Below are 222466 nucleotides of genomic sequence, written 5' to 3'. Positions count from 1 at the left end.
GCCCTACGGCCGCGCAGGCTCATCGCGCCGGACGCTGCGGTACCACCGAACGACCAAAGGCATCGCCCATGCGCTGTCGCGTGCCTTCGAGGTTGTACTGCATCAGCTGGTTGCCCGGCTGCCGCATCAGCCGTTCGGCCTCGGGCAATGCCGGTGACTTCGCCGCTTTCGATGCCGGCGCCAACTTGCGCTGCAGGCAGTCCCAGGCCGGAATGCGCTCGCCATTGACCTGTACTTCGATGCAGGGCGCGGGGTCTTCCTGCATCTTCGCCTCGTCGGCGCGCACTGGGGCCAACACCAGCAGCAACGCAAGGGTGAGGGCAGCGCCCAGCTCCACCATCAGTGATTCACGCATCTCGAATCTTCCGCAGCAATCGACGTTCTGCAATGAAGACGTGTGGCGAAGGCAGGGTCCGCCTGCGTGCATTGCGGTGCCGTCAAAAGATGACAGTGCTGTCACAAAACTGTTGGCGGTTTTGACGCGACGTACACGTCCTGTTGGTAGACCCACGCGCCGCTCCCTGGCCACTCCCTTCGATACGACGCGATGCCTTCGATGACTCCTGTTCCGTGCCGAGCCGTCCACCTTCCCTTGCGCCTGCATCCGCTGGTGCTGGCTCTGGCCGCGATGCCGCTGCCGTTGTTCGCGCAGGAGGCAGCGCCAGCGCCCAGCGTGAACATCAATGAATACATCGTGCGCGGCAATACCGTGCTCGATCCGCGCCAGATCGAACGTGCGGTGGAGCCGTTCCTCGGCCCGGGCAAGACCCTGGCTGATGTCGAGAAGGCGCGCGATGCCGTCAATGCGCTGTACCAACAGGCAGGCTACCAGTCAGTCTACGTCGAGCTGCCCGAGCAGCAGGTCAGTGGCGGCGTGGTGCTGCTGAAGGTGCAGCAGACGCCGATTGGGCAGCTGCGGGTCGTGGGAACGAAGCACGAATCGCCCGAGCGCATCCGCGAACGCGTGCCGGCGCTCGCCGAGGGCAAGGTGCCTGATTTCGATCAGGCGCAGAAGGAGCTGACCGTGCTCAATGAAGGCGGACGTCGCCAGGTGATGCCGCTGGTGCGCGAGGGCCAGGTGCCGGGCACGATGGATGTGGACCTGCAGGTCGAAGAGAAGTCGCCGTGGCGTGCCAGCGCGTCACTCAACAACGACCACAGCGCCGACACCGAGAAGCTGCGCCTGAGTGCGTCGCTGGCCTACGACAACCTGTGGAAGCGGGGGCACAGCGCCAACATCGGCGTGTACCTGGCGCCGGAAGATACAAAGCAGGCCAAGGTGTTCTCGGCCTCGTACACGATGCCGTTCGAAGGCACGCCGTGGAGCCTGGAAGGTTCCGGCTACAAGTCCGACAGCCGCGTGCTGAACGCGGGCGGACAGGTCGGTACCGGCACCGGAACCAATGTGATCGGCAACGGCCATTCGATCGGTCTCAAACTCAACTATCGACTGGCCGGCAGCAGCCAGTGGTGGCGCCAGCTCAGCCTCGGCGTGGACTTCAAGGACACCGAGGAAGACACGCAGATGGGCAAGGAGAGCCTGAAGACGCCGCTGAAGTACGCGCCGATCACCCTGGGGTTTGTCGGTGTGCGCCAGGGCGAGCAGGATCAGTTGAGTATCAATACGCAGCTGGTGGCCGGTACCCGTCGGCTGTTCGGCTATGGCAGTGATGCCATCGGGTTCGGGCAGAAGCGCTACTGGGCAGACCCCAGTTTTGTCGCGTTCAAGGCGGAAGTCGCCAACACCCACACGTTCAGCAGCGACTGGCAGTGGTATGCACGCGGCTCGTTGCAGGTGACCGATGCGCCGCTGGTGTCGGCCGAGCAGTTCGCCGCTGGTGGCATGTACACCGTGCGCGGCTATCTGTCGGCCGAGGCGATCGGCGATTACGGCGGCCTGGCCAGCCTGGAATGGCGCACGCCTGCGTGGTCGCTGTGGAGCGGCACCGACCTGCGTGTCTACAGCTTTGCCGACGCGGCCTACCTGCGCCTGCGCCAGCCGCTGCCCGAACAGCGCGACAAGTACAACCTGGCCTCGGTCGGTCTGGGCGCGCAGCTGCGCCTGGGTGAACACCTGCAACTGCGCCTGGACTACGCCTGGCCGTATGCCGATGGCCCGGTCACGCGCAAGGACGACCCACGCCTGCATTTCAACATCAGCACCAGTTACTGACCCTTCCCTTGAACATGCGTTCTCCGGAGACCCTTCGCATGGACCGTTTGCTTTCCCGAGTGTTGTTGCTGCTGGCCGCGCTGGTTGCGCTGCCGGTCGCTGCGGCCGATGCCAATTGGTGGCAGGCCGAATGGAAGTACCGCAAGCCGATCACTGTCGACGCCGGCCCGCAGGGCGCGGGCCTGGCCGGTGATCCGGGTCGCACGCCGCTGCTGCTGCGCCTGCACACCGGCAACTTCGGCTTCGACGGCACCCAGGATGCGGGCAACGACCTGCGCTTTGTCTCGGGTGATGGCCGCACCGTGCTGGCCCACCAGATCGAACAGTTCGATCCCAAGCTGGGCCTGGCCCTGGTCTGGGTGGACGTGCCGGCGGTCAGCGCTGCGGCACCGCAGACGATCTGGATGTACTACGGCAATGAAAAGGCCCCCGCCAGCGGCAACGGCCAGCAGGTGTTCGATCCGGACTATACGCTGGTCTACCACTTCGCCGAGGCCAATGCGCCGGCACGCGACACCACCGCTTATGGCAACAATGCCGGTGCCGTGGTGCCGCCATCGGAAGGCTCGGTGATCGGCCGCGGCGTTCAGTTGGGTGCAGCCCCGCTGCCGCTGCCGGCCAGCGCATCGCTTGCGCAGGAGGCGGGCGCGCCGCTCACTGTTTCGGCCTGGATCAAGCCAGGCAGCAACAACGCTGCACAGGCGATCTACGCGCGTCGCGACGGTGCGTCCGAACTGGTGCTGGGTATCGAAAACCGGGTGCCGTTCGTGCAGCTCAATGGCCAGCGCAGCACGCTGGCGCAGCCGATTCCGGAAGGGCAGTGGGCGCATGTGGCGCTGACTGCGGAGAAGGGCGCTCTGCAGTTGTACCTCAATGGCCGCGTGGTCGCCCAGCTGAGCGGCGAGCTGCCGGCGCTGACCACCGCGCCGGTGGTGGGCGCCGATGCGCCGGGCGCGGTGCAGCCGCTGGCCAGCTTCGAAGGCGCGCTGGATGAGCTGCGTATCTCGCGCGTGGCACGTCCGGCCGCGCTGCTGCTGGCCGATGCCACCGCGCAGGGCGCCGACTCGCGCCTGATCAGCTACGGCGCCGACGAGCAGTCCGCCGGGCAGAGCCACTTCGCCTTCATTCTCAAGGCGATGCCGTTCGACGCCTGGGTTGTGGTCGCCATCCTGGGCCTGATGATGCTGCTGTCGTGGGCGATCATGATCGCCAAGGGGCGGCACTTCGGCCGTACCAGCAAGGCCAATGCAGTGTTCACCGAGAGCTTCGGCAAGCTGTCCGGTGTGCCGCTGCGCACCCTGTCCGACATGGACCGCCAGGGCAAGGCCCCTACCGCGATGCACGACGGTTCGCTGTGGCGCATCTACCAGGTGGCCATCGATGAAATGCAGCAGCGTCACCAGCGCGACGGCAATGGTGGCTATCTCAGTGGTGCCACCATTGCGGCGATCCGCGCCTCGATGGATGCGGTGATGGTGCGCGAGCAGGAAGCGATGGCGCGGCGCATGAACTGGCTGTCGACCACCATCGAAGGCGCGCCGTACGTGGGCCTGTTCGGTACCGTGATCGGCATCATGCTGGTGTTCGTGGTGGCGGCAATGGCTGGCGCGGTGGACATCAATTCGGTGGCGCCCGGCATGGCGGCGGCGCTGCTGTGTACCGCTGCCGGCCTCGGCGTCGCGATCCCGGCGCTGTTCGGCTACAACTACCTGGGCGCGCGTGCCGAAGCGATCGGCGCGGACATGGCGGTGTTCATCGACGAGTTCGCCGCGCGCCTGGCCGAAGAGCAGGACGGGCGCGGCCCGGCCGCGGTCCAGGGCTGAGGGGCGCGCCATGGGCCAGAAGGCGAAGTTCGGCATCAAGAAGCGCGAGAAGGGCATCAACGTGACGCCCTTCGTCGATGTGCTGCTGGTGGTGCTGGTGATCTTCATCCTGACCAGCAACGCCTCCATCCCCGGCATCGAGGTCAACCTGCCGAAGGCCAGCAACAGCGTCGCGCTGGAGAAGCCGAAGACCAAGGCGATCACCATCGACCCCAGTGGACAGGTGTTCCTGGATGCCTACCCGGTGACGATGGCCGAACTGGAAGACCGGCTGCGCACCGAGCGCGCGACCACGCCGGATTTCCCGGTGATCGTGCGCGGTGATGCGCAGGTGCAGTACGCCCGCGTGGTCGAGGTGCTGGACCTGCTGCGGCGGCTGGAGCTGGCCCAGGTCGGCCTGGTCACCGGCAAGGCGCAGGGCTGAGGCATGACGGCCCATCAACCCCCTCGGCCGGAGCCCGGCATGCGCGGCCGCCAGTTGCTGGTGACCGTCGCGCTGGTGCTGGCCGCGTTGCTGGTGCTCGGCATCGCCGTGTGGTGGATGCTGTTCAGGGACACTGCCAGTACCCGTCGGCCGGTGGTGCAGCCGCCGATGCTGGCGCTGCCGCCGCCCCCTCCGCCGCCGCCGCCACCACCGGAAAAGCCGCCGGAACCCGAAACGCCGCCGGAAGAGACCATTCCCGAGCCGGAGCCGCTGGATCAGCCGACGCCGGCCGAAGAACCGACCCCGACCCCGGACAATGCCGACCCGGTAACGATGAATGCCGATGCGCAGGCCGGCGGTGACAACTTCGGTATCCAGTCCGGCAGCGGTGGCGGTTCGTCCGGCGTTGGCCGTGGTGGCGCCGGCAACGCTACCTACGGCCGCTACCTGGGCTACCTGATGCAGCAGGCGATCTCGCGCGATGACAAGGTCAAGCGCCTGGCGTTCCAGCTGCAGGTGAATGTGTGGCTGGCCAACGATGGCCGCCTGGAAAAGGTCGAGCTGGTGCGCGGCAGTGGCAACGAGGAGGCCGACGCGGCCGTGCTCGATGCGCTGCGACGCATCGGCAAGGTCGACCAGGCACCGCCGCCGTCGCTCGATTTCCCCGCCCGCGTGCTGATCCAGGGCCGCCGGCCCGGGGCCTGATTCCCGACCTCCGTGATTTCCCTTCTTTCGATGAGAACCGTGATGAACGACCACGACCGCGCACGAACCGACTCCCGCCGCCCGCGGCCGGCCCGACGGGCGCTGCTGTGCTGCGCCGTGCTGCTCAGCCTGGCCGCCCCGGCCGGTGCGATGGCCGCCGAAACCACCATGGTCAAGCTGATCAAGGGCCTGATCGCCAGCGGTGCGCTGAAGCCCGAAGACGGCCAGGCATTGCTGGTGCAGGCCGAGGCCGAAGCAGCGGCCGCCCAGCGCGGTACAGTCGCCGCGCCCTCGGCCGCCAGTGGTGGCGTGGCCCTGGAGGCCGGTGACGTGCGCGTGCCCTACGTGCCGCAGAGCGTGCGCGACGGCATCCGTGATGAGGTGCGCCAGGACGTGATGGCGCAGGCGAAATCGGAAGGCTGGGCGGCACCCAACGAAGTGGCCGAGTGGACCAAGCGCATCAAGGTCACCGGTGACATGCGTGTGCGCAGCGAGTCGCGCTTCTACTCCGAGCGCAACAGCGACATCGTGAGCAACTGGTCGTCGATCAATTCCGGCAACGGCTTCGACACCAACACCAACACCAACCTGCAGCTGCCGCCGCTGCTGAACACCCGCCAGGACCGCCGTAACCTGTGGCGCATCCGTGCCCGCCTGGGCATCGAGGCAACCATTGGCCAGCACACCACGGCCGGCGTGCGCCTGGCCAGCGGCAGCAGCAATGGCCCGGTGTCGACTACCGAGCAGCTGGGTGGCGGCCTGAGCAAGAAGGACGTGTGGCTGGACCAGGCCTGGCTGGCCTACAGCCCGGCGGATTGGGTGACGGTGCGCGGTGGCCGCTTCGGCAATCCGTTCTGGACCAGCGACACGCTGTTCTCCAACGACCTCAACTTCGATGGCCTGGCCGCGAACCTGAAGTACGGCTTCGCCGGCGGTGACCTCGGCCTGTTCGCCAACCTCGCGGTGGTACCCCTGGAGTACACCTCCGACAGCTCGCCGAGCCAGAGCAAGGTCAAGACTCCGAACGAGAACAAGTGGCTGTCCGGTGCGCAGGTTGGCGTGAACTGGCGTTTCAACGATGACAATGCGCTGCGCGCCGCGCTGGGTTACTACGACTTCAAGAACGTCAGCGGACGCCTGTCCTCGCCGTGCGCGCTGTATGCGGGCGCGGTGGGCTGTGACACCGACTGGTCGCGCCCGGCATTCATGCAGAAGGGCAACACCCTGATGCTGATCCGCGACATCGCGCGCAATCCGCTGGATCCGGCCGGTACGCCGACCCCGCAGTATGTCGGCCTGGCCTCGGCCTTCCGCCTGGCTACCTTGAAACTGGGTTGGGACACGCAACTGGCACAGGGCGTCGGTCTGCGCCTGGACGGCGATTACATCCGCAACCTGGCCTACGACAAGCAGGCCATGTTCAGCCGCGCCCAGAACGGCATCGTCAACAACTACGGCGCCGGCGGTACCGCCAGCATCGACACCTTCCGCAGCGGCGACACCGCCTGGATGGTGCAGGCCACCTTCGGAGCCACCGAGCTGAAGGAGAAGGGCCAGTGGCAGGCGCTGCTGGGCTACAAGCACATCGAGGCCGATGCGCTGCCCGACGCCTACAACGATCCGAACTTCCACCTGGGCGGTACCAACGCCCGCGGCTACTACGTGGGCGGTGCCTACGCGCTGGACGCGCGCAGCTGGATCAGCGGCAAGTGGATGGCGGCCAAGGAAGTGTCCGGTGCGCCGCTGTCGATCGACGTATTCCAGCTGGAGTTCAACACCGGCTTCTGAGTGGCGGCGTGATGCGGATCACGTAGTGCGTGGCGGGGGCGCAGCGATGCGCCCGTCTAAGGAAAGGAGACCACGCGTTGTTCAAAAGGAGGAGTGGATGAGCCGTCGCAAGCTGTTCGAGAGTCCCGAACCGACCAGCCAGATGCTGGGTGTTGGGCCGGCCTATGTTTCCGTCGAGGGCCTGCGCCAGCACCTGGCCGAGTTCCTGCTGTATGCAGGCCGGCCGGTGGTGATCATGCGCGGGCGCAGCGAGGTGGGCTATTTCCTGCCGGCGCGCTGCTGGCGCCAGCGTGACGATGATCCGCTGGCCGCCGCCGCCGCCGACCAGCTGCTGGATGCGGCCGGTTTCCAGGCCGAAGACATCCAGCAGGTGGAGCAGGAATTCAACGCCATGCGCCAGCGCACCGTGCTGCATTCACGGCGCTGAGCTTTCGCCTCTACAGTAGATCCACGCCATGCGTGGATGGGGTCACGCTGCAGCCCCACGCTCACTGGTGATGCGCGCACCCTCGCGCATCACCAGGGTCACCGGGGTCTTTTCCACCACCTCCAGCAATCGCTGCCACTGCGCATCGCTCAGCTCGGCGCTGGCATGCAGCACGCGGTGCACATGGAAGCGACCATCCGCGTCACGTTCCGAGCGCAGCTCGGCATGGAACTCGCCCAGTTCCCAGCCCTTGCGCTGCGCGTACATGCGCAGGGTGATGGCGGTGCACGCCGCCAGCGAGGCCAGGTACAGGTCGAACGGTGCGAAGCCCTTGCCCTGGCCGCCCAACGAGGCGGGCTCGTCCGCATCCACGGCGAATGTGCCATTGCTGATGTGGTGCAGGTAGTTGTCGGCGGTTGAAAAAATGCGTGCGTAGGCCATCACGTTCTCCATCTGTCTGTGGCGTCGAGCCATGCTCGACTGCTCCAAAAGGCGGCGCCAGCCAGGACCGGCGCCGCCACCCAATCACCTGGTACGATCGTACGAGAACTGGATGCCTGCCGTACCACCGGTTTCAATGAAGAGGTTCATGAAGGCCGGCACCGTTTCCGAGCGGGCCCAGTCGCGCTGCAGCTCGCAGAACAGCTGCGGCACGCTGATCAGCTGGCCACCGGCCTGTTCGATGCGGCGCAGCGCCGCATCGTGCGCGGCCAGCGAGGTGCCGCCGACGGCGTCGACCACCACATACACCTCATAGCCTTCCTTCAACGCATCCAGGGCTGGGAAAGTCAGGCACGCCTCGGTCCACAGTGCGGTCATGATCAGCTTGCGGCGGCCGGTGGTTTCCACCGCCTTGCGGAACTCGACGTCCTCCCAGGAGTTGATGGTGGTGCGGTCGTAGGTGGGGTAGTCACCCAGTACCTTGCGCAGCTGCGGAATCGGCGGCTTGTTCAGGCCGGTCTTGACGTTCACCGTCGAATGCACGATCGGCAAACCATAGGCGACGGCGGCTTTGGCGGTGCCGACGATGTTGTTGACCAGCAACTGGCGGTCCATCGAGGCGATGGAGTTCACCTGCACCGGCTGGTAGTCGATGATTGAAGGCGGAATTCTGCGGGGTCAGCAGATGATCGCTGACCGGGTCGCGGATCGGTTCACTGGACATGGTGGGTCTCCTGGTTCGGGGAAGTGCCGGCGGTCGGCCGGCACCGGGACAGCTCAGCTGCGCTGAGAATCCAACGGTTCGTGGCTCTTCTGCACCTCCTGCGCCTTCAGGTAGCTTTCGATCAGCAACTGGTAGTTCGGGAAGATCTTCGTGTAGACCTCGGCCCATTGCTGTGCATCGTCGCGGTTCCAGGTGCGCTGGATCTCCGAGGCCACCGCGGCGGTGTCCATCGGTACCACGCCGGCCTGCACCACGCGGGCCAGGGTGATCTCCTCGGCCATCTTCGAATAGGTGCCGGACGCGTCGATGACTGCGAACACCTGGTAGCCATCGGCAACGGCGGCGATTGACGGGAAGGCCATGCACACGCTGGTGATGGTGCCGGCAATGATCAGCTGCTTGCGGCCGGTGGCCTTCACTGCGGCAACGAATTCCGGGTTGTCCCAGGCGTTGATCTCACCCTTGCGTGCCACGTACTGGGCATGCGGGGCGGCGTCGTGGATCTCCGGGATCAGCGGGCCGTTCGGGCCCTGCGGAACAGAGGCGGTGGTGATCACCGGCATCTTTGCCAGCGTGGCCATCCTGGCCAGTGCGGTGGCGTGGGCGCGCACGCTGGTGAATGGCATGTCACCGATGGTCTGGAACAGGCCGCTCTGATGGTCGATCAGCAGCATCGCGGCGTTGTCCGGATCGATCACCGGGCGGGCACCGTTGAAGTTGGTGGGGGGTACTCATGGTCAGTCTCCTGGAGAAGGTCGGCGATGGCCCGGAAGGTGCGGCGGGCCAATACCCGCCGCATTGAAACGATCAGTGCGCGATCTGGCCGAAGCGGCCGCTGTTGAAGTCGTTGACCGCCTGCGCGATCTCGGCCTGGCTGTTCATCACGAACGGGCCATAGCCCACAACCGGCTCGTCGATCGGTTCACCGCTGAGCAGCAGCACGGTGGCGTCGCTGTCGGCGTCGACGAACACGTCCTCGCCGCCGCGGTCGAAGGTGACCAGCTGTGCCTCGCCGACCGGCTGGCCGCCGTTGATCCGCACCGTGCCCTTCAGCACCACCAGCGCCAGCGTGCGGCCATCGGCCACCGGCAGTTCGGCGTGGTGGCCCTGCCGCAGGCGGATGTCCCAGACATCCATCGGCGTGTGGGTACGCGCCGGGCCGGCATGACCATCGAAGCGGCCGGCGATGACACGCACGCGGCCGGCGCCTTCAGGCAGTTCAACCGAGGGGATCTGCGCGTCGAGCAGGGTCTGGTAGCCCGGTGCACCCATCTTGTCCTGCGCCGGCAGGTTCACCCACAGCTGCACCATGTCCAGTGTGCCGCCCCGCTTGCTGAACTCCGGTGTGTGGAACTCCTCGTGGAGGATGCCGGAGGCTGCGGTCATCCACTGCACGTCACCCGGGCCGATGGTGCCGCCGGCGCCGGTTGAATCGCGGTGGGCGACCTCGCCCTCATAGACGATGGTGACGGTCTCGAAACCGCGATGCGGATGCTGGCCGACCCCGCGCGGGGTATCGCTGGGGGCGAAGGTATAAGGGCCGGCGTAGTCCAGCAGCAGGAACGGGCTCAGGTGCTGGCCGTGGGTGTTGTAGGAAAACATCGAGCGGGCGGGGAATCCGTCGCCCACCCAGTGCGGGCGCGGGGCGCTGTAGGTACCGGTGACACGCTTCATGGCGATCTCCTGGCCGGGGCTGCCGGCCGCTGTTCTTCGTTGCAGGAGACAATATCGCCGCGACAATTGGGCCGGTAGAGGCCAATATTTGCCGTCATAGTCCTATCTGGTGAACAATGGGTGCGCGCCTTGCGCCACAGGAGATCGCCCCGTGTTCATCGCTGATATCCGCCGTTGCGACCTCAACGACCTGTTCTACTTCGCCATGGTGGTCGAGCACGGCGGCTTCTCGCAGGCCGGCCGGGCGCTGGCCATGCCGAAGTCGAAACTGAGCCGGCGCATCGCGCTGCTGGAGGAACGGTTGGGCGTGCGCCTGATCCAGCGCTCGACCCGGCGTTTCTCGGTCAGCGAGGTCGGCCAGGACTACTACCGCCACTGCAAGGCGATGCTGGTCGAAGCCGAAGCGGCCGAAGAAGCGATTGCGATGTCGCGCGCCGAGCCGCGCGGCACGATCCGCCTGGCGTGCCCGATCGCGATCCTGCATGCGCGCATCGGCCCGATGCTGGCCGACTTCCTGGCCCAGCACCCGCAGGTGACGGTGCAGCTGGACGCCACCAACCGGCGCGTCGACGTGGTGGGCGAGGGTGTGGACGTGGCGATCCGCGTGCGGCCGCCGCCACTGGAGGACAGCGACCTGGTGGTACGCGTGCTGGCGCGTCGGGTCTGGTGTACCAGTGCCAGTCCGGCGCTGCTGCAGCGGCTGGGCACGCCGCAGGTGCCGGCCGACCTGGCGATGATGCCGACCGTCGATCTGGCATCGCCCAGCCAGCAGCATGTATGGGAATACACCGGGCCGGGCGACGTGCTGGCCAGCGTGCATCATCGCCCGCGGCTGGTCAGCGATGACATGATCGCGTTGCGCACCGCTGCGGTGGCCGGGGTGGGGTTGCTGATGCTGCCGCGGATGATGATCAGTGACGAACTGGCCAGTGGCGCGCTGGTGCCGGTGCTGCCGGAGTGGGTGCCCAAGCACGGCATCGTGCACGCGGTGTTCCCGTCGCGACGCGGCCTGTTGCCGGCGGTGCGTGCACTGATCGATTACCTCGCCGAACGCTTCGAGGCGCTGGAGGAACCCTAGCTCTTCCATCCACGCATGGCGTGGATCTACTGGACCTGCGCCTTGGTAGATCCACGCCATGCGTGGATGAAGCTCTCGGCCGCGGCTTGCCGCCTGCGACCGCGCAGCCCACAATCCACGTCCGGACCGTCGCCATCACGCCCATCATTCCCCGGTCCGGCCTTGGCACCTATGTCTCCCAATGCCCTGGCGCTGGTCGAGCTGCTGATCCGCGAGCGCCGTGCGTTGTCTCGCTTCATCGCGCGCTATCTCGACCCGGCCAGTACCGAGGACACCCTGCAGAACCTGTACCTGAAGGCCAGCAGCGTGCCCGGCGATCCGCCCATCCTGGAGCCGCGTGGCTATCTGTACCGGATGGCCTACCACCACGCGCTCAACCGCAGCCAGTCCGACGCCCGCGAGCGGCATGCGATGGCCGAGTACGCCCTCGACATGGCCGAGGCCAGCCGCGATGGCGAGGCGCAGGCGCTGGACCAGGCGCAGCTGCGCGAGATCACCCAGACCATCCTCGCGCTGCCAGCCCAGGTGCGCGAGTGCTTCGTGCTCAACCGCTACCTGGGCCTGAGTGAGCGCGAAATCGCCGCCCGGCTGGGTATTTCCAAGAGCCTGGTGGGCAAGCATGTGCTGCGCGCGGCGCTGTTGATCCAGCAGCACCAGCAGGGAATGCATCGATGAGCGGCGATTGCCGTGGGCAGATCGCGCCCGCCGTTGTCACAACAGGAAGGCGCACCCGTTCGTGGTGCGGCAGGCCACAACCATGACCACGTCCGAACCCTCGCCGCGTCAGGCCAGGCAGGCGTTGCGCTGGGTGATCCAGTGCAGTGCAGGCCCGCTGCCGGAACGCCAGCAACGAACCCTGCAGCGCTGGCTGCAGGCTGATCCGCGCCATGCGCTGGCCTGGCGACAGCAGCAGGCCTTCTGGCAAGGGTTGGATGCCGCCGGGCCCGACGTGCTGGCCGCGCTGCCCGGGTTGACGGCTGATCGCCAAGGGTTGCGCCCGATCGCGCCTCAGCGCCGCCTGCCGTGGCTGCTGGCCAGTGCCGCGGGGGTGGTGCTGATGGTTGCCGCTGCGCCACACGCGCTGCTGCTGGCACGCAGTGACCTGCGCAGCAGCGATGCACCGCGCGTGGTGCAGCTGGAGGACGGCAGCACCGCCGTACTCGATGCGGGCACCGCACTGGCGGTTGCGTTCGATGGCCAGCAGCGGCACCTGCGCCTGCTGCGCGGCCAGGCCTGGTTCCAGGTGGCCCATGAGGCGCGACCGTTCCAGGTCGAGGCGGCCGGCGGCCTGGTCCGTGACATCGGTACCGCCTTCAGTGTGTCGATGCTGGATACCACGGTCACCACCCAGGTCAGCGAGGGTGTGGTCGACGTGCGTCCGGGCGATGGCAGCGTACAGCGCCTGCATGCGGGGCAGTCACGCGTGTTCCGTGACGGTCGCTGGCTGCAGCCGCTGCGGCAGGCCGATCCGGATGCCATGGCGCCGTGGCGGCGTGGCGAGGTAGTGATCGACGATCAGCCCGCCGCGCAGGCCATCGCCGATCTGGCGCGCTACCGGCGTGCTCCGGTCTGGGTACTGGGCGGGCAGGGCGCAAGCGTACGGGTCAGTGGCCTGTTCCACCTGCAGCAACCAGAGACGGCCATCGATGCGGTGGCCGCGCAGGCAGGACTGCGCGTGCAGCGCTTGCCCGGCGGCGCGCTGGTGCTGTGGTGAGGCCCGCCCAGCACCTGGATGAACGGGTCGCATGAAAAAAACATGAAAGAACCGTGGGCAACTGCAGCGCCCCGCTGTCTATAGAGGTATAGCCAGAGCGAAACACCGTTTCTCCTCAAGCCAGACATGCCACCGGCACCGGATGTGCCCGTGGTTCCGCCACGCTTGAGGAGTTCCCGTCCATGCCGTCCACGGCATCCGCCTGTCATCGTCGCACCACCGCTCTGGCCCTGGCTGTTTCCACCGCATTGCTGCCGCTGGCCTGGGTGCCGGCCGTGCAGGCGCAGCCGGCGATCGTCGCGCCGCTGCGCCAGTACACCATTCCGGAGCAGCCACTGGCTGATGCCGTACGCGCCTTTGGCCGCGAGGCCGATGTGCAGGTGGTGTTCCGCAGCGACCTGGTGGACGGCCGCCGCTCCAGCGCAGTGAAGGGTGAGTACAGCCAGATGCAGGCGCTGCAGCAGCTGTTGCGCGGCAGCGGCGTGCGTGCACAGCGCGGCATGGACGGTACCTGGAGCCTGCGGGCCGCAGCGGAGGCGGGTGAAGGGGAAGGGGTGCGGGTGACCGAAACACTGGACGTGGCCGGTCGCCTTCAGTCGGAAGGGGGTGAGGCCCGCGATCGGCGTGGCTACGACGATGTGTTCGCGCTGGACATGACCACGGCGTATTCGGGGCGCGACCGGGTGGAGCGTTACCGTGGCTCCAATCCGGCCGACGTGGTCAAGGATCTGGTCGGTGTGTTCAGTGGCGATGCGCGCAACAGCGGCGCGCTGGACGTCAACATCCGTGGCATCCAGGGGCCCGGGCGGGTGCCGGTCAGCATCGACGGCGGCGAACAGGCGCTCACGGTATGGCGTGGCTACAACGGCGTCAGCAACCGCAACTACATCGATCCCAACCTGATTGGTGGCATCCAGGTCATCAAGGGGCCAGGGCTGGTGCGCGATGTGCACAGCGGGATCGGTGGCGCGCTGGTGATCAAGACCATCGACGTCGATGACGTCGTCGCTGCCGGCGAGCGCTTCGGCGGGGAGCTGAAGATCGAAGGCAGCAGCAATGCGGTGGCACCGCGCCTGCCGCGGCTGCACACCGGCGAGGACTACCGCACCGTGCCGGGTTTCCCGCAGGGCTCGCCGAACTCACCCTACGACGACCGCACCCTGGTGGTGCCGGTGAAGTCGCGCAGTGGCAACAACCCCTTCGATGGCGAGGACCAGGCCTGGCGCCTGGCGCTGGGCGTGCGTGGCGACAACGTCGACCTGATGGCCGCCTACGCCTGGCGCAAGCGCGGCAACTACTTCTCCGGGACCCAGGGCAGCGCCTATTACGAACAGGACCGGCGCGAGCAGTTCGAGTACCAGGGCATCGACTACATCACCACGCTGGCGCGCTACTTCAAGCCCGGCGATGAAGTGCCCAATACCTCCAGCGAACAGGAGTCCTGGCTGGTCAAGGGCAGCTGGCAGATCAACGATGACCAGCAGTTGAAGGCGACCTGGCGGCGCACGCTGTCGCACTACGGCGAGATCATGCCGTCGCGCATCCTGTCGGCCCCGGACTACGGCCGCATCCAGTGGCCGCTCAGCCGGGTCGATTCGGATGCGTGGAACCTGGAGTACCGTTTCCAGCCCGCCGGAAGTCGTTGGCTGGACCTGTACGCCAACCTGTGGCGCACGGAGACGGACAGCGATACCTACAGCGCTGGCGGCTTCCCGAACTTCGCAGTGGGTAATCCGGCATGGAATCCGGACGCCAGCCCGATCCTGCGCAACACCGCGCTGGCCAACGCGCGCAATGACCGCACCGGCCTGATCCTGAGCAACCGCTTCGCGCTGCATTCGACCCTGGACCTGACCGTGGGCGGCAACTGGCAGTACGAGAAGCTGGGGTCCCGCGATCCGTACTTCGGCACCACCGATGGCTGGCGCATGTTCCCGCGTGCCGGGCGCCGCCAGGAGGGTGAAGGCTACCTGATCCTGGAGTGGCGGCCGGTCGACTTCCTCACCCTCAATGCAGGCGTGCGCTACGGCCGCTACTGGGCCTTCGACGATTTCCTCGAGGCGCACCCCGAGCTGCTGAACAAGGGCGTAGGTGGCAAGGAAGCGCAGTACACCGTGAACGAACTGCCGCCTCGTCCCGCCAATCTGCAGGCCCGCATCGACGCATTGGAAGCACGCCGCGCCGTATGGGAAAAGCGCGGCATGGGCTGGTTCATCGATGACAGCATCCGTGTGTTGCTGGCACCGTACGAAACGCCGCGTCCGGTCAGGTACACACGGCCCTGGCTGCCCGATGCCGATGGCAACTACACCCGCGCCGGCAATCCCTGCCTCAATGGCGAAGTGGCGGCCATTCCCGGCGTGCAGCCGGTGTTCGCCGGCAGCGACCAGGTCTGCAACATCGGCAACAGCGTACAGTCGCAGCCGGTCGATGGACGCAACGGCCGCCGCCGCGACCATGCCTGGCTGCCGACCTTCTCGGCCACTGCACACCTGTCCCCGGCCGCCCGTGCCTACGTGCGTTACAGCGAAGCGGTGCGCTTCCCGAGCATGTTCGAAAGCACCATCGCCTTCTCCGGCAGCCTCAATCCGCTGCATGCGCTCAAGCCCGAGCACGCCTACAACTACGAAGTGGGCTACGTGCACAACCTGTCGGCCCTGTTCGGCAACACCGCCGATGCCGACGTCAAGCTGGCGTACTACGTGCACAAGACCCGTGACGTGATCGAACGCGATGGCAACTTCCTGTTCGACAACATCGACAAGCAGACCATCCGTGGTATCGAACTGCAGGCCCGCTTCGACAACCGGCGCTTCTTCACCGATCTGGGCATCACCCGCACGCTGGAAAACGAGGTGTGTGACGAGAGCACGGCGGTGCTCCTGGACGCGAACCGCGGCCTGGTTCCGAACTGCGTGCAGGATGGTTTCGTCGGTGGCTACCTGCTGACCCAGGCCATTCCAAAGCTGTCGATCAACTGGTCGCTGGGCACGCGCCTGTTCGATGGGCGCCTGGAACTGGGCAGCCGCATCGTGCACTACCAGCGGCACGAGAACCCTGACCTGCAGGCCTACCGTGAGCGCCTGTTGAGCGGTGGCAGCGGCCTGCTCTGGCAGAACGTGCCGTTCACCTGGGGAAACATCACCACCGTCGATGCCTATGCGCGCTGGCGCTTCAACGAGCATGCCAGCGTCGAGCTGGTCGGCAGCAACCTCGGCAACCGCTACTACGTCGATCCAGCCACGCGCTCCACGCTGCCGGCCCCGGGTCGCACCCTGAAGCTCGGCGTCACCGCGCGCTTCTGATCTCCCACCTTCAAGCGTTGTACCCGTAGTTCCCTCAACCAAGGAGCAATACCATGAAAATGATCTCCCGTTCGGTGCTCGCCGTTGCCGCCTCGCTGGCTCTGGTCGGTGCCGCGCATGCTGCCGACATCGTCGGTGCCGCCAGTGCCAGGACCGATGCCGAGCTGTACGTGGCGGTTGGCGAATCGCAGGTCAATGGCGGCCCGCACCGCGCTGGCAAGGCCGGCATCGGTGTCGGTACCGTGTCCCAGGCCAAGCCGGTGGACGTCCAGGGCCTGAGCGCCTACTCGGCACCCACCACCGTCAATGGCGTGACGGTACGTACCCTGGCCATGCCGATCACCGGCGCACCGGGAAGCCACGCCGGCATGGGCCACTTCAACTTCGTCAAGGTCGGCAGTGGCGATGTCTGGTTCGGCGAATGGTCCAAGGATGGCGCTGCCGGTGGCTTCAACAACCGCCAGGTCTACTTCGTTGGCGACCGCGCCGGCACCACGCTGCCCGCCGGCGTGGCGTCCTACACCGTGGCCGGCCTGAACAAGTTCAACGGCAGCAACCTGCTAAGCGGCACCTTCGACGCCGACTTCGGCGCCGGCACCCTGGATGGTGCGCTGTCCGGCAATGGCCTGACCCTGGCCATCGTTGCCAACATCAACAGTGCCGATGCATCGTTCGCCGGTTCGGCCAACGTCAATGGCAGCGTCAACGGCACCACCCAGGGCCAGTTCTTCGGCGCCAACGCGGCCACCCTGGCCGGCATCGCCACCTTCGCCGGCAACAGCCAGTACGACACCGCCTTCGGCGGCAGCAAGAACTGATTGCCACGCCCCTGACGGGGCAGGGCAGGGACAAGCCGCGATCCGCCAGTCCCTGCTTCGGCCCGCTGCATGCACCGCCACGGATCGACCATGCGCCATCCCATCTTCCTTGTGATCCTGTTGCTGGCGGCTGCCGATGTGCGCGCCCAGCAGGATGATCTTCGTCGTGTGCTGGAGCAGGGCAGCGAGCTGCGCCACCAGCAGCAGGACCAGCAGCGCCTGCAGCAGGCCGAGTCGGCGCGACCGACCATCACCATCGACGGCCAGACCCTGCGCGTGGAGCGCACGGTCGACGATCTGGGCCAGGCGCTGTACCTGTCGCTGCAGCATCAGCAATGGGGCGCAGCGCAGCGCTTCCTGGACGAATACATCGAACTGCCCGGCCACGACCCGTTGCTGCGCCACTACGCGCAGGGCGGCCTGGCGCGGGTGGCCGGCAATCACCACCGCGCGGCCAACGAGTACGAAGCACTGCTGGCGGCGCAGCCGGATTTCCTGCCGGCCCGCCTTGAGCTTGCACGTGTCCATGCCGAGGACCAGCGCGACCGCGATGCGGAGGCGTTGTTCACGGCCATCGCCGGTGGCATCAATGCCGACGACCCCACTACCGCGGGTGTACGCGGACGGGTGGACGCCTACCTGGCCGCACTGCAGGCGCGCAGGCGTTGGAAAGGAGCGCTGGCAGCCGGCCCGGCATGGAGCGACAACATCAACCGCAGCTCGGCCAGCCGCACCTGCCTGTTCGGAGTGGGCGACACCTGCATCATCCAGCGCAATCTTCCCGATGCCCAGCGCGCCATCGGCCTGGACTACGACGGCAACCTGGAGCGTCGCTGGGCACTGGCCGGTCATCACGGCGTCTATGTGCGCGCGCTTGCGTTCGGCCAGGCATGGCGCGGGCACAGCGCCTACAACGAGCTCAATGCGAGCGTGCAGGCGGGCTATAGCTGGCGCAGCGCTCGGCATACCCTGCAGATCGCGCCGAGCTATGACTACCAGGGCCTGGGCAACCGGGCCCTGCAGGGCGGCAGCGGGCTGCATGGCGAATGGCAATATGCATTGGACGGGCGCAGCCTGCTCAGGCTGGAGGCCGACTGGAAGCGCCAGCGCTATCGCCAGCGCGGCCTGGCCAGCAATTACGACGGTGAGCTGGCCGCGGTGTACGCCACCTGGTTCCGTGCGCTCAACCCGCGCTGGACCCTCTTTGCCGGGCTGGACCTGAGTGACAGCCGCGCCGCCAATCCGGCCAACGGCTACCGCCAGCGTGGACTGCGCCTGGGGGCGGCGCGCCAGTGGACGGGCACCACCGCCACCGTGTTCGTGTCGTTGCGCGAGCGCGACTACGAGGCGTGGAGCCCGCTGCTGGAGGCGCGGCGTGAGGACAGCGAACAGAACCTGATTGCTGTCGTGCGCAGCGAGCGCCTGGCGGTGGCCGGGCTGGTGCCCAGCCTGAGCCTGCGCTACGCGCGCATCGACAGCAACGTCGGCTGGCTGTACAGCCACGACCGCAGCCTGCTCAGCCTGAAATGGGAACGGGCCTTCTGAACGCGCCGCTGCGCTGCACGGTGAACGCGCCGTCGCCGCGATCTTCATTCATCATCACGCGCTCTTGTAGCCCGTTTCGCGCATCCTTCGGGTGTTGCGGCAGAGCTGGGCCGCGTGTATCGAGGAGCGCCGGTCGTGCTGGAAGCGGGCAACAAACCAGAGGGCCTGAAAGGGCTGCGTGTACTGGTGGCGGAGGATGAATTCGCCATCGCGATGTTTCTGGTCGACTATCTGGAGCTGAAAGGCGCACAGGTGGTGGGGCCTGCCGGTGACCTGCAGGCGCTGGGGCGGCTGGTCGATACCCATCCCATCGATGTGGCATTGCTGGACATCAACCTGGGCGGTGAGCAGGTCTATCCGCTGGCCGATCGGCTGGCCGAGACGGGTATCCCCTTCCTGCTGACCTCCGGTTACGACGACAACCTGCCCAGCCGCTTTGCCAGCGCGCCGCGCTGTACCAAGCCTTATCACATCGAAGCGCTGGTGCAGCAGCTGGCCGCGCTGGTGGCGGCGCCGCAGGTCTCTGCGGGCATTGCCTGATTGCGCGGCATGTCGCGCCGTCCTGAAGACATCCACGCCGCCAGGCTGCGTGGCCAGATGCCACCTGCACCGCAGCTGCATGTGCGCCACGATGGCATGGCCGCGCGCATCGCCCGCCACGACTGGTCATCCACGCCGTTGGGTGCCTGCGAGCAGTGGCCGCCCCACCTGCGCGCCACCGTCGACCTGATGCTGGCCCATGGTTTCCCGATGATCGTGCTGTGGGGTGAGCAGCTGGTGCAGCTCTACAACGATGGCTATGCCGAGATTCTGGCCGACAAGCATCCCGGAGGGCTCGGCCAGCCGACCCGCGAGTGCTGGCCCGAGGTCTGGCATATCAATGGACCGATCTACCAGCGCGTCTGGCAGGGCGAAACCATCACCTACGAGGACAAACTCTATCCCCTGGCGCGTCGCGGGCGGTTGGAGGATGTCTGGTTCACCATCACCTACAGCCCGATCCGTGGCGAGGAAGGGCGCATCAACGGCGTGCTCGTGACCATGTTCGAGACCACAGCGGCGCATGTGGCCCAATCGGCACGCGAGCGCGAAGAGCAGAAGCGGCGGGAGGCGGACCGGCGCCTGGCATTGGCCTTCAAGGTGCTGCCGGTGGGCGTCTGCATTGTCGACACCGAAGGGCGCCTGCAGCTGTCCAACGACCAGATGCGTGCCTACCTGCCCAGCGGCAAGGTGCCCTCCACGGATGAGGTGAACCTGCATCGCTGGCGTGGCTGGCATGCGGACGGCAGCGCCATCGGGCCGGAGGATTTCGCCATCGCCCGTGCGATGCGCGGCGAGACCGTGGTGCCGGGGCTGGAGTTCCAGTATCTGCATGACGATGGGCGCGCGCGCTGGACCCGGGTCGCGGCCGCGCCCCTGCGCGATGGCGACGGTGAGGTCAGCGGCGTATTTGCCATCGCCGTGGACATCGACGATCTCAAGCGTGCCACCGAGCGCCAGTCTGTATTGCTGGCCGAACTGCAGCACAGGGTGCGCAACATCATGTCGACCATCCATGCCATTGCCTGGCGGACCCGCGAGTCGGTCAGCAGCGTGGATGAATACGCTGAACGGTTGTGCGGGCGACTGATGTCGCTGGCGCGCACGCAGAGCCTGCTGACCCGCGGCGCCAATGCCGGGGTCTGCCTGCGTGGCATGCTCCATGAGGAGATCGCGGCGCAGACGCCGGCAGCGGCGGCCTACCGCCTGCAGGGCGAGGATGTGCTGCTGCCGCCGAAGGCGGCCGAAGTACTGTCCCTGGCGATCCACGAGTTGGCGAACAATGCCCTGCGGCATGGCGCACTGACCCATGAGGATGGCCGGATCGAGGTGACCTGGGATCTGCAGGTTCAGGCCGGCCAGCCATGGCTGGGCCTGCACTGGTGCGAGCGCCATGCCGAAGTGGAGGACTGGGAGCAGCCCCGGCAGCGTGGCCTTGGCCGGGCGCTGATCGAGCAGCGCGTGCCCTACGAACTCGCCGGCAGCGGCGAGCTGCGCTTTGGCCCGCAGGGCCTGGATGCCTGGATCCGCTTTCCGCTGCGCGAGCGAGACAGCCTGCTGCAGACCGATGCTCCCGGCGCGGCCGCGGGCGGTTCCGGCAGGTAGAGGTCCATTTATCCCCAATTGGGCCAAATTGGGCATAATGGCCTCAACTGTCCCCGTCTGGAGCCGTGCCATGACCCTGCCGCTGGATCTGCCTGGCCTCGAAAAGGCTCCCGCGTCGTCGGTGAAGACCCGTGGCTGGCCGAGCCTGATGCGCACCGTGCGCGAGAAGCAGGCGCTGGTCATCACCAACCACAACCACCCCGAAGCGGTGATCGTGGACATCCGCACCTACCAGGAACTGCTGGCCAAGGCCGCTGGCGGCGATGCCGGTGAGCGCAGCGAAGAACTGCTGCGCCTGCGCGGTGAGTTTGACCAGACCCTGGCCAGCCTGCAGCGCGGGGAGGGGCTGGGCAAGGTGCTGGGCCAGCCGATCCGCCGCGGTCGCAAGGTCATCCTCGGCCGTCCGCTCTGACCGATGGGGCGGATTCTGGTGCTTGCCGGCGTCAATGGCGCCGGCAAGAGTTCGCTGCTGGGTACCTGGCTGGAAGCCGAAGGGCTGGGCTGGTTCAACCCCGATTCGTTCACCCGGCGCCTGGTGGAGGCCGGCTGGCCGCTGCCCGATGCCAATGCGGAGGCCTGGCAGGAAGGCACCCGCCGCCTGCGCCAGGCCATGGCTGATGGCACGGAATTCGCCTTCGAGACCACGCTGGGCGGCAACACCATTCCAGGCCTGCTGCGCGAGGCCTGTGAGCAGCATCATGTGGCGGTATGGTTCTGCGGCCTGTCCAGCGTCGAGCTGCACATCGCCCGCGTCGCTGCGCGGGTAGCGGCCGGTGGCCACGATATTCCGGTGGAGAAGATCCACGCCCGCTTCGATTCGGCGCGCGAGAACCTGCTGGACCTGCTGCCACACCTGGCCGAGCTGCATGTCTACGACAACAGCGCTCCCGCCGACGCCGACGGCTGCGTCGAGCCGCTGCCGGTGCTGGCGATGGCGCATGGCCAACTGCAGTACCCGGTCTCGGTGGCCGAGCTGCTGCATACGCCGGATTGGGCCAAGCCCATCGTGATGCGTGCGATGGAATTGAACACCTCGGATTAGATCCACGCCATACGTGGATACCTTTCACACATCGCGCGAGACCGCGCCGTGTCCGACTGGGCGCCACCGGAGCTGCGGTTAGACTGACCGCACACTCAAGGAGGATGACATGCACGGACCTGCGACATTCCGCTCCAGTTCTATCTGCCTGGTGCTTGCCGCGCTGGCGCTGTCCTGCATGCCGACGATGGCAGCGTCGCCTGCCGCCAAGCGACCATCGCCGCCCAGCCTGGTGCAGGCCTTCCACGCCGCCGAAGCCAACCTGCGGCTGATTCCCGGCGGCGACATTGAATCCGGCTTCCGCCCGGTTTGGACCGCTGTTGCCGATCTCGATGGCGATGGCCGTGCCGAGGTCGTGTATTTCTACACGTCCGACTATTCCGGCGGCAGCTTCGCCCAAAGCAACGTCGTTGCGGTGATGACGGCGCTGACGGCAAACGATCCGCGCGGCCAGGAGAACCCGAACAGCCTGTCGCCGGTGGAAGCAGAGGACTATGCCGCCATCCGCAGGTATGGCTATGCTGACGACGCGGCTGAACAGATTCCAGGCACCATCCGTGCCATCCGCATCCAGGGTGATCGCATCGTTGTCGATTTCACCGTCAGTGCCGGGGCGACGGTCTGCGAATGGAAGAGCCCGAACCGCCACGTCTGTCCGCCGGACGGAAACTACACATGGACGCTGCGTTGGACGCCGGGGAAGCTGACTCACATCAAGAAGTAGCGCCAGGGAGCGCCGGGCGTATTGGCCCGGCGCCACTGGCCCCGTAGGTCCACGCCAAGCGGGGACCGCGTTCTGCGGCCAGCCTCAGGCCGGCTTCACCTGCTCAGGCTCCGCAGCCTCCGGCAGTGGTGGCAAGGTCGGGTCCACCGTTACCGGTACATCGCTCTTCAACAACGCAGCGGCCTCCTTGTCGCTGCCCACTGCCGGCGGTGAGCCACGCAGCGGCAGGCCGGCGGTCTCCTTCACGAACAGCATGGTCACCAGGCCGATCACCGCCGCGCCCATCAGGTAATAGGCCGGCACCAGCGGGTCGCCGGTACGCTCCACCAGCCACGCGGTCACCAGCGGCGTAGTGCCACCGAACAGCGACACCGACACGTTGAATGCGATCGACAGCGCGCTGTAGCGCACCGGCGTATAGAACAGCGCCGGCAGCGTGGACGGCATCGAACTGGTGAAGCACACCAGTGCCAGGCCCAGCAGCATCAGGCCAAGGAAGATCAGCCCGTCGTTGCCGCTGCCGACCAGCAGCAGGCACGGAATGGCCAGCACCAGCAGCGCGATGCAGGCACCAATGATCATCGGTCGGCGGCCCAGCCTGTCACTGAACAACCCGCCGACGATGTTCAACGGCATCATCACCAGCATCACGATGATGATCAGCAGCAGGCCCTTGCTCTCGGCATAGCCCATGGTGACGCTGAGGTAGCTGGGCATGTAGGTCAGCAGCATGTAGTCGGTGACGTTGAACACCAGCACCAGGCCCATGCACACCAGCAGTTGGCGACCATGCACCTGGAACAGTGCGCCCAGCCCCGGCCGGTCGTGCTCGCGCTTCTCGGCTTCTTCGGCGAACGCGCGGAACGCCGGGGTTTCCTCCAGCTTCATGCGCATGTACAGGCCGAGCAGGCCCAACGGGCCGGCCACCAGGAATGGAATGCGCCAGCCCCAGTCCAGCATCTGCTCGCTGCTCAGCAGCATGTGCAGCGCAGTGACGGTACCGGCGCCTGCGATGTAGCCGCCCAGCGTGCCGAACTCCAGCCAGCTGCCCATCAACCCACGGTTGCGGTCGGTGGAATACTCGGCGATGAACGTGGCCGCACCGCCGTACTCGCCACCGGTGGAGAATCCCTGCACCACGCGCGCCAGCAGCAACAGCACCGGCGCCCAGATGCCGATGCGCTCGTAGGACGGAATCAGGCCGATCGCAAACGTGCCCAGCGCCATCAGGATCATGGTGAACGCCAGCACTTTCTGGCGCCCATAACGGTCGCCGAGCGGGCCGAACACAAGGCCGCCGAGCGGACGCACCAGGAACGCCACGGTAAAGGTGGCGAAGGCGGCGATCACCTGTGCGGTGGGGTTGCTGGACGGGAAGAACACCTGGCCGATGGTGACGGCCAGATAGCCGTAGACACCGAAGTCGAACCACTCCATGGCATTGCCCAGTGCGGCGGCACCGACGGCGCGCTTGAGCATGGGCGTGTCGACGACGGTGATCTCATCGACCTTCAGGTGACGGCGGCGCTTGAACCAGCCGAAATGGGCATGTGCCTCGGGTGTGTCCTGCATGGGGGCTCCCTGGGAGGTTTGAAATGGAAAAAACGGCGGCATGCGTGGATGCACGCGCACGGCGTGGCACCGCCGTTTCGGCGGAAGCACGGCAACGGGATCACGACGGCCGCGCTGTCAGCGGCCGGGAATCACAGCGATGCGGGGGGGGGGATGCAGGCGAAGTGCCTGCGGGCGTCATCCGCCAGGATCCAGCGCGAGGCGATGGACGGGCGGAGCAGGAACATGCGTGGCAAGCGGAGCGCCGGTCGGCAGTGCTTTCCACGTAACAGGTGCGCCCGTCACGTAGTGGGTCGTGTCGATCATCCGTTCATCATAACGGCACGCGCGTGAGCGTGCAGCGAAGCGCAGTTGTCTGCACGCTGTGTTCCATCATGCCTGTTCATCTGCAAAGCAATGATGACGTGCGTTGAACGGAATCTGGTCGTGCTGCTCACATGCCGCCCTCTACGTTGTGGGCGAACGTAACAGAGAAGGAGCATCGCATGACCCGTCGTATTCCCGAAGGTACGCTTGTGGTTGTCGCCGATGGCGGTTCGGCCCGTGTATTCACCAATGTCGGCAGCGATCACCAGCTGGCCTTGAAGCAGGAAGGTGAACTGCGCCTGCAGGACATCAGCGAGCAGGGTGTATCCGGGCAGGGGCCTGCGGGTGCAGTGCCGAAGGACATGTCGGTATCCCAGCTCAACGAGGCGACGTTCGCCAAGCAGGTGGCGGAACAGCTCAATGAGGATGCGTTGAAGAACCGCTATGCACACCTGGTGTTGATCGCTGATCCGACCACGCTGGGACGCATCCGTCCGCTGCTGCACAAGGAAACGCAGGCCCGCCTGCTGGGCGACATCGCCAAGGACCTGACCAACGCGCCGTTGGCGGATATCCAGAAGGCGCTGGCGGCGTAGCACGGATGCCATTCATGCGCGATCACCTGTCGGCGGAGCCCGACCGATTGGATGTGGAGGCGCAGGTCGGCTGGCTGCTTCTCGAGTTTGGCGCGCCCTGGTGTGGCCACTGCCAGGCCGCGCAGCCCGCGTTGCAGGCCTTTGTCGAAGCAAACGATCTGCCGCACTGGAAGATCGAGGATGGCAAGGGCAGGCCTCTGGGCCGAGCGTTCAAAGTGAAGCTGTGGCCGACGGTGGTGCTGCTGCACGATGGAGAAGAGGTCGCGCGGGTAGTGAGGCCGCTGGACAGCGTGGACCTCATGTCGTTGCAGGGCGCGCTTCCCGATTGAGGAGTGAACCGGGCGTGGCACGCGGGGCAGTCGCACTGCAGCATGCGGCGTGACAGGCCCGGTGCTAGCATCCGGCTATCACCTGAATCGATCCAAATGCCGATGCCCACGCTGGACCGTCGTCTCCTGATCGCTGTCGCCGCCACGGCGATGCTCGCTTCCGGCCTGGCTTCGGCCGCGCCTGCCAGAACCGCCGCCGACAAGGCCTATGCATCGGTGGACCCGTTCATCGGCACCGGTGGCGAAGGTCACACCTATCCGGGTGCGACGGTACCGTTCGGCATGGTCCAGCTCAGCCCGGATACGCGTATCCAGCCGCGCGAGAAGGCCTACGGTTGGGCGGCCGGCTACCGCTACGACGACAGCAGCATCGTCGGCTTCTCGCACACCCATTTTTCCGGCACTGGCCATTCCGATCTGGGCGACATCCTGCTGATGCCGTTCACCGGCAGTCCCGGCCTGGAGCGTGGCGATCCCGAGAAGCCGCGCAGCGGCTATGCCTCCCGCTTCCGCCATGATGACGAGAAAGCGGAGCCGGGCTACTACGCGGTCACGTTGGACGATTACAAGGTGCGTGCCGAGCTGACCACCAGTACCCGCGTGGGGGTGCATCGCTATGCGTTCCCCAAGGGCACCGACGCCAAGGTGCTGCTGGACATGCGCACCAGCATGTACGACTACCCGGGCAAGGTGTTGTGGTCGCGGGTGCGGGTGCGTGCCGACGGCACGGTGACCGGCTTCCGCGAGACGCGCGGCTGGGCGCCGGGCCGCCAGCTGTATTTCGCGATGCGCTTCTCTCGCCCGCTGGCCGGGCATGAGCTGCACAACACCGAGCAGGACATCGTCTACAAGGGCTTCCCGCCGCCGGGCGAGAAGGATCCGTCCCAGCGCGCACAGATCGAGGGCCGTCAGCTGGTCGGTACCTTCGCATTCGGCAAGCTGGACGCACCGCTGGTGGTCAAGGTTGCCATCTCGCCGGTCAGCGAGGCCGGCGCCATTGCCAACCTCGACGCGGAAGTGGCCGACTTCGATTTCGACCGCGTGCGTGCGCAGGCGAAACAGGAATGGACGCAGGCGCTGTCGGTGCTCGACATCGATGCACCCGAGCACGCTCGCCGCAGCGCCTATACCGCGCTGTACCACACACTGTTGGGGCCGACGCTGTTCATGGATACCGATGGCCAGTATCGCGGTTCGGACAATGCCGTGCACAAGGCCGATGGTTTCACGAACTATTCGACGTTCTCGCTGTGGGATACCTACCGTGCGTTGCACCCGTTGCTGACCCTGGTGCAACCGGAGAAGCGCAACAGCGACTTCGTCAATTCGATGCTGGCCCACCATGAGCACAGCCCCTACGGCATGCTGCCGGTGTGGTCGTTCCATGGCCTGGAAGACTGGTGCATGATCGGCTACCACGCCGTGCCGGTGATCGCCGACGCCTACGTGAAGGGCATTCGTGGCTTCGACGCCGACAAGGCGCTGAAGGCGATGGTCGAGACCGCCAATTACGGCCCCTATGACGGTATCGCACAGTACCGCGAGCTAGGCTACGTACCGATCGACGAGGAAGGTGAAGCGGCCAGCAAGACGCTGGAATACGCCTTCGATGACTGGACCATCGCACGCATGGCGCAGGCGATGGGCAAGGGCGATATCGCGGCGACCTTCGACAAGCGCGCGGCCAACTGGCGCAACGCGTTCGACAAGGACACCGGCTTCATGCGCGCACGCAAGCGCGACGGCAGTTTCCGCACCCCGTTCGACCCCAGCGCCAGTGGCTACGGTACCGACTACACCGAGGGCAACGCCTGGCAGTATTCCTGGTATGTGCCGCAGGACGTGGCCGGCCTGGCGGCAGCGCACGGTGGCAGCGACAAGCTGCTCGCGCGTCTGGACGAGGTGTTCAGCGCCAAGGTGGATCCGTCCATCTTCGAGCACATGGAAGACATCACCGGGCTGATCGGCTGGTATGCACATGGCAACGAACCCAGCCACCATGTGGCCTACCTGTACTCGTACGCTGGCCAGCCGTGGCGCACCCAGGCGCGCCTGAAGCAGATCATGGACACCCAGTACGCCGACCGTCCGGATGGCCTGGCCGGCAACGATGACGTCGGCCAGATGTCGGCGTGGCATGTGTTCACCGCGCTGGGCTTCTATCCGGTGGCACCGGGCTCGGGCGAGTACATCCTGGGCCGCCCGTTCCTGCCGAAGACCGCGATGCGCCTGCCCAACGGCAAGACGTTCACCATCGTGGCCGATGGCCTGGATGACAGGCACACCTATGTGGGCAGCGTGAGCCTCAACGGCAAGCCGCTGCAGCGCACCTTCCTGCGCCACGACGAGATCCTGGCCGGTGGCGAGCTGCGCTTCAGCATGCAGGCCGAGCCGAACAAGGACTGGCCGGGGCAGGGCGCGCAGGCGCCGTACTCGATGAGCCGGTGATGCGGGGCGGCGCCGTCCTGCCGCCGCCATTGCCCCCCGCACCTGGTAGGTGCCAACCTTGGTTGGCACGCGGGAGGTCAACGGTGCCCAGCAAGGTAGGCCGTCTACCGGAATCCGTGGGTCGCGGCGCTTTTGGTAGGTGCCAACCTTGGTTGGCACGCAGGACGTCAACGCGAACGGAACCGAACCCCCACCCGCGCGCCACCGAGCGGCGCCGTTTCGATCTTCAGCATCGCACCATGCCGCTGCGCGATCTCGGCCACGATCGCCAACCCCAGCCCGCAGCCATCGCCTTCGCTGCTGGCCCGGTAGAAGCGTTCCGTGACGCGCGTGCGTTCGGCTTCGGCAATGCCGGCGCCGTCATCGTCAACCCATGCCTGCACGCCTTCGGTCTCCTGCCGAACGCCGAGGGTGATTACACCGGGCACGGCACCGTAGCGCAGCGCGTTGTCCAGCAGGTTGCCCAACGCTTCGCGCAGCAGCTGCGGATCGCCCTGTACCTGCACGCCGTCGTCTGGCCCCTCGTAGCCCAGGTCAACGCCCGCCGCCAACGCACGGTCGGCGTAGCGCTCCACCACCCCGCGTGCCAACGCAGCCAGGTCCACCGGTTGCAGCGGCAGTGCACTGCCATGCGGATCTTCCGAGCGGCTGAGCATCAGCAGCTGGTTGACCAGATGCTGCAAGCGGGCCAGCCCGGCCAGCGTGCCGGACAGCGCCAACTGCTGGGCCTGCGGGTCGTGCTGGCGCAATGAACTCTCCAGTTCCACCTGCATCGCCGCCAAGGGCGTGCGCAGCTGGTGCGCGGCATTGCTGACAAAGCGCCGCTGCGCATCCTGCATCGCGTCCAGACGCTGCAGCAGCGCGTTGTAGGCCTCCACCGCCGGCCACAGTTCGCGCGGCGCCTCCTGCGCGGGGTCCAACGGTGCCAACGGATCCGGCCGCGGGCTGGCCAGCTTCCGCGCAACCAGGTTGGCATGGCGAGCGGCAGCGCCTGTACCGGACCAGGCCAGCCACGCCGCCAGTGTCAGGATCGCGGCCTGGAAGGGAACGCTGGTCAGCAGCAGCTTGCGCTCCAGCCGGTGGCGTTTGCGAAGCGTCTCAGCCACGCGCAGCCGGATGTCATGGCCCGGTCCGGCGCTGACCACCACCTCGACCATGCGCACCGGTTGACCGCGCACCCGTGCATCGTAGTAGACGGCTTCGTCATCATTTCCCGATGCGATTGCGGGGCGTGGCAGTGCTTCGGGCAGGTCGCCATACAAACGCGCACCCGCCGAGTCGACCACCTCGCCATGCACTTCGTCGGCGGTGTCCCAGCTGAACATGCGCGAGACGGCTGGGGTGATATCGATCGAAGCGCGACCATCCTGCACCGTCACCAGCTCGGACAACGACATCGCCGAATCCAGCAGCCAGCGGTCGTAGACCTGGCCGGCATAGAACCGGGCCAGCGCAAATGAACCCACTGCGCTGCACAGCAGCAGCACCAGCAGCGGCAGCCACAGGCGCCTGAGCAGCAGGCCACGCAGGCTGTGCACGCGCTCAGTCACCCACGGCCTCCAGCCGGTATCCAAGCCCACGCAGCATGCGGATGCCGACGCCGGCGCGCGCCTGTTCCAGCTTGCGGCGCAGGCGGCTGACATGCACCTCGATCACCGACAGGTTGGCCTCGTGGTCCCAGCTGTACAGCGCATCGAACAAGCGCTGCTTGGTGACGGTGCGACCGGGATGCTGCATCAGTGCCTCGACCAGCGACAGCTCGCGCGCGGTCAACTCGATGCGCTGGCCTTCAACCTGCACTTCATTGCGGATGCTGTCGAAGCACAACCGGCCCAATCGCTTCTGAGCCGGTGCATCGCTGCGACGGCGCGACAGTGCACGCAGGCGCGCTTCCAGCTCACCGAGTGCGAACGGCTTGGCCAGGTAATCGTCGCCACCGCGGTCGAGGCCGAGGATGCGGTCCTCCACACCATCGCGTGCGGTCAGGATCAGCACCGGCAGGGTGGCGCCGTCGTTGCGCAGGCGCGAGAGCAGGTCCAGGCCATCGACGTCGGGCAATGAAAGGTCGAGCACCATCACGTCATACGGTGCGCTGGCCAATGCCGCCGGTGCGTGCAGTCCACGCGAGAGGTGGTCGCACAGATGACCGGCACCCTGCAGGGCGCGGATCAGTCCATCGGCCAGAGCGGCGTCGTCTTCGATCAGCAGGATTCGCATTGCAAGCTTCGTGCAAGGTTGGGGCAAGTTTGGCGCAAGTGCATCACCTTACCGTGACGTGCATGAATTTCTCCTCTCGTCTAGCGGCCGTGCTGGCCACGCTTCTGTGCGCGCCTGCGGCTACGGCGCTGTCCCTGCAGGAAGCGCAGCGCGCAATGGAAGCACACAACCCGGACCTGCGCGCGGCGGCACTGGAGCTGCGCGGTGTGCAGGGCGATGCGCAGACGGCGGCATTGCGCCCGGCCACCGAGCTGTCGATCGGCACCAGCAAGATCAGCCCCAAGCACGGCATCGGCCCCGGACGCTGGCAGGACAAGCGGGTGGACAGCACCGTGGGCCTGGGCTGGACCTGGGAGCGCGGCGGCAAGCGCGCACTGCGCATCCGCCAGGCCGACGCGCTGCTGGAAGTGGCCGGGCTGGAGATGCTCGATGCGCGGCGTCGCCAGCAGGTGGCGCTGCATGAAACCTATTTCGGCCTGAAGGGCGCCCAGGAGCGGGCGCGGATTGCCGAGGCCAACCGGCAGAGTTCGGCCGAGCAGATGGCGGCGGCGGACAAGCAGGTCGCGACAGGGGCGATGGCACCGGTGGATCGCGCGCGGCTGGCGGTGGACGATCTCGCCGTAGCCGACGCGGCGCGCGAGGCGGCCCTGGATCTGCGCGACGCGCGGCATGCGCTGGGGCTGCTGCTCGGCCGCGATGACAGCCGCGACCTCAGTGCAGATGACCCCTGGCCGGATGCCAACAGCGTGGCCGATGTACGCGCGTTCGACCCGCAGCAGCGCGCCGACCTGCGTGCCGCGCGTTCGCGCCTGGCTGCGGCCGACGCGGGCGTGGCTCTGGCGCGCAGCGAGCGCCATCGCGATATCCAGCTGGGTGTGGAGGCCGAGCGCGAGCCGACCGACATCAGCGGTGTTACCTGGGGCGTGTCATTGACCATTCCGCTCGGCGGCCCGTCACGTGCACGAGGCGCGATCCAGCGTGCCGAGGCCGACCGTGACAGCGCCGCGCTGGAGCTGCAGGTACTGCAGCGCGAAGCACGCGCCGAGCTGGACCAGCTGCAGGCCAGCGCGCAGTCCGCCGCACAGCGCCGCAGCGACTATGAGGGACTGCAGTCCGACGCCGCACGCAAGGCGGTGCAGGGCATCGAACTGGCGTACCGGCGCGGCGCCGCCAGCCTGACCGATCTGCTGGATGCGCGCCGTAGCTGGCGCGACTTCGAGGCCGCGCTGATCGAGGCGCGCGCCGACCATGCCATTGCCCTGGCGCGCTGGGAAGCGGCCACATCCGTTGCTGAAGGAGAGTCCCGATGAAGTCCACCGTCGCCCATCGCCCGCGGGCGCGACACGCCGTGCTGCCGGCCCTGCTGGCGCTGGCCCTGCTGGGCGGCTGCGGCCGTGAGCCGGCGTCCTACACCGAGGATGCGCCGCAGATCAGTGCCGGCCAGATCCAGTTTCCTGCCGGCAGCCGCCAGCTGGACGTGCTGCGCAGCGAGGCGGTGACCGCCGGCGCCAGCGCCAGCCTGCAGCTGCCGGGCCGGGTGGTCTGGGACGAGACCCGTTCCAGTGCACTGCGCACGCCGTTGCCGGGGCAGGTGGCGCGCATCGAGGCGCAGCCGGGCCAGAAAGTGAAGGCCGGCCAAGTGATTGCCTGGATCACCTCGCCCGAGTTCGGCCAGGCCCAGGCGGAGGGCGTGCGTGGCCGCGCCGAGCTGCAGCAGGCGCGCAAGGAGCTGGAGCGCACCCGCGAGCTGCATGCGGCGGGTGTGGCGTCGGGCCGCGAACTGGACGAGGCGGAGGCCAACTTCGCCGGCAGCCAGGCCGATCATGCGCGTGCAACCGCCTTTGCCAAGGCATATGGCAATGGCCAACGCGTCGACCAGCGCCTGCCGCTGCGCGCGCCGATCGATGGCGTGCTGGTGGAGCGACGGATGAGCCCGGGCATGGCGGTCAGCCCGGACAGCGAACAGCCGTTGGCGGTGATTGGTGATCCGGACCGCCTGTGGTTGCTGCTGGATGTTCCCGAGAGCCTGGCCGGACGCATGAAGGCGGGCATGCAGGTGAGCGTACCTGGTGCCGATGGCCAACTGCTGCAGGCGACCCTGCAGCACGTGGATGACTTCGTCGACCGCGAACGGCGCGTGGTGCAGGCGCGCGCCGAGCTGGACAACCGCGCACGCGGCTTCAAGGCAGGGCAGTACGTGCGCGCCCAGGTGGCGTTGCCGGCCGAGGGCGGTGTCTCGCTGCCCGATGCGGCCGTGCTGCTGATCGACGGCAAGCAGGTGGTGTTCGTGGAGAGGGACAAGGGACGCTACGTGCGCCATGCCGTGCACGCCGAGGAGCTGGGTGACGGCCGGCTGTGGGTGCGTGACGGCCTGGCGGTTGGCAGCAGGGTGGTGGTCGAGGGCGGCCTGCTGTTGCAGCAGCTGGTCGACAGCGCGCCAGCCGCCGCCAGCACCGGCACGGGGCACGCGGCCCCATGATCGATCGCCTGATTGCCTACTGCCTGCGCCAGCCGCTGATGGTGATGCTGGCACTGCTGTTGTTCATCGGCGGCGGTATCGCCGCATTCCGCGTGCTGCCGGTGGAGGCCTTCCCGGATGTGTCCGATACCCAGGTGACGGTGGTGTCGCTGCACCCGGGCCGCGCCGCCGAAGAGGTGGAACGCGAAGTGACGATGCCGCTGGAAGTGGCCTTGTCCGGCATTCCGCATTCGGTGCGGGTGTTCTCGCATACCCAGTTCGGCCTGTCGATGATCATCCTGACCTTCGACGACAAGGCCGATGACTACTTCGCGCGCCAGCAGGTGCTGGAGCGCCTGCAGGGGGTGGAGCTGCCGGAAGGGGTGACACCGGAACTGGAGGCGATGAGTTCGGCGGTGGGTGAGATCTACCGGTACGTGCTCAAAGGCCCGCACATGACGCCGACCCAGCTGCGCACCGTGCAGGAATGGACGATGGAACGCAGCCTGCGCACCGTGCCGGGCGTGGCCGATGTGATCAGCTTCGGCGGCTTCGCGCGCACGTTCCAGGTCAAGCCGGACCTGGACAAGCTGCGTGACCGCGGCATCAGCCTGGGTGAGTTCGCCGAGGCGCTGGAAAAGGGCAGCTCCAATGCCGGCGGCGGCTACGTGGAACGCGGGCAGCAGCAGTTCCTGATCCGCGGCGTCGGTCTGATGCGCTCGCCCGCCGACATCGGCAATGTGGTGGTTGCGCAGCGCGGGGGCACGCCGATCCTGGTGCGTGACCTGGCCGGCATCGCCGATACCGGCCTGCCACGGCAGGGCCTGGTCGGCCAGGACGACAATGACGATGCGGTGTTCGGCATGGTGCTGATGCGCAAGGGTGAGAATCCGTCCGACGTGCTCGACGCCCTGCATGCGCGCATCGCCGAGATCGAGGCCAACCAGCTGCCGCACGGGGTCAGCATCGAGCCGTTCTACGACCGCTCGTGGCTGGTCTCGACCACGCTGAAAACCGTCTTCAGCAACCTGCTGGAAGGCGCGGTGCTGGTGTTCCTGGTGCTGTGGCTGTTCCTGTACAACGCCCGCGCCGCACTGATCGTGGCGGCGATGATGCCGCTTGCGCTGCTGTCGACCTTCCTCGGCCTGCATCTGTGGGGCGTACCGGCCAACCTGCTGTCGTTGGGTGCGATGGACTTCGGCATCATCATCGATGGCGCGGTGATCGTGACCGAGCACATCGTCTCGCGATTGTCCAAGCTGCCCCCTGCGGCCGACCGGAAGACACGGTTTTCAACCATTCTTTCGGCAGCGTCGGAAGTGGGGCGGCCGACGTTTTTCTCGATGTTGATCATCATCGCCGCACACATCCCGATCTTCACCCTGCAGCGCCAGGAGGGCCGCATGTTCGCGCCGATGGCTTATTCGGTGACCTCGGCGTTGATCGGTGCATTGATCCTGGCGCTGACCGTGGTGCCCCTGTTCTGCTACTGGTGGTTGCGGCGCGACCGCATGCGCGACGGCAATCCGCTGATGGACCACCTGACCGGCTGGTACCGGCCGATCCTGGAGCGCGCTCTGGCTCGCCCGCGTGCGGTGGTACTGACCGCGGTTGCGCTGCTGGTCGGCACGCTCGCGCTGGGCACGCGGCTGGGTTCGGAGTTCCTGCCCGAGCTGGACGAGGGCTCGATCTGGCTGACCGCCACGCTTGACCCCAGCACCAGCCTGGCCGAGGGGCAGCAGCAGTCGCGGCGCATCCGTGAGCTGGTCGGCACCTTCCCGCAGGTATCGACGGTGGTGGCCAAACTGGGGCGCCCGGAAGACGGCTCAGATGCCAAGGGCGCGAACCAGATCGAGGCGCTGGTGGCGTTGAAGCCGGAGAAGAAATGGCCGAAGGGGGTGGACAAGCGGCAGTTGGTCAGCGACCTGCAGCGCACGCTGGAGCAGCGCATTCCGGGGCCGGAGTTCTCGATCTCGCAGCCGGTGCGCGACAACATCCTGGAGAGCATCTCGCAGATCAAGGGCCAGGTGGTGATCAAGGTCAGCGGCTCGGATCTGGATGTACTCAACCAGCAGGCGCAGGCGATCCTGGGCCAGGTGCGTAGCGTGGAGGGCGTGGAGAGTGCCTTCATCGACCGCGACGGCTCACTGCCGCAGCTGCAGATCGAAATCGACCGCGACCGTGCTGCGCGCTATGGCTTGAACGTGCGCGACATCGACGAGGTGATCGAGACCGCACTGGGCGGGCGCCAGGTCGGCGAGTTGTGGGAGGGTGACCGCAGGTTTCCGATCACGCTGCGCCTGGACGATGCCGACCGTGACCTGCAACGGCTGCGCACGGTGCCGGTCGGCATCGGCGATGGCCACACGGTGACGTTGTCCGAGGTGGCCGACTTCCGCATGGCCAGCGGCGCGATCAACATCTCGCGCGAGAACGCACAGCGGGTCAAGGCGGTGAGCATCTTCATCGCCGGGCGTGACATGGGCAGCGTGGTGGCCGACATGCGCAAGCGCGTGGACGCCAGCGTGCAGTTGCCGGAAGGCTACCGGCTGGAATGGTCCGGGGAGTTCGAGAACCAGCAGCGTGCGATGAAGCGGCTGGGCTGGGTGATCCCGCTGTCGGTGCTGATCATCTTCGTGCTGCTGTTCGATGCCTTCAAGGACATCAGCAGTGCGGCGCTGATCCTGGCCAACGTGCCACTGGCGATGATTGGCGGCATCCTCGCCCTGTGGTTGACCGGCATCCCGCTGTCGGTGTCTGCGGCGATCGGTTTCATTGCATTGTTCGGGCAGGCGGTCTTGAACGGGGTGGTGATGCTCAGTCGCTTTGCCCAGCTGCGCGAGCAGGGCATGGACCTGCTGCAGTCGGTGGTGCAGGGCTCGCTGCAGCGCCTGCGCACGGTGCTGATGACCGCACTGCTGGCGATGTTCGGCCTGCTGCCGATGGCGACCTCGCATGCCATTGGCGCCGAGACCCAGAAGCCGCTGGCGGTGGTGGTGATCGGTGGCCTGCTGTCGGCGATGCTGCTGACCCTGCTGGTACTGCCGACGCTTTACTACTGGGTGCATCGCCGCCGCGAGGCACGCACGGACTGACGGTGATGTCCGGTTCTGCGCCCGGTAGAGGCCAACCTTGGTTGGCACGCGGCGAGGCGCCCACCAATGTGGGCGAATACCGGTGCGCAATGGCCGCGAACTACACCATCCCGCCATTGGCGCGCAGGACCTGACCGTTGATCCACCCGCCATCGGCACCGGCCAGGAACGCCACCGCACCGGCGATGTCCTCCGGCGTACCCAGCCGCTCCAGCGGGTTCATCTTCGCCAGCCGCTCGATCAGTTCCGGCGACTTTCCGTCCAGGAACAGGTCGGTAGCGGTCGGACCAGGAGCCACCGCGTTTACGGTGATGTTGCGCCCGCGCAGCTCCTTGCTGAGGATCGCGCCCATCGTCTCCACCGCCGCCTTGCTGGCGGCATACACGCTGTAGTTCTCCAGTCTGATGCCGACCACGCTGGTGGACAGGGTGATCAGGCGGCCACCGTCGCGCACCCGTCGCGAGCTCTCGCGCAGCACGTTGAAGGCGCCTTTCAGGTTGATCCCGATCACCCGCTCGAACAGGGCATCGTCGCTGTTGGCCAGCGGCGCCAACTGCAGCACGCCGGCACTGTTCACCACTACGTCGATACCGCCGAAGCGCGCCTCGATGGCATCGAACAGCTGCCGCACCGCCTGAGGATCGGCGACATCGGCCTGCAGGGCGATGGCCTGCGCGCCGGCTGCGCTGAGCTCGGCCGCCAAAGCTTCGGCGTCGTCGCGGCGCCCCGCATAGTTGATCGCGAGCGCGTGGCCATCGGCGGCCAGGCGGCGGGAGATGGCGGCGCCGATGCCACGGGAGCCGCCGGTGACCAGGGCGACAGAGCGGGCGGGGGAGAGGGTCATGGTCGGTTCCAGCGGGCGCGCCGGAGTGGCGCAGGGCCATCTTCGCGATATTGCCTTTTCGGATAATCCTGCATAATCCGTCAACATCATCCGGACAGCCGAACAATGGATCGTTTCACGGCCATGCGCGCCTTCGTCCGCATCGTCGAGCGCCGCAGCTTCACCCGGGCCTCCGAGGACCTGGGCCTGCCGCGGGCCACGGTGACCGACGCGATCAAGGCGCTGGAACAGCGGCTGGGCGTGCGCCTGCTGCACCGGACCACCCGACTGGTGGTGCCGACGTTGGAAGGCGAGGCCTTCTATGGCCGTTGCCTGCGCCTGATCGCCGACATGGACGATGCCGAGGCAGCGTTCCGTGATGCCCCGCCACGTGGCCCGTTGCGCATTGAAGTGCATGGCACGCTGGGCCGGCACCTGCTGTTTCCGCACCTGCCGGAATTCCTGCAGCGCTACCCGGAGATCGAGCTGGACGTCAGTGAAGGCGACCGCTATGTCGACCTGCTGCGCGAAGGCGTGGATGCGGCGTTGCGGGTGGGGACGCTGGCCGACAGCGATCTGGCGGCGCGCCGGTTGACGATGCTGCGCGAGGCCACGGTGGCCGCTCCGGGTTATGTGCAGGCGCACGGCCTGCCCGATACCATTGAATCGCTGGAGCAAGGCCATCAGATGGTCGGCTACCGATCCAGCGCCACTGGCCAGCTGATCCCTCTGGAGTTCCAACAGGCGGGACAGGTGCGCTACGTGCCGCTGCAGGCGCGGGTGCGTGTTTCCGGCGCGGATGCATTCCTTGGGGCCGCGTTGGCGGGCCTGGGCATCATCCAGGCACCGCGCTACCGGATGGACCCGTATATCGCGCGCGGGCAGCTGGTCGAGCTGTTGCCTGAGGTGCCCCCGACGCCGAGCCCGTTGAGCCTGGTCTACCCGCGCAACCGCACGCCGTCGCCACGGTTGCGGGTGTTCATCGACTGGGTGGCCGGGGTGTTCGAGCAGACCGGGGTTGCCGGCTAGCGGCCGGCACTACCGGGCCCGGTCGAACAAGGTGGGGTAGCGCTTGGGTAGTGCCGACCGCTGGCTGGCATCACAGCGCTGCCAACGGCCCCTGCATGCGATGGAAACTGCCGTCGGTGGCGGTGAACCAGGCCAGCGAACGCCCGCCGACGAAGTCATCGACATGCACGACCGTAGCGCCATCGGCTTCCTGCCACGAAATGGCATAGACCCCGTCGCTGATCCGCTGCCACTCGCAGGCGGCTTCGCCCTGCGCACCGGCATAGGCGCCGGAAACGATGGCGTACTGCACGTGGCGGCCATCGGCGCTGTAGACATTGTCGGCGGCCAGACCGTCATAGCTGACGCGGAAGCGGCGGCCGGCGAACAACGGCAAGGCGGGAGCTGTGTTCATCGGATCGCCACCGGGTTGATGTTGACCTGGGTCGAGCCGACGTAAAGCGGTTGGCCGAGCACGAACAGGAATTCCCAGGCCTTGTCGCGCACCAGGGCACGGCTGTCGATCAGCTCCAGGTTGTAGATGCCGCGCTTGGCCAGCATGTACTGGTTGATCGGGAACTCCTCGGCACCGTTCGGGTTCGGGTAGACCTCCGAGGCCCAGGTGTCGCCACCGAAGGCGACGATGCCTTGGTCGGCCAGCCACTTCGCCGCCTCCATGCCGATACCCGGCTCCACTTCCAGGAACTGCGTGTTGTCCTTGCCGATCAGTTCCAGCCAACCGGTGTTGAACAGCACCACGTCGCCCTTGCGCAGGCTCAGTCCCTGCTTCTTCAGCACGGCCTGAATGTCTGCCACGGTGAACTCGGTGCCACCGGGCACGATCGCCTTGCCGTAGTACGCGGTCATGTCCAGCACGACGCCGCGGGTGACCATCGGTGGTACCTTCTCGACGCCGAGCTTGCGCACGCCGTCCACGGTGACGAAGTCGGCGGCCTTGTTGCCGTTGTAGTAAACATTGTCGATGCCGATATGGCCGATGCCGTTGAGCTGGGTGCCAACGCCGGTCCAGGCGTTCACCAGTTCATCGTTGAAGGTGAACTTGTTGGGGCCCAGCGACTTGCCGGCCTGCTGGCCGACCTGCACGTTGTACAGGCGGAAGCTGCGGTGACGGAACGCGGGCAGGTTCTTGTCCACCGGTACCGCCAGCGGATAGGTTTTGCCGGTCCTGACCAGCGAGACCGCGTGCTTGACCACGTCAGCGGTGAGCAGGTTGGCCGCGCCGATCTCGTCGTTGGCGCCGTAGGCAGAGGGATACCACTCCTCGGCGGTGGCCTGGAAGGACAGCGGCAGGGTGGCCAGCGCAAGCGCGGCCAGGGTCTTCATCTTCATGGCAAAGCTCCGGTAACTGTCAGGCCGTCGCGGTGGCGCCGGCATGGGCTGGGAAGTGCGGCAGCACGTACTCGGCGATTTCGTGGAAGGTCTCGGCCAACGGCCGTTCGTTGCGGCGGAACTGCAGGCCGATGTGGTCGACACCGGCCAACTGCATGGCGTGCAGCTCGGCCAGCAGTGCGTTGCGGCCGCCGCGCAGGCCGAAGCGCCAGCGCTGCAGGGGGGCATCGGCGTCGTCCACCAGGTCCAGGTGGATGAAGCTGGCATACGGCTTGTTGCCGGCCACGGCGCGCCAGGCCGCCACGCGTTGCGCATGGTCCTGTGGCGTGCCCGGGTAGGCCAGGCAACCGTCCATGTGCTGGCCGATCCACGCCGGTTGCTGCTGGGCCAGGCCGGCCACGAACAACGGCAGGGCCCGGCCATCGGCGGGCAGCACCTCCAGGCCCTGCGGCAGGTGCGCGGCGGCGCCTTCGCGCAGCAATGCGATCTGCTCGCGGAAACGGCTGCCACGGCTGTCGAAGTCGCGACCGAACAGCGGGTACTCCACCGGGCGATCGCCACTGGCCACGCCCAGCAACAGGCGGTCGCCACTCAGCCGCTGCACGCTGCGCGCCGACTTCAGGGTCAGCAACGGCTCACGGATCGGCAGCACCACCGCACCGGTGCCCAGCAGGATGTCATTGGTGATGCCGGCCAGGTAGCCGAGGTAACTGAAGACCTCGAACACCTGTGCGGCATCGCCGAAGGCCGGGTCGTACACCGGCACGTCGCGTACCCACAGCGCACGGAAGCCGAGGCGGTCGGCCAACCGTGCCAGTTCCGCATGGCGCTGCAGGTCCGGTTCGCCGGGCAGGCGTCGCGCGGCGCGTCGTGCCTGTTCGCCCAGCGGCGTCCAGTCATTGTCCAGCGGTGCTTCGATGCCGATGCTGAAGCCACCGGCCTGCAGCCGCGCCAACGCACTGCCCATGGCCAGGCTCCTCAGTCCCAGGCCGGGGCCAGGCCCGGCGGATCGACTTCGCGGCCGTTGCGGTCAAGTGCAGCGATCGCGGCCATGTCATCGGCATCCAGGTGCAGGTCCTGGGCGAGCAGGTTGCTGGCCAGATTCTCGCGCTTGGTCGAGGACGGAATGACCGAGTAACCCCGCTGCAGCGCCCACGCCAGCGCGACCTGGGCCACGGTGGCCTGGTGCTTGTCGGCGATGGCGGCCAGCACCGGATCCTTCAGTACCTTGCCGTAGGCCAGGGTCATGTAGGAGGTCACGGTGATGCCCTGGTCCTGCAGGAAGGCGGTCAGTGCCGGGTTCTGCAGGTAGGGGCTCAGTTCGATCTGGTTGGTGGCGATCTGGCCGGCACCGACCACCTCGATGGCCTGCCGGGTCAGCTCGATGTTGAAGTTGGACACACCGATCTGGCGGGTCAGGCCCAGCGTCCTGGCTTCGGCCAGCGCGGTCATGTACTCGCGCAGTTCAACGCCATTGCCCGGCGCCGGCCAGTGGATCAGCAGCAGGTCGACGTAGTCGGTGCGCAGCTTGGCCAGGCTGTCGCGCAGGCTCGGGATCAGCTTGTCGGCAGCGTAGTTGTCCACCCAGATCTTGGTGGTCAGGAACAGCTGGTCGCGCGGAACGCCGGATTCGGCGATGGCCTGGCCGACTTCGGCTTCGTTGCCATAGATCTGCGCGGTATCGACTGCACGGTAGCCAACGTCGAGGGCGTTGCGCACCGAGTCGATGACGGTCTGGCCGGTCAGGCGGAAGGTGCCGACGCCAAAGGAAGGAACGCTCATGATGGACTCCAGGGACTTCGTTGAGAGCCGGTGGGCTCGGGACAGGGCGAAGTGTGGGTGCTTTACATTTGTTGATTAAGCCGTGTATACGGGAAACGCTTTTGCGCCGAGGTAAAAAATGAAAACCACCCTGGATGAGCTGAAGGCCTTCGTGGCCGTGGTCGACAGCGGTTCGATCACGGCGGCGGCCGAGGCGCTGGAACTGACCATCTCGGCCACCAGCCGCACCCTGGCGCGGCTGGAGGACAAGCTGCAGACCACGCTGCTGCGACGGACCACGCGGCGGCTGGAACTGACCGAGGAAGGCGCGGCGTTCCTGGAGTACGCGCGTACGATCCTGGCCACGGTGGACGAGGCCGAGGAACAGATGGCCGCGCGGCGGCTGCAGCCGGTCGGACGCCTGCGCGTGGACGCCGCCACGCCGTTCATGCTGCACGTGATCGTGCCGCTGCTTGAGGGGTTCCGTGAGCGCTACCCGCAGGTGGAGCTGGAGCTGAATTCCAATGAAGGCATCACCGACCTGATCGAGAAGCGCACCGACGTAGCATTCCGAATTGGCGTGCTGCGCGACTCGACCCTGCATGCGCGGCCGATCGGCCACAGCCGCATCCGGGTGGTGGCCAGCCCCGAATACCTGCGCCGCCAGGGAACGCCCACGCGCGTGGAGCAGCTGCGTGAGCACGACCTGCTGGGCTTCACCCAGCCCAGTTCGTTGAACGAATGGCCGCTGCAGGATGCCGATGGCGGGCCTTTCGTGATCGAGCCGGCCATCGCTTCATCCAGTGGCGAGACACTGCGGCAGATGGCGGTAGCCGGGCTGGGCATCGCCTGCCTGTCTGATTTCCTGACCCGCCAGGACCGGCGTGATGGCCGCCTGGTGCAGCTGTTCGCCAGGCAGACGCAGGAAGTGCGGCAGCCGATCAACGCGGTGTACTACCGCAACACCGCGCTGGCCGCCCGCATCACCTGTTTCGTCGACCACGTGACGCAGACGCTGGGACAGCGACCGTTCGACGAATAGAGATCGGTAGAGCCGGCCGCTGGCCGGCTTTCCCCACCGTCCGGATCACAGGAGCTGCCGGCCAGCGGCCGGCACTACCGTTGGCTGCGTCGAGCGCATCGGTAGATCCACGCCATGCGTGGATGGCGTGCGGGATTACCGCAGCTGCCGGCCAGCGGCCGGCACTACCACTGGCTGCGTTGAACGCTTCGGTAGATCCACGCCATGCGTGGATGGCGTGTTTCAACCGACCCGCGGCCGGTGTCAGCGGGTGCGCAGCGCGCGCCGGTTGCCGATGTGCGCGCATGCCAGCAGCACGCCACCACTGGCTGTGGCCACGCCGTGCCAGAGCAGCGATTCCTTCAGCGGCAGGTACAGCGAGGCCGACAGCAGCAGGAGGGCGCCGATGCACGCCCACCACAGGGGCTGCCAGCGTCATGCCGGTGCACCCCAGCGGTCGTACTGGCCAAGGCCAGCGACGAGGCCAGCAGCGCGAGCAGCCATTCCCAGCGCGACATCGTCAACAGCAATGTCATCGCGCCATGGCCGGGATGCTGGAACGAGCGCAGCGCCATCATCGCGGCCGGCACGAAGGCCAGCAGCAGGGGCAGGGCGATGCAATGGGCGGCGCAGGCCAGGGACAGCCAGGCACCGGCGAGATCGAAGCGGGGGTGCCAGCGTGCCGAAGTTGGCGGCTGGGCCAGGGCCCTTGCGGGCGTCGTCGGGATGTGGTCCATAATGTTACATAGTAACAATTGGAGTCTCCCCATGAAGCGTTCTGCTGCTCTTTTCCTGTTGCTGGCTGCCGGTGCCGTGCAGGCCCATGACATCCGCCAGCACGCACCGCACGTGCACGGCCAGGCGACCGTCGATGTTGCGCTTGACCAGCAGACGCTGGAATTCGCCCTTCATGCCCCCGGCATCGGCATCCTCGATTACGAGCGACCGCCGGCCAATGCAGCCGAGCAGGCCGCGCTGGCACGGGCTACGACAGTGCTGAAGGGCGGCAGCTGGGTCACCTTGCCCACCGCCGCGGGCTGCCGTCTGACCACCGGTAAAGCCGATGCAGAGGGCTTCGACGCGACGGCCGCCGCGCCGCCGCCGGGACAGCACCGGCACGCAGGTTTCAGCGCAACGCTGCACTATCACTGTGCGAAACCTGCCGCGCTGCGCGCCATCGTCGTGCGCCTGCCCGTACTTTTCCCCGGCCTGCACGAAGTCATCGTCAACAGCGCAACCGCCAATGGCCAGAACCGCAGCGTGCTGACGCCCGACAACCTGCGCGTGGTGCTGGCACCGTGAGCGCGGCACCGGTGATCTCGCTGGAAGACGTGCAGTTCGGCTACGGCATGCAGCGGGTGCTGGACATCCCGCGGTTATGGGTCGAGCAGGGCAGCAGCGTGTTGCTGCGCGGAATCAGCGGTGGCGGCAAAAGTACCCTGCTGGGCCTGCTGGCGGGCGTGCTGCTGCCCGGCAAGGGCCGTGTCGAGGTGGCCGGCCAGGCGCTGCAGGACATGGGAGGCGCGGCGCGGGATCGTTTCCGCGCCGACCAGCTGGGCGTGATCTTCCAGCAGTTCAATCTGCTGCCGTTCCTCAGCGTGCGCGACAACATCGCGTTGGGCCTGCGCTTTTCGCGCCTGCGCAGCGCGCGCATCAGTGGGCCTTTGGATGCCGAGATCGCCCGCCTGCTGCAGGCCCTGCAGCTCAAACCTGAGCTTATGCAGCGGCCCGCGGGTAGGCTCAGTGTCGGCCAGCAACAACGCGTGGCGGCAGCACGCGCCCTGATCGGTCGTCCGGCATTGCTGCTGGCCGATGAGCCCACCTCGGCGCTTGACCGTGAAGCGGCAACCGCTTTCCTGAAGCTGATGTCCGCGCAGTGCCAGGCGGCCGGCACCACGGTGCTGGTGGTCAGCCATGACGACAGCCTGCAGCCCTTGTTCGACCGCACGATTTCACTGTCCGAGATCAACCAGGCAGGTGCCGGCCATGCTTGAGCTTGCCTGGGCCAGCCTGCGCAGCCGTGCGTTGAGTGTGGGACTGACCGTGCTGGTCATCACCCTCAGCGTGGTGCTGCTGCTGGGCGTCGAGCGTGTACGCACGCAGGCGCACGAGGGGTTCGCCAGCACCGTATCGGGCACCGACCTGATCGTCGGTGCGCGTTCGGGACCGGTGAACCTGCTGCTGTACTCGCTGTTCCATATCGGCGACCCGACCAACAACGTGTCCTGGCAGTCCTACCAGGAGCTGTCCGCCTTGCCGCAGGTGAAGTGGGCGGTGCCGCTCTCGCTGGGCGATTCGTGGCGCGGCTACCGCGTGGTCGGCACCAGCGATGGCTATTTCGAGCATTACCGCTACGGCGCCGGGCACGTGCTTGCGTTCGCGGACGGACGGCCGTTCGATGATCTGTATGACGTGGTGATCGGTGCCGAGGTGGCGCGCGCGCAGAAGGTCGGTCTGGGTGACCAGATCGTGCTGGCGCACGGCACCGGTGCGGTCACCCTGGCCACGCATGCCGACAAGCCGTTCCGTGTTGCCGGCATCCTGCAGCGCACCGGCACGCCGGTGGACTCGTCGCTACTGGTCTCGCTGCCGGCCATCGAGGCGATCCATGTCGACTGGCGATCGGGCGTGCAGCTGCGCAGCCAGCGCGTCAGCGCCGAGCAGGCGCGTCATCTGGATCTGACCCCGACCAGCATCACTGCCTTCATGCTCGGCCTGAACTCGCGCATTGCCACGTTTTCGGTGCAGCGCAGGATCAACGAGTATCCGGACGAGGCGATGCTGGCGATCCTGCCCGGCGTGACCCTGCAGCAGCTGTGGCAGTCGCTGGGCACCGCCGAGCGCGCACTGCAGCTGATCAGCGCGATGGTGGTGGCACTCGGCATGGTCTCGCTGGTGGCGCTGCTGGTCTCGACCCTGCAGGAGCGGCGGCGCGAGATGGCGATCCTGCGTGCCACCGGGGCACGGCCGGGTTACATCGCCGGCCTGCTGGTGGTGGAGGCGGTGGCGACCAGCGCGGCGGCCTGCGTGCTGGCGCTAGTGCTTCTGGTGGCCGCCAGCGTTGCCGGGCGCGGCTGGGCCCTGGCCACCTTCGGTCTGTCGATCACCCATGTCTGGCCGGACGGCCGTGAGCTGGCCTGGGTGGCAGGCGTGCTGGCGATCAGTGCGGTGGCTGGGCTGGTCCCGGCGTTGCTCGCTTACCGGCGCACCTTGGCCGATGGCCTTTCACCGGGAGGCTGAGCATGCGCTGGATGCTGTCGCTGCCGATGGTACTGGCCCTGGTTGCCTGCGAGCGGCCGGTGGATACCGGTGTGCAGGCCCTGCCACCCGCGCCGGTTGTCGACCGCGCCGACGCTGCGGATGCGGCAGAGCAGGAGCTGGACTGGCTGCAGATGATGCCCAAGGACGAGCTGGCCGCGCTGGAACGCGGCGAGGGCCCGGAGGTCGAGCACAACGGCAACCGGCGCATGCCGCAGTTCGGCACCTTCCGCACGGTGGACACGGTTCTGCAGCGGCCAGTGCGCCTGCCGGGCTACGTGGTACCGCTGGCCAACGCGCAGGACGGGCGGCTGACCGAATTCCTGTTCGTGCCGTACTACGGCGCCTGCATCCACGTGCCACCACCGCCGCCGAACCAGATCGTGCACGTGGTGCTGCCGCGCCCGATCGACATGCCTGACATGTACTCGCCGTTCTTCCTGGCCGGCACTCTGCGTGCCGAACGCTTGGACGACGATCTGGCCGGTTCGGCCTACACCATGCGTGACGCACAGTTGAGGCCCTATGAACCGTAGTCACCTGTTGCTGGCGTTGGGATGCCTGTGGTTGGCGGGCTGTACGGCGCCTGGCGGCGATGCGGTGGGGGTCACGCCGCAGGACAAACCGGCGCCCTCCGCCACGGCCGGAGCCCCCATCGACCGTTGGGACGCGTTGCGACCCGACGAAGTGACCTACCAGCGACCGCCGCCGCAGATCGGCCTGTCACGCAATGGCATGGACGGCGTGGGTGGCCTGATCGACGACACCGGCTCGGGCACGCCACCGGGGCTGGAGATCGACCATTCCAGCCCGGATCGCGCCAAACAGTTCGGCTCTTCGCGGGTGGTCGATGCTGTCAATGGTCGCGCGGTGGATCTGGATGGCTACGTGGTACCACTCGGCACCAACGATGCAGGATTGGTGGATGAACTGCTGTTCGTGCCGTTCTACGGCGCGTGCATCCACGTGCCGCCACCACCACCGAACCAGATCATCCACGTGACCCTGGCGACGCCGATCGCACTGGGCGATCTGTGGGATCCGTACCGGCTTGCCGGTCGTCTGCAGGTGAAGCGTTTCGATGCGGATATCGCCAGCGCGTCCTACGATGCCGCGGCGGCCACGCTGACGGCGATCCGCAACTGATGCGCAGGCGATGGATCATGGCTGCCGGGGTGCTGCTGGGCGCGGTGGTGCTGCTGTGGTGGCAGCGGCAGCGCGCACCCATCGCGCCGCCTGCGGTCGCGTTTCCGGCGCCGACGTCCAATGCCAGCCAGCGCATCGAACAGCGCCTGGCTGACGACCACGCATTCCGCAACGACGTGCTGTTCCTGCTCGCGGCAACATTGCGCGACCGCTGCCAGCCGGCGCAGGCGGGAGTGCTGGCGCGCATGGCCAATCGTGCATCGCTGCCGGTGCTGGCGGCAGTCAGCGCGGTGACCCAGCAGGATCCATCGCTGGACCGGCCGATCTACCAGTACATCCAGCATCGCGCCGACGCGACGCCGTGCGGGCAGACGCTGCAGATGCCGTTGGCCGGTGGACGCCGCATGGCCGTGGACATCGAACAGTACGCGCGCACGTTCCCGGACAGCTACTTCGACCCGCAACGCAGCAGCGAACCGCGGGATTTCGGCGGGCTGTCGTTGCAGCAGCGCGCCGGCAATGCCTGCAACAGCGTGGTGTACTCGGTGTTGCCTTTGGGCGGCACCGATTGGCGGTGCAGCAGCCTGCGCGCACAGGCCCGTGCGCGGGTGCGCGGGCTGTGCGAGGACGAACTGCGGCGCCAGCATGGCGGAACTAGCGGGGAACTGGACATGGCTGTGGGGAAGGGCATGCAGGCGGCGGTGGTATCGGCGGTTGCCGCGCTGCCGGAAGACTGTCGGTGATGATCCCTGACACCGGGCACGACCCGGCATGAGGGCACGACAACATGAACATTGCCCGGGCCCCAATCTGAATCGGCGGCGCTGTTTTCATAACTATACAGGACATCCTGTATATTTATGGCCGTTTTCCGCTCCCCATCAGGTTTCCCCATGGCTTTGTCCCAGCCCCTGGCCGGTGCTCCGGCCCTGTCGCGTGCCCGTCGCTGGGCGCTGTTGTTTACCGTCGCCGCCGGCCTGCTGCTGGTCACGCTCGACAACTCCGTGCTCTACACCGCACTGCCTACGCTGACCGAGGAACTCTCGGCCAGTGCCGGCCAGGCGCTGTGGATCGTCAACGCCTATCCGCTGGTGATGGCCGGCCTGCTGCTGGGTGCGGGCACGCTGGGCGACCGCATCGGCCATCGCCGCATGTTCCTGATCGGCCTGGTGGTGTTCGGCGTCGCCTCGCTGGCCGCGGCGTTCGCCGACACCGCAGCTCAGCTGATTGCCGCACGAGCCCTCCTGGCAGTCGGTGCCGCAGCGATGATGCCGGCCACGTTGGCGCTGATCGGCCTGAGCTTCCACGAAGAGCGCGAACGCAACATCGCCATCGCGATCTGGGGTTCGGTGGCCATCGTCGGTGCGGCGCTCGGCCCGATCATTGGCGGTTGGTTGCTGCAGCACTTCTGGTGGGGCTCGGTGTTCCTGATCAACGTGCCGGTGGTGGTGGTCGCGTTCGTGGCCACGCTGCTGCTGGCGCCGGAAGGACAGCGTGACACCTCGCGGCCATGGGACCTTGTGTCCTCGGTGCTGGCATTGGCCGCACTGTCCGGCCTGGTGCTGGCGATCAAGTCGCTGATCGCTACGCCGCCGTCGTACGCGCTGGGCGCAGGCGCGCTGCTGTTGGCCGTCATCAGCGGTGCGGCGTTCGCGCGCCGCCAGCAACAGCTGCCGTACCCGCTGCTGGACTTTGCGATCTTCCGCAATCCTGCGTTCCTGGCCGGCACGCTGTCGGCGGTGTTCACCCTGTTCGCGATGGCCGGCCTGCAGCTGGTCACCACCCAGCGCTTCCAGCTGGTGGCAGGCTTCACGCCGCTGCAGGCGGGTCTGCTGGTCTCGGTGGCGGCAATGGGCAGCCTTCCGAGCGCGCTGCTGGGCGGCAGCATCCTGCACCGGGTGGGCCTGCGCCCGCTGATCTGTGGTGGCCTGGCCGCAGGTGCGCTGGGCGTCGGCATGGTGGCGTTCGGCTTCCCGCACGGCCTTGGCTGGGTGGTGGCTGGTATGGCCATCACCGGCTTCGGCATGGGCTCGGCCATCTCGGTGGCATCCACCGCCATCCTCAACAATGTGCCGGCACACCGCGCAGGCATGGCCTCGTCGGTCGAAGAGGTGTCCTACGAATTTGGTGGCCTGCTGGCGGTGGCGTTGCTGGGCAGCTTGAGCGCGGCGATGTACAGCGCGTTCCTGCCGGTCTCGGCCGATATGCCGGTGCTTGCCCGCGAGGGTTTCACCCAGGCGCTGCATGTCGCGCGCAAGAGCGGGCAGGGTGAGTGGTTCGCACTGGCTGCGGCCGCGTATGACCGTGGCTACCAGATCGTGCTGCTGGTGATCACGACGGTATTGGCAGTGGGCGCGGCGATCATCGCGCGCCTGCTGCGCGGCCGCGTCGGCGGCCGCGAGGGCGCGGCCGATCGCGTAAAATGAAACGATGAGAACCAGCAAGCGCGACCGCATCCTCGACGCCGCCGTCAACGTGATCAATCGTGATGGCGTGCGAGCGGTGACCTTCGAGTCGGTGGCGGCCGAGGCCAAGCTGACCCGCGGCGGCCTGCTGTACCACTTCCCGTCGCGCGAGGCACTGCTGCGCGGCATCGACGAGCACCTGGTGCAGGCCTGGGAAACGTCGATGGAAACGCTGCTGGGCAAGCGCGCGGATGAAGCGACGGCATTGGAGCGCTACCAGACCTTCGTGCGTGTCTCGGCGCAGAGTGCCACCCGTGCCGAACTGATGTTCATGCTGGAATCGGCGGACCCGGACGCCGATGAGCGTCCGTGGGGACCGGCGGTACGGCGCTGGGCACCATCCGCGCCGGAGGCTGGGAATGTCGATCCAACGACGCTCGACAATTTCGTGGCGCGCCTGGCCGCCGATGGCCTGTGGATCTACGAGGCAATGTACGAAGGCCAACTGGACGAAGGCGTGCGCGCCCGTGTTGCCGAGCGCATCGCCGGGTTGTTGGCGAAGTCGGATGGAACGTCCAGTTGAGCAGCCAGCCGGCGCGCAGACATCGCCCGTGGTAGAGCCGACCGCTGGTCGGCTGCCCTTCGGTCAGGCCACGGAAACGCCGCTTCGGTAGAGTCGACTGTCAGTCGACTGCCCTTCGGTCAGACAACGAAAATCCCGCGCTTCGCGCGCTAGTCGACTGACAGTCGACTCTACCCCTCGCGCGTCTGCCCAGCCTGCGCGGCGCCCGCGGCCAGCCACGCCCTCGGCGATGCTCCCAGCCGCTTGCGGAACGCCTTCGACAGCGAGGCGGTATCGGCAAACCCGACCTCGATCGCCACCTGCTTGACCGCCACGCCTGCCCGCAGCTGCGCGCAGGCCAAGCTCAGCCGCCAGTCCAGCAGATAAGCGGCCGGCGTCGCCTGCATCACCTCCTTGAACACGGCCGCGAACGCGCTGCGCGACATGCCGGCAGTCGCAGCCATGCGCGGCAGCGCCCATTCGTCCTGCGGCGCCTGGTGCATCGCCACCAGCGTACGGGCCAGCCGCGCATCGGACAGCCCGCGCATCAGCCCATGGCTGACGCCCGCCGCATCCGGGTGGTCGACCACCCAGCGCAGGATCTGGATCAGCGCCACCTCGAACAGGCGGTTGGTCAGCAGCCGGGAACCGCAGCGCTGGCGATCGGCCTCGGCGAACAGCAGGTGCAGGGTGTCATCCAGTTCGCCGATCGCCGCCAGCGGCACCACCATCACCGGTGGCAGCGACTGCACGATCGGATTGCGCGCGCCGCCATCGAAGTCCAGCGTGGCGCAGGTGAAATCCGGGCTATCCAGTGGTGCGTTGAAGAACACATGGTGCAGCGGCTGCGGATACAGCAGCAGGCTGGGTGTGTCGATCTTCAACCGGGGCAGCGCGATATCGCCCCCGGGATGACGGACCTCCATTTCACCCTGGCGCAGGATGTGCAGGAAGGCACGACCGGGCTGCGGCTCAAAGACGTGGCGCCCGCACAGCGGACCACTGTGGAACAGCGCGGCCTGCACCCGGAAGCGTTCCAGCAGAGAGGAGAGGCGGTCGGGTGTGGAAGCGTCGGCGGACACGCTCATGGATGAATGGACAACATGTGTGGTTTATTGCGCCTGATTCGTCCAGGGAGTCTACCTAGGATGAGCGGGTCGTCCAATCCCGGGCGCTTTCCCAAGGAGATCCAACATGTCCCGTGTCCCACTGATCGATGCCGCCAACACCACCGCCGACCGTCAGGCCCTGCTGGGCCAGGTCCACGCCGCCTTCGGCGCCACCCCGGCCATGTTCCGTGCCGTAGCCAACTCGCCGGCCGCCCTGCAGAGCATGTGGGGTGCGTTCGGCGCGCTGGGCGGCGGTCGACTGTCGCCGCTGCTGGGCGAGCAGATCGCCGTGGCCATCGCCAACCGCAATGCCTGCGAGTACTGCCTGGCCGCGCACACCGCGCTGGGCCGCAGGGCCGGCGCCAGCGGCGAGCAGATGGCCGCCGCGCAGATCGGCCAGTCCAGCGATCCGGCCACCTCGGCGGCACTGGACTTCGCGCTGAAGGTAGTCGAGCAACGAGCGCAGATTGCCGATGGCGATGTGCAGGCGTTGCGTGAGGCTGGCTTCGATGATGAGCAGATCGTTGAGATCCTCGCCCACGTCGCGCTCAACCTGTTCACCAACTATGTCAACGTAGCGTTCGACGTGCCGGTGGACTTCCCGAAGGTCGCGCTGCGCTGAGATCTGGCCTGGCCCGGGTGGCAGTGGTCGCCCGGGCCGGTCTGAATGGAGCCGACCGGGTAGAGTCGACTGTCAGTCGACTATCGCGCGCAGCGCGGGGTTTTCGGGGGGCTGAACGAAGAGCAGTCGACTGACAGTCGACTCTACCCAGTCGACGACTACCCAGTCGATGCTAAATGTCGTCTGCCTGCAGCCGCTCGGGATGGGTATACACATTGAACCCGCTCTCCCGTGCGAACCCGACCAGGCACAGGCCGGCGCTGCGGGCCAGGTCGATCGCCAGCGCGGTCGGCGCCGAAACCGCCGCCAGCACGCTGGCTCCCGCACGCGCTGCCTTGCTCACCATTTCGTAGCTGGCGCGGCTGGAAATCACCAGCAGGCCGCCTTCGATGGCGTGTTCGTTGTGGTGCAGGGCGCCGATCAGCTTGTCCAGTGCATTGTGGCGACCCACGTCCTCGCGTACCCAACCAATGCGCCCACTGGCGTCGGCCCAGGCCGCGGCGTGGATCGAACCGCTTGCCGCATTCATCGGCTGGTGCTGGGCCAATGTCGCCACCGCCCGCTGCAGGGCGGTGGCGGAATAGCTGCGGCGTTCGCGGATCTGCGGCAGCGGTCGCAGCACTTCCTCCAGCTGGCGCGTGCCGCACAGGCCGCAGCCACCACGGCCGGGCAGCAGGCGCCCATTGGCGAGGTCCAGGCCGGCACCAGGTGCCTCTTCGGCCACGGTCATCTGCAGTTCGATGCCTTCCAGCTGTGGGCGGATGTCGATCGACAGCAGCTGCGAGGGCGTAGCAATCAGTCCCTCGCTGAGCGAGAACCCAAGCGCAAAGTCCTCCAGGTCGCAGGGCGTGGCCATCATCACCGCGAAGGCGGCGCCGTTGTAACGCAGCGCCACCGGCACTTCCTCGGCCACCACGTCGACCAGGGGCTGTCGCCCCTCGCTGCGCCAGCGCTGCAACGGGCGCTGGGCCGTGCCAGCAGGCGGGGCGTGCGGTGGGGTCGAATCAGGCATGCAGCGCGTCCGGACAAGGGAGATACGCAGGTGGTGGACCACCCACGCCATCGAGAATAGCGCAGTGGCCATGCGCTGACGCAGGTGTAACCGTTGTCATGGCAGGCTGCGCTGAAAACAGCGCGCACCCACTGGCGAAGCCGTGCAGGCCGTGTTTGACTGTGGGGCTGGCTGTGCGTTCGAAAGCGTCGCCGGACCGCGTTGTGCCCATTGTTGCTGCGTTCCTCCCGTCAGGTTCCCGAACATGTCCGAGCAGAAGCCGCCGCGTTACAAGCCTTACAACCAGCCCGCCGGTGGTTGGGGTGCCGCCGGAGCCACCGCCAAGGTGCTGCTGCAGCAGAGTGTGATCGGCAAGGGGTCGAAGGCGTTGCTGGCGATGAACCAGCCCGGTGGCTTCAAGTGCCCCAGCTGCGCGTTCCCCGATGCCGACGAACGCAGGAAGCTTGAGTTCTGCGAGAACGGCGCGAAGGCACTGGCCTGGGAAGCCACCCAGTTCCGTGCCGGTCGTGAGCTGTTCGCCCGGCATACCGTTACCGAGCTGATGGCGCAGACCGACTACTGGCTGGAGATGCAGGGCCGGTTGACCGAGCCGATGCGCTACGACGCGGCCACCGATCACTACGTGCCGTGCAGCTGGGACGATGCCTTCGCACTGATCGGCCGCCATCTGCGGGCGCTGGACAGCCCGCACCAGGCCGAGTTCTATACCTCCGGACGCACGCCCAACGAAGCGGCGTTCCTGTATTCGATCTTCGTGCGCGAGTTCGGCACCAATAATTTTCCGGACTGCTCGAACATGTGCCACGAGCCGACCAGCCGCGGCCTGCCGCCGGCGATCGGGGTGGGCAAGGGCACCATCGTGCTGCAGGACTTCGAGCACGCCGAGGCGATCTTCGTGATCGGCCAGAACACCGGCACCAATTCACCGCGGATGATGAGCAACCTGGTCGAGGCGCGCAAACGTGGCATTCCGATCGTGGCAGTCAACCCGATGCCCGAGCGCGCGCTGATCCGCTTCGCCGAGCCGCAGGACATGGTGCAGATGGCCTCGTTCGGTTCGACCGAGATCACCAGCGAGTTCGTGCACATCCGCATCGGCGGCGACCTTGCCCTGATCAAGGGCATGATGAAGGTGATGTTCGAGCGCGAGGCGCAGGGTGAGCGTGTGCTCGACCATGCATTCCTCGCCGAACACACGGTGGGCCTGGAGCCGCTGCGCGAAGACGTGATGGCGCAGGACTGGGACCAGATCGTGCAGGTGTCCGGCATTTCGCAGGCGCAGATCCGTCGCTGTGCGGAGATCTACATCCGCTCCAATGCCACCGTGATCTGCTACGGCATGGGGCTGACCCAGCACCAGTACGGCTCGCGCCTGCTGCAGCAGGTCGCCAACCTGCTGTTGCTGCGTGGCAACTTCGGCAAGCCCGGTGCTGGCATCGGGCCGATCCGGGGTCATTCCAATGTGCAGGGCGACCGCACCGTCGGCATCGACGAGAAGCCCAAGCCGGCCTATCTCGACCGCGTGCAGCATGTGTTCGGTTTCGACCCGCCGCGCGAGCATGGCCACCATGTGGTCGAATCCATCGAGGCGATGCTGGAGGGCAGTGCCAAGGTGTTCATCGGCCTGGGTGGCAACTTCATCCATGCCGTGCCCGATACGCCGCGCGCGTACGAGGCAATGCGTGGCCTGGACCTGACCGTGGGCATCGCCACCAAGCTCAACCGTGGGCACCTGGTTCATGGCCGCGATGCGCTGATCCTGCCGGTGGTGGCGCGCTCGGAGCGCATCGTCACGCCGGCCGGCGAGCAGTTCGTCACCATCGAAGACGCGATGTCCAATGTGACCGCCTCGCGCGGCGTGCTCGAACCGGTCAGCGCCGATGTGTTGCCCGAGGTCGAGATTGTCTGCCGCATGGCGATGGCCGCGCTGCCGCACAGCAAGGTCGACTGGGCAGGCTGCATGCACGACTACGCACTCATCCGTGAGCTGATCGCTGCGGTGTACCCGGAGATCTACACCGGTTTCAACGAGCGCATCCAGCAGCCGCATGGTTTTCATCTGGACATCCCGCCGCGCCGCCGCGTCTGGCCCACGCCAAACGGCAAGGCCAACATCCTGGTGATGCCCGGCCTGGATGTGGACGATCCCGTGCACGACCCAGACATGCTGCGCTTGGCCACCGTGCGCTCGCATGACCAGTACAACACCACCATCTACAGCTACAACGACCGCTATCGCGGCGTGTACAACGATCGCATGGTGCTGTTCATGAACATCGAGGACCGGCTGGCGCGCGGGTTGGACAAGGAAGCGCGGGTCAGCCTGGAGACGATCAGCGCTGATGGCGTGCAGCGGCGCGTCGAGGGCCTGACCGTGCTGGACTACCCGATGCCGCGCGGCGCGCTGGCCGGCTACTACCCCGAACTGAACCCGTTGTTGCCGCTGGACCACTACGACCGCATCAGCGGCACGCCGGCGGCCAAGTCGATCCCGGTGCGGATGCGGGCGATGGCGGCGGTCGCCTAGGCGTGGATGAATCCAGTCCTATGGGCCTTCGGCATGTGGGTTGGGTTCATCCAGAGCAAAGGAACAACGGAAATAGTTGGCCGTATCCCGCCAAGCGCCAACGATCGGTTCCTGGATCTGCGCCAGCAGTTCACGGGCCTTGACGGGATCATTGGCCTGGCAGGCGAAGTACGCAAATGATTGCAGGTTCCATGGCGAGGGATAACGTGACAGCACGTCTTCGAAGCCGCGTTTCATGGTCGGCCAGTTCACTTTCGACTCGGTGAACAAACGGTCCTCGTACTCCCGCTGCGAGGCGACCCAGTAGATACGGGCGTACAGCATGTATTGGTCCTGCGGTGGGGCCGCAGCCATGACCCTGCGTGCATAGGCTTCCAGGCCAGCCGGATCGCCGCCCCACTTCGGAGCGAAATAGCGCACGGCAGCAAAGTAGAGCGGGAAGTAGCCCGGATAGCGCGCGATGCCTTCGTCATGCAATGCGAAGAAGCGGTCTGCATCCCAACTCTGTTCGATTGCCCGGTGTTCCATCGACTCGTACCAATACGGGTCCGTGCTGGCGATGTCCTTGTATTTCAGCAGGTAGTCAACGGCCTGCTGCTGCAGCGCCTTGAACGGTGCCCAGTCCTCTTCCTTCACCGTATTTGCATAGCCGGGGCCGCGGATGCTCCAGCCTTGGCGGCTGAGCATCTCAGCCATGGCCAGGCGCGCCGACGGCGACCTGGGGTAGCGCGATATCCACGCCTGCACGAGCTTCTCGCGACCCTGCCAGTAGGCCGGGTCACGGTTGCTCATGCTGAAGGCATAGCCGATGCCTACGTAGTATGCCGAAAGCTTCCAGACACCACTGCTGAAGTAGCGATCCGTATCCCGGTAACGACTGGCGAGTTGCTCCAGTCTGGCGAAATCCTGCTTCTCCAGTAGCTGCTGTGCCTGCCGGGAGACTTCAGCGCGTTCGCTTGCTTCATCTTCGCTTGCTTCTTCGGCGTGGGTGATGGTTGCGCACGACAACAGCAGCACCACAAGCAGTGTTCGCATGAATCCATTCATGAGGGGAACTCCGTGTCGGGGACGGGGGGCAGGGGCGTGGCAAGGCAGGGTGGCACGATTGCCATCTCGCCATAGCAAGGGGCATCGCGCAAGTCGGCCGCGTGGTCGTCAAGCGGTCAGGGTCGTTGCCACCCCACGTTCAGGGCGCCTGCATCGGCTATCATCGGCCGGTGAACCTGCCTGGCCTGCTGCTGCGATGGATGTTGCTTGTCGCCCTGGTGCTGAATGCACCGGCGCTGGCGCTCGCTGCGTCTTCGTACAGCGGCCCAGCCAATCATGATCACTGCGCCGCACCGCACTCAGCCGCGATGGCTGCGGCCGGCTGCTGCGATGATGCGGCCCCGGCGGCCTGCCAGAGCGGTGAGTGCGAATGCCCGCCGGCCTGTCTTGGCATGCTGGCGACATTGAACGGAACACCGGCCTCGCCCTGGCGCGAGGCGCCTGTTCCGGCCAGTACCCAGCAACGCGCACCGCCGCCGAGACTCGACCCGTTGCGGCCCCCCATCGCGTGATTTCCTGCAGGCCTCACGCGCCTGCCGTAGCTGCTCGACTTCTTCTCGACTCTGCCCGCGCCTTCGATGCGCGGGCGGCGGGCTACGTTGCCCGCCTCTGCAAAGGAATCACTCAATGAACCGTACTCTCTCCCTCGGCCTGCTGCTGGGCACCGTGCTGGCCACGACCGCCTGCGCTCGTGCCGCCGAAGAATCCTCCGCGGCACCGGTCGCCAGCGAGGCACCGGCACCGGCCCAGGCCAGCCCGGCCAAGATCGATCCGGCCTTGCCGGTCGCCATCGTGCACAAGACCGCCAGCTGCGGTTGCTGCGGCATCTGGGTCGACCACCTGAAGGCCGCCGGCTTCCAGGTCGATGTGCGCGACACCGATGACATGAATCCAATCAAGGTCCGCTTGGGCGTGCCGGTCGGCAAGGCCTCCTGCCATACCGCCGAGATCGGCGGTTACGTGGTCGAGGGTCACATCCCGGCCGAGGACATCAAGCGCCTGCTGGCCGAACGCCCGTCCGCGCGCGGGCTGGTGCTGCCCGGCATGCCGGCCGGTTCGCCGGGCATGGAAATGCCGGACGGTTACGTGCAGCCGTACACCGTCGAGCTGGTGCGCACCGACGGCAGCACCGAGCCGTTTGCCCAGCACGGGCAAGGTGGCTGACAGCCCGTGGTGGTGCCGGTCGGTCTGACCGGCACCTTTCCTCGCGGCCGACTTGCTCTTTGCAGAGTCGAGCCGTGATCGACTGCTCTGCGGCTCCGTCGAGCAAGCTCGACGCTACAGAATCAGCGGGTCCCGGCCGTTTCCCTGGCCAACTGCGCGTCGAACTTCTTCTCGGCCGCATCCGCGTAGGCGTTGCAGGTCAGTGCCTCGGTGCTGGCCTTGCTGCCGGCGGCGTAGTTCCAGTTGCTGGCGCCCGGATGCGGGGTGAGCAGCAGATCGCAGGGCAGCGCCCGCACCGTTGCGAAGCTGCGCTTGTAGTCCTCGATCAGGCGCGGATAACGGGGATTGCCCTTCAGCTGGTAACCCGGTGCGCTGAGGCTGTCGGCGTAGGCGATGCGCACCGGCTTGCCATCGCGGGTGTCGGTCCAGGTCCAGGCGGTGCTGCCCGGGGTGTGCCCTGGCATGAAGTGCGCGGTGAACGCGATGCCGCCCACCGTGACCACTTCGCCATCCATGATGATGCGGTCGGCGCTGGCCGGCGGATAGGTGATGCCGTCGCCAAAGTGCAGGTCGTTGCTGCCGCCGCGCGCCAGCAGCACCGCCGTTTCTGCATTGGCCGCCACATGCGCGCCGGTGCGACGCTTGAGCTCGGCGACCGGGCCGGCGTGGTCGGCATGCGCATGGCTGAGCAGGATCAATCGCAGGTCCTGCGGGGCCACGCCGCGCAGCTTCATGTTGTCCAGCAGGTGACCGGCCATCTGTGGCATGCCGCCATCCAGCAGTACTGCGCCCTCGGCGGTCTGCACCAGCAGCGCGGTCAGGTCCTCGGTGCCGATCTGCCAGGTGTGGTCGGCAACCTGCAGCGGCGCTATCGGCTGCAGCCAGGACGCATCCACGGTATAGGCCCGCAGTTGTGGCAGCGGTGCCTCGGCGGCGCTGGCGTGGGCGGCCGGAAGAGCGACGGCCAGGGCGAAGGCGAGCAGGGTAAAACGCATGATCCACGTCCGCTTGAAGGAGGCCCAGAAACTAGCATGGGCCTCCTTCATCGCGTCTCGCATAGATTTCATGGCTCCCATAAGGACACCATGGATCAGTACCGGTACTGCCATCCCAGCGTCAGCACCCGGCCGCGGCCGGAGAAATAGCTCGGGTTCGACGGCGTGGTCTGCGAGTAGTAGCTGATGTACTGTTTGTCCGCCAGGTTCTGCACGCCCAGCGTGAAGGCATGCTTGTTCAGCGTATAGCGCGCGACCAGATCCACGGTGGTGTAACCCTTGAACTCGGCCACCTGCGCGCCACGCAGGTCGAAGTCGCGGTCGAAGGCGTGACTGGCCTGCAGGCGGGTGCTCAGCTGCGGCGTCCAGCTCTGTTCCCAGAACGCGGTCAGCCGGTTCGGTGCGATGTTGACGCCGGCCAGGTCGCTGTCGAGGCGACCGTCGATGTCGGCGTCGTAGCGGCCGTTGGCGCGTGCATAGCCCAGTCCGAGGTGGCTGTTGCCCAGCCGCAGGCGCAGGTTGCTTTCAAAGCCTTCCACGCGGGTGGCCTGGCGCTGCACTGCATAGGCATCGATACCCGGATCGTAGATCAGTACCGAACCCAGCTTGGATTCGGAGGTGTAGTAGGCAATGTCAGCGCTGAAGCGGCCATCGTCGTACTCCAGGCCGATCTCGCGGTTGTCCGACACCACCGGTGACAGGTCGATGAGGCTGTCCACGCGCTGGCCGTCGCGGTTGATCGCGCGCAGCACGCGGCCGACGTCGGCCACGGTGTAGCCCTCCGAATACGAGGCGTAGGCGTTGAGGCGATCGTTGATGTACCAGACCGCGCCGAAGTTGGGCAGGGTCTCGCTCATGGTCGGCTTGCCGCCGGCCACCTTGCGTGCGCCGTAGCGGGGCAGGGTGGTGTAGTCACCCACTTCCAGCTCGCCCTTTTCGTAACGCAGGCCGCCGGACAGCATCAGGTGATCGGTAGGCCACCAGTGCAGCTGCAGCAGCGGTGACAGGCTCTGGTAGGTGGTCTGCGGCACCCAGTTCATGCCACTGGCCAGCAGCACCTGGTGGGTGCGGTCGCGCAGGCCGTCCAGGCCCAGGGTCACGTCCAGCGTGGTGTCGGCGATGCGGCTCCAGCTCTGGGTCAGCTTGAAGCCGCGCTTGTCCGATTCGTTCTGGGTCTGGTCCCAGGCGGCATTGGCGCCGGTGTTGCCCCACGGATCCCATTGGCTGGCACCGTAGCGGCCTTCGAAATCCACCGCGAAGGCCTGCGCCTGGAAATGGCCGCCGAGCAGGTCGGCGGCGCTGTAGTCCACCGTCAGCGAACGCGAGCGGTTCATCGGCGGATCGAGCGGCGTATCGCCGGGGATTGAAATGGTCGGGCGACCGCTCCGGTAGTCACCGTTGATGGCCAGGTAGTTGTCCAGCCCGCGCAGTTCGTAGCGGTTGGCCATGACCTGCAGGCGGTGGCCGTCGGCAATGTTCCAGCCCAGCTTGGCGAATACGTTCGATGAGGTCGAGTCCATCAGCTCGCCCTGCGCGTTGGTGCCGATCGATCGGCCCTCGCCGTCGTGATACAGGCCCTGCTTCTCATAGGCCAAGCCAGCGATCAGGTCGAACTGCTCGCCGCGCACGCCCACCAGGGCCGAGCCGCGCTGGCCATTGTCGTCGTGGCGGCTGGGCAGGGCAGCGCCGTAGCTGACGTTGGTGTCGAGCAGGAACGCGCCCGGCTCACTGGGCGCACCGCGGGTGATGATGTTGACGATGCCGCCGGTACCGCCGATGCCCTGCAGCGCGTTGGCGCCGTGGATGACCTCGATGCGTTCGATCATCGCCGGGTCGATGGTGTGCGAATCACGCGAGCCATCGCGCAGTGGCGTGGACTGCGGCACGCCGTCGACCATGTACAGGATGCCGCGGCCGCGCATGGTTTCGCCGTAGTTGGACATCTTCTCGCGCGCCGGGGCAAACGCCGGGATCTGCGACGACAGCACCCGCGACACATCCGAGCCCAATGCCAGCTGCTGGGCGATGTCCTCGCGGGTCAGCACCGTGATGGTATTGGGCATGGCGGTCTCGCCCTGCGGCATGCGCGCGGTCGAGGCCGAGACCGTGACGCGGGCCAGCGACGTCGTTGTGGCGGATGACGGCGCCGATGATGCGGCCCGGGCCGGGGCACGCGGCTTCGCCGGCGCTGGCGCGGCACTCACCACGAACACCCCTGGCGAACGTTCCTGCATCGCCAGGCCTTGGGCTGCCAGCAGCCGCTGCAGGGCCTCACGCGCGGTGTGGCGGCCATCAACAGCCGGGGCGCTGCGGCCGCTCACGCTGTCGGCGGCGAACAACAGCTGGATGCCACTCTGCCGCGCCAGCGCAGTGAGCGAGGCCTGCAACGGGCCGGCCGGCAGGTGCAGCTCGACGGGCGCGGACGCAGCGGTCTGCGCCATGGCGGGCAGGGCCGCACACAGGCAGGCAGCGAGCAGGGTAGGGGCCAACCGGCGCAGGGCGGCAGGCGGAACAGGGCGGGTCATGCGGGGGTCCTTCGGAAGGGTTCAAGCACTTGCCGGATGGGACGGCGCGCAACCCACCCTCGGTGTGGCATTCAATCGCGGGCGCGCAGATGCAGGCTGCCATCGGAAGCGGTGTGCACCTGTACCGGCAGGATCTCGGGCAGCAGCGCGAGTACGGTTTCGGCGCGGTCGGCATCGAAGACGCCTGACACCTGCAGCGGCCCCAGTACCGGGTCGTCCAGCACGATGGGACGGTCGTGATATCGCTGAAGAATGCGCAGCACCTCGGCCAACGGCATGCGGTCGAACTGCAGCCGCCCACGGGTCCAGTCGGCTCGATCCGGGTCCACCGCTTCCGGCGGAGACAACGATCCTGGCTGGGCCAGCACACGCTGCCCCGGCTTCAGGCGCTGCTCGGCGCCCCCGCCGTCCACACGCACGCCCACCTCGCCGCGCCACAGGGTTATCTCGCTGAGGTTGCCCTGCCGGTCAACGTCGAACACCGTGCCGTAGTTGCGCACATGAACCGCCCCGGCCTCGACCTCGAACGGGCGCCAGGTCGAGTGCTGCACCTGGAAACGGGCCTGGCCCTGCACCAGCACCACCTGCCGCGAGCGAATGTGCCTGCGAACCTGCAGATGGGTACCGGCGTCGAGCAGCAGATGGCTGCCATCGGGCAGGCAGATGCCGCGGCGTTCGCCCACCGCGCTCCGATAGTCGTGCACTTTCCATGCCGGGTCGGCAATGAACACGCCCGTGGCCGTGATCAGCAGCAGCGGCAGGACGATCTTCGCCGCACGCCGACCGCGACGACGCTGCAGCGCATCCGCGCTGGGCATGGGGAAGCGTTCCTTCAGGGCATCGCGATGCTGGTCCAGCACCTGGTCGGTGGTTGCGGGTTGGACCGGCGGTTGCGGTGTGGACGGCGGCGGTTGTGGGCTCATCGCAGGCCAGCCGACTGTTGGCAATCGGCCATGGCCAGGCGCAGGTGGCGCTCCACCGCCTTCTGGCCGATACCCATGCGGCGGGCAACCTCAGCCTGTGGCAGTTCGTGGATCTTGTGCAGGATGAAGACCTGCTGGCGGCGGCAGGGCATGCGTTCGATGGTGGCGCCCAGTCGTTGCAGTGCCTGCTGTCCCTGCGCCTGCTGCTCAGGCCCGGGGCGCGGGCAGGCGTCATCGGGCAGCTCGGCACGCGCCTCCACCCAGTGCCGGCGCAGATCCTCGGCGCGGCAGCGATCCACCGCCGTATCGTGCGCGATCCGCCGCAGCAGCGCGATGGGGTGCCGTGCATCGTAGGCGGCCGGGCGTTCCAGCAGGCGCACGCAGACATCGTGCACCACCTCACGGGCCAACCCCGGCGAGCGGAAACGGCGGCGCAGGTACTCCACCAGTTCCTCGTAATGGCGCACCAGCGAGGACACCAGCGGCAACGCAGGACGGGGTAGGGAAGGCAGCTGGGACATCCGGACCGGAAGCAAGGGCAAGGGGCGTGCGCGGGGAGGACATCCCTGCGCGATGACGCAATACTAATGGGAACCGTTCGCGTTTGCCATGTGGGGCGCGGGTCGGGATTGTTCGTCGGAACTGGAAGGTGAAACCACGATCATCGTCTGTCGCGCAGAATCGGCCGCGGCTAGCCTGCCAGCAGGCTCAAGGAGATGGACCATGCACGTGCTTCTGGTGATGGTGGGTGGGGTGCTGTTGTTGGGGGTATTCCTGCTCTTCGGGCGGCTGTGGAGCGTAGGCCAGTCACAGCTGCCCACGGCCCTGCTCGCGTTCATTGCCACCTGGCTGCTGGTGACGCTGGCCAACATGTGGGTGGGCGTGAGCAAGGCCGGCTACGCCGTGCAGGAGGAACTGCCGATCCTGCTGCTGGTGTTCGTGGTGCCGGCCCTGCTGGCTGGACTGCTGTACTGGCGCTTGGCGCGCTGAAGGAAGGCCATGAGCACACGACTGAGACTGCCCGCCCTGCGCCAGCGCGATGGCCACCACGCCCGCGTGACCTACGAAGAGCTGTTCTTTGATCTGGTCTACGTCTTTGCGGTTACCCAGCTCAGCCACCATCTGCTGCATCACCTGGACCTGGTCGGGATGATGCAGACGCTGGTGCTGTGGTTCGCGGTCTGGCTGGGCTGGCAGTACGCCTGCTGGGTCAGCAACTGGTTCGATCCCGAGGCGCCACGCATCCGCAGCCTGCTGTTCGTCACCATGTTGCTGGCGCTGTTGATGTCCTCGTCCATTCCCGAGGCCTTCGCTGAACGCGCCTGGGTCTTCGCGGGGGCGTACGCCACCATGCAGGTCGGGCGCACGGTGTTCGTGCTGCTGGAGGTCGGTCGCAGCCATCCGTTGGCGCCCAATTTCCGACGCATGCTGGCGTGGGTGAGCGTGTCGGCCTGCTTCTGGCTGGCAGGCGCCGCCGCCGAGGGCAATCTGCGCCTGGCGTTGTGGGCGGTGGCGGTGGCCTGCGAATACATCTCGCCGATGTTCGGTTTCGCGTTTCCGGGCCTGGGCCGGTCGCACACCCGCGAGTGGACCATCGAAGGCGGGCACCTGGCCGAGCGTTGCCAGTTGTTCGTCATCGTCGCACTCGGCGAGACGCTGCTGGCTACCGGTGGCGTGCTCAGCGAGGTCGAGCAGTGGAGTGCTGCGGTGGTGTCTGCGGTGCTCGCCACCTTCGCCGGCACCATCGCCATGTGGTGGCTGTATTTCGGCATCTCCAGCCGAGACGCCACCGCAGCGATCACCCATTCCGAGGACCCCGGGCGGATGGGCGCCAATTTCCACTACGTGCATGCGCTGCTGATCGCCGGCATCATTGCCACTGCGGTGGGCAACGACCTGGTGATGGATCACCCGGAAGCGGCGGTGACCCCGGTCTACGCCACGGTGCTGGTAGCGGGGCCGTTGATCTATCTGCTGGGCAGCGCCTTGTACAAGCGCATTGTGTACGGGCGCGCCCCGTATTCGCATCTGTTCGGTGCCGTGGCGCTGGTCGTGTTGGGCGTGGTCTTGCCGCACACCCATCTGCTGGCCGCCGGTTGGCTGACCAGTGCGGTGCTGCTGGCCGTGGGCTTGATGGATACGCGGTTGAAGCGTCGCCTGAAGCGGGCGTGATCCGTTGCGTCAGCAAAGCGCTCCAGCCGCGATCGAACGCAAGCGCTGAGCAGTCGATTGACACTCGACTTCAGCACCGCTGCACAAGAAATGCTGGCAGGCTAGGCCAGCGCGGCGGCCATCGCTGCAAGCTTGCCCACCGTGTTCATGTTGCGGGCAGTGCCTTGCTGGGCATAGGACATCCGCAGGCGCGAGTCGGCCATGCCAGCACCGTAATGAACGAAGATCTCGCGCGTGCCGAGTGCAAGCTGTTCATCACGCCGGCCGGTCACGCCGTCCAACGGATCGGCGGGGAGGCTGGCATCGAGGAACAATGCCACCACACGGTTACCGGCGGCCTGCGGAAACGGATTGCGCGCCACCACGTCGGCGATCTCGCTGGCCGATCGCACCAGCACGCCTACCGGCTTGCCGGCGTAGGCCTTCAGCCGTCGGGCGAGGGCCTCCCGCACGGCGGCTTCATCAAGCCCGCTGCGGAACACCGCGTTGCCACTGGCGATGTAGGTGCGGGTGTCGGAAAAGCCGGCGTCCTTGCACACTGCCACCAGTTCGCGCATCGGCAGCTTGCCGGTGCCGCCGACGTTGACCGCGCGCAGCAATGCGACGTACGCGTTCATGGCGTCCCCGCCTGCAGGCGGTCGTACATGCGTACCAGGTCAACCAGGGTGCGTGCGCCCATCTTGCGCATCACCTGCGCACGGCGCACCTTCACCGTGATCTCGCTGACGCCGAGGTCACCGGCGATCTGCTTGTTGAGCCGGCCGCGCACCACGCCATCGACCACCTCGCGCTCGCCAGCGTTGAGGGTGTCCCAGCGCAGTTGCAGTGCGCCGAGTGCCTCGCCGTCGCGGCGGCGCTGGCGGTCGATCTCGATGCCCTTGTGGATGGCATCGAGCAGCTCCTGGTCACGGAAGGGCTTGGTCAGGAATTCGATGGCGCCATCCTTGATTGCGTTGACGCCCATCGCGATGTCGCCGTGGCCGGTGATGAACACCACCGGCAGCTGCAGGCCGTGGCTGCCCATCGTGCGATGGAATTCGAGGCCGCTCTGGCCGGGCATGCGCACGTCCAGCACCAGGCACGCTGGCGCGTCTTCCAGGTCGTGTTCGAGGAAGGCCTGGGTGGAGGCGAAGGCCCGCACCTGCAGGCCCATCGAGGCCAGCAGGTCTTCCAGTGCGGCGCGGACCGACGGATCGTCGTCGACCACGTAGACGATGGGCGCTGGGTCGATGGCTGGGGAAGCGGGCTTACGCATGTTGAACGTCCGAGGCGATGGGCAGGTCGAACACGAAGCAGGCACCGCCGCCTGCCGGCCGTTCGGCGCGGATCTGGCCGTCATTGGCTTCGATCATCGAACGGCTCAGGCTGAGGCCCAGGCCGAGCCCATGTGATTTGGTGGTCCAGAATGCATCGAATACTCGCTCGGGATGATCGGCGGGCAGGCCGACACCACGGTCGCGCACGCTGAGACTGACCCGCTGACCGTCACGCCGGGTCAGCAGCGACAGTCGCCGGTCCGCAGCAGGGACTGGCTCCATCGCGTCCACCGCATTGAGGATCAGGTTGCCGATCACCTGCTGTACCTGCACGCGGTCGGCGTGTACCGGCGGCAGGTCGGCGTCCAGCAGCAGCGCCACCGCCACGCCGTGCTGGTCCAGCTCGCTGCGCGACAGCGCCAGCATTTCCTCCACCGCCTGGTTCAGGTCGAAGGCGCGTCGTTCCGGTGCCGCGCCCTGGGTCAGGCCGCGGATGCGGGCGATCACGTCACCGGCGCGGTGCGCGTCGGCCAGGATGCGCGCCACGGTCTGCCGGGCCTTGTCCACGTTCGGAGGGTCCTGCGCCAGCCAGCGCTGGCAGGCTTCGGCGCTGCTGGCGATGGCGGCCAGTGGCTGGTTGACTTCATGGGCGATGGAGGTGGTGAGCTCGCCCACGGTGGAGGCGCGTGCCACCCGCAGCAGGCGGCCCTGCGCTTCCTGCACGGCGGCCTTGGCCGCTTCCATGTTCAGGGCGAGATAGGTGGTGATGCCGATCACCAGCATGCCGATGACCGAATTGACCAGGCCGATGCGGTAGGTGCCGAAGCGGGTGAGGAAGAAACTCAGCCCGGTGAGTGCGATACAGGCGACGGCCAGGGAGATCAGCCCGCGCGCGCTCAGTACGCGCGCTGCGGCGAGGATGACCGCCGCATAGAAGCAGGCGGCGGCGACCGCGTAATCGGTGACGGTATCGATCAGGAAGATCGCCGCCATCACGATGATCAGGGCCAGCAGCACCAGCGGGCGGCGGGGCGACAGCGATGGCATCGGGACAGTTCCCTGGCGTGGGCGGAAAGGATAGCAAAGCCGGCTTTGGTGGACGCCGACCTTGGTCGGCGTGCTCTCGTGCGGTGGGTGCCGACCGTCGGTCGGCACAAACCAGAGCGATGCCTGGTAGTGCCGGGCGCTGGCCGGCAACTGCACGGTGCTTCGGAGATCACGAGGTTGCCGGCCAGCGGCCGGCACTACTCCTCCAGGCTGGCGTTCCAGAAGCCCTGCAGCACACCGGGCGTGGTCGCCAGGGTGGCCAGCACGGCATCGAGCTCACCGGCATCCACCGTGGTGGCATACAGCACCGCTTCGATCTCCACATCGCGCTCACCGAACGGGCGCTGGTCCACCGCGCGCACCGGATACTGTGCCTGCTCAAGCAGCAGCAACAGCTGGTCCAGCACCTCGGCCTGCTGCTCGCGCTGGCAGACCACGTTGATCGCATAGGTCGCCTCGCTGAACGCTTCCGGCAGCGGCTGCCGCTGGATGCGGTTCACCAGCGGCCGCAGCAGGGTATTGGCGGCCAGCACGAACACCGCCGCGAGTACTGCTTCGGGCAGCAGCTTGATACCGGCACAGGCGCCCACCGCCGCCGATCCCCACAGGGTGGCGGCGGTGTTCAGGCCGGACACCTGCGCGCCGTCCTTCATGATCGCGCCGGCACCGAGGAAGCCGACGCCGGAGATCACATACGCAACCACATGCAGTGGTGAGGGTGGTCCGCCGTACAGATCATGGAAGCGCACGGCCAGATCGACGAACACCGCCGCTCCCACCGCCACCAGGGTGTTGGTGCGCAGGCCCGCGGTGCGTTGGCGCAGCTGCCGTTCCAGGCCGATGGCCGTGCCCAGCACGAACGCCACCGACAGGCTGATCAGCGAACTCAGGGTTGCGCCGGCGTTGAACGCCGGCAGGTTCGGATTGATGTCCATTGTAATTCTCCCTGGACAAGGCGGCGGGCGCTTACTGCCAGCCGTAACGACGGATGTAGAACCGCTTCAGCGCAGTGGTCAGCACCGCATAGCCGAACAGGATCGCCACCAGGAACGGCCAGTAGCCGGCCGGCAGCGCCTGCAGCTTGAAATAGCCGGCCAGCGGGCTCATCGGCAGAGCCACGCCAATGGCCATGATCAGGCCGGTCATCAGCAGAAGCGGCGGCGCGGCGATGCTCTGCAGGAACGGCACCTTCGGCGTGCGGATCATGTGCACGATCAGGGTCTGGGTGAGCAGGCCGACCACGAACCAGCCGGACTGGAACAGGCCCTGGTCGGCCGGCGTGCGTGCATCGAACACGTACCACATCAGCGCGAAGCAACTCAGGTCGAAGATCGAGCTGATCGGCCCGAAAAACACCATGAAGCGGCCGATGTCAGCCGGATTCCATTTCAGTGGCTTGCGCACCAGCTCCTCGTCAACGTTGTCGAACGGGATGGCGATCTGCGAGATGTCGTACAGCAGGTTCTGCACCAGCAGCTGCAGCGGCAGCATCGGCAGGAACGGCAGGAAGGCCGAGGCCACCAGCACCGAGAACACGTTGCCGAAGTTGGAACTGGCGGTCATGCGGATGTACTTCAGCATGTTGTTGAACGTGCGCCGGCCCTGGATGACACCTTCCTCCAGCACCATCAGGTTCTTTTCCAGCAGGATGATGTCGGCCGCCTCCTTGGCGATGTCCACCGCGCTGTCCACGCTGATACCGATGTCGGCTGCGCGCAGCGCCGGTGCATCGTTGATGCCGTCACCGAGGAAGCCGACCACCTTGCCCTGCGCGCGCAGCTCGCGTACCAGGCGCTCCTTGTGCAGCGGCGTCAGCCGGGCGAATACGCGGTGGTGGTGCAGCGCCCGCGACAGCGCGCCGTCATCCATGCGCTCGATCTGCGGGCCGGTCAGGATGGAGTCGGCGTCCAGCCCCACCTGTGCGCAGACACGGGCGGTCACCAGTTCGTTGTCGCCGGTGAAGACCTTGACCTCCACGCCATGCGCGGCCAGCGCCTGCAGCGCCTGCGCTGCCGATTCCTTCGGCGGGTCCAGGAAGGCCACGTAGCCGACCAGGGTCAGGTCGCACTCGTCGGCCTGCGAATAGGTGGTCTGGCAGGCGGCGGTCTCCTTCATCGCCACCGCCACCACGCGCAGGCCCTGTTCGTTCAGTTCCTCGGTGGTCTGCCGCACGCGGGCCAGGCGGTGCTCGTCCAGTGGCATGTCCCGGCCGTTCTCGCGCACGGTGCTGCACACCGCCAGCATTTCTTCCACCGCACCCTTGCAGATCAGCTCGTGGTGGTCCTCGCGCTCTGACACCACCACCGACATGCGGCGGCGCTCGAAGTCGAACGGAATCTCGTCCACCTTGTGGTAGTCCTGCGACAGCCGCAGCGAGCTCTGCAGCTCCACGTGTTCCAGCACCGCGCGGTCCAGGAGGTTGATCAGCCCGGTCTGGAAGTGGCTGTTGAGATAGGCGAACTTCAGTACGTCTTCCGAATCGTGGCCGAACACATCGGTGTGGCGCTCCAGCGCGATCCTGTCCTGGGTGAGGGTGCCGGTCTTGTCGGTGCACAGCACTTCCATCGCGCCGAAGTTCTGGATCGCGTCCAAGCGCTTGACGATCACCTTGCGCCGCGACAGCAGCACCGCGCCCTTGGCCAGGGTGGAGGTGACGATCATCGGCAGCATCTCCGGGGTGAGGCCCACCGCCACCGACAGCGCGAACAGGAACGCCTCGGTCCAGTCGCCCTTGGTCCAGCCGTTGATCAGCAGCACGAACGGCACCATCACCAGCGCAAAGCGGATCAGCAGCCAGCTGACACTGTTGACCCCCGCCTGGAAGGCGGTCGGTGCGCGGTCGGTGGCGGTGCTGCGCTGGGCCAACGTTCCGAAGTAGGTGCGGTTGCCGGTGGCCAGCACGATGGCCGTGGCCGTGCCGGACACCACATTGGTACCCATGAACAGCAGGTTGTGCTGTTCCAGCAGGCCGGCCAGTCCGTCGCCCGGGTGCGCGAACTTCTCCACCGGCAGCGACTCACCGGTCATTGCCGCCTGCGCCACGAACAGGTCCTTGGCGGTCAGCACGCGGCAATCGGCCGGAATCATGTCGCCGGCCGACAGCACGATATGGTCGCCGGGCACCAGCTCGCGGATCGGCAGGTCCAGCAGGCGCGCCGGGCGACGACTGTGCAGGTGGGCGCCGAAGTACTGGTCGGCCACATCGGCGGCTTCGGTACCCGGATTGCGGCGCAGTACGCGCGCGGTGTTGCCCACCAATGCCTTCAACCGTTCGGCAGCGCGGTTGGAGCGGCCCTCCTGCACGAAGCGGATCAGCGTGGACAGCAGCACCATCGCACCGATCACCACGGTGGCCTTGATGTCCTCGGTCAGCCAGGACACTGCCGCCAGTACCGTCAGCAGCAGGTTGAACGGATTGCGGTAGCACTGCCACAGGTGCCGCCACCACGGCAGCGGCTTTTCGTGATCCACCTCGTTGGGGCCAAGCGTGGCCTGCCGTTCCTCGGCCTCATGCGGGCTGAGACCATCGGCATGCGATTCCAGGGTGGCGAGCAGCTCGGTTTCGCCCTGCTGGGCGAGGGTGACCAGGCCGGTGGTGAGTGCGAACGGCGCCGCTTCGGCACTGCCCGGGCCGAAGCCGGCCTCGGGCATCGCGCGCCGGCGGAACAGGTTGCCTGCGCGACGGCTGCGCAGGAAGGCGTTGAACCAGGCGTTGAGCAGGCTCATGGGACTCTCCTCGAATGTCAGAGCCGGCCGGGGCCGGAACACGAACGGAATGGACGAAGCAGTTCAGGCGTGGCGCATCGCCAGCACCGCCGGTGACCACGGCTGCATGTGCAGGCGCTGGCTGCCGCCGATGCACAGTGGCTTCATCGCATCGCGCAGGGGATAGGGCAGGTGGCGCAGCACGTTGATGCGCTCGCTGATCGGCAGCAGCGACAGCGCGTCGGCCACCACGCGTGGTGAACCGAGCGACAGCGAACGGGCAAACATGACCGGGCTGTGTTGCAGCAGCTGGCTGCGCAGGGCGGCGACATCGCGCTCGCCGATCAGGCGGCGCAGGGTGATGTAGAGGATCTTGTAGGACACGGGGGCGATCTCCAGGCAGGCGGCGCCTGGCGATCCCCGTCACTCAGGCAGGCAGGGACCGGCGGGCAGGCGCCAGGAACAGGCAGCAAGCGGGTATCCGGGGCACGGTGCGCCCGGCAGGGTCGGGGTCCATCTGCGTCTCCATGAGGGGAAGAGTCCAGCCAGGGTTGCCCTGGCCAGTGGCGCTATTGTCCGCCCCTGAATGGGGCAGTCCTAGAGGCCCGTGGGTTAGCCCGGCTATACCATGGTATAGCCGTACACAGGTTGGCGCAGCCGAGGGTTGATCACTGCGTCAGTGCGAGGTGCTGGTCTGCTTGCACACGTCGTACTCGCCGCGGCTCAGCTTCTGGTCGCGGTCGGTATCGCAGGCGTGCAGGCGCCCGGCCCAGTCCGGCGCCACCGCATCCACCTCGGCCAGGGTGACGACGCCGTCTTTGTCCTTGTCCAGTGCCGCATAGGCCGGGATGGGCTTTACCTCGGTCACTTCATCGGTGGCAGTGGCCTTGCCGGCTTCCTGGCTTCTGGAGCACGCGCCCAGCAGCAGGCCGGCGGTCATGATGAGGGCGGCGGGAAGGTAGCGGAAACCTGTCATGGCTTGCTCCTGTGATGGAAATCGCCACGCTGGCGACCCTGACGCAATCATCAGCAGCGATCCGTAAGCGACGCGCGAAAAATGCAGGCCGGCATGCAGGCAAGTGCCTTGCGGTTCATCGCCATCGTGTCGGTCCGGTGTGCCCGGGTGTGCAGACTCGGAATTGTTTCAAGCAGCTGGCGTATGTCGACTTTTGCAACTTGTTGCATATCGAACTTGTGATCCAGTCGTGAAAATTTCAGCTCGCCTCCTGCTGCGCGCTCACCATGCCTCATCTTCTCTCACTGCTTCTTCTGGTCCTCCTTTCCGGCACCGCACGTGCATCGACACCCCAGATCAACGTCGGCGTGCTGTTCGATTACCTGCAACCTGCGCACAGCAACCTGCTCAAGCGCATCCGCAACACCGGTGATGCCACGGCCTATGTGCGCGTGGAGGTCACCGAGATGCACTTCGATGCGCAGGGAAAGGCCAGCGAGGCACCGGTGGATACCACAGCATTGGTCCGCAATGCACCGGACGCACAGGGCGTCATCGCCAGTCCCAGCCGCCTGATCATCGCCGGCAGCGGGCAGCAGGCCACACGCCTGGTGTATCGCGGTGCGCGTGACCGGGAACGCTACTACCGCTTGCGCTTCATTCCGGTGGCCCCGACGGCCGAGGAATTCTCGCTCAGCGAGGAACAGGCCCGTGAGGCGTCGGAGCTGACCTCGGCCATCCGCGTGTTCACTGGTTACGGCACGATTTTCTTCGTCGCACCGGACAACCCGCATTACGACACGCTCATCGAGCCGCGACAGGTGCGCAATCGTGGCAATGCCACCGTGGTGCTGGACAACCTGCGCCAGTGCGAGCGCGACCGCCCAGACACCTGCACACCTGGAATCATCGCCCATGTGCGTCCCGGCAACAGCTATGCGCTGCAGGCCGCCGAACACCAGTTCCTGCGCTTCGAGCTTCTCGAAGGCGAGAGCCAGCGCAGCATCGACTCACGCCGCTGAACGCACTTCCACCGATGGATCTGTTCCGAACGGGCCTGCCAGGCGCCCGCTGGGACTGCATTGCCCTTGCCTGGCACCTTGATATCCACTCTTGAACCTGGAGTACATCGATGTCCCTGAAGACCACTGTGCTGGCAGCGGCGACCGCCCTGCTGATCACCCCGGCCGTTGCCCTGGCAGCGCCCGAAACCAAGTCGATCACCGTCAACGTCACCGCCGACGTGCCGAACGCGTCCGGCCTGCAGGTGTCCACACCGGACGGCTGGGAAGGCCTGCCGCAGAACCTGCCGTGGGACACCGCCCGCCAGGAGCTGATTGAGCTGACCGGCCGCGTCATCAACGTGAAGTCACCGGCGGCCATCAGTGCCTATCTCACCGCGCCGGCGCAGATGTCATCGGCGGCAGACGTGGTGGACCTGGTCGTCAAACTGGACAACAAGGTCGTGCCGGCCACCGCGGCAGCCAAGATCGAGGTGGCCACTGAATCGCAGGCGGCGGCCGGCAAGTCGCTGGCGTTTGCCATCGCCCCGACTGCGCCGGCCGGTGGCTACAAGCAGGGCCGCTACGGCGGCCAGTTCCACATGATCTTCGAGAGCGACATCTGACGATCAAACAGCTTCGTGCTCTCCCTTCCGCATCAGGGATGCGGAGGGAGGGCACGGGGATCCGCCCATGAGACTTCCCATCCGTCCCGCATCTCCAGCCCTCGCGCGCCTGGCTGCTGGCATCGGCGCCGTGGTGTTTGCCGCGTCGAGCCAGGCCGCCGGCCTAGCGCTCGGCGAGCTGCCCAGCCTGCTGGAGCAGCGCGAGCGCATGCCCGCGGAGTTCCGCGAGCACCTGTTTGGCAATCCGCTGACCGTGCGGGTGGAGCTGGACGGGGACTATCTGGGCGACGCCGAAGTTCTGTTGCACGAAGACAATCGCGTGCAGCTGATTGGATTCGGCGAAGCGCATGGGAGCACGTGGCCAGAGAGCGAACGTACGCGCTGGGCTGACGCGCTGGCCGAGCCGTTGCTGCTCGGGGTGTGCCCTCAGCAATGCCGTGGGCTCGCGGCGCTGCACTATAGCCTGTCCAACTCCCTTCTCAGCCTGTTGACCCCGGCGGGCGCGCACAAGGAAGGGCGCCACGTCGCGTTGCCGGAGGGAGGCAGCCATGGCCTGATCGTGCGCAACAGCCTGGCTGTGCATGGCGGCCAGGAGCAGCAGGCCACTGCACGCTACAGTGCCGAACTGCGGGGGAGCGTCGGGCGCTGGAGTACCGTCGGCAGCTATCAGTACTATGCCCAACCGGGCAGCCGCGAGCACTATCTCAGCGCCCTGTATGCGCAGCGCGAGCTGGGCGACCATTTCGTGCGCGCGGGGTATTTTCTGCCCACATTCGAGGGCATCATCCGCCAACCGCGTGCACCGGGTTCGCAGAACGATACCGCGCTGGGATTCATGCTCGGCTCGTCGGACGTGCTGCTGGCCGACACGCGCAGCCACAGCGTGTACCCGGTCTACGTCACCGCGAGCCGCGAAGGCGTGGTGGAGATCCTGCGCGATGGCAATCTGCTGTCCACGCAGGCGGTCAAGCCCGGTATCCAGGAAATCGACACCCGTCGCCTGCCGGGGGGCATCTACGACGTGGAACTGCGCGTCGTCGAAGATGGCCATGAGGCCTCCCGTGAGACTGCGTCGATCCACAAGCCCAGCCGTTGGAGCGACCCCAGCCGCCGTTGGCGCTACAGCGTGTTTGCCGGCCAACAGCGCGGCCTGCTCGATAGTGGTCGCGCAACGCAGGAGGGCAAGCTGGCCGCGGGTGCGGTGGTCAATTACCTGGTGCATCCCCGTGCGGTGGCCGGTGCCACGGTGCAGCAGATCGGCGCGCGGCGTGCGACTGGCCTGTCGATGGACTGGCAGGCAAACGACCGCTTCAGCACCTACACCAATTTCTATACCTCCAGTGATGCCGGGCGTGGCATGGACCTGCAGGGGCTGTACCGCTACCGCGCCGGTTCTGTGGTGGCCAACCATGCGCGCAGCTGGGCCGAGCAGCGCCAGCGCGTCCTGCCTGGTGACGGTTCTGCACCGCGCTGGGAAACGCGTGGCGGCTGGCAGGACACCACGGCGGTATCCATCACCCATCGTTTCAGCCACCGCGACAACGCCACCCTGCGTGTGGCCCGCAGCTCGGGCTTCACCAAGGGCACCGGCATTGACGTCTCCTATGGCCGTCGCGAGACCCTGTTCGGCAAGCATGATGTGAACTGGCGGGTCTCGGCCTACGACCGCCCCGGCAGCCGCTTCACCCACTATCGCAGGCAGCGCGGTATCGATCTGACCGTCAGTGTGTCGCTGGGCAGTGAACGCCGCAGCTACAGTGGCAGCCTGGGCAGTCGCACCGGTGAGGCTGGCCAGCGCGACACCTATGTCAGCGCGGCAGCGACGCAACGCGTCGACGGCAAGCTGCTGCAGAGCGTGAACGGCATGATCAGTGCCGAGCGCAGCGGCGTCGGTGCCACCGCGGGTGCCTATCTGCAGAGCTCGCTGCTGGAGGGCGACCTGCAGCTGTACCGTGGCGCAGGCTCGGGCCGTGTCAGTGGCAGCGCCAACCTGGACAGTACGCTGGTGATCGGCGGTGGCCATGCAGCGGTGCTGGGCCAGGGGCGCAGCGGCAGCGTGGATACCGGCATCATCGTTGACGTGCGTAGCGACTACCCCGGTGTTGCGTTGCGTGCCGATGACAGCCGGGGCGGCGGCGTGGAACTGAAGCCGGGGCGCAACTTCGTGCCGGTTACTGCTTACCGGGCAGGCCATGTGCAGTTCGACTTCCAGGGTCGGAACGCGCCCGCCGCCACGCTGCAGCCTGCCACCGTCAGCTACCACCTGAACAAGGGCGGGGTCATGCACACCACCGTGGATGTGCTGCGCACCTTCACCGTAATGGGTCAGGTACTCGATGCCGAGGGCAACGGCACGCGCGGTGTGCAGGTGATCAATCACGCCGGGCGCAGCGTCAGCCAGGAAGAAGGGTTCTTCACCCTTGAGCTCAGCGCGCGCGCGCCGGTGGTGGAGCTGCGCTACCCGAACCTGGTCAGCTGTGTGCTGACGATGGAGGAGGGTCGCTATCCGCGCGAGGGGGATGTATTGATGGTGGGAAGAGTGGGGTGTCCGTCGCAGAAGGCTGGGGGCTAAGTGGAGGCTGTCTATACAAAGAAGGACGAACGCATGCGAATGAATCGCAGCACCTGGCGCTACACGCTCATGTCCGCCATCTTCATTGGATTGTCCGCGGCAATACCATGCGCCTGGTCGCTGGAGCTGGATATCATGGCGGAGTTCCGCCCGAACGCACTCAATCCTTCGCACAACCGCTTCGTGAACACAACGCCGGAATCAGGCCTCTGTGTCATCTGGGCGAGCTACTACAACTGCAAGGCCCACGGTGTCTTCTCGCTGGCGCTGCCAATCGATGTCAGCTTTCTTGATGTGCCTGCAGATGGTGATGCCAGGCAATCGTTCCATCTGAAAATTCCATCAAGGAAGAGAACGCTGAAGGTCTCCAATGGCTCGCATGAATCCGAGGTTGCCATTCGCATTGGAATCCTGGCGGGTGATGCCGTCCTCCCCGCGGATGTAAGGCAGTTGGTCGGCGCGGATCCTTCCAGTGGTGCCTATGATGCACACTATGCGTTATGGGATGGCAGCTGGGGCCTGTTCTTGCCGCCCGCACCCTGCCGGGGTCGCGGCGGCCCCATCACGGGTACTGCGTTCAGCGCGCTGTTCGTATGGGAGTTCGCTGACGATGGCAGCTGTGTAAAGCGTGCGCGCCACGCCATCCCCGGGAAACTGAGCATTTCCCGCGGGCTCAGCTTCTCCTATGAGCTGGTTACGCCAGATCCACTGTTGATGCAGAATGGTATATACAGGGGACGCTTGGACCTGGATATAGGGCCTGGTGGAGACTTTGACTTCGGTGACAACGCGGTGGTGTCCGACAGGCTTCTTTCCCTGAACTTCACGCTGCATGTCGCCCATGATTTCCAGGTCAACTTTGCTGGTGAGCAGCCTGGCGTGCAGTTGGTGCCGGAGGGAGGCTGGTCGCAATGGAGTGGGCACGGTCGCGCCCCCCGATGGTTGCGCCAGGAGCTTCCGTTCCACCTCACCACATCGATGGATTTCAGCATGAAGCTGCGCTGTGAGTTCGAGGCTGGCGGGCGATGCGGTATCCGCAACGCCGGCGCTGATGTTGCGGTGCCGGTGGACCTGGATGTCACCATTCCGGGCATGAGCAACGTGCGCGATGGACGGCCTGCGCAGAACGCAGCGCTGCTGCCGGATGATGCGCGGGCGCCACGTTTCACGCCGGATGGCTATCTGGTGCAGCGGCGTTCGACGCTGCGCTTTACTGCTGGGCGTGACGCGGTGACGGAGATGCTGAAGTCACCCGGTTCGCATTGGCAGGGCAACATGACGGTGGTGTTTGATGCCAATCCGTGACGTGCGGAGAGCGAGCCTGAGACTGTACTTGGTGGGAAGCCGAAATCGCGGGGTGTGCGCGATAGACGATTCTACCGGCGATCGCTGGGATGCCGGCCAGCGGCCGGCACTACCCCAAGCCTTCAGAAGCGGTCGGCGAACGCGTCTGTGGCACGTACCAGCGCATCCACCGTCGCCGACTCGTTCGCGCTGTGGCCGGAGGTCACCATCTCCAGCCTGGCTTCCGGCCAGGCCTTGGCCAGATCCCATGCGCTGCGTGGTGGGCAGATGATGTCGTAGCGCCCCTGCACGATCACGCCGGGCAGGTGGCGGATGCGATCGATGCCACGCAGCAGCTGGTCCGGCTCCAGGAAGATGCCGTTGCGGAAGTAATGCGCTTCAATGCGCGCCTTGGCCAGCACGTCCAGCGGATCGTCGGTGGATTCGGCATCCACGTCGTGCTGCAGGGTGGCGGCGTTGTCTTCCCAGCCCAGCCAGGCCTGTGCGGCTTCGATGCGGGTCGCTTCATCCGGGCCATTCATGCGCGTCCAGTAGGCCGCGATCATGTCGCCACGCTCGGCTTCTGGAATGTAGGCCTCATAGCGGTCCCAGCGCTCCGGGAAAATCCAGCGTGCACCGCCGTTGGCCTCGGCAAACCAGCGGTTCTCGATTTCGCGGCCGAGGAACACGCCACGCACGATCAGGCCGGTGGCGCGCTCGGGATGTGCCTGCGCGTAGGCCAGCGACAGCGTCGACCCCCACGAGCCGCCGTAGACCAGCCAGCGTTCGATGCCCAGGTGCTCACGCACCTTCTCGATGTCGGCCACCAGGTCCTGCGTGGTGTTGTCGCGCAGCTCGCCGAACGGCGTGGAGCGGCCGCTGCCGCGCTGGTCGATCAACACGATGCGGTAGCGCGCCGGGTCGAAGAAGCGCCGATGGGTCGGCGAGATACCGGCGCCCGGGCCACCGTGCAGGTACACCACCGGAATGCCCTCCGGCGTGCCGCACTCTTCGATATGCAGCCTGTGCAGATCGCTCACCGGCAGGGTGAATTCGCGGTAGGGCTCGATGGCCGGGTACAGGGTGCGCATGGCGGGTGTCTCACAAGCAGGGGCGGCCAGCATAGCGCCGCCACCTGCGGCTTGCAGCGGTGGCCTCCTGCGCGGCGCTGGAAATGGGCTGGCCGTTGCGCATAAGCTTCCGCGATGCAAGCGACCACGACCGGGACGTCCACGTTCAACCTGACCCTCGGCAGCGGCGCGCGCGAGCTGCTGAAGTGGATCGCGCTGCTGGCCATGACCGGCGACCACGTGGCCAAGGTGGTCTTCGGCGGCTACGTGCCGGTGGTCAGCGAACTGGGGCGTATCGCCTTCCCGCTGTTCGCGCTGGTGATGGCCTGCAACCTGGCCCAGCCGGGCGCCGACCTGCGCAAATCGATTCGCCGGCTCGCGCTATGGGGGCTGATCGCGCAGCCGTTGCACGCACTTGCGTTCGGTTCCTGGCTGCCGCTCGACATCCTGCTCACCTTCACCCTGGCGGTGGTGGCCGTGCATGCGCTTGCGAACAATCGGCCTGTGCTGCTGTTGCTGGCTGCCGGCGTGCTGCCGATGTTCGTGGACTACCAGTGGGCCGGTGTTGGCGCCGTGCTGCTGGCCTGGCTCGCGTTCCAGCATCGGGCGTGGTGGCTGTTGCTGGTTGGGCTTGCAGCGGTGTGCGGGGTCAACCGCAACGGCTGGGCAGTGCTGGCTGTTCCGGTGGTCGTGCTGGCGACGCGGGTGCCGTGGCAACTGCCGCGCTGGCGCTGGGTGTTCTATGGGTACTACGTGGGGCATCTGGCGGTGCTGGCGGTGGTGGCGCGCGTGCTTTCGTGATCAGTGCGTGCGTGGTCGTGCCTTGTGTCGGTAGATCCACGCCAGGCGTGGATCCCGTTGACAGTTTGTCGTCCGGCTCAGAAATCCATCGTCGCAGAGAGCAACACCGTCCTCGGCGCACCCAGCGCCAGGCTTGAAAGCAACGGCATGCCCCAGTACGCCTTGTTGGTCACGTTGTTCACGCTGGCCCGCAGCGCAAGCGGTCGACCCGCCACGGTGGTGCTGTAGCGCGCGCCCACGTCGAACAACGTACGCCCCCGCACCGACAGGCTATTGTCGGCACTGATGTACTGCTTCGACATCGCCGTGGCATTGCCGGTCAAGGTGAGGCCCTGCAAGGTCGGCACATCCCATTCCACGCCCAGCTTGGCCTGCCGCTGCGCCACGGCGGTGGCGATGCGTCCTTCATTCACGCCGCCGGCCGTGCGGGTCAGCTTCGGCTGCACATAGGCCACGCCACCGAGCAGGCGAACGCCGTCCATCGGTGCGCCGAAGAAGCCCCATTCCACGCCGCGGTTACGTTGTTCGCCACCAAACGAGAAGATATTCGTGACCGGATCGGTGTAGCTGCTCGGTCGCTTGATCTCGTACACGCTGAAGGTGTGCGCGAAGCTGCCCAGGTCCAGCTTCAGGCCCAGCTCCTTCTGCTTGGTGCGGAACGGTGCGAACACATCGCCGGCGTTGGCGGCGGTCATCGGCGCGGTGGCGCCCTGGCTGAGGCCTTCGATGTAGTTGGTGTAGAGGGAGACCCTTTCGGTGGCCTTCACCAGCAGCGCCGCTGCCGGCGTGTTGGCGCTCTCGTCGTAGCGCGAGGTGCATGCGCCGGTAGCGACGTTGAAGGTTTCACTGACCACCTGCTGGCGGCGCACGCCCAAGGTCAGCTGCACGCGGTCATCGGCGAAGGCGAGGGAGTCGGCGAAACCGAGGCTGTCCAGCCGCAGCTCGGTGTGTGAGATGTGCGGCGCTACGAACGGTGCCGCCGGGCCCCACACCGGGTTATACAGATTGGTGGTCCAGTCCCAGCCCGGCACGCTGCGGCGGCCGTAATCGTTCTGGGTGTGCTGGTAGTGGGTCACGTTGGCGGCCCACTGGTGGCTGACAACGCCGGTGCGGAAGCTGCCGCGCAGGCCGGCATCTGCGGACTGCTTCTTGATATCGAAGGCGAGCTGGCCGATCACCGTGGTGAAGTCGCCGGCTGGATTGAGGACCTGCGCGCTGATCGAACCGTTGTAGCGGTAGTCGGTCCTGCTGGAGCCATACGCGAGGTAGGTTGTCAGGCTATCGTTGATATCCAGTTCGCCGCGCAGCATCGCGCCCTTGTCCTGGCTGTCCACGTAGGCCCAGTCCGGGTTGATCAGCGTATCGCCACGCGGCGGCCGCGGAATGGCCACGCCCGGTGCCAGACCGACGCCGCGCGCCGGGCCGTCCACGCGGTCATCGGCGCTGTACAGATCGGCCGACAGCCGCGCACGTTCGCCGCGCCAGTCCAGTGCCAGCGAACCGAGCTGGGCCTTCTTGCGCTGCTTGCCGACCGCGCCATCGCCATCACGGTAGGCACCGTTGAAGCGGATGCCGAACTGCTTGTCGGCGCCCAGGCGACGGCCCATATCCACATGGGTGCCGAACTGCGCGTCGGAGGCAAAGTTGGCACTGACGCGCAGCAGCGCTTGATCGCCGGCACGCTTGGGGACCAGGTTGACGCTGCCACCAACCGAACCGCCCGGCGGCATGCCGTTGAGCAGCGCGGAGGGGCCTTTCAGCACCTCGATGCGTTCGAACACTTCCGGCGAAGTGCGGTAGTACGGCGCCATGCCGCTGAGGCCATTGAAGGTGGTGTCGCTGGTGTTGGAGGCAAAGCCACGGATCGCGTAGTTTTCGCTCCACGAACCGGTGACGCCGTTGCTGAACACCGTAGGGTCGGTGGCGGCGATGACGTCGGTCAGGTCCTTGGCCTGGCGATCACGGATGAAGGACTCGGTGTAGCTGACCGTACTGAACGGCGTGTCCATGAAGTCCTTGTCGCCGAGCAGGCCGACGCGGCTGCCGGCAGCCACTTGCCCGCCCGCATAGTCTGCAGTGACCCGGCGCTGTTCCTGCACCTGCACCGAGGGCAGGGTGGACGGTGTAGTGTCGGCCAGGGCGGCAAACGAGGCCAGCAGCCCTAACGCCAAGGCGGACACCCGATAACGCAGGGGCATGCCCGGCGGATGCATCAGGCCTGAGAATGCGGCAGCACGATGCTGTGCAGAAGTGAAGTTGTAAACGGTCATGCCAGAGTCCTGTGAATCGCAGGCGCGAGCGCGCCTGGCGCGCTGCCGACGGCAAGCACGGGGAGAGGGCGCAGCGCAGGGTTGTTGGCTGGGTGGGGACCTGGCGGGAGGTGAGCCATGGGCTCGATCACGGGCAGCGTGCTGGACGCCTTCCGAATTAGTTGAGTAAGTTAAACTAAATCAATCGAAGCGGACAAGAGGGTCCCTTTGCTGGCACCCTCAGCAGGGTATGGACGCGCACCGTAAGAGCAGGCACCGCATGAGCACGCACCCCGATCCAACGGCGCCGATCCGTGGCCGCCCGCCCACCATCACCCCGGAGCGCCTGGCCGACATCGGCATCCGTCTGGGCCTGCCCAATCTGACCATGGCCAACGTGGCCGCCGAACTGGCGGTGACCCAGGCGGCGCTGTACAAGCGCGTGGCCAACCTGGAGGCGTTGAAGCGCCTGGTGGCGGAGGCGGTGTTCCAGCGCTGGCAGATTCCGCGCGCGTCGGTCGACGCACCGGGTGGGCTGGAGGCCTACCTGATGGGGTTCGTGGAGTCGCTGTGCGAGGTGGTGAAGGCGCATCCCGGGCTGCCGCCGTACCTGCTTCGGCGCACGGTGGCGACTGCGCCGATGCTGGAGAAGATCGCCTCGCACCAGGCGCACGTGGCCGAGGTGTTCGGCCTGCCGGTGGACAAGGCGCGCTGGTTGCTGGCCACGATCGCGTTCTACTGCATCGCCGGCGCCGACACCGTCTACGCGATTGCGGATGACGAGGAGGGGCAGGTGATCACCGAGTTCAAGCAGGGCATGCGGGCGCTGGTGATCGGTTCTCTGGAGGTATCGCGGCTTCGGTAGATCCATGCCATGCGTGGATGCCGTTGCACGGTTCGCCAAGGCCCCACCTACGCATGACGTGGATCTACAATGAGGCCATGCCTGCCACGCCTACTCTCGATGATCTTCGCCGCTACGCGGTGGCGCGCACCCTGTTCAAGCCGACCACGCTGCTGGCCGCGATCCGGCGGTTGGGCTTCGTGCAGGCCGACCCGATCCGCGCACCCGCACGCGCGCAGGACCTGACTCTGCGCCACCGCGTGAAGGATTACCGCGCAGGGGATCTTGAGCGGCGCTACACGCGTCTGCCGGTGGAAGAGGATTGCCTGGTGAACTACGGGTTCCTGCCGCGCGAGCATCTGGCACTGATGCACCCGCGTGTCTCAAAACGCGAGTGGGACGCCGAGACCCATCGCCGTGCGGCCGACGTGTTGGCCTTCGTGCGCGAGCGCGGCAGCGTGCACCCACGCGAGGTCGACCAGGCGTTCGCGCATGGGCGGGTGATCAACTACTGGGGCGGCACCAGCAATGCCAGTACCCATCTGCTGGACGGCATGCACTACCGCGGCCTGCTGCGCGTGCAACGGCGCGATAGCGGTACGCGCATCTACGCGGTGGCCGATCATGCCGAGCCCGATTCCAGCGAACAGGCGCAGATCAAACGTGCTGCCGCCCTGATCGATCTGGTGGTGCGCAAGTACGCACCGCTGCCTTCGGCCAGCCTGACCTATCTGGTGCGCCTGCTGGGCTATGGCGCACCACATCTGGCCGAGCAGACCCGCAAGGCATTGGCGTTGGCCAAGCAGCAGCTGGCCAGCTGCACGCTGGACGGCACCACCTGGTACTGGCCGGAAGACGAAAATCCGCGCTCGCGCCGCCATGCGCCGGACGAACAGGTGCGCCTGCTGGCGCCATTCGACCCGGTGGTGTGGGACCGCCGCCGTTTCGAGCTGCTGTGGGATTGGGTCTACAAGTTCGAGGCCTACACGCCTGCACCGAAGCGTCAATACGGCTACTACGCGTTGCCGGTACTGTGGCACGACCAGGTGGTGGGCTGGGCCAACCTGAGCATGCGCGAAGGTGAGTTGGTGTCGAACGTGGGCTATGCCGGCAGGTCGCTGGCCCGCGACAAGGTATTTCGTGGCGCGCTGGACGACGAACTGCAGCGGATGGCGAGGTTCCTGTAGCGCTAAGCGGCGCATGGGTACCCATCGCGCCCGGTAGTCGCCAACCTTGGTTGGCGCGGGCTCCCGCCGGTGCCCACCAAGGTGGGCATCTACCAGAGCAACGCCGCTCAGGCCTGGTAGCCGCCAACCTTGGTTGGCGCGGGCTCCCGCCGGTGCCCACCAAGGTGGGCATCTACCGGTCAAGCGGCGTCCTTGTGGTCCGCATCGTCCATGCCGGGGCTGACTCGCCGGCCGATATCCTTCAGCCGCGCGAGCTGATCCACCATTGACGGCGCATCGTCCAGGCTGCCGGCGAAGGTCCACAGATAGGTCATCACCGCATAGACGTGACCGGGGGTAACGCCATCGGTGGTGGCAAGGCGGCCGATGGTCAGTGCGAACAGGGCTGCTGCCGTCGCGCCGACGGCCAGCACGGCGCTGGCTTCGCGATCGGAGAGCAGGATGCGCAGGCGCGACAGCGCGGTGTAGTGACGGCGCAGCACCGAGGGACTGACCCGGTCCACCAGTCGGATTTCCTGTTCCAGGCGGTTGTTGAGGCGCCCATGCAACTGCTCGTTGCGACGCGCGAACGACGGCAGCAGCAGGAGAGCACCGAACAGCGCGAGGAGAGCGGCACCACCGACCAGCGGTTCAATTGCGAGCAGCGTGACCGCAGCGCCAAACATGGATACCAGTGCGGTGGCGATGATCGGCACGTGCTTTTCGAAGAAGTCGACGAACTCGCGGGCCAGAACGACGCGGGCCGCCGAAGTGGAGGTGGCCTGGCCCAGGCGGCGCTGCGCCTGCACCACGCTCACTGCCAGATCGGCATAGATGCGGGTGAACGTCCGGGTATCGACCGCGCGGCGGGCGGCACCGACCAACCAGAACAGCAGCACCACGCCGGCGTAGGAGATGGCATGGCCGATGTTGCCGCTGATGATCGCGTCTACCGCGAAGCCGGCGAACAGCGGATAGGCCAGCAGCAGTGCGTTCTCCAGTGCGACCAGCGAGAACGTGCCGGTGAGCTGCCAGGGGTAGGTGCGCAGGATGGCCTTAAGGGTGGCGGCCGCATTCTGCTGGCCGATGCTGCCGGCGGCGGCCGCTGGATCGTGGGGGTGTTTCATGGGATGCCTGGGTGGGCCGGAGACAGGGCAGGGGACGGATGCCTGCCATCTCCCACGTCGCGCCCAGTATCTGCAGTCCTTTGGAGCGGGCATGGAGGGACGATGGAGATTGCGTGGAGAAACCGGCGGCGTTCAGCCACGCACGTGGTGCCCACCAAGGTGGGCCGCTACCGGAGCAACCTCCTCCGCAATGCTGCGTCCTCAACGACGCGCGTGCACCGGCCAGCGGATCTCGAACGCACTGCCGCCGCGCTCGGTTGGGCGGCACTGCGCCGTTCCGTGATGGGCCACGGCAATCGCGCGCACCACCGCCAGGCCAAGCCCGGAGCCACCACTCTGCCGCGAGCGCGACACATCGGTGCGCTGGAAGGCTTCGAAAATGCTGTCGCGAAGGTCGTCCGGCACACCGGGGCCACCATCCTCAACGGTCACGGTGCAATGGCCTTCGGCCAGCGTGACACGGACCCGCAGTGGGCAGGGGATCGCATGGCGCCGCGCATTCTCCAGTAGCGCCAGCACCGCCTGGCGGATGCGTGCCGGATCGCAGTCGGCCAGCGAAGACCGTGCGTCCAAGGTCACCGAGAAACCACTCTCGGTCAGCGCATCGGACATCGCTTCGACCACCGCCGCTACCTGCACGCTGACATCGCTGCGCTGCAGGCGCAGATCCAGGTGACCGCTTTCGGCAAGGCTCACCACGCGCAGGTCTTCGATGATGCGGGTCAGGCCCTCCAGCTGGGTGAGCATGCTGTCGAACTGCTCCGGCCCGGGCTCGAACACGCCTTCGGCGATGCCCTGCAGGCGGCCGCGCAGGATGGTCATCGGCGTGCGCAGTTCGTGTGCGATCGCTGCATTCCAGAACACGCGGTTCTCGGACATCCGGCTGAGCCGCTCGGCCATGGAGTTGAAGTCGCTGACCAGTGTGGCGGCCTCGGTCATCGAGGTGTCGCCGCCGCGCGCACGCGCCTCAAGATCACCGCTGGCGACGCGACGCAGGCTTTCGGCCACCGAGTTCAGCGGGGTGATGATGCGCCGGGTCAGGCGCGAGGCGATCAACGTGGCCAGTGCCACCACCACGGTGGCGGTCAGGCCGATCCACAGCCACTCCAGCCCTGACGGCATGATGGTCTCCGGCTCGTCATACCAGCGTGGATAGAACACCTCCATGAGGTAATAGAACAGGTAGAAACCGCTGATCGACAGTACGGTCGAGCACAGCGATGCGACCGTGATGGACAGCGTGATCTGGCGCCCGATGCTCTTGCCTTTGCGGTTCATCGGTTCAGTCCAGGAAGCGGTAGCCGACACCGCGGATGGTGGCGGGAATGCCGATGATGCCGACGTCCTCCAGCTTGCGGCGCAGCTTGCTGACGTGGCTGTCCACGGTGCGCTCCTGCGCATCGCCTTCCGGCAGGCAGGTCTGGAGAAGATCCAGCCGGCTGTGCACCATGCGCGGTGCGCGCGCCATGTGCACCAGCAGACGGAACTCGGTGAGTGTGAAATTCAAAGCGTGCACATGGTCATCAGTGCGCACGGTGACCTCATGGCTGCGCAGGTCGATCTCGAACGGGCCCTGCCGGATCAGCCCGTTGGGTTCTTCTGCCATGGGCTTTGCGCTGCGGCGCAGCACCGCCTGGATGCGGGCGACGATCTCGGCCGGATTGAAGGGCTTGGCCACATAGTCGTCGGCGCCGACGCGCAGGCCGGTGAGCTTGTCCACGTCCTGGTCCAGTGCGGTGAGCATGATCACCGGTGTGTTGCCGCGCCGGCGCAGCTCACTCAGGACCTGCCAGCCATCCAACTTCGGCATCTGCACGTCCAGCAGCACCAGGTCCGGGCGCAGCTGGCGGTGGCTGGCGAGGGCGGCTTCGCCATCGGCGGCGCGGGCGCTGCGCAACCCGGAGCGGGCCAGGTAGGCGCCGAGAATGTCAGCGATTTCGCCTTCATCCTCGGCAATCAGCACCAGGGGCGCCTGGCGCGTGCGTGCATCGGTCTTCATTGAACGCTGCAGTTTCAAGTGCGAGATGGGGAGTGCCGGCGGCGGTGTCATCGTGGCCGTTCCAGGGTCTGTGCTTCTTCGTGGGCGGCCCAGGCGAGGGTGGCCAGCACCAGCGTGTGCTGAAGGGCGGGCGCCAGCGTTGCGGTCCCGCGCAGGTGCTGTGCGAGCAGGGCCGATACGGCCGCAGGCAGCTTGCTCCACCGTGATTGCATGCCCGTTGCGTCCACCCGGTCCTGCAAGCGGCGGGCCATGCGGACCAGGGCCCACAGGCGCAGGGCAAGCAACGCAGCCACCGGGACCGCCGCTATCCCTGCAGGCATGAGACTCAGGCCAGCGCTGGAGGCGGACCGGGCCGCGAAGCCGATCAGCACCAGCGACGCCAGGGTGCCTGTGCGCGCCGAATGGGCGGGGCCTTCGCTGCGGAAGCACACCAGCGCGGCGGCACCGGCGCCCGCCAGCAGGGGCGGCGCCGGGTTCGAGCTGGCAAGCATCCAGGCGCTGGTCGACGCCATTACCAGTGCAATCAGCCACGGCGAAGGCGCGCACCAGGCGAGGTAGGCGCGGCGGACATCGATGGGAGGCAGGTCTGGAAACGGGAGGGACACGGCGGGGACGCAGTCGGCGAGGCCGACAAGGCTAGGGGCCGTTGATGGAGACTTGGTCGAGATTGTGTCGAGATTTCATGGACGCGATCCGTGCCGTTCAGGAGCGGACGCCGTGCCTGAACGGATGTGCGGCCTCCATGCAATCTCCACAGTTGCTCCAAGAAACATCCACCACCACCTCCCAGACTGCAGGTTCTGCGGTCACATCCGGTGGCTGCGTGCATGCGAGCCTTCCGATGAACAACCGCAGGACCTGGATCATTGCCGCAATCGTTGCGCTTCTTGCAGGCGGCACCGGCTGGTGGCTGTTTGCCGAGGGTGATGATGCCGCGCTGATCACGGCCCCGGCAAGGGTGGCGGACCTGGAAAAGACCGTGCAGGCCGTTGGCCGGGTCAACCCCAAGGAACTGGTGGCGGTGGGCGCGCAGGTGTCGGGCCAGGTCAAGCGCCTGCATGTGGTGCTGGGCCAGCGTGTGCACGCTGGCGACCTGATTGCCGAAGTGGATTCGCAGCCGCAGCGCATCGCCCTGCGCAGCGCCGAAGCGGCTGCCAACACGCTGCGTGCCCAGCACGCGGCCAGCCAGGCGCGCTACGCCCAGGCCATCCGCGTGCATGAGCGCCAGGCGCAGCTGGTGGCGTCGCGGCTGGTTTCGCAGGAAGGTTTCGAGTCCGCGCGGGTGGCGCGCGAAGCGGCGCGCTCTGACGTCGCAGCGCTGCAGGCCCAGATCGAGCAGGCGCTGACCCAGGTGGAAACGGCGCGGATCAACCTGGGCTACACCCGCATCGTCTCACCTTCCGACGGCTACATCGTGGCCATCGTCACCAAGGCCGGGCAGACGCTGAACTCGATGCAGACCACGCCGACCATCGTAATGCTGGCACAGATGGACACGATGACGGTTCGCACCGAGATCGCGGAGGCCGACGTGGAGCTGATCGCGCCTGGCCAACCCCTGTGGTTCTCTACGCTGGGGCCGGGCGGACGCCGCTACGAATCGCATCTGCAGCAGCTTGAACCTGCGCCATCGTCGATTGCCGATGTGGCCACCGGCAACACCGGTGGATCGGCGCAGACGCCGAAGGCGGTGTACTACGCCGGGCTGTTTGACGTACCCAATCCGGGCCTGAAACTGAAGCCGTCGATGACGGTGAAGGTGACGATCCAGCTGGCGCGCGCCGCCAACGCGCTGCAGGTGCCGTTGACAGCAGTGTCCGAGAGCGATGACAAGGCGGGCAGCCGCGCGACCGTACAGGTGATCGACGCCAAGGGCCGTGCCCGCGAGCGCGCCGTGACGACCGGCCTGCGCACCGCTACTGCGGTGCAGATCCTGTCCGGCCTCAAGGCAGGCGAGAATGTGGTGGTCGGGCAGGCGCCCAGTGGCGCGGAAGCCGAGCCCACCAGCCTGCTGGGGATGTGAGCATGGCCGACGCGCTGCTGGAACTGCATGGCGTATCGCGCGCCTACCGCTCGGCCGCCGGCGAGGTGGTGGTGTTGAAGGACGTGTCGCTGCGCATCGCGGCGGGCGAGTTCATCGCCATCATCGGCCCGTCCGGTTCGGGAAAATCCACGCTGATGAACATCCTGGGCTGCCTGGACCGGCCAACCGAAGGCAGCTACCGCGTGCACGGCGCCGCAACCGAGCAGATGTCGCCCGATGAACTGGCGCACCTGCGTCGCGAGCATTTCGGTTTCATCTTCCAGCGCTACAACCTGATGGAGAACCTGAGCGCTACCGAGAACGTGGCCTTGCCCGCCGTCTATGCCGGGGTGGGGGCCGATGCGCGCACCACGCGTGCCCGCCTGCTGCTGCAAACGCTGGGCCTGGGCGAGCGCACCGCGAACCGGCCCAGCCAGCTGTCCGGCGGCCAGCAGCAGCGCGTTTCCATTGCGCGTTCGCTGATGAACGGCGGCGCCGTCGTGCTGGCCGACGAGCCGACCGGCGCGCTGGATCATGCCAGCGGCAGGCAGGTGATGGCCGAACTCAAGCGCCTGCATGCGCAGGGCCATACCGTGATCCTGGTGACCCATGATGCGGCGATTGCCGCGCACGCTTCACGCGTGATCGAGATCGCAGACGGCCGGGTCGTATCCGACCGTGGTACGGGTGATCCCGCGGTCGCACGCAAGGCCGTCGCGCCCGAGCGCAGCACGGAACCGGGCGCCGAACGCCGCGCGCGCCTGGATGCGACCAGGGAAGCTGCACGGATGGCGGTACGTTCGATGCTGGCCCATCGCCTGCGCACCTTGCTGACCATGCTGGGCATCATCATCGGCGTGGCTGCGGTGGTGACCGTGGTTGCGTTGGGCAAGGGCGCACAGGCGCAGGTCGAGTCACAGATCAACGAACTGGGTGCCAGTACGCTGGAGATCTTCCCGGGTGCGGATTTCGGCGACCCGCGCGCGGCCGAGATTGAAACGCTGGTCGTGGACGATGCCGATCACCTGGCCGCATTGAGTTACGTAGACAGCGTAAGCCCCAACCTGAGCAGTTCGGTGGCCGCTCTGCAGGGCAACCGGCGCGCCAACACACAGGTGCTTGGCGTGGGCGCTGATCTACCCCGCGTGCGCGGGCTGCGCCTGAAGGCGGGCCGGTTCTTCACCGATGTCGAGGTGGATGCCCATCGCGCGGTGGCCGTGCTCGACCAGAAGGCGGCCAAGGCATTGTTCAACGGCAATCCGATCGGCGGCACGGTGCTGCTGGGCGGCATGCCGGTGGACGTCATCGGGGTGGTGGGTGCCAGTGCATTCGCAGGCGGCGCGACGCCCACGGTCTACGTGCCTTACACCTCGGCGGCCTCGCGCCTGCTTGGCAGCCAGCGGCTGGAGAGCATCACCGTACGCGTGCGCGATGACGTACCAACCCGTGCAGCTGAGTCCTCGCTGGGTGCGGAACTGCAGCGGCTGCATGGGCGCCGCGATTTCTTCATCTACAACTCGGACCAGATCCGCAAGGCGGTGATGAAGTCCAGCCAGACGATGGCGGCACTGGTTTCGGCGATTGCGGCGGTGGCGCTGGTGGTCGGTGGCGTGGGCGTGATGAACATCATGCTGGTGTCGGTGAAGGAGCGCGTGCGCGAGATCGGTGTGCGGTTGGCGGTGGGGGCTCGGCAGGGCGACATCCTGCGCCAGTTCCTGATCGAGGCCGTATTGATCTGCCTGTTCGGCGGCGTGCTGGGCGTGTTGTCCGCGTTGGGTGTGGGAGCCTTGTCCAGTCTGCTGTCACTGGGCGTGCCGTTCCTGTTCACGCCTGGGCCGGTGCTCGCCGCGCTGGCATGTTCGTCTGCAATCGGGCTGGGTTTCGGCTACTTCCCGGCCCGCAATGCCGCACAGCTGGACCCGATCCAGGCATTGGCGGCGGAGTAGGCTCGCCTGCTATGGCACGTGTAAAGCCGAGCCCACGCTCGGCTGCACTCCGTTCAGACCGCGATGCGCCCTGCGCCGCGCGCAGCGAGCCGAGCATGGGCTCGGCGCTACAGCGACTCAGCGCGCCTTGCCTTTGATCGGCACGCTTGCTGGAAGCTGCGCATAGCCGCTGTCGCCCCAGTGCCGGGTGATGCGCTGGAAGAACAACGAGTTGGGCACGCGCAGCAGGCAACCGCGCGCGCCTTCGCCACGATCACTCAGCGTGGTGTAGATCAGGTTGATGTCCACCACCTGACCACACAGGCCCGGCTTGTCCACGCTTTCCAGCACTTCGATGGTGTCATTGATGCGGAACGGGCGCGTGGCGACGATCAGGAACGAACAGAACAGGTTGGACAACACGCTCCACGCCGCAAAGAACGCCACCGCACCGACCGCCATGAACCCGGTCAGCGCGGTCCACAGCACCGAGCGCGAAACGCCCAGCCGCTCCAGTATCAGCAGCGCAGCCGCCAGATACAGCAGCAAGGCACCGCCGCGGCGCAGGCCCACATGAAGCTCTGGAGCCAGCCTGCCGCGCTGCCGGGCCTGCACCAGCAGCCACGCCAGCGCACGCACCATCACCCATGCGACGCCGAGGATGGCCAGCACCTCGGCCACCGGCACAACCACGTTCAGCCAGTCCTCGATCCATGCAGGCAATCCGGTCATGGAGGCTACAGCGTCGCCGCGCCGCCAGAAATGGTCAGCAGTGCACCAGAGGTATAACTGGCGCTGTCCGAAGCCAGCATCACATAGGCCGATGCCAGTTCGGCTGGCTGGCCGGGGCGGCCGAACGGCGTCTGCGAGCCGAACTGCTCGACCTCGTCGGCGGCCATGCCTGCCGGGATGAACGGCGTCCAGATCGGGCCGGGCAGCACCGCGTTGACGCGTATCTGGTGCTCGGCCAGCAGGCCCGCCAACCCCAGCGTCAGGTTGGCGACGGCGCCCTTGGTCGCGGAGTACGGAAGGATGTTCGGGGTCGGCCGCTTGGAATTGACCGATGCGGTGTTGATGATCGCGCCGCCACCGCGCAGGTGCGGGACGCACAACCGGGTCAGATTGAACACGGCATGGACATTGGTATCGAACGTCCGCCTCCAGTCATCCAGGGTGATGTCGTCGAAGTGCTCGTAGTAGCGCTGGTACGCCGCGTTGTTGACCAGGATGTCGAGGCCGTCCAGTTCGCTGGCCACGCGGTCCACGAGCGAGCGCGCCTGTGCCGGGTCGCTGATGTCACACGGCACCAGCACGGCCTTGCGCCCGGCCTGTTCGATCTGCTGCTGCACATGGCGGGCATCGTCCTGCTCACCATCGAGGAACGCGATGGCAACGTCGGCGCCTTCGCGCGCAAAGGCGATGGCCACGGCTGCGCCGATGCCGCTGTCACCGCCGGTGATCAGTGCCTTTTTGCCCTGCAGCAAGCCATGGCCGCGGTAGCTGTCTTCGCCGTGGTCCGGACGCGGTTGCATCTGCGCGGTCTTGCCGGGGAAGGATTGCTGTTGGGCGGGGAAGGGCGGGCGTGGGTAGTCGGGCAGGGCCATCGTCACTCTCCGGAGGAAACCGGGGCCAGTCTCCCTCCATGCGGGTAAACGGCCGGAGGGCGCGGTGTCGTTGCAGCGTGGACGCCTGCGCGGAAGACTTCACAACGGATGGGCGACCGTGGTCATGATGCTGTTGGCCGGTTGCCGTGAATCCAGCCGCGTGTGCTCCACGATGATCGGCTGGTCGGATTCAACGAGGGTGGCAAAGCCGGTGCCGCGCGGCACCGGCGCCGGATCCTGCAGGTCGTTGAAGCGCAGGTGACAGGTGCGTCGCGCCGGCACGGTGACCCGGTAGGGGCCCACCGGATCACGGTCTTCGAAGTAGAGGGTCAGCGTGACATGCGCGGGCTCGTCGCCGGCATTGAGTACGCAGCAGGTTTCGTGACTCTGCATCTCCGGTGACGGGCCGTTGCTCCAGGCTGGAATGTACCCCTCTGCGATAGCCCAGCGTCGATGCCCGATGCAGGAAGCGTTCGTTTCCATGACGCGGTTTTAGCTGGAGGGATGTTGCCATCGTGTCCAGTCCCCGCACGGAATCCGTGATGACCATCGGCTACCACGCATCGCATGAGCAGTTCCCGCCCGCCACCTTGCTGGGCCTGGCGCTGCGCGCCGAACAGGCGGGATTCGAGGCCGTGATGTGCTCGGACCATTTCCACCCATGGACGACTGCGCAAGGGCAGTCCGGCCACAGCTGGGTGTGGGCCGGCGCGCTGGCGGTGCAGAGCGCGCTGACCCTGGGCATGGTGACCTGCCCGATGCTGCGCCAGCACCCGGCATTGGTGGCGCAGGCAGCGGCGACTCTGGAGCAGTTGGCGCCGGGCCGGATCTGGCTGGCGCTGGGTACCGGCGAGGCCCTGAACGAGCGCATCACCGGCCAGCCGCGGCCAGCCAAGCGGGAGCGGCAGAAGGCACTGCGCGATGCGGCCGAGGTGATGCGGCGGCTGTGGGGTGGCGAGCAGGTCGACCACGACGGTGGCTTCCAGGTGCGCAAGGCACGCCTGTACAGCCGACCGGCGCTTCCCCTGCCGCTGCTGGGGGCGGCCGTCACCGAGGAAACCGCACGCTGGATGGGGGGGCTGGGCCGATGGCCTGATCACCATCAGCCAACCGCTGGCGCAGTTGCGGCGTGTGGTTGCGGCGTTCGAGGAAGGCGGTGGCAGGGGCAAGCCGATGTACCTGCAGGCCAAGCTCTCCTACGCGCGCGCCGAACAGGCGGCGCTGGAAGGTGCGATGGAGCAGTGGAGTGCCAACGTGCTGTCGCCGGAACTGGCCGAAGGCCTGGACCAGCCCGAACAGTTCGAAGCACAGGCCCGATCGGTCAGCGCCGAGGCGGTGCGCCAGCACGTGCATGTCTCGGCAGACCTGGGCCAGCATCGGGCCTGGCTGCAGGAGCTGCAGGGAATGGGGTTCGATCGCATCTACCTGCACAACGTGAACCGCGAGCAGGAACGCTTCATCGATGACTTCGCCGAACACGTACTGCCCGCGCTGCGCACTCAGGCACCTTCGGCAGCCAGCCACGTATAGCCGTGGCCCTGCAGGTAACAGCGGCGACCCTGCAGCTTGGCGCCGTGGCCCACCAGCGTGTTCAGCGGACCGCGCAGGGGTACGTCCACCTCGACCGGCTCGTCGCCGAAGTTGATCAGTGCCAGTGCCTGATGGGGTGCCTCACCGTAGCGGAGCATCAGCAGCGCAGGTGAGGGCGGGTCGAGCGTGTGAGGACCCTGCTGCAGCACGGGATGTGCATTGCGCTGCTGCAGCAGCTCGCGCACCCGCAGCAGCAGTGAACCTGGCGTCGCGCGTTGCGCCTCGACGTTCACCGTGCGGTAACCGTAGGGGCCGTCTGCCGGTGGCACGCGCCAGGCATGCCGCGGTTGGTCGGTGAACCCAGCCCCTGGGCCGTTATGCCAGTGCATCGGCATGCGCACGGCATTGCGTTCGGGCAGTTCCAGGCAATCACCGAGGCCGATCTCTTCGCCATAGCGGATCACCGGCACCTGGCCCAGCGACAGCAGCGCCGCCCAAGCCATGGCCTGCCATGCGATGTCGCCCTCCAGCATCGGTGCCAGCCGACGGCGGATGCCACGGCCATAGATGCGCATGCCACGCTCAGGGGCGAAGCGTTCCATCACCGCTTCGCGCTCATCCGGCTCCAACTGCTCAAGGTCCAGTTCATCATTGTTGCGCAGCCAGGCAATGCGTGTGTCCGGCGGCGCGTGCGGGCCGTACTCGGCCATGACCCGCGCCACTTCGCTGGCATCGCCGCGTGCCAGTGCGAGGAAGAAATGGTTGTTGAGGTGGAAATCCAGCAGGTGCGAAAGCCGCCGCCCGTGGCACAGGAAGTCACCGTAGTGGGACGCGCGGACATCCGCTTCGCCGATCAGTGGCAGCCCTGGTTGCTGCGCGTCTGCCGTGGCGCGCATCGCCTCCAGCAGCCACAGCCCACCGTCGCGCGGGTCGGCGTGGCGGGCGCGCTCGACCATGTACGGAGCGGCGTCCACGCGGAAGCCGGCCACGCCGCGCTGCAGCCAGAACGTCATTACCCGCAGCAGTTCCTCGCGTACCGGCGCATGGGCCAGGTCGAGGTCTGGCTCGTGGCGGTAGAACATGTGCCGGTTGAACGCGCCGGCCGTGGCATCCCATGTCCAGACAGCGGCCTCGATCGGCGGGAACATCGGCTGCAGGCCGTCGTCAGGCATGTGGTCGCTCCACAGGTACCAGCGGCGCCAGGCCGGGTCGCCCTGCTGTCCGGCGACGAACCACGGGTGCGCGCTGGCGGTGTGCTGCATCACCAGTTCGACGATGATGCCGATGCCGCGCGCGTCGGCCGCATCGACCAGGCGCTGGAAGGCGGTCTCGTCGCCCAGGCGTGGATCGATGCGGTAGTGATCGGTGACATCGTAGCCGCCATCACGGCGGGCGTTGCAGTAGAACGGCAGCAGCCACACATGGCTGATGTCGAGCCACTGCAGGTAGTCCAGCTTTTCGGTGATGCCATCCAGGGTGCCCCAGCCGCGGCCTTGGCTGTCGCGGAACAGATACGGGTCGACCTGGTAGATCGCGCGCAGCGGACGCACCGCCATGGGGCTTCTCCGGCACTGTTCACGGGTGACCAGCCTGCTGTGCGCCGTGGCAGCGGTTCGTGAACCGAATGGCACCGCATCATGACGTGGCATCCACGGCCCGTGCATGCCCGGGCGCGCAGAGTGAATGCTCGTCCCGCTGCGCCGAGGAACCTTTATCCATGCCCCGCCGCAAAACGCTTCGTATTGCGACGTTCAACGTCAACGGCATCGGCACGCGCCTGCCGCAGCTGCTGGACTGGCTGCGCAGGGAATCGCCGGACGTGGTTGCCCTGCAGGAACTGAAGGCGACCGACGCCGCGTTTCCCGCTGCGGCATTGGAAGAGGCCGGCTACGGTGCACTCTGGCAGGGTGAGGCGCGCTGGAACGGTGTGGCGCTGCTCGCCCGGGGCACCATGCCGGTCGAGAGCCGCCGCCGATTGCCGGGCGAACCCAAGGATACGCAGAGTCGCTACCTGGAGGCAGCGGTGCACGGCGTCATCGTGGGTGCCCTCTACCTGCCCAACGGCAACCCGCAGCCCGGGCCGAAATTCGACTACAAGCTGCGCTGGATGGAACGCCTGATTCGGCATGCACGCAGCCTGGTCGAGCTGCCGCACCCGGCGCTGCTGCTGGGTGATTTCAACGTGATTCCCACAGACGCCGATGTCTATGATCCCAAGGCCTGGCGGCGCGATGCGCTGTTCCAGCCAGAGGTGCGCGAAGCCTTTGAACGACTGCTGGCGCAGGGCTGGACCGATGCGCTGCGGAAGGTGCACGGCGACGCCACGATCTACACCTTCTGGGACTATTTCCGCCAGCATGCCGAGCGCGACCGTGGGCTGCGCATCGATCATCTGCTGTTGAATCCCGTACTGGCCGAGCGACTGAAGGATGCGGGCGTCGACCGTTGGGTGCGGCTGCAGGAAAAAGCCAGCGACCACGCGCCGGCTTGGGTGACGGTACGGGCGTGATCAACGCGCGGCAGGGTCTTCGCGTCGCTCCCGACGCACGCGCGCGCGGGTTCGGTACAGGCGGCTGTCCGCCTTCTGGATGGTGTCGGCCACGGGCTCACCGGCCGTGTTGATGGCCGCACCCATCGAGAACGCGCTGGGCGAAAGCGCGGCGTGGTCCTGGTACCAGTGCTCGAGTTCGCTCAGGCGGCCATTCGCTGGCGCGACCAGCACTACCATGAACTCGTCGCCACCCAGCCGTACCACGGTCTCGTCCTTGCCCAGCGGCGAGCGCAGGAAGGTGGCGAACTCGACCAGCACGGCGTCGCCACGGCGGTGGCCCTGGGTGTCGTTGATGTGCTTGAAATGGTCCAGATCGAACATCACGCAGGCCCAGCGCTCGTCAATCAGTTCATCCAGCCGGTGCAGGTAACGCCGGTTATAGCACTGCGTGAGCGGATCCTTGAAGGACATGTCGCGCAGTTGCTGCTACTGCATCCTCAGCGCGGTGACGTCCTGTGCATGCCCCAGCACGTAGGGCGGGCTGGCTTCGTTGTCGAGCACGTTGTGGTACGCCCAGTAGTGGCGCGTACCATCGGCGGCAATCAGCTCGATCACGCCAGCGTCGGTGTGGTTTGCCTGGATCCGGGCGAGGTAGGCCCTGAAACCTTCGCGTTTTTCCGGCGGCATCAAGTCACACAGGCTGCGCCCGATCATCTGGCTTTCCTCGAAGCCCAGCGACTGCACCGCCGCCGGATTCACCGAGGTCAATGTGCCGTCCAGCGTGTGGGTGCAGATCAGGCCCAGGCTGTAGTGGAACAGCCGACGGTAGCGGGTTTCGCTCGCTTCCAGCGCGTCCAGCGCGGCTCGTTCGTCCGTGATGTCCTGGATCGCCCCGACCAGGCGCGGATGGCCGTCGACCTGTTGCCGGCTGCCGACCACCCGGGTCCAGATCGCGCGCCCGTCGGCCGTGGTCATCGGCAGCTGTACTTCCCAGGATGTCCCCTCGTCGATGCAGCGCTGTACCGCTGCCTGGATGATGTTGCGGCTGTCCTCGCGATAGAACGAGAGTGCGGTCTCCAACGTGGGCGTGAAGTTGCTGCGTACGCCATGCAACTGCTTGGTTTCCCGTGTCCAGCGCACCTCGTTGGTCAGCAGGTCCATCTCCCAGCCGCCCACCCGTGCGGCACGGTTGGTACGCTCCAGGAAGTCCTCACTGCGTTTCAGCTCGCGATGCAGCGCCTTGGCCTGGCCAACCTGCGCCATCAGGGTGCTGCGCTGTTCCAGCACCTGGGTGGTGACCCGAGCCAGATGCACCATCAGTTCACGCTGGGAGGGTGACAGCACACCGGGCATCGGGTCGAGCAGGCACAGCGTGCCGATGCGTGCGCCGTGCGTCGATCCCAGGGGAATGCCGGCGTAGTGGCGGATGCGCGGCCCACCGGTGACCAGTGGATTGGTGGAAAAGCGTGGGTCCTGGCGCGCATCGGGTATCTCGAACAGCTCGTCCTGGCGTATGGCATGGGTGCAGAAGGAAATCTCGCGGGCGGTCTCGCTGACGCCCTCCAGGCCGATGTTGGCCTTGAACCATTGGCGGTCTTCGGCCACCACGGTGATCAGGCCCATGGTCAGTCCGGTCGCGGCGCGGGCCGCGGCGACGATGGCATCGAACACCGGCTCCGGTGGCGTATCCAACAGGTGCAGTCGTTCGATTTCGAGCAGTCGTTCGGCTTCGTCCATGGCGCTTTTCAGGGCTGGGTGGCGAGGGCGGTTGCGGCGGCTGGCTGGCGCTACGCTAGTGTGCGCGCCGTTATGTATCGCCACGGCGGGGTGATGCCGATGTGAGGTGGGCGCGCCGGCTCAGTGCTGTTGGAGCGATGCCTGCAAGGCGGTGGCCAGTGCAGCGTCTCCGGATACCAGGTCCTGCCAGCGCAGTGTGATGCCTTTGCGTCGCCCCTTCTCAACCAGCTTGAGGCCGTCAGGGGCCACGGTGAGAGTGTAGGGTTGGCCGTCGATGTGCAGTTCGCGGCGCAGTGGCTTGTCGAGCGGGGTCATCATCGTTTCCTCGCTGAGGCGGAAGCGCGACGTGGCTGGATCGATACGTGACGATGATCACGGATGTGCCAACGCCAGGGGAAATCAACAGCGCGGGTGATGCCGATGCGGGGCCCGACCACTGGATCCTCCGGCGGCGGCACGCCGTCGCTGGCGATGACAATGCCGTGGTTGCCGGTCACCAGATCAGCGCCGTCGAAGCTGCGGTCCAGCCCGAAGGCCTGCGAGAGCTTGCCGGGCCCGCTGGCCAGATCGTGGTCGCGGCGCGCGGCGGGACGCAGTTCGCGCATGCGCTCCAGGCCCACCAGCGGCTCGATGGCCCGCAGCAGCACCGCCACGCCTTCACCCACTTCGCCGCAGACAACGTTGCTGCCCCAGTGCATGCCGTAAGTGAAGTAGACATACAGGTGGCCGGCCTCGCCGAACATGCTGGCCGTGCGCGGGGTCTGCCCACGATAGGAGTGTGCGGCCGGATCGACACTGCCCGCGTACGCTTCGACTTCAACGATGCGACCGGCCCGGCCATCGTCACGGACCAGAAGTTTGTTGAGCAGCTCGGGCGCAACCTCAACGGGCGGGCGCCGGTAGAAGCTGCGCGGGAGGATCTGAAGAGCGGCGGGCAACCAATCCGGCACGGTAGAGGCAGTCTCGGGCAAACGGTGATGGCACTGTGGCACCAGACAGGTGAAACGGGCGCAGACGCAGTGTCATTCCTGTGCAGGCGGAGCGGCCAGTGCCGCGCGGCGGGAGGCATAGACCTCGGGCGTCTGCGGCTTGATGAACAATGCCACCAGCTCCGGATACTCGCGCTTCACGGCTGATTCGATGCGGGTGATGCACGCCTCGATCTGCGGTGTCTTCCGGTCATCCTCGAACTCGGCGCTGAGCATGGCCACGACCTGTTCAGGGCCCATCTGCATGGTAGTCACGCCATTTGCGCGGCGCAGGTCCGGATCGGTTTCCGCCACGGCCATGATCCGCTCGGCCACGGCCGGGTGGGCCGGCTCACCCACCAGCAGTCCCTTGGTTTCGCGTGCGAGAAGAAAGGCGGTGGCGGCAAGCACGCCGGCGATGCACAGCGACGCCACACCATCAAGCACCGGCATGTCCAGGACCTGGGCGGCCACGAGCCCGATCAGTGCGAAACCCAGGCCCAGCAGGGCCGCGCTATCCTCCAGCAGCACGGTGAAGGTGGACGGGTCCTTGCTGCGACGGAAGGCTTCGAAGTAGCCCAGTTTGCCCTTGGTACGCCGGAACTCCCGTAGCGCGACCCACCATGAAGCCCCCTCGAACAGGATGGAGATGCCCAGCACGCTGTAGCTCAACGCGTGGTTGGTGGCCGGCTCCGGCCGGCGGATGTGCTGGATGCCCTCGTAGGCCGAAACACCGGCGCCGGCGGCGAACACCAGCAGGGCGACGATGAAGCTCCAGAAGTACAGCTCGCGGCCGTAGCCGAACGGATGCACGGGGTCTGGCGCCTTGCCGGCGCGACGCAGACCGTACAGCAGTAGCACCTCATTGAGGGTGTCGACCAGCGAATGCACGCCCTCACTGAGCATGGCCGAGCTGCCGGAGATGCCGGCAGCAATGAACTTGGCGATGGCGATGGCCAGGTTGCCCGCGAGGGCGGCGTAGATGACCAGACGGGAACCGGTGGGGGCAGACATCAAGGCAAGGGGGAGGGCAGGTGGATGCCTGATCTTCCGGACGGGCATGTCCCCGGGATGTGCAGGTGTCCGATGTGCCGGGGCCGGGCAGGGCCCAACTGCCGCTGCGATCAAGCCGGTTAGACGACGGGACTGCGGACGCCAGGCCCTACGCTTGGGTCAGTCGTCGTTGCCGATCCTGTTCGAAGCGACGTCGACTATTTCTCCATGACCTGAAGAGACGTCGATGAATCGCAAACTTTCCTCGCCGATGCCTGACCCTACTCCCCGCTCGAACGGTGGAGAGGTGCCCGTCTGGTACGCCCTTATCAGTCTGGCGCTCTGCGCTACCGTCGCATCGATCTCCAGCACCCTGCTGTACATTGCGGGTCGCACGCTTGTTGCAGTGGCAGGTGCAGCCCCGATCGCAAGCTGGGGACGCCCGGGATACGGGCTGCTGATCGTCATGGGATTCCTTGCGTTGGCGTCCTGGTACTTCAAGGCGAGCGTGAAGGCCGCACAGAAGGTTCTGCCGGCCCGCTTCTTCATCTGATACAGTCATTTCGGCCCGTGGTGCCGGCCAGCGGCCGGCACCACCGTTCAATCCGCCATCACGCGCCCAATTGCATCGGCCAGCAGGGCGCGTACCCGTTCCGGTGGCAGGTCGGGATCGCGCACGGCGCGCATGGCCAGGCCTTCTACCAGCAACCGCAGCAGCAGGGTGCGGCCGGCAATCTGCTCTTCGTCCAGAACCCGGCCAAGGCTGGCATCGCGCTGGCGCAGCCAGGCATGGATGGCGGCGCTGGTCTGCTTGTCATGGGTACGCAGCACACCGGCCAGCTCCGGATCGCGATGGGCTTCGGCATTGATTTCCGCGTACAGCGCAACGCTTGCAATCGCATTGCCGTGAATCGGCAGCACTTCACCGCGCGCCCATTGCTGATAGCACTCCAGTAGCCCATCGACCAGGTCGGAGCCAGCCGGCATCGCGCTGATCGAGGCCTGGTCGTGGCGCAACTGGCGCTCGATCAGGGCCAGGATCAAGGCGCGCTTGTTGGCGAAGTAGCGGTACATCAAGCCTTGGCTGATCTCGGCCTCTGCGGCGATATCGCCGATGGAACCGGCATGGAAACCGCGGGTGATGAAGCACTTCTGGGCGGCGTCGAGGATGCGCCGGCGCTGGGCCTCGGCATGGGCTGCAGCAGGATGTTCGGCGGTCGGGGCTACGGCGGGTTTCGGCGTCATTGCGTGAGGTCAGGGCGTCCAGAGGCGGGATAGTACGTCACAAAAGGTGTGAATGAACGGTCATTCATTTGTAATTCCCGCCTCCCAGACTGCGCCGGCCTCCTCCTTCCGCGAATGAGTCCGATGCGCCACGCCACGCTGCACCGCCCGTTGTTCACCCTCGCCATCGCCGCCGCTCTGCCGGTGCTGGCCCATGCCGAAGACAGACCGGGCGCCGACGCCAGCGCGTCCGCCGATGCCGCACGCACCGTGGTCGCCCTCGACCAGGTGATGGTGACCGCCCAGAAGCGCGCCACCAACCTGCAGGAGACGCCGATCTCGGTGTCGGTGGTCGATGCCGAAGCGCTGAAGGATCGCAACGCGATTTCGCTCGGCGCCCTGTCCGATGGCTCCATCCCATCGCTGCGGGTCACACCGTTCGCCACCCGCAGTTCCGCACTGAATATCGGCATTCGTGGCATCGGCGCCTCCGGCGACGCCAACCAGCCGGCGCGTGATGCCGGCGTCGGCATCTACGTCGATGGCGTGTTCATGGGCCGCGCGCAGGGCCTGGGCAGCATGCTCTACGACGTGGAGCGCATCGAAGTGCTGAAGGGCCCGCAGGGCACGCTGTTCGGCCGCAATACCGAAGGCGGCGCCGTGAGCATCGTGACCAAGGCGCCGACCGGCGAGTTTGGCGGCAGCGTCAGCGCCGGGGTGTCCAACTTCAGTGGGTACAACAGTGCGCTGCACCTGGACCTGCCCAAGGTGGGCGATGTCAGCTTCAAGATCGACGCCGTACAGGCCAAACGCGGCGGCACCACCGACAATCCCATGCGCGGCGAGCGCGACTTCAACAGCTACGACAAGCGCGGCGCACGCCTGAGCGCGCTGTGGCAGCCGAGCGATGACTTCTCGCTGCTGTACGCCTTCGACCGCTCCTACGATGCCACCACGCCGTATCACAGCCAGGTCCTGGTACCGGGCGCCTACCTCAGCCCGCTGCAGAAGGCAGGCGCCAGCCAGGACCGCCGCGACAGCGCCATCCTGGGCGGGCCGCAGGAAGACAATATCGGCCGCACCAGCGGCCATCTGTTGAACCTGTCGTGGGCATTGAATGACAACCTTGAGCTGAAGTCGATCAGTTCCTACCGCGAGCTGACCCAGGGCCAGTTCGACATGGGCCTGGTCGATGCGATCTCGGCCTATGGTGGCGCCGGCACGCCGTTCGGCCGCTACAGCCTGGCCCAGGTCTACCAGCACCAGTACAGCCAGGAATTCCAGCTGATCGGTAACACCCCGCAGGTGCAGTTCCTTGGCGGTGCGTTCTACTACCACGAGACCGCTGGCGACAATGCACAGACCCCGAACATGCTGGTGTGGGGGCCGGGTGGCAACAGCTACACGGTGAACCCCGCGACCAATCCGCTGGATCTTTCCCGGGTGCGTATCGACCGTGCCAGCAAGGCGTGGACCGACAGCCTGGGCGTGTTCGGCCAGGCCACGTGGACACCGGAAGCACTGCAGCGCCTGCACCTGACCGCCGGCGGTCGCTACACACGTGATGACAAGAAGGGCAAGCTGTACATCGTCAACGGTGCCGCCACCAACCTTGCGTTCAAGGACCGCTGGAGCCGCTTCGACCCGATGGTCAACATTGCCTACGACCTTGGCGAACACGCCATGGTCTATGCCAAGTACAGCACCGGCTTCAAGGCGGGTGGCGCCAACTCACGTTCGACCAATTACGCGGCCTTCGGTCCGGAGGAAGTGACGGCCTATGAGCTGGGCTTCAAATCGCAGTTCTGGGACAACCGTGCACGCCTGAACCTGGCCGTGTTCGATTCGACCATCGCGCACAAGCAGATGGACTTCTCGCTGCCGTTCGACCCGAACAGCGGTGAAACACGCACCACCATGGTCACCACCAACGCACTGAGCGATGGCAAGTCCCGGGGTGCGGAGCTGGAATTCAACGTGATGCCGTTGGACAACCTCACCCTCGGCCTCAACTACGCCTACACGAAGATCGATGCGCAGACAGCAACCGACCCGTTCGGCGCTGGCGTGCAGGTGACCGTGCAGCCGCTGCTGGCACCGAAGAATGCGGGCAGCCTGTCGGCCGACTATCTGGTGCCGTTCGCCAACTTCTCGGCACTGAAGTTCCATGTGGACGGCAACTGGTCCGACGGCTACTACACCAGCGAGTACGACCAGATGCTCACCGACAGCTCGTTCGTGGTGAATGCACGGGTGGCATTGGTGGATGTGCCGGTCAACGGCACCGGCACCACGATGTCGTTCTCGCTGTGGGCACGCAACCTGCTGGATGAGCAGCACCTGTTCTACAAGATCAACAGCGCGGCGCTGGGCCAGAGCGGCATCTTCAACGACCCGCGCACCTTCGGCCTGGATGTGGCCGTCAACTTCTGATTCGACCGGAGAACCCCATGAAGACCCGCCATACCGAACTCGCCCTGGCCCTGATGCTGAGCCTGCCGCTGGCCGCGACGGCTGTTGCCGCTGATGCGCCGCAGGCCGTCGCCGCGAAGGCGCCCGCCGCTGCCAACGTGAAGCCGGTCGCTGCCGATGCGCAGCGGGTGATTCCGCTGCAGGGCGCTTGGAACGTGCGTACGTTCGCCGGCCTGCAAGGTCGCCACGGCCCGATTCCAGCCGATGCGTTCGTGCGTACCGCTGATCTTGGGCGCCTGACCGAAGCCGACCGTGACGCTTTGGCTGCCGCTGGCGTGAAGCTGGACATCGATCTGCGCACCGCCGATGAGGAAGCACAGTCGCCGGACCTGCTGGCCAGGGACGTCCGCTTCGACTACCAGCGCATCTCGCTGATGGGTACCGAGAAGATGGACCTGCAGAAGATGATGACCAGCTTCCCGGATTCGCTGGGCGAAGCCTACGTGCAGTGGCTGGGCCACAGACAGCCGCAGTTCAAGCAGGTGTTCCAGCGCATTGCCGCGCAGCAGGACGGTGCGGTGCTGTTCCATTGCACGGCCGGCAAGGACCGCACCGGCATCATCGCCGGGCTGCTGCTGGACCTGGCCGGCGTGCCCAAGGCCGAGATCGTGCACAACTACGCGATCTCCGCGCATTATCTGGAAGGGCAGCCGAAGGACAGCGCGATGAACGCGCAGATCATGGCGCTGGTCAAGCAGAACCCGGAGATCGGTCGCAAGATGGCGGGCATGGCCGGTACCGCGCCGGACAACATGGAGCAGTTCCTGGCAGCGCTGCACAACCAGTACGGTGGTGCGGAGGGCTACCTGAAGTCGATCGGGGTCAGCGAACAGGAGATCCAGCAGCTGAAGGTGCGGCTGGGGCAGGCCGGCTGAGGCTGGCCGTGGCCAGGAGGGCTCCCACGCAGCGATCCGCAGGTGGGTCCACGGGTTCCACATCGGTCTCGACCGGTCGTGGACCGAGGCCCACACCAGCTACATCATTTCGACCGCCGCCAGTTTGCAGGTGGCCAAATAGCGGAACGCGATCGAGGCATTTCCCGGCGAGCTGGCTCCCTGGCCATCCTGGAAGGTCGCCAGCACCAGGCTGCCATTCAATTTTGCTGCAAGAACCGCCGCGTACATGGCTTTTCCACCTTCTGTAGCGGTATCAATCCAGATCATGGCGTGATCGCAGGAGCAGCCGGTCAGCGGCACTGTCATGCCGAAGCCGGCGACGCCCTGCGACGGAATCAGGCCCGCGACTTTTCCGATGACGTTGCACACCTTCTGGGCATGGGCGGGGCCCGTCGTGGAGGCTGCCGCCATGGCGACCAGAAGTACCGCAACTGCTCTCCGAATGCGCTGCATGAACCTGCTTCCTTGTTGGGTTGTGCAACAGCGTAGCGCAGGGCGGAACCGCTGTCCGAGGTTTTTCAATCCCCGTCCGGCTTCACCCTCACCACCCGTTTCCGGTACTCGTACACGTTGTCACCGCGGATGCGCTTTTCCTCGGTGCCGGTGACCCGGCCCACCTGCTGGTCCGAACCGGTCACGGGCTGTGCCTCGATTTCGGTCTCGTGCTCGAAGGAATGCGATTTATCGGTGTTGCGGTAATAGCGGTACAGCGCCCAGTACAGCGCGGTTGCGCCGGCTGGACCTGCCGCCAACAGCCAGAGGCCACTGTCGTCGCTCATGTCGATGCCACCAGGAAGGCAATTGCGAGGGCTTCAATGACGGTGCCGGTGGCCAGTGCCGCCAGCAGCATCTTCCATTGCTGCACGGGCACGCTGCCCATGGTTTCGCCGGTACGGCCGTTCACTGCGATGTAGTGCAGCATGCCGCCGTTCTTTCCGGGCTGGTGGTAGGAGTACAACCACACCGGCAGGTACATCGACACCCAGCGGGTGCCATGCACCTCCAGCTGTTCCTGCTCCCAGCGCACGCCACGGTTGTAGCGCTTCACCGAACCTTCCACCTGCGCGCGGGCAATCGACAGCAGCTGGTCTTCCAGCCGCGGCCGCAGCTTTTCCACATCCAGGTTGCGCTTCTCCGAAGTAAAGCCGGCCAGATAGGACGCGTTCCACTTCACCGCGTTCTTGGTATCGAACGGCAGGATGGTGTTGATGATGTTGTTGGTGTTGGCGCGGATATCAAGATTCCCGCGCTCGGCCGAGGATTCCAGCGGCAGGTCATCAACGGTGAAATCCACCTGGCGCTCCACCTGGTAGACATCGGCATCGTACAGGGTGCGCTTGTTCTTCTCGCTGCCCACCGTGTACTCGCGCGTCTTGATCTCGCCCTTGCCGGCCACGGCCGCGCTGACATTGCTGTCGACGATCATGTAGGGCAGGAACACGCCCACCACGTTTTCCGGGGTGAACTGGTCCTTGAAGGCGTTCAGCGCGAACATGCGGCGTTTGTCGACGAACTGGCGGATGCGCGCGACCGCGTCGTCCTTCTTGATATGGAAGGGCAGCACCGCATCAGGCACCGCGCCATTGCTGATCTGTTCGTTGACGCCGAACACGTGGCGGCACCAGTGGCAGCGCGCCGTCATCGTGCTTTCGGTATTGACCGTGACTTCGGCGCCGCAGCCGGTGCACTTGAACGTCATCAACGCCGAGGTGTCGGCATCGATGTCGCGTGCGCCGGACGCGATGACGGTGCCGCGCAGCTGGTCGATGGCCTCGCCCAGCCCGAATTCCTCCTCGACCCGCGCGCCATGCCATTCGTGACGGCAGTACAGGCAGACGAGGATGTCGGTGCCGGCCTTGGGCCGGATGTCGGTGGCGCCGCACTTCGGGCAGCGGTTGAGGCCGTCCTTCAGCTCGCTGGCCGAGGTATCGATGGCCACGGGATCGGGCGCTTCCACTTCATCGCGGATGGCCTGCGGCAGCTTCGAAGTGTCCAGCGGGAAGCTGCCGGGCACGGGGGGGACGTCCTGCGGCGAACCGGGCCCATCCAACGACGCCGCCGGCAGGGGCGGCGGCGTCGCGGGCGCGGATCCGGGCAGCGGCGGTGGGCCGTTTCGGGGATCGGACATGTCGGTTGTGCGTCCTGCTGTTACAGGCCCAGTGCCTTGGCCTTGAGCGCGTCGTAATCGCTCTGGGTGATCAAGCCCAGGTCCAGCATTTCCTTGGCCTTCTTCAGCTTGGCGACCGGATCGTCGGCAGCCGGGGTGGCCGGCTGCTGCATGCCGCCGACACCGAACATGCCCGAGGCCATGCCGACACCGACCAGGCCCGCCGCACCGCCGTTCTCGCCGGCCGACTGGATGCCCTGGGCGACGCTGGCCTGCAGGTTGGAATTGCCGCGCGAACCGGACAGCGCATCGGCGCGCTGCACGGTCTTCAGCAGTTCGCGGGTGTTGGCGTCGTACTCGATCGAGACGATGGCGGTCTTGACGATGGCCAGGCCGCGGTCGGACTTCCACTGGTAACCCTGCTCGACGGCGGCCGACAGGCTCTGCGCGAAGCCCAGCGAGTCCTGCTGCAGCTTGGTGATGCGGTTGCCCTTGCCCGGATCGTTGGTATACAGGCTGAAGGCCGGGGCCAGCGAACCGACCACTTCATTGAACAGCTGGCTGGCAGCGGCGTTGTCCAGATCGGTGAAGTCGAACACCTGGCCCGGCCGCAGGTAGCTGGCCGGTACGAAGTTCTTCACGAACAGGATCGGGTCGACGATCTTCAGCGTGTACGAGCCGCGGGTGATCGCACCGACCTGGGTATTGAGGAAACCGTCGTCCCAGTAGATTTCCGACTGGGTGCCGAAGCGGTTGTCCGGCAGTTCCTTCAGCGAGACGAAGTAGGCCGCCTGCTGCGCGCCCGGCTGGCCGCCGAACTTGAAGCGTTCCCAGCTCTGCTTGATGAAGGTGCTGACCAGGCCGTCGCCGGCGAAGATCGACTGCGAGTTCAGGTCGTCCGAACGCCATTCGTAGCCACCCGGTTCGGCGACGAATGCGGTGATCGCGCCGTCCTGGAACAGCAGCAGGCCGTAACCTTCGGGCACGATGATTTTCGAGCCGTTGGTGATGATGTTGGACGAGCCGCTGGTGTTGGAGCCGCGGCCGGCATTGGTGCCCTGCGGCACCGCCGCGAACAGGGCGGCCGTGGACGGCAGGCCCGCCGGCACGGTGTAGAAGTCCTTCCACTGGTCGGCCAGCACACCGCCAACCGCACCCTTCACCGCCTGTACCAGACCCATGTCCAACTCCCTGTGATTCGAGGGCAGGCACCATGCCTGCCGAGCTTGGCTGAATATAGCAGTGGCCGGGGGCGGCTGTGGTGCCGGCAGGTGAATGGGCGCCACGGGGCCCCGGTAATAGTCCGGACGTTGATTCCGCCGCCGACTCCGGGCCTAATCGGAGGAGGGGCAATGACGTCCCAGCCGACGCTGTGTCGGGCCTGGTCAAGGAGGGTGCAGAGCATGCCGCGCTACAAATCCGAGGAACGCAGTGCACAGTACTACGCACTCTTCGAGCCGACTGACATTCTGGAAAATGGGCGCTGGAACCTTGACGCTCCGGTTCTGATTGATGCGATGCCCGTCGCATCGGCCGAGTCATTTGCTGCGATGGACGAGGCGCCGGATAACGTCGACTTTCTTCTGCTGAGCGTCGACGCGCGTGAGGTTGAAGACTACGAGCTGAGCGATGAAGAGTATGCGCGTGGCGAAGACGCTTGGTACCTGATCACTCTTTCCAACCGCAACTTCGCCGGCGCCATCTCTGTGCGGACACTTCCAATTGGTGATGGCTCTGGTGAGGGAAGTAGGCGTGAAAGACTCTACATGTCCGTGCAGAAGGACGAGACAGGACGCGCGGCGACCTCGAGCAATAACCTGCGCTCCTTTCTGAGTGAGGCTGCCGAGACGTCGCAGGTCGAGGCAGCGCTTCGTAGCGTCGATGTGTCGCTGCATGGCGTTGCGGTCTACGACGTCGGGCAGGCCAACTTCAATGCCCTTGTGGATCAATACGAACATCCTCGTCTTTTCTTTGATTTTGGCCGGCCCATATACATAAAAGGCTTCAGCTCTCCAGCATTGGATAACTTCAATCCTCTGGTCTTCAGCAAGTCGTGGAAATCCAACGAGCCAGTGGTCCTGTCTCATTTGGATCAGGATCATTGGCACTTCGCATTCAAGTCTGGTGTGGCTCGCTGGGACAAGAGCAAGGGTGCCTGGATAGTGAATCCTGTATACCGTCGTACGGCTCGGGAAAGGCCATGGGTTGTCCGCTTGCCGCCATCGACGGTGGCCCTGGGTGCAAGTCACCTCCACCTTCTTTTGTCTCTCAAAAGCAGGAAACTGGCTGGAGGGGCGAGCGCGCTTCACATCTGGAACAGTAATTGGCCGGATATCAGTGTTGGCTCTGTGGTGATCCATCGATGCAATCCGGGCCCGAATACGCCCAACACGCCTGCATATCTGAAGAACAACACTTCCCTGGCGCTAAGAGTGGAATCCGATCATGCGCGCGTTCTGCTGACCGGTGACGCTGACTATCCATCCATTCCGTCATCTGCCAAGCAGGATCTCACCGGAATGGTAGCTCCTCACCACGGCGGTGAGGTTACTGCGAACAGCACGCCAGCAGGGGTCGGCCCAGGTCGAATGGTATTTTCAACATTCAATGGTGCGTATCCCGGCAATCCACCCTCCCAATCATCGTCAGAAGCTCAATTGGCTGGCTGGATCGTGACACAGACCAATTGGCGCTCCTATTGCAGCAGATGCCAGAAGCAGCACGGGCATAAGTACATACCTTTGCTCGCAGCTCCACCTCGATGCGGCTGTACCCACGTGGAACATGCGCAGATATGCCTGCCCACAGGTCCGTGACACTTCAAGTGCGCCCTTACAACATGTACGGAATCTTGAACGCCAACGTGAAGTCCGGCGCATCCGGGGTCAGCCCGATGCCCAGCAGCGTCACCAGCGTGGTGTGCTGGTTCAACGCATAAGTCACGCCCAGGTTCAGGGACGCCGCATTGGCATCACTGCCGATCACCTTCATCCACTTGCCGCCCTGGAAGCGGGTGGAGGCGCGGGCGCTGATGCGGTCACTGAAGGACAGGCTCAGGCTGGTCCGCTCGTTGAATGCGAAGGCCACGCCTGCGCCGAAGTACACCGAGCCACCCAGCTTCACGTCGCCCGGGTTCACCGTGTCCGGATTGCTGTCGATGTCGTTGAATCCGCGCGGGATGGAGTGCACATAGCCGATGTTGGCGAACAGGATGGCCGGATCGGCGGTCTTCACCATCGACAGGCCGAGGTTGGCCTGCCATACACCGTTGCCGGTGGGTTGCTCGCGCGGCACGGCGAAGCGGATGTAGTCATCGTCATCGCGCTCGATCACCTTCCAGTCCAGGCCGTAGGGTGCGCGCCCGGTGGGGGCGGTGACGCCGGCCGTGAGCACGGTCTCCGGGCGCCAGCCGCGTTCGCCGAACAGCCGGTAGTTCGCGCTCAGGCCAATGTCGCCCAGGCCGTTGCCGTTGGTCTGCTCCTGCGCGATGGCAGCTGCTGCACCGCCGGCGCCGCCTTTCTGGTACACGGTGCGCCGCGCCAGGTAGGGCACATCCAGGTTGAGCGTCAGGTTCGGGCTGACGCCCCAGCGGGCCGCCACGTTGTAGGTCAGCGAGTCGGACTCCACGTTCTCGATGGCGATATTGCCGAGGAAGATCGCGTCCAACGCGAGGAAGCCGTTGAGGGTGAGCTGCTTGCGGTCGTAGCGTGCGTAGGTGAGGCTGTTCTCGATGGTGAAACGACGCGAGAACAGGGCCGATTGCTGCTGTTTCACGTCGTCCACGCTGCGGCGCGACTCCTGCCTGGCCTGTTGTGCTTCTGCGGCGGAACTGGCGTAACCCTCGCTGCTCGGTGGAGCCGCGGCGGCCGCTGCCTGCGCCAATGGCGCGGCCGGTGGGGTCGAGGCTGGGCCAACCCGCCCGCCCAGGCGCGCCTGCATGGCCTGCACCTGCATGTCCAGTTCGCGCAACCGCCGCACTTCCTGTGCGTAGTTGGCCTTCAGCTGTTCCAGCTGGTTGGCCAGGGCCTGCACGTCGGCGCCATCGTCCGGCGTCGTCGGTGCGGCAAGGGCGGTGCCCGCCAGCGCCGCCAGCGCCATCGGGGTGATCCTCATCAGGGTGTGCATGTTCGTGTCCTGCGTTGTGGAGCGTCTCCCCCAATGCCGCGCCGTGCTACTGGCCCGGCCCCATGCCGCGGTTCAGCGCAATCGCCTGGGCCACGTTCTGGCTCAACGGCAGGTTGCCGCCTACGGTGTCGCGTACCAGTTCCAGCCGCAGCTGGTTGCTGGCGATCTGGCCGTCACCGGCGAGGGCGATGCCCTGGCCGACGCTGCCATTGCGGATCCACTGCTGTACCAGTCCCTGGCCGTCCACCTGCAGCAGCAGGCGTGCCTGGTTGCCTTCCAGCACCGCCGTCGCGCTGGCGCCGCCCTGCTGCGCACTGACACTGCCTGCGCCATCAGAAAGAGCCGCCGGCACGCCACCCCCGCGAACCGTCAGCGTGGTGACGTTGCGCGCGAGATTGCCATCGCCGGCCACCTGCACGCTCTGCACCAGACCGCTGGCGTCGGCCAGGCCGCTGCTGTCGATGCTGCGTCCGTGGGTATCGGGCAGCGGCGCATCGGCTGCCGTGACATGCACGCTGGGCTGGAAGCTGAGTTTCGGCGCGCCACCGCCACGGAAGTCCATGCCCAGGGTCAGGCCGCCCTGCAGGGTCGTGCCGTTGCTGGCCTGCCACTGCGACACCATGGTGACCCCGAACCAGGCGACGTTGTTGCCGCCCACGGTGTAGCGCCCCCGCATCAGGCCCAGCTCCGGATCGGGGATTTCCGTGAGGCCACGCCCGGTCCTGCCGTCGGCGGCCTGCAGAGGCAGGGCAGGGGCCATCAGCAGCAGAGCCATCCATACGTGTTGGCGGAACATGGTCATACCTCCTCAGAACAGGTCGGCGTGGCTGAAGCCGAAGTCGACCAGTTCGGCATCGGTGATCGGCCCTTGCCGCGCGAAGAGCGCGCGGGCACTGGGCCGTTCGCTGGGTTGCAGAAGAGCGGTGTTGCGATCGAAGTCGCTGCCGATCACCACGAAGACCGCGCGCGATGGCCAGGCGGCCAGGAACTCCGGCAGCGCCAGGCTGCGGTTGCCGAGGATCGGGTCAGCCACTTCCACGATGCCGTTGCGCACCTGCTTGAGCACCACGAAATGGCGGAAACCGCGCACGTCCATCAGCACCAGTCCCGGCACGCGAAGGGTGCGCAGTCGTGTTTCATCGATGCGGTAGCCGCGCCCACGCATGCCCAGTGACTCCACGTAGCGCTTGATGTCGAGCAGCGAAAAGCCGCGTTCGGCGACCAGCGCCGGATCGGATACCCCCATCATCCCTTCGATGACCGTCGCCTCGTCGGTGTCCAGGTGGTAGGCGTGGCGAAGGATGGTCGCCAGCGCCGCAGCCCCGCAGCTGTAGTCGGTGTGCTGGCGTACCACGTTGCGGTAGCGCCGCTCCTGCATGCTCTCCACCTTCTGCTGCAGCAGCGCTCCATTGGGCAGTACGCCACTGAAGCGCACGTCGCCCGCCCACGCAGGAACAGTGGCCAGCAGCAACAGGCAGGCCAGCAGGCACATCGAAAGACGGCAACGGATCATCACAGTCTCCGGCAGCAGGGGGGAGCCCCTGCCCCAAGGGGGAGGAGGGACAGGGGCTCCCGGGAACCCGGCCATTGGCGGACGGCCGGGGTGTTGCGCTTACTCGCCGCTGCCACCACCGCCGCCGGTGCTGGGCTGGGCGACTGCCAGGGCCAGGCTGTTGGCCTGCAGGTTGCCGGTGCCGGAAGCCACGTTCACGCCGATGTTGCCGGAGGCGCCGGAGAAGGCGCTGCCCGACAATGCCGAGGTGTTGGTCGCGTTGACGTTCACCCAGCGCGTGGTGCTGACCGTGCCGCTGAGGCTGGCATACAGGTCGGCCACGCCCAGTTCGACGAACTGGCTGGTGCCACTCTCACGCGTATCGAAGCCCAGGCCGCCCACCCCCGGCCGGTTGGGGTTCATCGTGGCGTTCTGGATCTGGTTGTCCAGGTCGATGTGGCCGGTGCTGTTGCCACCCGGGTGTGGCAGCTCGCCACTCCAGGTATCCAGATAGTAGTTGGCCATCTGGTAGGCGTTGCCGGTACCGCGGTAGGTGCCCGCGCCATAGGCCAGGGTCAGGCCACTGACGCCGCCACGCATGCCGACCTGCACGGTATCGGTGTAGGACTGCACGAAGCCGGCGTTGCTGACCGTGTTGCCGGTGGAGACCTGGTTGGAGCTGATGCTCGACTGGGCCACCGCGGTGGTCGCGACCGAGGCCGCGAGCGCGTTCTTCTGCTCGTTGTTGTTGCCCGAGGCGATGTTCACGCCGATGTTGCCGGAGGCGCCGCCAAAAGCGTTGCCGCCAAGACCTGCGGCGTTGGTGGCGCCGGAGTTCATGGTCGCGTTGCCGAAGCCGGCCTGGTTGACGAACACCTCGGCGTCGGCCATGCCGAAGCTGAAGGACGCATCGGCAGCGGACAACGACGCGGCATTGTCCTGGGCATTGTTGTCGCCGGAGACCACGTTGAAGCCGAGATTGCCCGATGCGCCGGCACCCACGCTGTCACCGATGGACGCACTGTTGGTGACCAGGCTGTTGCTGGTGGCGTTGTTGCTGATCGACTGGCGGTTGTCGATCACGGCAATGGCCGCCGAGTCGAGGTCGATGTCGCCGGTGATGTTCGGATCGCCGGAGAAATTGATGTCGGTGCTCAGCCGCAGGTCCTTCTCCAGGTTCACGTCGACGCCGTGGTTGTTCTTCTCCTTGCGTTCGTCGGCCTGGATGTTGCTGTGCTTCTGCACATTGACGTTGACGGTGCGGTTGCGCACGTCGTTGTCGGTGTGGTTGTGCGTATCGTTCCGGGTTTCGCTGACGGTGTGGTTGTGGTTGATGTTCGCGTTGGCGTTCTGGTTGTCCCAGCCATTGGCCGCAGCGGCGGTCGAGGCAGTGGCAATCGCCATGGCGAGCATGGTCTGTTTGACGGTCGCTTTCATGGTGCCCTCTCTCTCATCAGGTGGTGCATCGGTTGGGTGGTTGTCACGGGCGGTCCTGCACGACCAGGCCCAGTACGTTGGCCGTATCGTTGCCGTTGCCCGCGATCTGATTGAGTTGCAGGACCCCGTCGAATCCCCGCAGCGCGGTGCTGGCTACACCGGCGCTGCGGGTGCCCGTCGCGACGCCGCGACCGGTGTCGTCCCGCCCCCCTGCCAACGCGGAACCCTCGGCGGCCAAGGCCGTATCGTCGGTTTCGCGTATGCCCTGTCGGGCCAGCGTCGCGCTGACGACGTTGAGCGTCGTGTTGGCGATGCCGCTGGCCTGGTTGATGGATGCGATGCCACTGGCACCGGCCAGTGCGTCACCGCAAATCAATGCAGTGGCTTGCAGCGGCCCGGACAGCACGCGGTTGCCCTGCTGCAGTTGCCGCGCATTGATCGCCACGTCGGCGCGATCGCCCTTGGCGATACCCCGCAGGTTGGCTTGCACGTTGAGGTCGCCGGCGGCCTGGTTCACGGCGATGGCGCCATTCGCCCCGGCCAGTGCGTGGCCGTCGATCCGGGCCACGTCGAGATAGGCCAGCATGCCGCTGTAGTCATCGGCCCGGGTCGCCGAGGGCGCGGTAGCGAGCAGCAGAAGCACGCCGTGCAGGGGCTTCATTTTCTACCTGCCGGGGCCGTGCCCTGCAGCGGGAACTGGGCCAGTGCGCCGCGCACGGTATCGGCGATACCGCGGGTGCTGCTGCCGACCGCACCGAGCGGCCCACTCATGGCGCCCCCCAGGCTGCTGCCGACCATGCCGTCGCCACTGCGGCCCAGCGTGCCGCCCAAGGCCTGCTGGGTGACCCGTTCAACGGTGGTTCCGCCCGGCGCCGCGATGGACGCGGCCTGGCCGGCGCCCATGCCGGCATAGTCCTCATCGCTCAACTCGTCCATGCCGGTCGTCGTGCCGCCGACACCCAATGCGGCGGCGATCTCGCGCTGCGGCTTCGGGTCGGCAATCAGCGCCATGCCCGGTGGTGCCATGCGATAGGCCGGCCGCGCGGAGACGTCCCGCAACAGGACGATTTCGCCCGGTTGTGCCTTCACGCCCTGGCGGGCGCCCGACGCGGACGCGTCGGCGCCAACCGACAGCAGGGCTGTTGCCAGTGCTGCGGCCAGGCCGCGAATCAGGGTGGTGCCGTCCATGCCGATCTCCCGCGATGGGTGCGGCGGAACCACGCATCAACCGTGCCAACTTCGAAGTGCCCACCCGCCAACGTCGTGACCGTGCAGCACCTGACCGGGCTGCTGCCATGCTGTTACAGGCACGTCGCGGAATTGTTGGGATTTCGAAGCCCCAGGCACCGCAGGGCAAGGGCGGCGGGCGACTGTCGCATCGGTGTTACAGGTGGCGTCGCCGTCTGCAACGGTGCAGCTTCAGCCTCGAATTTCTTGACGCACTGCTCATTGCGCCGCCGTTTAGGGAAGCGCTAGGATCCGTCCAACAAAGGCCACCTCGGTGGCCGTAGAGGTCCCGGCGGAGGGCGGCACGCCGGTGATTGCCTGACAGTCCGCCGACGGTGTCCGGATGCTGGGGGAAGCATGGCAGCGGTCCCGGAGGCTTCTACGTCACGTTGCGTGCTCTGGTTTGGCGAGCCGTTGGCGAACGAGCGCAGTGCGCTGGCGGCAGCGGGCTGGTCTGTGCGCAGCATCCATCCCGATCCCGCCATGGCGATTGGCCTGCGCGGGCGCGATCGATTGCTCGCCGTGCTCGATCTGCGCCATCTCGATGCGGTCGCGCTGCAGCTGCTGGCGCCGTGGATCGAGCAGCACCAGCATCTATCCTGGCTGGCGGTACTGCCACCGGGTGCCGGACCCACATCGCCGGCTTGGCTGCCGTTGCTGCAGCGATGCTGCGCGCGCTTCACGCTGCCGTTCGGCCTGCAGGACCTGGTCTGCGCAATGCGCCAGCAGTTCGACGCGGATGATCCGCCTGTCGACGCAACCTGCGGTGGGCACGGACCGCACGCGCTGATTGGCGAAAGCGCCGCGTTGCATGCGGTGCGCACGGTGCTGCACAAGTTTGCGCCGGTGGAGCTGCCGGTGCTGGTCACCGGTGAAACCGGTACAGGCAAGGAACTGGCCGCACACGCGCTGCATGCGCTGTCGGGGCGTGCCGGCAAGCCTTTCATTGCAGTGAACTGCGGTGCGATTCCGGCCAACCTGGTGCAGTCGGAGCTGTTCGGCCACGAGCGTGGCTCGTTCACCGGTGCCGACAAGCGGCAGATCGGCGTGTTCGAATCGGCCCATGGCGGAACGGTGTTTCTTGATGAGGTGGGCGATCTTCCGGCAGAGGCACAGACCAGTCTGCTGCGTGTGTTGCAGGAGGGAACCTTCGAGCGCGTGGGCAGTAGCCAGCCGCTGCGCGCAGACGTACGTGTACTTGCCGCGACCCACGTCGAACTGGAACACGCGGTGGCGCAGGGACGGTTCCGCAGCGATCTCTACTACCGCCTGAATGTGCTGCGCCTGCTGATGCCACCGCTGCGCGAGCGCGGTGCCGACGTGCAGCTGCTGGCCGAGCACTTCCTGCGCTGCTTCCGGTTGCGCCACGGCGTGCGTGCACGCGGCTTTGCACCGGCCGCAGTACAGGCCATGCGGCGCTTCGACTGGCCCGGCAACGTACGCGAACTTCTCAACCGTGTGCAGCGTGCAGCGATCATGGCCGAAGGCGAGCTGATCAGTGAGCGTGACCTGGAGCTGGGCGCATCGGCGGCGGTCCTGCCGGCGGCGATGCTGCACGATGCACGGGGGCAGGCCGAGCGCGATGTGCTGCTGCAGACCCTGCGCCAGACCGGCTACAACGTCTCCGAGTGTGCGCGGCAGATGCAGATATCGCGGGTGACGGTGTATCGCCTGTGCCGCAAGCACCGGCTGGAGCTGCCTGCGCAGCGCTGATCAGCCGGCTGCGAGGTGCTTGAACAGGCGCAACGGCTTGCCCGTGACGCGCTCGATCACGCACTTGGCTTCCAGGTCCAGCTGCACGGCCTTCAACCACCAGCCAGCGGTGGCACCCGCCGGGAACAAGGTGGCGGGCAGATGTGGCAGCAGTGCCTGTTTTGCCTGCGCAACGGTCAGGCCGGGCGGTTGCGCAGGCAGGGCCCGCAGCAAGGCGTGGCGCATGGCGAGATACTTGGCCCGATCCACGCGCTGGACGTGCCCGGGCGTGGTGATGCTCTCGATCTCGATCCGCTCGGGCTCAGACATGGGTATCTCCCGCGACCTCGATGCGCGGGCTGCGGAAGCCCATGGCGATCCACGCCTTCATCAGGCGGGCGTAGAACCGCAGCGAGTGGGTCTTCAGGTTCGGCACATCGTCCGGAAGGACAGACGGGTCAGGAAGATCACTGACCATCGTCCGCATCTCCACGGCGGGTCTTGTCGACGCCGGCCACAACAGGCCATACAGGCTCAGCCAATGGCCACCGCTGAACTCCAGGAACAGCGGTGTATTGCAGCATCCCGCCACGACGCGGCGGCTGCGGCCCCTGCTGGACAACCGCAACGCGCGCAGCATGGCATGTCCGGCATCGATGCTGACGCGATCCTTGCGGTGCATTACGAAGAGCGTCTGGCCGTGCGTGCCCAGGACGTCCGGTGCTCGGGGCATCGACTGCAGCATGGCGCCGGCCTTGCGGCAGCTGTCGCAGCAGCATTCGACGGTGGCAATGGGTTGGCCCGTGGCGGTCAGGCGCACCTGGCCGCAGGCGCAGGCAAGGGACTGGTGTGAGGCCATCTGCGTTTTCTCCTGGGGTTTCATCCTCTCGACGAACCGGGGCGCCGAAAATCGACACCATCTGCCTTCAGGGGCGCATCATCCGATAGCGGATGCGGTACAGGTCCAACCCTGCACCGTTCGCGCGCCGCGCCGAATAGGTCAAGGTGTCGGGTTGCGAGCCATCCAGCATCGCGCCGTAGCTGTCGCCGGAGGCCTCGTTCAAGGGGGAGGGCAATGCAAGGCCCGCGTCATAACGGTCTCCACGCGCGTAGGCAATGAACTGGCGTACCGGTGCACTGCCGAAGTCCAGGGCGCGGGCAAACACCAGCGTCCGGCCGTCGCCCAGGAAGGTGGCATCGAACTCCTGCGCTGCGGTATTGAGGTCTCCCGGCAGCGGCCGTGCCGGCTGCGCCATGCCACGGACCATCGCTGCGACGTAGAGGTCATGGCCACCCGCACCGCCTGCGCGATCGCTGGAGAACAGCAGCGTGGCTGCGTCGGGCGAGAGCATCGGCGCGAATTCATCGGCCGCGCTGTTCACTGCCGGGCCGAGATTGACCGGCTCCCCGAATCGACCGTCGCTCCCCATGCTGACCCGGTACAGATCGTCGCCGCCCTGGCCGCCTGCGCGATCCGAACAGAAATACACCACGCGGCCATCGGCGGAAAAGGCGGGATCGAAGTCGCGCCCCGGCGAGTTGAACGGCACCGGCATCGCCGGCCGCCAGCGCTGACCATCGTTGCGGGAGACCCAGATGTCATACCCGCCCGGACCGCCGGGCCGGTTGCGGCTGAACCACAGTGCGGTTCTACCGTCCGGGCTCAAGGTCAGTCGAATCTCGTCGTATTGCGTGGATGCAACGCCCGGGGCGAAGCGCTCGGCGGGGCCGACGATCCGCAGCACCCGTGATGGAGACGCGGGAGGCGACGCAGCAACCAGCAGCATCACGGCCAGCAGCGCCTTCATGCCTGTCGCTCGAAGTCGCTGACCCAGTTGGTTTCCCAGCTGCGCCCGCCATCGGTCGATGCCGCCTGTTCCCAACGCGCCGAGCGCGGGGTAATGCGTGACCAGATCACCCGCGTCTGGATTGATCGGCCGTTGTGCTGGTCTTCGCCGAAGAAGCGGCCGACACCGGCCTGGAAACCACCGCGCAGTGGCGCGCCGATCCGGGTTGGCTCCCGGCCATCCAGCCACCAGCTCAGCCAGTGCCGCTCCGCCGCATTCCAGGCGCGGATGCCCATGCCGCGCAGCGGCGCTCCAGGCATGTGCATCAGGTTGTCACCCACGTTGCCGAATCCTCCCAGGACCGGCCAGTTGTGCAGGGTGCCGTTGAACGCGTCCCATGCATTGCTGCCTGCCAGCCGAGCGCGCAGGCGACGATGGCGCACGTTCCAATGGCTCACCAGGAAATCAAAATCGCTTGGTGCATCCGGCAGCTTCGGAAGCGGAGAGGGGACCGCAGCAGTGCGGCGGAACCAGTTGCGCCAGTTCACTTCCCAGTGCGCACCGGCATCGTCGGAGAACGCCTGTTCCCACCACGGCTCCTCGCCGTGGATGTCATGCCAACGGAACCAGACCTCGATGGGGCGCCCGTCGATCCGGTCGGTGCCGCGGAAGCTGCCGGCATCGCCCTTGAAAGCGCCGCGCACAGGGGCTTCGATATGGGCAGGGTTGCGGCCATCGATCCACCAGATCGACCAGGTGGAAGACACCGGATCGAATGCGCGCACGCCCAGGCCCCTGTAGGCGCCCGAAGGCAGCGCCATGACGTTGTCATCGATGGTGCCGAGTCCGCCCAGGGTGAGCCAGACCGCGCTGGAACCCGTGAAGGACTCCCAACGGGTATCGCCGATCAGGCGCTCCTTCAGGCGTCGGTGCCGGACCTGCCAGTTGCCCTGCAACCATTGCCAGTCTTCGCTGTGGCTGGGCAGGGCCCACCCGGAGGGCAGCGCCGTAGATGCCGCCGCGGCGGCCAGGGTGGCCAGGAACTGCCGTCGATCCATGTGCGTGATCCCCTGTCGAAGGTGCCTCCATCGTTGCGCGTACCAGGGGGATTGACCACGCAGATATCGGGGCTCAGGCTAAGTCACACTTATGGTCACCCAACGCCAGCTGCCATCGCTTGCCGCCATCCGTGCCTTCGAGGCGGCGGCGCGGCTGGGCAGCTTCGCGCGCGCCGCCGAAGAGCTTGACACCAGTGCGGCGTCGGTGAGCTACCACGTGCGGCGGCTGGAGGTCCAGACCGGGATCTGCCTGTTCCTGCGCCACGCACAGCACGTGGAACTGACGGTGGCGGGTGCCAGCGTCGCCCAGGAGGCGACCCGGGCATTCGATGCACTGCGCGCCAGCTTCATGCGCGCCGCTGACAGGGATGCGGCGCGACTGCGCCTGTCCGTGCTGCCGACGCTGGGCACCAGTTGGCTGACGCCGCGGCTGGGCACGTTCCGCGCCCGCCACCGGCAGTTCGTGCTGGAACTGGACCTGTCGGCAGCGCCGCAGGATCTGGCCGCCGGTCACTTCGATGCCGCCATCCGCAATGGCCAGGGCGAATGGCCGGGTCTTCAGGCAACTCCCTTGTTTCCCAGCGTGTTCACACCGTTGTGTGCGCCGGCGCTGCTGCACGAGGCGCGTGGGCTGGGCAGCAGTGCGCTGGAGATTCCCCTGCTCGGGCGGCCGGACTGGTGGGCCCTGTGGTTTGCCGCGCACGGGCACATTCCACCGCCGGCACCGGAGAGTTTCGTCGCGCCCTTTGCCGTCGAGCATCTGGATGTCGGCGCCGCGATCGCCGGGCAAGGCATCGCCATTGGTTCGCCGATCCTTTTCCAGGCCGAGCTGGACAGCGGGCGGCTGGTGCAGGCGCATCCGGGTGTCGCCAGCGACGGTCGCAGCTTCTGGTTCGTGGCACCCACGGCGCGAAATGGCAGTGCCAAGGTCATTGCATTGCGTGACTGGCTGGTCGAGCAGGCCGCTGAGACGCGGCACGCGGCACGCCACTACCTGGCCCAGGCGGTGGTGCCATGAACCAGAGCCCCGAACTGCTGCGGCGCCTGCTGCGTGCCAAGGACCGGATGGACCGCGCCAGCCATGAGGAATGGCCGGTCGCGCGCCTGGCCGAGGTCAGTGCGGTGTCGCCGGCGCACTTCGCCCGTTCGTTCAAGCAGGCCTTCGGGCTGCCACCGCACCGCTATCTCCTCAGCCGGCGCATCGAACGGGCCGTGGCGATGTTGCGTGACACCGAGTTGCCGGTCACCGAAATCGCCGCGCAGACCGGGTGGAGCAGCCTGGGTACCTTCGGCCGCATCTTCCGTGACATCACCGGTGACAGCCCGGGCAATGTGCGTGAGCGTGAGCGTGCGGGCCAGGCGGCGTCGGCCAGCGTGCCGGAATGCCATGCACGCGCCGCGCAGCGCCCGGACCTGAAGATCGCAGTTTTGGAGAAGCGCCGCCGCGAGGCGGTTGCTAACGTGGACCCCACCTGAGGGAGGTCCCATGACGAACACTGTGAACACAGTCGGCCTGTATGTGCGCGACCAGGATGAGGCGCTGGCGTTCTACGTCGGCAAGCTCGGCTTCGAAGTGCATACCGACGTACGCAATGGCAGCTACCGATGGCTGACGGTACGCAGCCCGGGCCAGGACGGTTTCCAGCTGGGCCTGTTCGTGCCAGGCCCGCCCACCCACGACGCCGCTACCGCGCTTTCGCTGCAGCAGCTGGTGGCCAAGGGCGCAATGCCGCCGCTGGTGCTGGCCGTGGATGACTGCCAGGCGCGCTACACGCAATGGCTGGCACAGGGCGTGGAATTCACCCAGGAGCCGATCGAGCGCTATGGCGCCGTCGACGCCGGATTCCGTGACCCATCAGGCAATGGCTGGAAGATGATCGAAGCCCGTTCCGAAGCGAGGCGCCGGCAATGAGCCGCGGTGGCTGGGCACGGCCCGTGCATCGTTGGACCTCGATCGTGTTCACCCTGGCGGTGATCGCCAACTTCGCCGTTCGCGGGCTGGGGCAGGGCGAACCTGCAGCGTGGATCACCTATTCGCCGCTGCCGCCGCTGTTTCTGCAACTGTTCACCGGCCTGTACCTGTTCGCGCTGCACTACGCCGGAAAGCGCCGCAGCGCCGCACTGGGCACCGCGGGCTGAGCAGAGTCAGGCGACGGCGTCCACCGCGTGGGCGGCAAGCAGGCCCGGCAGCTGGTCCATGCGCTGGAAAATCACCTTTGCACCGACTGCGCGCAGGGCTTCAGGTGTACTGTGGTGCGGGCCACCCTCACTGAAGCCGAACACGGTGGCGCCTGCGGCAACGCCGGCAGTGGCGCCGGTGACGGTGTCCTCGATCACTGCACAGCGCGTCGGGTCGACGCCCAGCGCTGCAGCTGCAGCCAGGTACACGTCCGGGTGCGGCTTCGTGCGCGGCATGTCCTGGCCACTGAACACATGGGCACCGAAGGCATCAAGGATGCCGACCTTGCCCAGCTGCAGCTTCACCTTGTGCAGGTCGGCACCGGAAGCGCAGGCGATCCGCCCGCCGGTGGCTGCAGCGATCGCACGCACGGCCTCGGGTGCCCCCTGGATCGCTTCAAGGTCACGTTCCAGTGCCCGGTTGCGCTGATGGCGGAACTCCTCCAGCCATTCCTCGGTGAACGGCTTGCCGGTGCGCTCTGCGATCAGCCTTGCCAGATGGGCCACGGACTGGCCGAGGAAGACTTCACCCGCCTGCGCCGGGGTCAGCGGCCAGCCGCGTGCGGTCAGCATTTCCGAGAGAACGCGGGCGACCAGCGGCTCGGAATCGACGAGTACGCCGTCGCAGTCGAACAGCACGGCATCGAAGGGGAAACGGGACATCTACAGCTCCAGGGGGCAATGCGGTGGTGCAATTGCCCGCCATTTTCCCACAGCCATCCCTGTGTGGCACCCGGACTGGGTGCCACCCATTCCCGGCCAGCCGGTCAGCCCAGGTCACAGCCCGCCGGCTGCGGCCAGGTGCTGGCCGGCAGCATGTTCTTCAACGAGGCCGGTGCGTTGATCGCCACGTAGCTCGCACCCAGCAGCTCCTCCAGATCGGCGATGGTCACCAGATAGCTGTCGAGGCTGCCCAGATTGGCTTCGTTGGGAATGATCCAGCTGATCGCCTTGGCGGTGCCGGTGGTCGGGTCACGGGTGATGATGGTCTTCCAGAAGAACTCCGGCGTCGGGATGCCGTGGCTGGAAAGGAAGTAGTCGTTGGAGGCGTCGCCGTAGACCACGCCACCATAGACATCCACCGGCGCGATGTCGCGGTAGCACTCGGCCACGTTCTCGGCCTTCACCCAGATGCCCTGGTTGAAGCTGGACACCTGCGGAACGATGTTGGTCATGTAGTTGGCGCGGCGGATGTAGGTCGCGTTGTAGTCCATGTGGTTGGACGTCACCAGATGGCCGCGGTCATAGCCAGACTTGATGCTGGCGTAGGAAGCGGTGCTGGTCTGGCCGAGGCAGCCTGCCGGCAGGTCCGGATCCTTGTAGAAGCTGGACGGGCGCGCGGCCGACCCGGTGTCTGCGGTCAGGGTGTATTCGTAGCGGGTGGCGCTGTGGATGCTGCAGTCGTAGGTGAGCACGAAGCCGCCCTTGTTGAGGGTGACGACCTGGGCCTGGGCAGCGCCGGCGAAGGCACTGAGGACGAACGCGAAGAAGAAGGTTGCAAGGCGCATTGCGGTTCTCCAGCAGAAGTTCAGGGCGCAGCCGTCCGCCACAACCAGGCCGAGGCGAAGTCATGGGAGGGCGTTGCGGGGACGGGTGCTACGGATTGCGGTGGGACGTGGCCGCTATGACAGGCCGGTGGAGGCCTTGCGGTGTCGTAAGCGTCACAAGCTGTCGTCTTTCGGTCAACGATGAAAAGACGAAGCTGTGACAGCGCGCAAGCACTGGAGATGTGTCAGATCAGGCGGCGCGTGGGTGACACGCGCGAGTGCTAGGGCATGGCGGTGCCTGTCGCCGCCAGGCTCAGGGCTGTGCCCGCAACACGTAGTCGCCGCGGCGCGCTCCTGGTACCAGCGACCATCCGGGGGCCAGGCTCAGCGCCCATCCGTGACCCTGCAGGGGCAGTTTGCCCGAGGCAGGCGCCTGCACGAACACGGCCTTCCAGTCATTCTGCAGCAACGCTCCATCGGTGACCGTCAATGTTCCCCATACGTCGCTCAGCTGCATCGTGTGATACACCGTGCCGATGCCAGGTAGCGGCTGCATGTTGCTGGGGTCGAACTGGATGCGCATGCTGCGAAGATCCAGCCGCAGTACCGGCCCGGTCACGAAGCGGGCCTGGTTGCGTTCAAGCTGTGCAAGGCGCTGCTGTTCGCGCTGCACTTCCGTTTCGCGCAGCGCAGGCCCGTCATAGCGTGCTGCCGTGGTCAACAGTGCAGCTTCGCCGGTGAGTGGAGTGCTGTGCATGCGCTCTGCCAGAAGTGAACCGAGATCGCGGGCGGGATGGCCAAGATTGCGATGCCAACCGGGCGCAACCTGGTCCAGCAGCAGGCCATAGGCCGGACCGGTGGCATAGGCGAAAGAGCGGACGAAGCTGAGATCAGCAACGTGCGCGCGAAGGTCATGCAGCGCCGCCTGGGTACGTGTGGAGCGCGTTGGGTTGCCCACGAACACGCCGGTGTACTCGGCCAGGCCCTCGTTCAATTCCAGCGCCGCTTCTTCCTGCGCTGCCGCAGGGAACTGGCGATGGCGTTCGGCGCGGAATGCAAGCGCATCCATCATCGCAGTGTGCTGCGCCACTGCATCGGTGGCCGCAAGCGCATCCGCCAGTGCGCGCCATTCCAGTTGCAGCCAGTAGCGTCCTTCAAGCGTGTCGAGGTGTTCGTTTCCGCCCTCGGTCGGCGCGATGATGGGCAACGCCGGTTGCAGGCGATGGAACATTTCGTGAGCCAGCAGGGTACTGCGCCGGGACGCGTCCTGCGGCAATGGCCAAAGCAGCTGCGTCCAGCGTGTGCCGGACCAGTCCACGGCGGTATTGGCGACGATCGCATCGGCCGGAAGCTGGCCTGCGAACACGTTACCGCTTGCCTTCAGCGCCCCCTGTACGTCTGCGTGCGAGGCGATGACCTGACGGCTCCCTGGATCAACCAGCATCATCGGCCCGCACAGGGAGTGCCCCCACAGTCGGCCCCGGTCTCCGTTGCAGAGTTGTTCTGCGTGCAGGAAGACCTCCCGGGCCGCCGCGTCGGAGAGCTCCCGTTCGTTGGCCATCACGGTTGGTTGCGCACATAGCGCCAGTACAGCAAGCAGCAGGAAGCGTGACCCCATGACGTCCATTCATCCTTGAGACCGAGCTCTAATAGCATCGATCCCACGGGCCGGCAACGCAGCAAACGTCATGCTGCGTCGCAAGGTGCCACCCACCATTCGCACTGGTACGGTCCAACCCGTTGCACCACCACCGACGGGGAGAGACCACGATGCGCAAGGTAGTGCTGCTGTTGATCCTGCTGACCGGGCTGGCGCCCACCGCCTGGGCGGCCACGGTCAAGACCACCCATCGCACCATTCCCAGCTGGGATGGAACGCCTCTCGGGGCCTTCGTCATCGAACCGCAGGACGCGGGCAGCGGACGGTATCCGCTGCTGGTGATGCCCAGCAGCTGGGCGGTGCCCAGCGTGGAGTACGTGGGCGTGGCGCAGTCGTTGGCCCGGCGCGGCTATGTGGTCATCAGCTACAGCTCGCGTGGCTTCTGGGAATCCGGCGGCAGCATCGACATCGCCGGGCCGGCCACGGTGGAGGATGTCAGTGCACTGATTGACTGGGCGCTGGACAACACCCGCACCGACCCGTCACGAATCGGCGTATCGGGCATCTCCTATGGGGCCGGCACCAGCCTGCTGGCGGCCGCACGCGATCCGCGCATCAAGGCAGTGGCTGCACTGAGTGGATGGGCCGACCTGCAGGCCTCGCTGTACAGCAACGACACCCCCAGCGCACAGGGCATCGCGCTGTTGGTTGCCGCAGGCCTGGCCACCGGTCGCCCGGGACCGGAGCTGTCCACCATCAATCGCAATGTGCTGGTCGGCAACTACCAGGGCGCGGTGGACTCGCTGTTGCCGGTGGCGGCGCAGCGCAGCCCCGGGGCCAGCATCGATGAGATCAACGCCAACCAGCCAGCGGTGTTCCTGGCCAACGCCTTCAACGACAGCCTGTTCCCGCCGGGCCAGCTGGTCGATTTCTTCAACCGCCTGAAGGGCCCCAAGCAGCTGCAGTTGCGCCATGGCGATCACGCGCTCAACGAAGCCTTTGGCGCACTGGGTGTTCCCAACGAGGTCTACGATTCGGTGGGCGACTGGTTCGACCATTACCTGAAGGGGGTGGCCAATGGCATCGACCGGCAGCCTGCGGTGCAGCTGAAGTCGCAGAAGGGCAGCTGGAGCCACTATCCGGATTGGCAGGCTACGCGGACGGGCGCGGTGAGCTACGGGCTGACCGCGCCGAGCGGGCTGTTGCAGCCCACCGGTGGACTGGTGGCGAACGGTGGCGGCGCCGGCTGGAGCTACCGAATCGGCAGCGGCCTGCTTACGGCCGCAAACTCGGGCGTGGTGATGGCGTCCGGCGCGCTGCAGATGATCAACCTGCCACCGGGCGCCTATGTGCCGTTCGTCGGGCGCAACGCCGCGGGCGTCTGGCAAGGGCCGATCTACTGGAGTGCACGCCGTCTGGATGGCGCGCCGGAAGTGCGGATGACGGTCACGCCAAGCCGCGCCGACACCACGTTGTACGCGTATCTCTATGCCGAGGACGTGCTGGGCAATGGCCAGCTGATCAGCCACAAGCCCTATACGCTGCGGGGCGCCACGCCGGGGCAGGCGAAGACCATCGACCTGCGGCTGGAGGCCAGCAGCTGGGACGTGCCGGCCGGCAGTCGCCTGACTCTGGTGATGGACACCGTGGACCTGCGCTACGCAGGCATCAGCCAGTTGGGTGGCACGGTGACCTTCAGTTCACCGGCGAACGCGCCTTCGATGCTGAAGCTGCCGCTGCATTGACGGACGGCCGCGCCCGTTGCGGCGGGCGCGCTTCGCCAGGCTGGAAAACTGCGAGACTGGCGTTTGTTCCGGCAAAGGGATGAATCCATGATCATTGCAGGGCTGCTGCTCGGTGCGGTGCTTGCGGCGCCCACCGCGCAAGGCGCGCCGAGCGACTGGTCGGACACGCTGTTGAAGGATCTGGACGCTGCCGACGCTGCCATGCGCGGCAGCCATCCGGGCGCCGTGGATCTGCGGAATCCGGGTTTCGTTCCGCAGCTGGAGGCCGCCTCGGCGCTTGCCCGCTCGCGCGCGGCCAATGTCGACAGCTTCGCAGGCTACTGGTGGGCGATGAAGGGTTACGCGGCCTCCTTCAATGACGGCCACGTCAGCCTCAACGCGCTTGCCGGCGCTCCCGATCTTCCGACGCAGTGGCCGGGGTTCCTGACCGGTTTCGACGGTGATGCGCAGGTGGTCATGACCGTGGACGGTGGTCCGGGCCATCCGCCGCTGGGGGCTCGATTGCTGTCCTGTGACGGCATCGATGCGCAGACACTGGCTGCGCGCCGGGTGGGTGACTTCAGCGGGCGCTGGAACCTGCAGGCCAGCCGCATCCAGGGTGGTGGTGAAGTGCTGCTGGAGCAGGGCAATCCGTTCGTGCCCACGCTGCGCAGCTGCGTTTTCCTGGTGGACGGACGCGAGAAATCCTATGCACTGCAGTGGCAGCCGCTGCAGGCCGCACAGCGCAAGGAGCGCCTGGCCGATACCCGTCGCAGCTTCCGCCCGGCCAATGGTTGGCACACGATGCCAGGCGGTGGCTACTGGATCACCACCAGCAGCTTCAATGCCGACCCTACGGAGCAGAACTTCAAGGAACTGACCGCGCTGCTCGAGCAGCTTGCTCCAAAAGCCGCAGCACTGCAGCAGGCACCGTCGGTCGTGCTGGATGTGCGTGGCAACAGTGGCGGTGCTTCGCAATGGAGCATCGAACTGGCGCGATTGATCTGGGGCCGTGCCGCCGTGGACGCGCTGTCCGATCCCAGCTGGGTGGAGTGGCGGACCTCCGAGGCCAACATCGCCCAGTTGCGCGGCTTCCTGCAGAAGCTGGTGCAGGCGCCCGACGCGTCGCCAGAGCTGCGTCGCATGCTGGAATCGGTGACGACGGGCATGGCACGGGCACGCGGCCGGGGTGAGGCAGTGTGGCGCGAGCCATCCGAGGCCAGGGCAGATACAGCTGCAACCGCAGGCCCGGCCGCTCCGCTGCGCAGGGGCAGGGTGGTGATCGTGGCCGATGCCTCCTGCGGCTCGGCCTGCCTCGATGCACTGGATCTGTGGAAACGGCTGGGCGCGGTGCAGGTGGGCGTCGAGACTTCGGCCGACAGCCTCTACATGGATGTCAGGCCGGAGCGGCTGCCAAGCGGGCTGGCCAGGATTTCGGTGCCGATGAAGGTTTTCCGGGGGCGGGTGCGTGGTTCGAATGAACCGCATGTGCCGGATCGTCGCTATGACGGCGACATGCGGGGCACACGCGCACTGGAAGCGTGGCTGCTGGCGTTGTGACGACGCGCCTGCCCATGACGCGGGATTCCCACGTGCTGTTGCCGGACGCAACGCTGGGTCAGCGCAGGTCCGGTGGATTCATCGAAGCGTCGCGGACACAGGGATCACCGGCGTCCGGTGTCAGGCGCGCCTCGATGTCCGGTGGAAACCGCGGAATCCTGCTGGTCTGCATCACCACCCAGCGCATGATCGTGTGCAGGTAGCTGAGTGGCAGCATCGTGAGCCACATGAAACCCGGGAGCTGCGCGTCTTCGGCGAAGATGCGCTCCTTGCCGGACGCGAAGCTCTCGCGCTTGCCGTCCAGCGGCATGCAGCAGTGCACCGCGTCCACGACGGCTGCCGGTCCTTCTTCCATGTAGCGCCGCAGGAACTCCCAGTGGGCATGTGCGTTCTCGATGCGAGAGGTCGCGATGGAGAACGCGAACGTCTCCCGTACTGTGACGCCATCCGCGTCCAGGATCAGTCCGCGGACATCCCAGTTGTACCATCCGAAGGTTCCCGTTCCGCGGCCAAGCGTGAAATAGACCCGGTCCCAGGGCACGCTGAGGGTGGTGCCATCCAGCCGGAACACGTGTATCTGCCGGTGCTTGCGATCGAGCGCGATCGGATAGTAGGTCCAGCGGAACAGCTCGAGGCAAGCCACCCAGATGCTCGCTGCAGTGAAGGCGGCCAGCATCGCCATGCCGATGAATATCGCCTCCCACAGGCCATTTTCGTTGGGTAGCCTGTTCACGATCAGCAACCAGAGCAGCATCAGCATGCCGCCCAGCCCGAAGGCAATGCCGATCGCGCCCAGCAGGGCTGCAAAGCCACGCGCGGCGAACCAGCGATCCACCGAAACCAGGCCGTTCGAATTCATCTTCACCACGCACAGCTGCGCCAACGGCACGACATCCAGCCGCTGCTTCTGCAGCAGGCGGTGCTCGCGATCAAACGCATTCAGTGGGCGGTTGTTGGGAAACTTGCGCGTGTATCCGGTGTAATCCATGGGCGATCCCTGCGCGATTCCAGCGCCCGTTGGATTCTAGCGGGATTCTCCCGGGGGGGATCAGCGACGAACGTCGAACGGGTGGCTCTCCATCAGTGCCCGGACTTCAGCTTCGCGGGCAGGGCTGAAGTCGCCGGGAATGGCGTGCTTCAACGCGCCTGCGGCCAGTCCGAAGCGCACGGTGTGTTCTGCGCCGAGCCCGGACAGCAATCCGTGCAGGATGCCGGCGGCAAAGGCATCGCCGCCGCCGATGCGATCAACGATGCCGGGCAGCGGCCTCGGAGCAGCCTGCGCGCGGGTTCCATCGCGTCCCAGCAGCAGCGCACCGAGCACGTGATGGTCGGCGCTGATCACCTCGCGCTGGGTGCAGGACAGCCACCGCAGGTGCGGGAACGCGGCAAAGGCAGCGGCCGCAGCGGCCTCGGTTCGCGCGACCGCATCGTCCTGCGCGAAGTGCAGCCCCAGCATCAGTTCGATGTCTCGATGATCGGCAAAGACAATGTCGGCCTCGGCGAACAGCTCACGCAGGATCGCCGCTGCGTCGCCATCCCAGCGTCGCCACAGTGAGGGACGGTAATTGCCGTCGAAGGACACCTGCACACCGGCCGCGCGAGCCGCACGCACGGCACCCAGCACCGACTCGGCCACGTTGGCGCCCAGCGCCGGGCTGACGCCCGAGACATGCAGCAGGTGCGCGCCGGACAGCACGGCGGGCCACGCATGATCCTCGGCGCTGCTGTTTGCGAATGCAGAACCGGCCCGGTCATACACCACTTCACTGGCGCGCTGCACCGCACCGGTCGCCAGGAAGTACAGGCCCATGCGGTCACCCTCCACTTCACGCACGGCGGCCACGCCCACGCCATGCCGCCGCAGCTCGGCCACGGCATGCCGGCCCAGCGCGTTACCGGGTACCGTGCTGACCATCTGCACATCGTGGCCCAGGCTGGCCAGCGAGACCGCCACATTGGCCTCGGCGCCTCCCACATGGACCTGCAGCTGCGGCGTCTGCAGCAGTAGTTCACGACCGGGTGCGCCCAGGCGCAGCAGCAACTCACCGAAACAAACGACGCGGCTCATCGGTTCTCTCTCACTCGGGGGTGGTGCAGCCCAGCATGCGCAGATCGATGGCATCGGCCATGCGCCGGTAGCCTTCGTCGTTGGGATGCAGATGGTCGCGGGTGATCTCGTTGGGCAACGATTCGGCTGCCTTCGGGTCACGCAGCGCGGCATCGAAATCGATGATGCCGTCGAAGCCGCTGTTGCCGCCGCGTGCCCACTGATTGATCGTGGTGCGGGTGGCGGCGGACACGGGCTCGTAGCGCTCGGAACCGCCGAACGGGGTCAACGTACCCAGCCAGGCGCGGATGCCGTGCGCATGCAGCCGCGCCGCAACCTGTTGATAGCCCAGCAGCATGTCCGCCGCATTGCGTCCAGGCAGCGGCTGCGCGCCACCGCCGTGGCGGATGTCGTTGATGCCTTCGAACAGGATCACCTGATCGGCGTCGGCCACCGCGATCACATCGCGATCCAATCGTGACAGCGCACTGTGGCTGCGGCCGTGGTCAAGCAGCTTGTTGCCGCTGATGCCCTGGTTAAGTACCACGAACCGGTTCGGGCAGGCCTGCTGCAGGCGCTGCGCAAACCGCTCCGGCCACTGGTTGAAGGTGCCGCGGCGTGCGGTGGCGCCTTCCGTGATGGAATCGCCCAGCGCCACGATTACCTGGGGACGATCATCACGCTGCACCATCACTGCCGAGAACACGTTCTGCTGGTAGCTCAGCCGCACGCTGTCGGCGACGGCTGTCTGCCTGCCATCTGCGACCCGCAGCTCGGTGCGGCGCACGGCGGGGCGGGTGGGCTGCGGGAAATAGGCACTCACGCTGATCTCCTGCAGCGCCGCCACCGGCATCCGCACCGGGTCGCTCAGCAGCGCGGCTCCGACCGGCACCTCGATGACCGCGCGGCCATCCACCGTTACCGGCAGCGGTGCGGCCTTGCCGTTCTTCACTCCCACACGCAGGTCCTCGACCCGCAAGGGCGCCGTGCCGAGCTCGTTGCTGATGCGCAGCCGCAGCGCATCGCCACGGCTGCCGATACGCATGTCCTGGCGCACGGTCTGTGCGGCGAACTGTACCGGCGCATCGGACGTTCCGTCCTTGCGGTCGGGCGCGGGCGCGGCCGTCCAGGCAGTGACCCACACGGGTGCGGCCCACACAGCGGGCGCCGTCATGGCGGAGCAGAGCGTCAATGAAAACAGAAGTGTCCAGCGCTGCATGGGCAGGAGTCCGGTCAGGTGTCAGGAGAAGTAGGTGCCGCCGTTGACGTCCAGATTCGCGCCGGTGATGAACGCCGCCGCATCCGAGGCCAGGAACACCGCAGCGTCGGCGGCTTCGTCCGGCGCGCCCTGGCGGCGCAACGGGGTGGCACCGGCAACGGCCGTGCGTACTTCCGGCTTGGTGAATTCATCGTGGAAGCGGGTGGCGATCATGCCGCAGCACAGCGCGTTCACGCGGATACCCTTCGGCCCCAGCTCCTTGGCCATGGCGCGGGTGAAGGTCATCACCGCCGCCTTGGCGGTGGCGTAGATCGATGCGCCCGGGCCGCCGCCATCACGGCCTGCCTGCGAGGCGAAGTTGACGATGGCCGCGCCTTCGCGCATGTGCGGCACCACCGCGTGGGTGGTCAGGTAGGTCGAGGTCAGGTTCAGGTCCATCACGGTGTGGAAGAACACCGGGTCGATGTCGGCCAGCGGCCGGCGCTGCACCATGCCACCGGCCACGTTCACCAGCAGGTCGATGCGCTCGCCGAACGCGGCCTGTGCCGCAGCGACCAGGCCGGCGACGGCCGTGGCATCGGTGACGTCGGCGCGATGCACCATGGCCTGGCCACCGGCCGCCTGGATCCGTGCCAGCGTTTCCTGGGCACTGGTTTCATCATTGGCGTAGTTGATGCAGACGCGTGCACCGGCGGCAGCCAGCTTGATCGAAACGGCGCGACCGATATCGCGGCCACCGCCGGTGACAATGGCCACCTTGTCCTGGAACGACATGCGGAAAACTCCTTGGTTTGCGGGGGAATTGAAGAGAGATGCAGGCTCAACCGCCGCGGCGGTCGAGCTTGTGGATAGGGCCGGTCCACCACCACAGCGCGGCCAGCGACAGCGGCACCAGCGCGGCAACGAGGATGAAGATCGGGGCATAGGAGTGGCGGGTCAGCACCGGCACCAGCCAGGTGGTGATCAAGGTGCCGGCCACGGCGGCCAGGCCACCCAGGCCTGCCAGCGTGCCCACCGAGCGGCCGTCGAACAGGTCGCCCGGCAGGGTCTGGATGTTGCCGATGGCCACCTGGAAGCCGAACAGCACCGCAGCGATTGCCAGCACCGCCAGCAGCGGCTGGTTGGCCAGCACTGCACCCAGCAGGGCAGGAGCCATGACCACGCAGCCCAGCGTTATGGACAGCTTGCGGGCGCGGTCCACGCTGTGCCCGGCGCGGATCATCCGCCCGGAGAGCCAGCCGCCGCTCAGGCTGCCCAGCATCGCGCCGACAAACGGCACCCAGGCGAACAGGCCGATCTGCTTGATGTCGAAGCCGAAGGTTTCAGCCAGGTAGATCGGCAGCCAGGACACGAACAGCCACCAGATCGGGTCCAGCAGGAAGCGGCAGGCGAGCATGCCCCAGCTCTGCCGGTGGGCCAGCAGCGCACGCACGCTCACCTTCGGTGCCACCGCGTCCTGCTGCCCGGTCTGGTCTTCATGGATCAGCCGGCGCTCGGCATCGCTCACCCACGGGTGCTTGTCCGGCCCGGCGCGGTAGACAAACAGCCATGGCAGCAGCCACAGGAAACCGATTGCACCGACCAGCACGAAGGTGCCGCGCCAGCCCAGCCACAGGTAGAGGCCAGCGATGGCCGGTGCGGAGACGATCGCCCCGATCGACGCACCGGCGTTGAACACACCCTGCGCCAATGCGCGCTCGCGCGCCGGGAACCACTCGGCATTGGCCTTCACCGCGCCCGGCCACGCGCCTGCTTCGCTGATGCCCAGCATCGCTCGTACCAGGCTGAAGGACAGCATCGAATGGGTGATCGAGTGCAGGGCGATGGAGATCGACCACACGCTGATCGACAGGGCGAAACCCAGGCGCGTGCCGATCATGTCGAACAGGCGGCCGAACAGAAACTGGCCGGCGGCGTAGAACAGCATGAACACCGTCACCAGCAGGGCGTAGTCATCCTTGGTCGCGCCCACTTCCCTGGCGATTTCCGGCCACATCACCGCCAGTGCGTTGCGGTCGATGTAGTTGATGACCGTGGCCACGGCAATCAGGCCCACGATCAGCCAGCGCACGGCTGAACGCACCGGCACCTTGCGCAGCTTGGCCACCACCGCAGGGCCGTTCATTTGCCGTCACCCTTGCTGCGGTCCATGCGTGCGTGGCTGCCGCTCCAGCGGTAGGCATGGCCGTCCACTGTCACGCTGTGCTCGCCCTTGGCGCTGCTGTCGTCGGCCACGCCCAGGGCAATGCGCGCGCCACTGGCCAGGCGCAGCTCGATCACCTCGGCATCGCTGCCGCGGGTACGCACGATCTCCCTGATGCGGCTGTCGGCGCCATGCACGTACTCGGCGGTGCCGTTGTACTCGCCATGCGGCTCCAGCACGCTGAAGAAGGTCACGTCCTTCTGGCCGTCCACGCGCTGCAGCAGGGCAGGCTCGCGCCGCAGGTTGAATTCCGGATCGTTCGCGCCGCTTTCCACCAGCAGCGCCTGCGCCGGCGCACTGCTGCCGAAGCGGTAGGTGTAGAAGCGCCCGTCCAGCAGCCACGCCAGGGAACGCGGCTCGCTGCCGGGTTTGCTGCGTGCATCCAGCCACAGGTGCTGGTAGCCGTTGTCCTTGCCCAGCACCGGGCGCTGGCTGGGGAAGTGTTCGGCCTCGAAGCCGGTGGTGACGATGTGGCCGTTGAAGTGCAGCGGCAGGTCGTAGCGCGCGGCCTTGTCGCCGTGCACCTGCAGCAGGTCCAGCACCACCGGCAGGCCCAGGTCGGGGTGGCGCAGCAGCGCCTGGGTGCGGGTGAACGCCACGCCGGGATAGGCATCGCGCATCGTTGCCGAGGCAATCTGGGTATCGGCGTCGGCTTGGAAGAAGCGCACCTGCGGGGCATGCGCCTCGCCACGCTTCCAGTCGCCCATGAAGTGACTCTGCTCGTCCACCACCAGGGTGTTGTGGGCCACGGTCTGCTTGGCCCAACTGCGGTTCTCGGCCAGGTAGATGCCACCGCGCTTGGCTTCCACGTTGAGGAAGCGGGCGGCGCCGTAATCGGTCACCACCGGGTTGCCGTTGTCGTAGAACAGCCAGTTGAGCTTGTCGAAGTGGCCGTGTCCCATGCCCTGCATCGTGTCCTTCTGCACCAGTGCCTGGCCGCGTTCGCCGTTCATGCGCAGGATCGCCACGCCGCCGCGGTCGCCGTCGGGGCCATCGCGCAGCAGCATCGGGCGGTAGTCGAAGGGCTTGGCCTTGTTGGCGGCCAGTGCCTGCGCCACCTGCAGGCCTTCGGGTGACAACAGCAGGCGCTTCTGCTGCTGGGCCACCGACAACAGGCGGTCATCACCGGTGCGCGTATAGGCGATGCCGATGCCGGCCACCAGCTCTTCGGTGTCGATGCCCTTGTCCAGGATCGCATCGTTGATCGGGAAGAACAGGCCGCCATAGCTGGACTGCACCAGCACATCCACCGCCTTCAGCAACACGCCATCGCGACGCGCGAAGATCTTCCGCTGCGGCTCATTGCGTTCGATGGCGTTGGCGAACAGCAGGAACGGCGCCAGTGCATAGCGCTGGTAGTAGGGGCCTTCCTCGTAGTAGCCATCGGGCGAGAACAGCAGGTCGATCTGCCGCAGGAAGCCGAACTTGTCGTCCTTCTGGCTGCCGCGCAGGGACTTCTCCACCAGTTCCTGGTCGCGCAGCACGTAGCCGATCATGCCGGTGGCGGCCACCGCCCACGTGGCGTGGTTATGGATCTGGTCGTAGTTCTTCGGTTCGCTGACGAGGAACTCGGCCATCGGCCGGAACACCTTCGATTCGATGGTGTTGCGGTCCTCGGCGGACAGCGCGTCATGGATCGCGTCATAGCCCTGGATGGCGTTGACCAGCCATACCGAATCGTTGAGCACCTGCCAGAACACGCGGCCGGGAATCTGGCCCCTGCCTTCCGGGTGCGGGCCGAGCGTCGGGTACAGCCTGGCATACTGCAGCAGCATGTCGCGCGCGTAATCCACGTAGGTCCTGTCGCCGGTCAACCGGTACAGCGTGCCCGCCGCCAACAGTGCCTGGTAGTTGCGCTTGTGCTGTTCATGGGTGCGCCCGCCGCCCTTGTCCCTGGGCACCGGCACGTCGATGCCGGCCTTCATCATCTTCTTCAGTGTTGCCTCGGTGCGCGCCTGCTCCTTGGCGAACCACGGGTAGCGGCGGCCTTCGCTGGCCATCTGCTGCCACTGCGCAGCGGTGACCAGCACCGGCGCGGTGTCGGCCTGCCGCGCGGCGGCAGCGGGCGCTGCGGACAGCGACGCGGTCGGCAGCAGGGCGAAGGGGGCGGCCAGGGCCAGGGAAACGAACAGCGGCTGCAACCTCATCGATCAACTCCATTGCGGGTGCGTGACAGGGCAACTTCGCCCACCTTGGGATACCAGGCGACGCCGGTCGCCTCGCGCGCGGTCATCGCCAGGGCAGGATCGGCGCCCACGGCGGGCAGGGCAGGCGTGGCCACCCACAATCCGCTGGCAGCCTGCTGCAGGCTGACGCCACGGCCTTCTACGCCACCCGGGAACACGGTGCTGGCTGCCGGCGACTGCACGTTGCCGCTGAAGTCGATGCCGGCCAGCGAACTGGCGGCAGTTGGTGGGTTGCTGCTGTTGCGGTTGACGATCAGGTTGCCGGTGAGGCGGCTGCTGCTGGCGGCGACCACGATGCCTTTGGCTTCATCGTGGCCGACGCCGAAACTGATCTTCGCCACGTCCACGAAGGTGTTGCGATTGATCGTGGCATTCACCACAGGCGCATAGCCGGACAGCGGAGGACTGGCCTGCGCATCCATCACCGCCAACGCCGAACGGTTGCTGGACCCGGCCAGCCGCTCGAAGTAGTTGTTGCTGACGGTCTGGTCGGCGTTGATGATGCGTACGCCGCCGGTGCCGGCCTTGTCATCGCCGAGGAAGACGTTGTCGATCACCCGGTTGCCGTTGCCATGGCGCAGGGTCAATGCGCCGGCCGAACGGTAGAAGACGTTGCCGCGGTAGGTGTTGCCGCCGGACTTGTTGCTGATGATCTCGGTCTCGCCGTCGCAGCCTTCGAACCAGTTGTTCTCCACCGTGCTGTTGGAATCGCTCAGTGAGCTGTCGCTGGTGCCGACGCGGATCGTTTCGCCCCCGTTGACGCCCAGCGCCGGGCGCGGCCCGAACCAGTTGTGGTCGATACGGTGCTGGTTGTCCAGGCCCTGGGTGGCATCGCGCACCACCACCACGGTCGGCCCGGCGTTGGTCTTGCCGCGCAACTGGCTGTGATCCAACCGGTTGTTGCTGCCATACAGCGATACCCAGTAGTCCTGGTCGCTGGCATCCGGGTTGGTGTAGTCATCGATCACCAGGCCGGTGACGCGGCTGTTGCTGGCGACTGCCTTGCTCGACTCGCGGAACGCCACCACCGCATCACCCGGCGCATGGCCGTTGCGGAACACCAGGTTGGACACCTGCAGGTAGCTCCCGGCCAGGCGCAGGTCCGAGCGCCCGCTGAGGACGACCTTGCCGGCGGTCTGCGCGCGCAGCACGATCGGTGCGGCTGCCGTGCCCTGACCCTTAAGCAGCAGCCGAGCATCGGTCCAGGTGCCGTCAGCCAGCACGATCTCATCGCCAGGCTGCAGCGCCGAGGCGGCGGTAGTGAACTCCGCGACATCGTGGACGAGCCAGCTGGCTGCGCTTGCTGCTGAAGTGGTCAGGCACATTGCCAGGCCAGTGGTCAGGCAAAACAGCCGTGGATTATTGGATCGGTTACGGGCCAGCGGTTGAATGCGCATGAAATCCTTCCAGGGACGGCCGGGCCGTCGTTTCAGGGTGGGCCTGCATACCACTTTCGGGTCTGTTGTAAGCCAGCTTTCGCGCAAAGTCATGCTGCATGAGCACATTAAATTGCGATCAAATGGTATGGATCAAAGGCATTTGAACAATCGCATACCAATTGGTTGACATTTTCATGTCGCCGTGCCGAAGCTGCGTCCCACGCCTGGCATGCAGGCGATCCTTTGGGAGGAGGAAACCATGCGGCGACCCGCCGGAGCAGTGCACAGCATCTCGTTGTCCCCCACACCCCTGATCGTGGCGCTGCTCGCCGTGCTGGCGGGGCTGCCTACGGCCCAGGCGCAATCCGGCAAGGACGCGGCAGGGCAGGATCCCACCACGCTGGACCAGGTACAGGTCACCGGCATCCGCGAATCGATGCAGAGTTCGATCAACAAGAAGCGCGATGACACGGTCATTGCCGACGTGCTCTCGGCCGATGACATCGGCGACCTGCCGGCGCCCTCGCTGGCCGATGCGATCGAGACCCTGACCGGCGCCGCTTCGACCCGCGACAAGACCGGCGCCTCGGAAATCTCCATCCGTGGCCTGGGCGCCTTCCTCAGCAGCACCAACTTCAATGGCCGCGAGATCACCAACGGCAGCGGCGACCGCTCGGTGAACTTCAACATGTTCCCCGCCGAGCTGATCAATACGGTTGCCATCTACAAGACCCAGCGCGCCGACATCATCGAAGGCGGCGTGGCTGGCACCATCGGCCTGGAAACAGTGCGCCCACTGGAGTACGGCAAGCGTGCGGCGCAGCTGGACCTGCGCGGCAGCTGGGCCGAGTATGACAAGAAGTACCGCGACGACGACGGCATCGGCTATCGCGGCACCGCCAGCTACATCGACCAGTTCGAGTTCGGCAACGGACAGAAGCTGGGTATCTCGCTGGGCTTCCAGCGCCTGGACGGTACCGACCCGGAAGAGAGCATCACCAGCGGTTCCACCTGGTATGCCTGCGATGGCACGCAGAACGTGGGCAATGCCAACTGCAATGAAGTGTCCGCGCAGGCCATCGCCAACGGCGCGCCGTACTACCTGGTGCCAAGCAGCCGCATCTACCGGCTCAAGCAGGAGCGCAACGACCGGCAGAGCGAGTTCGCCGCATTGCAGTGGCGGCCCAATGACGTGGTTGAAGTGAACCTCGACTTCGAACACACCGAGCGCAACTGGTACGAGAACCGCAGCGACCTGAGCCTGTCCAACGCCCGTCGTGGCATCACCCGGCGCGAGGTGGACGAGGACGGCATCGTGCGCCACCTGCATGGCAGCACCTCGATTGATTCCACCTCAAACCGCTACTGGCGTGGCGAGGAGTACACCGGGGGTGGCCTGAACCTGATCCTGCGACCGACCCCGGCCTGGGAATTGTCCACCGACCTTTCGTACTCGCACACCAATCGCCTCGACAGCGAGCGCATGACCCGCCTGCGTGCCAACCAGCGCAACGTCAGCAATGCCATCGTGCCGGGCATCAGCAGTGGTGCCACCGGCTACGTGGACTATGACTGGGACTGGCACGGCGAAGTGCCCAGTGTTGCGCTGGCGCCGAACTTCGACCCCAACAACTGGGACGCCTACACCGGCGCGGCGCGCGTCACCTCCAGCGCAACGGAGAACGACCACAGGATCAAGGCCGGCCGCTTCGATGCCAGCTTCATGCCCGAGTCCGGTTTCTTCACCCGCATCAAGGGCGGCGTGCGCGCCAGCCAGGCTGACTACCGCCTGCGCGACAACACCCTGGTAAGCGACTACGACCAGCGCGTGGAGGCCGACAAGGCGAAGATCATCGCCGCCAACCAGGCCTGCCGCGCGCCTTTCCCACAGGATGATTTCATGGATGCCGCCAGCGGCAACACGATCTCCTCGTGGGCGTACTTCGATCCGAACTGCCTGTACCAGTCGTTCCGTGGCAGCCTCGACAGTGGGTTGGATCCGGGTTTCCAGGATCCGAACAATGTCGATATCACCGAGAAGACACGCGCGCTCTATCTGATGGGGGAGTTCAGCAGCAGCCTGTTCGGCTTGCCGGTGACCGGCAACCTCGGCCTGCGCTGGGTCAAGACCGATGTTCGCTCCGAAGGCGTGCGTACCGGGCTGCGTATCGAGGACAATGGTGACGGCACGATCCGCCTGCAACCCACCGGTGCGTACAGCACGCAGGTGTTCAGGGCGGGCAACGACAAGCTGCTGCCCAGCCTCAACGCGGCCTTCGAACTGCGCCCGGACGTGTTGCTGCGGGTCGGTGCATACCGCGCGATGTCACGGCCGGACATCGCCGCGCTGGGTGCCGGGCGCACCATCAACGTGAGCAGTGATGCCACCTACGGTAATCTGGCCGACGCGCTGGATGACATCAGCGCCAGCGGCAACCCCGCCGCGCAGCCGCTGATGTCCTGGAACGGCGACCTGTCACTGGAGTGGTACCCGAACCCGGACACGATGCTGGCCGGCGCGGTGTACTGGAAGCAGTTCAACGGCGGCACCGCCACTGCGCTGGTGCCGGAGACCTACACCATCGACGGCCAGAGCGTGACCGTGCCGGTACGCCAGCAGGTAACCACCGACGAGGACAGCACGCTGACCGGCTTCGAGCTGACCGCCACCCATCGACTGTCGTACCTGCCCAAGCCGTTCGACGGACTGGGCTTCAAGGTCAGTTACAACTACGCCGATGCCGACTACCGGACCCAGGACTCGCGACTGGGCGAGCAGCTGGCCAGTGACGGCACGATCATTCCGGCGATCGTGCCGCCGGCGGGCCTCAGCGGCTTCTCGCGGCACGTCCTGTCCGGCTCGATCTACTGGGACGTCGGGCGCTTCAACATCCAGGCCATCGGCAAGTTCCGCTCGCACTACTACCAGGACTTCACCGGCAACACCGCACAGCAGAACCGCTACTACGATGACAACACCAGCGTGGACCTGCGCCTGCGCTACCGGGTGAACAAGCAGTTGTCGCTGTCGCTGGAGTTGATGAACCTGACCAACGAGCCGCGCGTGGCCTACCAGCCGCTTTATGGGAACTTCCGCGAAGTGGTGACCTACGGGCGGCGTGCGTATTTCGGTGTACGATACAAGTTCTGAACAGGGCGGCGCGGCCAGTGGTCGCGCCGTCGCTCCAACCGGACCCTTGCCGGCCGCGGTGGCAGGGCAGGGACCGGGAAGGAATCGCCAAGGGTCAGCCGCATGTCCGCCAACCGCCTTTACCAGACCATCGCTGCCAAGCTCCGCAAGCTGATCGAGGACGGCGAATTCCCGCCGGGCTCGCGGCTGCCGGGCGAGCGTGAACTGGCCGAACGGTTCGGTGTCAGCCGGGTCACCATCCGCGAAGCCGAGATCGCACTGGAAGCACAGGGCTGGATCGCGATCCGCATCGGTTCGGGCGTGCATGTAAAGCCGCGCCCGACGCCGGCGCCCGGCGGGCTGCCGGATGTCAGCGCCTTCGACCTCACCGCTGCCCGCGCGGTATTCGAGGCCGAGGCCGCCGCTCTGGCGGCAAGCAATCTGGATGATGCCGGCATTGCCGAGCTGCAGGCGCTGGCTGAAGCGCTGTGCCGTCGCGACCTGAGTGACGCGGAAGCCGGCGAGTACGACCGCCGTTTCCACCTCGCCATCGCACGGCTTTCCGGTAACCCGGTGGTGGAGTTCTTCGTGCAGCAGATCTGGCGCATGCGCAGCGAACTGCCGCGGGTAACCGAGGTCTATGCACGGGTCTGCCATGATGATGGCGCCAGCCGTGCCGACGAGCACATGGCGATCTTCGAAGCCCTGCGCGCGCGCGATCCGGTGGCCGCGCGCAATGCGATGCGCCATCACTTCCAGCGCCTGTTCGAGGCCATGCTGCAGGCGACCGAAAGCCAGGCGCTGGAGGAGATCCGCCGCCGCACGCAGCAGGACCGCGAACGGTTCATGGCCACGACGCGTATCTGAGTAACGGCGTTTCCAGGGCCGCCGGGCGGGTCAGGACGCTGTGACGTGCGGGGAATCATCCTTGCGGGTGCCGACGAGCGCGAAGTAAGCTCTGCTTCGTCGACGAGGGGGACACCATGTACGCAAGGATCGCGGCAGCTGCGCTGCTGTGTATGACGGCCCTGCCTGCGTCGAGCGCCAACCGCGGCTCGACGGTGATGGAGGATTACGCGGCGGCGCTGAATGCCCGCGGGCAGATCCTGCAGTTGGATACCGGTGACATGTTCGGGGAAAGGATCGGGCTGTTTACCGGCTCGGTGGAATTCCTGCAGACCGACGTCGACCTGCCGGGCAACAGTGCGCTGGAGGTGGGCATCAAGCGGCGCTTGGTGGCAGGTGCGCAGGGCCGGCAGGGATTGGGCATGTTCGGGGTGTGGGACCTGGCCCTGCCCAGGGTGCATGGGACGTTCAGCACCCAAGGTGGATGGAAGAATTACGTGGTTGCCGAGCCGCTCAACCGCTGTTCGAAGTTCACCCCGCCTCCAACCGAGATCGTCACGGTGAAGGCGCAGACGCCGACCGGGCCAGGGACATTCACCGAGTACTTCAACTCCGACGAGTTCTGGCATGGAACGCAGCTCTACCTGCCAGAGACCGGTGACGAGGATCTACTCGTGCAAAGCAACGAATGGCCCGTGCCGAGTACAGGCCATGCCTACCCGATGCGAACCAAGAGCGGCAATGTCATCCGCTGCGTCGCCATGGACGATGGGGCGGGTGAGGGCTTCGAAGTCACGACGCCTGCCGGTATCACCTATACGCTCAATCATATGGCCAGCCTTGGTAGCGGACCGCCATTGATCAAGAAGGGATACTCGCGGGGAAACTTCGGCTCGGTTACGGAGTTCGAGTTCGTTCTTTTCCGGCAGGAGTTCCATATTCTTCCGACCAGTGCCCGAGACCGGTTTGGAAATTCGGTGACCTACACGTGGGATCCGGCAAATCCACGGCAGTTGCTGCGCATCGCAGCCAACGATGGCCGCACCGTCGATCTCGAATGGACGGCTGGATCGCCCAGCACGCTGCCAAGCGAAGTGAGCGCGGTCCGTGCGGGCGGGAGGACGTGGACCTACGGTACGGTGGTGGGTGGCTACAAGGTCACCTTCCCGGACCAGTCCTACTGGCAGACTACGGGGTTCAACGTAGGCACCATGGGTGCCGGCGCCGTTCCCGCAGAGCGGGGTTTCTGCCGGAATCCGGGTGTGGTGACCTACGGCCATTCCGGTTCGATCCGCCATCCCAGTGGTGCAGTGGCGAAGTATCGCTTCGAGCCGACGCTGCATGGCCGCTCGTGGGCGCGTTATGGCTGCAATATGCCCGACAGCACCGGTAGCGGGTTCCTCGACTCGATCGAATACACGCCCGCCAGGTACTACACGTGGTCGCTGGTTTCCAGGACAGTCACCGGGCCGGGCATCGACCAGCCTTATACGTGGGCCTACAGTTACGGCCCGGCCAACGGGTGCTATGCCGACGGCAGCAAGGAACTGTGCCAGGCGAATTCGCCGGCCACGAAGTGGGTGGACGTCAAGGATGCAGGGGGTGTCACCACCCGGCACACCTTTGGCAATCGATTCAATGTGGACGAAGGCTATCTGCTTTCCTCGGTCCAGCCGGGCCGCGCCACCACCCTCAGCTATCAGCTTGACGCTTCCGGCAGCTATCCGGCATTGGCCGGGCGACCGGCATATCAGCGTGCCAGCGGAATCATCGCAGCCAAGCAGATACCGTTGTTGCAGAAGGTCATCGAGCAGGATGGCGTGCGCTACATCTGGAAGGTCAATACGTTCGACAGCATGGCACGACCTGTGTCCATCACAGAAGCCAGCCAGCCCGTGCAGTAGGCGTACGATGTGGCAGGACAGGGGCCGCAACGCGGGCAGTGGCACGTGCTGGATTGCCCCGCCGCGCCCTGTTCGCCCTGGAAGAGGGAGCAGCAAGGACGAAGGCACTACATCGCCGGAACCGTGATCCTCTGCAGATCCAGTCTGGCCCTGGCCCACCCGCGCTGTCGATGCCTGGCCCGTGACCCCGCACCGACGCATCCGAGGAATCCCGCATGTCCGACAACCCTCCACCGCTGAACATCCTGGCGTTTGCCGGCAGCCTGCGCAGCAACAGTTACAACCGGCGCCTGGTCAGGGCAGCAGCAGGCGCCGCGCCTGCGGGCCTGCTGCTGACCGTGCATGACACCATTGCCGATATTCCGCTGTTCGACGAAGACCTGGAAACCGCCGACCCGGCCGGCCCTGCCGGGGTCAAGCGCCTGCGCGCGGCCATCGCGGCCGCTGACGGCGTGCTGATCGCCACGCCGGAGTACAGCCAGTCACTGCCCGGCGTACTCAAGAACACCCTCGATTGGCTGTCCCGCGACGATGCCGAGTACCGCACGGTCCTTTCGGCCAAGCCGGTGGCGATCATCGGCGCTACGCCGGGTCACTGGGGCACCAAACTGGCACAGTCGCAGCTGCGCCATACACTGACCGCCATGGGCGCATTGACCATGGCCTCGCCACAGCTCTATGTGGCCGAAGCAGCGGCCGCCTACGACGATGACGCGGAAGATTTCGACGCGGCGACGCGCAAGCGCCTGCAGCGCTTCCTGGAGGGATTCCAGAGCTGGGTCCAGCTGCTGCAGGGTGGGGCGTCGCGCGGTTGAGCGGTGCCGGCAGGGGCCGTCATCGCCCGCCGGTGCCAAGGACCGGATCATGCAGCCCGCGCAGCTTTTTCTTGTTGATCTTGCCCACGCTGGTCCGCTCGATTGCATCCACGAAGCTCACGCGCTCCGGGATCGCATAGCGTGAGATGTCTCCGGAACGGCTGCGCGCCGCGACCAGTTCGATGATCTCCGCTTCGGCCACATGGCGTTCCTGGCAGCATCGGATGACATTGCACTGATCAGGCTTGCGACTGCTGCAAAGGATGTACAGCCAGTAGCGCTCTATCGCGGTGCTGCCGAAGTCGCGCAGATCGCGGCCCTGATAGGGAAGGGGGCTACCGGCAATGGCGTCGTAGGGCTGGTGCCAGGCGGCCCGCATCGCACGACCCTGCGGCGTGCATACAACGCGCTTACCGGCGGCAACGACCGCTATCTCGGGTATCGGTTCGATCCGCCTCCGCAGGCCCTGCCGCCAGAGGGGGTTCTCGGCAACGGTGACAGCGGTGGTCCGCTGGTGATTGATGATCACGGAACGCCGCAGCTGGTGGGGCTTGGTTCGTGGATCACTGCGGTTCCGGAGCATGCGCTCGAGGCGGGGTTCTATGGCCAGGTGGTCTACAACGTCCGCGTATCGCGCTACATCGACTGGATCGAAAGCATCAGCCGTGACGCGTCACATTGATTGCTTTTCGTGGAGGCGTAGCAGTGCAGGGGGGCGTTGCCCTGATCTCAGCCGGTGCGACGGGCGTTCGTATGCTTCCCATCATGGGCTCATCATTTCACCGTCCAGATTTCGTGATCGTCACCCGGCCGTCCGGCTGGGTGCAGAGCGGTGAGCGCTGGGATCTGTGGTGGAACGGCCGTTCGGTGGCCAGTATCGTGCCGCATGCCGTGCTCGGGTTCCGCCTGAAACTGGACGCACGCAGGATGTCACAGAGCAAGGTCGTGTCCGCCGCCAGCGCCCGGCAGGCGAAGCGCTACGCCGAGCGCTGGTGCGCGGCGCGGCTCTGCCCACAACTGCCACTGCGTGACGCCGTCGCCCGACTGGTGCAGAGTGCGCCCGAACCGGGCGCCGTGCCTTCGCCTGCACTGACCCGGACGCAGCGGCAGCAGGCCCGGCGCCTGGCCGAGGCCGGCGCAAGCGAGATGGGGCGGATCAAGGAAGCGCTGGCGCCACGGCCGCGCGTGATGGCCGCCAGGCCCGAGGTGCAGGGACGAGGTGGAACCTGGTCTGTACCCGGCCAGAATCCATCCTCGCCGCACCGAAACGGGAACACCTCCCCAGCCAGGATTACGCCGAAAGCTCCTCACGCACGATCCTGGCCCCTGCGCTGAGCGCGCGCAGCTTGCCGCGTGCCACTTCCCGCGCAAGCGGCGCCATGCCGCAGTTGGTGCTCGGGTAGAGCTTGTCGGCATCCACGAACTGCAGCGCCCTGCGCAGGGTGTTCGCCACATCCGCCGGCGTTTCCACCGTATTGGAGGCCACGTCGATGGCGCCCACCATCACCTTCTTGCCGCGCACCAGTTCGATCAGGTCGATCGGTACGTGCGAGTTCTGGCATTCCAGCGAGATGATGTCGATGCTGGAGGTCTGCAGCTTGGGGAACGATTCTTCATACTGCCGCCATTCCGAGCCCAGTGTCTGCTTCCAGTCGGTGTTGGCCTTGATGCCATAGCCGTAGCAGATGTGCACCGCCGTCTGGCACTTCAGGCCCTCAACCGCACGCTCCAGCGCGGCCACGCCCCAGTCGTTCACTTCGTCGAAGAACACGTTGAAGGCCGGCTCATCGAACTGGATGATGTCGACGCCAGCGGCTTCCAGCTCCTTCGCCTCCTCGTTGAGGATCTTCGCGAACTCCCAGGCCAGCTTTTCGCGGCTCTTGTAGTGCGCGTCGTACAGCGTATCGATCATGGTCATCGGGCCGGGCAGGGCCCACTTGATCGGCTGCGTGGTCTGGCGGCGCAGGAACTTCGCATCCTCGACGAACACCGGCTTCGGACGGCTCACGGCGCCGACCACGGTCGGCACGCTGGCATCGTAGCGGTTGCGGATGCGGACCGTTTCGCGCTTCTCGAAATCGACGCCGCTGAGGTGCTCGATGAAAGTGGTGACGAAGTGCTGCCGGGTCTGTTCGCCGTCGCTGACGATGTCGATGCCGGCGTGCTGCTGCTCCTGCAGGGACAGGCGCAGTGCATCCTGCTTGCCTTCAGTCAGGCCTTCGTCCTGCAGCTTCCAGGGCGACCAGAGCTTTTCGGGTTCTGCCAGCCAGGACGGCTTGGGCAGGCTGCCGGCGGTGGAGGTGGGAAGCAGTTTCTTCGTCGACATTGCGTCTTGTTTCCTGGGGGCGAATGGAAAATCGATGGATCAGCGGGCAGCCCACTGTTCAAGCACGGCGCGGTACGGCTTGATGAAGTGTTCTTCGGTGAACCGGCCCTGCTTGACCGCCAGCTGGCTGCGCTCTTCGCGGTCGTAGACGATGCGGGTGGAGGAGTAATCCTGGTGCTTCAGGCTGGGCTGATAGACCTTGCCCGCCACGGAGTTGGCGTTGTAGATCTCCGGGCGGTAGATCTTCTGGAAGGCCTCCATCGTGCTGATGGTGCCGATCAGCTCCAGGTTCGAGTAGTCGCCCAGCAGGTCGCCCTGGAAGTAGAACGCCAGCGGTGCGACGCTGCCCGGCGGCATGAAGTAGCGCACCTGCAGGCCCATCTTGTCGAAGTACTGGTCAGTCGGAGAGAACTCGCCCTGGCGGTATTCCACGCCCAGGATCGGGTGGTGGTTCTCGGTGCGGTGATAGGTCTTGCTGCTGGATACGCTGATGCAGATCACCGGCCCCTTGCTGAAGTTGGCGCGGTAGGCCTCGGACTCCAGGAAATGCTTGAACAACTTGCCATGCAGGTCGCCAAAGCCCTCCGGAATGCCAAAGGTGGCCTTCCCTTCGTTGCTGGCCGGCAGCACCACGCTGAAATCATAGTCGCGCACGTAGGACGAGAAATTGTTGCCGACGATGCCTTCGGTACGCACGCCGGTGCGGGTGTCGACGATGGTCGGGCGCAGCACCTCGATCAGCGGGAACGGATCGCCGCCACCGCTGCTGCCGATGTGCATCTCCACCGAGATGATGTCCAGCTCGACCGCGTAGCGATCCGCGCTGGGGTTGTCCCAGTGCGCCAGATCGTTGAAGCGGTTGTTGATCATGCTGATCGTGTTGCGCAGGTTTTCCTGGCGGGACGCGCCGCGGGCCAGGTTGGCGAAATTGGTGGTGATGCGCGTCCCGTCAGCAGGCTGGTAATCCTCGTTGAAGGGGATCTGCGTGATGCTGAAGGTGAAGGTGTCGGTCGTCATGGGTGGCGTTCCGTAGTGCGGGGTGACATCCGGATGCGGGCGAGGGCATCCGGCATTCAAAGTGCTGCGGCCGCTTCCAGGTCGGCGGCGCGCTGGCGAGGCAGGTCCAGCAGCGGCACGGCCCGCCGCACCGCCAGCCGTGCGCGCTCGAGCAGGGCGTCGTTGTGCACGCGACCGTCGGCGAAATCGCGGTCGGTGGCGTAGACGCCCAGCGGCAGGGTGCGCGCCTGGAAGAAGCTGAAGAGCGGGCGCAGCTGATGGTCGATCACCAGCGAATGGCGCTCGCTGCCGCCGGTCGCGGCCAGCAGGATGGGGGTGTCGACCAGTGCGTCCTGGTGGACGAAGTCGAAGAAGTGCTTGAACAGCCCTGTGTACGAGCCGCGATAGACCGGCGTGCTCACCACCAGCACATCGGCCTGCTCGACGGTGGTCAACTGGCGTTCCACGGTGTCGGGCAACTGCGAACGCCAGAGCGCACCGGCCAGCTGCGGGGCCAGTTCGCCCAGTTCGACCAGGTGCTGCTCGCTGTGGATGTCCTCGCCGATCAGGCCCAGCAGATGCTCGGCCAGGGCGGCGGCCTTGGAGGGGCGCTGCAAGCCGCCGGACACGGCGACGATTCGAAGGGGGCGGGCAGGTGAAAGCATGACCCGATGCTAGCCACGGCCTTCCATGACGTAAAATGGTATTACTTCACCTATCCATGAGCAGGATTCATCGTCATGCTGGAGCGGATCCACCTCAGCATCGTGCAGCAGGTCGAGCAGCAGGGCTCGCTTACCGCGGCCGCCGGCGTACTCAACCTGACCCAGTCTGCCCTGAGCCACAGCATGAAGAAGCTGGAGCAGCAGCTGGGCACTGATGTATGGCTGCGCGAAGGCCGCAGCCTGCGCCTGACCCAGGCCGGGCAATACCTGCTGGCCGTCGCCAACCGCGTGCTGCCGCAGCTGGATCTGGCCGAGGAGCGGTTGGGCCAGTTCGCACAGGGCGAGCGCGGCGCGCTGCGCATCGGCATGGAATGCCATCCCTGCTACCAGTGGCTGCTGAAGATCGTCTCGCCGTACCTGGCCGCGTGGCCGGATGTGGATGTGGACGTCAAGCAGAAATTCCAGTTCGGCGGCATCGGCGCGCTGTTCGGCTACGAGATCGACCTGCTGGTTACCCCCGATCCACTGCTGAAGCCAGGCCTCAAGTTCATTCCCGTGTTCGACTACGAGCAGGTGCTGGTGGTGGCCAGGAACCACGCCCTGGCCAAGGTGGATTACGTGAAGCCGCGCCAGCTCGGCCAGGAAGTGCTGATCAGCTATCCGGTGCCGTTCGAGCGCCTGGACATCTACAACCAGTTCCTGCTGCCGGCCGGCATCACGCCGCGACGGCACAAGGCCATTGAAACCACCGACATCATGATGCAGATGGTGGCCAGCGGTCGTGGCGTGGCCGCCATGCCGCGCTGGCTGGTGGAAGAGTACGCCACCCGCATGGACGTGGTGCCGGTGCGCCTCGGTGCGAAGGGCATTCCCAAGCAGATCTATCTGGGTGCGCGCGAAGCCGATACCAGCATCGACTACCTGCAGGCCTTCATCGAACTGGCGCGGAACAGCTCGCCACTGGCCGGCAATGCAGGCGGAGCCCGTTGATGGCTGCACCTGGATCACTGCGGGCGGAAGCCTTCATCAACACCTTTTCACTGGAGGTCAGCGCGAAGTCCATGCCCGCGCTGCGCGCCGAGGCCGACCGCATACCGCGCGGCACAACGATCTCCATTCCCTGGCTGGCCAGCGAGGACGACGACGCACGCCTGGCAGCGGCGCGCAGGGTGCGTGAACTGGGCTTCGAGCCGATGCCGCATCTCTCGGCGCGGCGCATCGGGTCGCGTGCGGTGCTTGAGCGCTTCCTGCAGCGTGCGGCCAACGAGGCAGGTGTCGCCCAGTGCCTGGTGATCGCCGGCGACCTGGCCACGCCCGCCGGACCGTTTGCTGACAGCGCTTCGATCATCGAGAGCGGCCTTCTGGAGAGGGCCGGTATCAAGGTCGTCGCCATCGGCGGTCACCCCGATGGCCATCCGGTCCTGGGCAGTGACGCGTGCTGGCAGGTACTGGAACACAAGTGCCAGTCCATCGAAGCGCGCGGCATGGCGCCAGTGATCATCACGCAGTTCGCCTTCGATGCCGACATCGTCCTGGCCTGGTTGCACGCGCTGCGCGCCCGTGGCATCCACGTTCCGGTGCTCGTTGGCGTGCCGGGCCCGGCAAGCATCGCGCGGCTGGTACGCTACGCCGCAATGTGCGGGGTGGGGGCCAGTGCATTGATGCTGTCCCGGTATGGCATCTCGATCGGCCGGTTGCTGGGCAGCGCGGGCCCGGAGGTGTTCGTGGACCGTCTGGCGGGCGGTTTGACTGATGCCCACGGGTTGGTCAGCCCGCACTTCTTTCCGTTCGGTGGAATTGCCCAGTCGTTGGACTGGATCAACCAGCATCGGGCGCTGCCATCGGTTGCCCGCCGCTGACAGGCCATCAATCGTGCCTGCCGGGCAGCGCATGACCCGGTGCCGCCGCGCTCAGCCCCGGCGGTGGCGTATCCCTGACGGGGTACTGATCAGGCCCGCATTGCTGATGGCCTGGCGCGTACCGCACGCCCGGCACGCAAGCACGGTTCCTCCTCGCACATGCTCCATTTCCTGCTCGCCCCAGACGCTGGTTGCGCCGCAGGCCGTGCAGGTGGCTTCGATCTGCAGGGCACGGGCCAGGTCGCCCTCCGCGCCTGGCGTGTAGGTGAGGTCCCTGATCTTGAATAGGCCGGTATGACTCATTGGAACGCCGTTGTGGGTGCACTACGGGAAGATGCGAGGCGAAGGTGTCGACAGGGTTGGCACAGTGTCGAGAAACGGCGCGCTTCAGCTCATGCATCACTACGCAGCACGAACTCCTCCAGCCGCGCCCGGCTGACGGACTGGTGGTTGCCGCAGCCTGGGCAACTGAGCGAAGCAGCGCCGTTGAGATCGACGAGGCCATGATCAGGAATGGCGCGGAACTGCCTTGAACACTTCAGGCAGGAACAATCGATCCGGGTGACCTGCAGCAGGGTGCCATCCTCACGCGCCACTCCTTCGACGCTGTTTACATAGAACTGTCCGATGTCGCGCATGAAGATGAATAAAGCCCTGAACGTATGGGGGCGTTCATCATGCCGCCTGTCGCGCTGCTAGGCGCGAACAGTATTCTGAAGAATTAAGAATACGCATCACGGCCGGGACTTGCGCCGGGTGCTAGAGTGTGAATAGGTGCCGACGTGGCCCTGCATTCAAGGCGAAGTCCATGCCCATCCGGGCCGTTGTATACGCAAGCCAGGCCGTTGAAGGCCTTTCGATTGACCGCCTGGAAGCCCTCGTCACCGATGCCGCGAGGTTCAACAAGCTTGCAGGGGTGACAGGCGTGCTGCTGCATGACGGCACGCGGTTCGTGCAGTACTTCGAAGGGCCGGAAGATGGGGTGGCCAGCGTCTACGAGCGGGTGCTGCAATCGACCAGCCACACGGATGTGGTGGAGCTGGCCCGGGGGCGTGTCTCTACCCGGCAGTTCCCCTATTGGTCGATGCACCAGCTTCCTGCCGACCAGCTTCTGGTCGGCAGGCTTGCCAGGGCCGACTGGTCACGCTTCAAGAGAAGCCAGCCCGAGGAAATCGCAGGCTCCGCGTGGGGAATCGATGTGCTTGCTGCGGCGGTAGCGCCCTACGTACACGCTGCTTAGTTTCCTCTTGGGCGGGCACTTGATCGAGGTGTGCAGTGAAATGAAGGCACTCATCACGCTCATCGCTGCACTGGCTGCGAGCCCGGCGCTTGCCGATGCCCCGCTGCCGCCGCCGGAGAGGTTCACGGCATGCTCCCCCGCGCGGAATCTCTGTACCGATTCGGATCCGGCCTTGAATTCAACACGGGTAACGCCGCAGGCATCGGGTCAGGAAGCCTGGCTGATACCCGGCTGGCATCGCTGGCTGTTCCCGTCGGACGATGGGGAGTCGGTCGTGGTCGGCTACGAGGGCATGAACTTGGTTCCTGCTGACGTGACGTTGAGCGAGCCGGTGCTGCATTTCTACAATCGCGGCCGCCTAGTTCGCACGGTTACGCTCGATCAGTTGTATCGGCGCACCATGGCGTGACCACGCCATCACCCGCATTCACCCCGTAGCAGCGAAAATGCACCATCGGGCGTGCCCCTACGCGCGCCGCTCACTGCCCGCAGGATCGCGAAGATGCCCAATCCCCCCTTTGGTGAATCGTCATGTGCCGCCGCTGCCAGCGGTTGCGTCGAGGTGCGCGGCGCGCGCGAGCACAACCTCAGGAATGTCGACGTCTCCATCCCGCGCAACGCATTGGTGGTGTTTTCCGGTGTTTCGGGCTCCGGCAAGTCATCGCTGGCGTTCGGCACGATCTTCGCGGAGGCGCAGCGGCGCTACTTTGAGTCGGTTGCGCCGTATGCACGGCGCCTGATCGACCAGGCCGGCGTGCCCGATGTGGACGCCATCGACGGGTTGCCGCCGGCAGTGGCCCTGCAGCAGCAGCGCGGCGCCAGCAACGCGCGCTCATCGGTGGGCAGCGTCACTACGCTGTCCAGCCTGGTGCGCATGATGTATTCGCGTGCAGGTGCATACCCGGCCAACCAGCCGATGCTTTACGCCGAGGACTTTTCGCCCAATACCCCGCAGGGCGCTTGCAGCACCTGTCACGGGCTGGGGCACGTCTACGAGGTGACGGAAGCCTTGATGGTGCCGGATCCGTCGCTGAGCATCCGCGAGCGCGCCATCGCCTCCTGGCCGCCGGCCTGGCATGGCCAGAACCTGCGCGACATCCTGGTCACGCTCGGCTACGACATCGACGTACCGTGGAAGAAGCTGCCGAAGAAGGATCGGGAGTGGATCCTGTTCACGGAAGAAACGCCCACCGTGCCGGTCTATGCAGGCTTCACGCCTACCGAGACCCGGGCTGCGCTCAAGCGAAAGCTCGAGCCGAGCTACATGGGTACATACACCGGCGCGCGTCGCTATGTGCTGCATACCTTCGCCAACACCCAGAGCGCGCTGATGCGCAAACGGGTTTCCCGCTACATGGAAGGCAAGCTGTGCCCGGCCTGCCACGGAAAGCGCCTGAAGCCGGAAGCGCTCTCGGTCACCTTCGCGGGCGTGGATATCGGTGAGTTCATGCGGTTGCCCCTGGATCAACTGGCGGATCTGCTGGAGCCCATCGCGGAAGGTGATTTCGGCGCACACAGCAAGGGTGCACCTATCAGCAGGCATGCGACACCCCGCGATCGTGCCCGGCGCGCCCCGAGTGGCCGCGCGACGCACGAGGGCGCCCCCGACGTGCGCCGGACCTCGGCCCTGTCCGAAGAGAAGCGGCTGGCCGCACAGCGGCTGGCGGGCGGAGTCATGGGGCGGGTACGGCAACTGCGCGAGCTTGGCCTGGGCTATCTCTCGCTGGACCGCGCCACGCCCACGCTGTCCGCCGGCGAACTGCAGCGCCTGCGGCTGGCCACGCAGCTCAGCTCGTTGCTGTTTGGTGTGCTGTACGTGCTCGACGAGCCTTCGGCCGGACTGCATCCCGCCGACAGCCAGGCGCTGTACGACGCGTTGGACCGGCTGCGTGATGGCGGAAATTCGGTGTTCGTGGTCGAGCACGATCTGGAGCTGATGCGCCGCGCGCAGTGGCTGGTGGACGTGGGCCCGGAGGCCGGCGAGCGGGGAGGGCGCGTGCTCTACAGCGGCGAGCCCGATGGCCTGCGCCAGGTGCAGGATTCGCGCACGGCCCGGTATCTGTTCGACCAGGTGCCTGCGCCTGCCAGCCGCCAGCGAAGCGCCGCGAACTGGCTGGAGCTGAAGGGCATCCATCGCCACAACCTGCACGGTGTGGACGCGCAGGTGCCGCTGGGATTGCTGACGGCAGTGACCGGCATTTCCGGCTCGGGCAAGTCCAGCCTGGTGGCTCAGGCGCTGCCAGAGCTGATGCTTCTGCATCTGGGGCATGAACCTGCGGACGATGGCGCCGAGGCCTCGCCGACCGACGGGCCTACCGTAATCGAAACGACGCGAGGCCAGTTGGCCGGTGATCTGGACGCCATCCAGCGCGTGGTGCAGGTGGACCAGAAGCCGATTGGCCGCACACCGCGCTCCAACCTCGCCACCTATACCGGGCTGTTCGATCACGTACGCAAACTGTTCGCGGCGACGCCCGCCGCACGTCGTCGTCGCTTCGATGCGGGCCGTTTCTCGTTCAACGTAGCCAAGGGCAGATGCGAAACCTGCGAAGGCGAGGGTTTCGTGAGTGTCGAACTGCTGTTCATGCCCAGCGTCTATGCCCCATGCCCCACCTGCCACGGCGCCCGCTACAACGAGGCCACGCTGAAGGTGCTATGGAATGACCGCAACATCGCCGAGGTCCTGCAGATGACGGTGGACCAGGCGCATGCATTCTTCATGGCAGAGGAGATTATTGCCCGGCCGTTGCAGCTGCTGCAGGACATCGGACTGGGTTACCTGAGGCTGGGCCAGCCGGCCACCGAGCTTTCAGGCGGCGAGGCCCAGCGCATCAAGCTGGCCACCGAACTGCAGCGCAGCCAGCGCGGACGCACGCTTTACGTGCTGGACGAACCTACCACCGGCCTGCACGCGTCGGATGCGGACAGGCTGCTGGTTCAGCTGCAGCGGCTGGTCGACGCAGGAAATACGGTGGTGATGATCGAGCATGACATGCGGGCCGTCGCGCAGGCGGACTGGGTGATTGACGTCGGGCCGGGCGCAGGCAGTGCGGGTGGCACCATCGTGGCGAAGGGAACGCCGCAACAGGTGGCGCGCGCGCGGGGAAGCAGGACAGCGCCTTTCCTTGCGCGAGAGCTGGCTCCTCTGTAGGGCCGAGCCATGCTCGGCCACCACCCTCGGCCAGATCTGGGGTCGGCCTGTCCAGCCAACGATGCTCAGGTCTCCCCGCGCCACTGGCTCATCAACATCTGGAGAAAGCGTTCCGCGGTAGGCGAGAGCAGGGCGCCTCGGCGACGGACGATCCCGATCGTGCGCGACACCACAGGGTTGCCTATCGAGCGCGTCACCAGGGTGGGATGATCCCCGTCCGGCGTAGCCATCTTCGGCAGGACAGACACGCCGATGCCGGCCTCGACCATGCCCAGTGACGTCGACAGGTGGGTCACTTCGTAGTGCCAGCTCAGTTTGAGGTTCTCGCGCGCCAGGGCGCCGTCCAGCAGCGTGCGGTTGCCGCTGGTGCGATGCACGGTGATCAGCTGGTGCTCGGCCAGATCGGCCCATTCAACCTTGCGCTTGCGGGCCAGCGGATGATCGCGTCGGCAGGCCAGCACGAAGGGATCTTCGGCCAGCACGTCGAAATCGAGATTCGGATCGTTGGCGCCCATGAAGTTGATGCCGAACTCGACTTCGCCACGCTCTACCGCCTGCAGGCCTTCGGTAGCCGGGATATCCAGGATCCGGAAGCGCACGTTGGGATGCGCTTCGTGGAAACGCGCCATCACGCTGGGCAGGAAGTAGAACGCCGCCGTGGGCAGGCAGGCGATGGTGACGGTAGCGCCCCGCGTATCGTCCCGGCCCCGCAGTGAGAACAGTGACCCATCGAATTCCTCCAGCATGCGACGCACCAGCGGCAGCAGGTTCTCGCCGACGGCGGTGGTGCTGACGCTGCGCGTGGTGCGCTCCAGCAGTGGCGAACCCACAGCCTGCTCCAGCTTCTGTATCCGTCGGCTGAGTGCCGGCTGGGAGACGTGCAGGATCTCCGCGGCGCGGTGGAAGCTGCGCGTCTCCGACACCAGCAGGAATGCGCGCAGATCGAGGATTTCGCAATTGATGCTCATTGGGTATCAATCATCCAAAAATCAGCAATTCACAGATCAATTGGGGTCATGCCAGTATCGAATCACAGAGGGGTCATTCATCCCCTATACGCATCAATCTAGCACACGTATGTCCAACGATCTGCTCAGCATTCCCTGCGTGCTCATGCGCGGCGGCACCTCCAAGGGCCCGTTCTTCCTGGCCAGCGACCTTCCGGCGAACACCGCCGAACGTGATCGCCTGCTGGTGGAAGTGATGGGGTCGGGTCATCCGCTGCAGATCGACGGCATCGGTGGTGGCAACGCGCTGACCAGCAAGGTGGCCATCATCGACCGATCCAGCCGGGCAGACGCCGACGTGGACTATCTGTTCGCCCAGGTAAGGGTGGAGCAGCAGGTGGTGGACACGTCCCCCAACTGCGGCAACATGCTGGCGGCGGTGGGCCCGTATGCCATCGAGCGGGGGCTGGTGCAGGCTCAGGATCCGCAGACCGAGGTGCGCATCCACAACGTCAACACCGGCAAGCTGATCATCGCCACGGTGGAAACGCCGGGTGGCCATGTGGTCTACCGCGGTGATACGCGCATTGCCGGCGCACCGGGCTCGGCCGCGCCGGTCAGGCTTTCCTTCCTTGATGCCGCAGGCGCCCGCACCGGCAAGCTGCTGCCCAGCGGCCACGCCCGGGAAACCATCGATGGCGTGCCGGTCAGCCTGGTGGACTGCGCCATGCCGATGATGCTGGTGCGTGCCGAAGACCTGGGCGTGCACGGTGATGCCTCGCCCGCCGAACTGAACGCGGATGCCGCGTTCATGCGCCGGCTGGAAGCGCTGCGCATCGAGGCGGGCGCCCGCATGGGCATCGCCGACGCCGGCAACAAGGTGATTCCCAAGCCGGTGCTGCTGTCGGCGCCGCAACACGGCGGCGATCTGCAGGCGCGTTACTTCATGCCGCACCAATGCCACACCGCACTGGCCATTACCGGCGCGGTCGGCCTGGCCACCGCCGCCGTCACGCCGGGCACGCTGGCCCACACTTTGGTCGGGTGCCTGTCCGTTCCCGGCAGCATTACCCTCGAACATCCGAGCGGGGACCTGCAGGTGGGCCTCAGTCGCAGCTCGGATGACGCACCGGTGATTGCCAGCGTGGTCCGCACCGCACGCCGATTGTTCGAAGGTCGCGTGTTTGCGACAACGCCAGTGCCTGCCATGGCCAGTTCCACCCAAGCCCGCCAATGGACGTCAGCGGCATGATCTGAACCCGGCAGGGCCGGCGCAGACGCGCATGCCAGCCATTACAACGTAGATGCTTCACTCCTGGGAGGGATGATGTACAAGCAGTTCTTCATGGCCGCGCTGTGCGCGGCCGGTCTGGCCGCGGCCGGTTGCAGCAACAGCGGGCGCCCCGATGGCGCATCCACCGGCACCGGTGACGATGCACCCGTGCGCATCAGCGTCGGCTCCTACAACCTCAACAACCTTCCGTTCTTCATTGCCGATGCCAAGGGCTACTTCAAGGACGTCGGCCTGGACGTAAAAACCGAGAACTTCGCCCAGGGTGGCTCGAAGGTGCTGCAGGCCCTGGTGGCGAATTCCACCGACGTGGCGGTCGGTTTCTACGACCACACCATCCAGATGCAGGCCAAGGGCAAGGACGTGGTGGCCTTCGTGCTGCTCTCGCGCAATTCCGGCCTGGTGATGGCGGGGCGCGAAGATGCCACGTTTGATCCTGCGCGACCGGAGTCCATCAAGGGCCAGAAGGTCGGCATCACGGCCCCGGGCTCCTCGTCCGACTTCTTCGTCCGCCACTTCCTGGCGCAGCACGATATTCCGGCCGACAGCATTTCGCTGATCGGCGTCGGCTCCGGCGCTGCTGCAGTCGCCGCGCTCGAGCAGGGCAAGATCGACCTGCTGGTCAACTACGATCCGGCTGCAACCCTGATCACCGAGCGCAAGGTCGGGAAGATCATCCTCGACGCGCGCAGCGACGAAGGCGCCCGCCAGGTCTATGGCGGGCTGTACCCGACCTCGGTGATGTATGCCAACCAGAGCTTCCTGGACAAGCGCCCCGAAGCGGCCGAGAAGATCGCCCGTGCCGAGCAGATGGCGTTGAAGTTCATCGCCGACAACAGTGCCGAGGAGATCGTTGCCGCGCTGCCGGACAGCTACGTCTCCGGCGACCGCGCCACCTATGCCCGCGCGGTGGAGAACGCGCGCGCGATCTTCACCCGCGATGGACGCTTCACGCCGGCCGACCTGGAGACGCCGTTGAAGGTGCTGCGTGAGTTCAATACCGATGTGGCCAAGGCCAACGTTGATCTGTCCAGGACCTACACCAATGCCTTCGTCCAGCGTGCCAACGCTGCGGCGCCGGCTGCCCAACCGTAAGCGGAGGTAACCCCATGGCCCTCAATGCCACCGTGCGCCAACTCAACGGCGCGCCGCAGCTGGAGCCTGCGCAGACCATGGTCGCCATCAACAAGGTGACCATGTCCTTCGGCGAGTTCACCGCCGTTCGCGATGTCGACATCCAGGTGGGTGACGGCGAGTTCCTCGCCATCGTCGGGCCCACCGGCTGCGGCAAGAGCACCATCCTCAATTCCGTAGCGGGCCTGCTGAAGCCATCCTCGGGCGACGTGGCGATCGATGGCCGCACGGTCAGCGGCGTGCAGGAGTCGGTCGGCTACCTGTTCCAGCAGGACGCCCTGCTGCCGTGGAAGACAGCTTTCCAGAACGTCGAGCTGGGCCTGCGCTTCCGCGGCGTGCCCGAAGCCGAACGCAAGGCCAAAGCCAACGCGTGGCTGGCCAAGGTCGGCCTGGCCGGTTTCGAGCATCGCTATCCGCACCAGTTGTCCGGTGGCCAGCGCAAGCGTGTGCAAATGGCGCAGGCGCTGATCGTCGAGCCGAAGGTGATCCTGATGGACGAGCCGTTCTCGGCGCTGGACATCCACACCCGCCACCTGATGCAGAACGAGCTGCTGCGCCTGTGGCAGGAGGATCGCCGCTCGGTGATCCTGATTACCCATGACCTGGAAGAAGCAATCGCGCTGGGTGACCGCGTGGTGGTGCTGTCCTCCGGCCCGGCGAGCCGCGTGGTGCGCAGTTTCGACGTGGATCTGGAACGGCCGCGCAATGTGGCCGAGATCAAGCTGGATGACCGTTTCACCGACCTGTACCGCGACATCTGGGCCTGCCTGCGCGGCGAAGTGGAGAAGAGCTATGCACGCCAAGACTGACAAATTCATCCAGCTCGCGCTGGTGGTCGCCGTGTTCGGCGGCTGGGAAGGCGGTATCGCGCTGGGCGTGATCGATCCGTTCTTCTTCCCTTCGCCGACGGCCATTGTGCAGCAGGCCTGGACCTGGCTGTCCGATACCTCGTTCTACCAGCATGTCTACATCACCCTTACTGAAACCGCGCTGGGCTACATCATCGGCACCGGCCTGGGCGTGGCTGGCGGTGTCTGGCTGGGCCTGAGCCGCCGTTCGGCGCGCATCCTCGATCCCTTCATCAAAGGCTTCAACGCGATTCCGCGCGTAGTGCTGGCGCCGATTTTCGTGTTGTGGCTGGGGCTGGGCCTGTGGTCGAAGGTGGCGCTGGCGGTCACGCTGGTGTTCTTCACCACGTTCTTCAACGCCATGCAGGGCGTGCGCGAGGTGAATCCGGTGGTGCTGGCCAATGCCCGCATCCTGGGCGCAAGCCGCAGCGATCTGCTGCGCCATGTCTACTTCCCGGCAGCGGCGAGCTGGATCCTGTCCTCGCTGCGCACCTCGGTCGGCTTTGCCGTGGTCGGCGCGATCATCGGCGAGTACCTCGGCGCTTCGGCGGGCCTGGGTTACCTGATCGCGCAGGCCGAGGGCAACTTCAATGCCGTGGGTGTGTTCGCCGGCATCATCATCCTGGCCGCCTTCGTGCTGGTCATCGACGCCCTGCTGGACGTGGTCGAGAACAAGCTGATCACCTGGCGTCCCAACGCCCAGGCACAGGCCACCAGCTGACCGGGCCGGGCTGAGCCCGCCTGCCGCGCCGCCGGTCCGATCCGGCGGCGCGAGCTTCCTCCCCCGATCTTCCCCCGCACCACCGCAACAGGCCAGCGCCGGGCCAGGGGGCCGGCTGGCCGGAGAGAGAGTCCATGAACCCTTCCACCGTGCTGCCGCTGGCAGCGCTGCCGGTCGCGCTCGGCCTGCTGTTGGCCAGTGGCCACGCCGACGCCCAGTCTGTTTCATCCCCGCCCACGCCACTGAGCCAGGCCGAGCTGTCACGCTTGGTGCAGCAGCAGGCGCTGCAGATCCAGCAATTGGAAGCGCGCCTCCGCGCCGTCGAGGGCGGGCAGGGCAGTGCGGGGGCACCGTCAACGCCGCCCGCGCCTGCGCTGGAAACGCGGGTGGCCGCACTGGAATCCGGCCAGTCCAGGCAGCCCAAGGTCTCCTGGGCCAAGGGCGCACCCGAGCTCAGCAGCGCCGACGGCACGACGGTGTTCCGTCCCCGCGGCCGCCTGTTCGTCGATGCCTCCAGTACGGACGGTTCGGCGGTCGGTGATCGCAACGTTTCGGGCACCGAGGTCCGTTCGGTGCGCCTGGGGGCCGAGGGACGCTACGGCACACTGGGCTGGGTGGTGGAGGGTGACTTCGCCGACAACGCGGTGGCCTGGAAGTCGGTCTACGCCACGCTGGACCACACCCTGTTCGGCCTGCCGGCCGATCTCACGCTGGGCAACCGCTTGAACGATCGCGGTATCGATGGCTCCAGCAGCACCTCCAACACGCCGTTCCAGGAACGCAACGTGGTCGGCACGTTGATGCTGCCGCAGCGCGGCCTGTTCGGTGTCGGGCTGACCGAGCGGGTGTACGGAAAGGGCTGGCACGCCAGCCTGTCGGTGGCCGGCAACGATCTCAACAACGCCGGCACCGACAACGACAGCCAGACCTGGGCCACGCGCGTGCACTGGAATCCGCTGGGCACCGCTGGCGCCACGTTGCATCTGGGCGCATGGGCGTTCCACGAGAAGATTCCCGCCGGGGCCAGCGGCGTGGTGCGCAGTTCGGCCATCGCGGGGCATTTCAACGATCTGGTCAGGATCACGCCGGGCACACTGCTGGGCGCCGAGCGCAGCACCGCCTACGGTGCCGAACTGGCCGGCTTCTTCGGCCCGGCGTGGGCAACGGGCGAGTGGGGTACGCGAAGCCTGCGCGGGGCCGATGCCGGCGGTCGCTATGATCGCGACCACGCGGCGTGGGCGATTTCTGCCGGCTGGTTCCTGGCGGGGGCGCTGCCGTCGTACTCGGGCAAGGCCGGTACCTGGGGGAAGGTGAAGGTCGCCGATCCGGTGACGCGCGGCGGCGGTGCCTGGGAGCTGAAGGGCCGCTATGAAGACGTGGACTATGCCGAGCTGCCCAGTGGCGGTACCGGTAACGCGTGGACCCTGGGCGCGAACTGGTACCTCAACGATTTCAGTCGCGTGATGTTCGAAGCCGTGCGCTGGCAGACCCGTCACCGCAGCGGCAGTGCAATGGGCAGGGATGAAGGCACCACCTTCAATACCCGCCTGCAGCTGGTCTTCTAGGGCAGGGGCGCCGCCTGCACTCTGGTCACAGCAGCAACAACGCTGCGATGAGTGCAGGTGGCATCACCAGCGCGCCGACGCGCAGGAAGTCGAGCGCGCTGACATGCTCGCCTTCGCGACGCAACGCCATCAGCCACAGCATCGTGGCCAACGAGCCGGTCACCGACAGGTTCGGGCCCAGATCCACGCCGACCAGCAATGCGGCACGGGTCTGCGCCGGCAGGTCCGCCATCTGCCCCAACGAACCAGCCGCCAGGCCGACCGGCAGATTGTTGGCCACGTTGCTCAGCAGTGCAGCGGCGCCGCCGGCCAGCCAGCTGGCCTGGTGCGGCGACGTATTCGCCAGCGCCTGCAGCGCGCTGGCCGAACTCTGGATGACACCGGTCTGCGCTACCGCTTCCACCAGCACGAACAGCCCAGCCACCAGCGGCAGCACCCCCCAGGATACGTGGCGCAGCAGCGGCAGCGGGCTGCGTCGCTGGCGGATCGCCACTGCCACCACGCTCAGCGTGCCCGCGCAGAACGTGGTCAGGCCCAACGGCCCGTTCAAGGCGGACGTCACCAGCAGCACAGTGCCGGTGAACAGCACGCCCAGTGCGCTCAGTCGGCCGCCGTCGGTCAACGGGCGATGCGCCGGCGCGGCCACCAGCGGCTGTGCGATTTCGCGACGGTGCACCCAGCGCAGCACAAGATAGGTCGCACCGATCGCCGCCAGCGAGGGCAGTGCGAACTGCGCCAGCCACTGCAGCAGCGGCGGCATGTGCTGGCCGTACACCACGAGATTGGCCGGGTTGGAGATGGGCAACACGAAGCTGGCCGCGTTGGCGATGAAGGCACAGACGAACAGGTACGGCAGGGGATTGGCCCGGGCCGCCTTGCAGGCCGCGTAGACCGCCGGCGTCAGCACCACGGCTGTCGCATCATTGGAAAGAAACACCGTTACCAGCGTGCCGACCAGGAACACCAGGTCGAACAGGCGTCGCCCGGATCCGCCCGCGTGCCGCACCGCGTACAACGCCAGCCAGTCGAACAGCCCTTCGCGGCGTGCGAGCTCGGCCAGCACCATCATGCCGACCAGGAACAGGTAGACATCGCGGCCCTCGGCGACTGCGTGCCAGGTAGTGCCGAACGACACAGTGCCGCTGAGCGGAAGCAGCGCGGCCGCACCGAGCGCCCACACATACTCCGGAATGCGGAACGGACGGAACAGCAGGCCGACAGTGGCAACGGCCACCGCCATCCAGATGATGAGGGAAGAATGGGAAGCGAGCATGGGGTAGGGGGCGTGCGCGGTGCCGTCCATCGACCGCGTCGCCGGTTCTCCGGCGCATGTGATCGGCGTGCAGGCGCCCGCTGCGATCAGTGCAAGTGCCGGGGTTGCGGCATCATACCGTGCCGGCTGCCCAGCAAAGGCCCTGGCGCGGCACGTTACGTGACGGCCGCACCAAGGCATTCAACACCGCGCCTACTGCGACGCACACTCCACCTTGCGATCGAACTCGGTGCCCAGTTCGACCGAGGTGATCGCAAGCGTTGTGCCCTTTCCGGCGCGCAGCGCAAACGGCACGTTCAAGCGGCTCATGTCCGCACCGGCGTTGGCCAGGCACTTGAGGGGAACGCCCAGCCTGACCCACTCATTGCGCGGCGCCGCCGACAGCGCGGGGCCCAGCGCAACCTCGGCAGCACAGGCCGCCCCGCAGGCGGTACCGAGTGTCACTGCGGATTCCGCCGGGAGCTGCTCGACACGCATGGTCGCTACCAAGGACAGCTCGCCGTTGGTCTCGCGCGACCAGTCCAGCGGAGTATTGGCCTGCAACGCCACCGTGGCCGGCGCCCGGAAACTGAACCGGCGTGCGCCCTCCTGCACATCGGTGTTGATTGCGACCATCGCCAGTGACTGGTCGGCAGTCGTTGCATTGGGGTGCACGACATCGGTCGATTCGCCATTGGCGGCAGTCAGGCGAAGCATCAGCCCAGTGCCGGCCACACCACGATCGAACAGGGTACCGCTACCGGCGGCGTCCGGATCAATGCCCGGGTCCTCGGAAAGCGCAGGCAGATTTCCCTTGTCGGCATAGGTCAGGCCGTATCCGAAGGCGAACTGCGGGTCGTAGTCCTTCTGCCCCACGTTGTTCTGGTACTGGTTGGCGCGGCGTGGCCAGGAGTAGCTCAGCTTTCCGCGGAAGTCGTGTTGCACGCGCCCATCGGCCCCACGCAGCAGCACATCGGCCACGCCCCCACCTTCCGATCCCGGCAGCCATGCGGCCACGAAGGCATCGGCGGCGTTGATTTCGCGGTTCAGCCACAACGGGCGCCCGCTCAGGAACACCCCCACGACCGGAATGCCGTCTGCCTTCAGGCGTCGCATCAGCTCCAGGTCTCCGGACTTGCCGTTCTTGAACATCAGGTTGGGCAGGTCGCCCTGGAATTCGGCATACGGATCTTCGCCGAACACCACGATGGCCACATCCGGCCGGTTGCGGTAGCGGCCATCGACCGCCAGTTCGGCCTGGCCGCCGCCCGACCTGACCTGTGCCTCCAGACCTTCCCAGATCGTTTCAGCATTCGGGAAGTCCTCGCGACGCGTGCCATCGCCCTGCCAGCTGAGCGTCCAGCCGCCCGCCTGACGGCTCATGTCGTTCGCGCCATCGCCCGCAACCAGCACCCGTTGTTTCGGCGGGAGTGGCAGCAGCTGGTTCTGGTTCTTGAGCAGCACCAGCGATTCACGCACGGCCTGCCGCGCCACCTGGCGATGCGCCCGCGCCCCGAGCAGCTCGAATCTGCCGCCCAATGCGCGCTCGGACGGCTTGGGTTTGTCGAACAGGCCCATGCGCATCTTCGCCCGCAGAATGCGGCGAACGGCATCGTCCAGCCGCGCCTCCGGCAGGCTGCCGTCCTTCACGTGGGCCAGCGTGCTTTCATACATCCCCTTCCAGCTGTCCGGCGCCATCGCCATGTCCAGGCCCGCCACGTAGGTCCTGGCGCAGTCGGTGTTGCTGCAGCCCTTGATCTGGCCATGGCCGTTCCAGTCACCGACCACGAAGCCGCCGAAACCCATCCGGCCCTTCAGCACATCGGTCAACAACGGCTTGTGCCCATGCATCTTCTCGCCATGGAAGCTGTTGAAGGACGCCATCACCGACTGCGCGCCCGCATTGATCGCCGGCAGGTATCCGGCGGCATGGATGTCGCGCAGTTCTGCCTCGCTGACCGTGGTGTTGCCCTGGTCCTTGCCGTTGCCCGTGCCGCCATCGCCGAGAAAATGCTTGACCGTGGTCATCACGTGGTGGTCGTCGAGGAAGTCGGCCGCGCCGGCCTTGCCCTGCAGGCCTTCGACGAAGGCCCCTGCATAGCTGGCCACCAATGCCGGATCTTCCGAGTAGCCTTCGTACGTGCGCCCCCAGCGGTCGTCCTGCGGAACGGCCACGGTCGGCGCGAAGGTCCATTCCATGCCGGTCACACGGGTTTCGGCCGCGGTGATCCTTGCGATCTCGCGCAGCAGTTCCGGGTTGCGCGCTGCGCCCAGGCCGATGTTGTGCGGGAACAGAGTGGCACCCACCACGTTGCTCTGGCCATGCATCGCATCAATGCCCCAGACGATGGGAATGGCCTTGCCACCGTTGCGCGTGTCCATCGAGGCTTCCCAGAACGCGTCGGCCAGCGCAAGCCATTCGGCGGGTTTTGCGTTGTAGCGGCCACCTGGGTCGGATGCGCCGCCCGCCAGTATTGAACCCAATCGATATCTGCGCACGTCGTCGGGCGTGATGCTGGCGATATCGCCCTGCACGATCTGGCCGACCTTTTCTTCCAGCGTCATTGATGCGATCAGCGCGTCGATGCGTCGTTCCATGGCCGGATCGTTGGCCAGTGGCCAGGTTGCCTTGGGCCAGTGCGCGGGAGTGATGGTACCTGCGTCGTTCACCGGGGCAGGGGCCGCACCGGTCGCAGGCACCAGCGCCATGGCAAGCGATGCAGCCAGCAGCAGGCGGTGAGGACGTAGAACGGGGTTGCGCTTCGCACGATCGGAATGACGGACGTTCATCGGAACAATCATCTCGGAAGGGTGGCTTGGGTGGGCTCGGCGACCAGAAAGCAAGCTGACAGCGTTGTCAGTCGGAACCGAGCATACCCAGCCGGTGGAACGAATGCTTGCTGCACAGCGGCATGGGTTTTGAGGATAAAGTTGCATCTGCATCCACATTCCGTGGTGCAGGATTTCGGTAGAGATGGTGAGGCTATGACGGGCAGAGGGCGGGGGATGCCGGGACCTGAGCAGGTGCTCGCAGGCAGGCCGGGACGCGTGCGGATCGAGGATGTCGCGGCAACGGCCGGGGTCTCGATGAAGACCGTCTCGCGGGTGCTCAACAACGAGCCGAACGTCTCCAAGAGCACCCGCGCCCGGGTGGACGCGGCAGTGGAAAAGCTGCGCTACCGCCCCTTGCCCTCGGCACGGGTCCTCGCCGGCCGGCGTTCCTACCTCATCGCGATGCTCTTCGATAATCCGTCCTCGAACTATCTGATGGAGATCGAGATGGGGGTGCTGGACGCATGCATGGAACGGCACTACAACCTGATGCTCGCTCCGCTGATCTACGACGCGGCCGATATCGTGGAAAAGGTCGAGTCATTGATCATGCAGTCGCAGCTCGACGGCGTGGTGCTGACGCCGCCCCTGACCGACGACACGGCCCTGCTGGAACGCCTGGTCGACCTGGGCATTCCTTACTCCAGCATTTCGGCGAAGGAACAGAACCGGAACGTGGGCGTCGTCGTGGATGAAATCGGCGCGGTGGTGGCGCTGATCGCACACCTGGCCTCGCTGGGCCATACCCGCATCGCCCATATCAAGGGACACGCCGCGCATGGCGCAAGCATGTGGCGCCTGGCAGGCTATCGCGAAGGCCTGCGCAGGGCAGGCCTGCGCTACGACCCCAGCCTGGTGCTGGAAGGTGAGTTCTCATACGAATCCGGCTACATCGGCGCCAACGCACTGCTTGATCGGCCTGATCGGCCGACTGCCATCTTCGCTGCCAACGACGATATGGCGGCCGGGGTCATCTGCGCGGTGTTCGAGCACGGCCTTTCGGTGCCGGGCGACATCTCGGTCTGTGGTTTCGATGACACGCCGATCGCCCGCCAGATCTATCCGGCGTTGACCACGGTCTGCCAGCCCACCCGAGAGATGGGCCGGCGGGCGGCCATGGAGCTGATCAAGGAAGTGCGCGAGCTCGGCAGCGGTGGCGTGGTCGATATTGACTACGCCCTGCAGGTCCGGCGATCCACGGGGCCGGTCCGTCACGATTGAACGCGGTCCAACGGCCTGCCGGCGCGATCGGGACGCCGCGCTGGCAGGGCAGGGGCGCGGTTCAGCTCAGTGGCCCGCTTCGGTTGCCAATCGCTCCAGATCAACACCCTGGCGACGAAGTGTACGGCCGGCCGCCCAGGCGTAGAACGCCAGATAACAGAAACACAGCACGCCAATGATGAAGCTGTAGTGCACGCCGACCTTGTCGGCAAGCGCACCCTGCGCCCAACTGACGATGCCGCCGCCCATGATCATCATGATCAGCAGGCTGCTTGCCTGGTTGGTATGGCGGCCCAGGCCGCTGATGGCCAGGGTAAAGATGCAGGGCCACATCGTGCTGCAGAACAGCCCGACACTGATGAAGGCGATCACACTGGTCATGCCGGTGGTGAACATGCCGACCAGCTGCGCCGCAATGCCACACACGGCAAAGTACCGCAGCATGCGCGACGGATTGCCCCTGCTGGCCAGGGTGGCAATGATCATCAGGACGATCACCGGCGCGTAGTGCAGGAACTGTGCGGAGTTGTGGCCAGAGATCGCGTTGACGGCAAGGTAGATGGCGAACGCGACGAACGGCAACACCAGCATCAACAGCTTCCGGGTGCCTGCGCGCACATCGAACGCGCCTGCGGCACCACCCCAGCGGCCGATCATCAGGCTGGCCCAGTACAACGACACGAACGGGGCGATCACCGAGGTTTCCAGCCCCAGTCCACCCTTGCTCAAGGGCTGCTCAAGGTAGGCTGGAAGATTGTCGATGGTCGATACCTCCACGCCGACGTAAAGGAAGATCGCGATCATGCCCATGACCAGCTGCGGGTAAGCGAGCGCAGATCTGCGGTCTGTCTGGTGATCTGCCCCGGTTGCACCTGCGGGGACCGTCGCGGACAGCTCGACATGATTGGGCACGCTCGAGAGCCGCAGCAGCACGGCTACCAGTACGAAGGCGGCGCCCAGCACCAAGTATGGGATCTTTACGCTCTCGATGCTCGCCTCTGTGTTGCCCGCTGACACGCTGCCAAAGATGGCAATGCTCACCAGCAGTGGGCCTACCGTCGCGCCCAGGTTGTTGACACCGCCGGCCATGGTCAGGCGCTGCGATCCAGTGGCCGGATCACCCATGATCACCGCCAGCGTATTGGCTGCGATCTGCTGGAGCGAGAAGCCCAGGCCAACGATGAACAGGCCGGACAGCATCAGTGCAAACGAGCCGGTGTTGGCCGCGGGATAGAAGAGCAGGGCACCCAGTGCCGAGACCAGCAGGCCAAGGCAGATGCCGTTGCGGTAGCCCACCCTGTGCAGCAGGTCGCTGCCGATGGCGCGGGAGACGGCGATGTAGATCAGCGAACCGGCGGTGTAGGCAACGTAGAAAGCCATCGCCACGTACATGCTCTGCGCCTGGCTGAGATGGAACGCCTTCTTGAACACCGGAATGAGGATGCCGTTGCTTGCGGCAACGAAGCCCCAGAAGAAGAAGACGGTGATGAGTACACCGAACTGCGACCAGCGGGTTGTGTGTTTCATGATTCTCGTGTCATCGCGGGCAGGGCGACGCCCCGTGCGTTGTCGCACAGGGCGGGACGTGGTGATTGCGCACGGAGGGCCGGCGAAACCGGCCCTCCTTCAAGGCTGCGTTGCTCAGAACTGGTAACGCAGGCGCAGGCCGTAGCTGCGCGGATCGTTCAGGAAGCGGACGTTGATGCCGGAACCCACCAGCGCCTTCTGCGAGACGTCGTTGCCCAGCAGATTGTTGCCCCAGGCTTCCACCCGCCAGTTGCCGCTCAGTGAGGTGAAGCCAATGCCCGCGTTCAAGGTGGTCTCGCCCTTCTGGCGGTCAGGGAAGCCGGCCGCAGCGGCACTTTCAATACGGTCATGGACCAGCTCACCAGTGGCCGGATCCTGTCGGATGAACTCTACGTCCCGGTTGTTGTACTGGGTGAGATAGAAGGCCGAGCGGTACGAGGCCAGCAACTGCCAGTCGAAGGTGCCAAAGCGCAGCTCGGTCGTATGCTGCAGGCGCACGTTGAAGGTGAGCTTCGAGGCCAGCGGCAGTTCATTGCCGGACAGGTCGATCAACGAAGTGGCGCCACCGGCGTCGTAGTTCTGGCTGCGGACATCGGCGACGGTGCCGCGCTTGATCTCACTGTCCATCCAGAGTGCATTGATGTTGACCATGAAGTTGTGCGGGAGTCGCAAGGTGCTTTCCGCCTCCAGGCCGTACACAGCGGACTTGCCGACGTTGCGGTTGACCAGCGCATAGCCGGTGGCTTCACCGGTGGTCGGGTTGGTGGCGATCACCGCCAGGTCCTGGAACACCTGGTCGCTGTAGTCGTAATAGAACCCGCTGACGTTGAAGGTCGAGGTGCGACCCAGCATCTGGAAGGAGTTCTTGCTGCCGATTTCGTAGGCAATGATCGATTCGGGCTTGAAGGTCTCGGGAATCTCCTTCGGATCAAACGTGTCGTTGAAGCCGCCCGCCTTGTGGCCGGTCGACACCAGGCCGTACAGCAGGCTGTCGTCGCTCACGTCGTACTCGAAACCCGCGCGCCAGTCGGTAAAGCTGAACTTGCTCTTGCCGAACTGCTGGGCCGGAATCGCGCTGACCTGGGCCCAGCTCTGGTACGGGCAATCGACGGTATCGCCACCGATGTCGGGACGGTCCACGCAGCCGAATGGGCCGCCATCGGGCACCGCGCCGATCTGCTGCAGCAAGGTGTCGTTGCGACCGTGTCGCAGCACGCCCTGCAGCAGGAAGCGGGCCATCTCCGCCTGCGAGGTGATGTTGCTGACATCAAAGTTCGGACGGCTCATGAACGCGGGCTCGAAGCCGGGCGTGCCGAGGCGCGTGGCAAAGTCCCCGCCCTGGCCAGGCAGGCCCAGCGACCAGTTGCCGCCGATGCCGTAACGCGACTTCTTCTCCTCGGAGTAGCGCAGGCCGCCCTTCAGGCGCAGGCGATCGTTGACGTCGAACGTGCCATCGGCGAAAACGGCGGAAGACTTGCCATTGACCTTCGGCATGGTGAATTCAGTGCCCGAATACCAGCGCCCTTTGTCCACCAGCGAAAGGTAGCCCACCCGCTGGTCCTCGTTGAAGTGGAACAAGCCGGTGGTCCAGCGCAGCCGCTCGTCCTGGTCGGACGTGAACCGCAGCTCATGTACCTGCGACTCCGACTCGGTCAACCAGTACTGGGTGGAGTAGTTGTCGTAATCGATGCCACCGGGGTTGCTGGGCGATACCGGATCGATGTTGCGGCCCGGCCAGAGGATGCCTTCGCTCTGCGCATTGGTCTGGCGGTAGTCCACGTTGCGGTAGCTGCCGTTGTACTCCACCGCCACCTTGCCGAAGTCGTAGGAAATGCTGGTCTGCGCCCCCCAGTTGGTGCTGTCGAGCTTGCCCTGCGCGCCACGGTAGATGATCTTCCGCAGGTCGACATCGTCCGGCAGGTAGCCGGCCCTGGCGGCGGTGTAGACGTTGGCGCCGGGATAGCCCGTGCCGCCTTCCTTGCCGATGTCGGCCATGGCGAAGATCGACAGCTTGTCATCCGGCTGGTAGAGGAACGACAGTCGAGCGCCCCGGTCGTCCTGCACGCCAGCCGGTTCCAGGTCCTGCGCGCGCCCCGCATTCTTGAACGGAGAGTCCTTCTCCACCTTGTAGCCGGCCACGCGGAAGGCCGCGCCACCGCCGATCGGCAGGTTCAGTGCGAACTCGCCACCCCGGTGGTCACGATTACCGACTTCGGCCTGCACATATCCACCGAAGGCTTCCAGGTCGGGGCGCTTGGTGATGATGTTCAGCGTGCCGGCCAGCGCATTGCGGCCGCGCAGCGTGCCCTGCGGGCCCTTGTTGATTTCCACCCGCTCGACATCGTAGAACATGCCGCCCAGACCGCGCGGTCGTGCAATGTAGGCCCCGTTGATGTGAGGCGCGGCGCCCGGATCACCCAGTTCGGTGTTGTTCGAAGAGCCCACGCCGCGGATGAAGATCTCCAGGTTGCCTTCCTGGTTGGCCATGCTCATGCCCGGCACCAGGGCCTGGATGTTGCGCAGCTCATTGTTGATGCCCAGCGCACGCGTATCGTCCGCGGAAATTGCCTGGGCGGTACCTGCATATTTCTGCAGGTCCTGTTCCCGGCGTTCGACAGTGACGATGACGGCGTCCAGCGTTGAGGCCTCCCGTGCCTCGCTGGTGGCGGTCGAGCTGCTTTCCTTGGCTGATTGCGCTGCGACCGGCAGCGCTGCAGTGGCGGTGACGATGGTGGCAAGTACTGCCTGTGCGAGTGTGCTCTTCCTGAAATGGCCGGTCATAGGGTCCCTCTCTCCCCATAAGTGATGTCTGGACGTTCCCGCGCCACGCGCCGGACGTGGGCTCTTGTAAGCGCGACCTGACAACGCTGTCAATCAGAATGAATGATGGATGACCAGAAGCCCGGGAAATCAGACAGTTGAGCGATCATCAGTGCTGCCTGGCACGCCGCATTTGCTGCAATGCGAAACAAAATCGGGCGGCCTTGCCCCTTTCCTGCGACTGCAACGGCCGGATCGGAACCATCAGAAAGCGGGTCCGCAGGAAGGGCCATCGGCTTCGCGTATCCGCTGGCGGACTACGGGGCCATGCAGGGGGCGTGGTGCTGATGCTGTTATGTGGCCGGGCATGACTTCAGGCACTCGGTCGTGACTACAGCTGTAGGCAATGTGGACAGGCATTCACCGGAAGAGATGCCCATGAAAACTGCACGATGGTTGTCCAGCTTCGCGGCCTTGATGCTGGCCCTCCCTGCACTGGCCAGCACGACCACCACGGCCGACGCCGTCGCGACGATCGAACGCAACGCCCGTGCCGCGCATTCCGACGCGGTGCTTGTCTGGAAGGATGGAAAAACACTCCTGGAGCCACAGCCAGAGACCGGCGAGGAGCCGGTTCACCTCATGTCGGCCACCAAGTCGGTGGTGGCGCTGGCCATCATGCTACTGCTGGACGACGGAAAACTGGCCTCGGTCGACGAGCCGGTAAGCAACATCTTCGCGGAGTGGAAGCAGGGGCGGAAAAGGGACATCACGGTACGCATGCTGCTGGACCATACCTCTGGCCTGCAGAACGTGGCCAACGCGGGGGAAGAGCTGGAAGCTGCGCCGGACCTGGTCAAGCTCGCACTGGCGGCAGAGCTGAGCAGCGATCCAGGTACCACGTTCTCGTACAACAACAAGGCTACCAATCTGCTGCCCGGCATTGTCGAGCGTCTGGCAGGGGAACCGATGGATGCCTACGTTGAGAAGCGCCTGTTCAAACCGCTGGGCATTGCCCGATATACCTGGTTGAAGGACGGTGCGGGCACCCCCTTGGGCATGGCCGGATTGTCGCTGACTGCCCGCGATCTGGCGAAGATCGGGCAGCTGCTGCTTGATGGCGGCGTGACCCCGGCGGGTACGCGCGTGCTGAGCGAGCGGTCGGCGGCGCTGCTGACTGGAGCAAGTGCCCGCTCCCAGGATGTTGGTCTTCTTTGGTGGCGCATTCCAGCATGGGAGCGTTATGAGCTGAAAGGCCAGATGGCCGACTTCCTGGCGCGGCATGGGGTCAGCGCTCCGGTCCAGCAGGCATTGCTGGCCACCGGGGGCAGGGTATTCGACAGCAAGAGCGCATTGATTGCGTACGTGGCCGAGCGACTTGGGGCGGACTGGCCGCAGCACTATGGCAGCGAGATCACCGGTCGTGGACTCAAGCTGTCCGACATGTTCGACATCCAACGCGGCCCCACCGTTGCCTACGCCGCCAACGGTTACCTGGGCCAGCACCTGGTCATCGTTCCGCAACAGCGCGTGGTTGCCGTGCGCCTCATCCACCGACGCGACAGCCATCGCGCGCCACTGGATGACTACGCGACATTCCCGGCGGATGTACTCACGCTGGCCCAGGCGCTTCAGTGAACGGAGGAGCCGGGCCTGCGCCCGGATCCTCGTCCACTGCTTCATGCTGCTGGCCGGAGTGGCAGGGTCTGGCAGGGCGCGCCACTACTTCGGCATCAGCACGGTATCGACAACGTGGATGACGCCGTTGGATTGGTTGACGTCGGCGATGCTGATGCCTGCTTTGCCACCCTTGGCGTCGATCACCCACAGCTTGCCGTCGTGGAGCGCCACGGTAAGCGGCTCGCCTTGCACTGTCTTCAGCGTGGCTTTTCCACCGTGCTTCCTGGCATCGGCCAGGAGCTGGGCGGAACTGAACCGTCCTGGGACCACGTGGTAGGTGAGGATCCGGGTGAGCTGCGCCTTGTTTTCAGGCTTCACCAGTGTATCGACCGTGCCTGCTGGAAGCTTGTTGAAGGCGGCATTGGTGGGCGCAAAGACGGTAAAGGGACCGGCGCCATTGAGGGTCTCGACCAGGCCTGCGGCCTTGACCGCTGCCACCAGCGTGGTGTGATCCCTGGAGTTCACGGCGTTTTCAACGATGGTCCTGGTCGGGTACATCTCGGCCCCGCCAACCATTACCGGATCTGCGGCGAAGCTGGCGGAAGCGGCTGAGACGAATACGGCGAAGCTGACTGCGGCGGCGATGCGCTGAAGAGCGTTCACGGTGTGTTCCTCGATAGGATGCCCGCACAGCGCGGGCATCCTACATACGGCTGGCGGGAGCGCCTGGATGCACCGGATGCAGGCCGGGTCAGTCAGGGGAAGGGCCGTGATGCGTGTCGAAATTCTCCCTGCAGCGGCGGAATTCCTCGGCGTGTCCCACTACCCAGGTCCACATCGGGATCATAAGAACCAGCAGCTCCCTGCCCAGCGGAGTGATGGTGTACTCCACCCGCGGCGGAACCTCACGGAAATCCTGCCTATGGATCAGTCCGTCCCTTTCAAGCTGACGCAGGGTACGCGTCAGCATACGCTGCGTGACTCCTTTCATCCGCCGCGCCACATCGGCGTGACGCAGTGTTCCGTAGACCCCCAGGGCGTGAATGATGCCCAGCGACCAGCGGCTGCCGGCATGCGCGAGCACCTCGCGGCGCAGACCGTCGTCGTCCGCGCTCATGCCGTCGCATATCGATTGTGAATGTCGCAGAAGCTCATCGGTGCTCATGAACGGTGCGGTCGGTATCATCGGTGTGCCTTCTTACGTGGCAACGAGGGAGGGGCGCAGAATCGCCGCCATCGTACACACTGATGGTGGTTTCAATGTCTCCCCCGATTGTTTCCCGCTCAATCCTGGTCCTGGGTGCCGGCGAACTCGGAATGCCCGTCATCCGCAACCTGGCCCAGCTCGCGGTTGTGCATGACGCAACCATCAGCGTGATGCTGAGGCCTGCGTCGATTGAATCCACACTACCGGACAAGCGTACGGTCATTGACCAGATCCGCTCGCTGGGAGTGGCCCTCGTTCCTGGCGACCTGGTCACTGCCACGGTCGATGAGCTGGCTGATCTATTTTCCGGTTATGACACGGTCATCGGCTGCACCGGCTACGCCGCTGGCCGCGACACTCCCATGAAGGTAGCGCGCGCCGCCGTGAAGTCGGGCATTACCAGGTACTTCCCTTGGCAATTCGGGGTCGACTTTGACGCCATCGGACGCGGCGGGCCACAGGATCTTTTCGACGCCCAGCTGGATGTACGCGACTATCTCCGCTCACAGGCCGAAATGGACTGGGTGGTCATTTCCACCGGCATGTTCACCAGCTACCTCTTCGAGCCGGAGTTTGGCGTCATCGATCTTCCCGGCAGAAAGGTCAATGCACTTGGCACAGCCTCCAATGCGGTTACGCTGACCACGCCGGAGGACATCGGTGCAATGACTGCACAGATCGTCTTCCACTCGCCCCCCCTTCTAAACGAGATCGTCTATCTTGCGGGAGACACACTCCGTTATGAGGAGCTGCCCGCAATCCTTGAGGAACACTTCGGTGTTCCGTTCAAGCTGAACGTGTGGAGCGTTCCCCAGCTGATGGAGGAGCTTGCCGGTGACCCATCAAACATGATCAGGAAGTACCGTGCCGCCTTCGCCCAAGGCAGGGGCGTCTCCTGGAGCCTGGATGGGACGTTCAATGCAAGCATTGGCGCGAAACTGGAGGGTGTCGACGACTGGCTGAAAGCCCACTTCGAGACTTGATGAGCCGTTGAGCGGCAATCGCGTGGACGAAAACGGATTCTCCTACAGACTCCAATCGACCCGCAGGCCGGCGATCAGCGCATTCGGCAGGTCCCGCTGGCGTGCGGGTTCATTGAACTGGTCGGGATGCACGACGTAGTGCAGGTTCGGCGCGACCCGAAGCTGTGGGGTGAGCTGGATGCCATAGCTCAGCTCCATCATCACCTGGCTTCCGTGCGGGGTGCCGCTGCCACCCGCCGCGGCACGGGCAAGGCGCAGGTTTTCCAGTGCGATGCTGCTGTACTTCTGCTGGGTCACGACGAAGGCGATGCTGTCCTGCGGCCGGCTGGCGAACGTGCCTTTCTGCACAAGCCCGGCCTGCAGGAAGTGATCCTCGATCAACTGGCCGGAGGTACCCTTGAGCGCGGCACCGAAAAGGGTCAGGCCGCGACCATTGCCATCGCCGGTAAGCTGCTGCTCGAAGCGCGCGAACGCACCGGAGCGACCGTGGCGTGTCACGTACTCCTGGCCACTGAGCAGCGCGGGAATGCCGTTGGCATCGCGCAGCGGGTCGCGATAGGTCGAGTTGTCCTGCCAGCCACCCAGTTCATAGCGGGCCTTCAAGCGCGCCGATGCCGGGCTGCGCCAGCCGATCGTGTACGGCACGATCCACCCGGTGGCCTGGTTCGTACTCCATTTCAGGCCGTGCTGGCCGTCCTCGGCCTGGCTCGGGTCGACCTGGTACGCGCCCACGCGAACGTAGACATCCGGCGTCACCCAGACCGTGGCATCGGCCATCCAGCTCGATACCGGCCACCAGGTGAAACTGCTGGTGCGGAACACGTAGGTCGGGTTGCCGCAGGCCGAGTTGCCCTGGAAGTACTGGCACAGCTCCGAGCCGAGGTGGTGGATGTTGGCGACGCTGCGCCCGGCTTCCAGCACCAGTCGGTCGTTCAGCAGTTTCTGCTCGAGCGTCAGATTGGCCAGGCGCGTGCCCTGGCCGCCGTAGATTTCCTGCACCGAGGTGCTGTTGCCCGTGCTGCTGTTGGCGAGATTGGTGCCGTGGCGGTTGATGCCGTACGCCTTGACCGTCGCACCCCTCCAGCCAAACGCAGCGTCCAGGTCCACGTCGGCACCGAACATCAGCTGGCCGGCATACGCCGTACCGCTGCGCTTGCCGCCGTCGAGCGTGGCGGCGGCTTCGCCGGTGTAGGCAAGCTTGGGGATGAGGACATCGCTCGCGTCGGCGGCTGCGGCCAGCGACGGCAGGACCAGCAGGATCGCTGTCGGCAGCAGGCGGCGGGAAGGGGAGGTCATGGGCGGGGCTCCGTGTGCAGGGCGTAGGTCGTTGAGCCCCTACGCGCGCAGGGACCGCGAAAGGACCGTGAGGGCAGGGGGATCAGGCCGCGGCCGTCACCGGCTTCTTGAGGATGCGCAGCGCGACTGCGGTGACGGCCACGCCAGCCAGCAATGCCAGCAGGTAGATGCCGAGATGAGTGACCGCATTCGGGATCGGCAGCACGAACACACCACCGTGCGGCACCTTCAGCTCGACGCCAGCAGCCATCGAGATCGCACCCGCCACCGCAGAACCCAGAATGAGTGCCGGAATGGTGCGCAGCGGATCACGTGCGGCGTAGGGGATCGCGCCTTCGGTCACGAAACTGAGGCCAAGCACGCCGGCGGCACCGGCCGTGCCGCGCTCCTCGGCGGTGAAGCGGTTGCTGAACAGCCATGTCGCCAGTGCAATACCCAGCGGCGGCGTCATGCCGCCGATCATCGTCGCCGCCATCGGCGTGTAGACCTGGCTGGAAATCAATGCAGTAGAGAACGCGTAGGACGCCTTGTTGACCGGCCCGCCCATGTCCACCGCCATCATTCCGCCCAGCAGCAGGCCAAGCAGGATCGCGCTGCCGCCCTGCATGCCGCGCAGCCAGTCGGTCAGCCACGCCAGCAGCCCGGCGACCGGCGTGCCGATCACGTACATCATCAACAGGCCGACCAGCAGCGTGCCCAGCACCGGCAGGATCAGCACCGGCTTGAGGCCTTCCAGGCTGCGCGGCAGGCGCAGCGCACGGTTGATCCAGTGCACGCCATAACCGGCAATGAAGCCAGCCAGGATGCCGCCGATGAAGCCAGCATCCATGTTCACTGCTACCAGTCCGCCGATCATGCCGGGCGCAATGCCGGGCCGGTCGGCGATGGAATAGGCGATGTAACCGGCGAGCGCCGGCACCATCAACATGAAGCCGGACTTGGCGCCGATCTGGAACAGCGACCACGCCAGCGTGCCCTTGTGCGCGTCATCGAAGGCATAGATGCCGCCGAGTGCGAACGCCAGTGCGATCAGCAGGCCACCGGCAGTGACGAACGGCAGCATGAACGACACGCCGGTCATCAGATGCTTGTAGGGGCCGGTGGCCCTGGTTTTTTCGGCCGTGCGGCCCGGAGTCGCGGTACCGGCCTGCACGCCGGCCTCGGCCAGCGCCTTGCGGATCAGGTTCTGGCCATCGTTGATCGCCGGCTTGGTGCCACTCTTGAACAGGCGCTTGCCGGCGAAGCGCGACAGATCGACTTCGCGGTCTGCGGCGATCAGGACGAGGTCGGAGGCAGCGATTTCCTCGTCACTCAACGCGTCCTGCGCGCCGACCGAGCCCTGGGTTTCGACCCGGATTGCATGGCCCAGCGCCTTGGCGGCCTGTTGCAGGCCCTCCGCCGCCATGAAGGTGTGGGCGATGCCGGTGGGGCAGGAGGTGACGGCGACGATGCGCTTGCCCGCATGCGTGCCGGCGTTGCCCGACACCGCGGCCGCGAGCGGTGCGAGCGCCGCAACCGGGTCGTCCAGTACCTCGCCCAGGCTGGCATGCACGATCCCGGCATTGGCGAAGCGCGCGATGTCCGCCTCCCCATCACCCACCAGCAGCAACTGCGTCGCGGCGGCGGCGTCCGAGGCAGACAGTGCGCCGGTCACGCCCTGGTCGCTGCGGATCTCGATCATCAGCTCGAGCCCGCGCTGGCGGGCGGCGCGGCGCAGCGCTTCGGCGGCAAGAACCGCCTCGATGCTGCGTTCGCCGGCGGCGATGACTACGGTGAAAGCGTGCATGGAAACTCCTGGAATTCTTCGGGCTCGTGCTTGCCGAAAGCGCTGCGGTCAACCCGAAGCCAACCGCCGTGCTCCCGGCCGGGGGTCAATCCAACCGCTCGATCAGTACATCGCCGGTCCAACCGCGTACCTGCGCCGGGTCCAGCCGTCGTGCGTCACCGCTTTGCAGCCGGCTCATCGAGAACGCGGTCGCCAGCCGCGCGCAGCCGTCCAGATCGATGGACGGCTCCAGCAGGGCGGCAGCGATGCCGGCCACCATCGCGTCGCCCGCACCGACCGTGCTGCCCTGGGCCAGTCGCGGCGGTCGTGCGACCAGCGCGCCGCTGCGATCAATGAACAGCGCGCCGTCGGTGCCCATCGAGATCGCTACGAGCGCAACGCCACGTTCGACCAAGGCCTGGCCAGCGACGCGCAGGGCGCTGCGGTCCGGCAGCGGGGTGCCGGTCCAGGCCTCCAGCTCCTGGCGGTTGGGCTTGACCGCGTAGGGCAGTGCACCGGCGGTGTCACTCAATGCAGCCACAAGTGCGTCGCCGCTGGTGTCCAGCAACACGCGCGCACCGGCGGCGACGACCTGCGCCTGCAGTCGCGCCCATGCATCGGACGGCAGTCCAGACGGCAGGCTGCCGGACAGCACCACCGGAAGGCCCGGCAGCAGCAAGGCGCCAAGCCTGCGCGACACTGCGTCCAGAGCGGTATCGTCGAGGGCCAGGCCGGGCAGGTTGATGTCGGTGGTTTCGCCGTTGTCCTCGTCAACCAGCTTGATGTTGGTGCGGGTGCTGCCGGGGATACGCAGGCAACCATCCACGATGCCGCGCGTGGAGAAGAGCGCGCCGAACACACCGTCGTTGCCGCCACCGAGCACGCCCAGCGCGGTGGTCGGCACGCCCCAGTCGGCCAGGCAGGCGGCCACGTTGATGCCCTTGCCACCCGCATCGTCGCGGCTGCTGCGGGCGCGGTGCACATGGCCCGGCCGCAGGCTGGCCAGCCGCACGGTCTGGTCGATCGCCGGGTTCAAGGTAACGGTGACGGCGCGGGCGTTCATGCGCGGGCTCCGTCGAGGGCGCGCACCTGCTCGGCGGTTTCGCAGTCCAGCGCCGTCGCAGCCAGCGTTTGCAGATCGGCCAGCGCGCTGCCACGCAGGCGTGCCTTCACGGACGGGATGTCGTTCGGGGTCATCGACAGTTCGTCCACGCCCAGCCCTGCCAGCAGCATCGCGCCGAACGGATCGCCGGCCAGGCCGCCGCAGACACCCACCCAGCGCCCCTGCGTGCGTGCGCCGTCCACCGTGGTGCGGATCGCGCGCAGCACGGCCGGGTGCAGGCTGTCGGCCTCTGCGGCCAGCTCCGGGTTCTGGCGATCGATCGCCAGCACGTACTGGGTCAGGTCGTTGGTGCCGATCGAGAAGAAGTCGGCGTGGCGCGCCAGCACATCGCTCTGGGCGGCCGCGGCCGGTACTTCGATCATGATGCCGATCGGCACGTCGGGTGCCTCGAGTTCGGCGCGCAGGCGCTCGCAGATGGCACGCAGTGCGACCAGTTCAGGCACCGAGGTGATCATCGGGAACATGATGGACAGGCGTGCACCGTCCTTGGCTGCGCGGTACAGCGCACGCAGCTGCGGCTCAAGCAGATCCGGGCGGCGCAGCAGCAGGCGCGCGCCGCGCACGCCGAGGAACGGGTTCTCCTCGTGCGGCAGCTCCAGGTGGGCGACCTGCTTGTCGCCACCGATATCGAGCGCACGCACGATCAACGGACGGCCTTCCAGCGCTTTGGCCATCGCCATGTAGGTTGCGTACTGCTCCTCCTCGCTGGGCGTGCTGCCGCGTTCGAGGAACAGGAATTCGGTGCGCATCAGGCCGACACCTTCCGCGCCCTGTTCCAGCGCCAATGGCACCTGCTCAGGCAGGTTCACGTTGGCGCCGATGTCGATGCGATGGCCGTCGGTGGTCTGCGCCGGCTGCGCGCGTTGTGCGGCTTCGCGCGCGCGGATCTGCTGCTGCTCGGCGATCCAGGCGCGTGCCGAAGCAAGATCGGCCTCGGAAGGGGACAGGTAGAGCCGCCCGCTGCTGCCGTCGATGATCGCTTCGCGGCCGGCCTTGATCGCCAGCAGTTCGGCGCCACCGGCAACCAGCGCCGGCAGGCCGAGGGTGCGCGAGAGGATGGCGGTGTGCGAGGTCGGCCCGCCCTGCGCGGTGGCCAGGCCAATCACGCGGGCAGTGTCGAGGTTGGCCGTGTCGGACGGCGACAGGTCGGCCGCGAGCAGGATGCACGGGTGCGCGGGCAGGTCGGCCAGGCCGCCACCGGCGGCCGACGGATCAAGCTGCGCCAGCACTCGGCGGCCAACGTCACGCAGGTCGGCGGCGCGCCCGGCCAGCACCGGGTTGCCCAGCGCGGCCAGGCCCGAGGCGATGTGTTCGATGGCCTGGTACCAGGACCATGCGACGCCATGGCCTTCGACCATCAGCTGGCAGGTACGGGTAATCAGGTCGGTGTCGTCCAACAGCGCGGCATGGGCCTTGAAGATGGCTGCGTCCGAGGCGCCAAGCCGGCGCTGGGTGTCATCCTGCAGCGCGGCCAACTGCTGGCGGGTACGTGCGAGCGCGTCCTGCAGACGCGCCCCGCCTTCGCCGAGCGGGGCCGGGCGATCGGCAACATCGGCCTGCGCGCTGGCCAGTACATGCAGCGGACCGATGGCCAGCCCGGGGCTGGCGCCGATGCCGACGATCGCCGCCTGCGCTTCGGGCGGATTCCAGCCCGCGACCGGCGCCGCCTTCCGCTGTGCTGCACGCTCCGCATCGGTCTTTTCCTGCGCCACCAGCCCGTCCATGGTCTTGCGTAGTGCAGCCAGCAGTGCGGGGGCATCGGCGCCCTCGGCAGAAACACGCACGGCATCGCCCTCGCGAAGCCCCAGCTGCAGCAGCGCCACCAGACTCTTGGCATCGGCCGCCTGATCGCCCGCGCGAACCTGGGCCCGGGCCGTGAAACCCCGAGCGGTCTCGGCCCAGCGCGTGGCCGGGCGCGCGTGCAGTCCGCTGGGGTAAGCAATGGTCCAGTCGAAACGCTCGGCCAGGTCCGCCACCGGAACGTGAGTGGCAGAGACTGCGACATCGCTGGCCAGCGCATTGACGATTTCGCTCGCATCGTGGGTCGTGAACAACCGCTGCAGCGCGGCCTCGTCCTGGATCAGGCGGGTCAGCCTGCGCAGCAGGGTGATGTGGGTATCGGACTGGGCGGCAATGCCAACCACCAGGCGGGTGACCTGGCCGGGGTTCCATTCCACGCCTTCCGGCAACTGCAGCACCGCAATGCCGTCGCGGCGCACCAGGTGGCGGTCCTCGCCGAGCCCGTGCGGGATCGCCACGCCATGGCCGAGGAAGGTGTTCGCCAGCGCCTCGCGGCGTCCCATGCTGGCCTCGTAGCCCGGCGCCACGCAGCCGGCAGCGACCAGCATCTGGGCCACCTGGGCGATGGCATCGGTCTTGTCCTGTGCCCGCGCGTCCAGGCGGATCAGTTCCCGGCTGACGGGGGAAGGGGAGGTCAGGGGCGACAAAGCGGGCTCCGGGAGGGATGGCTGAGGCGTATTGGGAACGTTCCCACTGCACATTTCAATGTGCACTGCACAAAAATCCAATAGTCCTTTGGCGTTAGCATTGTCCTGAACAGCCATCGGGCCATGAACAGCGTACGTTTCCGGGAACGTTTCCAATGAGCATCAGCATCAACGACGTCGCACGCGTGGCGGGGGTGTCCAAATCCACGGTGTCACGGGTGCTCGGGGGCGGTCCGGTCAGCGAGGACGTGCGCGGCAGGGTCGAGCTGGCGATCCGCCAGACCGGCTATCGACCCAACCTGCAGGCAAGACGGCTGCGCTCCCGGCACACCGGCATCATCGGCTTGATCGTGGCGGATATCCGCAACCCGTTCTTCACGGCGCTGATCCGCGCCGTGGAAGAGGTGGCCTATCGCGAAGGTCTTCGGGTCACCCTCTGCAACACCGACGAGGACCCCGAGCGGGAGGCGCTGTATCTGCAATTGATGCACGAAGAGCGCATCAGTGGCCTGATCTTCGCGCCGACCCGGACCACGGTGGGCCGGCTCGAACGGCTCACGCTGGACTATCCGACGGTGCTGGTGGACCGCGCCGCGCCCGGCGGGTTGATCGACAGCGTGGTACTCGACAATCCGGCAGCGATGGCAGGCCTGGTCGAGCATCTGGTGGAGCGCGGCTATCGGCGTATCGGCGGATTGTTCGGCAGCACCAGTACCACTGCGGCCGAGCGACGTGATGGTTATCTCGCTGCGATGCGCACGCATGGGTTGCAGCCGGACTACCGTGAGGTTGAACCCACGGCCGAAGCCGCCATCGCGACGGTCGATCAGTGGCTCGCTACGCCATCCCGCCCTGAAGCACTGGTCACCAGCAACAGCCTGCTGTTGATGGGCGCATTGAAAGCCGCCCGCGGCGCAGGGCTGGCGATTCCAGAGGCGTTGGCACTGGCCGGCTTCGACAACGAACGCTGGACCGAGCTGGTCGAGCCGGGCATCACCGTGATCGAGCAACCGGTTGAGGAGATGGGGCGGGCCGCGATGTCGCTGCTGCTTGAGCGCCTGCACACGCCGGAGCTGCCGGTACGCCGACTCGTAATGACGGGCCGGTGCGTGGTCAGAGGGTCGACGGCAGCGCGATAGCTCGGCGCCCGATTGCGGCGAAGCCTGGAAATGCCACTTGGGTGTTGGCGGGCCAACCCCTGTCTGTTACAAGCCATCCGTCCACAACCAGCTTGATCGACTTTGACCCACGCTGTGTGCACCCCACAGGAACGCGCCAAGGACCCCGACATGAATGGATATCACGAACCCAAGGCGCGCCGCCTGATGCGTCGGCTCCTCGCACTTGGCGTCTGCGCCCTGGCAGGATCCGCCCTCGCCGGAACAACGCAACCGGCACGCACCTGGCTTGTCAGTGGAGCCGAACTCATCACCCTGCTGCAGGGCAAAGGCGCTGATGGGTTCTGCGACGGCGAGCAGTGCCGGAACCTGTCCAGCGCTCGCGCCAGCGCCTATATCCAGGGCGTTGCCGATGCCAGCCACGGCCAGTGGTGTGGCCAAGGCAGGATTCTTCCGCATGAGCTGGTCGACCGTGTATCTTCCCATCTCCGGCAGTTGCCCGGCGAGCGATTGCAGCAGGATGCGTCTTCACTGGTTGCCGAAGCGCTGCGGACCGCATTTCCCTGTGGTGGTGGCGCGTCACGGGGTGGCAGTGCCGAGCCCGGCAAAGACGAATAGGACGGGCCGCGCCCGACGCGTGACGACGCGAACGTCCTACACCCTCGCGACACGGTGCATTCACGGCCACCGACACCCGCGCTGTCCACACTGCATGTTCCTTCCACAGCACGAGGTGCCCCATGGCCACCTGTGATGTCTGCGGCAACAACTACGACAAGAGCTTCACTCTCCAGCAGGGCGAGCGCAGCGGCACGTTCGATTCGTTCGAATGCGCGATCCACGCATTCGCACCGCGCTGCGCACACTGCGATTGCGCTGTTATCGGGCATGGTGTTGAAGGAAACGGCCAGATCTTCTGCTGCGCACACTGCGCCGGTCATTCAGGCGTAAAGGGTTTAGCCGACCGGGCCTGAGTCGCCGTCAGCGCCATCCCGCTCCTGGCCAGAGACAAGCGAAGAAACCCGCGCGACCCGCGCTGCGTCCGAACCAGCAAGCAGCGCCAGTGCCCGCCGCTTCTGCGCTGGCATCCCCGCCACGGCCTCCGACGCCAACACCACGTGGAATTCCCTGGCGTTGGCGTCCAACGCTGTAGCCAGGACACACGAATCGGCCGTCATGCCACACAGCCAAAGGCGGCGCACTCCCAGTTTGCCCAGCAGAATCGGCAAAGGGCTGGCCAGAAAGGCCGAGTGCTTGGGCTTGAGCACGAAGTAGTGACCAGGCAAAGGCGAGAGAAGGCTGGCGATCCGCCCCGCCGGGCCACCGTCGCGCCGGCATTGTTCCACCTGCTGGCGGAAGTCGCGCTTCCAATCCGAGAAATTGTCATTGGCGTAGATGACCGGCCAACCGCATTCGTCGAAGTGATCTCTCAAGCGCCGGACCTGCCGGGCCGCCCGCTCTGCCGCCGGCGCCAGCTTTTCAGCGCCAGGGAAGTCGAATCGGCTGAACATGTCGATGATCAGCAGGGCCGTCGATGGATCATCTCGCATGGCTCAATCACCTGTCTGCGCGTGTGGGGCCTCAACCGGCTTGGATTGCGGCGAGTCTTTCTGGCGCAGGAAGATCGTCAGCACCACCAGGGATAGCACGGCCAGGAATTCGCTCTGCCAGTTCTGCATGGATTCGAACCAGAATGTGCTGCTGGCGAGGTGCTCCATAAAGCCTGGCGGCGGCAATCCCTTCAACTGCTGTTCGGCCTCCTCGGCACGCCAGCTTCCCACTGCATGCAGCGTAAAGCTGAACAGGAACAACAGCCCGAACGCGATCGCAAGCGAATGACCGTAGAGCGTCTTCCATGGACCACCGCGCCTTACCGGCCACGGCGTGGGCCCCGGCTCGACGCGATTCTGTTCCTGCGCAGGGTCCAGCGGCCGCGATTCGGCCGAGCCGCGCTGGCGCAGGCTGACCGTCAGGAGCACATACATCCCCATCTGCAGGAACTCGCTCTCCCAGTTCTCGAACGTGGCGCTGACGAAGTGCCCCGTCGCGAGGTAGTGCCAGAGATCGATCGGCGCGCGTCCGTGCTCGACCAGTTCCTGGTTGTGCACGTGATGCCCGGCAACCGCCTGCCCAACGATGAACACAAGCGTGAGCACAAGCAGCACCAGCGAGAGACCGTTGCGTTTCCACATGCAACACCTCGTTCAGTCTGTTCCAGAGGCCGTGCGCGAAGCCTGCGCGGGTAGCAGGCCATGACCCGTGAATCCGGCGCATCCAGAATGTGAGGCGGACTCAACGCTTTCCGGTCGGGTCAGGATCAGGACGTTCGTAGTCTTCCGGTACGGCCTTGGGGCCATCGCCGTCGTCGTGCATGTCGTGCTCCTTCCACTTGGCCCGATCGTTGCGCCGCTTGTCCGGCGTGTGCGCCTTCGACTGATCGTCCACGTCTGTCGTCGGATTGAAGGGCAGCTTGTCGTTCATGGGCAGCTCTTGCGTCGAAAGACCGAAGATTGCACCGGGCCGGGTTAACACCATGACCCCGTGGAATGAACGCCGTGCACACCGGGATGTCACCGAAGCGGGATGGCGGCCTTGCGATGCTGGCGTCCCGAGCTCCTGGAGAAGCACGATGCAAGCATTGACCTATCACGGCCGCAAGGATGTGCGAGTCGAGACCGTACCGGACCCGGTACTGGCGGCCGATGACGATCTGATCCTGAGGGTAACCGCCACCGCCATCTGTGGATCGGACCTGCACCTGTATCGCGGCAAGATTCCGGATCTGCACGATGGCGATGTGCTCGGCCACGAGTTCATGGGCGTGGTGGAAGAGGTCGGCAGCGGCGTGACCCAGGTGCAGCCGGGCGATCGTGTGGTGATCCCTTTCGTGATCGCCTGTGGAGAGTGCTTCCATTGCCGCCTGGCCGAGTATGCCGCTTGCGAAACCACCAATACCGGCAAGGGTGCCGCGCTGAATCAGAAGGGCATGCTGCCTCCGGCCGCATTGTTCGGCTACAGCCATCTGTATGGCGGCGTGGCCGGGGGGCAGGCCGAATTCGTGCGCGTACCGAAGGCGAATGTAGGCCCGCTGCGCATTCCGGAAGGCATTGCGGATGAGCAGGTGCTGTTCCTGTCCGACATTCTCCCCACCGGCTACCAGGCTGCGCTGAACGCAGGGGTGAAGGCGGGCTCGACGGTGGCCATCTTCGGTGCGGGCCCGGTGGGGCTGATGAGCGCGGCCTGCTGCCGCCTGCTGGGCGCAGAGACCATCTTCATGGTCGACCATCTTCGTTACCGTCTGGATTACGCGCGCCGTACCTACGGTGTGACGCCCATCGACTTCAAGGAGATCGAAGACCCGGCGGACTACATCCTTGCCCAGACCAGTGGGCGGGGCGTGGACGCCTGCATCGAGGCGGTAGGCTTCGAGGCCGAGGGCAGCGCGCTGGAGTCAGCATTGACTGCCGTGAAGCTGGAGGGCAGCAGCGGCGTGGCGATCCGGCAGTGCATCGCGGCAGCACGCCGCGGCGGCGTGGTCAGCATCCCGGGTGTCTACGCTGGCTTCATCCATGGTTTTCTGCTGGGTGATGCGTTCGACAAGGGGCTGACGTTCAAGATGGGGCAGACCCACGTGCAGGGACTGATGCCGGAACTGCTCGACGCAATCATGGAAGGAAAGCTGCAGCCGGGTGACATCATCTCGCACCGGATGCGCCTGGCCGATGCAGCTCAAGGCTATGCAATGTTCGACGCCAAGGACGATGACTGCCGCAAGATCGTATTGACACCCTGAGCGTGCCGCCATGAGCGCGATTGTCATCGCCTGTGTCTACGCCCTGTGGCTGGCTGCGGGATCGCTGGATTTTCATTTTCACCGGCGCACCGATCTTCCGCACACTTCCGCGATGCGCGAAAGCCTGCTGCATGGGGTGCAGCTGCTGCTGATCGGCAGCGGCATGCTTGCCTGGCTCCTGCTGGAGAACACGTTGTCGCTGGTCGCGCTTCTGACAGGCCTGGTCATCGCACACGCGGTCGCCGGCTATCTCGATACCGTCAGCGCGGACGGCTGTCGACGCATCAGCCCGGCGGAACAGCATGTGCACAGCGTGCTGGATGCCGCGCCGTGGGTCCTGCTGGCCTGGGTGGGCTGGCAGGTCCACCCGCGGTGGTCGCTCGAAGTGAAGCCTGCAGCACCGGACGTCTGGTGGCTCGCCCTGCTGCCGGCGCTGGGCCTGGTAGTGCTGCCATGGCTCTGGGAACTGCGGCAGTGCGTGCGTGCAAGACAGCGCACGCAGACGGGTCCGTGAGGATCATGGTACCGGGCATTCATGTGCCCGCCACGCCATCAAGACAGACATGTGACCGCCCGCCGCCTACGTTCATCGCGTATCTCCATTGCAGGTCTGCCACCCATGCGGGATGTGACGTCGTCCTCTTCGCTGTTCAATCGCGCACGCCAGGTGCTGGTGCAGCAACCGGCATTGCCTTTGCCCGGTGGCGGCCAGACGCTGCAGCGTTGGCAGGCGCTGGCAGCCTGGGGGGCAGAGGATCTTTGCCTGGCCAAGGTACTGGAGGCCCACTATGACGCCCAGGCGATTGCTGCCGAGTTGAGGGCGCCCATCCCTGCTCAAGATACGTTGCTGGCGGTATGGGCTGCAGAGGGTCCGGCCAACACCGTTCGCATCGATGCCGGCGGTGGGTTGTACGGTGACAAACCCTGGTGTTCCGGCAGCGCATGGGTGGATGCGGCACTGGTAACGGTTCGCAACCCGCAGGGCGTGTGGCTATGCCAGGTAGCGGCGGAACACTGGCACACACTTGCGGGCGAGCCATGGCCTGCCGTGGGCATGGCCGCAATCCCTTCCACCACGGTGCGCTTTGACGGCGCACCGATGGTGATCCTGGGGACGCGCGATGACTACCTGCAGCGCCCGGGCTTCTGGCACGGCGGGGCAGGCATCGCGTCGGTCTGGTTTGGTGCAGCGGCCGCTTTGGCCGAGCGCATGCGACCGGCCTGCACCGAGGGAAATCGCGCGCGGCTGCTGGGTGAAGTGGACCTCGCCCTGGGCCCGGCAGCCGCGCTGCTTCGCGAACTGGCGGCGCACATCGACGCCGCGCCCGAACTGGCCCATCGCGAAGATGTAGTGCGCGTGCGCTGTGTCGTTGAGCGCGCGGCAACGCGTGTGCTGGACCTGGCGGGTCGGGCGCTGGGCCCGGGCCCGATGTGCCTGGAGGACGCCCATGCCCGGCGCTGCGCGGACCTGACCGTGTTCCTTCGCCAGAGCCACGCCGACCGCGATTGGGAATGGCTGGGCGAGCAGCGCGCAGCACAGGAGGCAACATGGGCGCTGTAGCCAGGACACCCCTGCAAGGGCAAGGAACCCAGGAGCAGGCCTGGCTGCACTGCGATTGGCTCTGGCAGCAACCGACCACATCGGCAACCGCACTCTGCAGCGGGCATGACCGCATGGTGGTGGTCGCGCCGCATCCGGACGACGAAATTCTTGGCTGTGGCGGACTGCTGCATCACGCTGCGGGACAGGGTATCGACGTCAGTGTCGTTGCCGTGACCGACGGCGAAGCATGCTACCCGGGCGAGCCGTGGTGGACGCCCGAACGCCTGCGATCAGCGCGCCGAGCGGAGCTTGCCGCGGCATTGGGCGAACTCGGTATTCCGGTCGGCTCCATCTTCCACCTGGGTATCGCCGACGGCGCGGTCAGCGCGCATGAGCAGGGGCTGGAAGGTTGGCTGCAGCAGTATCTGCAACCGCGCGACCTGGTCCTGGCGCCATGGCGGTTTGATGGTCACCCCGATCACGAAGCCGCAGGGCGCGCAGCCTGGCGCGCCGCGCGGGCGGTCGGTTGCCACCGGCTGGAGTACCCGGTGTGGGGCTGGCACTGGCTTGACCCTGCCTGCGCACATATGGCGTGGGAGGTTCCGAAGCTGGTCGACATTTCAGCCGTGGCGTCCGCAAAGCGAATCGCGATCGCGCATTTCCGTACGCAGACCGGCGACGTGGTGGGCCTGAACAGCCCGCCGGTGCTGCCCGCACATGTACTCGCCCGATTCTTCCGAAACTACGAGGTATTCCTTGCATGAGCGCGCAACCGTACTTCGATGACCTGCATGAGCAGGAGGACCCGTTCGGCTACCGCAGTCGGTGGTATGAAGAGCGCAAGCGTGCGCTGCTGCTGGCAAGCCTCAGCCAGCGCCAGTTCGCTCGCGGCTGGGAACTGGGGTGTTCCAACGGCGTACTGACCGAGGCGCTGGCCGCACGTTGCGAACGCCTGCTGGCAACCGACATCAGCCCACGTGCGGCGTTCCAGGCGCGCCGCAACCTGGCCCATCTGCCGCACGTGCAGGTTCATTGCGCCAGCCATCCCGAGCAATGGCCGCCAGGACGCTTCGACCTGATCGTCTGCGGCGAAATGGGCTACTACCTGGGAGCAGGCGCACTGCGCGAGCTGCGCCGTGGCATCGATGAAGCACTTCGCGATGACGGCTTGCTGGTTGCCTGCCATTGGTTGCCCTCGTTCGCCGGACGCGCGAGCCGGACCGAGGTGGTGCATCGATGCCTGGGGGAAGGCCTGCAGGAAGCCTTCCACTACCGCGATGCGGACTTCGTGCTTCAGGGATGGACACGGGGCCCCTTGTCATTGGCCCGCAACGAGGGCCTGCGGTGATAGGCGTCCTGATACCCGCCCACAACGAGGCGGACAGTATCGCGCGGTGCCTGCAATCCATCCGGGTGGCGGCCCTTTACCCGGGCCTCGGCGGCGAAGCAGTGGAGGTGATGGTCGCGCTGGATGCGTGTACGGATGCAACGGGCACCATCTGCCGCCAACACCAGGTCGGCAGCGTACAGCTGGATGCACGCTGCGTCGGTGTCGCCCGGGCCGCAGCCGCTGCTGAACTGCTGGGGCGGGGCGCCAGGTGGCTGGCAAGCACGGACGCTGACAGCGAGGTGCCTCCCGAGTGGCTGGCTGCACAGGTTCAGGGCGGTTGTGACGCTTTCTGCGGACTGGTGGACATAGCGACGTCCTGCCAGGGTGAACGGCGCCTGCGCAGGGCATTCCAGGCAAGACAGCAGTGGGGCGACCATCATGGGCGCATCCACGGTGCCAACCTCGGCGTCTCTGCCAGTTCCTATCGGGCCGTTGGCGGCTTTGCTCCCCTGCACTGTAGTGAAGACGTGGCGCTTGTGAGAGCGCTGCAACGCTGCGGTGCGGTGGTGCGATGGGCCGGCGCTCCCTTGGTGATGACAAGTGCGCGTCTGCAGGGGCGCGCTACAGGCGGATTCTCCGCTTATCTGGCGGCGCTGGGTGGCGAGCGCTCCGGCGCGGAAGCATCGGCCCTGATCACCTGAGGGTCAGCCACACCGTCACGCAAGCGCCCCGTGTTATCGGAGCGTGCGGTTGAGGAGAGCGTTGGAACAGCGCAGGCCACGAAGGCCCTCATCCCTGCCTACCTCCGCGAAGCGATGATGGACGAGCAGGAAATCTCCTGCGTCAGAAGGAACGAACGTGCCCCTCCGTGCAGTCGCCTACGCAAGTGAGGCGACATCGGGGCTTTCCATGGACCATGTGGATGACCTCGCCAGGGCCGCCGCCCGCTTCAACTTCGAAGCCGGCGTTACGGGTGTACTTCTTTACGACAGGCTCCGTTTCCTCCAGTACATCGAGGGACCGGAAGACAGCATCAACGTGGTGTACAGCCGCATCCTCAGTGCCCGCAGCCATTGCGAGCTGATCGAGCTGGGCCGGGGCAGGGTTTCCGGCCGGTTCTTTCCCTACTGGTCAATGCGGCTGCTGTGGGTTGACGCCTCCGAGATCCGCAGCGTGGCGCGCAGCAACTGGGATGGGCTCTCCCATGGCGGCGCGCTGCGCCAGCTGAGCCTGGTGGTGGCCCCGCACCTGGGGTGACCACCCCATGGCAATCAATGCGCCGGCGGTTGCACGCAGACATCCCCCATGACGCGCCGAACCGTCTCCTGCAACTCGCCGACGTGGAACGGTTTGGCCACGAAAGCGGCGCGACGGTGACGCTGCGGCACCAACTGGTCATAGACCGCGGATACGAACAGGAACGGAATACCGAGTTCCGTCAGGCGATCAGCCACCGGGAAGACCACGCCGTCGCGAAGCTCGACATCGAGCACGGCGCCGTCGAATCGCTGGTTGTCCAGCAGCCCCAGCGCATCGAACACGCTGTAGGCATGTGTCACCTGGTCGCCTGCGTCCTCCAGCGCCTGTTCCATCAGCGCAGCCAGGTCGAGCTGGTCTTCCACCAGCAGCAGGTTGCATCTGCGCTGGCTCATTCCGGATTGCATACGTGCACGCCTGTGTTGTCCTGGGAACTGCAGTCTGTGCTGTGCTGCATCAACGCCATGCGTGTGCATTGTCAGCCCGGCGCGAAGCCCCCGAGAGCGCGCCGCCAACCGGGTGGAGGAGGTGTGGAAGGTGCCCTGGATTTCGTTGACGGCGTCTTGGCACGCGCTGTGGATACTGCCGCCGTCCCCCGCATCGGAGATTCTGTCATGCCGCTATCCGGAACCGATTCTGTCGCTCCAGGTGTACTGCGTGTCGAGTGCATGCCGCTCGACTGCGGCGGTGCCGCCATCGTCGTGGAGCTGGACCGGGCGCCTGAACGGGCCTGGATGAAGTCGCTGAAGCGAACACTGCTGGCCGACGACGCCATGGAAGGCGCACAGGCCAAGTTCGATGGGCGCTTCGTCTATGTCGTGGGCGTGGATGGTGGCGGGCATCGTGCTCAACATCGGGTAATGCAGGCCGTGATGGCGGCCGGCGGCGCGTGCGCCTCGAACCCCAGGCGCCAGCGACCTGCAGCCGGTGTGGGCGTATCCAGCGCATTGGCGACCTGAGAGCGCCCCTTGGGTGCAACACAGGGCTGCGGATGTTATCGCCGCATCACCACTGCGTGCAGCGCCCACCTTCGACGGCTCACACCGGCCGACAGGGCGGTGATTGCAGGCGCTCCACCATGGTCTCCGGAGGCATGTCGCCCCGCACCGGAGATCGAAATGGCAGACCAGAACAACGCCCGAAGCGAGCGCCTGTTGAAGTGGCTGCAGGACGCCTACGCCATGGAGCAGGAGGCGGAGACCATGATGAAGGCCATGGCTTCGCGGATCCAGAACTATCCCCACCTCGCTGCACGGATCGCCCAGCACGTCCAGGAGACGCAGGGGCAGGCCGCCTCGCTGCGCCAGTGCATTGAAGCGCTTGGAGGAAGCGTGCCGACCGCCAAGGGACTGTTCGCCAGCATGACTGCGGCTCTCCATGCGGCCGGCACAAGTCTGATGGAAGACGAGGTGGTCAAGAGCGTAGGGCTCTCGTTCGGCTTCGAAAACACCGAGATCGCCACCTACCGGGCGCTGGTGATTGCTGCCGAGCGTGCCGCAGCGCCGGACATCGCCGCGGTCTGTGGCCAGATCCTGCAGGAAGAGATCGCCATGGCGCGCTGGCTGGAGGACCACCAGGACGGCCTGGTCGGTGCGTTCCTCAATCGCGACGAAACGCCGGGCGCGCAAGCCAAGCGTTGACCCCGACGCCAGCACAGCCAGCCATTGGAGAAACCCCATGTTCTTTCATCACAAGAAGCTGATGTACACCGTGCGCGTGCGCGAATCCAACCCGCAGCTCGCCAGCCTCATGCTTGAACAGTTCGGCGGCCCGCAGGGCGAGCTTGCTGCCGCCATGCGCTACTTCACCCAGGGACTCGGCGAATGCGATCCAGGCCGCAAGGACCTGCTGATGGATATCGCCACCGAAGAGATCAGCCATCTGGAGATCATCGGCACCATCATCGCCATGCTCAACCGCGGGCCGAAGGCCATTCAGTCCGAAGGGCTTGCCGAGGCCGAGGATATGCGGCTGCTGGGGCAGAACAGCACCAGCCATACCGAGCAGATCCTGTACGGTGGCGGGCCGGCACTGGTCAATTCCAGCGGGGTGCCGTGGACAGCGGCCTACATCGACTCGATCGGGGAACCTACCGCCGATCTGCGCTCGAACATCGCTGCGGAAGCGCGCGCCAAGCTGGCGTATGAGCGCCTGATCAACGTCACCGACGACCCCGGCATCAAGGATGCGCTGCGTTTCCTGATGACGCGCGAGATCGCGCACATGAAGTCATTCGAGAAGGCGCTGCACAGCATCCAGCCCAACTTCCCGCCGGGCAAGCTGCCGGGGGACCCTGCGTTCACCGATCTGTACATGGACATGTCGCAGGGGGACGGCGCCGACGACCTGCAGGGCAGCTGGAACAGCGGCGAGCTATGGGAGCGGGTCAGCGACCGCGAGGCACAGACCGCTGTGGATGGTGGCGACGGCGGCGGCACGGTGGACCTGGACGCGCGCGAACAAGCGGCGGTGCAGGCCATGGCCCTGCGTACACTCTCCGACCCGGAAGCGCGGCCGACCACCGGGGCCGAGCTGGGGGCCGGCCCGGGCGCGGGAGCACTGGACCTGCCACCACGCGAGCCGTGAAAGAGCTGGGGCGCCCATCTGCGGCGCCCCAGTGGCGAAGCCCTTGATCAGCGTCAAGGCGTACGAAAGTGGGCGGACATCACGTCCGCCCACGAAGAGGTGCATCTGGCTTCAGGCGCGATCAGCGCTGCTGGCCACCGCGGTTGTTGCCGCCGCCGCGTTCCTGCTGTTGCTGCCCGCCGCCCTGGTTACCGCCCTGGTTTCCACCCCCGCGGCTGTTCTGGCCGCCTTCGCGGCCGATGTCCGCCATGTGCTGGCGATCCTGGCTCACCGCTTCGCCGCCCTTGCGGCCGGCTTCGCGTGCTTCTTCCGAGCTGAATTCATGGGCGTTGCCTGATTCGTGCGCGGCACGTCCACCCTTGGCGGCGATCTCGCGCTGCTTGTCCTCGTCCATCGAAGCGAAACCGCGGTTGCTGTTGCCCTGGTTCTGGTTCTGGTTGGCCATGGAAAGTCTCCCTGGGTTGAGCCGCCCGACTGGCGGCAGGGACCATCTTCCAGATCCGGCGCTAGACGGCGGTGGCATGACCGCCAACGTGGCGTCATCCGGAAGCCCACGATTCCTCATCCGCTCTCCACGAAACGTCGTGCACGCGCGTGTGCGCCCGCAGGCGCGCCCGCCGCGCTCTAGCACGTGTCAAAGCGATGCGGCGGGCCCGCGCCTCAACTCGACGCAGCCTCTACGCCGGCCTCACTGCACATACGACCCGCGTCGCTAAGGTAGAGCTGTCTGCAACATCCGGTGGTGCCATGCCTTTTCGTGCGATTGCCTATGTGAGTGAAGCTTCCCGAAGCCTGACCGAAGAGCGGCTGCAACGGCTTGTGGCCGAAGCGGTGCAGTTCAACGAATCCGTCGATGTCACCGGCACGTTGCTGTTCGACGGCTCGCGCTTCCTGCAGTATCTGGAGGGCCCGGAGGCCGGGATCAATGCGGCGTACACGCGCATTCTCGCGGCCGGCAGCCACAGTGGGATCGTCGAGCTGAACCGGGGCAGGGTGGGGCGGCGGCAGTTTCCGCACTGGCGGATGCGCAGCGTGCGGGTGGATGAGCTCGCGCTGGGAAAGATCGCCATCTCCGACTGGACCGGCTTCGTGCGCAGCGCGTCGGCGCTGGAGTCGGGCGCCAGCGCACTGGATCGTCTGCTGTCGGTCTCGCAGTTGCAGACGGATGCAGGTGCGGGAGAGACCCTGGAACCGTACGGGCAGCTGGTACGATGACGGCGGCGGCCGCCCCGCGTGCATCCGCTCCACTGCGTGTCGGCTGTGCGGGCTGGTCGCTGCCGCGCGCGGATCAGGAAGCGTTCGGCGCGGGCGACAGCGCGCTGCAGCGCTACGCCACACGCCTGCCGATGGTGGAGATCAACTCATCCTTCTATCGACCGCACCAGGCCAGGACCTATGCGCGATGGGCGGCGAGCGTGCCGGAGGGCTTCCGGTTCGCGGTGAAACTGCCGCGAGAGATCAGCCATGAGCGTCGGCTGCGCGACGCAATGCAACCGCTCGAGCGGTTCCTTGAAGGCGTGCTGGAGCTGGGTGAAAAGCTCGGGCCGTTACTGCTGCAGTTGCCGCCGAGCCTGGTGTACGACACGGCCACGGCCAGAGCATTCCTGCGGGGCCTGCGCGCGCGCACCCAGGCCGATATGGCGTGCGAGCCGCGCCACCCGAGTTGGTTCACGCCGGAAGTGGATGCGCTTCTGAGCGCGCATGGCGTGGCACGGGTTGCCGCGGATCCGGCACGTGTGCCGGCGGCAGCGACGCCCGGCGGTGACCGCGCGTGGAGCTACTGGCGCTGGCACGGCCAGCCACAGATCTATCGCAGCGCCTACGACGAACCCACCCTTGCCCACCTTGCGCGGCAGCTGCTGGCCGAGGCCGACGCGAAACGACCCGCCTGGTTCGTACTGGACAACACCGCACTGGGTCACGCCACCGGCAACGCCCTGCACCTGCAGGCGCTGCTGCAGGAGAAGGAACATGCCTGAAGGCCCTTCGATCGTCCAGCTGCGCGAAGCAGCGAGCCACTTCAAGGGGCACGTGGTCCGCGCCGTCTCCGGGAACAGCCGGGTCGACCTGTCGCCGCTGCAGGGCCGAAGGGTCAAGGCGGTCCGCAGTTGGGGCAAGCACTTCCTGCTGGAATTCAGCCGCCACACGCTGCGCGTCCATCTGATGATGTTCGGCAGCTGGCGCATCGACGAACGGAAGCCAACCCCGGCGCGTGTATCCCTGCGGTTCGACAATGGCGATCTGAACTTCTATGCGTGTTCCGTGCGGCTGATCGACGAGCCGTTGGACGAGGTCTACGACTGGCGCGCGGACGTGATGAACGATGCATGGGATCCGAAGCTGGCCCGGCGCAAGCTGAAGGCAATGCCGGACGTCATGGTTTGCGATGCGCTTCTGGACCAGACGGTCTTTGCCGGCGTGGGCAACATCATCAAGAACGAGGTGCTGTTCCGTATAGGCGTGCACCCCGCCACGCGGCTGGGCGACCTGCCACCGCGCAGGCTCACCGCGCTGGTCACGCAGGCCCGCGCCTACAGCTTTGATTTCCTGCAGTGGAAGCGCCGTTTCGAGTTGAAGAAGCACTGGCAGGTACACACGCGCAGGATCTGCCCGGCATGCGGCGGCCCGATCAGCAAGCTTTACATGGGCACCACCCGGCGGCGCACGTTCTTCTGCCCGAACGACCAGGTGCTGTACCAACCCTGAGGCCGCCGTCCATGGCGGCCGGCTTCGGCGCGCGTCGATCAGGCGGCCTGTGCCGCCTTGGCATTGCCGCCGCCCTTGGCCAGCAGGGTGAGCTTCTCGTCGGTGGCCTTCTCTTCCTCAAGCGTCTCCAGCAGCAGCGGCAGGGCGTCCTTGTAGCCCAGCTGCTTGGCCAGCGCGGCGATGGTGCCGTAGGACGCAATTTCGTAATGCTCGACCTTCTGTGAGCCGCCGATCAGGGCGGCATCGCGCACAGGGCCCTTGTCGATGCTGTCGATCACTTCCTTGCCTTCCTCCACCAGACCTTCCATCGCCGCGCACTTGATGCGCTTCAGCCGGATGCCGAGAACCTCCACCACCTGGTCGATGCGCTCGATCTGGCCCTGGGTTTCTTCCAGGTGCGTTTCAAACGCTGTGGCCAGGTCAGGGTTCTCGGCCGCACGGGCCAGGCGCGGGAGGGCCTTGGTCAGCTGCTTTTCGGCGCTGTAGATATCCGAGAGTTCGTGGATGAACAGGTCTTCCGCTGTCTTGATAGCCATGCTGGGCTCCGCTGTGAGTGGAGCGCTCAGCGTAGGTCCCGCCCGGTTGCGATCAGGCGGGGGCCAGGTGAAGGCGGCATGTGAACGCCAACGCGAGCCCTGCGCGTTGTCTTCACGAGGTGGCGTCTGTCGCCCGCCTGCCGCAGTCCCGATACCGGCAGGCCTTCGCCATCGCTTCACGGTGGCGTCGCCTGGTGCCCATGGGCCGGCCGGTACGGTCACTTCACGCCCGATCACGTGTGGAGACTCCCATGAGCGATGACAAGAAGAACACCGGCAGCCCGGACCGGGATCGCATCAACGTCAACGAAGACTATGAACTGCAGTACTGGACCACGACGCTGGGTGTGTCAGCCGAGGAGCTTCGGGCCGCGGTCGCCGAGGTCGGGCCCACCGCCGCTGCTGTACGCAAGCACCTGGGAAAGTAGCGCGGAGCTGCCATGTCACTGGTCGAGTACCGCCGCAAGCGTCGTTTTGACCAGACCAGGGAGCCCGAACCGGGCAAGGCGCTGCCAGAAGGCCAACGCGCCATTTTCGTGGTGCAGTTGCATCATGCCAGCCGCAGGCACTACGACTTCCGTCTGCAGGTGGGTGATGCGCTGAAGAGCTGGGCCGTTCCCAAGGGCCCCAGCTACGACCCGAAGGTCAAGCGCATGGCGGTGGAGGTGGAGGATCATCCCGTCGACTACGCAGCATTTGAAGGCGAGATTCCCAAAGGCCAGTATGGCGGCGGACATGTCGCCCAGTTCGACCACGGTGTGTGGGCCACGCAGGGCGACCCGGAAGCCCAGCTCGCCAAGGGCCATCTACGCTTCGAGTTGTTCGGCGCCAAGCTCAAGGGTGGATGGCATCTGGTCCGTTCCGGCAAGCCTGCGCGCCAGCCACAGTGGCTGCTGTTCAAGGATGACGATGAATTTGCCAGCGACATCGAGGCAGACGATCTGCTGGCGGACGTTGCTGTAGCGCCCCCGGAGGACCTGAAGCGTGCCGGGGCCGGAAAGAGCGCGAAGAAGAAACTCACGGTCGTCCCCCCCACACGCTCCCGACGAAAGAACTGGGCGAAGAAGGCCCTGGCGCTCAGCAAGGCGAAAAAGGCGGCAGCGCCGTCCGGACCGTTTGAGCCGCAGTTGGCCAAGCTGGGCGACACGCCGCCCCAGGGCGGGCAGTGGGTGCATGAGATCAAATGGGATGGATACCGCATCCTTGCTACGGTGGCTGAGGGCAACGTGCAGCTGTGGTCGCGAAACGCACTGGAATGGACCGGCAAGCTGCCTGAAATACGTGACGCGATCGCGGCACTGGGCCTCACCACGGCGGCATTGGACGGCGAGCTCATCGCCGGCGCCGGCACCAAGGAAGACTTCAACCTGCTGCAGGCCACGCTCTCCGGCGAGCGGCAGGGCGTCCTGATGTATGCATTGTTCGATCTGCTGCATCTTGATGGCGTGGACATCGCCGATGCGCCCTTGCTGGAACGCAAGGCCCTGCTGCACTCCGTGCTGGAGGGGCAGGGCAGGCCATTGGCGTTCAGTTCGCATGTGCAGGGGGATGGCGACGAGGCCTATCGCCTGGCCGGTGAGCAGCACTTCGAAGGCATCATTTCCAAGCGCGCCGATCGCAGCTACCACAGCGGCCGCAGTGAGGATTGGCGAAAGACCAAACAGCTGGCCAGCGACGAGTTCGCGGTGGTCGGATACACCGCGCCGAAGGGCAGCCGCACCGGGTTCGGCTCGCTGCTGCTGGCGAGGCCAGACCTGAAACATGGCTGGCTCTACGTCGGCCGCGTCGGGTCCGGGTTCTCGGACGAACTGATCGGCGAAGTCAGCAAGCGCATCGAAGGCGGCGGCGGCCGCAAGCCGACGGCGCACGTGCCCACCCAGGACACCGACCTTCGCGCCGCGACCTGGTTCGCACCGCGTTTCGTGGTGGAGGTCTTCTATCGCGGGATTGGCGGGCAGAAGCTGTTGCGCCAGGCATCGCTGAAAGCGGTACGGGCGGACAAGGACATCGCCGATCTCGAAGATTCCGATCGCTCCGGGCCGGCCATGCCCTCTGGTGGACAGCCCGCATCCACGCGTCCTGCGCACGATACGAAAAAGTCACCCGCTACCGGCCGCACACCGCCCGCGCTTTCGTCCCCCGGCAAGATCCTGTTTCCTGGCGATGGCTACACCAAGCAGGAGGTATGGGACTACTACGCAGCAGTGATGGAGCACCTCCTGCCCGAGGTGGTTGATCGTCCGCTGTCGATCATCCGATGCCCCAGTGGCACCGCAAAACCCTGCTTCTTCCAGAAACACCACACAGCCGGGCTGGAACTGGTCGATCGGGTAAGGCTGAAGGAGGAAAGCGGCATCAACGCCCATTACCTGGTGGTGCGTGACGCGGCCAGCCTGCTTGAACTGGTGCAGTTCAACGCGTTGGAGTTCCACCCCTGGGGCAGCCACGCCGAAGCGCCCGACAAGGCCGACCGGGTGGTGTTCGATCTGGATCCAGGCCCGGACGTACCCTTTGCAGACGTCAAGAAGGCGGCAACCGACATCCGCAGACTGCTGGCGCAGCTGGAGCTGGAATCGTTCCTGCGTGTATCCGGCGGCAAGGGCCTGCACGTGGTGGTGCCGCTCAACCCGGGATGCGACTGGGACCTGACCAAGCGCTTTGCGAAGGGCTTCGCCGATGCGCTGGCGCAATCCGAGCCCAAGCGATTCCTGGCAACTGCCACCAAAAGCCTCCGCAACAAGCGGATCTTCGTCGACTACCTGCGCAACGGGCGCGGTGCAACGGCAGTCGCGTCCTACTCGCTGCGGGCGCGGCCGGGCGCACCGGTCGCGTTGCCGATCGGCTGGGGCGATCTGGCGAAACTCAAGCGCGCAGACGCGTTCACGATCAAGGACGTGCCAGCAAAGCTCAAGCGGCGGCGCAAAGACCCCTGGGCCGGCATCGGGAAAGTGAAACAGAATCTGGCGCGCTGGGCGCAGGCAGACCCGTAGCCCGCGCCTACGCGTCGGATCCCTGCGCGCTGCCGGGCAGGACATGATCGCATTCGACCAGCCGCGCGTTGCTGACCGTCTGGCGCGAAGGACAAGCGCCGCACACCAGCGTCGTTCCACCGGGCACCGCCCCCAACGCGTCCCGCGACAACTGTGTAATCCCGCCGCAGGTGTTGCAGCGCACGCGAATGGACCTGACGCGCTCAATACCCTGCACGCCGGAAACAGCGTCCAGCTCCAGAACATGGAAAAGGCCGGTATTGGGCATGGGGCGCTCCCGAGTCATCTGGCCCAAGCGTAGACGATCCATGGCATGGGGGGTGTAGGCGTCCTGCATGCCGTTTGTCAGCTGGAACCCAACTGATTCACAAAATGCACATGATGGGAACAACTGCGGGGCGCAGGTGGCCTATCCTACGGCCACGGAATCTGGGGGGATTCGCTACAGGAGCAGCCAATGCCGATCAGGGCAGTCGCATACGTCAGCGAAGCGGGCCCAGCCGTTGCTGGTGATCCGTTCGGCCTGGGCAGCGGAAAGCTCGACGATCTGGTCGATGATGCCGCCCGCTTCAACCGCAGTGCCGGCGTCACCGGCGTCCTGCTGTTCGACGGCAGCCGCTTCCTGCAGTACATGGAGGGGCCCAAAGACGGCTTGAGGGTGGCGTATTCGCGGGTGGTGGGCGCCTCCAGCCATACCGGGCTCATCGAGTTGCAGCGCGGCAGGGTGGGCAACCGGCGGCTCCCGTTCTGGCCGATGCGCTGGCTGCCCACCCAACCCGAGCAGTTGAAGCTTCTTGCCCGCGCGGACTGGTCAGGGTTCGCCCAGCACAGTGGTGACGATGCGCCAACCGAGACGGCGATGGATATCCTGGCCAGGTTGGTGGAACCCTACGCGGTCGCGGCGTGATCCACCGGCCTAGCGGCCTCCATAGCGCGCCGCCCGTGGAATCTCTCCGCTGCACGCGTTGAGGTGCCCGGTGCGCATCACGCAATACAGCCGGGCCTCCGGGTCTGCACTGGCAGCAATGTAGTCCAGTGCCTCGGCAAGCATGCGGACGAACTGCTGCTCGGGGTAGAACGCTGCCCAAGTCGGCAGCAGTTCGTCCAGTTGCGCGATCATCAGATCGATTTCCAGGTGCGTGCTCACTGCCCGATCCTCCTTCCAGGCACGTTAGCGACCACGCTGCAAGCAGAGAGTTGCGGTTCGCAGAGGCGACACAGGCGTGTTGCCCACGCAGCGCTCACCTGGCCTTGACCATGGCGTTGATCGTCGCAGCGCGTGAGCATCATCTGCACGGCCGCGCCACCCTCGTTTCACCCGGCAAGGCGTATCAGAGAGGCCTCCCAGCTGAAGCTGCAAGGATCCCTTTCATGTCCGAACCGTTCCCGCGCGCCAGCTTATGGTCAGCTGACACCGAGTCGCATTGCTTCCGCCCCCTTGCCGGCACGACGCGCGCGGACGTGCTGGTGGTGGGCGCCGGCATGACCGGCCTGCTGACAGCGGCCCGCCTGGCGGATAGCGGCCTGGATGTGCTGGTGGTCGATGCAGGGCCCATCGGCGGGCGCAATACGGTGATGTCCACGGGCAATCTTTACGCGCCCGTCTCCCGGCTGGCAGAACTGGTCTCGCGCTGGGGCGGCGACACGGCCAGTCGTATCGTGCAGTGGCGGCAACAGGCGCTGCGCGCCATCGAGACGCTGGTTCACCGCTACGATCTGCGTTGCGGCTTCGAACGCGTGGCCATGCAGTACGGCATGCAGGAGCGCACGCGTGAGGTGACGACGCGATTCGAGCGTGAGCTGCAGGCCTATCAGCGCGTGGGCCTGCAGTGCGAACACCAGCAGTCCGGTCTACCGTTCGCATTGGGCCACGCGTTCCGTGTTCCCGATCAGGCGCAGTTGGATCCGGCGGCCTTCTGCAGGGAACTGGCGCGACACCTGGTGGGCCGGGTGCGCATCCACGACTGGACCCAGATCAACAGCATCGAGGCCTCAGCAGGCGTTGCCACCGCCCTTGGCGGCCGCATCCATGCCAGGCACTTCGTGCTCGCCACCCACTCGCCAGCAGGGTTCAACCTGGTGCAGGCCGAGATGGAGGTGTACCGCGAGTACGGCATGGCGGTGCCGGTTGCCAATCCGCCAGCGGCAGGTATTCATTGGATCGCCGATCGGCACCGCTCGCTGCGCGGGGTGCGCGGTACTGATGGCCGCGACTGGCTGGTGCTGGTCGGCGAGACACATCGCACCGGCGAAACCCCGGTGATGGATCCGGCACAGCATCTGGTCGCCGACGCGCGTCGCAACTTCACCGTGCAGGGCGAACCGCTGTGCTGGTCGGCGCAGCAGTTCCGTGCAGCCGACGAGCTACCCTACATCGGCAGCAGCGCGCACGACAATGTGTGGGTCGCCACCGGCTATGGTCCCGATGGCTTGACCTGGGCGGGCGTGGCCGCTCGTGCGATCACCGAGGGAATCATGGGCACGACCAGCGAGATCGAGAAGCTGCTAAGCCCCATGCGCTTCACGCCAGTGCGTTCGGCGGCCGGCTGGGCCCGTACCAATGGCACGGTTGCACGGCACATGGTGGGAGATCGCCTCGGTGCTGCGCCGTCGCACTCGCCCAGCGAGTTAAGCCGTGGCTGTGGCGCACTGCTGGACGTGGATGGAAAGCGGACCGCCGTCTACCGCGATGAGCACGGTCAACTGCATGCGATGTCGGCGCTGTGCCCGCACCTCAAGTGCGTTGTCCAATGGAATGGCCATGAACGCACATGGGATTGCCCATGCCATGGCAGCCGCTTTTCCGCCACCGGGGCGCTGCTGGAAGGCCCCGCCCGGCAGGGCCTCACGCCAGAACCGCTGCAGGCAGAGCAGCCGCTGCAGCGGTGACCCTCAGGCTTCGGCGGCCGCATCCGCCTCGCAGGGCATGCAGCGTTCCTTCTTGGACTTGATGTCTGCAGCGGTCTTCGCCAGTGCCTCGTAACGCTGGCGAATCTCTTCAAGGTGCGCCGGTTCCATCGACTCCAGGTTCAACAACTCCTGGTTGGCGTCCTTGCTGACCCGGATCAGTTCATCCAGCTTGATGTGCAGCGCGGCCGTATCGGCATTCTGCGTGTGCTGGATCAGGAACACCATCAGGAAGGTCACGATGGTCGTTCCCGTGTTCACCACCAGCTGCCACGTATCATTGAAGTGGAAGGCCGGCCCGCTGGCGGCCCAGATGATGATCACCCCCAGCGCCGCGACGAATGCGCCCAGGCTGCCGGACAATCGTGCCGTCGCGGCCGCGACCCGGGCGAAGCCGCGCCGGATCACTCGTCACCTCCCGCGGCCTCCTCATCCGTTCGACGATCTGGCAGCCTGACCCGCTCACCCAGGCGCTTGGCCTGCTCTTCCGGCGTTGGCGCGGCGACGAAGGGGGAGATCGGATCACTGGTAGGGAAGGTCTCCTGCAGCGCTTCGTCATGATTGCGGTGGTTGTGCAGCTTTGCCTGCAGCGGGCTGACAGGATCGGGGCGCTGCGCTTCCGCGTCGGGGTGGGGGAGGTCTTTCTGATCGCGTTGCATGGTGAATCTCCAGGTTGATCACCACCCCTCAGGTGGCGGGCCCAGCATAGGAGTGCGCTGTGAGCGGCCCCATCAAGGGCGGGGCAACGTGGCGTCAAACCTTCAGGCAACACGCGTTAACAATCAGCAGGGCGGGGCAGCGTAGCGCTCAACGCGACGCCGCCCGGCCATCGCTCCATCCCCTGCACCGGGCGTCTGTAGCCCGTTCGCCGGTCAGACCCTGCTCATATAGCGCTGTGCCGGCTGCGCCCGCGAAAGCCCCGGCGCCATCGCCTTGCGTGCGTGCTCGAAGGCGTCCCACTCAGCGATGTTCGGAAGCGCCGGAATGGTCACACGTTCGCCCTGCGCCAGCCCGGCCAGGGATGCATCCACCATGTCCTCGGCGCTCATCACGATGTCCTGCGGCAAGTGCTCCACCGGCAGGCCGGAGAGGTGCCAGAAGTCCGTTGCGGTGGCCCCCGGCAGCACAACCTGGACGCGCACACCCTTGTCGGCCAGCTCATGGTGGAGCGACTGCGAAAACGCCAGAACGAACGCCTTGCTTCCTGCGTAGACGCCGTTGAGCAACTCGGGCGCCAATGCGACGATGGAGGCGATGTTGATGATCGTGCCCTGGCCATGGGCCACGAACACCGGGGCGGCGGCGTAGGCCAGGCGCATCGCGGCGTTCACGTTGAGCGTGATCATGCGCTCCATCTCGCCGATGTCCGACTGCAGCAGGGGAGCCGTTGCGCCGATGCCGGCATTGTTGACCAGCAGTCGGATATCCGCTTGGTCTCGAATCACCTTCTCAACTTCGGCAAGCCCGTCGGAGGTGGTCAGGTCGGCCGCGACAACGTCCACTGCGCGGCCGGTGCTGCGGGCCAGTGCTTCGGCCAGTTGGCGCAGGCGCTCGCCGCGTCGCGCAACCAGGATCAGGTCGTATCCGGCGCGGGCCAGGCGATCGGCATAGACCGCGCCGATGCCTGACGATGCGCCGGTGATGAGAGCGGTGCCTTGATGGGTAGGGTTGTTCACGGTGGTCAGTCCGAAGCGGCGGGCGTCGCCGGGGTCAGGGCCAAATCTAGGCCGGCTTGTGAATGGCGTAAATGTCGTATATACCTCGTTTACGGCCATCCTTGAAAAACCGCCATGCTCAGTGTTGGATTTGTTCTGCCATCCGGGTTCCAGACCATGGCGATCGCGGCTGCGTCCGCCTTCGAACTGGCGAATGCCACCGAAGGCGCGCGTCTTTACGATCTGCACATGCTCTCCGAACAGGGCGGGCTGGTGCCCAGCTCGCTTGGCATGGCCATGCAGACGGCGCCGCTGGCGCAGCAGCCGCTGGATACTCTGATCGTGGCCGGCCTGCTGGAGCCAGCCCCGTCCACCACCAGGTGCGCAGCCTGATCGGCTCGCACACCCACATGAATCGTGCGTTTGGCATGCAGCGGGCTGGTGTTCTGACGTGGACCCGCGTGCAGGCTGATCCCTACGATGAGCGGATACGCGACAAGGCCGAAGAAGAAATCTGGGTCTACCCGAAGAACCTCTATGACAGGTATCGCAGCGCAACGCTGCACACGGCCAGTCACAAGTTCAAGGTACCGAAGCGAGTCTGGCAGGGCCTGTCAGTGGCGGTCGCCTTGATAGGCATCTTGTGGTTGGGTTGGCTGTTCCTGATCAAGCCCTCCAACGCACAAGCTGCGAGGAAGGAAGAGCAGGGGGCCGAAGCTTTGCCGGCGGCAGGGGCCCTGGCGCCCTTGGGCGCGGGCATGCCGGCGGCACGGCCCCTCACCCGCGAAGAATACGTGCAAAAACACAAACCACGTGTGGAGTTTCAGCCGTGGTCTGCCCCCGCCTTCGATGATCGCACCGTGCAATCGCAACCTGAGCTGTATTGCATGGCCTCCGGCACCACCGAGCAGGACACCACCTGCACGTGTGTCACAGAGCAGGGCACCAAGGCAAAGATTTCGCTACCGGTATGCGTGGCGATCGCACGCGATGGCCCGGCCTACAACCCGTATCGCGCACCACGCCAGGAATCGGAGTCGAGTCAGGATCATCCAGCTCGCGGCATCGCTCAGTCATCGCCATCCGGGACACCCGAGCCGTCACCACATGCTCTGGTTGAGGTCGGGAAACGCCCAATGGGGACGTTCCCGGAGACGCCACCTTACCCGGCGAGCTTCTGATTATCGTGACGCGTCACGGGCAGCGATCTCGCGGTGAGAGAACCCAGCCACCATCAGCAGCCATTTGCCTGTATGGCTTTCCGGCAAAGCACTGGACAGTGCTATCTGGGGCATCGCCACACCGGGAGCCCGGAAGGTTCTCCCAGCCCCCCTCAATTCGACGGAAGAACATTCCGTTGATACAGCGCAGATTCTGCGCATTCTGGGATGGCTGTGCGTGCTGACGTTCTGGAAGCGCCGACGGCACCGGGCTATTGGCCGTCGGCAGCTCAGTCCTAGCCGTCGACGGCTGCTCAGCGGCCTCAATGGATCGCCGCACACCCTCAAAACGCTCACTCCAGGCACTGTTTGTGCGACCCAGCGTAAGCACGCCAATGGTTGTAAGACTCACCAGAGTCAAAAATCCGGTAATCAGCCACGGGAAATTCCAACGCTTCCGCTCAATCGGCGGAAGGTACTCAGGCCGTTCGCGCTCCATACGCCACCCCAATCACGTCCAGATTGCATTGTACTGGGGGTGTAGGGGCAGCGCCCCTACGGAAGCGCTTTACACGCGCTGACGCGGCTTCGGCCCACGACTCATGTAGACCACATTGGACGTCTCGGCGCCGGGGCCGGGATCACGCACGCCGGACCGTCGTTCTCGGCGAATTCTGAGCGCTTCGGCTAGGTAGATGACGCTGGATTTCGCCGTGGCCGAAGCTTTTCGTGCAGCTGGTCTCCGGGGAGCGGCCTCAGCCATCATCAGTCGCCATTCCCGCGCAATGTTGCAGGTCAGGGACCACCAGGTCATGTCGCATGGCTCTAGCTGATGACCTTCGGGGGTGAACATGTGCCCAGCTTGGAATCCGAAACCGGCCCAAGGGCCGGTTAGATCGATGCGATCATGGGGATCGATCTTGCTCATGCTGCAATCTCATCCTTGTCGGGGGAGCCAGCAGGGAGGCAAGAGCCAAGCCAGAGCCTCAGCCATTGCCATGCAGAGCCAACGAAGGCTGCGGCCGCCCGATACAGCATTTCGCATAATGTATATCGTGCAAGGCGTTACCAACTTGCGGCATGGCCTGCACGTCGCGGGGGAGGGTGAAGCCAACGGCAAGCAGCACCACCATTGCAGCTGTCGCCAACCTCTTGGCGAGCGCAGCCCACGCCTTGCCAGCTTTACCTTCCGCACGGATTGCTTTGATGGCCACAAGCCATTGCACAGGATCGTCTCCGGCCATGACGGCCATCTCTGCGATGTGCTCTTCATCGGGGTAGGCATCCCCATTGCGCCACTTCGACACCGCTTGCCGGTGCACACCAAATTGCGCCGCCAAGGCGCTATCTGACGCGATTCCTGCCCTCTGCCGAGCCTTGTCGATCAGGGTGCTAACGATGCTCATGTCCCGTACCTAGTTGACAGCGTGTCCCGTAATCAGGTTACATGCTCTCCGTCCCGTACACACGGGACACCCGCCAACGGCACCCCAAGGCTGCTGGCGGGTTCCCTTGGGGGGCTTGGGGTAGGGGACAGGGATGATCGATCCGCTCATTACCTTCGTGCTGCTGGCGGCCATCGTGGCCGTATCCATTGGCTGCGCAAAGCTCGTTTCGTGGCTACTCGACCGGCGTGATTACACCGCCTCGCAGCAGTCCCGCGAAGCCCAGGTCATCGAACTCGCAAAGGCTGAGATTGCCGCCACCAAGCGCGGCGATCTGCTGGGCGCTGCGCGCCTCGCCGAACAGCAGGAGTCGCTCTGTGGCCGGTGATCGCGCGGTGCTGGCCGGGTCGGGACTCCCCTCGTCTAACAGGGGAGTCAGTGAATTCAGGAACCCCGAGGGAACCCTGACGGTCGGCATTGACTGGTTCTCCGCTTCCATCGATCTGCGCGCAGCGCTGGATGAACTCGCGTTCCGTGATGGCGACAGCTTCGAAGAGGTCCGCCAGTGGATCGAGTTCTCGCCGGACAACGCCCGCATCGCGGCCCTGCAGGTGTTCTGCTGGTTCTTTGCCGGGCTTGGCCTTGAACTGGATGAAACCGTGGGCGGCGGTCGCTTCTACACATGGCGGATCAAGATCATCGACGCGGCCAAGAAGTTCGTAGGCATGATCGAACTGGGTGGCGAAGACTGCCGCCGCGCCGATGGCACGTATACCGCTCGCATCGAGCTAACCGGTGATGGATGCAAGGCGATAGGCGCAGCGCGCTGCGGCCATGCGCAGCGGTGGCTGGAGCTTCGAGCGAAGCTCGAAAGCTGCGCCGGAAGGATCACCCGTGTGGACGTGTGCGCCGATGACCTGGTGGGCGACTACCCGTTGCGGATGGCGCAGAAGTGGTACGCCGCTGGCGACTTCGACAACCGTGGTCAGCGCCCGAAGGCGCAACTGGTGGACGACTACGACAGCGGCGACGGCAAGACGTTCTATGTCGGCGGCAAGAAGTCGGAAAAGCAGCTTCGGGTCTACGAGAAGGGCAGGGAGCAGGGCGATAAGAGTTCGCCGTGGGTGCGCTATGAGGCGCAATTCCGCAATTCCAACCGCAAGGAACTGCCGCTCGACATTTTGCGTGACCCGGCTTCCTACCTGCTGGGCGCCTATCCGGTCCTGTCCTTTCTGCGCTGCGTCGCCACGCGCATCGAAATCACGAAAGCCGCTGTTGAAGCGACGTGGAAGAGCGTCCGACGCCACATCCGTCGCCAGTACGGTGCGGCCCTCAATTTCATCGCCAAGAACTGCCCTGACGATCAGGCGTTGCGGGCGGTAATCGAATCCTGCACTTCGCCATCGCTGCCGAAGTGGGTCACAGGTGACACAGCAGCGCACTGGCCCGAAATAGCGGCCGTACAGCCAACCCAAAAGGGGTAACGAAATGATCCAGAACGTCATCAAGGTCACCGTCCTGTCGTCCAGCGTCGATGAGCGCGGCGGCAGCTTCAAGAACGATGCGGGCGAGAGCGTGGAGTACACCACCCGCAAGCAGAAGGCCAAGCTTGAAACGGCGGGCTTTGCCTATCCGTTCGATGTGCGCCTGGACAAGGGTCAGCAGCCGTTCGCCGAGGGCGAATATGAGTTGGACGTTGCCGCCATGGCACAGGTCAACAAGGGCGTTCTGTCGCTGAGCAAGTTCACTGCGCTGCGTGCGATGCCCAAGGCCGCACCGCGTCCGGCAGGACAGGCCTAAGCCATGGGCCTCTGCGTTGCTTTCGGGGAGGACGGAACGCTGATCCCAACCGGTCAGCCCGTCGATCAGTGCGCGGGGTACGTGCTGATGAGCAGCGCAGAGGCCTCCACCGTGAGCCTGATTGCCGAGGCGTTCCAACCGCCCAGCAAGGAACAGTTGGCCGTGTGGGCGGTGTCGCCCATGGCCCTGATTCTCTTCTTCTTCGTCGTCGCCCGGATCGCCGGTTCCGTGGCGTCGTTCTTCAACACCCACCGGTAACCCATCCACTCATGAAAGGAGCATCACCATGGATTTCAGCGGAATTCTGGACGGCCTGTCCGTCGCCTCGGCCACCACTGCCATCGTCGCCGCGGCGGCGCTGATCGCGCTGGTCGGCTTCTCCAGCTGGGCAGCAAAGAAGGTGGCGGGCTTCTTCGGCCGTTAAGGCGAAGGGGCAGGGTGGGGCAGGGAAACCTGCCCCTTTCTATTGGGAGGGCGTATGGACTTTGAAAGCATCATGGCCTCATTGCAGCCCGCAACGGCCGCACTGGCCGTTCTGGGGGCCGCAGCGTTGTACGCGCAGATCAAGTTCTGCCTCTGGGCTGCGCCGAAGGTGGCGCGGTTCTTCATCGCACGGAGGCTCGGATGATCCTGTGCCTGTTTGCCGGGCTGCTGAGCGCGCTGTGTGGCATTGCGGCGGCGATTGGGCTGGATGCGCGATGAGGTGGACGTTGGCGTTGTGCCTGGCATCGTGTATCGGGGCCTCCGCGTCTGTCCATGCTGCTGGATGTTCGCCTAGCGCGGACGTTGGCTATACGGAGTGCGATGATCAGGGCGAAGCTTATGCAGCTGCGTGGGCTGCGGCTACGGAGCAGGCTGCCCGATCCAACGCTGCTGGTGGCTTTACTTGGAACCCCATGGTTGAGCAGGAAGGCGATGCCTACGTTGGCTTTGTTCGGCCTTCCTATGCATCCAGCGGGCGATATGCGTCAGTCAAACGCGGCTACAAGACCAAGTGCAGCGCACGCCCTGAAGAGTTCGGCTGGGCAGGCGGTGAAACATCGGCCTCGGTCAACGTGTGCGAACGAGGCTGCATGTACACCAGTTCGCTCGATCCGCAAGGCGCGGCAGGCTATTCCTACAGCCCTACGGGCGGAACCTGCACAACATCCGATGCTCCAGCGCCAACGCCTGCGGGAGACGGCACCGATCCGGGTGGCGGTGGGGGTGAAACCGGCGGCGGCGACGGTGGCGGCACCAATCCCGGTGGTGGCGATGGTGATGGCGGTGGCGGGACCAATCCGGGTGGCGGGGATGGCGGTGGCGGTACCGGTCCGGGGGATGGTGATGGCGGCGGTGAGGAAGGTGGTGGAGACGGCGGTGGCGGCACTGGACCCGGTCCCGGTCCGGGGGAAGGTGACGGCGATGGGGATGGCCCAGGTACGCCCGGAGAGGATGGCGGGCCGCTCTACGAGCACGACAAGAACCTGACCATTCCCAAGGTCTACGCCGAGTTTGAGCAGCGGGTGAAGAAGGCGCCGATCATCGACGCGACAAAGCGATTCTTTACGGTTTCCGTGGGCGGCAGCTGCCCGGTGTTCACCGTTCCAGCGTCGGCGTACTGGGAGGCCATGACGTTCGACCTTCACTGCAGCGGCGCCATCTTCGCGCTGTTGCAGCTGATCGGCTGGGTGCTGCTGGCGATGGCCGCATACAAGGCCGGGGAGATTGCACTCACATGATGCACCTTGCCGCTTTCGTGACCGCTCAAGCCGGGTGGCTGCAGGATCTCACTACGTGGTTCCGCAAGCAGATTGAACGGTTTTGGGATGCGATCGTTCAGTTCTTCAACGACCTGATCATCCTTGCCATCAAGGCCCTGCTTGAACTGGTGGTCATGGCGTTTGAGCGCCTGCCGGTGCCGGACTTCATGCAGCAGTACAGCATCGGAGGGCTGCTTGGAAACGCCGGTTCCACCGTGGGCTGGTTCGTCCAGACCTTCCGCATCGGCGAGTGCTTGGCCGTCATCGCACTGGGGATCGCGTTCAAGATCACCCGCAAAATTCTGACCTTGGGGAAATGGTGACATGCTCGTTTTCAACGAAGGCGTTCCGCGCGCAGGCAAGAGCTACGACGCGGTAAAGAACCACATTCTGCCGACGATCAAGAAGGGGCGGCGCGTGTTTGCTCGCCTCAACGGACTGAACCATGAGCGTATTGCCGAGTACCTGGGCATGCCTGTGGATGAGGTGCATCAGCTACTCACGCTGGTGGATACCAAGGACGTTGCCAGCACGTTCGCCTGCTACAAGGATGACACCACGGGCCAGTGGTGCATTCCGAACCAGTTCAAGGACTCGCTGTGCGTCATCGATGAGGTCCATGAGTTCTACGTGGCACAGCGCCAGCCATTGCCGGATGCCGTGGAGAACTTCTGGGCGCTACTCGGCCAGAATGGCGGCGACGCGGTGATCATGACGCAGTGGATCAACCGCGTGCATCAGGCGGTGCGCGCGCGCATCGAGCGCAAGAACGTTTTCCAGAAACTCACTGCGGTTGGCATGAAGAACCGCTATCGGGTGACGTTCTTCCACACCACTTCGCCGGGCAAATATGAGCGGGTAGGGGGCAAGACAGAGAAGTACGACCCGGAGATTTACCCGCTCTACCACGGCTACGCCGTGGGGTCAGAGAACACCGAGGTGTACGAGGAAGGCGGCACCAACATCTGGAAGGCGCTTGCGCTGAAAGGGTCGATTTTCGGCATCATCGGCATCGTGGGTGCGGCGGTCTTCATTGGCTTCTTCATGACCGGCGGCGGCTTGGTGCCGGAGGAAGAGAAGAATGAGGATCTGCCGGGCATGAACGCTGAGGCGTCCAGTACCGCCAACCCGGCCCCGCAGGTGCCCGGAGTGCCCGTCAAGAAGGTCGAGCCCGATCCGCTGGCGAAGCTCAGCCCTGAGCAACGCTACGTCGCCCAGCTGTCGAAGTCGAACCGCATCCGATTGGCGCTTACTGCGTCGTTTGGTGAGCGCCAGGTCGGCATGGTCGAGTGGGTAGACAGCAGCAACAACACCGCCGATCAGCTGAGCTTTGATGCCCTCATTGCGATGGGCTACCGCGTGCGGGTGTTCGCCTACGGGGCCAAGCTGACCGCCGAGGACTTCACCGTGATTGCCACCGCATGGCCGCGTCAGGCGCCGCAACGTGACGTGGATTCGCGCCTATATCGCCTTGACGACGCGAGCGCGGGCGCGGGCCTTGCGACCGCAGGGAGTGAGGCCGGCGCCGGCGTCCGCGTCAGTGGCGGTCAGGGCACGCCTACCGCGAACGGAAGCACGCTGGTGCGCGTCGGTGATCGCCCGATGGGGACATTCCCAGAGTCGAAGCCGTACCCGGCCAGCTTCTGACAGAGGCGCAGCGTCGGCCTATACTCGGGACATGAACCGGTATCTAGATCTTCACTACTGGGTTGCCCGATGGATGGATTGGGCCTTCTCGCGCCGCAAGGCGTGATGCGTCACGCAAATGGCTGAAATCAAGTAGGATTCCCCGGAATCTGGAGGGGGAATATGGATATTCGACTTGGGGTCATATGCCTGTTACTCGCATCGACCGGTGTCGCGTCGGCGCAGCAGATCCACTCTGCAAGGGGGCCAGCGCCAAAGCCAATCCCAGCTGCGCCAAGGGCTGCACACAACTCAATGGCGGCTGGCACTACGCCGTTCAACTGTGACCAGTACCGCTGGCCTAATCACCCGCACCCGGGAATGAAGCCGCTTTGTGACGGGCTGGAGGCCGATGTCCTTCAAGGCGAGTCCAGGCAGGCGGGACGCCCGAAGCCATCGACTGAGGTGGTTGCATTGCCTGCGATGGGTACGGATGCAGCCAAGCGCTCAGGAATGGCTTGCATTGGTGGTCAGGCGATGCGGAGGTTGCCGAACGGATGGGAACAGGTTATGTCGCGCTCAGGGGGCTGGCTGCGTTGCCGAGAGCGGTGAATCGGGGTGTAGGGGCGGCGCCCCTACGGAAACGCCTCACACGCGCTCGCGGCGTATCGGCCCCGGTACCGGCAGGACTGCCGCTGGCGGCTCGGCGTCGGCTCCAGCCATCGCCACCGCCGAACGCTTTTTGCGCTGGCTCACAACGTCCCGAAGATTGACGACAGTGGCAGGATGATGGCGAATGCCGGCGTCGCGATTGCGAACATTTTTGGAACTGTCGATCGACGGCGCCGAACGTGCAGCTTCCATCATCCGGCGCCATTCCTGCGCTTGGCAGGCGGTGAGCGACAGCCAGGCCAAATCTTCCGGGAGCAGTTCGCGGCCCTCAGGCGTGATCAATCGATCGCCGAGGAAAGCAAAACCGGCCCAAGGGCCGGTCAGGTCAATACGGTGGTGCGGGTCAAACTCAATCATGCCGCAATCTCGTCCTTGTCCGGGGACTTGGAAGGGAGGCAAGAGCCGAGCCAGAGGCCCAGCCATTGCCATGCGGAGCCAACAAAGGCCCAGATCCGGCGGATATGGAATTTCGCATAATGTATATTATGTTACAAAGAGGTCTGCCCAGCCGAACCCAACCAGTCCAGTCCTGGCCGCAAGCCGCTCCCCTTTAAGTAACCCCCCAACGCCCGCAGAACCAGGCTCCACGGCGCCAACTTCTCACCCAGCATGCAGGCCCGCCGGTGTAGGTTCGACACACCACTTAAGGACGGGTTTGGCGATGCGTCTGGCTGATTTTATCGAACGGAATGCGCGGGAAATCCTGGAAGACGCGGTGGCATTCGCCAAGACGCAGGCACCCGATACTGTCGAGTTCAGCGCAAAGCAACTTCGGAATCATCTTCCCCAGATTCTTCAGGCAGTTGTAGACGATCTCAGATCGCCGCAGGCAGCCTCCCAGCAGCTCGCAAAGTCCCACGGGCTTGCACCGTTGAAACCCGGCCCCGAGTCCGCCGCGTCCTATCATGGCCGAACCCGCGCCATCGCCGGCTTTGGTCTCAACCAGATGGTGGCTGAGTATCGAGCACTCCGGGCTTCGGTACTTCGGCGATGGGCATCCGACCAGCAGCTGATCGCTTCATCGATCGATGACATCCTTCGTTTCAATAGCGCTCGGGCATGATCTCCGAGGTCCTTTGGCAGCGGTCATGTTCTCGGCGGACGCTCTGGCCAGTGGGCTGCAGGATCCGGCATTGTCCAGGCAGGCCGAGCGGATCATCAATGGCAGCATGCGCATGAACAAGCTGCTCGACGACCTGCTGGCTTACAGCCGCAGCAAGCTGGGCGATGGCATGGCCATTCATCCGGTGGACTGCGATCTTGCCCAATCGCTTGGCGAGGAAGTCGAATTGCTTCGCGCTGCCCTGCCCCACGTCCCTATCACGTATGAGGTTGAAGGCGATGCCCGCGGTTGCTTCGATGCCTCTTCGTTGCGCGAGGCGGCTCACAACCTCACGACCAACGCTGCAAAGTACGGCGAACACGGCACCGATGTGCGGATCAGCCTTGAGGGCCTCGTCGACCAGATCATGATCACGGTGAGCAACACCGGCGCCGAACTATCGGACGAAGCGTTCAACAGTCTGTTCGATCCCTTGCGCAGAGGCTCGCACAACGCGTCACAAGGCGAGCACGCGAGCTTGGGCCTCGGCCTGTTCCTGGTGCGGGAAATCTGCCACGCGCACCGCGGCACTGTCCATGGACGATGGCGGGATGGTCGCACTTCATTCGTCATCACGCTCCCAAAGAACGCTGATTGAGGCGACCGGCCCGGCGACGGCACTACAGGAACCTGTGCATCACGAAGACATCAACCAACCCCAACTGGCCGTGCCGGAACGCCTTCGGTAACGTCCCGACCACATCGAACCCCAGCTTCCGGTACAGCGCCACCGCCGGGCCGTTGGTACTGACTACGTAATTGAACTGCATGGCCAGAAATCCTTCCGCCCTCGCCCGCTCCAGGCTGTGTTCCACCAGGGCCCGGCCCACACCTTGCCCTTGTGCCGGCGCATCCACCACATACGTGGCGCTGGCCACATGCGCCCCAGGGTCAGGGAAATTCGGGCCCATCTTGTACATGCCCACAACCCGGCCCTCCAGCACAGCTACATGAGGTGCCTGGGCCTGGAACCAATGCGTACGAAACGTCTCGACAGCGAAAGAGCCAGCAAAGGGCAGCGCATCCTGCGCCGCAATGGCCGTCTTGAACATGCCCCACATCGCGTCGAAATCGCCTGCACGGGCGGGCCGGATCTCCATGCGTCTCCTGCAGATCTGTGGTCGTGACCAGGCCGGACACTACCAGAATCCAGCGCCTGCCCCGTAGCTGCTTCACGCGCCACCGCCATCGGCTCCGCAATAGTTGTGGAAATTCCGGCCCTCAGAGCAGTAGATGTCTCCTGTTTCCGTGCACATCCCGCACCGGCTTCGACGGTGGCGCGTTCCCGCCTACGTCCTGCTGGGCATCTACCTGCTGTACCTGCTGGCCGGCAACATCTTCCTCAATACGCCACTGTTCGATCAGGTCACCAACCGCAAGCCGCACAAGTTCGTGATGACCACCGGCCCGGCCATCACGCTGCTGCCCGGCCATGTCATCGCCTGGAACGTGCACATGCGCGGCCACGTGAACCACACGGTCTACGTGCTGCATGCCGAGCGCGCCAGCGCCCGGTTGGCGGTGCTGCCCCTGTTCCAGCGCGAGGTGCGAGTTCCGCGCTTGCAGGCGACGGGGGTTTCCGCCGAGATCAGCCGCGTCGAAGAAGCCATCCCGCCACCGCCGCGCAGCGACCGCGGCTGGACGCTCCGTTTCGACGCCATCCACAGCGACAGCATCCGCAGCGCACGCTTCGGCAAGCTGCTGATCATCGGCAAGGGCCAAGGTACTGTGGGGTTCCTGAAGCAGCTGCGTGGCGGCCCATCCGAACTGTTCGATTCCGAGGTCTCGTTCAGCAAGGCAGACACCAGCTATGACGGCGTGCAGCTGTTGGGCGACATGGATCTCACCGCGCGCTTCAGCTATCCGCGCCATTATCGGGACCAGGCGCCCGGCCTGGCCAAGTTGAAGCTGCTGCATGCCCAGCTCGAGGTGGATGCCCGCAGCCAGGGCCTGCGCATGGACACCGATGCCACAACGCCGAAGATCTCCAGCGCGCCCGTGCCCGGGCGCCTGCAGCTGGCGCTCCACCTGATCGACAGCCAGCTGCAGCCCGGTGACCACGCGCTGTGGCAGGTGCCGCTCCATCTGGGCGATGGCGCCCCCGATCGCGGCATGCTGGCACTACAGCTCAATGTGGCCAAGGACCTGCGCCTGCAGGCCCGCCTGCCGCCAAAGCGCGGTTCAGGCAGCGAGGTGGATGCCGATCTGCATGTCAGTGGCCGGGACATTCCCTTCCAGCAGCCCGTACAGCTGCTGGAACGCAGCTCTGGCACAGTACGCGGCGAATGGACGTTCACCTCGCTCAACTGGATCCCTGCCCTGTTCGTCCGCAAGCCGTGGCTGCAGCTGGACGGCGGCGGCACGCTGAAAGCGGATCTGCGCCTGCGCAATGGCGAACTGATCGAAGGCAGCACCGTGGACATTCCGGCTGCCGAGGCCGTAGCCGAAGTCGCCGGCGTACGCCTGGCGGGCACGGCCAGCGCCCATGGCGAGTTGAAGACCGGCAGCCCCAGCCAGGCCCAGCTGTCCGTCCGGCTGCCGCGATTCACTGCGCGGCCGACCGATGCCAGGGGCGTGCGCCTGTTCGACGGCCGGGATCTGGCCCTGGACCTGACCGGCGATGGCCGCCTGCAGGAACTGCGCAAAGGCGTCCGCGCGCAGCTGCGCTTCAGTGAAGCCACCATCCCTGATCTGACCGCCTACAACCGCTACCTCGGCTCACCGCAGGTGCGGCTGCTCCGTGGCACTGGCACCGTGAGCGGTGATGCAACCCTCGATACCGACGGGCGCGTCGGCCATGGCACGGCCCGGCTGTTGGGGCGCAACGCCAGTGCAAAGGTGGCAGGGTTGGACATGGGCGGCGATATCGACGTGAACGCAACGCTGCGCCGCGGTGACTTCAACCAGCGTCATTTCGATCTGTCCGGCACCACGGTCGAGCTGCGCAACGTGCAGGTGGCGGACACGCAGGGCTCGACGGCATGGAAAGGCCGCGTCGCCTTCAAGCGTGGCCGTATCGATGCGCAGTCTCCCTTCCAGGTGGATGCCACCACGGACCTGGATCTCAGCGATGCGCGACCGTTGCTGGCGCTGTTCGCAGAGCGCACCGACTATCCGCGCTGGACCTTGTCCCTGCTGGATTCCGGACAGGTACAGGCACAGGCGACGCTGCGCTGGCGCCCTGGCCATCTGGTCATCGATGGCCTGCAGGCCGAGAACGATCGGCTGTCGGTACGCGCGCGGCTGGATCTGCTGGAACAGCGCAAACGCGGTGATCTCTATCTCCGGTGGGGGCTGCTGGGTGCGGGCATCGAGCTGGACGGCGATCAGCGCCAATGGCATCTGGCCAAGGCGCGCGAGTGGTTTGATCAACGGCCTTCCCTGCTGCCAGCAAGCCAGGGATCGGCTGCCGCCGGATCTTCAGACTGAAGGCCCGCGACCTGCATCCATTCGCGGCCTCTGCGCGTATACGCGATCATGCGCATCAGGGAGCTGGACGATATGAAGCGGAGTTCGCAGGTTTTCGGGCTGCTGGGATGGGTGGCGATCACCTTCGTCGCAGCCGCCCTGGGCGCGTGGGCGTCCACATCCGCGGCCAGCTTCTACGCCACCCTCGATCTTCCCCCGTGGGCACCACCAGCCGGTGTCTTTGGTCCGGTGTGGACCTTGCTCTACGCCATGATGGCGATTGCCGCGTGGCTGGTGTGGCGCGAACGCGGCTGGCGCGGGGCACGACCGGCGCTGATGCTCTATCTGGTGCAGCTTGCCGTCAATGCGCTGTGGAGCTGGCTGTTCTTCGGCTGGAAGCTGGGCGCCCTGGCCTTCGTTGACATTCTTGTATTGATTGCGCTGGTTTGCGCAGCGATCGTCGCGTTTGCGCGCATCCGTCCGATTGCGGCGGCGCTGCTGCTTCCCTATCTGGCCTGGATCTCGTTCGCCTCGGCGCTCAACTTCGCGGTATGGCGAGCCAACCCCGGGCTGCTGTGATCTCCGCCGCTTACGCCTGGGCAACGGCCTGCGGGCGCCAGGTCCGCAGCAGGGCCGGCTTGAACGCCTGCTGCCCGCAGCCGGTAGGGCATCGCACCACCCGCGCCGCAGTATGGCTGACCAGGCCCTGCCCTTCTTCGGCCTTGAAGATCGTCTCGCAGGACAGGCAGCGGGCAACCAGCGAATACAGGTGCAGCAGCCGGCCACTGGCCGGGTCCTGCAGCGCATCCACATCCAGCAGTTCAAACTGGCAGCTGTCAGCCAGCATGCGGTACGGGGACAGGGGCGCGGGCTGCAGGTTCACGGGGCGGTCGCTCGGGGAAGTGGATCCACTCTAGGCAATGACCTGTCGAGCTGATGTGCAGCGGAGATGTATTCTTCGCGAAAACCGCAAGTGCTCGACCTCGTCCCCACATGAAGAATTCAGCTTGGACAGAAGCACGCTTCACACGCATACACTGGTAGGCGAATGCACGATTTTGCTTCACCATTGATGGGTACCGGATGTACCACTGGGCCTTTCCAGCCATCCACGAATGATGAGTCCCGCCCTTGATGCCTTCTGCTGAGTCCGCGCACGACACTGCCTTGTCCAGTTGCGCGCGCGAACCGATCCACACCCCCGGCGCGATCCAGCCCTATGGTGTGCTTCTGGTCGTTGAGCCGCAGTCCCTGCAGGTGCGCGAGCGCGCCATCAGCCAGCCCGGGCTGCTGCAGCAGTTCGGCGAACCGTTGATGCGGCACGTCAGCGAGGTGTTCGGCGGCGTGCTGGCGCCGTTCCAGGGCTTGTTCCAGCAGGCCGTGATCGGCAGCAGTGCCCATGTCGGTGCCGTGCATCTGGACGGCCACGGCCGGCATCAGCTGCTGGTGCACCGTTCCGCCACCGATCTGCTGGTCGAGCTGGAAGCACCGGTTCCGGGCCAGCCCGGCTCGCTGGAAGAGCTGTACCCGGCCATCCGCGAGCTGATGGCCGGCATCGAGTCGGCCAGCACCGTGGAAGACCTCTGCCAGCTGGCTGCCGCGCACATGCGCCGGCTCACCGGCTTCGACCGCACCCTGGTCTACCAGTTCGATGCTGGCTGGAACGGCATCGTGGTGGCCGAGGATGGCAACGGCCTGTTGCCGTCCTACCTGGACCTGCGCTTCCCCGAATCGGATATTCCAGCACAGGCCCGCGAACTCTACCGCCGCAACCGGGTACGCCTGATCGCGGACAACAGCTACACCCCGGCCCCGCTGATGCGGGCCGAGGATCAACGCGACGCGCCGCCCACCGACCTGAGCATGGCGGTGCTGCGCAGCGTCTCGCCGGTGCACCTGCACTACATGCGCAACATGGGGACCGGCGCGTCGATGTCGGTATCGCTGGTGCATGAAGGCCGCTTGTGGGGCCTGGTGTCCTGCCACACCGTGCAGCCACGCCGCCTGCCCTACCACGTGCGCACTGCCTGCGAGTTCATGGGCCAGATCCTGTCGCTGCAGATTGCGTTGAAGGAGCGGGCGCGTGCGATCGAAGAGCGCGTCGCGCGGCGCTCGATACTGGTCAAGCTGCTGGGTCGCATGGCCGGCGACGAGGACTTCATGGCGGCCCTGCGCCAGGACGAGGCCAGCCTGCTGTCGCTGACCGGCGCGGCCGGCGCGGCGATCGCTCACAAAGGCGATTGCCTGCGTGTTGGCCAGTGCCCTTCCGCCAGCGACGTGCTGGCCCTGGCGAACTGGTTGGCCGCGCAGCAGGCCGGTCAGGAAACCTACTGCACCGATCACCTGGCAGCCGACTGGTCGCCTGCCGCGCACCTGGCCGATGTGGCCAGCGGCCTGCTGGCGGTGTCCATTTCGCAGTTGCATGACAGTTATTTGATGTGGTTCCGGCCGGAAGTGGTGCGTACCGTGCGCTGGGGTGGCGATCCCCGCAAGGAAGCCGCACCGGGCGTTGCGCTGTCCCCGCGCAACTCGTTCGAGGCCTGGAAGGAGACCGTCCAGCAGCGCAGCCTGCCGTGGAGCGACGCTGACTGCGAAGCGGCACACGAAATGCGCACGGCCATCGTCGATATCGTGTTGCGCAAGGCCGAGGAAATGGCCGAACTGAACGAGCAGCTGCTCCGCAGCAACAAGGAACTGGAAGCCTTCTCCTATTCGGTCAGCCACGACTTGCGCGCTCCCTTCCGTCACATTGTCGGCTATTCCGAGCTGCTGGGCAGCTCGGCGGGCGAACGCCTGAACGATACCGAGCGCCGCTTCCTGGACACGATCGTGGAATCGGCCAAGTCCGCCGGCACGCTGGTGGATGACCTGCTCAGCTTCTCGCAGATGGGACGCTCCACGCTGGGGCGTGTGCGGCTGGACATGACCGCGCTGGCCGAGGATGTGCGCCGGAGCCTGGCCCTGGACTACACCGGCCGCGACGTGCAGTGGACGCTCGCACCGCTGCCGGAGGTTGAAGCCGATCCGACGATGCTGCGCCTGGTCTGGCAGAACCTGCTGGCCAACGCGATCAAGTTCACCCGCGAGCGCGAACATGCAGTGATCGAGGTTGGTCACGAGCGAAACGACGAGGAAGACCACTTCTTCGTGCGCGACAACGGCTGCGGCTTCGACATGCGCTACGTGGACAAGCTGTTCGGCGTGTTCCAGCGCCTGCACCACGTCGAAGAGTTCGAAGGCACCGGCATCGGCCTGGCCAATGTCCGCCGCATCATCGGCCGCCATGGCGGCCGCACCTGGGCCGAGGGCGAGCCCGGCAAGGGCGCGACCATTCACTTCACCCTACCCCGCTCCACAGGAGAACACCCATGAGGGACCTGCGGCCGATCCTCCTGGTAGAGGACAGCCCCAAGGATGCAGAGCTGACGATGGCCGCGCTTGCGCGCTGCCAGCTGTTGAACGATGTCATCCATGTACGCGACGGCGCCGAAGCGCTGGATTACCTGCGCTGCGAAGGCAAGTTCGCCGGTGCCATGCACGGCGGCCCGGTGGTGGTGCTGCTGGACCTGAAGCTGCCCAAAGTCAATGGCTTGGAGGTACTGGAGCAGGTCCGTGGCGACCCGTACCTGAGCAGCACCCCGGTTGTGATGCTGACCTCTTCGCGCGAGGAGCAGGATCTGGTGCGCAGTTACGAACTGGGCGTCAACGCATTCGTGGTCAAGCCGGTCGACTTCAAGGAGTTCTTTGACGCCATCCAAGGACTGGGCATGTTCTGGGGCATCACCAACCAGCCACCACCGCACCGGCCCAGCGGCTCGGGGCAGCACAATGCGTGATGGATCGCGCCGCAGCGAGCGCCTGCGCATCCTCATGCTGGAGGACAGCGCGCTTGATGCGGAGCTGATCACCGCACAGCTGCGGCGTGCCGGCCTGGAGTTCGAGGTCGAGCGCCTGTGGACGCGCAATGCGTTCATCGAGGCCATCGACAGCCGTGCGTTCGACGTGATCCTCGCCGACCACGTGCTGCCCGGATTCGATGGCGATGCGGCCCTCGCACTGGCACGCGAGCGGATTCCGCAGACCCCTTTCATCTTCGTCTCCGGCACGCTGACCGAAGAGCTGGCGGTGCAGGCGCTGACCCGTGGCGCGCGCGACTATGTAGTCAAGCAGCGCCTGCAGCGCCTGCCGGATGCGATCCGTCGCGCCCGTCAGGAAGCCCATGAGCGCAACCAGCTGCTTCATGCGCAGGCTGCGCTGAATGAGAGCCAGGCGCAGCTGCAGCAGGTGACGGATGCCGTACCCGCGCTGATCGCCCAGCTCGACAACGCGCATCGCTACCGGTTCGCCAACAAGGCGTTCCTGGACTGGCATGGATTCAGCCTGGCCGAGTTGCTGGGCCGGACAGCGCGCGATGTCAGCGGCATTTCCGCCTTCGAACACGCCCTGCCGAGCCTGGAACGGGTGCTGCAGGGCGAACGCACCAGCTTCCAGGTCGAACTGGTGCACCGCAGCGGCCAATCACGATTCGTGCAGATGGACTGCGTGCCGGAGCATGCGGCCGATGGCAGCGTGGCCGGGTATATCTGCCTGGGTAGCGACGTCTCGCAGCTGAAACAGGCCGAGCTGGCCCTGCGCGAGGACAACCAGCTGCTCGAGCAGCAGGTGCAGGCGCGCACGGCCGAGTTGCGCGCCAGCAAGCGGCGCCTGCAGGCGATCTTCGAATCCAGCTTCCAGCATCAGATGCTGCTGGATCTGTCCGGGCGCGTGGTGGATGCCAATGACGCGTCACTGGCCGCAGTACTGGCGGACAAGAAGGACGTCGTTGGCCAACGCTTCGGTGAATCGCTCTGGTTCGCCACAACCGATGGCATCGGCGCGCTGATCGATCGGGCCGTCGCTGCAGCCGTGCAGGGCCGGAGTTCGCTGCATTCATTGGAGCTGGAACTCCCGACCGGGCCGCGCAGCTTCGATTTTTCTTTCCGCCCGCTGCTGGATGCCGAAGGCGTGGTCACCGCCGTGGTCTCCGAGGCCGTGGAAACCACGGCGCGCCTCCAGGCCGAACATGCACTGCGCCAATCACAGAAGATCGAGGCGGTCGGCCAGCTCACCGGCGGCATCGCGCATGATTTCAACAACATCCTGACGGTCATCTCCGGCAACGTCGAGCACGCCATGCTGCTGAACGAGCGCGCCGGCGAAGCCGGAGCGATGGTCAGCCGGGCGCTGGACAATGCGCTGAAGGGTGTCGGGCGTGCCGCCAGCCTGACCCAGCGCCTGCTGGCATTTGCCCGACGCCAGCCGCTGCGCAGCCAGGCCGCCAACCTCAACGAGCGCCTGCTGGACATGCACGACATGCTGCAGCGTGCGCTGGGTGAGCTGGTGCAGCTGGAGATCCACAGCGCCGAGGACATCTGGTGTGTCGAGATCGACGTCAGCCAGCTGGAGGCCTCCGTGCTGAACCTGGCGGTGAATGCCCGCGATGCGATGCCGCACGGCGGCCGACTGGTGATCGAGGTCGACAACAGTCACCTCGACCACGACTACGCCGCGCTGTTTCCGGATGCGACGCCGGGCGAGTACGTGATGCTGCGGGTGCGTGACAACGGCCACGGCATGGATGCGGCGACGCTTGGCCGGGTCTTCGAACCGTTCTTCACCACCAAGCAGGTTGGCCGTGGCACCGGCTTGGGCCTGTCAATGGTGCATGGCTTCGTCAAGCAGTCAGGGGGCCACGTGCTGATCGATTCGGTGGAAGGCGGCGGCACCAGCATCACCATGATGTTCCCGCGCTCGCCGCTGGCCCTGCCCCGCGAAGCACACATCCCGCAGACCGGCCTGGCCGGCTACTCACCGCGCGAGGAAACCATCCTGGTGGCCGAGGACAACGACGATGTCCGCGCCCACACGGTGGATTCGCTGCGGCTGCTCGGCTACCGCGTGCTGGAAGCCCACGACGGCCCCTCCGCACTGCGGTTGCTGGAGCGCCCCGATACCAGGGTGGACCTGCTGTTCTCGGACGTGGTGATGCCCGGCATGTCGGGCTGGGAGCTGGTCCGTCAAGTCCGCGAACGCTGGCCGGAAGTGGCCGTCCTGTTCACGTCGGGCTATCCACGTGACCACGATCAGGCGGGGAGCCAGGGACGCGCGGTTGCCCTGCTGCCGAAGCCGTTTACGCGAAGTGATCTGGCGCTGGCAGTACGCACTGCGCTGGAGGCCGCGCCGCACTGAGCTCAGGAGGCAGGGTCGCGTACGCCAGCGGCGATCCGGTTGATGTCCGCGCACTCCACCGTGGACGGCGGATGCTCCCTGCCGGCCAGTGCAACCATCGCCTGACCCAGGGCCAGATTGCTGGTCATCAGCGACGGCGCAACGGCGCCGGCCAGCTTCATCAACGGCGCACCGCCCCAGTACAGGGGCTTCAACAGGGCATGACGGGTGCCGGTGCCCGGAACCGGCCTGACGCCCCCCGGGCGCAGCATCACGGTGCGAACCGGCAGGCCCTGCAATGCGACCTCGGTCTCGCCCTTGATCCTCAACGGCATCAGCCGGCTCCGAGGGTCCGCACCGGCACCGGATACATACAGAAAGCACCCTTCGGGATTGGCGGCCGCCCAGCTACGGGCCACCGCCAAGGTGGTGTCCAGGGTCACGCGTCGGTACTCGGCCTCTGCCGTGCCAATCGGTGGCGCCCCGGCACAGTAGAAGCAGGCATCGAACCCAGCCAGTTCATCCGACCGGTCCTGGATACGCAGGAAGTCCGGAACGATCAGTACGCTGCCGGCGCCGATCAGACTTCCCGGGTGGCGGACCAGCGCTGTCAGGCCGGACACCTGCGGTGAGCGTTGGCAGGCCAATGCCACACCCTGCCCGACCAGGCCTGCGGCACCGGTCAACAGAATCCGTAATGCGTCCGTCCCGGCCATCGTCGTCCCCGCTAGAGTCTCACGAAACGCTGGATCTTCCGCGCCAGCCAGCCACTGAACACCAGCGGCGCATCCAGCGCTGACACGCAGATGCAGGGCACACCCGGCGCGGTCACCGGTTGATGCTCCACGTCTCCATCCAGATCCGCCACGTCGCCCGGTGCGAACAGCCCCAGCGCATCGTTGTACGAACCCCGCAGGATCTGCGTCAATTCGCTCCGGCCATGGCTGTGCATGGGCAGGCATTTGCCGGGGGCGATCTTCAGCATGATCAGCGAAGGCATCTGCTCTGCACGGATGCAGTGCACGCCCGGCGCCATCCAGCGCCAGCGCAGGTCGCTGAGCGAGGCACCAAAGTACGGATGCAGCGATGCAGGCAGATGGTCCGGATTGGCCTCGGGGCGCTCCTTCGGCACGGAGCGTGCGACCCCAGCCATGGGCACCGGCGCTTCCGCGGCCAGCTGCATCAGCATTGCCTCGCGCAGTTGTTCGCGTCGCGTCTCCGCTGCAGGTGGCTGGGTCTGCTCCAGCAGCACCGAGCCGATCGCTTCGGCGTCGCGCAGGCGCTGACGGCAATGCGGGCACTGCTCCAGATGGGCACCGGCGACGATGCTCAACGGCGCCGGCAGCGCGCCGGCGGCATAGCTCATCAGGGTCGATTCGTGCAGATGGTGGTGCGGGTTCACAGCGCACCTCCCACTTTGGCCTGCAGTTGCAGAAAGGCGCGGCGCAAATGTGATTTGACCGTTCCCAGCGGCATGCCCAGTGCGTCGGCAATCTCGCTGTGGCTCTTGGCCTCGAAATAGGACATCCGCACCAGCCGCGCCTGTACCGCGGGCAGTTCGTTGATGCGCTGACGCAGACGTGCCTGGTCGGCGAACTGCTCGGCACTGCTGCGCTCGATCACATCCAGTGTGGCAGCGTCCTCCACCGCTGCCTGCACCTGCATCCAGCTGCGCTCGCGACGGATGCGATCGATATGCAGGTTTCGCGCAATCCGGTACAGCCACGTACTGAGGGCGCCTTGGGCTGCATCGTAGTCGGCGGCCCGCAGCCACAGGCGCAGCAGGCATTCCTGGGCCAGTTCCTCGGCGACGCCGTCGGGTGCACCCAGGCCACGCAGGTACACGCACAGCCGCGGCATGAAGTAGTCATAGATCCGCATGAAACAGTCGCGGTCGCGCAGGCGCGCCACGCCGTCCATGTCACCGGCCCAGTTCGTCGGCTCGCTGCTCGGCTGCTGGGAACTGGACACGGTGCGTGCGCTGTCGAAGTTGAGGAGTGTGCTGGCGGCGTCAGGATACATCTGGGTTCGCGGCGGGCGGGTGAAGGTCTGTCCTCTGTACGCGCAGGGGCAGCAATTGGATGCAGACGGCACGACGCATCCAACCGGCCGCCCCCGCCGTATGACCTGGGCCCTCCTCTTCCGGATGAAGACCCATGCGCACTGCCTGGCTGCTGCTGTGCCTGCCCCAAGCCGCGCTGGCGGCACCCTGGTTGCGAAGCGAGGGCGTGGCCACCTCCGCGCAGGGCGACCTCCTCTACCGTGAAGTGCACTGGCGACGCGAGGCAACGGAGGGCGCCGAGCGCTGGGTGCTGTACCAGTGCCCGGATGGCCAACCCTTCGCCCGCAAGCATCTGCCCGCCAGCGCCCGCCCACAGGCACGGGGATATTCGCTGGA

The 222466-nt window shown here is 66.1% G+C and carries 216 protein-coding genes and 5 pseudogenes (1 of these 221 only partly in view); 118 read left to right on the top strand and 103 right to left on the bottom strand.

Going from position 1 to position 222466, the window contains the following annotated elements; genetic code table 11:
* Nucleotides 1-19: 19 nt before the first annotated feature.
* Nucleotides 20-355, bottom strand: coding sequence for a hypothetical protein (locus AC5P8Y_RS09675; RefSeq protein WP_111108877.1), 336 nt, complete (start codon nt 353-355; stop codon nt 20-22).
* 201 nt (nt 356-556) lie between these two features.
* On the opposite strand from AC5P8Y_RS09675, the gene AC5P8Y_RS09670 reads away from it, so the two are divergent.
* From AC5P8Y_RS09670 to AC5P8Y_RS09645, 6 genes are all read left to right on the top strand, one after another.
* Entirely contained in the window at nt 557-2173 is a 1617-nt protein-coding gene (locus tag AC5P8Y_RS09670) for a ShlB/FhaC/HecB family hemolysin secretion/activation protein (RefSeq protein ID WP_111187945.1), read from the top strand.
* 38 nt (nt 2174-2211) lie between these two features.
* A complete protein-coding gene (locus AC5P8Y_RS09665) occupies nt 2212-3996 on the top strand; it encodes a DUF2341 domain-containing protein (RefSeq protein ID WP_049432875.1) in 1785 nt (594 codons plus the stop codon).
* 10 nt (nt 3997-4006) lie between these two features.
* Nucleotides 4007-4420, top strand: a complete 414-nt coding sequence (locus tag AC5P8Y_RS09660) for an ExbD/TolR family protein (protein ID WP_005409874.1) — start codon at nt 4007-4009, stop codon at nt 4418-4420.
* A gap of 39 nt (nt 4421-4459) precedes the next feature.
* Nucleotides 4460-5125 carry a cell envelope integrity protein TolA gene (tolA, locus tag AC5P8Y_RS09655; protein WP_005409873.1) on the top strand — a complete coding sequence of 222 codons (666 nt, stop codon included), beginning with the start codon at nt 4460-4462 and terminating at the stop codon, nt 5123-5125.
* A 42-nt stretch (nt 5126-5167) separates the two neighbouring features.
* Nucleotides 5168-6913, top strand: coding sequence for a putative porin (locus AC5P8Y_RS09650; RefSeq protein WP_111187946.1), 1746 nt, complete (start codon nt 5168-5170; stop codon nt 6911-6913).
* Between the two features lie 97 nt (nt 6914-7010).
* Entirely contained in the window at nt 7011-7340 is a 330-nt protein-coding gene (locus AC5P8Y_RS09645) for a hypothetical protein (protein ID WP_033835057.1), read from the top strand.
* Nucleotides 7341-7382: 42 nt separating this feature from the next.
* Here AC5P8Y_RS09645 and AC5P8Y_RS09640 read toward each other — a convergent pair whose 3' ends face one another.
* The 4 genes from AC5P8Y_RS09640 to AC5P8Y_RS09625 form a co-directional block, all read right to left on the bottom strand.
* Nucleotides 7383-7781 carry an OsmC family protein gene (locus AC5P8Y_RS09640; protein ID WP_111108881.1) on the bottom strand — a complete coding sequence of 133 codons (399 nt, stop codon included), beginning with the start codon at nt 7779-7781 and terminating at the stop codon, nt 7383-7385.
* Nucleotides 7782-7865: 84 nt separating this feature from the next.
* The gene (locus AC5P8Y_RS09635) at nt 7866-8414 is read right to left on the bottom strand and encodes a hydrolase (protein WP_239502923.1); all 549 of its coding nucleotides are present in this window, start codon (nt 8412-8414) and stop codon (nt 7866-7868) included.
* A 144-nt stretch (nt 8415-8558) separates the two neighbouring features.
* Nucleotides 8559-9179, bottom strand: coding sequence for a hydrolase (locus AC5P8Y_RS09630; RefSeq protein ID WP_111188002.1), 621 nt, complete (start codon nt 9177-9179; stop codon nt 8559-8561).
* A gap of 133 nt (nt 9180-9312) precedes the next feature.
* Complete coding sequence (locus AC5P8Y_RS09625) at nt 9313-10179, bottom strand: pirin family protein (RefSeq protein WP_111187947.1); 867 nt, start codon at nt 10177-10179, stop codon at nt 9313-9315.
* 151 nt (nt 10180-10330) lie between these two features.
* Between AC5P8Y_RS09625 and AC5P8Y_RS09620 the strand changes: the two genes are divergently transcribed.
* The 11 genes from AC5P8Y_RS09620 (at nt 10331) to AC5P8Y_RS09570 (ending at nt 22550) form a co-directional block, all read left to right on the top strand.
* Entirely contained in the window at nt 10331-11257 is a 927-nt protein-coding gene (locus tag AC5P8Y_RS09620) for a LysR family transcriptional regulator (protein WP_111187948.1), read from the top strand.
* Between the two features lie 171 nt (nt 11258-11428).
* Complete coding sequence (locus AC5P8Y_RS09615) at nt 11429-11932, top strand: RNA polymerase sigma factor (protein WP_005409865.1); 504 nt, start codon at nt 11429-11431, stop codon at nt 11930-11932.
* Nucleotides 11933-12014: 82 nt separating this feature from the next.
* A complete protein-coding gene (locus tag AC5P8Y_RS09610) occupies nt 12015-12971 on the top strand; it encodes a FecR family protein (RefSeq protein ID WP_111187949.1) in 957 nt (318 codons plus the stop codon).
* A gap of 182 nt (nt 12972-13153) precedes the next feature.
* Nucleotides 13154-16276, top strand: a complete 3123-nt coding sequence (locus AC5P8Y_RS09605; protein WP_495201942.1) for a TonB-dependent receptor — start codon at nt 13154-13156, stop codon at nt 16274-16276.
* A 53-nt stretch (nt 16277-16329) separates the two neighbouring features.
* A complete protein-coding gene (locus AC5P8Y_RS09600) occupies nt 16330-17094 on the top strand; it encodes a Slam-dependent surface lipoprotein (protein WP_495201941.1) in 765 nt (254 codons plus the stop codon).
* A 90-nt stretch (nt 17095-17184) separates the two neighbouring features.
* Complete coding sequence (locus AC5P8Y_RS09595; protein ID WP_111172355.1) at nt 17185-18639, top strand: surface lipoprotein assembly modifier; 1455 nt, start codon at nt 17185-17187, stop codon at nt 18637-18639.
* Between the two features lie 135 nt (nt 18640-18774).
* Nucleotides 18775-19179 carry a response regulator gene (locus AC5P8Y_RS09590; protein WP_024956513.1) on the top strand — a complete coding sequence of 135 codons (405 nt, stop codon included), beginning with the start codon at nt 18775-18777 and terminating at the stop codon, nt 19177-19179.
* Nucleotides 19180-19188: 9 nt separating this feature from the next.
* Nucleotides 19189-20784 carry a sensor histidine kinase gene (locus AC5P8Y_RS09585; RefSeq protein ID WP_049432894.1) on the top strand — a complete coding sequence of 532 codons (1596 nt, stop codon included), beginning with the start codon at nt 19189-19191 and terminating at the stop codon, nt 20782-20784.
* A 70-nt stretch (nt 20785-20854) separates the two neighbouring features.
* Nucleotides 20855-21196: a type II toxin-antitoxin system prevent-host-death family antitoxin gene (locus tag AC5P8Y_RS09580; protein WP_049432896.1), complete on the top strand. Its 342-nt coding sequence runs from the start codon at nt 20855-20857 to the stop codon at nt 21194-21196.
* A gap of 3 nt (nt 21197-21199) precedes the next feature.
* Complete coding sequence (locus AC5P8Y_RS09575) at nt 21200-21826, top strand: ATPase (protein ID WP_049432900.1); 627 nt, start codon at nt 21200-21202, stop codon at nt 21824-21826.
* Between the two features lie 109 nt (nt 21827-21935).
* Nucleotides 21936-22550, top strand: a complete 615-nt coding sequence (locus AC5P8Y_RS09570) for a hypothetical protein (RefSeq protein ID WP_049432902.1) — start codon at nt 21936-21938, stop codon at nt 22548-22550.
* Between the two features lie 84 nt (nt 22551-22634).
* Here the strand turns inward: AC5P8Y_RS09570 and proP are convergent, their stop codons facing one another.
* Nucleotides 22635-24122 (bottom strand): glycine betaine/L-proline transporter ProP, encoded by a 1488-nt coding sequence (gene proP, locus AC5P8Y_RS09565; protein ID WP_049403365.1) that lies wholly within the window; start codon nt 24120-24122, stop codon nt 22635-22637.
* Nucleotides 24123-24607: 485 nt separating this feature from the next.
* Between proP and AC5P8Y_RS09560 the strand changes: the two genes are divergently transcribed.
* The 3 genes from AC5P8Y_RS09560 (at nt 24608) to AC5P8Y_RS09550 (ending at nt 27801) form a co-directional block, all read left to right on the top strand.
* Entirely contained in the window at nt 24608-25024 is a 417-nt protein-coding gene (locus AC5P8Y_RS09560) for a host attachment family protein (protein ID WP_005409854.1), read from the top strand.
* Between the two features lie 5 nt (nt 25025-25029).
* Complete coding sequence (locus AC5P8Y_RS09555) at nt 25030-25353, top strand: thioredoxin family protein (protein WP_049403364.1); 324 nt, start codon at nt 25030-25032, stop codon at nt 25351-25353.
* 96 nt (nt 25354-25449) lie between these two features.
* The gene (locus AC5P8Y_RS09550; RefSeq protein ID WP_111108887.1) at nt 25450-27801 is read left to right on the top strand and encodes a GH92 family glycosyl hydrolase; all 2352 of its coding nucleotides are present in this window, start codon (nt 25450-25452) and stop codon (nt 27799-27801) included.
* Nucleotides 27802-27968: 167 nt separating this feature from the next.
* Here AC5P8Y_RS09550 and AC5P8Y_RS09545 read toward each other — a convergent pair whose 3' ends face one another.
* Together AC5P8Y_RS09545 and AC5P8Y_RS09540 are read right to left on the bottom strand one after the other, a co-directional pair.
* Nucleotides 27969-29351 carry a sensor histidine kinase gene (locus AC5P8Y_RS09545; RefSeq protein WP_049403362.1) on the bottom strand — a complete coding sequence of 461 codons (1383 nt, stop codon included), beginning with the start codon at nt 29349-29351 and terminating at the stop codon, nt 27969-27971.
* Nucleotides 29344-30018 carry a response regulator gene (locus tag AC5P8Y_RS09540; protein ID WP_005413615.1) on the bottom strand — a complete coding sequence of 225 codons (675 nt, stop codon included), beginning with the start codon at nt 30016-30018 and terminating at the stop codon, nt 29344-29346. Before AC5P8Y_RS09540 ends, AC5P8Y_RS09545 begins: the two co-directional genes overlap by 8 nt.
* A gap of 62 nt (nt 30019-30080) precedes the next feature.
* On the opposite strand from AC5P8Y_RS09540, the gene AC5P8Y_RS09535 reads away from it, so the two are divergent.
* Genes AC5P8Y_RS09535 through AC5P8Y_RS09525 form a run of 3 tightly spaced genes read left to right on the top strand, consistent with a single transcriptional unit; the run spans nt 30081 to nt 35571 of the window.
* On the top strand, nt 30081-31328 hold the full coding sequence (locus tag AC5P8Y_RS09535) for a TolC family protein (protein ID WP_049403361.1): 1248 nt from the start codon (nt 30081-30083) through the stop codon (nt 31326-31328).
* Nucleotides 31325-32497, top strand: coding sequence for an efflux RND transporter periplasmic adaptor subunit (locus AC5P8Y_RS09530; RefSeq protein WP_049403360.1), 1173 nt, complete (start codon nt 31325-31327; stop codon nt 32495-32497). The genes AC5P8Y_RS09535 and AC5P8Y_RS09530 overlap by 4 nt, the downstream gene beginning before the upstream one ends.
* On the top strand, nt 32494-35571 hold the full coding sequence (locus AC5P8Y_RS09525; protein ID WP_495201940.1) for an efflux RND transporter permease subunit: 3078 nt from the start codon (nt 32494-32496) through the stop codon (nt 35569-35571). The genes AC5P8Y_RS09530 and AC5P8Y_RS09525 overlap by 4 nt, the downstream gene beginning before the upstream one ends.
* A 100-nt stretch (nt 35572-35671) precedes the next feature.
* Here the strand turns inward: AC5P8Y_RS09525 and AC5P8Y_RS09520 are convergent, their stop codons facing one another.
* Nucleotides 35672-36415: an SDR family oxidoreductase gene (locus tag AC5P8Y_RS09520; RefSeq protein ID WP_049403358.1), complete on the bottom strand. Its 744-nt coding sequence runs from the start codon at nt 36413-36415 to the stop codon at nt 35672-35674.
* Nucleotides 36416-36520: 105 nt separating this feature from the next.
* Between AC5P8Y_RS09520 and AC5P8Y_RS09515 the strand changes: the two genes are divergently transcribed.
* A complete protein-coding gene (locus tag AC5P8Y_RS09515; RefSeq protein WP_033835035.1) occupies nt 36521-37423 on the top strand; it encodes a LysR family transcriptional regulator in 903 nt (300 codons plus the stop codon).
* A 70-nt stretch (nt 37424-37493) separates the two neighbouring features.
* On the opposite strand, the gene AC5P8Y_RS09510 is transcribed toward AC5P8Y_RS09515, so the two are convergent.
* The 4 genes from AC5P8Y_RS09510 to dkgB are packed head-to-tail and all read right to left on the bottom strand — an operon-like array spanning nt 37494 to nt 40534.
* A complete protein-coding gene (locus AC5P8Y_RS09510) occupies nt 37494-37817 on the bottom strand; it encodes a MoaF-related domain-containing protein (protein ID WP_049452322.1) in 324 nt (107 codons plus the stop codon).
* Nucleotides 37814-38752, bottom strand: coding sequence for a cyclase family protein (locus AC5P8Y_RS09505; protein WP_005413604.1), 939 nt, complete (start codon nt 38750-38752; stop codon nt 37814-37816). The genes AC5P8Y_RS09510 and AC5P8Y_RS09505 overlap by 4 nt, the downstream gene beginning before the upstream one ends.
* Before the next feature lie 19 nt (nt 38753-38771).
* Nucleotides 38772-39719 (bottom strand): TIGR03571 family LLM class oxidoreductase, encoded by a 948-nt coding sequence (locus AC5P8Y_RS09500; RefSeq protein ID WP_049403356.1) that lies wholly within the window; start codon nt 39717-39719, stop codon nt 38772-38774.
* Nucleotides 39720-39730: 11 nt separating this feature from the next.
* The gene (gene dkgB / locus AC5P8Y_RS09495; RefSeq protein ID WP_049452324.1) at nt 39731-40534 is read right to left on the bottom strand and encodes a 2,5-didehydrogluconate reductase DkgB; all 804 of its coding nucleotides are present in this window, start codon (nt 40532-40534) and stop codon (nt 39731-39733) included.
* 118 nt (nt 40535-40652) lie between these two features.
* On the opposite strand from dkgB, the gene AC5P8Y_RS09490 reads away from it, so the two are divergent.
* Nucleotides 40653-41555, top strand: coding sequence for a LysR family transcriptional regulator (locus AC5P8Y_RS09490; RefSeq protein WP_005413602.1), 903 nt, complete (start codon nt 40653-40655; stop codon nt 41553-41555).
* Nucleotides 41556-41798: 243 nt separating this feature from the next.
* Here AC5P8Y_RS09490 and AC5P8Y_RS09485 read toward each other — a convergent pair.
* Nucleotides 41799-42271 (bottom strand): annotated as a pseudogene (locus AC5P8Y_RS09485) (MerC domain-containing protein).
* A 31-nt stretch (nt 42272-42302) separates the two neighbouring features.
* Here AC5P8Y_RS09485 and AC5P8Y_RS09480 point away from each other — a divergent pair.
* The 8 genes from AC5P8Y_RS09480 (at nt 42303) to AC5P8Y_RS09445 (ending at nt 48926) form a co-directional block, all read left to right on the top strand.
* Entirely contained in the window at nt 42303-42836 is a 534-nt protein-coding gene (locus AC5P8Y_RS09480; RefSeq protein ID WP_111108893.1) for a ZrgA family zinc uptake protein, read from the top strand.
* Nucleotides 42833-43528, top strand: a complete 696-nt coding sequence (locus tag AC5P8Y_RS09475) for an ATP-binding cassette domain-containing protein (RefSeq protein ID WP_111108894.1) — start codon at nt 42833-42835, stop codon at nt 43526-43528. The genes AC5P8Y_RS09480 and AC5P8Y_RS09475 overlap by 4 nt, the downstream gene beginning before the upstream one ends.
* Complete coding sequence (locus AC5P8Y_RS09470) at nt 43521-44774, top strand: ABC transporter permease (RefSeq protein WP_111108895.1); 1254 nt, start codon at nt 43521-43523, stop codon at nt 44772-44774. Before AC5P8Y_RS09475 ends, AC5P8Y_RS09470 begins: the two co-directional genes overlap by 8 nt.
* A 2-nt stretch (nt 44775-44776) precedes the next feature.
* Nucleotides 44777-45328, top strand: a complete 552-nt coding sequence (locus tag AC5P8Y_RS09465; RefSeq protein ID WP_033835026.1) for a DUF3299 domain-containing protein — start codon at nt 44777-44779, stop codon at nt 45326-45328.
* Complete coding sequence (locus AC5P8Y_RS09460) at nt 45318-45938, top strand: DUF3299 domain-containing protein (protein WP_495201939.1); 621 nt, start codon at nt 45318-45320, stop codon at nt 45936-45938. The genes AC5P8Y_RS09465 and AC5P8Y_RS09460 overlap by 11 nt, the downstream gene beginning before the upstream one ends.
* Nucleotides 45938-46681 (top strand): hypothetical protein, encoded by a 744-nt coding sequence (locus tag AC5P8Y_RS09455; RefSeq protein WP_111108896.1) that lies wholly within the window; start codon nt 45938-45940, stop codon nt 46679-46681. The genes AC5P8Y_RS09460 and AC5P8Y_RS09455 overlap by 1 nt, the downstream gene beginning before the upstream one ends.
* A gap of 150 nt (nt 46682-46831) precedes the next feature.
* On the top strand, nt 46832-48364 hold the full coding sequence (locus AC5P8Y_RS09450; protein WP_111108897.1) for an MFS transporter: 1533 nt from the start codon (nt 46832-46834) through the stop codon (nt 48362-48364).
* Between the two features lie 4 nt (nt 48365-48368).
* Nucleotides 48369-48926, top strand: coding sequence for a TetR/AcrR family transcriptional regulator (locus AC5P8Y_RS09445; RefSeq protein ID WP_005409827.1), 558 nt, complete (start codon nt 48369-48371; stop codon nt 48924-48926).
* A gap of 170 nt (nt 48927-49096) precedes the next feature.
* Here the strand turns inward: AC5P8Y_RS09445 and AC5P8Y_RS09440 are convergent, their stop codons facing one another.
* Nucleotides 49097-49993, bottom strand: a complete 897-nt coding sequence (locus tag AC5P8Y_RS09440; protein ID WP_111108898.1) for an AraC family transcriptional regulator — start codon at nt 49991-49993, stop codon at nt 49097-49099.
* A 106-nt stretch (nt 49994-50099) separates the two neighbouring features.
* On the opposite strand from AC5P8Y_RS09440, the gene AC5P8Y_RS09435 reads away from it, so the two are divergent.
* Nucleotides 50100-50636, top strand: coding sequence for a carboxymuconolactone decarboxylase family protein (locus AC5P8Y_RS09435; protein ID WP_033835021.1), 537 nt, complete (start codon nt 50100-50102; stop codon nt 50634-50636).
* Nucleotides 50637-50808: 172 nt separating this feature from the next.
* Here AC5P8Y_RS09435 and fdhD read toward each other — a convergent pair whose 3' ends face one another.
* A complete protein-coding gene (gene fdhD / locus AC5P8Y_RS09430) occupies nt 50809-51648 on the bottom strand; it encodes a formate dehydrogenase accessory sulfurtransferase FdhD (protein WP_111108899.1) in 840 nt (279 codons plus the stop codon).
* Nucleotides 51649-51892: 244 nt separating this feature from the next.
* Here fdhD and AC5P8Y_RS09425 point away from each other — a divergent pair, with 244 nt between their 5' ends.
* The gene (locus AC5P8Y_RS09425) at nt 51893-54175 is read left to right on the top strand and encodes an FdhF/YdeP family oxidoreductase (RefSeq protein WP_111108900.1); all 2283 of its coding nucleotides are present in this window, start codon (nt 51893-51895) and stop codon (nt 54173-54175) included.
* Nucleotides 54176-54193: 18 nt separating this feature from the next.
* On the opposite strand, the gene AC5P8Y_RS09420 is transcribed toward AC5P8Y_RS09425, so the two are convergent.
* The gene (locus AC5P8Y_RS09420) at nt 54194-55222 is read right to left on the bottom strand and encodes a DUF4034 domain-containing protein (RefSeq protein WP_111108901.1); all 1029 of its coding nucleotides are present in this window, start codon (nt 55220-55222) and stop codon (nt 54194-54196) included.
* A gap of 627 nt (nt 55223-55849) precedes the next feature.
* On the opposite strand from AC5P8Y_RS09420, the gene AC5P8Y_RS09415 reads away from it, so the two are divergent.
* On the top strand, nt 55850-56386 hold the full coding sequence (locus tag AC5P8Y_RS09415) for a DUF411 domain-containing protein (protein WP_080356450.1): 537 nt from the start codon (nt 55850-55852) through the stop codon (nt 56384-56386).
* Nucleotides 56387-56508: 122 nt separating this feature from the next.
* Here the strand turns inward: AC5P8Y_RS09415 and blaL1 are convergent, their stop codons facing one another.
* The 4 genes from blaL1 to AC5P8Y_RS09395 form a co-directional block, all read right to left on the bottom strand.
* On the bottom strand, nt 56509-57381 hold the full coding sequence (gene blaL1, locus AC5P8Y_RS09410; protein WP_111108985.1) for a L1 family subclass B3 metallo-beta-lactamase: 873 nt from the start codon (nt 57379-57381) through the stop codon (nt 56509-56511).
* A gap of 95 nt (nt 57382-57476) precedes the next feature.
* Nucleotides 57477-59906, bottom strand: a complete 2430-nt coding sequence (locus AC5P8Y_RS09405; protein WP_164133482.1) for a TonB-dependent receptor — start codon at nt 59904-59906, stop codon at nt 57477-57479.
* A gap of 71 nt (nt 59907-59977) precedes the next feature.
* Complete coding sequence (locus tag AC5P8Y_RS09400) at nt 59978-60829, bottom strand: FecR family protein (protein ID WP_049403343.1); 852 nt, start codon at nt 60827-60829, stop codon at nt 59978-59980.
* Nucleotides 60826-61350 carry an RNA polymerase sigma factor gene (locus AC5P8Y_RS09395; protein ID WP_049403342.1) on the bottom strand — a complete coding sequence of 175 codons (525 nt, stop codon included), beginning with the start codon at nt 61348-61350 and terminating at the stop codon, nt 60826-60828. Before AC5P8Y_RS09395 ends, AC5P8Y_RS09400 begins: the two co-directional genes overlap by 4 nt.
* Nucleotides 61351-61552: 202 nt before the next feature.
* On the opposite strand from AC5P8Y_RS09395, the gene AC5P8Y_RS09390 reads away from it, so the two are divergent.
* Entirely contained in the window at nt 61553-61819 is a 267-nt protein-coding gene (locus tag AC5P8Y_RS09390) for a hypothetical protein (protein ID WP_033835014.1), read from the top strand.
* 9 nt (nt 61820-61828) lie between these two features.
* Complete coding sequence (locus tag AC5P8Y_RS09385; protein WP_049403341.1) at nt 61829-63001, top strand: low temperature requirement protein A; 1173 nt, start codon at nt 61829-61831, stop codon at nt 62999-63001.
* 101 nt (nt 63002-63102) lie between these two features.
* On the opposite strand, the gene AC5P8Y_RS09380 is transcribed toward AC5P8Y_RS09385, so the two are convergent.
* The 7 genes from AC5P8Y_RS09380 to AC5P8Y_RS09350 form a co-directional block, all read right to left on the bottom strand.
* Nucleotides 63103-63618 carry a DUF1697 domain-containing protein gene (locus AC5P8Y_RS09380; protein ID WP_111108903.1) on the bottom strand — a complete coding sequence of 172 codons (516 nt, stop codon included), beginning with the start codon at nt 63616-63618 and terminating at the stop codon, nt 63103-63105.
* Nucleotides 63615-64256 (bottom strand): response regulator transcription factor, encoded by a 642-nt coding sequence (locus tag AC5P8Y_RS09375; protein WP_049403339.1) that lies wholly within the window; start codon nt 64254-64256, stop codon nt 63615-63617. Before AC5P8Y_RS09375 ends, AC5P8Y_RS09380 begins: the two co-directional genes overlap by 4 nt.
* On the bottom strand, nt 64249-65304 hold the full coding sequence (locus tag AC5P8Y_RS09370) for a sensor histidine kinase (RefSeq protein ID WP_033835010.1): 1056 nt from the start codon (nt 65302-65304) through the stop codon (nt 64249-64251). Before AC5P8Y_RS09370 ends, AC5P8Y_RS09375 begins: the two co-directional genes overlap by 8 nt.
* Before the next feature lie 197 nt (nt 65305-65501).
* On the bottom strand, nt 65502-66239 hold the full coding sequence (locus AC5P8Y_RS09365; protein WP_033835009.1) for an MgtC/SapB family protein: 738 nt from the start codon (nt 66237-66239) through the stop codon (nt 65502-65504).
* 31 nt (nt 66240-66270) lie between these two features.
* Nucleotides 66271-69030, bottom strand: coding sequence for a magnesium-translocating P-type ATPase (gene mgtA / locus AC5P8Y_RS09360; protein ID WP_111108904.1), 2760 nt, complete (start codon nt 69028-69030; stop codon nt 66271-66273).
* 63 nt (nt 69031-69093) lie between these two features.
* Nucleotides 69094-69393 carry a hypothetical protein gene (locus AC5P8Y_RS09355; RefSeq protein ID WP_033834298.1) on the bottom strand — a complete coding sequence of 100 codons (300 nt, stop codon included), beginning with the start codon at nt 69391-69393 and terminating at the stop codon, nt 69094-69096.
* Between the two features lie 292 nt (nt 69394-69685).
* Nucleotides 69686-69985, bottom strand: a complete 300-nt coding sequence (locus AC5P8Y_RS09350; RefSeq protein WP_049433538.1) for an EF-hand domain-containing protein — start codon at nt 69983-69985, stop codon at nt 69686-69688.
* Nucleotides 69986-70251: 266 nt separating this feature from the next.
* On the opposite strand from AC5P8Y_RS09350, the gene AC5P8Y_RS09345 reads away from it, so the two are divergent.
* The 4 genes from AC5P8Y_RS09345 (at nt 70252) to AC5P8Y_RS09330 (ending at nt 75468) form a co-directional block, all read left to right on the top strand.
* Entirely contained in the window at nt 70252-70986 is a 735-nt protein-coding gene (locus tag AC5P8Y_RS09345; protein ID WP_049403779.1) for a CS1 fimbrial subunit B flags: Precursor, read from the top strand.
* Between the two features lie 110 nt (nt 70987-71096).
* Nucleotides 71097-71591 carry a CS1 type fimbrial major subunit gene (locus AC5P8Y_RS09340; protein WP_033834294.1) on the top strand — a complete coding sequence of 165 codons (495 nt, stop codon included), beginning with the start codon at nt 71097-71099 and terminating at the stop codon, nt 71589-71591.
* A gap of 67 nt (nt 71592-71658) precedes the next feature.
* Nucleotides 71659-74163 carry a TcfC E-set like domain-containing protein gene (locus tag AC5P8Y_RS09335; protein ID WP_049452381.1) on the top strand — a complete coding sequence of 835 codons (2505 nt, stop codon included), beginning with the start codon at nt 71659-71661 and terminating at the stop codon, nt 74161-74163.
* A gap of 39 nt (nt 74164-74202) precedes the next feature.
* Nucleotides 74203-75468, top strand: coding sequence for an H-NS histone family protein (locus AC5P8Y_RS09330; protein ID WP_146257099.1), 1266 nt, complete (start codon nt 74203-74205; stop codon nt 75466-75468).
* A gap of 122 nt (nt 75469-75590) precedes the next feature.
* Here the strand turns inward: AC5P8Y_RS09330 and pip are convergent, their stop codons facing one another.
* A complete protein-coding gene (gene pip, locus AC5P8Y_RS09325) occupies nt 75591-76538 on the bottom strand; it encodes a prolyl aminopeptidase (protein ID WP_088470419.1) in 948 nt (315 codons plus the stop codon).
* Between the two features lie 114 nt (nt 76539-76652).
* On the opposite strand from pip, the gene AC5P8Y_RS09320 reads away from it, so the two are divergent.
* Entirely contained in the window at nt 76653-77318 is a 666-nt protein-coding gene (locus AC5P8Y_RS09320) for a TraX family protein (RefSeq protein WP_111108907.1), read from the top strand.
* 77 nt (nt 77319-77395) lie between these two features.
* On the opposite strand, the gene AC5P8Y_RS09315 is transcribed toward AC5P8Y_RS09320, so the two are convergent.
* Entirely contained in the window at nt 77396-79588 is a 2193-nt protein-coding gene (locus AC5P8Y_RS09315) for a TonB-dependent receptor (RefSeq protein ID WP_164133483.1), read from the bottom strand.
* A gap of 259 nt (nt 79589-79847) precedes the next feature.
* Between AC5P8Y_RS09315 and AC5P8Y_RS09310 the strand changes: the two genes are divergently transcribed.
* A complete protein-coding gene (locus AC5P8Y_RS09310) occupies nt 79848-80432 on the top strand; it encodes a TetR/AcrR family transcriptional regulator (RefSeq protein ID WP_049403771.1) in 585 nt (194 codons plus the stop codon).
* Between the two features lie 53 nt (nt 80433-80485).
* Entirely contained in the window at nt 80486-81598 is a 1113-nt protein-coding gene (locus tag AC5P8Y_RS09305) for a DNA glycosylase AlkZ-like family protein (protein WP_239507130.1), read from the top strand.
* A gap of 179 nt (nt 81599-81777) precedes the next feature.
* On the opposite strand, the gene AC5P8Y_RS09300 is transcribed toward AC5P8Y_RS09305, so the two are convergent.
* The 4 genes from AC5P8Y_RS09300 to AC5P8Y_RS09285 all read right to left on the bottom strand — a co-directional run bounded on the left by AC5P8Y_RS09300 (nt 81778) and on the right by AC5P8Y_RS09285 (nt 85215).
* On the bottom strand, nt 81778-82704 hold the full coding sequence (locus tag AC5P8Y_RS09300; protein ID WP_049403770.1) for an ABC transporter six-transmembrane domain-containing protein: 927 nt from the start codon (nt 82702-82704) through the stop codon (nt 81778-81780).
* 201 nt (nt 82705-82905) lie between these two features.
* Nucleotides 82906-83982 (bottom strand): ATP-binding protein, encoded by a 1077-nt coding sequence (locus tag AC5P8Y_RS09295; RefSeq protein WP_049403769.1) that lies wholly within the window; start codon nt 83980-83982, stop codon nt 82906-82908.
* A gap of 4 nt (nt 83983-83986) precedes the next feature.
* Complete coding sequence (locus AC5P8Y_RS09290) at nt 83987-84703, bottom strand: response regulator (protein ID WP_032965890.1); 717 nt, start codon at nt 84701-84703, stop codon at nt 83987-83989.
* A 47-nt stretch (nt 84704-84750) separates the two neighbouring features.
* A complete protein-coding gene (locus AC5P8Y_RS09285) occupies nt 84751-85215 on the bottom strand; it encodes a hypothetical protein (protein ID WP_049433531.1) in 465 nt (154 codons plus the stop codon).
* 329 nt (nt 85216-85544) lie between these two features.
* On the opposite strand from AC5P8Y_RS09285, the gene AC5P8Y_RS09280 reads away from it, so the two are divergent.
* Nucleotides 85545-86726: an efflux RND transporter periplasmic adaptor subunit gene (locus AC5P8Y_RS09280; RefSeq protein ID WP_033834280.1), complete on the top strand. Its 1182-nt coding sequence runs from the start codon at nt 85545-85547 to the stop codon at nt 86724-86726.
* A 2-nt stretch (nt 86727-86728) separates the two neighbouring features.
* Nucleotides 86729-88672, top strand: coding sequence for a MacB family efflux pump subunit (locus AC5P8Y_RS09275; RefSeq protein WP_049433530.1), 1944 nt, complete (start codon nt 86729-86731; stop codon nt 88670-88672).
* Nucleotides 88673-88789: 117 nt separating this feature from the next.
* On the opposite strand, the gene AC5P8Y_RS09270 is transcribed toward AC5P8Y_RS09275, so the two are convergent.
* The 3 genes from AC5P8Y_RS09270 to AC5P8Y_RS09260 all read right to left on the bottom strand — a co-directional run bounded on the left by AC5P8Y_RS09270 (nt 88790) and on the right by AC5P8Y_RS09260 (nt 90738).
* Complete coding sequence (locus AC5P8Y_RS09270) at nt 88790-89383, bottom strand: mechanosensitive ion channel domain-containing protein (protein WP_049403767.1); 594 nt, start codon at nt 89381-89383, stop codon at nt 88790-88792.
* Between the two features lie 5 nt (nt 89384-89388).
* Nucleotides 89389-90255 (bottom strand): glucose 1-dehydrogenase, encoded by an 867-nt coding sequence (locus tag AC5P8Y_RS09265; RefSeq protein WP_049433529.1) that lies wholly within the window; start codon nt 90253-90255, stop codon nt 89389-89391.
* Between the two features lie 99 nt (nt 90256-90354).
* Nucleotides 90355-90738, bottom strand: a complete 384-nt coding sequence (locus AC5P8Y_RS09260) for a sensory rhodopsin transducer (RefSeq protein WP_049433528.1) — start codon at nt 90736-90738, stop codon at nt 90355-90357.
* Between the two features lie 59 nt (nt 90739-90797).
* Between AC5P8Y_RS09260 and AC5P8Y_RS09255 the strand changes: the two are divergent.
* Together AC5P8Y_RS09255 and AC5P8Y_RS09250 are read left to right on the top strand one after the other, a co-directional pair.
* Nucleotides 90798-91277: pseudogene (locus tag AC5P8Y_RS09255) on the top strand (LLM class flavin-dependent oxidoreductase); the annotation flags it as partial.
* Between the two features lie 100 nt (nt 91278-91377).
* Nucleotides 91378-91785, top strand: a complete 408-nt coding sequence (locus tag AC5P8Y_RS09250; RefSeq protein WP_231522354.1) for a hypothetical protein — start codon at nt 91378-91380, stop codon at nt 91783-91785.
* Here the strand turns inward: AC5P8Y_RS09250 and AC5P8Y_RS09245 are convergent.
* Complete coding sequence (locus tag AC5P8Y_RS09245; RefSeq protein WP_049433527.1) at nt 91755-93341, bottom strand: alpha-amylase family glycosyl hydrolase; 1587 nt, start codon at nt 93339-93341, stop codon at nt 91755-91757. The genes AC5P8Y_RS09250 and AC5P8Y_RS09245 overlap by 31 nt on opposite strands.
* 161 nt (nt 93342-93502) lie before the next feature.
* Here AC5P8Y_RS09245 and xth point away from each other — a divergent pair, with 161 nt between their 5' ends.
* Nucleotides 93503-94294 (top strand): exodeoxyribonuclease III, encoded by a 792-nt coding sequence (gene xth, locus AC5P8Y_RS09240; protein WP_033834274.1) that lies wholly within the window; start codon nt 93503-93505, stop codon nt 94292-94294.
* Here the strand turns inward: xth and AC5P8Y_RS09235 are convergent.
* From AC5P8Y_RS09235 to AC5P8Y_RS09220, 4 genes and pseudogenes are all read right to left on the bottom strand, one after another.
* A pseudogene (locus AC5P8Y_RS09235) lies at nt 94295-96013 on the bottom strand (sensor domain-containing diguanylate cyclase).
* 120 nt (nt 96014-96133) lie between these two features.
* A complete protein-coding gene (locus AC5P8Y_RS09230) occupies nt 96134-96328 on the bottom strand; it encodes a hypothetical protein (protein WP_049433525.1) in 195 nt (64 codons plus the stop codon).
* Nucleotides 96328-96963, bottom strand: coding sequence for a DNA-3-methyladenine glycosylase (locus AC5P8Y_RS09225; RefSeq protein ID WP_033834315.1), 636 nt, complete (start codon nt 96961-96963; stop codon nt 96328-96330). The genes AC5P8Y_RS09230 and AC5P8Y_RS09225 overlap by 1 nt, the downstream gene beginning before the upstream one ends.
* Before the next feature lie 72 nt (nt 96964-97035).
* Nucleotides 97036-97995 (bottom strand): cation diffusion facilitator family transporter, encoded by a 960-nt coding sequence (locus AC5P8Y_RS09220; RefSeq protein ID WP_049433524.1) that lies wholly within the window; start codon nt 97993-97995, stop codon nt 97036-97038.
* Nucleotides 97996-98221: 226 nt separating this feature from the next.
* On the opposite strand from AC5P8Y_RS09220, the gene AC5P8Y_RS09215 reads away from it, so the two are divergent.
* A complete protein-coding gene (locus AC5P8Y_RS09215; protein ID WP_141097846.1) occupies nt 98222-98527 on the top strand; it encodes a hypothetical protein in 306 nt (101 codons plus the stop codon).
* Between the two features lie 47 nt (nt 98528-98574).
* On the opposite strand, the gene AC5P8Y_RS09210 is transcribed toward AC5P8Y_RS09215, so the two are convergent.
* Nucleotides 98575-99219, bottom strand: a complete 645-nt coding sequence (locus AC5P8Y_RS09210; RefSeq protein WP_049433522.1) for a TetR/AcrR family transcriptional regulator — start codon at nt 99217-99219, stop codon at nt 98575-98577.
* Between the two features lie 114 nt (nt 99220-99333).
* Here AC5P8Y_RS09210 and AC5P8Y_RS09205 point away from each other — a divergent pair, with 114 nt between their 5' ends.
* Both AC5P8Y_RS09205 and AC5P8Y_RS09200 read left to right on the top strand, forming a co-directional pair.
* The gene (locus AC5P8Y_RS09205; protein WP_049433521.1) at nt 99334-101631 is read left to right on the top strand and encodes a TonB-dependent receptor; all 2298 of its coding nucleotides are present in this window, start codon (nt 99334-99336) and stop codon (nt 101629-101631) included.
* Nucleotides 101632-101648: 17 nt separating this feature from the next.
* Complete coding sequence (locus tag AC5P8Y_RS09200; protein ID WP_033834268.1) at nt 101649-102545, top strand: tyrosine-protein phosphatase; 897 nt, start codon at nt 101649-101651, stop codon at nt 102543-102545.
* Between the two features lie 99 nt (nt 102546-102644).
* On the opposite strand, the gene AC5P8Y_RS09195 is transcribed toward AC5P8Y_RS09200, so the two are convergent.
* The 4 genes from AC5P8Y_RS09195 to AC5P8Y_RS09180 form a co-directional block, all read right to left on the bottom strand.
* Complete coding sequence (locus tag AC5P8Y_RS09195) at nt 102645-103019, bottom strand: hypothetical protein (protein ID WP_033834267.1); 375 nt, start codon at nt 103017-103019, stop codon at nt 102645-102647.
* Between the two features lie 65 nt (nt 103020-103084).
* Nucleotides 103085-103345: a hypothetical protein gene (locus AC5P8Y_RS09190; protein ID WP_033834266.1), complete on the bottom strand. Its 261-nt coding sequence runs from the start codon at nt 103343-103345 to the stop codon at nt 103085-103087.
* Nucleotides 103342-104694, bottom strand: coding sequence for a TFIIB-type zinc ribbon-containing protein (locus tag AC5P8Y_RS09185; protein WP_164133485.1), 1353 nt, complete (start codon nt 104692-104694; stop codon nt 103342-103344). The genes AC5P8Y_RS09190 and AC5P8Y_RS09185 overlap by 4 nt, the downstream gene beginning before the upstream one ends.
* Nucleotides 104695-104714: 20 nt before the next feature.
* On the bottom strand, nt 104715-105854 hold the full coding sequence (locus tag AC5P8Y_RS09180; RefSeq protein ID WP_005409782.1) for an SPFH domain-containing protein: 1140 nt from the start codon (nt 105852-105854) through the stop codon (nt 104715-104717).
* Nucleotides 105855-106076: 222 nt separating this feature from the next.
* Here AC5P8Y_RS09180 and AC5P8Y_RS09175 point away from each other — a divergent pair, with 222 nt between their 5' ends.
* On the top strand, nt 106077-107489 hold the full coding sequence (locus AC5P8Y_RS09175; protein WP_495201938.1) for a hypothetical protein: 1413 nt from the start codon (nt 106077-106079) through the stop codon (nt 107487-107489).
* Between the two features lie 16 nt (nt 107490-107505).
* On the opposite strand, the gene AC5P8Y_RS09170 is transcribed toward AC5P8Y_RS09175, so the two are convergent.
* The 6 genes from AC5P8Y_RS09170 to AC5P8Y_RS09145 all read right to left on the bottom strand — a co-directional run bounded on the left by AC5P8Y_RS09170 (nt 107506) and on the right by AC5P8Y_RS09145 (nt 112915).
* On the bottom strand, nt 107506-108798 hold the full coding sequence (locus tag AC5P8Y_RS09170) for a transporter (protein WP_043033388.1): 1293 nt from the start codon (nt 108796-108798) through the stop codon (nt 107506-107508).
* Between the two features lie 46 nt (nt 108799-108844).
* Entirely contained in the window at nt 108845-109594 is a 750-nt protein-coding gene (locus tag AC5P8Y_RS09165; RefSeq protein ID WP_049403785.1) for a hypothetical protein, read from the bottom strand.
* 12 nt (nt 109595-109606) lie between these two features.
* Nucleotides 109607-110311, bottom strand: a complete 705-nt coding sequence (locus AC5P8Y_RS09160) for a C39 family peptidase (protein ID WP_049403758.1) — start codon at nt 110309-110311, stop codon at nt 109607-109609.
* Between the two features lie 99 nt (nt 110312-110410).
* Nucleotides 110411-111727: a FapB/FapC family functional amyloid domain-containing protein gene (locus AC5P8Y_RS09155; RefSeq protein WP_184013654.1), complete on the bottom strand. Its 1317-nt coding sequence runs from the start codon at nt 111725-111727 to the stop codon at nt 110411-110413.
* Nucleotides 111728-111770: 43 nt separating this feature from the next.
* Nucleotides 111771-112388 carry a FapB/FapC family functional amyloid domain-containing protein gene (locus AC5P8Y_RS09150; protein WP_049433516.1) on the bottom strand — a complete coding sequence of 206 codons (618 nt, stop codon included), beginning with the start codon at nt 112386-112388 and terminating at the stop codon, nt 111771-111773.
* A complete protein-coding gene (locus tag AC5P8Y_RS09145; RefSeq protein ID WP_049433515.1) occupies nt 112385-112915 on the bottom strand; it encodes a FapA family amyloid fibril periplasmic chaperone in 531 nt (176 codons plus the stop codon). Before AC5P8Y_RS09145 ends, AC5P8Y_RS09150 begins: the two co-directional genes overlap by 4 nt.
* Before the next feature lie 396 nt (nt 112916-113311).
* Between AC5P8Y_RS09145 and AC5P8Y_RS09140 the strand changes: the two genes are divergently transcribed.
* The gene (locus tag AC5P8Y_RS09140) at nt 113312-114667 is read left to right on the top strand and encodes a sigma-54 dependent transcriptional regulator (RefSeq protein ID WP_049403755.1); all 1356 of its coding nucleotides are present in this window, start codon (nt 113312-113314) and stop codon (nt 114665-114667) included.
* Here AC5P8Y_RS09140 and AC5P8Y_RS09135 read toward each other — a convergent pair whose 3' ends face one another.
* The 4 genes from AC5P8Y_RS09135 to AC5P8Y_RS09120 form a co-directional block, all read right to left on the bottom strand.
* Complete coding sequence (locus tag AC5P8Y_RS09135) at nt 114668-114976, bottom strand: DUF6958 family protein (RefSeq protein ID WP_049403754.1); 309 nt, start codon at nt 114974-114976, stop codon at nt 114668-114670.
* Nucleotides 114969-115505 carry a GFA family protein gene (locus AC5P8Y_RS09130; protein WP_164133336.1) on the bottom strand — a complete coding sequence of 179 codons (537 nt, stop codon included), beginning with the start codon at nt 115503-115505 and terminating at the stop codon, nt 114969-114971. The genes AC5P8Y_RS09135 and AC5P8Y_RS09130 overlap by 8 nt, the downstream gene beginning before the upstream one ends.
* 67 nt (nt 115506-115572) lie before the next feature.
* A complete protein-coding gene (locus tag AC5P8Y_RS09125; RefSeq protein ID WP_049433512.1) occupies nt 115573-116454 on the bottom strand; it encodes a TolB family protein in 882 nt (293 codons plus the stop codon).
* Nucleotides 116451-117491 carry a hypothetical protein gene (locus tag AC5P8Y_RS09120; RefSeq protein ID WP_495201937.1) on the bottom strand — a complete coding sequence of 347 codons (1041 nt, stop codon included), beginning with the start codon at nt 117489-117491 and terminating at the stop codon, nt 116451-116453. Before AC5P8Y_RS09120 ends, AC5P8Y_RS09125 begins: the two co-directional genes overlap by 4 nt.
* Before the next feature lie 91 nt (nt 117492-117582).
* Here AC5P8Y_RS09120 and AC5P8Y_RS09115 point away from each other — a divergent pair, with 91 nt between their 5' ends.
* Genes AC5P8Y_RS09115 through AC5P8Y_RS09100 form a run of 4 tightly spaced genes read left to right on the top strand, consistent with a single transcriptional unit; the run spans nt 117583 to nt 119630 of the window.
* Nucleotides 117583-118509, top strand: a complete 927-nt coding sequence (locus tag AC5P8Y_RS09115) for a LysR substrate-binding domain-containing protein (RefSeq protein WP_033834255.1) — start codon at nt 117583-117585, stop codon at nt 118507-118509.
* Complete coding sequence (locus AC5P8Y_RS09110) at nt 118506-118967, top strand: helix-turn-helix domain-containing protein (protein ID WP_005409769.1); 462 nt, start codon at nt 118506-118508, stop codon at nt 118965-118967. The genes AC5P8Y_RS09115 and AC5P8Y_RS09110 overlap by 4 nt, the downstream gene beginning before the upstream one ends.
* 10 nt (nt 118968-118977) lie before the next feature.
* Entirely contained in the window at nt 118978-119403 is a 426-nt protein-coding gene (locus AC5P8Y_RS09105) for a VOC family protein (RefSeq protein ID WP_049450762.1), read from the top strand.
* Nucleotides 119400-119630: a hypothetical protein gene (locus tag AC5P8Y_RS09100; protein ID WP_033834252.1), complete on the top strand. Its 231-nt coding sequence runs from the start codon at nt 119400-119402 to the stop codon at nt 119628-119630. Before AC5P8Y_RS09105 ends, AC5P8Y_RS09100 begins: the two co-directional genes overlap by 4 nt.
* A gap of 6 nt (nt 119631-119636) precedes the next feature.
* Here the strand turns inward: AC5P8Y_RS09100 and AC5P8Y_RS09095 are convergent, their stop codons facing one another.
* The 3 genes from AC5P8Y_RS09095 to AC5P8Y_RS09085 form a co-directional block, all read right to left on the bottom strand.
* Nucleotides 119637-120332: an HAD family hydrolase gene (locus tag AC5P8Y_RS09095; RefSeq protein ID WP_111187977.1), complete on the bottom strand. Its 696-nt coding sequence runs from the start codon at nt 120330-120332 to the stop codon at nt 119637-119639.
* Nucleotides 120333-120436: 104 nt separating this feature from the next.
* Nucleotides 120437-121177: a DNA/RNA non-specific endonuclease gene (locus AC5P8Y_RS09090; protein WP_049403746.1), complete on the bottom strand. Its 741-nt coding sequence runs from the start codon at nt 121175-121177 to the stop codon at nt 120437-120439.
* 292 nt (nt 121178-121469) lie between these two features.
* A complete protein-coding gene (locus tag AC5P8Y_RS09085; protein ID WP_239507114.1) occupies nt 121470-122603 on the bottom strand; it encodes a hypothetical protein in 1134 nt (377 codons plus the stop codon).
* A 323-nt stretch (nt 122604-122926) separates the two neighbouring features.
* On the opposite strand from AC5P8Y_RS09085, the gene AC5P8Y_RS09080 reads away from it, so the two are divergent.
* Both AC5P8Y_RS09080 and AC5P8Y_RS09075 read left to right on the top strand, forming a co-directional pair.
* Nucleotides 122927-124501: a S15 peptidase family protein gene (locus AC5P8Y_RS09080; protein WP_049403744.1), complete on the top strand. Its 1575-nt coding sequence runs from the start codon at nt 122927-122929 to the stop codon at nt 124499-124501.
* An 87-nt stretch (nt 124502-124588) separates the two neighbouring features.
* On the top strand, nt 124589-126040 hold the full coding sequence (locus AC5P8Y_RS09075) for a S41 family peptidase (RefSeq protein WP_111187979.1): 1452 nt from the start codon (nt 124589-124591) through the stop codon (nt 126038-126040).
* Between the two features lie 58 nt (nt 126041-126098).
* Here the strand turns inward: AC5P8Y_RS09075 and AC5P8Y_RS09070 are convergent, their stop codons facing one another.
* The 7 genes from AC5P8Y_RS09070 to AC5P8Y_RS09040 are packed head-to-tail and all read right to left on the bottom strand — an operon-like array spanning nt 126099 to nt 135092.
* Complete coding sequence (locus AC5P8Y_RS09070) at nt 126099-127028, bottom strand: DUF6708 domain-containing protein (RefSeq protein ID WP_111187980.1); 930 nt, start codon at nt 127026-127028, stop codon at nt 126099-126101.
* A gap of 60 nt (nt 127029-127088) precedes the next feature.
* The gene (locus AC5P8Y_RS09065) at nt 127089-128108 is read right to left on the bottom strand and encodes a sugar kinase (RefSeq protein WP_111187981.1); all 1020 of its coding nucleotides are present in this window, start codon (nt 128106-128108) and stop codon (nt 127089-127091) included.
* 10 nt (nt 128109-128118) lie between these two features.
* Nucleotides 128119-129306 carry a GDSL-type esterase/lipase family protein gene (locus AC5P8Y_RS09060; RefSeq protein ID WP_049403740.1) on the bottom strand — a complete coding sequence of 396 codons (1188 nt, stop codon included), beginning with the start codon at nt 129304-129306 and terminating at the stop codon, nt 128119-128121.
* Between the two features lie 21 nt (nt 129307-129327).
* A complete protein-coding gene (locus tag AC5P8Y_RS09055; RefSeq protein ID WP_033834243.1) occupies nt 129328-130080 on the bottom strand; it encodes an SDR family NAD(P)-dependent oxidoreductase in 753 nt (250 codons plus the stop codon).
* A gap of 46 nt (nt 130081-130126) precedes the next feature.
* Nucleotides 130127-131431 carry an MFS transporter gene (locus AC5P8Y_RS09050; protein ID WP_033834242.1) on the bottom strand — a complete coding sequence of 435 codons (1305 nt, stop codon included), beginning with the start codon at nt 131429-131431 and terminating at the stop codon, nt 130127-130129.
* Nucleotides 131428-133656 carry an oligoalginate lyase gene (locus AC5P8Y_RS09045; protein WP_495201936.1) on the bottom strand — a complete coding sequence of 743 codons (2229 nt, stop codon included), beginning with the start codon at nt 133654-133656 and terminating at the stop codon, nt 131428-131430. The genes AC5P8Y_RS09050 and AC5P8Y_RS09045 overlap by 4 nt, the downstream gene beginning before the upstream one ends.
* Nucleotides 133653-135092, bottom strand: a complete 1440-nt coding sequence (locus AC5P8Y_RS09040; RefSeq protein WP_495201935.1) for a polysaccharide lyase 6 family protein — start codon at nt 135090-135092, stop codon at nt 133653-133655. The genes AC5P8Y_RS09045 and AC5P8Y_RS09040 overlap by 4 nt, the downstream gene beginning before the upstream one ends.
* 241 nt (nt 135093-135333) lie before the next feature.
* On the opposite strand from AC5P8Y_RS09040, the gene AC5P8Y_RS09035 reads away from it, so the two are divergent.
* The 4 genes from AC5P8Y_RS09035 to AC5P8Y_RS09020 all read left to right on the top strand — a co-directional run bounded on the left by AC5P8Y_RS09035 (nt 135334) and on the right by AC5P8Y_RS09020 (nt 141769).
* Nucleotides 135334-138225 carry a TonB-dependent receptor gene (locus tag AC5P8Y_RS09035; protein ID WP_495201934.1) on the top strand — a complete coding sequence of 964 codons (2892 nt, stop codon included), beginning with the start codon at nt 135334-135336 and terminating at the stop codon, nt 138223-138225.
* Nucleotides 138226-138327: 102 nt separating this feature from the next.
* Nucleotides 138328-139071, top strand: coding sequence for a FadR/GntR family transcriptional regulator (locus AC5P8Y_RS09030; RefSeq protein ID WP_033834238.1), 744 nt, complete (start codon nt 138328-138330; stop codon nt 139069-139071).
* Nucleotides 139072-139187: 116 nt separating this feature from the next.
* Complete coding sequence (locus AC5P8Y_RS09025; RefSeq protein ID WP_049403735.1) at nt 139188-140954, top strand: hypothetical protein; 1767 nt, start codon at nt 139188-139190, stop codon at nt 140952-140954.
* Between the two features lie 215 nt (nt 140955-141169).
* Nucleotides 141170-141769: an NADPH-dependent FMN reductase gene (locus AC5P8Y_RS09020; RefSeq protein WP_495201933.1), complete on the top strand. Its 600-nt coding sequence runs from the start codon at nt 141170-141172 to the stop codon at nt 141767-141769.
* 19 nt (nt 141770-141788) lie between these two features.
* Here the strand turns inward: AC5P8Y_RS09020 and AC5P8Y_RS09015 are convergent.
* Nucleotides 141789-141974, bottom strand: a pseudogene (locus AC5P8Y_RS09015) (fatty acid--CoA ligase); the annotation flags it as partial.
* On the opposite strand from AC5P8Y_RS09015, the pseudogene AC5P8Y_RS09010 reads away from it, so the two are divergent.
* Together AC5P8Y_RS09010 and AC5P8Y_RS09005 are read left to right on the top strand one after the other, a co-directional pair.
* Nucleotides 141975-142451: pseudogene (locus AC5P8Y_RS09010) on the top strand (trypsin-like serine protease); the annotation flags it as partial.
* A 71-nt stretch (nt 142452-142522) separates the two neighbouring features.
* Nucleotides 142523-143104, top strand: coding sequence for a hypothetical protein (locus AC5P8Y_RS09005; protein WP_495201932.1), 582 nt, complete (start codon nt 142523-142525; stop codon nt 143102-143104).
* On the opposite strand, the gene AC5P8Y_RS09000 is transcribed toward AC5P8Y_RS09005, so the two are convergent.
* Genes AC5P8Y_RS09000 through msuE form a run of 3 tightly spaced genes read right to left on the bottom strand, consistent with a single transcriptional unit; the run spans nt 143061 to nt 145756 of the window.
* A complete protein-coding gene (locus AC5P8Y_RS09000; RefSeq protein ID WP_495201931.1) occupies nt 143061-144095 on the bottom strand; it encodes a methionine synthase in 1035 nt (344 codons plus the stop codon). The genes AC5P8Y_RS09005 and AC5P8Y_RS09000 overlap by 44 nt on opposite strands.
* Nucleotides 144096-144134: 39 nt before the next feature.
* Nucleotides 144135-145112 carry a DUF1852 domain-containing protein gene (locus AC5P8Y_RS08995; RefSeq protein WP_033834233.1) on the bottom strand — a complete coding sequence of 326 codons (978 nt, stop codon included), beginning with the start codon at nt 145110-145112 and terminating at the stop codon, nt 144135-144137.
* 56 nt (nt 145113-145168) lie between these two features.
* A complete protein-coding gene (gene msuE / locus AC5P8Y_RS08990; protein WP_414497608.1) occupies nt 145169-145756 on the bottom strand; it encodes an FMN reductase in 588 nt (195 codons plus the stop codon).
* A gap of 75 nt (nt 145757-145831) precedes the next feature.
* Between msuE and AC5P8Y_RS08985 the strand changes: the two genes are divergently transcribed.
* Together AC5P8Y_RS08985 and AC5P8Y_RS08980 are read left to right on the top strand one after the other, a co-directional pair.
* Nucleotides 145832-146746 carry a LysR family transcriptional regulator gene (locus tag AC5P8Y_RS08985; protein ID WP_033834231.1) on the top strand — a complete coding sequence of 305 codons (915 nt, stop codon included), beginning with the start codon at nt 145832-145834 and terminating at the stop codon, nt 146744-146746.
* Nucleotides 146746-147615, top strand: coding sequence for a methylenetetrahydrofolate reductase (locus AC5P8Y_RS08980; RefSeq protein ID WP_033834230.1), 870 nt, complete (start codon nt 146746-146748; stop codon nt 147613-147615). Before AC5P8Y_RS08985 ends, AC5P8Y_RS08980 begins: the two co-directional genes overlap by 1 nt.
* A gap of 392 nt (nt 147616-148007) precedes the next feature.
* Here AC5P8Y_RS08980 and AC5P8Y_RS08975 read toward each other — a convergent pair whose 3' ends face one another.
* Nucleotides 148008-148253, bottom strand: coding sequence for a hypothetical protein (locus AC5P8Y_RS08975; RefSeq protein ID WP_012480318.1), 246 nt, complete (start codon nt 148251-148253; stop codon nt 148008-148010).
* Between the two features lie 170 nt (nt 148254-148423).
* Here AC5P8Y_RS08975 and AC5P8Y_RS08970 point away from each other — a divergent pair, with 170 nt between their 5' ends.
* The 3 genes from AC5P8Y_RS08970 to AC5P8Y_RS08960 all read left to right on the top strand — a co-directional run bounded on the left by AC5P8Y_RS08970 (nt 148424) and on the right by AC5P8Y_RS08960 (nt 152006).
* Nucleotides 148424-148855 carry a BLUF domain-containing protein gene (locus AC5P8Y_RS08970; RefSeq protein ID WP_033834229.1) on the top strand — a complete coding sequence of 144 codons (432 nt, stop codon included), beginning with the start codon at nt 148424-148426 and terminating at the stop codon, nt 148853-148855.
* A gap of 40 nt (nt 148856-148895) precedes the next feature.
* Nucleotides 148896-149264: a hypothetical protein gene (locus tag AC5P8Y_RS08965; protein WP_033834228.1), complete on the top strand. Its 369-nt coding sequence runs from the start codon at nt 148896-148898 to the stop codon at nt 149262-149264.
* A 93-nt stretch (nt 149265-149357) separates the two neighbouring features.
* Nucleotides 149358-152006 (top strand): excinuclease ABC subunit UvrA, encoded by a 2649-nt coding sequence (locus AC5P8Y_RS08960; RefSeq protein WP_495201930.1) that lies wholly within the window; start codon nt 149358-149360, stop codon nt 152004-152006.
* A 65-nt stretch (nt 152007-152071) separates the two neighbouring features.
* Here the strand turns inward: AC5P8Y_RS08960 and AC5P8Y_RS08955 are convergent, their stop codons facing one another.
* Nucleotides 152072-152974, bottom strand: a complete 903-nt coding sequence (locus AC5P8Y_RS08955) for a LysR family transcriptional regulator (protein ID WP_033834226.1) — start codon at nt 152972-152974, stop codon at nt 152072-152074.
* Nucleotides 152975-153083: 109 nt separating this feature from the next.
* Between AC5P8Y_RS08955 and AC5P8Y_RS08950 the strand changes: the two genes are divergently transcribed.
* From AC5P8Y_RS08950 to AC5P8Y_RS08930, 5 genes are all read left to right on the top strand, one after another.
* Nucleotides 153084-154205 (top strand): 4-oxalomesaconate tautomerase, encoded by a 1122-nt coding sequence (locus tag AC5P8Y_RS08950; protein ID WP_033834225.1) that lies wholly within the window; start codon nt 153084-153086, stop codon nt 154203-154205.
* Nucleotides 154206-154280: 75 nt separating this feature from the next.
* Entirely contained in the window at nt 154281-155339 is a 1059-nt protein-coding gene (locus AC5P8Y_RS08945; RefSeq protein ID WP_049430588.1) for an ABC transporter substrate-binding protein, read from the top strand.
* Between the two features lie 14 nt (nt 155340-155353).
* Nucleotides 155354-156187 (top strand): ABC transporter ATP-binding protein, encoded by an 834-nt coding sequence (locus AC5P8Y_RS08940; RefSeq protein WP_005413494.1) that lies wholly within the window; start codon nt 155354-155356, stop codon nt 156185-156187.
* Complete coding sequence (locus AC5P8Y_RS08935; RefSeq protein WP_005409726.1) at nt 156171-156947, top strand: ABC transporter permease; 777 nt, start codon at nt 156171-156173, stop codon at nt 156945-156947. Before AC5P8Y_RS08940 ends, AC5P8Y_RS08935 begins: the two co-directional genes overlap by 17 nt.
* 134 nt (nt 156948-157081) lie before the next feature.
* Complete coding sequence (locus AC5P8Y_RS08930) at nt 157082-158512, top strand: OprO/OprP family phosphate-selective porin (RefSeq protein WP_495201929.1); 1431 nt, start codon at nt 157082-157084, stop codon at nt 158510-158512.
* A 25-nt stretch (nt 158513-158537) separates the two neighbouring features.
* Here AC5P8Y_RS08930 and AC5P8Y_RS08925 read toward each other — a convergent pair whose 3' ends face one another.
* Both AC5P8Y_RS08925 and AC5P8Y_RS08920 read right to left on the bottom strand, forming a co-directional pair.
* Nucleotides 158538-159815 (bottom strand): arsenic transporter, encoded by a 1278-nt coding sequence (locus tag AC5P8Y_RS08925; protein WP_080240879.1) that lies wholly within the window; start codon nt 159813-159815, stop codon nt 158538-158540.
* Nucleotides 159816-159977: 162 nt separating this feature from the next.
* Nucleotides 159978-162554 (bottom strand): glycoside hydrolase family 3 protein, encoded by a 2577-nt coding sequence (locus AC5P8Y_RS08920; protein WP_495201928.1) that lies wholly within the window; start codon nt 162552-162554, stop codon nt 159978-159980.
* Nucleotides 162555-162770: 216 nt separating this feature from the next.
* On the opposite strand from AC5P8Y_RS08920, the gene AC5P8Y_RS08915 reads away from it, so the two are divergent.
* On the top strand, nt 162771-163817 hold the full coding sequence (locus AC5P8Y_RS08915) for a LacI family DNA-binding transcriptional regulator (RefSeq protein ID WP_049404472.1): 1047 nt from the start codon (nt 162771-162773) through the stop codon (nt 163815-163817).
* 66 nt (nt 163818-163883) lie between these two features.
* Here the strand turns inward: AC5P8Y_RS08915 and AC5P8Y_RS08910 are convergent, their stop codons facing one another.
* From AC5P8Y_RS08910 to AC5P8Y_RS08900, 3 genes are all read right to left on the bottom strand, one after another.
* Entirely contained in the window at nt 163884-165392 is a 1509-nt protein-coding gene (locus AC5P8Y_RS08910; RefSeq protein WP_495201927.1) for an MFS transporter, read from the bottom strand.
* Between the two features lie 66 nt (nt 165393-165458).
* Entirely contained in the window at nt 165459-168125 is a 2667-nt protein-coding gene (locus AC5P8Y_RS08905) for a TonB-dependent receptor (protein WP_495201926.1), read from the bottom strand.
* A gap of 89 nt (nt 168126-168214) precedes the next feature.
* Entirely contained in the window at nt 168215-168397 is a 183-nt protein-coding gene (locus AC5P8Y_RS08900) for a hypothetical protein (protein ID WP_152907131.1), read from the bottom strand.
* A 145-nt stretch (nt 168398-168542) separates the two neighbouring features.
* Here AC5P8Y_RS08900 and AC5P8Y_RS08895 point away from each other — a divergent pair, with 145 nt between their 5' ends.
* Nucleotides 168543-169742, top strand: coding sequence for a serine hydrolase domain-containing protein (locus AC5P8Y_RS08895; protein WP_495201949.1), 1200 nt, complete (start codon nt 168543-168545; stop codon nt 169740-169742).
* 84 nt (nt 169743-169826) lie between these two features.
* Here the strand turns inward: AC5P8Y_RS08895 and AC5P8Y_RS08890 are convergent, their stop codons facing one another.
* A complete protein-coding gene (locus tag AC5P8Y_RS08890; RefSeq protein ID WP_204301401.1) occupies nt 169827-170426 on the bottom strand; it encodes a fasciclin domain-containing protein in 600 nt (199 codons plus the stop codon).
* Between the two features lie 49 nt (nt 170427-170475).
* A complete protein-coding gene (locus AC5P8Y_RS08885; protein WP_495201925.1) occupies nt 170476-170889 on the bottom strand; it encodes a winged helix-turn-helix transcriptional regulator in 414 nt (137 codons plus the stop codon).
* Nucleotides 170890-170984: 95 nt separating this feature from the next.
* Here AC5P8Y_RS08885 and AC5P8Y_RS08880 point away from each other — a divergent pair, with 95 nt between their 5' ends.
* The gene (locus AC5P8Y_RS08880; RefSeq protein ID WP_495201924.1) at nt 170985-171914 is read left to right on the top strand and encodes an aromatic alcohol reductase; all 930 of its coding nucleotides are present in this window, start codon (nt 170985-170987) and stop codon (nt 171912-171914) included.
* A 42-nt stretch (nt 171915-171956) separates the two neighbouring features.
* On the opposite strand, the gene AC5P8Y_RS08875 is transcribed toward AC5P8Y_RS08880, so the two are convergent.
* From AC5P8Y_RS08875 to ptsP, 4 genes are all read right to left on the bottom strand, one after another.
* Nucleotides 171957-173210 (bottom strand): carbohydrate porin, encoded by a 1254-nt coding sequence (locus tag AC5P8Y_RS08875; RefSeq protein WP_111108937.1) that lies wholly within the window; start codon nt 173208-173210, stop codon nt 171957-171959.
* Nucleotides 173211-173292: 82 nt separating this feature from the next.
* Nucleotides 173293-174996: a PTS fructose transporter subunit IIC gene (locus tag AC5P8Y_RS08870; RefSeq protein WP_033834217.1), complete on the bottom strand. Its 1704-nt coding sequence runs from the start codon at nt 174994-174996 to the stop codon at nt 173293-173295.
* Nucleotides 174997-175081: 85 nt separating this feature from the next.
* Nucleotides 175082-176038: a 1-phosphofructokinase family hexose kinase gene (locus AC5P8Y_RS08865; RefSeq protein WP_033834216.1), complete on the bottom strand. Its 957-nt coding sequence runs from the start codon at nt 176036-176038 to the stop codon at nt 175082-175084.
* A complete protein-coding gene (ptsP, locus tag AC5P8Y_RS08860) occupies nt 176035-178545 on the bottom strand; it encodes a phosphoenolpyruvate--protein phosphotransferase (protein WP_495201923.1) in 2511 nt (836 codons plus the stop codon). The genes AC5P8Y_RS08865 and ptsP overlap by 4 nt, the downstream gene beginning before the upstream one ends.
* A gap of 155 nt (nt 178546-178700) precedes the next feature.
* Here ptsP and AC5P8Y_RS08855 point away from each other — a divergent pair, with 155 nt between their 5' ends.
* From AC5P8Y_RS08855 to AC5P8Y_RS08845, 3 genes are all read left to right on the top strand, one after another.
* Nucleotides 178701-179684 carry a LacI family DNA-binding transcriptional regulator gene (locus AC5P8Y_RS08855; RefSeq protein ID WP_111172309.1) on the top strand — a complete coding sequence of 328 codons (984 nt, stop codon included), beginning with the start codon at nt 178701-178703 and terminating at the stop codon, nt 179682-179684.
* 150 nt (nt 179685-179834) lie between these two features.
* Nucleotides 179835-180281: a Rap1a/Tai family immunity protein gene (locus AC5P8Y_RS08850; protein ID WP_495201922.1), complete on the top strand. Its 447-nt coding sequence runs from the start codon at nt 179835-179837 to the stop codon at nt 180279-180281.
* A 122-nt stretch (nt 180282-180403) separates the two neighbouring features.
* Nucleotides 180404-180637: a metallothionein gene (locus AC5P8Y_RS08845; RefSeq protein ID WP_266192689.1), complete on the top strand. Its 234-nt coding sequence runs from the start codon at nt 180404-180406 to the stop codon at nt 180635-180637.
* Here AC5P8Y_RS08845 and AC5P8Y_RS08840 read toward each other — a convergent pair.
* From AC5P8Y_RS08840 to AC5P8Y_RS08830, 3 genes are all read right to left on the bottom strand, one after another.
* On the bottom strand, nt 180620-181213 hold the full coding sequence (locus tag AC5P8Y_RS08840; RefSeq protein ID WP_329772042.1) for a cysteine hydrolase family protein: 594 nt from the start codon (nt 181211-181213) through the stop codon (nt 180620-180622). The two genes, AC5P8Y_RS08845 and AC5P8Y_RS08840, sit on opposite strands and share 18 nt — an antisense overlap.
* A 3-nt stretch (nt 181214-181216) precedes the next feature.
* Entirely contained in the window at nt 181217-181855 is a 639-nt protein-coding gene (locus AC5P8Y_RS08835) for a DUF6766 family protein (RefSeq protein ID WP_266192687.1), read from the bottom strand.
* A 100-nt stretch (nt 181856-181955) separates the two neighbouring features.
* Nucleotides 181956-182144, bottom strand: a complete 189-nt coding sequence (locus tag AC5P8Y_RS08830; protein ID WP_495201921.1) for a hypothetical protein — start codon at nt 182142-182144, stop codon at nt 181956-181958.
* A 148-nt stretch (nt 182145-182292) separates the two neighbouring features.
* Here AC5P8Y_RS08830 and AC5P8Y_RS08825 point away from each other — a divergent pair, with 148 nt between their 5' ends.
* From AC5P8Y_RS08825 to AC5P8Y_RS08795, 7 genes are all read left to right on the top strand, one after another.
* Nucleotides 182293-183456 (top strand): zinc-dependent alcohol dehydrogenase, encoded by a 1164-nt coding sequence (locus AC5P8Y_RS08825; RefSeq protein ID WP_049452447.1) that lies wholly within the window; start codon nt 182293-182295, stop codon nt 183454-183456.
* A gap of 10 nt (nt 183457-183466) precedes the next feature.
* Complete coding sequence (locus AC5P8Y_RS08820; protein ID WP_285311155.1) at nt 183467-183970, top strand: hypothetical protein; 504 nt, start codon at nt 183467-183469, stop codon at nt 183968-183970.
* 105 nt (nt 183971-184075) lie between these two features.
* A complete protein-coding gene (locus tag AC5P8Y_RS08815) occupies nt 184076-185017 on the top strand; it encodes an acyl-CoA dehydrogenase (protein ID WP_266192685.1) in 942 nt (313 codons plus the stop codon).
* Entirely contained in the window at nt 185005-185763 is a 759-nt protein-coding gene (locus AC5P8Y_RS08810; RefSeq protein ID WP_288415767.1) for a PIG-L deacetylase family protein, read from the top strand. Before AC5P8Y_RS08815 ends, AC5P8Y_RS08810 begins: the two co-directional genes overlap by 13 nt.
* The gene (locus AC5P8Y_RS08805; RefSeq protein WP_012480291.1) at nt 185760-186347 is read left to right on the top strand and encodes a class I SAM-dependent DNA methyltransferase; all 588 of its coding nucleotides are present in this window, start codon (nt 185760-185762) and stop codon (nt 186345-186347) included. The genes AC5P8Y_RS08810 and AC5P8Y_RS08805 overlap by 4 nt, the downstream gene beginning before the upstream one ends.
* Nucleotides 186344-187030 carry a glycosyltransferase family 2 protein gene (locus tag AC5P8Y_RS08800; protein ID WP_329772043.1) on the top strand — a complete coding sequence of 229 codons (687 nt, stop codon included), beginning with the start codon at nt 186344-186346 and terminating at the stop codon, nt 187028-187030. Before AC5P8Y_RS08805 ends, AC5P8Y_RS08800 begins: the two co-directional genes overlap by 4 nt.
* A gap of 157 nt (nt 187031-187187) precedes the next feature.
* Nucleotides 187188-187586 (top strand): BLUF domain-containing protein, encoded by a 399-nt coding sequence (locus AC5P8Y_RS08795; RefSeq protein WP_288415772.1) that lies wholly within the window; start codon nt 187188-187190, stop codon nt 187584-187586.
* A gap of 14 nt (nt 187587-187600) precedes the next feature.
* Here AC5P8Y_RS08795 and AC5P8Y_RS08790 read toward each other — a convergent pair whose 3' ends face one another.
* Complete coding sequence (locus AC5P8Y_RS08790) at nt 187601-187993, bottom strand: response regulator (RefSeq protein WP_005409699.1); 393 nt, start codon at nt 187991-187993, stop codon at nt 187601-187603.
* A gap of 123 nt (nt 187994-188116) precedes the next feature.
* Between AC5P8Y_RS08790 and AC5P8Y_RS08785 the strand changes: the two genes are divergently transcribed.
* The 3 genes from AC5P8Y_RS08785 to AC5P8Y_RS08775 all read left to right on the top strand — a co-directional run bounded on the left by AC5P8Y_RS08785 (nt 188117) and on the right by AC5P8Y_RS08775 (nt 190172).
* On the top strand, nt 188117-188545 hold the full coding sequence (locus AC5P8Y_RS08785) for a hypothetical protein (RefSeq protein ID WP_229295579.1): 429 nt from the start codon (nt 188117-188119) through the stop codon (nt 188543-188545).
* Nucleotides 188546-188704: 159 nt separating this feature from the next.
* Entirely contained in the window at nt 188705-189226 is a 522-nt protein-coding gene (locus AC5P8Y_RS08780) for a ferritin-like domain-containing protein (RefSeq protein ID WP_005409697.1), read from the top strand.
* Nucleotides 189227-189263: 37 nt separating this feature from the next.
* Nucleotides 189264-190172: a manganese catalase family protein gene (locus tag AC5P8Y_RS08775; protein ID WP_049452454.1), complete on the top strand. Its 909-nt coding sequence runs from the start codon at nt 189264-189266 to the stop codon at nt 190170-190172.
* Nucleotides 190173-190293: 121 nt separating this feature from the next.
* Here AC5P8Y_RS08775 and AC5P8Y_RS08770 read toward each other — a convergent pair whose 3' ends face one another.
* A complete protein-coding gene (locus tag AC5P8Y_RS08770; RefSeq protein ID WP_005409695.1) occupies nt 190294-190617 on the bottom strand; it encodes a KGG domain-containing protein in 324 nt (107 codons plus the stop codon).
* A 302-nt stretch (nt 190618-190919) separates the two neighbouring features.
* Between AC5P8Y_RS08770 and AC5P8Y_RS08765 the strand changes: the two genes are divergently transcribed.
* Genes AC5P8Y_RS08765 through AC5P8Y_RS08755 form a run of 3 tightly spaced genes read left to right on the top strand, consistent with a single transcriptional unit; the run spans nt 190920 to nt 192878 of the window.
* Nucleotides 190920-191387 (top strand): BLUF domain-containing protein, encoded by a 468-nt coding sequence (locus tag AC5P8Y_RS08765; RefSeq protein ID WP_088470611.1) that lies wholly within the window; start codon nt 190920-190922, stop codon nt 191385-191387.
* On the top strand, nt 191384-192151 hold the full coding sequence (locus tag AC5P8Y_RS08760; protein WP_266192679.1) for a DUF72 domain-containing protein: 768 nt from the start codon (nt 191384-191386) through the stop codon (nt 192149-192151). The genes AC5P8Y_RS08765 and AC5P8Y_RS08760 overlap by 4 nt, the downstream gene beginning before the upstream one ends.
* Entirely contained in the window at nt 192144-192878 is a 735-nt protein-coding gene (locus AC5P8Y_RS08755; RefSeq protein ID WP_495201920.1) for a DNA-formamidopyrimidine glycosylase family protein, read from the top strand. The genes AC5P8Y_RS08760 and AC5P8Y_RS08755 overlap by 8 nt, the downstream gene beginning before the upstream one ends.
* Before the next feature lie 38 nt (nt 192879-192916).
* Here the strand turns inward: AC5P8Y_RS08755 and AC5P8Y_RS08750 are convergent, their stop codons facing one another.
* A complete protein-coding gene (locus AC5P8Y_RS08750) occupies nt 192917-193414 on the bottom strand; it encodes a YciE/YciF ferroxidase family protein (RefSeq protein ID WP_495201919.1) in 498 nt (165 codons plus the stop codon).
* Nucleotides 193415-193665: 251 nt separating this feature from the next.
* Here AC5P8Y_RS08750 and AC5P8Y_RS08745 point away from each other — a divergent pair, with 251 nt between their 5' ends.
* Nucleotides 193666-193842 carry a DUF3606 domain-containing protein gene (locus tag AC5P8Y_RS08745; RefSeq protein ID WP_005409690.1) on the top strand — a complete coding sequence of 59 codons (177 nt, stop codon included), beginning with the start codon at nt 193666-193668 and terminating at the stop codon, nt 193840-193842.
* Between the two features lie 12 nt (nt 193843-193854).
* Complete coding sequence (ligD, locus tag AC5P8Y_RS08740; RefSeq protein ID WP_266192675.1) at nt 193855-196404, top strand: DNA ligase D; 2550 nt, start codon at nt 193855-193857, stop codon at nt 196402-196404.
* A 7-nt stretch (nt 196405-196411) separates the two neighbouring features.
* Here ligD and AC5P8Y_RS08735 read toward each other — a convergent pair whose 3' ends face one another.
* Complete coding sequence (locus tag AC5P8Y_RS08735) at nt 196412-196672, bottom strand: hypothetical protein (RefSeq protein ID WP_266192673.1); 261 nt, start codon at nt 196670-196672, stop codon at nt 196412-196414.
* A gap of 189 nt (nt 196673-196861) precedes the next feature.
* Here AC5P8Y_RS08735 and AC5P8Y_RS08730 point away from each other — a divergent pair, with 189 nt between their 5' ends.
* Nucleotides 196862-197311 carry a BLUF domain-containing protein gene (locus tag AC5P8Y_RS08730; protein ID WP_266192672.1) on the top strand — a complete coding sequence of 150 codons (450 nt, stop codon included), beginning with the start codon at nt 196862-196864 and terminating at the stop codon, nt 197309-197311.
* 9 nt (nt 197312-197320) lie between these two features.
* Here the strand turns inward: AC5P8Y_RS08730 and AC5P8Y_RS08725 are convergent, their stop codons facing one another.
* Entirely contained in the window at nt 197321-197551 is a 231-nt protein-coding gene (locus AC5P8Y_RS08725; RefSeq protein ID WP_111108946.1) for a hypothetical protein, read from the bottom strand.
* A gap of 224 nt (nt 197552-197775) precedes the next feature.
* Between AC5P8Y_RS08725 and AC5P8Y_RS08720 the strand changes: the two genes are divergently transcribed.
* The gene (locus AC5P8Y_RS08720; RefSeq protein WP_329772045.1) at nt 197776-199293 is read left to right on the top strand and encodes an FAD-dependent oxidoreductase; all 1518 of its coding nucleotides are present in this window, start codon (nt 197776-197778) and stop codon (nt 199291-199293) included.
* Nucleotides 199294-199296: 3 nt separating this feature from the next.
* Here the strand turns inward: AC5P8Y_RS08720 and AC5P8Y_RS08715 are convergent, their stop codons facing one another.
* From AC5P8Y_RS08715 to AC5P8Y_RS08705, 3 genes are all read right to left on the bottom strand, one after another.
* Nucleotides 199297-199719, bottom strand: a complete 423-nt coding sequence (locus tag AC5P8Y_RS08715) for a low affinity iron permease family protein (protein ID WP_033834197.1) — start codon at nt 199717-199719, stop codon at nt 199297-199299.
* The gene (locus tag AC5P8Y_RS08710; protein ID WP_266192670.1) at nt 199716-199970 is read right to left on the bottom strand and encodes a hypothetical protein; all 255 of its coding nucleotides are present in this window, start codon (nt 199968-199970) and stop codon (nt 199716-199718) included. The genes AC5P8Y_RS08715 and AC5P8Y_RS08710 overlap by 4 nt, the downstream gene beginning before the upstream one ends.
* Nucleotides 199971-200183: 213 nt before the next feature.
* Nucleotides 200184-201215, bottom strand: a complete 1032-nt coding sequence (locus AC5P8Y_RS08705; RefSeq protein ID WP_495201918.1) for an SDR family NAD(P)-dependent oxidoreductase — start codon at nt 201213-201215, stop codon at nt 200184-200186.
* Here AC5P8Y_RS08705 and AC5P8Y_RS08700 point away from each other — a divergent pair, their 5' ends adjacent.
* Both AC5P8Y_RS08700 and AC5P8Y_RS08695 read left to right on the top strand, forming a co-directional pair.
* On the top strand, nt 201216-201359 hold the full coding sequence (locus AC5P8Y_RS08700; RefSeq protein WP_495201917.1) for a hypothetical protein: 144 nt from the start codon (nt 201216-201218) through the stop codon (nt 201357-201359). It abuts the gene before it with no gap.
* The gene (locus AC5P8Y_RS08695; RefSeq protein WP_495201916.1) at nt 201347-202147 is read left to right on the top strand and encodes a hypothetical protein; all 801 of its coding nucleotides are present in this window, start codon (nt 201347-201349) and stop codon (nt 202145-202147) included. Before AC5P8Y_RS08700 ends, AC5P8Y_RS08695 begins: the two co-directional genes overlap by 13 nt.
* 547 nt (nt 202148-202694) lie before the next feature.
* Here the strand turns inward: AC5P8Y_RS08695 and AC5P8Y_RS08690 are convergent.
* On the bottom strand, nt 202695-203054 hold the full coding sequence (locus tag AC5P8Y_RS08690; protein ID WP_032966757.1) for a DUF3653 domain-containing protein: 360 nt from the start codon (nt 203052-203054) through the stop codon (nt 202695-202697).
* 58 nt (nt 203055-203112) lie between these two features.
* A complete protein-coding gene (locus AC5P8Y_RS08685) occupies nt 203113-203532 on the bottom strand; it encodes a DUF3693 domain-containing protein (protein WP_495201915.1) in 420 nt (139 codons plus the stop codon).
* Between the two features lie 133 nt (nt 203533-203665).
* Between AC5P8Y_RS08685 and AC5P8Y_RS08680 the strand changes: the two genes are divergently transcribed.
* From AC5P8Y_RS08680 to AC5P8Y_RS08645, 8 genes are all read left to right on the top strand, one after another.
* Nucleotides 203666-203899, top strand: coding sequence for a hypothetical protein (locus AC5P8Y_RS08680; protein WP_495201914.1), 234 nt, complete (start codon nt 203666-203668; stop codon nt 203897-203899).
* Nucleotides 203889-204995: a replication initiation factor domain-containing protein gene (locus AC5P8Y_RS08675; protein ID WP_495201913.1), complete on the top strand. Its 1107-nt coding sequence runs from the start codon at nt 203889-203891 to the stop codon at nt 204993-204995. Before AC5P8Y_RS08680 ends, AC5P8Y_RS08675 begins: the two co-directional genes overlap by 11 nt.
* Before the next feature lie 4 nt (nt 204996-204999).
* Nucleotides 205000-205311, top strand: coding sequence for a single-stranded DNA-binding protein (locus tag AC5P8Y_RS08670; RefSeq protein ID WP_135273611.1), 312 nt, complete (start codon nt 205000-205002; stop codon nt 205309-205311).
* Nucleotides 205312-205314: 3 nt separating this feature from the next.
* On the top strand, nt 205315-205569 hold the full coding sequence (locus AC5P8Y_RS08665; RefSeq protein ID WP_197631976.1) for a hypothetical protein: 255 nt from the start codon (nt 205315-205317) through the stop codon (nt 205567-205569).
* A gap of 28 nt (nt 205570-205597) precedes the next feature.
* Nucleotides 205598-205735, top strand: a complete 138-nt coding sequence (locus AC5P8Y_RS08660) for a capsid protein (RefSeq protein WP_197631977.1) — start codon at nt 205598-205600, stop codon at nt 205733-205735.
* A gap of 472 nt (nt 205736-206207) precedes the next feature.
* Entirely contained in the window at nt 206208-207032 is an 825-nt protein-coding gene (locus AC5P8Y_RS08655; protein WP_495201912.1) for a hypothetical protein, read from the top strand.
* Nucleotides 207029-207376 (top strand): phage coat protein, encoded by a 348-nt coding sequence (locus tag AC5P8Y_RS08650; RefSeq protein WP_495201911.1) that lies wholly within the window; start codon nt 207029-207031, stop codon nt 207374-207376. Before AC5P8Y_RS08655 ends, AC5P8Y_RS08650 begins: the two co-directional genes overlap by 4 nt.
* Before the next feature lies 1 nt (nt 207377).
* Nucleotides 207378-208700, top strand: coding sequence for a zonular occludens toxin family protein (locus tag AC5P8Y_RS08645; RefSeq protein WP_495201910.1), 1323 nt, complete (start codon nt 207378-207380; stop codon nt 208698-208700).
* Between the two features lie 627 nt (nt 208701-209327).
* Here AC5P8Y_RS08645 and AC5P8Y_RS08640 read toward each other — a convergent pair.
* Nucleotides 209328-209708: a DUF3653 domain-containing protein gene (locus AC5P8Y_RS08640; protein ID WP_336339916.1), complete on the bottom strand. Its 381-nt coding sequence runs from the start codon at nt 209706-209708 to the stop codon at nt 209328-209330.
* Between the two features lie 304 nt (nt 209709-210012).
* Here AC5P8Y_RS08640 and AC5P8Y_RS08635 point away from each other — a divergent pair, with 304 nt between their 5' ends.
* Together AC5P8Y_RS08635 and AC5P8Y_RS08630 are read left to right on the top strand one after the other, a co-directional pair.
* Nucleotides 210013-210414, top strand: coding sequence for an RsbRD N-terminal domain-containing protein (locus tag AC5P8Y_RS08635; protein ID WP_258391700.1), 402 nt, complete (start codon nt 210013-210015; stop codon nt 210412-210414).
* A gap of 25 nt (nt 210415-210439) precedes the next feature.
* Nucleotides 210440-211051, top strand: coding sequence for a sensor histidine kinase (locus AC5P8Y_RS08630; protein ID WP_258391698.1), 612 nt, complete (start codon nt 210440-210442; stop codon nt 211049-211051).
* 22 nt (nt 211052-211073) lie between these two features.
* Here the strand turns inward: AC5P8Y_RS08630 and AC5P8Y_RS08625 are convergent, their stop codons facing one another.
* Entirely contained in the window at nt 211074-211553 is a 480-nt protein-coding gene (locus tag AC5P8Y_RS08625) for a GNAT family N-acetyltransferase (protein ID WP_495201909.1), read from the bottom strand.
* 133 nt (nt 211554-211686) lie between these two features.
* On the opposite strand from AC5P8Y_RS08625, the gene AC5P8Y_RS08620 reads away from it, so the two are divergent.
* Both AC5P8Y_RS08620 and AC5P8Y_RS08615 read left to right on the top strand, forming a co-directional pair.
* Nucleotides 211687-213882 (top strand): AsmA family protein, encoded by a 2196-nt coding sequence (locus tag AC5P8Y_RS08620; RefSeq protein ID WP_495201908.1) that lies wholly within the window; start codon nt 211687-211689, stop codon nt 213880-213882.
* A gap of 72 nt (nt 213883-213954) precedes the next feature.
* Nucleotides 213955-214440 carry a TspO/MBR family protein gene (locus AC5P8Y_RS08615; protein WP_111108604.1) on the top strand — a complete coding sequence of 162 codons (486 nt, stop codon included), beginning with the start codon at nt 213955-213957 and terminating at the stop codon, nt 214438-214440.
* A 10-nt stretch (nt 214441-214450) separates the two neighbouring features.
* Here the strand turns inward: AC5P8Y_RS08615 and AC5P8Y_RS08610 are convergent, their stop codons facing one another.
* On the bottom strand, nt 214451-214744 hold the full coding sequence (locus AC5P8Y_RS08610) for a hypothetical protein (protein ID WP_033835164.1): 294 nt from the start codon (nt 214742-214744) through the stop codon (nt 214451-214453).
* Between the two features lie 251 nt (nt 214745-214995).
* Here AC5P8Y_RS08610 and AC5P8Y_RS08605 point away from each other — a divergent pair, with 251 nt between their 5' ends.
* From AC5P8Y_RS08605 to AC5P8Y_RS08595, 3 genes are read left to right on the top strand one after another with little or no spacing between them, the layout of a single operon-like run.
* Complete coding sequence (locus tag AC5P8Y_RS08605; protein ID WP_111108578.1) at nt 214996-217233, top strand: ATP-binding protein; 2238 nt, start codon at nt 214996-214998, stop codon at nt 217231-217233.
* Nucleotides 217230-217697 (top strand): response regulator, encoded by a 468-nt coding sequence (locus AC5P8Y_RS08600; protein WP_049403011.1) that lies wholly within the window; start codon nt 217230-217232, stop codon nt 217695-217697. Before AC5P8Y_RS08605 ends, AC5P8Y_RS08600 begins: the two co-directional genes overlap by 4 nt.
* Nucleotides 217690-220089 carry a hybrid sensor histidine kinase/response regulator gene (locus AC5P8Y_RS08595; protein ID WP_111188292.1) on the top strand — a complete coding sequence of 800 codons (2400 nt, stop codon included), beginning with the start codon at nt 217690-217692 and terminating at the stop codon, nt 220087-220089. Before AC5P8Y_RS08600 ends, AC5P8Y_RS08595 begins: the two co-directional genes overlap by 8 nt.
* Nucleotides 220090-220091: 2 nt before the next feature.
* On the opposite strand, the gene AC5P8Y_RS08590 is transcribed toward AC5P8Y_RS08595, so the two are convergent.
* Genes AC5P8Y_RS08590 through AC5P8Y_RS08580 form a run of 3 tightly spaced genes read right to left on the bottom strand, consistent with a single transcriptional unit; the run spans nt 220092 to nt 222090 of the window.
* Nucleotides 220092-220784, bottom strand: coding sequence for a Rossmann-fold NAD(P)-binding domain-containing protein (locus tag AC5P8Y_RS08590; protein WP_049430552.1), 693 nt, complete (start codon nt 220782-220784; stop codon nt 220092-220094).
* Between the two features lie 11 nt (nt 220785-220795).
* Nucleotides 220796-221470, bottom strand: coding sequence for a ChrR family anti-sigma-E factor (locus tag AC5P8Y_RS08585; protein WP_049430554.1), 675 nt, complete (start codon nt 221468-221470; stop codon nt 220796-220798).
* The gene (locus AC5P8Y_RS08580; RefSeq protein WP_049403007.1) at nt 221467-222090 is read right to left on the bottom strand and encodes a sigma-70 family RNA polymerase sigma factor; all 624 of its coding nucleotides are present in this window, start codon (nt 222088-222090) and stop codon (nt 221467-221469) included. Before AC5P8Y_RS08580 ends, AC5P8Y_RS08585 begins: the two co-directional genes overlap by 4 nt.
* Before the next feature lie 134 nt (nt 222091-222224).
* Here AC5P8Y_RS08580 and AC5P8Y_RS08575 point away from each other — a divergent pair, with 134 nt between their 5' ends.
* Nucleotides 222225-222466, top strand: partial view of a hypothetical protein gene (locus tag AC5P8Y_RS08575; RefSeq protein WP_065183793.1) — the 5' portion only. Its footprint extends 526 nt past the window's final position; the window shows 242 of its 768 coding nt (coding positions 1-242); its start codon is at nt 222225-222227; its stop codon lies off the right edge, out of view.

This window comes from Stenotrophomonas sp. YJH_SMC_12-1, assembly GCF_059370935.1.
This window is presented reverse-complemented; position numbering and strand designations above follow the sequence as displayed.

Bases quoted from the DNA above. Each gene is read 5' to 3' on its own strand.
- AC5P8Y_RS09070 (WP_111187980.1), bottom strand. From the start codon at position 127,028: ATGGATTACACCGGATACACGCGCAAGTTTCCCAACAACCGCCCACTG.
- AC5P8Y_RS08625 (WP_495201909.1), bottom strand. From the start codon at position 211,553: ATGGAGATCCGGCCCGCCCGTGCAGGCGATTTCGACGCGATGTGGGGC.
- AC5P8Y_RS08905 (WP_495201926.1), bottom strand. From the start codon at position 168,125: ATGACCGGCCATTTCAGGAAGAGCACACTCGCACAGGCAGTACTTGCC.
- AC5P8Y_RS08615 (WP_111108604.1), top strand. From the start codon at position 213,955: ATGAAGCGGAGTTCGCAGGTTTTCGGGCTGCTGGGATGGGTGGCGATC.
- AC5P8Y_RS09025 (WP_049403735.1), top strand. From the start codon at position 139,188: ATGTACGCAAGGATCGCGGCAGCTGCGCTGCTGTGTATGACGGCCCTG.
- AC5P8Y_RS08580 (WP_049403007.1), bottom strand. From the start codon at position 222,090: ATGTATCCTGACGCCGCCAGCACACTCCTCAACTTCGACAGCGCACGC.
- AC5P8Y_RS08870 (WP_033834217.1), bottom strand. From the start codon at position 174,996: ATGCACGCTTTCACCGTAGTCATCGCCGCCGGCGAACGCAGCATCGAG.
- AC5P8Y_RS09520 (WP_049403358.1), bottom strand. From the start codon at position 36,415: ATGACCCTCTCCCCCGCCCGCTCTGTCGCCCTGGTCACCGGCGGCTCC.
- AC5P8Y_RS08660 (WP_197631977.1), top strand. From the start codon at position 205,598: ATGGATTTCAGCGGAATTCTGGACGGCCTGTCCGTCGCCTCGGCCACC.
- AC5P8Y_RS09625 (WP_111187947.1), bottom strand. From the start codon at position 10,179: ATGAAGCGTGTCACCGGTACCTACAGCGCCCCGCGCCCGCACTGGGTG.
- AC5P8Y_RS09275 (WP_049433530.1), top strand. From the start codon at position 86,729: ATGGCCGACGCGCTGCTGGAACTGCATGGCGTATCGCGCGCCTACCGC.
- AC5P8Y_RS09115 (WP_033834255.1), top strand. From the start codon at position 117,583: ATGGTCACCCAACGCCAGCTGCCATCGCTTGCCGCCATCCGTGCCTTC.
- AC5P8Y_RS08855 (WP_111172309.1), top strand. From the start codon at position 178,701: ATGAGCATCAGCATCAACGACGTCGCACGCGTGGCGGGGGTGTCCAAA.
- ligD (WP_266192675.1), top strand. From the start codon at position 193,855: ATGTCACTGGTCGAGTACCGCCGCAAGCGTCGTTTTGACCAGACCAGG.
- AC5P8Y_RS09555 (WP_049403364.1), top strand. From the start codon at position 25,030: ATGCCATTCATGCGCGATCACCTGTCGGCGGAGCCCGACCGATTGGAT.
- AC5P8Y_RS09465 (WP_033835026.1), top strand. From the start codon at position 44,777: ATGCGCTGGATGCTGTCGCTGCCGATGGTACTGGCCCTGGTTGCCTGC.
- AC5P8Y_RS08680 (WP_495201914.1), top strand. From the start codon at position 203,666: ATGATCGATCCGCTCATTACCTTCGTGCTGCTGGCGGCCATCGTGGCC.
- AC5P8Y_RS08745 (WP_005409690.1), top strand. From the start codon at position 193,666: ATGAGCGATGACAAGAAGAACACCGGCAGCCCGGACCGGGATCGCATC.
- AC5P8Y_RS08985 (WP_033834231.1), top strand. From the start codon at position 145,832: ATGCTGGAGCGGATCCACCTCAGCATCGTGCAGCAGGTCGAGCAGCAG.
- AC5P8Y_RS08955 (WP_033834226.1), bottom strand. From the start codon at position 152,974: ATGAGCATCAATTGCGAAATCCTCGATCTGCGCGCATTCCTGCTGGTG.
- AC5P8Y_RS08925 (WP_080240879.1), bottom strand. From the start codon at position 159,815: ATGGACGGCACCGCGCACGCCCCCTACCCCATGCTCGCTTCCCATTCT.
- AC5P8Y_RS09455 (WP_111108896.1), top strand. From the start codon at position 45,938: ATGCGCAGGCGATGGATCATGGCTGCCGGGGTGCTGCTGGGCGCGGTG.
- AC5P8Y_RS08995 (WP_033834233.1), bottom strand. From the start codon at position 145,112: ATGACGACCGACACCTTCACCTTCAGCATCACGCAGATCCCCTTCAAC.
- AC5P8Y_RS09420 (WP_111108901.1), bottom strand. From the start codon at position 55,222: ATGAATGGATTCATGCGAACACTGCTTGTGGTGCTGCTGTTGTCGTGC.
- AC5P8Y_RS09490 (WP_005413602.1), top strand. From the start codon at position 40,653: ATGAAAACCACCCTGGATGAGCTGAAGGCCTTCGTGGCCGTGGTCGAC.
- AC5P8Y_RS09345 (WP_049403779.1), top strand. From the start codon at position 70,252: ATGCCTCATCTTCTCTCACTGCTTCTTCTGGTCCTCCTTTCCGGCACC.
- AC5P8Y_RS09650 (WP_111187946.1), top strand. From the start codon at position 5,168: ATGAACGACCACGACCGCGCACGAACCGACTCCCGCCGCCCGCGGCCG.
- AC5P8Y_RS09160 (WP_049403758.1), bottom strand. From the start codon at position 110,311: ATGATCCGTTGCCGTCTTTCGATGTGCCTGCTGGCCTGCCTGTTGCTG.
- AC5P8Y_RS08850 (WP_495201922.1), top strand. From the start codon at position 179,835: ATGAATGGATATCACGAACCCAAGGCGCGCCGCCTGATGCGTCGGCTC.
- AC5P8Y_RS09155 (WP_184013654.1), bottom strand. From the start codon at position 111,727: ATGAAAGCGACCGTCAAACAGACCATGCTCGCCATGGCGATTGCCACT.
- AC5P8Y_RS09130 (WP_164133336.1), bottom strand. From the start codon at position 115,505: ATGGCCTCACACCAGTCCCTTGCCTGCGCCTGCGGCCAGGTGCGCCTG.
- AC5P8Y_RS09045 (WP_495201936.1), bottom strand. From the start codon at position 133,656: ATGAGGTTGCAGCCGCTGTTCGTTTCCCTGGCCCTGGCCGCCCCCTTC.
- AC5P8Y_RS09335 (WP_049452381.1), top strand. From the start codon at position 71,659: ATGAGACTTCCCATCCGTCCCGCATCTCCAGCCCTCGCGCGCCTGGCT.
- AC5P8Y_RS09385 (WP_049403341.1), top strand. From the start codon at position 61,829: ATGAGCACACGACTGAGACTGCCCGCCCTGCGCCAGCGCGATGGCCAC.
- AC5P8Y_RS09530 (WP_049403360.1), top strand. From the start codon at position 31,325: ATGAAGTCCACCGTCGCCCATCGCCCGCGGGCGCGACACGCCGTGCTG.
- AC5P8Y_RS09505 (WP_005413604.1), bottom strand. From the start codon at position 38,752: ATGAAGATGAAGACCCTGGCCGCGCTTGCGCTGGCCACCCTGCCGCTG.
- AC5P8Y_RS08865 (WP_033834216.1), bottom strand. From the start codon at position 176,038: ATGAACGCCCGCGCCGTCACCGTTACCTTGAACCCGGCGATCGACCAG.
- AC5P8Y_RS08770 (WP_005409695.1), bottom strand. From the start codon at position 190,617: ATGGCCAACCAGAACCAGAACCAGGGCAACAGCAACCGCGGTTTCGCT.
- AC5P8Y_RS08775 (WP_049452454.1), top strand. From the start codon at position 189,264: ATGTTCTTTCATCACAAGAAGCTGATGTACACCGTGCGCGTGCGCGAA.
- AC5P8Y_RS09435 (WP_033835021.1), top strand. From the start codon at position 50,100: ATGTCCCGTGTCCCACTGATCGATGCCGCCAACACCACCGCCGACCGT.
- AC5P8Y_RS09180 (WP_005409782.1), bottom strand. From the start codon at position 105,854: ATGGGTCTGGTACAGGCGGTGAAGGGTGCGGTTGGCGGTGTGCTGGCC.
- AC5P8Y_RS09540 (WP_005413615.1), bottom strand. From the start codon at position 30,018: ATGCGAATCCTGCTGATCGAAGACGACGCCGCTCTGGCCGATGGACTG.
- AC5P8Y_RS08760 (WP_266192679.1), top strand. From the start codon at position 191,384: ATGACGGCGGCGGCCGCCCCGCGTGCATCCGCTCCACTGCGTGTCGGC.
- AC5P8Y_RS09365 (WP_033835009.1), bottom strand. From the start codon at position 66,239: ATGGACATCAATCCGAACCTGCCGGCGTTCAACGCCGGCGCAACCCTG.
- msuE (WP_414497608.1), bottom strand. From the start codon at position 145,756: ATGCTTTCACCTGCCCGCCCCCTTCGAATCGTCGCCGTGTCCGGCGGC.
- AC5P8Y_RS09000 (WP_495201931.1), bottom strand. From the start codon at position 144,095: ATGTCGACGAAGAAACTGCTTCCCACCTCCACCGCCGGCAGCCTGCCC.
- AC5P8Y_RS09090 (WP_049403746.1), bottom strand. From the start codon at position 121,177: ATGCGCCTTGCAACCTTCTTCTTCGCGTTCGTCCTCAGTGCCTTCGCC.
- AC5P8Y_RS09095 (WP_111187977.1), bottom strand. From the start codon at position 120,332: ATGTCCCGTTTCCCCTTCGATGCCGTGCTGTTCGACTGCGACGGCGTA.
- AC5P8Y_RS09615 (WP_005409865.1), top strand. From the start codon at position 11,429: ATGTCTCCCAATGCCCTGGCGCTGGTCGAGCTGCTGATCCGCGAGCGC.
- AC5P8Y_RS09500 (WP_049403356.1), bottom strand. From the start codon at position 39,719: ATGGGCAGTGCGTTGGCGCGGCTGCAGGCCGGTGGCTTCAGCATCGGC.
- AC5P8Y_RS08750 (WP_495201919.1), bottom strand. From the start codon at position 193,414: ATGGCTATCAAGACAGCGGAAGACCTGTTCATCCACGAACTCTCGGAT.
- AC5P8Y_RS08950 (WP_033834225.1), top strand. From the start codon at position 153,084: ATGTCCAACGATCTGCTCAGCATTCCCTGCGTGCTCATGCGCGGCGGC.
- AC5P8Y_RS09200 (WP_033834268.1), top strand. From the start codon at position 101,649: ATGAAGACCCGCCATACCGAACTCGCCCTGGCCCTGATGCTGAGCCTG.
- AC5P8Y_RS09085 (WP_239507114.1), bottom strand. From the start codon at position 122,603: ATGATGCTGGTTGATCCAGGGAGCCGTCAGGTCATCGCCTCGCACGCA.
- AC5P8Y_RS09260 (WP_049433528.1), bottom strand. From the start codon at position 90,738: ATGGAAACGAACGCTTCCTGCATCGGGCATCGACGCTGGGCTATCGCA.
- AC5P8Y_RS08730 (WP_266192672.1), top strand. From the start codon at position 196,862: ATGCCGATCAGGGCAGTCGCATACGTCAGCGAAGCGGGCCCAGCCGTT.
- AC5P8Y_RS09135 (WP_049403754.1), bottom strand. From the start codon at position 114,976: ATGTCTGAGCCCGAGCGGATCGAGATCGAGAGCATCACCACGCCCGGG.
- xth (WP_033834274.1), top strand. From the start codon at position 93,503: ATGCCCCGCCGCAAAACGCTTCGTATTGCGACGTTCAACGTCAACGGC.
- AC5P8Y_RS09320 (WP_111108907.1), top strand. From the start codon at position 76,653: ATGCAAGCGACCACGACCGGGACGTCCACGTTCAACCTGACCCTCGGC.
- AC5P8Y_RS09005 (WP_495201932.1), top strand. From the start codon at position 142,523: ATGCTTCCCATCATGGGCTCATCATTTCACCGTCCAGATTTCGTGATC.
- AC5P8Y_RS09630 (WP_111188002.1), bottom strand. From the start codon at position 9,179: ATGCTGCTGATCGACCATCAGAGCGGCCTGTTCCAGACCATCGGTGAC.
- AC5P8Y_RS08780 (WP_005409697.1), top strand. From the start codon at position 188,705: ATGGCAGACCAGAACAACGCCCGAAGCGAGCGCCTGTTGAAGTGGCTG.
- AC5P8Y_RS09300 (WP_049403770.1), bottom strand. From the start codon at position 82,704: ATGAAACACCCCCACGATCCAGCGGCCGCCGCCGGCAGCATCGGCCAG.
- AC5P8Y_RS09610 (WP_111187949.1), top strand. From the start codon at position 12,015: ATGACCACGTCCGAACCCTCGCCGCGTCAGGCCAGGCAGGCGTTGCGC.
- AC5P8Y_RS09640 (WP_111108881.1), bottom strand. From the start codon at position 7,781: ATGGCCTACGCACGCATTTTTTCAACCGCCGACAACTACCTGCACCAC.
- AC5P8Y_RS09550 (WP_111108887.1), top strand. From the start codon at position 25,450: ATGCCGATGCCCACGCTGGACCGTCGTCTCCTGATCGCTGTCGCCGCC.
- AC5P8Y_RS09315 (WP_164133483.1), bottom strand. From the start codon at position 79,588: ATGACCGTTTACAACTTCACTTCTGCACAGCATCGTGCTGCCGCATTC.
- AC5P8Y_RS08655 (WP_495201912.1), top strand. From the start codon at position 206,208: ATGGTTGAGCAGGAAGGCGATGCCTACGTTGGCTTTGTTCGGCCTTCC.
- AC5P8Y_RS09375 (WP_049403339.1), bottom strand. From the start codon at position 64,256: ATGCGTAAGCCCGCTTCCCCAGCCATCGACCCAGCGCCCATCGTCTAC.
- AC5P8Y_RS08590 (WP_049430552.1), bottom strand. From the start codon at position 220,784: ATGGCCGGGACGGACGCATTACGGATTCTGTTGACCGGTGCCGCAGGC.
- mgtA (WP_111108904.1), bottom strand. From the start codon at position 69,030: ATGAGCCTGCTCAACGCCTGGTTCAACGCCTTCCTGCGCAGCCGTCGC.
- AC5P8Y_RS09515 (WP_033835035.1), top strand. From the start codon at position 36,521: ATGGATCGTTTCACGGCCATGCGCGCCTTCGTCCGCATCGTCGAGCGC.
- AC5P8Y_RS08830 (WP_495201921.1), bottom strand. From the start codon at position 182,144: ATGAACGACAAGCTGCCCTTCAATCCGACGACAGACGTGGACGATCAG.
- AC5P8Y_RS09245 (WP_049433527.1), bottom strand. From the start codon at position 93,341: ATGGCGGTGCGTCCGCTGCGCGCGATCTACCAGGTCGACCCGTATCTG.
- AC5P8Y_RS08970 (WP_033834229.1), top strand. From the start codon at position 148,424: ATGCCCATCCGGGCCGTTGTATACGCAAGCCAGGCCGTTGAAGGCCTT.
- AC5P8Y_RS09380 (WP_111108903.1), bottom strand. From the start codon at position 63,618: ATGAACGCGTACGTCGCATTGCTGCGCGCGGTCAACGTCGGCGGCACC.
- AC5P8Y_RS08620 (WP_495201908.1), top strand. From the start codon at position 211,687: ATGTCTCCTGTTTCCGTGCACATCCCGCACCGGCTTCGACGGTGGCGC.
- AC5P8Y_RS09670 (WP_111187945.1), top strand. From the start codon at position 557: ATGACTCCTGTTCCGTGCCGAGCCGTCCACCTTCCCTTGCGCCTGCAT.
- AC5P8Y_RS08635 (WP_258391700.1), top strand. From the start codon at position 210,013: ATGCGTCTGGCTGATTTTATCGAACGGAATGCGCGGGAAATCCTGGAA.
- AC5P8Y_RS08900 (WP_152907131.1), bottom strand. From the start codon at position 168,397: ATGGCCCTTCCTGCGGACCCGCTTTCTGATGGTTCCGATCCGGCCGTT.
- AC5P8Y_RS08650 (WP_495201911.1), top strand. From the start codon at position 207,029: ATGATGCACCTTGCCGCTTTCGTGACCGCTCAAGCCGGGTGGCTGCAG.
- AC5P8Y_RS08915 (WP_049404472.1), top strand. From the start codon at position 162,771: ATGCCGGGACCTGAGCAGGTGCTCGCAGGCAGGCCGGGACGCGTGCGG.
- AC5P8Y_RS09605 (WP_495201942.1), top strand. From the start codon at position 13,154: ATGCCGTCCACGGCATCCGCCTGTCATCGTCGCACCACCGCTCTGGCC.
- AC5P8Y_RS09165 (WP_049403785.1), bottom strand. From the start codon at position 109,594: ATGTTCCGCCAACACGTATGGATGGCTCTGCTGCTGATGGCCCCTGCC.
- AC5P8Y_RS09525 (WP_495201940.1), top strand. From the start codon at position 32,494: ATGATCGATCGCCTGATTGCCTACTGCCTGCGCCAGCCGCTGATGGTG.
- AC5P8Y_RS09445 (WP_005409827.1), top strand. From the start codon at position 48,369: ATGAGAACCAGCAAGCGCGACCGCATCCTCGACGCCGCCGTCAACGTG.
- AC5P8Y_RS09265 (WP_049433529.1), bottom strand. From the start codon at position 90,255: ATGGCCCTGCCCGACTACCCACGCCCGCCCTTCCCCGCCCAACAGCAA.
- fdhD (WP_111108899.1), bottom strand. From the start codon at position 51,648: ATGCCTGATTCGACCCCACCGCACGCCCCGCCTGCTGGCACGGCCCAG.
- AC5P8Y_RS08980 (WP_033834230.1), top strand. From the start codon at position 146,746: ATGGCTGCACCTGGATCACTGCGGGCGGAAGCCTTCATCAACACCTTT.
- AC5P8Y_RS09580 (WP_049432896.1), top strand. From the start codon at position 20,855: ATGACCCTGCCGCTGGATCTGCCTGGCCTCGAAAAGGCTCCCGCGTCG.
- AC5P8Y_RS08875 (WP_111108937.1), bottom strand. From the start codon at position 173,210: ATGACCTCCCCTTCCCGCCGCCTGCTGCCGACAGCGATCCTGCTGGTC.
- AC5P8Y_RS08825 (WP_049452447.1), top strand. From the start codon at position 182,293: ATGCAAGCATTGACCTATCACGGCCGCAAGGATGTGCGAGTCGAGACC.
- AC5P8Y_RS09400 (WP_049403343.1), bottom strand. From the start codon at position 60,829: ATGAGCCCACAACCGCCGCCGTCCACACCGCAACCGCCGGTCCAACCC.
- AC5P8Y_RS09470 (WP_111108895.1), top strand. From the start codon at position 43,521: ATGCTTGAGCTTGCCTGGGCCAGCCTGCGCAGCCGTGCGTTGAGTGTG.
- AC5P8Y_RS09390 (WP_033835014.1), top strand. From the start codon at position 61,553: ATGCACGTGCTTCTGGTGATGGTGGGTGGGGTGCTGTTGTTGGGGGTA.
- AC5P8Y_RS08845 (WP_266192689.1), top strand. From the start codon at position 180,404: ATGGCCACCTGTGATGTCTGCGGCAACAACTACGACAAGAGCTTCACT.
- AC5P8Y_RS09460 (WP_495201939.1), top strand. From the start codon at position 45,318: ATGAACCGTAGTCACCTGTTGCTGGCGTTGGGATGCCTGTGGTTGGCG.
- AC5P8Y_RS09585 (WP_049432894.1), top strand. From the start codon at position 19,189: ATGTCGCGCCGTCCTGAAGACATCCACGCCGCCAGGCTGCGTGGCCAG.
- AC5P8Y_RS09285 (WP_049433531.1), bottom strand. From the start codon at position 85,215: ATGGCGTCGACCAGCGCCTGGATGCTTGCCAGCTCGAACCCGGCGCCG.
- AC5P8Y_RS08630 (WP_258391698.1), top strand. From the start codon at position 210,440: ATGTTCTCGGCGGACGCTCTGGCCAGTGGGCTGCAGGATCCGGCATTG.
- AC5P8Y_RS09440 (WP_111108898.1), bottom strand. From the start codon at position 49,993: ATGAGCGTGTCCGCCGACGCTTCCACACCCGACCGCCTCTCCTCTCTG.
- AC5P8Y_RS09145 (WP_049433515.1), bottom strand. From the start codon at position 112,915: ATGGACGGCACCACCCTGATTCGCGGCCTGGCCGCAGCACTGGCAACA.
- AC5P8Y_RS08640 (WP_336339916.1), bottom strand. From the start codon at position 209,708: ATGATTGAGTTTGACCCGCACCACCGTATTGACCTGACCGGCCCTTGG.
- AC5P8Y_RS09215 (WP_141097846.1), top strand. From the start codon at position 98,222: ATGAATCGCAAACTTTCCTCGCCGATGCCTGACCCTACTCCCCGCTCG.
- dkgB (WP_049452324.1), bottom strand. From the start codon at position 40,534: ATGAGCGTTCCTTCCTTTGGCGTCGGCACCTTCCGCCTGACCGGCCAG.
- AC5P8Y_RS08755 (WP_495201920.1), top strand. From the start codon at position 192,144: ATGCCTGAAGGCCCTTCGATCGTCCAGCTGCGCGAAGCAGCGAGCCAC.
- AC5P8Y_RS09535 (WP_049403361.1), top strand. From the start codon at position 30,081: ATGAATTTCTCCTCTCGTCTAGCGGCCGTGCTGGCCACGCTTCTGTGC.
- AC5P8Y_RS09665 (WP_049432875.1), top strand. From the start codon at position 2,212: ATGGACCGTTTGCTTTCCCGAGTGTTGTTGCTGCTGGCCGCGCTGGTT.
- AC5P8Y_RS08595 (WP_111188292.1), top strand. From the start codon at position 217,690: ATGCGTGATGGATCGCGCCGCAGCGAGCGCCTGCGCATCCTCATGCTG.
- AC5P8Y_RS09050 (WP_033834242.1), bottom strand. From the start codon at position 131,431: ATGAACGGCCCTGCGGTGGTGGCCAAGCTGCGCAAGGTGCCGGTGCGT.
- AC5P8Y_RS09295 (WP_049403769.1), bottom strand. From the start codon at position 83,982: ATGAACCGCAAAGGCAAGAGCATCGGGCGCCAGATCACGCTGTCCATC.
- AC5P8Y_RS08810 (WP_288415767.1), top strand. From the start codon at position 185,005: ATGGGCGCTGTAGCCAGGACACCCCTGCAAGGGCAAGGAACCCAGGAG.
- proP (WP_049403365.1), bottom strand. From the start codon at position 24,122: ATGCAGGACACACCCGAGGCACATGCCCATTTCGGCTGGTTCAAGCGC.
- AC5P8Y_RS09370 (WP_033835010.1), bottom strand. From the start codon at position 65,304: ATGCCATCGCTGTCGCCCCGCCGCCCGCTGGTGCTGCTGGCCCTGATC.
- AC5P8Y_RS08670 (WP_135273611.1), top strand. From the start codon at position 205,000: ATGATCCAGAACGTCATCAAGGTCACCGTCCTGTCGTCCAGCGTCGAT.
- AC5P8Y_RS08885 (WP_495201925.1), bottom strand. From the start codon at position 170,889: ATGAGCACCGATGAGCTTCTGCGACATTCACAATCGATATGCGACGGC.
- AC5P8Y_RS08665 (WP_197631976.1), top strand. From the start codon at position 205,315: ATGGGCCTCTGCGTTGCTTTCGGGGAGGACGGAACGCTGATCCCAACC.
- AC5P8Y_RS08880 (WP_495201924.1), top strand. From the start codon at position 170,985: ATGTCTCCCCCGATTGTTTCCCGCTCAATCCTGGTCCTGGGTGCCGGC.
- AC5P8Y_RS08920 (WP_495201928.1), bottom strand. From the start codon at position 162,554: ATGAACGTCCGTCATTCCGATCGTGCGAAGCGCAACCCCGTTCTACGT.
- AC5P8Y_RS09450 (WP_111108897.1), top strand. From the start codon at position 46,832: ATGGCTTTGTCCCAGCCCCTGGCCGGTGCTCCGGCCCTGTCGCGTGCC.
- AC5P8Y_RS09060 (WP_049403740.1), bottom strand. From the start codon at position 129,306: ATGCAGCGCTGGACACTTCTGTTTTCATTGACGCTCTGCTCCGCCATG.
- tolA (WP_005409873.1), top strand. From the start codon at position 4,460: ATGCGCGGCCGCCAGTTGCTGGTGACCGTCGCGCTGGTGCTGGCCGCG.
- AC5P8Y_RS08710 (WP_266192670.1), bottom strand. From the start codon at position 199,970: ATGCAACGCGATCAGAAAGACCTCCCCCACCCCGACGCGGAAGCGCAG.
- AC5P8Y_RS09570 (WP_049432902.1), top strand. From the start codon at position 21,936: ATGCACGGACCTGCGACATTCCGCTCCAGTTCTATCTGCCTGGTGCTT.
- AC5P8Y_RS09035 (WP_495201934.1), top strand. From the start codon at position 135,334: ATGCGGCGACCCGCCGGAGCAGTGCACAGCATCTCGTTGTCCCCCACA.
- AC5P8Y_RS08805 (WP_012480291.1), top strand. From the start codon at position 185,760: ATGAGCGCGCAACCGTACTTCGATGACCTGCATGAGCAGGAGGACCCG.
- AC5P8Y_RS09290 (WP_032965890.1), bottom strand. From the start codon at position 84,703: ATGAAGACCGATGCACGCACGCGCCAGGCGCCCCTGGTGCTGATTGCC.
- AC5P8Y_RS09170 (WP_043033388.1), bottom strand. From the start codon at position 108,798: ATGCACACCCTGATGAGGATCACCCCGATGGCGCTGGCGGCGCTGGCG.
- AC5P8Y_RS08815 (WP_266192685.1), top strand. From the start codon at position 184,076: ATGCGGGATGTGACGTCGTCCTCTTCGCTGTTCAATCGCGCACGCCAG.
- AC5P8Y_RS09415 (WP_080356450.1), top strand. From the start codon at position 55,850: ATGAACCGTACTCTCTCCCTCGGCCTGCTGCTGGGCACCGTGCTGGCC.
- AC5P8Y_RS08735 (WP_266192673.1), bottom strand. From the start codon at position 196,672: ATGCCCAATACCGGCCTTTTCCATGTTCTGGAGCTGGACGCTGTTTCC.
- AC5P8Y_RS08960 (WP_495201930.1), top strand. From the start codon at position 149,358: ATGCCCAATCCCCCCTTTGGTGAATCGTCATGTGCCGCCGCTGCCAGC.
- AC5P8Y_RS08945 (WP_049430588.1), top strand. From the start codon at position 154,281: ATGTACAAGCAGTTCTTCATGGCCGCGCTGTGCGCGGCCGGTCTGGCC.
- AC5P8Y_RS08890 (WP_204301401.1), bottom strand. From the start codon at position 170,426: ATGCCCGCGCTGTGCGGGCATCCTATCGAGGAACACACCGTGAACGCT.
- AC5P8Y_RS09175 (WP_495201938.1), top strand. From the start codon at position 106,077: ATGCCGCGCTACAAATCCGAGGAACGCAGTGCACAGTACTACGCACTC.
- AC5P8Y_RS08600 (WP_049403011.1), top strand. From the start codon at position 217,230: ATGAGGGACCTGCGGCCGATCCTCCTGGTAGAGGACAGCCCCAAGGAT.
- AC5P8Y_RS09280 (WP_033834280.1), top strand. From the start codon at position 85,545: ATGAACAACCGCAGGACCTGGATCATTGCCGCAATCGTTGCGCTTCTT.
- AC5P8Y_RS09020 (WP_495201933.1), top strand. From the start codon at position 141,170: ATGTCCGACAACCCTCCACCGCTGAACATCCTGGCGTTTGCCGGCAGC.
- AC5P8Y_RS09405 (WP_164133482.1), bottom strand. From the start codon at position 59,906: ATGACCCGCCCTGTTCCGCCTGCCGCCCTGCGCCGGTTGGCCCCTACC.
- AC5P8Y_RS09140 (WP_049403755.1), top strand. From the start codon at position 113,312: ATGGCAGCGGTCCCGGAGGCTTCTACGTCACGTTGCGTGCTCTGGTTT.
- AC5P8Y_RS08685 (WP_495201915.1), bottom strand. From the start codon at position 203,532: ATGAGCATCGTTAGCACCCTGATCGACAAGGCTCGGCAGAGGGCAGGA.
- AC5P8Y_RS08835 (WP_266192687.1), bottom strand. From the start codon at position 181,855: ATGTGGAAACGCAACGGTCTCTCGCTGGTGCTGCTTGTGCTCACGCTT.
- AC5P8Y_RS09120 (WP_495201937.1), bottom strand. From the start codon at position 117,491: ATGGATCGACGGCAGTTCCTGGCCACCCTGGCCGCCGCGGCGGCATCT.
- AC5P8Y_RS09065 (WP_111187981.1), bottom strand. From the start codon at position 128,108: ATGAGCCGCGTCGTTTGTTTCGGTGAGTTGCTGCTGCGCCTGGGCGCA.
- AC5P8Y_RS08840 (WP_329772042.1), bottom strand. From the start codon at position 181,213: ATGCGAGATGATCCATCGACGGCCCTGCTGATCATCGACATGTTCAGC.
- AC5P8Y_RS09600 (WP_495201941.1), top strand. From the start codon at position 16,330: ATGAAAATGATCTCCCGTTCGGTGCTCGCCGTTGCCGCCTCGCTGGCT.
- AC5P8Y_RS09305 (WP_239507130.1), top strand. From the start codon at position 80,486: ATGACGTGGATCTACAATGAGGCCATGCCTGCCACGCCTACTCTCGAT.
- AC5P8Y_RS09310 (WP_049403771.1), top strand. From the start codon at position 79,848: ATGAGCACGCACCCCGATCCAACGGCGCCGATCCGTGGCCGCCCGCCC.
- AC5P8Y_RS08790 (WP_005409699.1), bottom strand. From the start codon at position 187,993: ATGCAATCCGGAATGAGCCAGCGCAGATGCAACCTGCTGCTGGTGGAA.
- AC5P8Y_RS09675 (WP_111108877.1), bottom strand. From the start codon at position 355: ATGCGTGAATCACTGATGGTGGAGCTGGGCGCTGCCCTCACCCTTGCG.
- AC5P8Y_RS09425 (WP_111108900.1), top strand. From the start codon at position 51,893: ATGTCCGAGCAGAAGCCGCCGCGTTACAAGCCTTACAACCAGCCCGCC.
- AC5P8Y_RS09125 (WP_049433512.1), bottom strand. From the start codon at position 116,454: ATGAAGGCGCTGCTGGCCGTGATGCTGCTGGTTGCTGCGTCGCCTCCC.
- AC5P8Y_RS09230 (WP_049433525.1), bottom strand. From the start codon at position 96,328: ATGACCCCGCTCGACAAGCCACTGCGCCGCGAACTGCACATCGACGGC.
- AC5P8Y_RS08895 (WP_495201949.1), top strand. From the start codon at position 168,543: ATGAAAACTGCACGATGGTTGTCCAGCTTCGCGGCCTTGATGCTGGCC.
- AC5P8Y_RS09055 (WP_033834243.1), bottom strand. From the start codon at position 130,080: ATGTCGTTCCAGGACAAGGTGGCCATTGTCACCGGCGGTGGCCGCGAT.
- blaL1 (WP_111108985.1), bottom strand. From the start codon at position 57,381: ATGCGTTTTACCCTGCTCGCCTTCGCCCTGGCCGTCGCTCTTCCGGCC.
- AC5P8Y_RS09645 (WP_033835057.1), top strand. From the start codon at position 7,011: ATGAGCCGTCGCAAGCTGTTCGAGAGTCCCGAACCGACCAGCCAGATG.
- AC5P8Y_RS08765 (WP_088470611.1), top strand. From the start codon at position 190,920: ATGCCTTTTCGTGCGATTGCCTATGTGAGTGAAGCTTCCCGAAGCCTG.
- AC5P8Y_RS09210 (WP_049433522.1), bottom strand. From the start codon at position 99,219: ATGACGCCGAAACCCGCCGTAGCCCCGACCGCCGAACATCCTGCTGCA.
- AC5P8Y_RS09105 (WP_049450762.1), top strand. From the start codon at position 118,978: ATGACGAACACTGTGAACACAGTCGGCCTGTATGTGCGCGACCAGGAT.
- AC5P8Y_RS09595 (WP_111172355.1), top strand. From the start codon at position 17,185: ATGCGCCATCCCATCTTCCTTGTGATCCTGTTGCTGGCGGCTGCCGAT.
- AC5P8Y_RS09330 (WP_146257099.1), top strand. From the start codon at position 74,203: ATGAATCGCAGCACCTGGCGCTACACGCTCATGTCCGCCATCTTCATT.
- AC5P8Y_RS09195 (WP_033834267.1), bottom strand. From the start codon at position 103,019: ATGCAGCGCATTCGGAGAGCAGTTGCGGTACTTCTGGTCGCCATGGCG.
- AC5P8Y_RS09395 (WP_049403342.1), bottom strand. From the start codon at position 61,350: ATGTCCCAGCTGCCTTCCCTACCCCGTCCTGCGTTGCCGCTGGTGTCC.
- AC5P8Y_RS09040 (WP_495201935.1), bottom strand. From the start codon at position 135,092: ATGCGCATTCAACCGCTGGCCCGTAACCGATCCAATAATCCACGGCTG.
- AC5P8Y_RS09190 (WP_033834266.1), bottom strand. From the start codon at position 103,345: ATGAGCGACGACAGTGGCCTCTGGCTGTTGGCGGCAGGTCCAGCCGGC.
- AC5P8Y_RS08930 (WP_495201929.1), top strand. From the start codon at position 157,082: ATGAACCCTTCCACCGTGCTGCCGCTGGCAGCGCTGCCGGTCGCGCTC.
- AC5P8Y_RS08940 (WP_005413494.1), top strand. From the start codon at position 155,354: ATGGCCCTCAATGCCACCGTGCGCCAACTCAACGGCGCGCCGCAGCTG.
- AC5P8Y_RS08720 (WP_329772045.1), top strand. From the start codon at position 197,776: ATGTCCGAACCGTTCCCGCGCGCCAGCTTATGGTCAGCTGACACCGAG.
- pip (WP_088470419.1), bottom strand. From the start codon at position 76,538: ATGCGCACCCTGTACCCGGCCATCGAGCCCTACCGCGAATTCACCCTG.
- AC5P8Y_RS08605 (WP_111108578.1), top strand. From the start codon at position 214,996: ATGCCTTCTGCTGAGTCCGCGCACGACACTGCCTTGTCCAGTTGCGCG.
- AC5P8Y_RS08645 (WP_495201910.1), top strand. From the start codon at position 207,378: ATGCTCGTTTTCAACGAAGGCGTTCCGCGCGCAGGCAAGAGCTACGAC.
- AC5P8Y_RS08975 (WP_012480318.1), bottom strand. From the start codon at position 148,253: ATGCGCGACATCGGACAGTTCTATGTAAACAGCGTCGAAGGAGTGGCG.
- AC5P8Y_RS09270 (WP_049403767.1), bottom strand. From the start codon at position 89,383: ATGACCGGATTGCCTGCATGGATCGAGGACTGGCTGAACGTGGTTGTG.
- AC5P8Y_RS09220 (WP_049433524.1), bottom strand. From the start codon at position 97,995: ATGTCTGCCCCCACCGGTTCCCGTCTGGTCATCTACGCCGCCCTCGCG.
- AC5P8Y_RS09575 (WP_049432900.1), top strand. From the start codon at position 21,200: ATGGGGCGGATTCTGGTGCTTGCCGGCGTCAATGGCGCCGGCAAGAGT.
- AC5P8Y_RS09205 (WP_049433521.1), top strand. From the start codon at position 99,334: ATGAGTCCGATGCGCCACGCCACGCTGCACCGCCCGTTGTTCACCCTC.
- AC5P8Y_RS09350 (WP_049433538.1), bottom strand. From the start codon at position 69,985: ATGACAGGTTTCCGCTACCTTCCCGCCGCCCTCATCATGACCGCCGGC.
- AC5P8Y_RS09080 (WP_049403744.1), top strand. From the start codon at position 122,927: ATGCGCAAGGTAGTGCTGCTGTTGATCCTGCTGACCGGGCTGGCGCCC.
- AC5P8Y_RS08935 (WP_005409726.1), top strand. From the start codon at position 156,171: ATGCACGCCAAGACTGACAAATTCATCCAGCTCGCGCTGGTGGTCGCC.
- AC5P8Y_RS09100 (WP_033834252.1), top strand. From the start codon at position 119,400: ATGAGCCGCGGTGGCTGGGCACGGCCCGTGCATCGTTGGACCTCGATC.
- AC5P8Y_RS09185 (WP_164133485.1), bottom strand. From the start codon at position 104,694: ATGTCCGATCCCCGAAACGGCCCACCGCCGCTGCCCGGATCCGCGCCC.
- AC5P8Y_RS09110 (WP_005409769.1), top strand. From the start codon at position 118,506: ATGAACCAGAGCCCCGAACTGCTGCGGCGCCTGCTGCGTGCCAAGGAC.
- AC5P8Y_RS09340 (WP_033834294.1), top strand. From the start codon at position 71,097: ATGTCCCTGAAGACCACTGTGCTGGCAGCGGCGACCGCCCTGCTGATC.
- AC5P8Y_RS08690 (WP_032966757.1), bottom strand. From the start codon at position 203,054: ATGAGCAAGATCGATCCCCATGATCGCATCGATCTAACCGGCCCTTGG.
- AC5P8Y_RS09480 (WP_111108893.1), top strand. From the start codon at position 42,303: ATGAAGCGTTCTGCTGCTCTTTTCCTGTTGCTGGCTGCCGGTGCCGTG.
- AC5P8Y_RS08965 (WP_033834228.1), top strand. From the start codon at position 148,896: ATGAAGGCACTCATCACGCTCATCGCTGCACTGGCTGCGAGCCCGGCG.
- AC5P8Y_RS09660 (WP_005409874.1), top strand. From the start codon at position 4,007: ATGGGCCAGAAGGCGAAGTTCGGCATCAAGAAGCGCGAGAAGGGCATC.
- AC5P8Y_RS08700 (WP_495201917.1), top strand. From the start codon at position 201,216: ATGCTCTCCGAACAGGGCGGGCTGGTGCCCAGCTCGCTTGGCATGGCC.
- AC5P8Y_RS09030 (WP_033834238.1), top strand. From the start codon at position 138,328: ATGTCCGCCAACCGCCTTTACCAGACCATCGCTGCCAAGCTCCGCAAG.
- AC5P8Y_RS09510 (WP_049452322.1), bottom strand. From the start codon at position 37,817: ATGAACACAGCTCCCGCCTTGCCGTTGTTCGCCGGCCGCCGCTTCCGC.
- AC5P8Y_RS09560 (WP_005409854.1), top strand. From the start codon at position 24,608: ATGACCCGTCGTATTCCCGAAGGTACGCTTGTGGTTGTCGCCGATGGC.
- AC5P8Y_RS08820 (WP_285311155.1), top strand. From the start codon at position 183,467: ATGAGCGCGATTGTCATCGCCTGTGTCTACGCCCTGTGGCTGGCTGCG.
- AC5P8Y_RS09150 (WP_049433516.1), bottom strand. From the start codon at position 112,388: ATGAAGCCCCTGCACGGCGTGCTTCTGCTGCTCGCTACCGCGCCCTCG.
- AC5P8Y_RS09075 (WP_111187979.1), top strand. From the start codon at position 124,589: ATGATCATTGCAGGGCTGCTGCTCGGTGCGGTGCTTGCGGCGCCCACC.